Genomic DNA, 230,686 nt, shown 5'->3' on the forward strand with positions numbered 1-230,686 from the left:
AGGGCGTGGGCGGCGATTCTGAGTAGCGGGTTGAAGCGCAGCCACATCGCCTCCATACAGAAGACGTCAGCCCGCCGGGCCGCCTCGACGACCTCCCGAGCCTGCCGTGCGTTGAGGGTGAACGCCTTCTCGACGAGCACTGATTTACCGGCGTGGATGCAGAGCAGCGCCTGCTCGTGATGCTGGCCGTGGGTGGTGGCGACGTAGACGACATCCACCTCGTCGTCGGCCACCAGCTCGGCGTATGAGCCGTAGGAGCGAGTGACCCCGAACCGTTCAGCGAAGTCAGCGGCGCGCGAGGCATCGCGCGCTGCAACTGCGACGATCTCATGTCCGGGCAGGGCCAGAATGTCGGCGCTCACGGTCGCGGCGATCCCGCCGGCCCCGAGAATGCCCCAGCGGATCGGAGCATCTGCAGCTATTGGCCTCATCCGGACAGGTTAGCCGAGAGCGCTTGCCACCACGTCGTGCTGCTGCGCCTCGTGGACCCGCGACGAGCCGACCGCCGGTGAGGCAGAGGCCTTACGCGACGCCCGTCCAAGCCGCCGGCCGTCCAGGTGCTCCGGCAGGTTGAGTGCGATGAACGGCCAGGCGCCCTGGTTCGCGGGCTCCTCCTGAGCCCAGATCAGCTCGACGTCGCCGTAGCGGGCGAGCTCGGCCCGAATCTCGTCGGCCGGCAGCGGGTAGAGCTGCTCGACCCGCACGATGGCCACGTCCTGACGTGCTTCCCGGGCGGCGACCAGGTCGTAGTAGACCTTGCCCGAGCAGAGCACGACGCGACGAACCGCCGCCGGGTCGACCGTGCTGTCACCGATCACCGGCTGGAACGACCCGTTGGTGAAGTCGTCCAGCTGGCTCACCGCCGCCTTCAGCCGCAGCAGCGACTTGGGCGTGAAGGCGACCAACGGCCGGCGCACCGGCGAGAGCCCCTGGCGGCGCAGCAGGTGGAAGTAGTTCGCCGGCGTGGAGCATATGGCGACCGTCATGTTGTTCTCGGCCGACAGCTGCAGGAATCGCTCCGGACGTCCTGAGGAGTGGTCCGGCCCCTGCCCCTCGTAGCCGTGCGGGAGGAGCAGCGATACTGCGGAGCGCTGTCCCCACTTGGCCTCGCCGGAGGCGATGAATTCGTCGATGATCGTCTGAGCGCCGTCGGCGAAGTCACCGAACTGGGCCTCCCAGCAGACAAGGGCGTCGTCGCGGACGACCGAGTAGCCGTACTCGAAGCCCATCGCGGCGAACTCGCTGAGCAGCGAGTCGTAGACCCAGAACGGGGCCTGGTCCTCGGCCAGGTACCGCAGCGGCGTGTACTCCTCGCCGTCGCTGCGATCGATGAGCACCGCGTGGCGCTGGGTGAATGTCCCGCGCCGCGAGTCCTGGCCGGCCAGGCGAACCGCCCGACCCTCCAGAACGAGTGCGCCGAAGGCGAAGAGCTCGGCGGTTGCCCAGTCCACCGCGCCGTTGCTGGCCATGGCGACCCGGCGGTCGATCTGCGGCTTGAGCCGTGGGTGAATCGTGAAGCCCTCCGGCGGGTTCGCGTAGGCGTCGGCGATCCGCTTGATGGTCTCCATGCTCGTCGCCGTGGTGACGCTCTGCGTGGGGTTGAGGTGGTCGAGCTCCGGCTCCGGGGTCGACTTGCCGGTCGCGTTGCGGGTCTCCAGGAAGACCTTCTCCAACTGCGACTGGAAGTCCTTCAGCGCCGCCTCGGCATCGGAGAGGGTGATGTCGCCGCGACCGACGAGCGCCTCGGTGTAGATCTTGCGGACGCTGCGCTTGGCGTCGATGATGTCGTACATCAACGGCTGGGTGAAGGACGGGTTGTCGGCCTCGTTGTGACCGCGGCGGCGGTAGCAGACCATGTCGATGACGACGTCCTTCTTGAACTCCCGGCGGAACTCCACCGCGAGCTTGGCCACTCGCACGCAGGCCTCGGGGTCGTCACCGTTGACGTGGAAGATCGGCGCGGAGATCATCCGGGCCACGTCGGTGCAGTAGAGGCTCGAACGCGACGAGGTCGGTGAGGTGGTGAACCCGACCTGGTTGTTCACGACGACGTGCACCGTGCCACCGGTGCGGTAGCCGCGCAGCTGGGAGAGATTGAGCGTCTCCGCCACCACGCCCTGGCCGGCGAAGGCCGCGTCACCGTGCATCATCAGCGGGAGCACGGTGAAGCCGTCCTCGCCCTTGTTGAGGACGTCCTGCTTGGCCCGGACGATGCCCTCCAGCACCGAGTCCACCGCCTCCAGGTGCGAGGGGTTGGCGGTGAGTGACACGTCGATGGTCTTGCCGTTGGCCGTCTCGAAGACGCCTTCGGCGCCGAGGTGGTACTTCACGTCGCCCGAGCCCTGGGCGGTGCCCGGGTCGATGTTTCCCTCGAATTCATTGAAGATCTTCGCGTACGGCTTGCCGACGATGTTGGCCAGCACGTTGAGCCGGCCGCGGTGCGGCATGCCGATGACGACCTCCTCCAGGCCCTGCTCAGCGGCCTGGGAGAGGATCGCATCGCAGAGCGCGATGACCGTCTCAGCACCCTCAAGGCTGAACCGCTTCTGCCCGACGTACTTCGTCTGCAGGAAGGTCTCCAGGGCCTCGGCGACGTTGAGCCGGCCGAGGATGTGCAGCTGCTCCTCGCGGTTCGGTGGCGGGCTCGCCACCTCGATGCGCGACTGCAACCAGCGCCGCTGCTCGGGGTCGATGATGTGCATGTACTCAACGCCGACCCGGCGGCAGTAAGCATCGCGCAGCACGCCGAGAACGTCGCGCAGCTTCATCAGCTTCTCGCCGGCGAAGCCGCCGACCGGGAACTCACGGTCGAGGTCCCAGAGGGTGAGGCCGTGCCGGGTGATGTCGAGGTCCGGGTGGGTGCGCACGGTGAATTCGAGCGGGTCGGTGTCGGCCATCAGGTGGCCGTTGGCCCGGTAGGCGTTGATCAGTTCGATGACCCGCGCACTCTTGTCGATCTGACCCTCGTGGCTGACGTCCCGGTCGACCATCCAGCGAATCGGCTGGTACGGGATGCGCAGCGCGGCGAAGATCTCGTCGTAGAAGTCGTCGGCCAGCAGCGCCTGGTGGATCTGACGGAGGAACTCGCCGGACTGGGCACCCTGAATGATGCGGTGGTCGTAGGTCGAGGTGAGCGTCATGATCTTGCTGATCGCGCGTTCGGTGAGGCCCTCGGGGCTCATGCCGCTGAACTCGGCCGGGTACTCCATCGCGCCGACACCGACGATCGTGCCCTGCCCGCTCATCAGTCGCGGCACCGAGTGATTGGTGCCGATCGTGCCCGGGTTGGTGAGGCTGATGGTGGTGCCTGCGAAATCGTCGGCGGTCAGTTTTCCGGCCCGGGCACGGCGGATGATGTCCTCATAGGCCGACCAGAATCCAGCGAAGTCGAGCGTCTCGGCCGCCTTGATGCTGGCCACCACGAGGGCCCGGGAGCCGTCCTTGTTGACCAGGTCGATGGCGATGCCGAGGTTCACGTGTTCGGGCGTGACCACGTTCGGCTTGCCGTTGATCTCGGCGTAGAAGTTGTTCATCTGCGGGGTGCTGGCCAGTGCCTTGACGATCGCGTACCCGATGATGTGGGTGAAGCTGACCTTGCCACCGCGGCCGCGGCGCAGGTGGTTGTTGATGACGACGCGGTTGTCGGCGATCAACTTCGCCGGCACGGCTCGCACGCTGGTGGCCGTCGGGACGGCCAGCGAGCCCTCCATGTTGGTGACGACGCGGGCCGCGGCACCCCGCAGGACCATCTCGTGCGGTCCGTCTGATGGGCTGGGGGAGACTGGTGCGGCCGCCTTCGGCGTCGGTGTGGGGTTGGTCACACGAGCCTGAGGTGCGGCGTCCGAACGGCTCGGAGTGCGCTCTTCGGAGCGCGGTTCACCTTCGTCAGCGGCCGGCGCGGCATGCGATGCCGGGCGGGGGGCGGGTGACTCGGCGGGCAACCCACCGGCCGGTGCCGGTGCCGGTGCGGCGACGGGCTGGGCCGCGTCGGCCGGCGTGCCGAGCACGCCACCGGGGCGGAAGTCGGCGAAGAACTCGTGCCACGCCGGGTCGACACTCGCCGGATTCTCCCGGTATCTGTCGTACATCTCCTCGACGAGCCACTCGTTCGCGCCGAAGTCGTTGGTGACTACTGCTGTGCTTTCGTTGCCTGTGGACTGATTGGTCGCCACGTTCGTCCGGCCGCCTTGGGTGATAAATCCGTTGGATAGATTGAGTTGGAGGCCGCATTTCTGCGGCTGAACCATCCAAAAGCTTACGCCGGAGTAGGCCCTTCCTCAGGTTGACTTCGCCACTAGCCGAAGTGACTTTGCTCGAATTCCAACGTTGGGCGCAGGCCCCGGCGAGTCCGAACTGGTGGGTATCTCAGGTGATGTCCCGATTCATCGACAGCGTGGCACCGATGATCGACAGTCCGAGCGCCCACGCCAGCAGTACGAGGCAGCCGAGCGCCGGCGAGAGGAGCGTGTACGCGTTGTCGTTTCCGGCGGACGTGCGCGAGGTGGTGTCGAGGATCGCCGCTGAGGCCCCGCCGGGCAGGTAGGGGTACACGTTTCGGACGTAGGGGATCAGCGACAGGATCGGCTCGACGATGATCACGTAGATGATCGCCACCACCATCGCGACGATCTGGTTGCGCACCAGCGCCCCGAAGCCGAGGCCGACCAGCCCCCAGAGCGTCACCGCGAAGAGCACCCCGGCGAAGGCACTGATCAGGTGGTCGTCGGTGAGCGAGACCGGGACGTTCTTCGCGCTCAGCCACGGCAGCGCGATGGCGCAGGAGACCACGATGGCGATAGCGCTGTAAGCGGCCCCGACGAGGGCGTAGGCGCCGAGCTTCGCCGCCACCACCTTCACTCGCGATGGCGTCGCGAGCAGCGTGGGGGTGATGGTCTGATAGCGGAACTCGGCCGTCACCGCGAGCACTCCGAGCACCAGCGAACCGATGAAGGCCGACTGCCCGGAGAGAAAGATGTCCCGGATATTGCTCGGATCGAAGGTTCCGTCGTGGGTGTCGCCGATGATCCGTCCAACGACCGACAGCGACGTGAGTGCGATGACCGCGATGAGCATCCAGAACCACAGCTGCGTGCTCCGCAGCTTGCGTCCTTCGGCGCGGATCAGACGGCCCATGGGTCACCCCCGGCCGGACCGGCGGGCGGCTGGTTCCCCGGCGGTGGTTGGTAACCCGGCGGTGCTTGATTGCCGGGCGGTGCTTGATTGCCGGGCGGTGCTAGGTAACCCGGCGGCGGCTGGTAGTACACCTGAGGTGGCCCCGCTGGCTGGCCGGATGGGTACTGCCCGGCGCCCGGGGTCAGGTCGTTCGCGGCGAAGGCCCCCTGGGTGAGGGAGAAGAAGAGCTTCTCCAGGTCGAAGCGCTCCAAGCTCAGCTCGTGCAGTTCGATGTTGTTGACGAAGGCGATGTGGCCGACCCGGGCCTGATTGCCGCCGGGGACCCGGACGTGGGTCGGGTCGTGCAGTTCGACGGCGATTCCCTCCCGTCGCAGCGCCTCGGACAGTTGCGGTGCCGACGGCGATCGGACGACCACGGTGTCTCCGTTCTCGGCCAGTTCGGCGATCGAACCCTGTCGTACCAGACGGCCCTGATTGAGGATCACCACCCGGTCGGCCACCGCCTGGACCTCAGCGAGCTGATGGCTGGAGACCAGGATGGTGCGCCCCTCGGATGCGAGATGGCGGAAGAAGCCGCGTAGCCAGCGGATGCCCTCCGGATCGAGGCCGTTGGCCGGCTCGTCCAGAATCAGCACCCTCGGGTTGCCGAGCAGCGTCGCGGCCAGACCGAGCCGCTGCCGCATGCCCATCGAGTAGCCGCGCACCTTCTTGCGACCGACCGGCCCCAGACCCACGAGGTCGAGCACCTCGTCGGCCCGGTTGTCCGGGAGACCGGCCGCGGCGCAGTAGACCCGCAGATGATTACGTCCAGAACGTGCGGGGTGAAAGCTCGACGCCTCCAGCGCCGCACCGACGACCCGCAGCGGGTTCTCGATGTCGTGATAGCGCAGGCCACCGATCGTCGCGCTGCCACCGGACGGGCGTACCAGGCCGAGGAGCATGCGCAGCGTGGTGGTCTTGCCGGCGCCATTGGGGCCGAGGAACCCGGTGACCGACCCGGGCTCGACCGTGAAGCTCAGCGAGTCCACCGCTCGTGTCGACCCAAACGTCTTGGTGAGGTCCTGAACGACGATGCGGCCGTCGGCCGGGGGTGTCGGTGGGGGCTGGAGCGACGCATTGGCTGTGTCGGTCATGAACGCCATCCAACCACGGTCGGTGACCGGGTGGAACAGGTTGGCCGGCCAGGATTTCCCGTCGTCCATATTTTTATTGCTGGTCCGGGGCGCCGTCGCCGTCCGGTTGCAGAACGTGCTCTCGGCCGGGCGTATCGGAAGTGCCGGGGTGCTGTGCACCCTTTAGGCTGTGCCGGTGCTAGCCAGCCTCTACCTCATCGCCGCGACGATCGCCGGCTTCTCGGTGGTGACCCGTTTGATGCCGGCCGCGCCGACGATCGTGCGCCTTCCGGGCGGCATGCTGGTGGGCATCGTCGTCACTGCCTGGACGACCTTCGGCGTGGCTTACGTGCTCTCTCCCCACACCGGCCGGGCGCTGTACTACGGGCTGATCACCTCGCTGGTGCTGAGTCTCGCCGTCATCGGGATCTTCGGTCGTAACCTCCGACCGCGGCATCTGCGCGTCGGCTGGTTCGAGGCGATCTTCGCGCTGCTCTCCTTCATCTTCTCCTACTGGATGATCGGCAACCGGCTCAGCTACGACCCGACCGGCAAGCACTACCTGCAGGTGTCGGCCAACACCTGGGGAGACTTCGGGCTGCACATCGCGCTCTCCCGATCCTTCTCGCTGGGCTCCAACTACGCCCCCACCGAGTACCCGTTCTTCGCCGGCGAGCCGATTCGCTACCACTTCGGCTACGACTTCTTCGCCGGTGCGCTGCAGAGCGGCGGGATGTCGGTTCTCAATTCCTTCAACGTGCCGGCCACGCTCGGCTTCACCACCGTGATGCTGATGCTCTTCGCCACCGCCCGGATGCTCTTCGGGCCGAAGCCCGAGGCACAGGTTCGCTGGTGGCGGGACAAGGGCATCGGTGCCGGCCTGATCGCGGCGCTGCTGGTGATGACCAACCAGTCGCTGGAGTGGCTGCGGTTCATCTCCGACGACGCCCACGGCAGCATCTCGGCGGCCCTGCACCCGAGTCTGCTCTGGGCGCACAAGGGTTATCTGTCGGGCGGCCCGTACACCAATGACCGCATCTCGATGTTCAACACGATCAACGTCTACATGACACAGACGCATTTGATCGTGGCGATGGGTTTCGTTCTCTTCATCGTCTACGCGCTGCTGGATCAGCTCCGCAACGGTGTCTGCATGGACCGTCGGTTGCTGCTGTTCTTGGGCGTGACCTTCGGGATGTCGTTCTGGCTCAACGGTGTCCTCTGGATCGCCGCCTCGGTCTTCTTCGGATCGTTGTTGGCCATCTACGCGATCTGCGCCTGCTGGCGGCAGCGGCAGAATGCCAAACCCAACCGAAGGCGGGAAGTGGTCCGGTTCGAGGCGCTGAGCTGGATCAAGGTCGCCGCCTGCTTCCTGGTACCGGCCCTGCTGATCGGCGTCCCGCAGGCGGTCTGGCTCAACGGCGGGAGCACCGACGGCGGCTCGCTGACCCTGCACATCGGCTACTTGGTCTGCTCCTCGACAACCGCACCCTGTCACGTCCGCGGTGAGATGAATCTGCTCTCGCTGACCGACTGGAGTTCCTTCCTGCAGTATTGGTGGCTCAACGAGGGGCTGCTCATCCCGCTGCTGATCCTGGCTTTCGTGCTCGGAAACCGCCGGGACAAGAAGATCATCACGGCGATCACGGCGATCTTCATCTGGGGGAGCCTCTTCCAGCTCGGACGTGACCTGGGTGGGCAGAACCACAAGGTCATCAATCTGTGGGAGAACCTGAGCGGCCTCTTCGTCGGATTCGTTCTGGTGGAGCTCTGGACCATCGGCGCTCGGGTTGCCAAGGAGCAGCACGCCAAGCGGCGCCTGGTGGGGATCGCGGCCAAGGTCGGCGTTGTATTCATGCTGATTTTCCTCACCGTCTCCGGCCTGCCGGACTTCATGGCAGCGAAGAACGACTTCAAGGTGAGCGTCTTCGGCGACGACAACGAGCACGAGATCATCCACTGGATCGATGCGAACACCCCGGGTAAATCGGTGTTCCTGGTCGACTTCGATCAGCTCTACACCGCGCCGACGATGGCCGGGCGGGGCATCGTGCTCGGCTACTCCTCCTGGGCGTCGAGTGCCGGCTACGACATCGCGCCGCGCGAGGCGCTGATCAAGGCCGTCTACGAGGCCGCCGATCGCGCCACTGCGTGCAAACTACTCACCGCGAACGGGGTCGACTATGTGGTCGTTGGGCCGGAGGAGCGGTCGACGCACAACTTCAAGTTGAACGCGGCGCTCTTCGACCAGTTCGTCCTGGCCAAGAACGCCGGCGGCCCTGACGGTTACAGCGTGTACGACGTCAGCAAGTCCTGCTGACGCCGACTGACCGCGGCCGATCGCTGCCGGTAGGCAGTGGCCGGTAGACAGTGGCCGGTAGGCAGCGGCTAGTAGGCCCATTGCCCGATGGCGAACAGCGATGTGAAGAGCCCCAGAAAGAGGATCGACCAGACACTCACCAGCATCGCGACGATACGATTGCGGCCGACCTTCGCCAGCAGAATGAAGATCGGGAAGAGGGTGAGGGTGTAGCGCGGCGTCGAGAGAATGTAGCTGGTGCTGGTGAAGAGCAGCCAGTTTCCGGTCATCCAGATGGCGTACGAGGGGCGCAGCCAGATCCAGGTGGCGATCGTCGCCACCGCTCCGATCACGATGTAGAGCAATTCTTGGTCGACGAGCATCTGCTTGTCACCCGGCTTGGCGCCGTGGCCCGCCTCGATCTTGGAGTGGATGCCGGTCCATGGCCACTGCAGGGTCTTGTACCAGTGCTCCCGCTGTACCGTCATGAACGCGAACGGGCGCCCGTAGACGTGATAATTCATGTAGAGGTAGACCGCGACTCCGAGGCCGGCCAGCGCGATCCAGAGCCACTGCAACCGGATACGCCCGGTCGCCCGGTACTGGCTGTAGGCCTCGACGGCGAGTGCGGGCAGCAGCACCAGACCGTTGATGCGGGTCAGAGTGGCGAGCGCGCCGGCGATGCCGGCCAGCAGCCACTTGTCCATACGGGCGGCCAGGAAGGTGCCGAGGATGCAGGCCATGAAGAGGCTCTCGGTGTACGGCAGGTGCAGAAAGTAACTCGTCGGAAAAATAAGGAAGAACCAGACGGCGCGCAGCGCTAGTTCGCTGTCGCCGCTATCACCTCGGACCAGGTAGCCGAGTAGCAGCGCCGCGGCGATCGACGCGACCGTAGAGACCGCGAAGGCGGCGAGCAGGTAGTTGCCGCCGAGGGGGACGGCAAAGATTCGGACCATCCACGGATAGCCGGGGAAGAACACCACGAAGTTGGCCGGATCGCCGCTGGTCTGGTATCCGTACTGGGCGATCGATAGGTAGTGGGGCGCGTCCCATCGGTTCCAGATGTCGAACCGCGCGCTCATTGAGTTGAAGCCGGTGTTACTGAACACCTCGTTGGCGATGACGCCGATCATGTAGATGAAGAGCTTCACACCCAGGACGAGGGCGACGATCGGCCCGGCGAACGCGCGGAACTCAGACGGCGCCTCAGCGGTGCCCCAGAACCTGGCCAGCCAATCGGGAGGGGTGGATCCGACCGGCGCCGTCACCTTCTTGCCGGGCCGTTTGCTCGCTGCCTTCTTGTTCAAAGTGCTCGTTCCCACTGTCCGCTCCCTCGCTCGGTCGCCAAAATCTAGCAGGCCCCGTTACCGACGGGTAGGTTTCGCCGGTCGGCGGGACAGCCTCAAGTAAGTAGCTCAGCGGTCGAACGGACGGCGGCGCCGGCGTCGCCCAATGCGGCCATGAACGCCCCATGAACGGTGCGTCCGGGGATCGTCTCGCCCGCGAACTCCAGATCCGGAGCAGCACAGGCATCGTGCACGACGGTGACGGCCAGGCCTCGGTCCAGGGCGGCCCGAGTGGTGGCGTCGACGCACATGCTGCTCATCATTCCGGCGACGACCAGATCGTCGACCCCGGCCAGTGCGCCGGCGAGTTCAGTGCCTTGAAATCCGTTCGGCTCGGCCTTCTGCAGTACCGTCTCGCCAGTGCGTGGTGCGACCAGCGGGTGGATCTCGACCCCGTCGGTGCCCGGAATCATGAACTGGGCGTCCGGGGCGTCCCAGACATGTTGAAGGTGGATCACCAGCTCGCCGCTGGCCCGGAAGAGGGCCAGCAGCTCGGCCGCCTTCCCGGCGGCCGCCTCCGGGGCGACCAGTGGGTAGGCACCGCCCGGAAAATAGTCGCGCTGGATGTCGATGATCAACAGGCCACGGCTCACTGATGCTCTCCTCACCGGCCGGAACGTCCCCGGCTGTGCTGCAAGTACATCAGAGGCCACCTGCCATCGACGAGAACGCCTCGGACGGCGTATGCGCCCGATCATCTCGTTTGAGGCACGGGCGATGCGGGTACCTGAATCGAGTCAGAGTTGACCGCACCCAGAGAAAGCGACATCGCATGCCACCCACAACTCGAAAGTCCAACGTCAAGACCCTCAAGTTCACCGTGCCGGGGATGGCTCAGGCGGACGCGAAGTCGGTGGTCGCGATCCTGCAGGAGCGCCTCGATGCCCTGAACGACCTGGCGTTGACGCTGAAGCACGTTCACTGGAACGTGGTCGGACCGAACTTCATCGGCGTGCACACGATGATCGATCCCCAGGTCGAGGCGGTGCGGCTGATGGCCGACGCCACCGCCGAGCGGATCGCTGCGTTGGGTGGTTCCCCGGCCGGCACTCCGGGTGGCTTGGTCTCCCGGCGCACCTGGGACGACTACAGCATCGACCGGGCCGACGCGATCGCCCACCTGGGCGCGCTGGATGTCGTCTATGACGGCTTGGTGAAGGCGCATCGTAAGGCGATTGCCGACACTGAGGAGCCGGACCCCGTTACCCAGGACATGCTTATCGGCCAGTCCCACCAGCTCGAGCAGTTCCACTGGTTTGTCCGAGCGCACCTGGAGAACTCCTCGGGCGTTCTCTCCACGGCCGGTGCCGTGGCCGAGAAGCCGGCGGCCCGTCGCGCCCGACGGTGACCCGGTAGTTCCTCTAGTCAGTCGCGAGAGTCAGCGATGGGGACCTCGTCCGAAGATGGACGGGGTCCGCATTGCATTCGGTCTTCGCTATTCGTCGGTTTGCAGCGGCACGTCGAATGAGACGCAGACGCCGTTGCCGGTCGAGGCTGCGTCTCGAACCCGCAGTGTCACGCCGCGTCGCTGCATCTCCACGATGAGCTCCACCCGGCGTCCGGTCTGCGCGATCAGGTTGGCGATCATGCCGCTCGCGGCTTGGGTCGCGGCATCGACGATGGGCTGGGGGAGTTCGTAGGGCAGGCAGAGGTCGCGAACGAGCTTTGCCGCCGTGAACGGCGCTGCGTCCGAGGGGCGGAAGGCCATGGTGCCCCGGAGGACGACTTCATGGGTGACGTAGGTCGTAGGGCGAGTCGTCACGCCGATTTCGGTCATCGCATTCCTCACACGCCGGGTTAGTGAGGGATAGATGCCCAGATTTACGCTTTCCAAACATGAGCCCGAACAGGCGCCCCGGTGCTATTCGACCGGCAGCTTCTCCACAGGCCACGCGTCGATCAATCCCGTGAGGTCGAGAATCCGGGTGACGCGCGGGGACAGCGACTGCAGGACGAAGTCGACATCCGCATCGGAGGCATTGCCGGCCAACTCGACGACGGCGCCGATGCCGGTCGAATCGATGAAATCGATCTCTGCCATGTTCAGCACCAAGGCCGTGGTGGAGGCGTCGCTGATGGTCTGCCGTGCCTGATCGAGCAGCGAGCTCCGTGTGGCCAGGTCGAGTGCTCCGACAAGGTGCAGCACGCTGCGATTCGTCTCGTCGGTGCTGCTGGTGATCGTGAGGTCCATGCGCAGAGTGTACGAGGCCGTCGTCAGGCGCTGCGGAGTTCGAACCAGACGGTCTTACCGGGTGGCGGGTCCGCCGGGATGACGCCCCAGTCGGCGGCGACTGCGTCGACGATGAGCAGCCCCCGCCCATTCGGCACGCTGGAGTGCGATTTGACTCGGCTCGCTGGGATCGGATCGCCCTCGTCGCTGACTGCGAGCGTCATGCCGGAGGTTGAGAGGCGGATCTGCAGGGTGATCGTTGGACGGCCGTGCAGGAGCGCATTGGTTACCAACTCGGAGACCAGCAATTCGGCGTCGGCCACCAACGAGGGTGCCAACCGCCCAAGGTGTTCGGCGACGAAGGCGCGCGCGATCGCCGGGGCGTCACGGGTCTGAGGCAGTGAGATGACCACCGGGGATTGAGTCATCCGGCCGACCTCGCGTCGGCATCGGTGGCCTGACCAGCCCGCTCTCGGACATCCGCCAGCGGCGCGGGGTCGAAGACGGCGGTCTCGACGCCGACGGGGGTCGCACCGCCTTCGCTCACTCCGTCATCATGCCTGCCTGCGACCTCATCGGCTAATAGGTGGTCGCCGGTGGCGTGCCTCGACCGGTCACGGGGCGGCGTCGGGGATCACAGTTCCGATCGGATTGCCACTGGCCGGTTCTGGGTATCGGGGAGGACAAGCAAGCCAGCACAACCAGTTGCCCGGCGGAGACGAAGGATCAACCATGACCCACGCAGATGTGACTCTGCCGCAGCCTGAAGACCGCCCAGCCGTCCAGGTGTGGCCCGGGAAGGCGTTTCCCCTCGGTGCCACCTACGACGGCTCCGGCACCAATTTCGCACTCTTCAGCGAGGTCGCGGAGCGGGTACAACTCTGCCTCTTCGATGCCGACGGCAACGAGACCTGTGTCGACCTTCCGGAGATCGACGGTTTCGTCTGGCACGGGTTCCTGCCGGCGATTGAGCCTGGGCAGCGCTACGGCTATCGGGTTCATGGCCCGTACGAACCGGCGAACGGGCATCGTTGCAATCCGGCGAAGCTCCTGCTCGATCCGTATGCGAAGGCAATCGACGGCAGTTTCGAGTGGGATCAGTCCCTCTTCAGCTACAACTTCGGGGATCCGCAGAGCCGCAACGACGACGACTCGGCCGCGCACATGCCGAAGTCGGTCGTCATCAACCCGTACTTCGACTGGGGCACCGACCGGCCGCCGAAGCACGGCTACGCCGACTCGGTGATCTACGAGGCGCATGTCAAGGGACTGACCCAGCTGCACCCGGACATCCCGGAGGAGATCCGCGGAACTTATGCCGCTATCGCCCACCCGGCGATCATTGACCACCTGACCCGGCTCGGGGTCACCGCCATCGAGCTGATGCCGGTGCATCACTTCGCGAACGACTCGACGCTTGTCGACAAGGGCCTGTCGAACTACTGGGGGTACAACACGATCGGCTTCTTCGCGCCCGATCACAAGTACACCTCCAGCCGCAGCGCGGGCGGGCAGGTGCAGGAGTTCAAGGCGATGGTGCGCGCGCTGCACGAAGCGGGCATCGAAGTGATCCTGGATGTCGTGTACAACCACACGGCCGAGGGGAATCACCTCGGGCCGACTCTGTCGATGCGTGGTATCGACAATGCCGCCTATTACCGGGTGGTCGAGGACGACAAGCAGTACTACATGGACTACACGGGGACTGGCAACAGTCTCAATGTGCGACACCCGAACAGCCTGCAATTGATTATGGATTCCCTGCGTTACTGGATCACCGAGATGCACGTCGACGGCTTCCGCTTCGACCTCGCGGCCACCCTGGCCCGGGAGTTCTACGACGTGGATCGCCTCTCCAGCTTCTTCGAACTCGTCCAGCAGGACCCGACGGTGAGCCAGGTGAAACTCATCGCCGAACCGTGGGACGTCGGCCCCGGCGGCTATCAGGTCGGGAACTTCCCACCCCAGTGGACCGAGTGGAACGGGAAGTATCGCGACACGGTGCGCGACTACTGGCGCGGTGAGGATTCGACGCTGGGGGAGTTTGCCGAGCGACTGACCGGGTCGCCGGATCTCTACGAGCACTCGACCCGTCGGCCGGTGGCCAGCATCAACTTCGTCACCGCCCACGACGGCTTCACCCTGCTGGATCTTGTCTCCTACAACGAGAAGCACAACGAGGCCAACGGCGAAGGTAATAACGACGGCGAGAGCAACAACCGTTCGTGGAACTGTGGCATCGAAGGGCCGACGGATGACGCCGAGGTGCTGCGACTGCGCGGCCGCCAGCAGCGGAACTTCATCGCGACACTCCTGCTTTCACAGGGGGTTCCGATGATCTGCCACGGCGATGAGCTCGGCCGCACGCAGGGCGGCAACAACAACGGCTTCTGCCAGGACGACGAGATCACCTGGGTCAACTGGGAGAAGGTCGACGAGGACCTGATCAGCTTCACCAGCCAGGTGGCGGCGCTTCGAGCCAAGCACCCGGTCTTTCGGCGGCACCGATTCTTCGACGGCAAGCCGATTCGCCGTCGCGGGAGCGAGGGTATCCCGGACATATCCTGGTTCACCCCGGACGGTGTCGAGATGACCGATGAACACTGGGACTCCGGTTTCGGCAAGTCGGTCGGCGTGTACCTCAACGGCCTGGGCATCTCCGGACGGAACAGTCGTGGCGAGCGAATCGTCGACGATTCGTTCGTCCTCTGTTTCAATGCGCACTTCGACGACATCGACTTCGTGCTGCCGCCCTCGGAGTACGGACTGAGCTGGGAGGTGGTCGTCGACACGGACGAGACCCACCTCGACGAGCAGTCGCCGGTGGCCGCCGGTGGGACGACTACGGTCGGTGGCCGCTCGGTCGTCGTCTTGAAGAGCGTCGCTGACTGACGGCTACACTCCGCAGCCTTCCGGGCACTACCTGTGCGTGCCTTGATTGGGTGGCCGTGCAGGGGGTCGCGCGGTTGACTACACCAATACTCGGTACTCCTCGCGCTCCGCCGGCTGCCCTCGGTAACGACTTTCGCTTGGCGCAGCATGGGTGCTTGTCGCCGGGTCCGCCATCGCGTACGTTCCCTGCAGGGTCGCGGTGGGTGGCCTGCGTTGGGTCTGCCGTAGCAGGCGACTCCAGCGACGGGCGCAGACAAAGGACAACAGATGCAACGTCGGGTTCACAGCCGGATGATCCGGGCCGGGGCGGCTGGACTGGTCATGTTGGGTGTGGCAGGGGGCGTAGCGACGCTCATCAACGGACCCGCTGCGTCGGCGAGCTCGGGTGACACGCTGACAGTGCAGCCGATTCCCGTCTGTGGCCAGATCGAGTTCGATGTGACGAACACGCTCAGTACGTTCCAAACGGTGGAGATGCGGTTCGGCTACGCCACCGCAGACGGAACGGAGTGGGAGGGGGAGGATCTCAATACGATCTACTATCACTTCGCACCTGGCACGTCTCGATTGATCCGCTCCTACAACACGAGCGGCGGTTCGCCCAACGCGGTGGAACTCGTGTGGGACGACCACGTGGTCTCGATGCCGGTGCAGTACTCTTGCGTACGCCCTACGCCTGAGCCGGTCGAGCCAACTCCCACGGAACCCCTGGTCTCCGTGACCGGCGCCCAGACCGAGTGCGGGCGCATCGCGCTGACGTTCACCAACGCTCAGGCCACGTCGCTCAACGCGACGATTGACGACTTGCCCGGCGGTGAAATGCCCATCGGCCCGTTTGACGTGGTCGTGCTTCCGCCGAATAGCTCCGCGGTCTACCTGTACGACTTACAGTCTCCCGATTACCACCCCGCCCGTACGCCGGACTATTTGGAGGTCCTGGTAAACAACCAGGACCTGGGCGACGGATACATCCCGGCCGAACGGTGCCCCGCACCGGACGCCACGCCGGATCCCACTCCGACCGTGACGCCGTCGCCGACCGTCCTGCCTTCGCCTTCACCTACTGCTGCTCCGACTCCAATCGCGGCACCCACACCGTCACCGACCGCTGTGCCGACGCCGACCGCTGTGCCGACGCCGACGCCGACCGCTGTGCCGACGCCGACGCCGACGGCTGTTCCGACACCGTCGGCCGGCTCAACGGTGAGCTATGCCGCTACCGGGTCGATTCGGATGCCCGCCGTGAACGGTCTCGGCAAGGTGGGTCGTGGCTCATTGAAGGTGGTCTACAGCGGGAAAGACACCTCGATCGGTGGAACCATGAATCTTCCGAGTTTCACCGTCAACGCCGAACTATTCGGCTTCCTGCCGACCACGATCGTCTCGGCACTCTCCGGGGTAGGGCCGCTCGGTGGTCACTTCACTCCGAGTAGCGGCAAGTTGTCCGCTACGGCGCAGGCGACCGTCACGGTCGGATCGGTGCGAGTTATCGGTCTCCCCGCGGTCAACTTCACCTCTTGTGCGTCGACAGCCGTGAGGACCGTACAGATCGAGACCAGCGGCAAGTTCGCGCGGCTGAGCGGCGGTGTGCTGAGCGCGACCTACTCGACGGGCACGTTCAAGAACTGCGGGGCACTCACCGGGGTGTTGAATTCGTTGCTCGGCGGATCGACGAATAGCCTCTCGCTGACTCTGACCGCGACAGACTGAGCCGGCTAGAGCAGCGGGTCGCCGCCGACTTGCCGACGGTCGGTTCGAGAAACCCAGCCGACGATTTTCGATGGTGCCCCCGGCAGGATTCGAACCTGCGCCACCGCCTCCGGAGAGAGGCGTACTTCGCGGCGCACAGGAGTCTCAGAGCGGAATGCGCCCCAGCCTTTCTGGGGCTTACAGCTACCCCGGGGCGACATCAATCGGGTACGTGCGGCGCACCGTGGCACGTATATGGCACAGGCACGTGCAGGCCCATCAACCGACACGCCGGGTTCCAGAATCGGTTCGCCGGCGCTAGGAAACGCGATGCGCCAGCCAAAGGCCAGTGATCGCCTTGGGCCGGGGGCGTTACGTGATTTAGTCGCGCTCGCCGGCACTGCTTCGATCGCTGCCCGGTCGGATCGAATTCTCCGTGGCGGCGTCGCGGTCCTGCTCGTACGCGGGCGAGTTGACATACTGGGCTATCGGCAAAAGTGCTAGCCGGAGACACAGCCACCAGACGTACAACGACTGGTAACTCCAGGCCGCTGCGTCGTCAACAAGCCCATGTGCGATCTCGTTGCGTAGGTTGAATCCGCCCTGTACGACCAGCAACGATCTAAGCTCTATGACGAAACCGGTCCCAAACACGTCCTCCGCTTCCTGCATCTCGAGGAGTGCATTCAGGCTCTTCTCGCTCTCGACGCCCTGGTCATCGACGAAGAGCGTATGGACGTCCCGACGCTTGAGTAAGGTCCGGACGGAATGCTCCAGTTGGGGGACCAGGATCGCGACTGCTGATCCGACGTCGCCACTAAGGCCGAATGCGAGGCCAGCACCCCACAGATCACCGTGGCCTTCTGGCACGGTCGGTGAGTCCACGCATAGGGCGGTGATGAACTCACGGTCGTATCGATGCAAGGCGGTCAGCAGCTCCCGGGCCGGCGCTATCGCCCCGTGCGCCTTCATGAGCGCGTGGGCCGTGACGAGTCGGACAACTTCGCGCTCGATCGCAGGGTTGCTTGATTCGCTCCTGCCTTGCGTCGAGGCGACCTTGCGCCCGTCATACGAGAATGTCGCAGACGGAAAAAGCTGCCCAATCGTGCCTTGTAGCGCCTCCTCTGCGCCCGCGCGGATCTGGGCCGCGTCGACGAGCGGTACTAGAGTCGCGAACATCGCTAGCGCTATCAGTCGATCGCTTTGGCCGGAAACCCTCTCTCGGGCGTACGCGGTCATCTCGGTCAGATCGACTGAGCCCCCCCTGATCGTCTCCATGTTTTCGAGGGTTATCTCGCGGCTGCCCTGAAGACGTTTCCGTAAGCCGCCGATGAGGTCGTCGATACCATTGGCCTGGCGGTAGCTTCGCGGCAGTCCGACAAAGACAGCGATGGCCTTCTCAAGATCGAGCCCTTCGACCATGGCTCCGCCGATAGGGTCTGCGGCGACTCGGGCATCGGCCTCAGCCAGGTATGTACGTGCGACCCGTTCAGTGACCACCCACACTGCCTGCTTGTCTCCAAGCCATTCTGCGGCCTCACGTAGAAGGTGCCGTGACAAGCGTGGTTCGGCCCGCGTGTCCCCCGAAAGCTTGAGGAGGGCGTCGGCGACCTCGCTTCGCTCCGCCGGCAAGACGCTGGCGGCTTTTCGCATGAGTGACGCCAGGTCCGGGATGAGGAATCGGTCAGAAGCACTACCCTTCAGGACACGATCTTTGAGGGCCGCGGTCATTTCGCCGAGAACCTTCGTGCCGGGGCTGCCGCGTCGTTTGGCGAGTTCCATGGCGCGCCGCCATGCGTCTTTGCCGACACTAAACCAGACGTCGGCGGCCAGTGGAGCGGCACGATAGGCGTTGATGGCGGTGTCGAGCAGATCAACATCGGATCGGTCCCCGTAGAACCACGCAATGTCGGCCACACGCGCCAGCAGATCTGGCCGGTCGAGGAGTGGAGCGATGCGCGCCAATAGCGCCACCTGCTCAGAACTCAAGTCCTGAGGGATGATCGATCGCCTGTCCGCGAGTTGCATCGCAGGATTGAAAGGGTGGAGCCAGTCGCTCGGGTTCAGCATGGCGGAGGTTGCTTGCGCGAGCGTGTCGAGCACGACCTCCTGAAACTCGCCTACGCCGTCCCGTTTCGCGAGAGATTCAAGTGCGATGGACAGGAGCTCCGGGGGTTCGTACCCGTCGGCGCTCGCCTCGACAGCGTCCAGTGCCCACCAACTCGGGTCAATGTCCTCCAGTTGCAGATCCATGTATTGTTCGTCCTCAATTCATCTTGGTCGACATCGCTTTGCCCTTCCCGCTGGCCGCCCGCCTGTCGGCCGGCCAGGTAGGCGGATGGCACTTGAAGCAGAATATGGTGTTTCCAAGGGCCAGGGTTTCTCCGTGCACCTTCAGTCCGCAGTCCAAGCACAGAATTTCGCATACGCGGTGTTCTCCACCGACTCCCGCCGATCGCTACCCCGGTCGGCTGACCGCCCCGCCTGTCAATCGGCCATTGACGCCCGAGGCCGTTGTTCTGCCGTTGCTCCATCAGACTTGGCTCTCTCCCGTGACCCTGGTTGTGGTGTGTGGGCAGGTGGGTTCCTATACCTGCCCGGACACCTCAGGGACCGCGGCGGAGGTACCCGGGTGTCAAGGGCGGCCCGTGCTGTTGGGGCCGTGCATTTCACCCTTGACATCCGGCCCGAAGGGTCCGCCGTGGTACTACGCGACCGCCTGAATCTGAAGTAGCCCCGTGTCGTGCGAGAAGTGAGCGCGCCGCCGGCGCCCCTCGGTTGATCTCCACCGGTCCTGACGGTCATCGCGGTGAACGCTGCGCTTGTCGTCGGATCGCGAATTGGCTCACGCGTTGGGACGGACGACGGCCGGTGCAGGTCGACGGCGTTGTCCTCGTCGCCCTCGTCGACCTGGTCGTGATGCTGTGTTGGTTGATCTCAGCACCGGTTGCCGCTGACAGGCGGGGCAGGCGGCGGCGGACGAGGACGGCGCGCCAGCGCCGCCCGCAGGGAGCCGGTGCATGCCCCGTGCGGCCGAAGGCCGCCTTGATCCCACAAGAGCCGAAATCGGCAATTCGAGAACGTTGAGCCTGGTCAGAACGGGTCGACCAACTGTGCGCCCGCCTCGTCAGACGGGGGACTCGGCAAACGATGTCTTGCGATTGGCAGGCGGCCCGGAGCAAGTTGTCTAGCACGCGCGAGTTGCAGAATCCGTCGGAAAATCACCTGCGGAACTACTCGGCCAGGGCTTCGACATCTGGGCCACGGGGCTTGGAACGGAAGGCGCAATACACTCGATAGCAGGAGGCTGACATGACAGAAGATGTGAGCGGTCAAGACCTACATGTGCTAAGTGGACCGACATCCATTCGATTCATGATCTGGGGAACCTCGATGGTGTTTGCGTCGGGACTGGGAGTCTTTCCGCTCGGTGTCGAAAGCTATCTCGGGAAGTACGAGAATCTGTACATCGCCGTCATCCTCTGCATCATTGTTCCTCTTTTTGTTACCGGTATTGCCGTCTGGGGGTGGGGCCTCAGGAAGCAGCACCTGGAAATCTTGGCCGGCTACACAGTATCAACCAAGGTAGGCGCACAGCACCCCTCGTTGGCCGCCGTCGATGCACGGACGCGGGCCATCATCCGTGTGCCCGAGGAATCTCCGGCCGACGGGTCTCGGATGATCTGGCCGGAGTCGTAATCTTTGCTCACCGAGCTAGGAACTGAAGCGTTCGTCGCCGACTGCTGGTCGCAAGGTCGAGCCCAGACGTCTGCCGGGTCAAGGTGCGGTGATGGCTGAGATGATCGACCACAACGAACCTGGTGTTGCCGTAAAGATGATCATAGGAATGCTGGCGCCGAGGAGCGTGGCGATGTGATCGCCCACGCTCCTCGGTCGTGAGTGCTGCCCCGCCACGTCATCCCGCAGCTGCCGCCGAGCGCAGCCGATGCCGTGCGGTCGCTCTACGTACCTGGAGTGGCGATGCTTACCGCCGGTGGCAGAACATCGGGACGCGCACTGGAACAATCGCGACCTCGCTAGTCGCACTGGAGGATGTCTAGCCAATCTGGAATGATTGGGCGATGGCCATGGATTCCGCGAGCATTGCGGGCGGCGACCCTGCGCCTGCCGATGCTGGGTCACCTGCACTAGAAGACCCCGCCATTCGCAATTCTGCGGGTTTCCGCGCAAATGCGTTGATCGATATGATCGGCCGAATTCATTTCATACTTCAGGGGAACGTTGCCGATTATCGTTCCTTCGTGTCTAGTCTGCAGGATCCTGCAGTATCCTTGCCGCTATTGTCCGTCGACAATGCTGTTGGCCACGACCGTATGTTGTCTGAGGCCGAACGGCTCTTGCATAACGTACTAACTGCCATGAGTACGCGAGTCGATCAGCAAAGGCGCTTCATGAACAAGTATTTTGCAGACGACAGCACACTCACCGTCTCATATAGCGACCGAGTGAAAGCCGTCTTCGCCGCAGACCTGCTCGCGGAGTTTCTCAAGAGACTCCGAAATCAGTTGACTCACTATAAGTTCCCCGTCGCTCAGAGCAGGCTGACTATGGGAGCGGAGTCGTACTCCGTGAGGATGGTGCTTCCCACCTCGGCACTCCTCGCCAACGGCGAATGGAGCAGTGATGTCCGTGAATGGATCGCAAGTCACGGAACTGAGTTGGACATCTTCGACGCGGCAGACGAATACGCAATCAGAGCCGATCAGTTCGATCTATGGTTGGCTTCTCAGATTCGAGCGAAATATGCCAAAGATATTCTGACGTACGAGCAAGCTAGAGACGAAGCTGTTCGTCGTCGTCGGATTGCGTTCGGCGTCTAGCTCCGGCGCGGCGAGCTTTCCGCGAGTTTGGGTGGGCAGACACCGAGGACGACCGTCACGTTCGGCCGCACTTCTGGCACGCCCATGTGCGCCCGCTCGATACGAGCTGATCGTGAACTAGATCGCCCAGTCTCACGGGAAACTTATACCGATCTAGTAGCAATGTGAGAACCTTCTGTAGTGGTTACTGATTCCGTCGGGAAGCGGATCGCGGCGTACCGTCGTCGTCGTGGCCTGAGTCAGGCTGCGCTGGCGGGGCTCGTAGGTCGATCGGAATCGTGGCTGTCTCAGGTCGAGCGAGGAGTTCGTTCGGTCGACAAGCTGTCCGTGCTTCTCGACATGGCTCGTGTTTTGCACGTCGATGTCGAGGCATTAACTGGCAAGCCATGGCAGTACGCGCCGAACGGGTCAGCTGTCGCTGACGGCATTGGCGCAGTTCGCCAAGTCTTCACTCGGTATGACCACCTTCTCGGAGTTCAGGCCGCCGCGTCCCGTGATATTGCTGGGCTGCGGGCGAGTATCGCAGCGCTGCACGGTGACTACCAGGCGGCGCGCTATGACCGAGTCATCGGCCAGCTGCCCTCGCTGCTCGGTGAGGTCGAGCGTCATCGAGTGGAGCATTCACAACCAGGCGAGGAGCGCGAGACCTCGCTGGTCTATATATCTGGGTATGTCCTGGCGGCGAAGCTTGTCACAAAGCTTGGCGTCACAGACCTTGCCATGCTGGCGGCCGATCGGGCGGCGAGCGCCGCGTACACCACCGATTCGCTGACGGCGGTGGGTACGTCGGCCTATCAAGTCGCGTGTGCGTTACTTCGAGCTGATCAGCCACAGGACGCGGAGCATTTGTCTGTTGGGATGGCGGAGAGGGTTGAGCGGGAAGCGCGCTCAGATTCGCCGGCGGTGGTGTCGGTTGCGGGCGCGTTGTGGCTGATATCGGCGGTGATTGCGGCCCGCCAGACGAACCGTTCCGATGCTTGGGAGCGGCTGGACCGCGCCAGTCGACTCGCTGGCTTGCTAGGCGAGGACGCCAACCACGCGTGGACCGGTTTCGGTCCGACGAACGTCGCAATTCACCGCGTCTCGGTGGCAGCTGAGTTAGGTGATCCGGGTGAAGCATTGCGGGCTGCGGCCGACGTCGATGAAGGCCGCCTACCTCCAGCACTGTTGAGCCGCCGGGCGCAGGTGCATCTCGACCTGGCGTGGGCGCAGAGCCAGCGCAAGCGCGACGCCGAAGCCACCCTGCATCTGCTGGAAGCGGAGCGGGTCGCACCGGAGGCGATTCGCCACAACGTCATCGCCCAGGAGCTGGTCCGGGAGATGCTGAGCCGTGGCACTCGGTCTAAGACTCGCGCGCTAGCCGATCTCGCCGGGCGGGCAGGCCTGCTCAGCTAGTCTTGGTCGGTGGCACATTGCACCGTGGTCGTAACAGGTGCGCCGTTGTCTGCCCGCTGTGCTGACATCGTCTCAGCGCTCCAAACGGCCGAGGTGTCCGTCGACCTGGTGACCACCCCCGCTGCTGGTGAGTGGATCGATACCGAGGCGGTGACAGCCGCGACCGGTGCACAGCTTCGTTCTCAGGCCCGAGCTTCGTCTTCGTCGCCTCGGGTGGGCTTGCCCGATCTGATGATCGTCTGTCCGGCCACGTTCAATACCGTGAACAAGGCTGCCCTGGGGATCGCGGACACGTCTGCGCATGGGTTCATCTGCGAATGCATTGCTTGCCGGGTGCCGACCATCGTCGTGCCGATGATCAATGACAGGCTTTGGGGGCATCCTGCCCTCGCGTCCCATATCGCTGCGTTGAAGCGGGCGGGCGTGCACTTTCTCAGTCCCCTCACCGGCGAGCCTGCCCTCGCGCCGGTTGTTTCCGGCACCGGTTCAGCCGTCGTCGCGGCGTTTGACCCCATGTGGCTGGTCGAAGCAATTCCCGCGCTGACCTCCTGATTCCTTAGTCGCCGACCCGCACTTTTGTGCGGGTAGTACTCGCATCCCGGATACGGCCCGTGATCGCCGTTTTGATTCTCGTGTTGCCGCGCCACAACGACGCGGCCAGACACGAGGAGTCCAACAGATGGCCAGCTATTCAGTCGAGAGCAAGCGTCAGCCAATGGTGGCGACAGGGATCGTCGATGTGTCCGTGGAGTGGGAGGACAAGCCCGGTGGTGGCCGGCGTCCTTCGGATCGCCAAGCCCGGCACGAGGGAACGGGGATGCCGTTGTGGGGTGTCGAGGTCCTCTACCCGCAGACGTCGTTCGGGCGGACGGCGACGGTCACGGCGAAGGTCACGGTCGGGGCGATCGAGCAGCCCAAGCCGGCCCTGTATGCGCCGATCAGCTTCGAGGGGCTGACCGTGGAGGTCCGCACGAATAAGGCCGGTGGGTTGTCGGAGACCTGGACCGCTGAGGCCATCGCCGACGCCAAGCCAGCCAGCAAGTCGTTCACCCCGCCTGCCTCGGCTGCGGCCTAGGACCGGGTGACGTGATGAGTGTTGTCGCGGTCGCCCTAATTCTCGGGGTCTTTGTGGTGTTCCTGGTGAGGGTTCGGCAGGTGAAAGCCGGCGGCGCGGTGGTGTGCGTGGTCTTCGGCCTGGTCCTCGGGGCCACGCCGGCTGGTCCGAATGTGAACCAGTTCCTCGATCAAGCCGGTTCCTCGGCGTGGGCGTGGGTGAGCCAGCTATGACCCGGTTCGGGAAGTCCTACGGCGGCACCCGGCGTGACCCGGCCCCGATGCAGGTCCACATGGCCAAGGTCAAAGTGCCGCTGACGGCGGTGATCGCGGCCTGGGTCGCTCGTCGGGTCTGGGCCGGTGTGGTGGCGTGCGTGAAGCATCCCCTTACCATGCTGTTCCTGGCGTTGCTGCTGTGGCTGTGGCACCTCGACCTCGAACACGGCCCGCTGCCCATCCTCACTACGGTCGCGCTGGTCCTCGTGGTCGGTGGGGTGTGGCGGTGGCGGTGGCCGGAGTCCTTCACCCGCCACGTCGCCTGGCGGGTCCGTGGGGTCTGGCGGTCACGTCGGGTGTATCGGTACTACTGGCAGCCGGCGATGGTCCTCACCGGCCTGTCAGTCACGATCAACGGCGAAGAACACCTCCCCACGATCACCTCCGTCCGCTCCTCAGCGACGGTGGATGTGGTGACGTTGCGGATGCTGCCTGGTCAGTGCGTCACCGACTGGGCTGGTGTCGCCGCACGGTTGGCGCAGACGTTCGGGGTGCTGGAAGTGCGGGTCCGCTCCGTCCCGACGAATCCCCGCAAGGTCCAACTCTGGGCACGCACCTCTGACCCGCTGACAGTCCCGGTGCAGCCGTTCCCGATCGCCGAGCACCCCGACTTCACCGCACTCCCGGTTGCGTTGTCGGAGGACGGGTTGCCGTACCGGCTGCGGCTGCTCGGCACGCATCTGCTGGTGGTCGGTGAGACGGGGTCGGGGAAGGGCAGTGTGTTGTGGTCGCTCCTCGCCGCGCTCGCACCGGCGATTCGGGACCGGTGGTGTGAGGTCTGGGCGATCGACCCCAAGGGCGGGATGGAACTGGCCCCCGGCGCGCAGTTGTTCGCCCGGTTCTCCTACGGCGACCCCGACGATGACGAGGCGTATGAGTACGACTTCGCCCGCATCCTCGAAGCCGCTGTGCTGGTCATGCGCCGCCGCCAAGCCGCTCTGCGCGGTCACACCCGGCTGCACAGTCCTTCGGTTCTCGAGCCGCTGATCGTGATCGTCGTCGACGAACTCGCGTCGTTAACCGCGTATGTGAATGACCGGGACGCGAAGAAGCGGATCAGCGCCGCCCTGTCCCTGCTCCTCTCTCAGGGAAGAGCGGTCGGGGTCACGGTGATCGGCGCGGTGCAAGACCCGAGAAAGGACGTCGTCCCGTTCCGTGACCTGTTCCCCACCCGCATCGCGCTGCGCCTGGCGGAAGCCGATCAGGTCGGGCTGGTCCTCGGTGCAGGGGCGAGGGATCGGGGTGCCCGTTGCGATGAGATCCCTGAATCGCTGCCCGGGGTCGGGTTTGTCGTCCTCGATGGTGTTGCCGAACCGGTGCGGGTGCGCTTCACCCACGTGACCGACGAGCACATCGCCGGCCTGGTGCGGGACTACACGCCGGGGACGATCACCGTCACCGCGACCTCGACCCGGATAAACGGCTACGACCCCGCCCTCACCGACCATCCGATGCTCACGGATGTGTCGGACGTGGTGCCTCACGCGTTGGACGGTGACGCAGCATGACCACCACTACCGGCACGCGCCCGCTGCACGCCAGCGTCGTTGGCGACGACGAGGCCGTGGCCTTGCGGTTGCGCTGCGAGCTTCCCACCGATGATCATGTCGGCGACCCGGCTCTCCGGGTGTTGGTGCCGGTGGCGTTGTCGCGGCAGGAGCTGGTCACGGCGTTCTACATCGGCATCGACCCCGGCGACAACCCGACCGCCCTCACCGGGCACGAGGTGGAGGAGTCGCTACTGGTCGCTGTGCTGGGTCGTGGGGTGTGGGAGATCCAAGACGAAGCCCGCGACCTCGCCACCACGATTCCACGGGATCTGGACGCGGCCCGGTTCCTACGCGGCTGCCAGCTCCTCGCCGACCAGTACCTGACCCGCGTCACGACAGGGAACCACCCATGGCACACAAGATGATGACCGGCCAAACGCTGATGCCGTTCGGTGTCCCGGTCGTGTCGGTGGAGCATCGTGGCGAGTTGCTGCGCCTGGTTGCCGACGATTGGCGCGACTCAGCCGCCTGCACCTCACCGAACGCAAGCGTCCGTGATTCGCGGGGCGTTGACCCGTTCTACCCTGCCGACCCCGACACCCTGACGGATGTCGCACGGTCGATCTGTGGCCGGTGCCCGGTCCAGGTCTCCTGCCTCGCGGTCGTGCTGATCAGCAATGAAGACCAGGGCATCTGGGGCGGCACGACACCCCTGGTCCGGGACCGGATTTGCATGGACCTGGCCGACGGTGCCCCAGTCTCGGTTGTGTTGGCTGGCGTCAACGCAGCCTTGACAGCCGATTCCGGTGCGGGGGTGGCCGCATGAGAACCGCCCGCAACCCAGGTGTGACGGATCGGCTCGCACATGACCTCGCCGAAGCCGAAGGGGTCTGCGTGCAGCCACTGCTACGCCGGTTGATCGACCGCGACACCGGCCACGCCACCGTCGTCATCCTGCCCTGCGGCTCGACCAGGGCGTCTCGGTGTGTGCCATGCGCGGAGAAAGCCCGCCGATTGCGGATGCAGCAATGCACCGAAGGGTGGCACCTCACCGAAGAACTCCCCGACAAACCAACGGCAACCTCGGACGACGACCAGGGCGACGGTGACGACCTGGTCGACGAGTTGGGCGAGCGTCGGGTGCGGTCTACCCGTCGGCGGCAAGATGCCCCGGACCTTCCCCGGCTGCCGATCGAGGACCGGACCGTCGGTGCGTCGTTCGACGGGCGGCAGGGGAAGGTGTTCCGCCCGTCGATGTTCATCACGCTCACCCTGCCCTCCTACGGCAAGATCAGCCCCGGCACCGGAGTGCCGGTCAACCGACGGACGTATGACTACCGCCGTGCCGCGCTCGACGCGCTGCTGTTTCCGAAAGTGATCGATCGGTGGGTGCAGAACCTGCGCCGCGCTGCTGGCTTCCAAGTCCAGTACTTCGCTGCGGTCGAACCGCAGAAGCGGTTGGCGCCGCATTTGCATGCCGCTGTCCGTGGTGCGATCCCGAGAGCGCTGGTCAAGCAAGTCACCGCCGGGACGTATCACCAGGTCTGGTGGCCCTCCATCGACGAGCCGGTCTATCAGGACGGGGACGTGATGCCGGTCTGGGACCGCGACCTCGCCGGCTACGTCGACCCGGTCACCGGCGAAGCACTCCGCACCTGGGGCGATGCGCTCGACGATCTTGATCTCGACCCGGACGCGAAACCGATGCACGTCGTTCGGCTCGGGAAGCAGGTCGACATCCAGGGCATCATCGCTCCTTCCCCGGACGCGGACCGGGCCGTTCGGTATCTGACGAAGTATTTGGCGAAGTCGATGGCCGACACCTATGACGACCCCTATGACATGGACACCGCCCGCCAAGCGCACCTGAACCGGTTGCACGCTGAGATCCGGGTGCTGCCGTGCTCGCCGAAATGCGCGAACTGGCTGCGCTACGGCATCCAACCCGCTGACCCCGGCCCGGGGCTCACTCCGGGCCGTTGCATCTCGAAGGCCCACGACGCTGAGCACCTGGGCCTCGGTGGGCGGCGTGTTCTCGTCTCAAGGAAGTGGACGGGGAAGACCCTCGACCAGCACAAGGCCGACCGCTGCGAGATCGTCCGCGCCGTCCTGGCTGAGGCCGGGATGGAGATGCAAGACCGGGACCGGTGCGCCGCTGACCAGCTCAGTGAAGACGGGCTGCCCCGGTTTCGGTGGGAACCGATCGACGTGACCCAAGCCGACTACCAGACCGTTATCGGCCACGCCCTCATCCAGCACAGGACGTGGAAAGCCCAATACGAACAAGCGAAAGCGTTGGCTGCGAACGGCCCACCGGGGCCTGTGGACAGTCGTTCGGCAACCACCCAACCCGCCGCAACAGCGGCCTAACCAGAGGGATTCCCATGTCGCGTCAGCCAGTTCGGCTCACTGTTGCCGAGGTCTGTGAGGAGCTTGGCGTGTCTCGGTCCACGTTCTATGAATGGCGGGTCAAAGGCCGTGCACCGCGTTGCCTGCGGTTGCCGAATGGCGAGTTGCGTGTGCGCAGGGATGAGCTGGAGAACTGGCTCGACTCTTGCGAAGAGGTCGCATAGTGGCGACGACGTTTGACGTTCGGGTCTGGCAGATCGAGACCTTCGAGGGGGTGCGGAGCGTCAGCTACCGAGTTCGTTGGAGGGCTGACGCCCAACGTTTTAAACGGACGTTCCATACGAAGGCCCTCGCCGACGGATTCCGCGCCGACCTGATCGCGTCGACTCGGCGAGGCGATGCGTTCGAGGTTTCGACGGGGCTGCCTGCGTCGATGGCCCGTGGTGGCGTTGGTGTGTCGTGGTATTCCTTTGCTTTGGACTACACGGACTTGAAGTGGCCTCGCATTGCCGCGACGACGCGGCGTACCCACGCGGAGGCCCTAACCGCTGTGACGGTGCTGTTGCTCTCGTCGATCCGGGGCTGCCCGGAGGAGCAGCTGCTGCGCCGCGCACTGAAGCGGTGGGCCTTCAACACGACTGGCCGGAATGACCCGTCGTGTCCGCCTGAGGTTCGGCGCGCGCTGCGGTGGGTTGCGAGTCATACGCGGGACGTGTCGGCGCTCAGTGATCCGGTGGTCCTTCGCGACGTGCTCGACGGCCTGGCGCTTCGTCTCGATGGCACGCATCGCTCGGCGAGCGTTGTTCTTCGGTGGCGCAAGATCTTCAACAACGCGCTTGAGTACGCGGTCGATCGGAAACTGCTCGACGCGAACCCGCTCCCTGCGCTGAAGTGGAAGCCACCGCGCTCTGTCCGAGCGATCGACGCCCGGTCGGTGGTGAACCCGGTACAGGCGCGGACGCTGTTGAATGCCGTGCGAGCGGAGCTCCCGTCGGGGCCTCGATTCGTCGCGCTGTACGGGTGCCTGTATTTCGCTGCGCTGCGACCTGAGGAGGCGTCCGGGCTGTCTGTGCAGAACCTTGCTCTGCCGGCGGTGGGCTGGGGCGAGCTCCATTTGGAGCGCGCACGCCCGTTCGCTGGGCGGGAATGGACCAACTCTGGGGAGGCCCGTGATGATCGCGAACTCAAGCAGCGGGCGGTGGGGGAGCTGCGGGTCGTGCCGTCGCCTCCGGAGTTGACTGCGCTGCTTCGCTGGCATCTGGACGAGTTCGGGACCACACCTGACGGGCGCTTGTTCGTGGGGGAGCGCAACCGTGAGCATCTGCCGGCGTCGACCGTGTTCCGGACTTGGCAGCGTGCCCGGTGCAAGGCGTTCACCCCGGAGGCGGTCGCTTCGCCGTTGGCTCGCACGCCGTATGACCTGCGTCATGCTGCGGTGTCGACGTGGCTGGCTGCGGGCGTTCCACCGACTCAGGTTGCCGCGTGGGCGGGTCACTCGGTCGAGGTGCTGTTGGGCATCTATGCGAAGTGCCTCGACGGGGGAGCGGCCCAGATGCGGGCTCGTGTTGAGAACGCGCTGGCCGGTAAGTGAGGCGACGGAACCGTGGCACGTATATGGCACAGACGGTCGCGGATGGCCGCTGATAGCCGGGCAGAACCGGACATTGCGCTCACGGTGTCAAATGGCCTCCAGCCCAGTGATTCTGGGGCTTGGAGGCCAGGTTTTCCGGTGATTTTGTGGTGGTGCCCCCGGCAGGATTCGAACCTGCGCCACCGCCTCCGGAGGGCGGTGCTCTATCCCCTGAGCTACGGGGGCCAGCGCCCAAAGTTGCGCGACCACAAACCACTAGATCCTAGCAGCGACCCGAACCGCTTCTCGCCGCATGTCTGTCTCCGGCCCGAATCCGCGAACTTACCTCCGCAGCCAACTCTGACCTCGCCCTTGCCTGATCCGAACATTCATCGGCGACGATGGCGGCATGCTCGGGCGCCCGCAATTGCTGACTACAGTTCAGGCGTGACGCTGAGCGGGGAGCCGGCCCACCGCGGCCTCGTGGTGGTGGCTGAAGATGACGCCTCGATCGCTGACATCCTGCGCCTCTACCTCGTCAAGGCCGGGTACCGAGTCCAGGTCGAGCGCGACGGTGCGGCCGCCCTGGCGGCGATCCGGTCCCTGAAGCCAGCCGCAGTGGTGCTGGACGTCGGCCTGCCGTCGATGGACGGGATCGAGGTCTGCCGCCGCCTGCGGGCGGAGCAGAACTGGACCGTCCTGCTCTTCGTCACGGCGCGCGACGAGGAGATCGACCGGGTGCTCGGGCTCGAACTGGGTGCCGACGACTACATCGTCAAGCCGTTCTCGCCGCGCGAGGTCGTGGCCCGGGTGAACAGTGCGCTGCGCCGCGCTGCGGGTGCCTCTAGCGTTAGTTCGTCCCTGACCGTCGGGGCGGTCCGCCTCGAGCCGGGCGCACGTCGGGTGTACGTGGGTGACTCCGAGGTGTCGCTCACCGCCACCGAGTTCGACCTGCTCGCCTTTCTGATGCGCAGCCCGGGGCAGGTCTTCGACCGTGATCAGCTGCTCAGTCACGTCTGGGGTTACTCAGCCGGCGCCGGCACCCGGACGGTCGACGTGCACATCGCCCAACTGCGCTCGAAACTTGGTGCGTTGAGCCCGGTGCGTACCGTGCGTGGTGTCGGCTACTCGGCGGAAGCGCCGCATTGAGCGCCCGCCCCCGACCACTGGCCTACCGCATCGCACTGCTCGCTGCCGCGGTTTCGGTGCTTACCGCGGTGGTCGGGGGAGTGATCTCGATCGGGCTCATCCGGCACACGAGCCAGCAGAGTGCGCAGAAGACGTTGGCCAAGCTCGCCGACGCCGCGCAGGCCGCGGCCAACGAGGGCGCCAGCGCACAGGCCAGCCAGCTGCGCGCTCGCCAGGAACTGCTGGCCGTCAACGTGCAGGTGGCCACCATCAACCAGCGGGGCGTGGTGGCCGGGCGCGGGAAGCTGGCGGTCGCCGCAGCCACACCGGAGGTCGTCGACGCGCTGCTGGCCGGTGAAACCGTATCGATGACCAAGCGGGTCGGCGGTCAACTGGTACTGATCGAGGGACGCCCGACCAATGCCGGAGGCCTGGTCCTGGCGCAGCGACGGGCCGACGCCGTCGCGGTCGGGGATCGAGCCGTGCGGTTGATTCTCGTCGCCCTCGGCGGTGCGGTGGTGCTCTCCATCGGGCTCAGCCTGCTCGTCACCTGGCGGTTGGCCCGCCCACTCAGGCGAACGGCGCAGGCGGCCCATCAGCTGGCCGTCGGGCGCCGGGACATTCTGGTCGAGCCGGAGGGGCCGGCGGAGATGGTCGACGTGGCGATCGCCCTCAATGTCCTCTCCACCAACCTAGCCACTTCAGAGTCCCGCCAGCGCGAGTTTCTCCTTGCCGTATCGCATGATCTGCGCACACCGCTGACGGCGATCTCGGGCTACGCCGAATCCCTGGTGGACGGAGTCGTGACCGACACCGAGGTGCCGCGGGTCGCCGGCGTCATGCTGGAGGAGGCCCGTCGGTTGGAGCGGATGATCGCCGATCTGCTCGACCTGGCGCGGCTCGACTCGGCCGAGTTCCAGGTCGACCTCATCGACGTCGATCTCACCGGCTGGGCCCATGCGGCGGCGGAGGTGTGGCGGTCGCGGTGCGCCGCCAACGGGGTTCGGTTCTCGCTGCAAGCCCCGCCGGCTCCGTTCTGGGTCCGGACCGATCCGGCCCGGCTGCGACAGGCGATAGACGGCCTGCTCGAGAACGCGCTTCGGGTGACTCCGGTCGACGCCCCTATCCTCCTGGCGCTGGGGTCGTCCGGTCGCGCGGCTGACGGTGCTCCGGTCGTCGCCGTGATCGAGGTGCGTGACGGCGGGCCGGGGCTGCGTGACGAAGACCTGCCGGTGGCCTTCGACCGGTCAGTGCTCTACGAGCGCTACCGCGGGGTACGCCAGGTGGGAACCGGTCTCGGCCTGGCGATCGTGAAGGGGCTCGCCACTCGCCTCGGCGCGCAGGTCACCGCCGGGCACGCGCCGGAGGGTGGAGCGCAGTTCACGGTGTGGTTGCCGATCACCCCCGTGACCGGCACACCCACACCGTGAACTGCAGATTCAAAAGAGCCTTCGCTAGCTGATGTCGACCACTCGGGCCGCGGTCAACGAGGAGGTTCCGGTGCCCAGGACAACGACCGAGTCGCCGGACTTCACCGCTGAGATCGACCCGGTCGCGCCCTTGGTCTGCCCCTTCGTGTGCACCTTGGTGCTCGACGCGACGCGGTAGGTCTGGCTGACCCCGTCGAGGGACTTGACGGAGATCGAGGTCGGGCTGACCGCAGTGACGCTCCCCCGGATCGCGTCGTGCGTCACCGTCGCTTTGGTCTTGCTGTCTTCGGTGACCCACTGCGCGTGCTGCACGCTGCGCAACTTGGTGAGTGCCCGACCGACATTCTCCCGAGCCGCGGTGTGGTGTTTGGCGGCACTGGACGGGCGACTTGCGGGTGACGGCGTGGGTGAGCCGCTCGCCGCCATCGCGGCGGTCCCGATTCCCAGTACCGCTGCGCCGACGCCGCCGGCGATTGCAATCTTCTTCCACATGAGGCGCTGCTCCTAGTGACATCGGATGAACTTGACTGTCACGGTCAATCCTGCGGCTGCTAGGTCAGCCTGCTGCCATATGCACGTAAGGGGAGTGTTCGGGTCTGCTGAGACCGGCCCGGTCGCCTGATCGCCGGTGTCAGTAGAGCGTCAAAGTTCGTGGCAGAGCTTCAGCTGGTGGCCGGCAGCGGCGAGGCGCCCCGCTCGCGGAGCATCTGCTCCATCTCGATGATCTCGTTCTGCTGAGCGCTGACCATGGCCTGCGCGGTGGTACGCACATAGTCGGTCTCGGCGTGCTCGGCCGCATACTGCGCCATCTGCACCCCGCCCTGATGGTGGCGCAGCATCAGCTGGAGGAAGTAGATGTCGAGCGCCTTGCCGGTGAGCGTCTTCAACTTCGCCACCTCGGCCGGAGTGGCGAGGCCGGGCATCAACCCATTTGACTGCATCTGCATCGAGCCCCCCATCCACGACATCTCCGGTAGGTCCGATGTCCGTCCGAGCCCCCAGGAGGTGAGCCAACCATCCATCTGCCCGAGCTGAAACTGCTGGGACGTCTCGATGTCGAAGGCCAGCAGCTTTACCGCAGGGTCGCTGCTGTGGTCGCGGGTGTAGCCGGCCATCGACACGGCCTGAGTGTGATGGGTGGCCATGTCCCGGGAGAATCCGGCGTCGACGGAGTCGGCGGCGGGCGTAACAACGGCGGTCGAAGTGCTCTGCGAGTGCAGCAGGTACCCGACGGCCCCGGCCAACACCAGCAGCGCGACCGCGCACACAGCGACGAGTGCGATGACCCCGCGACGTCCGGGCTGAACGGATTCGCCCGCCGGTAGCTCCTGCGAAGCGAGCTGCTCGTCGGTCGTGGTCATCGGGGACTCCTTATTCATCTTGCCCACTCCCGGCGTCGGGAGCCTCGGCCCGTCATCCGCCGGGCGGACGGCTAGGCGAGCGACGCCGGGTGGCCCGGGTAACTCTGGGACGGAATGAACTGCGGGTTGTCGCAGCTCGCGCCGTACTCGGGAGTGGTGTTCTTGTTCAGCCGGAGGTCCTTGATGAAGACGTCGATCTTCGGGTCGTCGACTGACTGGAAGAACATCTGGTAGCCCCAGGCCTGCAACGAGACAGGGGTCTTGAGGCCCGCGTACGGCGTCATCAGCATGTAGTTGTTGCCACTCACCTTCGCCGCCAGCTTCGCGACGTCGGCCGCGGGCAGGTCAGGGTTGTAGGTCACCCAGATGGCGCCGTGCTCCAGGGTGTGCACCGCGTTTTCATTGGCGATCTGCTTGGAGTAGACGATCCCGGTGCACTCGGCCCAGTTCTGGTTGTGGTTGCCGCCGAACGGGGGCGAGTCGGCGCCGTAGTCGATAACGCCCTCGACGTGGTTGCGGTCGAACGTCTTCACGGTGATACCGGGGAGGTCCTTGAGGATCTGCTCCTTGGACACCGTGGACGCGGCGACGTCCTTCTTCGGGGCCGAGGAGGTCTCGCCGGACGCGCTGGGGGAGTCCTTGCTGCCGCTGGCGTGAACGGCATAACCGACCACCCCGGCGGCGAAGATGACCAGCAGAACCGCAACCGAAATCAGGCCCCACGGGGTCTGTCGCTGATTGACGATCGACTTTCCCGGCTTGCGGACGGGTGGCTTGGCAGCAGGCTTGGGGGTGTTCGGGCCGTCAGTCGGAGACTTTGCTTTGGTCGCCGGACGGACGGGTTGGTTGCGCTGCGCCATGGCCTGCCTTTTGGTTGCTGATTGCTGGTGTGTGATGTCGTCAAAGTCGTTCGAGTCGTCTGAGCCCTCAAAGTCCTCTGAGTCGTTGCGGCACGCAGAAGCACCGGGCGACATGGTCAAGTGTAGGAGTCGCGCCTGAGAGGAGCCCGTGAAGACAGCGCAGACCATACCCCGCGCAACGCCTCACCGGGGCCGTCAGAGAGGAATGCGGTCGCTCGCGCCACTAGGATTATACGAGTGAACCCTGCTGAACTCTCTGCCGCTGTGCTCGCGGCCGTCGCCGATTGTCAGAAATCGGGTGATTTCGACGGATTGCTGCCGGATGAGGCGCACGTCGAACGTCCGAAGAATCGCGACCACGGCGACTACGCGACGAACATCGCCCTCCGGCTGGCCAAGGGAGCAGGGAAGCCGCCACGTCTGATCGCGGAGGCGATCGCCATCAGACTGCGTGAAGTTCCCGGGATCGCCTCGGTGGAGGTCGCCGGTGCCGGCTTCCTCAACATCACCCTGGCCGCCGACGTGCTGGCCCAGTTGGCCCGCGTCATCGTCGACGCCGGCGCCTCCTACGGTCACACCAGCACCTACCAGGGTCGCCGCATCAACCTCGAGTTCGTCTCGGCCAACCCGACGGGGCCCATCCATCTGGGCGGCACCCGGTGGGCGGCGGTGGGGGATTCGCTGGCCCGGATCCTGCAGGCCAGCGGGGCCGATGTCACCCGCGAGTACTACTTCAACGACCACGGTGCGCAGATCGACCGCTTCGCTCGGTCGCTGATGGCACGGGCCAACGGAGACGATGTGCCCGAAGACGGCTATGCCGGGGCCTACATCGACGAGGTTGCCGCCGCTGTCGTGGCCCAGTCGCCGCAGGCTCTGACCGCCGAGCCGCCCGTCGCCCAGGAGATCTTCCGCAGTGAGGGCGTCGAGCTGATGTTCGGCGAGATCAGGGAGTCGATGCACGAGTTCGGGGTCGACTTCGATGTCTACTTCCACGAGAACTCCGTCTATGAGTCGGGCGCCGTCGAGCAGGCCGTCGCCTATCTGAAGGAGTCGGGCGCGCTCTACTTCTCGGAGAACGCGTGGTGGCTGCGCACCACCGACTACGGCGACGACAAGGACCGGGTGGTCATCAAGAGCGACGGCAACGCCGCCTACATCGCCGGAGATCTGGCCTACCTGCGGGACAAGCGCAGCCGTGGCTTCGACCTCTGCATCTACATGCTCGGCGCTGACCACCACGGCTACATCGCGCGGCTCAAGGCTGCCGCGGCGGCCTTCGGGGACGACCCGGCCGTGGTCGAGGTGCTCATCGGCCAGATGGTGAATCTGGTTCGTGGCGGCAAGCCGCTAAGGATGAGCAAGCGGTCGGGCACGGTGATCACGATGGAGGATCTCGTCGACGCGGTCGGCGTGGATGCGGCCCGTTACTCGCTGGCCCGCTCCTCGATCGACACCGTCCTGGACATCGACTTGGACCTGTTGTCGAAGAAGTCGAACGACAACCCGGTGTACTACGTGCAGTACGCGCACGCCCGGCTGGCCCGCTTGCAGCGCAACGCGGCCGATCTGGGGATCGTGCGTTCGGCTGAGCCGAACCTCGGCCTGCTCGTGCACGAGCGGGAGGGTGATCTGCTGGGGGCGCTCGGAGAGTTTCCCCGGGTCGTCGCTTCGGCGGCGGAGCTGCGCTCGCCCCACCGGATCGCGCACTATCTGGAGTCGCTGGCCGGGCGTTACCACCGCTTCTATGAGGCGTGCCGGGTCCTGCCCCAGGGTGACGAGGAGGCTACCCCGCTCACCGACGCGCGCCTCTGGCTCTGCGAGGCAACCCGGGTGGTGCTGGCCAACGGGCTGGGGCTGCTCGGCGTAAGCGCCCCGGACCGCATGTGATGGGCGCCGACCGCGGAGACGGACGCGTCGTGAGGGGGAGCCAGTCATGAGCCGGTCCGCCCACCCTGCTGGTCCTCGGCACGCGGACGTGCTGCCCGAGTCATCGGGGTTCGGCCTTCCCTCCGACGTCCACGACCTCGACCCGGAGATCTGGCCGGCGTCGATCGAACGCGTCGACGGCGAACTACGGTTGGCCGGTCGGCGGCTCACCGATCTCGTCGCTGAGTACGGCACGCCGGCTTTCTTCATGGACGAGGCCGACGTGCGCGGGCGGGCCCGGGCCTATGCCGCCGCCTTCGACGGTGCCGATGTGTACTACGCCGGCAAGGCGTTTCTCTGCACCCAACTGGCTCGCTGGATCGAGGCCGAGGGGCTCAACCTCGACGTCTGCACGGGTGGCGAGCTGGCGATCGCGCTGGCCGCCGATTTCCCGCCGCATCGGCTCGCGCTGCACGGCAACAACAAGAGCGTCGCTGAGCTGACGCGAGCCGTCGACGTCGGAGTCGGCAGCATCGTCGTCGATTCCTTCGACGAGATCGAGCGGCTGGCCCGGATCGCGCAAGCGGCCGGGGTCCGGCAGCGGGTGCTGATTCGCGTCACCGTCGGCGTCGAGGCGCACACCCACGAATTCATCGCCACCGCCCACGAGGACCAGAAGTTCGGGTTCTCACTCAAGGGTGGGGACGCGCTGCGTGGGGCCCAGGCGGTCATCGAGGCGGAGTCCCTGGAACTGATCGGACTGCACTCCCACATCGGATCGCAGATCTTCGACACTGCCGGCTTCGAAGTGGCCGCCCACCGTGTCGTCGGGTTGGCCCGGGAGATCCGCGATCTCACCGGCGTCGAGGTCGAGCTGCTCAATCTCGGTGGCGGCCTCGGCATCGCGTATGTCAGTGGCGACGAGCCGCAGCCGGCCAAGGAGATCGCCGACCGGTTGAGCGAGATCGTCGACCGCGAGTCGGCCGCGGCGGGGTTGACCCGCCCCCGGCTGGCCGTCGAGCCCGGTCGGGCGATCGTGGGGCCGAGTGCGATCACCGTCTACCAGGTGGGCACTATCAAGCCGGTTGTCATCAATGATCAGCTGACCCGAAACTACATCTCGGTTGACGGCGGTATGAGTGACAACATCCGGACGGCTCTCTACGACGCCGCCTACACCGTCACGCTGGCCAATCGGGTCTCGACGGCTGAGCTCGTTCGCAGCCGGGTCGTCGGAAAGCACTGCGAAAGTGGGGACATTGTCGTGCGGGATGCGTGGTTGCCGGCCGACGTCGCCCCCGGTGATCTGTTGGCGGTGGCCGCTACCGGTGCCTACTGCCGAAGTATGGCCAGTAATTACAACCAAGTTCCGCGCCCACCGGTGATCGGTGTGTGTGCGGGCCAGACCTCCGTGCTGCTGCGGCGCGAGACCGAGGACGATCTACTTCGTCTGGATCCAGGGTGGACCAAATGAGTGATTCATTGAAGGTTGCCCTATTGGGCTGCGGTGTCGTCGGGTCGGAGGTGGCTCGGCTGCTGCAGGAACAGGCTGAGGACTTGACCGCCCGCATCGGGGCGCCGTTGGAACTGGCCGGGGTCGCGGTGCGCCGTCCGAACCGGCACCCCGATATCGATCCGTCCCTGATCACCACCGATGCCCGCGAACTCGTCGCCCGACCTGATATCGATCTCGTCATCGAGGTGATCGGCGGCATCGAGCCGGTGCGGTCACTGCTGCTGGAGGCGCTGAAGTCGGGCAAGAGCGTGGTGAGCGCCAACAAGGCGCTGCTGGCTGAAGATGGAGCCACGCTCTACGAGGCGGCGGCCGGCGCCGGCGTTGACCTCTACTACGAAGCCGCGGTGGCCGGCGCGATTCCGCTGCTGCGGCCGCTGCGTGAATCGCTGGCCGGTGATCGCATCACCCGGGTGATGGGAATCGTCAACGGAACCACGAACTTCATCCTCTCCCGAATGGACGCCACCGGGGCGGGCTTCGACGAAGCCCTGGCTGAGGCCACCGAACTCGGCTATGCCGAGGCCGATCCGAGTGCCGACATCGACGGCTTCGATGCTGCGGCGAAGGCCGCCATTCTGGCCGGCCTGGCCTTCCACACCCGGGTCACGACGTCGGACGTGTACCGGGAGGGGATCTCAGACGTCACTTCGGCCGATATCGCCAGTGCCAAGGCGATGGGGTGCACCGTAAAGCTGCTCGCGATCTGCGAGCGCACGGAGGAGAGCGTCTCGGTCCGCGTTCACCCGGCGATGATCCCGCGGACGCATCCGCTGGCCGGCGTCTCCGATGCCTATAACGCGGTATTCGTCGAGGCCGAAGCGGCCGGATCTCTCATGTTCTACGGGAGAGGAGCCGGTGGGGCGCCGACCGCGAGTGCGATTCTCGGCGATCTGGTCGCCGTCGCCCGTAACAAGCTCAACGGTGGCCGGGGCTCCGGAGCGAGCACCTACGCCGACCTGCGGGTGGTGCCGATGGCCGACGTCCATACGCGATATCACGTCGCGCTCGACGTAGCCGACCGCCCCGGCGTGCTGGCGACCGTCGCCGGTGCCTTCGCCGAGCACGGAGTCAGTATCCAGACGGTGCGCCAGGAGGGTCGTGGCGACGCGGCGACCCTGGTGCTGGTGACCCACTCGGCCACCGACGCCGCGCTGGCCAAGACCGTGGACGGCCTGGGCGGGATGGGGTTCCTGCGTCGACCGGCGAACGTGCTGCGAGTGGAAGGGATGCCGAGCGACTAATCGCCCGGGTGCGCCCCGCGCGCCAGATCGGATTGGCAAGACTTCCGCAACGACACTTTCGGCAATGAATTGAAGGAGATTTCGGTGACCAAAGAGGGCTTCACTCCTTGGCCAGGGCTTATCGAGGCATACCGTTCGCGGCTTCCGGTGACGGCCGCCACTCCGGTGGTGACGCTCTTCGAAGGCGCCACCCCGCTGGTGCCGGCGCGGGCACTCTCCGAACAGGTCGGCGCGGAGGTTTACCTCAAGGTCGAAGGGGCGAACCCCACCGGGTCCTTCAAGGACCGCGGCATGACGATGGCGATCTCGAAGGCGGCTGAAGAGGGTGCGAAGGCGGTCATCTGTGCCTCGACCGGCAATACCTCGGCCAGCGCCGCCGCGTACGCGGTGCGAGCCGGAATGACCTGCGCGGTGCTGGTACCGCAGGGGAAGATCGCGCTCGGCAAGATGGCTCAGGCGCTGGTGCACGGTGCCCGTCTGCTGCAGGTCGACGGCAACTTCGACGACTGCCTGGAGTTGGCCCAGAAGCTGTCGGTCGACTACCCGGTGGCCCTGGTGAACTCGGTGAACCCGTTCCGGATCGAGGGGCAGAAGACGGCCGCCTTCGAGATCTGCGACGAACTCGGACGGGCTCCGGACGTGCATTGCATCCCGGTCGGAAACGCGGGAAACATTACGGCGTACTGGAAGGGCTACAGCGAGTACTTCGCCGACGGGATCGTCGACTCCGCGCCGCAGATGTTCGGCTTCCAGGCCGCCGGGGCGGCACCGATCGTCAACGGCGCTCCGGTCCTCAAGCCGAGCACGATCGCCACCGCCATTCGCATCGGCAATCCGGCCTCTTGGACCTCGGCCGAGGCGGCTCGCGACAAGTCGGGCGGCCTAATTGAGGCCGTCACCGACCGACAGATCCTCTCCGCCTACCGGCTGCTGGCCCGCACCGAGGCCGTCTTCGTCGAACCGGCGTCGGCGGCCAGCGTGGCCGGGCTGCTGATGACCGCGGCGGCCGGACGGGTTCCGCCCGGATCGACGGTTGTCTGCACGGTCACCGGCAACGGGCTGAAGGACCCGGAGTGGGCGATCTCCGGTGCCCCGACCCCGATTACGGTGCCGGTGGACAGCCACGTGGCGGCGTCGCACCTCGGTCTGGCCTGAGGTGCCCAGACCGGCCTTCCGGGGTGGCGTGGCTCAGGTTCGGGTGCCGGCCACCAGCGCGAATCTCGGGCCGGGCTTCGACACCCTCGGCTTGGCCCTGGGGCTCTTCGACGATGTGATGGCCCGCGTTGCTGACTCTGGCCTGGCGATCGACGTGGCCGGTGAGGGGGAGGAGTCAGTCGCCCTGGACGAGTCTCATCTGGTCGTACGCGCGATGCGGGCCACCTTCGAGCGTCTGGGCGGCCAGCCGCCGGGTCTGGAGCTCGTCTGCGCGAACAGAATTCCGCACGGACGCGGGCTCGGGTCGTCATCTGCGGCGATCGTCGCCGGGGTGTTGCTGGCCCGTGGTCTGGTGCTCGGCGGTGAGACGACCCTGACGCAGTTGGATGCCCTCCAGCTGGCCAGCGAGATCGAGGGGCACCCGGACAATGTGGCGCCCTGCCTGCTCGGTGGATTCACTGTCGCGTGGACCGACGGTGAGCAGACCGACGGTGAGCAGACCGACGGTGAGCAGAGCGTGCACGCTCTGAAGCTGGCCGTGGCTCCGGAGATTTCGCCGATTGTCCTGATTCCGCCGTATGAATCCTCGACGGCGCAGGTGCGTCGGCTGCTGCCCGCCCAGGTGCCTTTCAGCGATGCCGTCTTCAATTCCGCCCGCAGCGCGCTGCTCGTCGCGGCGCTCACCGGCGCCACCTCGTCACTGCTGGAGGCCACCGCCGATCGACTTCATCAGCCGTATCGGGCCGAGGCGATGGCCGAGTCGGCGGAACTGGTGGCGGCCCTGCGTGAGCACGGCGTGCCGACGGTGATCTCGGGCGCTGGACCGACTGTCTTGGCACTTGCCCGGAATACCGCTGAGTTCGAGCTCGTTACTTCTATGCAGCCGGCTAAGTGGCGCTGCGAGCACCTACCGGTGCACGCAGAACCCGCGGGTCTGCTCCGCCCGTCACCCGGGCGCTGACTTTGGCCGTAGCCCCATTCATCGGGTGCCGCGGATAACGGCTCGGACACGCCCATGCGGGTCGGTGTTGCTGATGTGCATAGCAGCGTCTACGCTCGTGATGTTGGTTCTGATGTCGGCTTGTCTACCGACGAACCCAGCCCTCCTCCCGAGCTTGCACGGCGCGAGAAGCTATCGCGTCGCGCTGACTCGAAACGACTGGACGCCTCCGAATGGCCAGAACCAGTATTTCTGACAGCTTTGTTGATGCTCTCTGCATCAATGGCGGAGAAGTCGGCCTGCTCAATTAGCTCCGTGGCCGGCAGATCCACACACGGTCGGCCCAGCGAATCACGCTCCCCGATCACCTCCGGAAGGATCCATTCATAACCGTGACAGACACGAACGAACAGCTGGTGCTCGCCTCCACCAGTGACGCCCCGCGCTCAGCCGCTGGGGAGCCAGGCAACGCACCGGCCACCGAAGCCGGCAAGGAATCAGCCAAACGCCGAGGCGGCTCACTCTCCTCGATGCTCCTGCCCGAGCTCCAGCAGCTCGCAGGCAGCATGGGGATCTCGAGTGCAAAACTCCGCAAGAGCGACTTGGTCGCGGCCATTCAGGCCGGGCGCTCAGGTCAGGCCGGCGGAGGTTCCGCTTCGAACTCGGGCTCCGGATCGGCTACCAAGTCGCGGTCCGCACGGTCGGAGGCTTCGTCCGAAACGTCCGGCCCCGCCACCGAGGCCGCCAGCACGGCGCCCCGTGAGTCGGCCCCCGATCGCGACACCGCCAACGGTGTAAACGGTCAGGCCGGCGAGGCCCCTCGCTCCGACGACGGGGAGCGCTCACAGCGCCCGCCCCGGGCAAACCGTGACCGGCAGAACCGCCAGGGCGCCGCAGCCGGCGGCAACGCCGGCCAAGGTGCCTCAGCCGGCGGCAACGCCGGTGGTTCAGGCAATGCCGGTCAGTCAGGCAATTCCGGTCAGTCAGGCAATGCCGGAGGAAACGCACGGGCCGCGAACGCCGGTGGCGGCAACTCCGGTGGCGGGAATTCCGGTGGCGGGAACGCCGGCGGCGGGAACGCCGGCGGACAGAACCGTCAGCAGAACCAGTCCGGGCAGAATCGCAACAACCAGAACACCGGCGGCAACCAGAACAACGGTCCCTCCGACGACGACGAGTTCGAGGGTGGGCGGCGTCGTGGACGTCGTTACCGTGACCGCCGTGGCCGTAACCGTGAGCGCGGTGTCGGCGGCGTCGGTGGCAACAACGACGTCGAGCCGACGGTCAGCGAGGACGACATCCTGGTGCCGGTCGCCGGCATCGTCGACGCCATCGAGGACAAGAACTCCTGGTTCGTGCGCACCGGCGGCTACTTCGCCAGCTCCGACGACGTCTACGTCTCGAACACCTTCGTCCGTCGCTACGGCCTGCGCCGCGGCGATGCGATCACCGGTGCGATCAAGCAGCAGGGAACCGGCGAGCGGCGCGAGAAGTACACGCCGTTGGTGCGGCTGGACACGATCAACGGCCGGGACCCCGAGCAGTCGAAGGGGCGCGTCGAGTTCACCAAGCTGACACCGCTGTACCCGCAGCAGCGGCTTCACCTGGAGACCGAGTCGCACATCCTGACGACCCGCGTCATCGACCTGGTGATGCCGATCGGCAAGGGACAGCGGGCACTCATCGCGTCGCCGCCCAAGGCCGGCAAGACGATGGTGCTTCAGGCCATCGCCAACGCTATCGCGACCAACAACCCTGAGGTTCACCTCATGGTGGTTCTGGTCGACGAGCGACCTGAAGAGGTCACCGACATGCAGCGTTCGGTGAAGGGTGAGGTCATCGCCTCCACCTTCGACCGTCGCCCGCAGGATCACACGATGGTCGCCGAGCTCGCGATCGAGCGGGCCAAGCGACTGGTGGAGATGGGGCATGACGTCGTTGTCCTGCTCGACTCGATCACCCGCCTGGGACGCGCCTACAACCTCGCTGCCCCGGCCAGCGGCCGAATCCTCTCCGGTGGTGTCGACTCGACGGCGCTCTACCCGCCGAAGCGGTTCCTCGGTGCGGCTCGCAACATCGAGAACGGCGGCTCGCTGACCATCCTGGCCACGGCGCTGGTCGAGACCGGTTCAGCCGGTGACTCGGTCATCTTCGAGGAGTTCAAGGGCACCGGCAACGCCGAGCTGAAGCTGGACCGCAAGATCGCCGACAAGCGCATCTTCCCGGCCATCGACGTCGACCAGTCCTCGACCCGTAAGGAGGAGCTGCTGCTCTCTCCGGAGGAGCGGGCCGTCATCATCAAGCTGCGCCGGGTGCTTCAGTCACTCGAGCAGCAGGAGGCCATCAACCTGCTCCTCGACCGGCTCAAGAAGACGAAGAACAACGCCGAGTTCCTGATGCAGATCGCCAAAACCACGCCCGGTCAGGACTGACTCGGGGCAAACTTTGCTACCGGCCGACTCTGGGGTCGCCGGAGGCGATTTTCCGGCCTGATCGGCCTACGAAACCGTCGCTGCTCATCGAGCAGCGACGGTTTTTGTATGTTCCGGCAACATTCGCTGCGCGAATTTGTATGTTCGCACAACTTTTAGGGCGATCTCTTGCAAAAATCGTGCAGATCTGCCGTAGAAACAAGGATGTAACAGTTGAGCATCGACTCGGGCGATTCGGTTCCATTGTGCTTGTGACCCATGTCATTGTGCTGAAAGCGCTGCCAGGCGGTCCTGGTGGCCATTCAGTTAGAACGAAGGGACCATCGGATGCAGTGGAACAAAGTCATGGCGGGTACCGCGATAGGTACGGCGGCCGTGTTGGCGCTTGCCGCATGTAGCAGTGACAAGAAGAGCACCAGCTCGAGCGTGCCCACCTTGACCGGTGATTGCGCCCAGTACCAGGCCTACGCCGGACATTCGGGCAAGAAGGTCACCATGTTCGGCTCGATCCTGAGCCCGGAGTCCGACTCGCTGCAGAAGTCGTGGGCCGACTTCGAGAAGTGCACGGGCATCACCATCACCTACACCGGCTCCAACGACTTCGAGTCGCAGCTGCCGGTTCAGGTCCAGGGTGGAAGCGCCCCGAACCTTGCGATCATCCCGCAGCCCGGTCTGCTGGCTCAGATGGTCAAGACCGGCAGCGTAGTCAAGCCGCCGGACCAGACCGTGAAGAACGAGGACAACTGGCCGGCGGTCTACAAGACCTACGGCACGGTGAACGGCACGTTCTACGCCGCACCGATGAGCTCGAACATGAAGTCGCTGGTCTGGTACTCGCCGTCGTTCTTCAAGGCCAACGGCTACACCGTCCCGACCACGTGGGCCGACCTCATGTCCCTCTCGGCCAAGATCGCCGCTGATGGCAAGGCGAAGCCGTGGTGTGGTGGCATCGGCTCGGGTACGGCCACCGGCTGGCCGGCCACCGACTGGCTGGAGGAGGCCGTTCTCGGCACCTTCGGCGGATCGGTCTACGACGACTGGATCAGCCACAAGGTCAAGTTCTCGGACGCGCAGATTCAGACCGCGATGAAGACCGTTGCCAGCTACATGCAGAACCCGGCATGGGTCAACGGCGGCTACGGTGACGTCAAGACGATCGCCACCACGACGTTCCAGGACGCCGGTCTGCCGATCCTGAAGGACAAGTGCGGCATGCTGCAGCAGGCGTCCTTCTACGAGGCGCAGTGGCCGAAGGGCACGAAGGTCGGACCGGATGGCCAGGTCTTCGCGTTCTACCTGCCGGCGGTTGACCCGTCGATCCAGACGCCGGTTGAGGGTGGTGGCGAATTCGTCGCCGCATTCTCCAGCGACCCGGCCGTCCAGGCCGTTCAGAACTACGTCTCCAGCCCGGAGTGGGTCACCTCGCGCGTCAAGGTCGCCAGCGGTTGGGTCTCGGCCAACACCAAGGTCCCGGCCAGCACCTACACCGACCCGATCGACCAGATCTCGGCGAAGTACCTCACCGACTCGTCGGCGACGTTCCGCTTCGACGCGTCTGACCTGATGCCGGCCGCCGTCGGCTCCGGTGCAGAGTGGAAGGGCATGACCGAGTGGTTCGGCAGCGGAAAGTCGACTGCCGATGTCGCGAAGGAGATTGATGCGGCTTGGCCCAACTAGTGGCTAAGTTGTACCTCGGATAGGGCAACGATTTGCGGCCCGTGGGCAGATGTCTGCGGGCCGCAAATCGTTGCTTTCGGCTGTACCTTGCACCTCTTGGAACGGAAACGGTAGGGGAATATGTCCACCTTGGCGTCCCAGCCTGTACTTGAGGCTTCGCTACTGACCGATAGTGCCTCGAAGCTATTCACAGTTGTTCTGGTCGTTGGCGGATTCATCGCCGTCATGCTCATCATCTTCTTCATCGCCGAACGCGCGCCCGGAAGGTTCCAGCGACCGCTGGCGATCTTCATCTGCCTGGCCCCGGCGGTGATCCTCGTACTCATCGGCCTGGTGATCCCGGCCATTCGTACAATGTTCCTCAGCCTGCACGGCCCCGATCCCATCGGGCCGGGAGCGGCGTATGTCGGCCTCAAGAACTACAAATGGGCGATCACCGACAACGCTACCCAGGACACCCTGATTCGGACTGTGCTCTGGCTGATCATCGTGCCGCTGGCCGCCACCATCTTCGGCCTCACCGTCGCGCTGCTGGTCGACCGGATGAAATACCAGGCCTTCCCGAAGGCGATGATCTTCATGCCGACGGCGATCTCCTTCGTCGGCGCCGCCGTGATCTGGAAGTACGTCTACAACTACACCGACCCCAAGCAGCCGCAGATCGGCCTGCTGAGCCAGATCGTCATCAAACTCGGTTGGCACAACCCCCCGAACTGGCTACTGACCAGCACCGGCCTCCTGAACACCTTCCTCCTCATGATCATCATGATCTGGATCCAGACCGGATTCGCGATGGTCGTCCTCTCGGCCGCGTTGAAGGCCATTCCCGATGAGATCGTCGAGGCGGCCCGGATGGACGGGGCCACCGGCTTCAAACTCTTCCGAACCGTTCAGCTGCCGATGATCAGAACCACCATGATCGTGGTGGTCACGACGATCATGATCGCGACGCTGAAGGTCTTCGACATCGTCTACACGATGACCGGTGGTCAGTTCGACACGGACGTGCTCTCCAACGACATGTACAACCAGGTCTTCACCCAGTTCAATCTCGGTCGAGGCAGCGCACTGGCCGTCATTCTCTTCCTGGCCGTGCTCCCGCTAGTCATCTACAACATTCTGCAGATGCGCAAGGATAGGACCGGTCGATGACAAACGCGCCTATGATCCCGGAGATTCCCGGGCCACTCGAAGCACGACCCGAGCCGAAGCGCAAGGTGGTGCGCCAGGCTTTCAGCAACCCGGCCGCCTCGATCGTCGTCATCCTGATCACCGTGGCCTGGACGGTGCCGGTTCTCGGCCTGCTCGTGACCTCGCTGCGTCCGAAGGAGGACTCCGCCTCCACCGGCTGGTGGACCTTCTTCGCCCACCCGCACCTCACTTTCTCCAACTACAACACCGTCCTGTTCAAGGGCGGCTACAACGTCAGCGGCGGACTATTCCCCTACGTCGTGAACTCGCTGGCCATCACCATTCCGGCGACGGTGATCCCGATCATCATCGCCGCGATGGCGGCCTACGCGCTGGCCTGGGTCCGGTTCAAGGGCAGCGACGTGCTCTTCTTCCTGATCTTCGCCCTCCAGGTGGTGCCGCTGCAGATGTCGCTCGTGCCGCTGCTGCAGCTCTACAACAAGGGCGTCCACCTCGGCACGATCACGATCATCCCGAATCCGAACCTCAAGGGGTCACTGGCCGAGGTGTGGATCTCGCACACGATGTTCTCGCTACCGCTGGCCATCTTCCTGCTGCACAACTTCATCTCCGCCCTTCCGGAGTCGCTGATCGAGGCGGCTCGGGTCGACGGGGCCAGCCATCTGCGGATCTTCCGCACCATCGTGCTGCCGCTGTCGTTGCCGGCCATCGCCTCCTTCGCGATCTTCCAGTTCCTCTGGGTCTGGAACGATCTGCTCATCGCGCTGACCTTCGCCGGCAAGACACCGGCGACCCAGCCGTTGACCGCCCAGCTGCAGCAGCTGACCGGGTCTCTCGGCAGCCACCTGGAGTTGTTGACCGCCGGCGGCTTCGTCTCGATCGTCATTCCGATGATCGTCTTCTTCGCCCTCCAGCGATACTTCGTCCGCGGCATGCTGGCGGGGTCGGTCAAGGGCTGAGATCGGAGCGGGCCGTCGAGGTTTCGCTGCTTCGGCGGCCCGGAATTTCTCTAGGTAGGCAGGCGTTGACTCCTTGTTTGGTCAGCCGTGCACTTACCTGGCAGACTGAGCTACACCACCCGGCTCTGGTTCACGCCCGCTCAAATCGATGGCGACCCAGCGCTGCACTATGAAAGGGATCCAAAGTGAAGACCGGAATTCACCCAGAGTACGTAGACACCACAGTGACCTGTTCCTGTGGCAGTACGTTCACCACGCGTAGCACCGCCAAGGGCGGCCAGCTGCACGCGGACGTCTGCTCCGCCTGCCACCCGTTCTACACGGGCAAGCAGAAGATCTTGGATGTCGGCGGTCGCGTCGACAAGTTCGAGAAGCGCTTCGGCAAGCGGGTTCGTCCCGGCACGGAGTCTGCCAACTCCTAGCAACGCCAACGACGCCCGTTATCTCCTCCGCCCGGTCGAGATGACGGGCGTCGTCGCGTATTGCCACCCGTTTCGAACCACCTTCAATCGACTCCCTCGATTGATTCGTGACTGACTCACCGCGGGGCCTGAGCCGGCCCGCAACCGCAAGCTAGGACTGACCGAAATCATGAGTGACAAGAAGCAGGGCGCGGGCAAATTGCCGGAGCTACTCGCCGAGTACGCCGACGTCGAGCACCAGCTATCTGACCCCGCCGTTCACACCGACCAGGCCAAGGCCCGCACGCTGGGGCGTCGCTTCGCCCAGCTGGCGCCCCTGGTCGCCGCCTCCCGCGAACTCGACGCCGCCCACGACGACCTGGACACTGCTCGCGAGCTGGCCGACGAGGATGCCTCGTTCGTGGCCGAGGCCGATGCCCTCACGATCCGAATCGCCGAACTCGAGGCCCGGCTGCGCGAGTTGCTGCTGCCGAAGGACCCGAATGACGGCAAGGACGTCATCCTGGAGGTCAAGGCGGGGGAGGGCGGCGACGAGTCGGCGCTCTTCGCCGGCGACCTGCTGCGTATGTACATGCGCTACGCCGAACGCCAGGGCTGGACCACCGAGATTCTGGACAACGAGCCCACCGATCTCGGGGGCACCAAGTCGGCCACGGTGGCCGTCCGGGCCAAGGGGCTGGACAGCGCGGTCTGGTCTCGGCTGAAGTACGAAGGCGGCGTGCACCGGGTGCAGCGGGTGCCGGCCACCGAGTCGCAGGGGCGCATCCACACCTCGGCCGCCGGAGTGCTGGTGCTGCCTGAGGCCGAAGAGGTCGACATCGAGATCGACCCGAACGACCTGCGCATCGACGTGTTCCGCTCCTCCGGCCCCGGCGGGCAGAGCGTCAACACCACCGACTCGGCGGTTCGGATCACCCATATTCCGACGGGGACGGTCGTCTCGATGCAGAACGAGAAGAGCCAGCTGCAGAACCGTGAAGCAGGACTTCGGGTGCTGCGCGCCCGCCTCCTCTCGGCCGCTCAGGAGGCGGCCGACCAGCAGGCCTCGGACGCTCGCCGGTCTCAGGTCAGGACGGTTGACCGCTCGGAGCGGATCCGCACCTACAATTTCGCCGAGAACCGGATCAGCGATCACCGGGTCGGCTACAAGGCCTACAACCTGGACGCGGTACTGGACGGCGCGCTCGATGACATGATCGATGCGCTGGTGCGGGCCGACACCGAAGCGATGCTGGCCGGAACCGAGTAGCCGGTCCACCCGGCTGTGAAATCAGTTCGTCGATGAAGGAGCGAATGTCGCCGTGAGCACTGTTGTCGACTGCGCCGACCCCCAAGCTCGCGAAGACGGGCTGGTCAGCGCGACCCGGGCGGTCCAGTCCGGTCAGCTCGTCGTTCTGCCGACCGACACCGTCTACGGCATCGGGGCCGATGCCTTCGACAGCGTGGCCGTTACGTCGCTGCTCGCGGCGAAGGGGCGCGGGCGTGACATGCCGGTGCCGGTGCTGGTCGGATCGTGGAACACCATCGATGGCCTCGTCTCGTCGGTGAACGCGGCCACCCGGTCGCTGATCGAGGCTTTCTGGCCCGGCGGCCTCACGCTCGTCGTGGAGCATGCCCCGTCGCTGTCCTGGGACCTCGGCGACTCCCGCGGAACGGTGGCCCTGCGGATGCCGCTGCACCCGGTCGCCCTGGAGCTGCTGGCGCTCACCGGGCCGATGGCCGTCTCCAGCGCGAATCGCTCCGGTCATCCGGCTGCGCTCACCGCTGAAGAGGCCCTTGAACAGCTCGGCGGCAGCGTCAGCGTCTATCTGGATGGCGGTCCGGCCACCACCGGAATCGCCTCGACCATCGTCGACGTGACCGGTGACATCCCCAGAGTACTGCGCACCGGAGCGGTCTCGCTGGAGCGCCTGCGCGACGTGTTGGGGGAGCTCGTGGGCGACGATACGGGAGCCGTCACCGGCTGATTCGGTGGCGCTGCCCCGCATTGAGGGCGGAATCTCGGCTGCGTGCGCGTTGATTCTGGAGTTCGAGCGGTAGCCTCAGGCTGAGCCAGCATTCGGCGAGTCCCGGTGCAAGTTGATCGCGTCGTGCTGCGTGGCTATCTCTGTCGTCGAGTCGATGAGGAACGACTGATCGGTGCATCCTAGTTTTGAGTACGCGCTGGTCTGCTGCGTAGCCGCCGCGGGCAGCTTTCTGCTGACCCCGCTGGCGCGCGCCGTTGCGATCGCGTGGAAAGCCGTGGCGATGCCCCGTGACCGGGACGTTCATGCCGTAGCCACGCCGCGGCTCGGCGGCTTGGCGATGCTCGGCGGGCTCATCGCCGCCTTCGGTGTGGCGCACATGCTGCCCACCCTGCAGACCACCTTCACCAACCCGGGCGCCGATATCGGATGGATCGTCATCAGCGGCGTCCTGATCTGCCTGCTCGGCGTGCTCGACGACCGCTACGACCTGGATTCGGTGACGAAATTGGCCGGGCAGGTGCTGGTCACCGGTCTGATGGTGACCAAGGGGGGCGTCCAGCTGTCGGCCGTCTATGTGCCCTGGGGTCACGCTGGGACGGTGGTGCTGGGCCAAGACATCGCGATTCCGGTGACCATTCTGATGGTCGTACTGACGATCAACGCGATCAACTTCATTGACGGTCTCGACGGACTGGCGGCCGGAGTCTCGGCGATCGGGGCCGGTGCCTTCTTCTTGTACGCCTATCACCTCGCCGTGATCGGGCACACCGATATCGCGGCGGCGCCGACTCTGCTGGCCGCCTGCCTGGTCGGCACCTGTGTGGGATTTCTGCCGCACAACTTCTCGCCGGCTCGGATCTTCATGGGCGACTCCGGTTCGATGCTGATCGGACTCTTTCTCTCCGCGGCCGCCACCACAGCCACCACCAGCGGTGACCCGCAGACCCTCTTCGGAAATCTGCTCGGGTCGCTGCCGCTGGCGCTGCCGCTGCTAGTGCCGCTCGCCGTACTGGCGATCCCGTTCATGGACCTCGTCCTCGCGGTGCTGCGCCGGCTGCGCCGTCGTCAGTCGCCCTTCGCCGCCGATAAGGAGCATCTGCACCACCGGATGCTGGAGATCGGCCACACTCACCGGCGCGCGGTACTGCTGCTCTACTTCTGGTCCGCGCTGCTCTCATTCGGCGCGGTGGCCTTCTCCATCACGCGCAGCGCGTGGGCGGTGGTGTCGGTGGTGGCGGTGCTCGCCTTCCTTGGGGTGCTGCTCTCCGCAGTTCCCCGGCTCCGATCGCCCCGGCCGGAGCCGGCGCCGATAAGCTGGCCCACCGATCCGCCGGTGGTTGACGACGCGGAGATCGCAGAGGCGGTCGGCGAGTCCGTGATTGCTGGATCACCACTGCCGGCAGCGGTGCCAGCTCCGATCGCCGCGACCACCACCCCGGTCGACATCGCTCGCACCCGATGACCGTGCAGACCTCGCAGCAGTTGACCCACGATCGTGGCATCCCGGCGATCGCCTGGATCTTCGTCGCGATCGTCGGCGCAGCGGCCTTCGGAGGTAGCGGAGGCCTCGGCGGGAGCATCAGTTTCCTGGCTGGGCTGGCCATCGCCGGACTGTGGTTGAAGGTGAGCACCATCGCCGTCCGGCGGGCGGGTAAGTACTCGCCGACGACGTCACTGCTCGCCGCCTTGATGAGCTATTCGGGGTTGATCGTGCTCTTCGCGATTCTGCTCGGCTCGTCGGAGTCCTCAGGCATTCACTCCGGAGCCTTCGCGGCCGGTTTGGTCAGCGCTGTGATTATTTCGTGCGTCGATCAGCTCAGGAGAGGCTGGATTTGGTCAGAACGGCGCTGAACCGGTTGTAGGGTTACCTGTGTAATGGAGAAGCAAGACGGTCCGGACACCAGCAACAACGCCAGACCCGGTGACGATCCTTGGCTGGCGTTCAGCTATCTTGTAGCTGGGGTTGGCGTCTACGGCCTGATTGGCTGGGCGTTGGGCCAATGGCTGCATGCCGAATACCTGACCGCCATCGGCATCGTCCTGGGTGCGGCCTTCGGGCTGTACTTGGTTGTTGCCCGATTCGTTCGCCAGGCGCCCAGCGGCCCCCCGCCGGTACCGACTAAAGAACATAGCCAGACTAAAGAACATAGCCAGACCGAAGAAACTAGCCACACCCGGCCAGACACTTCCGATGAGACATCGTCGGAGCTGCCAGATATCGATGACCGAGGAGACACCGCGTGACGCAAGGAAGCGCCTACGCCGAAGGCTTTAATGCCCCGGGGCCGGCCGACTTCGACCTGAACGACATCTTCAACGGGCATCAGGTACTTCTCACGAAGGCATCCCTGATGCTCGTGCTTGGTGCCGTGCTAGTCGTTGCTGCCTTTCTCGTCGCCATCCGCCGCGAGGCCGTTGTGCCATCGAAGGCGCAGTTCATGGGCGAGCAGGCTTACAGCTTCGTGCGCAACGGCATCGCGCAGGACAGCATCGGCAACCGCGACTTCATGAAGTACGTGCCGTTCCTGGTCTCGCTCTTCTTCTTCATCATGGTCAACAACCTCTTCGGCCTGATCCCATTCCTGCAGTTCTCGCCGTTCTCGCGCGCTGGGTTCGCTTACGGTTTGGCCGCACTGGTCTGGATCACCTACAACGCTGTGGGCATCGCCCGCCACGGGTTCTTCGGCTACCTGAAGCTGCAGACCGTGCCCAGCGGCGTCCCCGCCTGGATCCTGCCGCTGCTGATCCCGCTGGAGTTCTTCTCCAACATCCTGGTTCGTCCGGTGACGCTCGCGCTGCGACTCTTCGCCAACATGTTCGCCGGCCACCTGTTGCTGCTGCTCTTCGCGACCGGCGGGGAATACCTGCTCTTCCACGCCACCGGCTCGATCGTGTTGAAGCCCGCCGGTGTACTGGCCTTTGTCCTCGGCATAGCGGTCGGGTTCCTGGAACTCATCGTCGCGCTGCTTCAGGCCTACGTCTTCACCCTGCTTACCGCCCAGTACATCGGCGGCGCGCTAGCTGACTCGCACTAAGCTCCATCTCCTCTCTTTTTCCTAGTTTTTCGACTCACAACTGGTCAGATCGACCAAACAACGAAAGGAAGCCTCATGGCTGGCTCGCTCAACATGGTTGGTTACGGACTCGCGGCTATCGGCCCGGGTGTCGGAATCGGCCTCATATTCGCGGCGTACATCAACGGCACCGCACGGCAGCCGGAGATGCAGAGTCGCCTGCAGCCGATCGCCATTCTTGGCTTCGCTCTCGCCGAGGCTCTGGCCATCATCGGTATCGCGCTCGCCTTCGTTCTCAAGTAATAGCGACGCACCGGTAATTACGGCTTGCTAGACCGAGAGGACCCATCATGAGACTGTTGTTCGCCGCAGATGAGGCCGACATCAACCCGCTTGTTCCGACGTTGTCGGAGATCATCCTCGTTCTCGTCATCTTCGGACTTCTGTGGTTCATCATCGCGAAGTACGTCGTGCCGCGTTTCGAGGAGACCTTCGCCCTGCGCCGCGACGAGATCGAGGGTGGCATCGCGCGGGCCGAGCAGGCCCAGGCCGAAGCACAGCGAATGCTGGAGCAGTACCAGCAGCAGCTGGCCGAAGCGCGGGCCGAGGCGGCTCAGATCCGTGACGGTGCTCGTGCCGAAGCCCAGCGCATCGTCGAGGACCTGCGGACACAGGCTCAGGAAGAGTCCGCCCGGATCGTCACCCGCGGCGAGGAGCAGTTGGCCGCGCAGCGGGGACAGGTTGTTCGTGAACTCCGTTCCGAGATCGGCACACTGGCCGTCGAGCTGTCGGAGAAGATCGTCGATCAGCGCTTGGCTGACGACGCTCAGGTTCGGGCCACGGTTGACGCCTTCCTGGCTGACCTGCAGAGCAGTGAGCCGGCGGCCGGAAGCACGGGATCGGGCGCATGATTCACGCCGCCAGTCGCGCCGCGCTCGACGAACTGCGTCGTCAATTCGACGTAGTCGTCGGTTCGGCATCGGCCGAGGAGCTGATCGCCCTCTCCGGCGAGCTGCACTCGATTGGCAACTTGCTCGCCAGTCAGCCTCAGCTGCGCCGCGCGCTCGGTGACGCGTCCACCGTCGCCGAGACCCGCAGCGACCTGATCTCGAGCCTGCTCGGGCTGCAGGTCACGGGGCGGGCCAACGACGTCGCCCGGGCGGCGGTTGCGCTGCGCTGGTCTTCGCCGTGGGACCTCGCCGACGCCATTGAGCTGACGGCCGACGAGGCACTGCTGATCGCCGCTGAGAAGCAGGGGACGCTCGACGAGGTGGAGGACGAACTCTTCCGCTTCGAGCGTGTCCTCGACGCCGAAGGCACACTGACGACCCTCTTCGACGACGCGACAGCGACCGTCGCGCGGCGCTCGGACCTGCTCGGCAGCGTCATCGGCGGCAAGGTTTCGGCGATCACCCAGCAGCTGCTCGAGCACGCGATCGGGACGACCCGAAAGCGCAGCATCGTCCTGGCGATCGATGACCTGCTTGAATCGGCTGCTCGTCGCCAGGATCGTTCGATTGCCCGGGTCACCTCGGCCGTACCGCTGGCCGAGGCGCAGCAGACCCGGCTGGCCGAGACGCTGAGTGGGATCTACGGCAAGCAGATCTCGCTCCGAGTCGCGATCGATTCCTCGATTCGCGGGGGCCTGATCATCAAGCTGGGCGACGAGGTCATCGACGGAAGCGTCGCGCACAAACTCACCGCCGCTCGCGCGGCGCTCGCGAGCTAGCGGTCCAAGGCCGCACGTTCGCACCACAAGCACCGCCACACAAACCTAATTTGCACGAATAACTGCACGAGACAGGAACCAGAAGATGAGCGAGCTGACGATCTCCGCGGATGAGATTCGGAGTGCGATCGAGAGCTACGTTGCCTCCTATTCGCCTGAAGCTTCACGCGAAGAGGTCGGCGTCGTGGCCGAGACCGGTGACGGTATCGCCACCGTCGAAGGCCTGCCGAGCGCGATGACCAACGAACTGCTCGAGTTCGAGGGCGGCACGCTGGGTATCGCCCTGAACCTCGATGTCCGAGACATCGGCGTCGTGATCCTCGGTGACAGCTCGAAGATCGCCGAGGGACAGCAGGTCAAGCGGACCGGTGAGATTCTCTCGGTGCCGGTGGGCGACGCGTACCTCGGTCGCGTGGTGAACCCGCTCGGTCAGCCGATCGACGGCAACGGCGAGATCGAGTCCACCGAGCGTCGCGCCCTGGAGCTGCAGGCACCGACAGTGGTGCAGCGCCAGGAGGTCCGCGAGCCGCTTCTGACCGGCATCAAGGCAATCGACGCGATGACCGCCATTGGCCGTGGACAGCGCCAGCTCATCATCGGTGACCGGCAGACCGGCAAGACCACGGTCTGCGTCGACGCGATCATCAACCAGCGCGAGAACTGGAAGACCGGCGACCCCAAGAAGCAGGTCCGCTGCATCTACGTAGCGATCGGTCAGAAGGGTTCGACCATCGCCGCCGTTCGCTCCACGTTGGAGGAGGCCGGGGCGCTGGAGTACACGACCATCGTCGCGGCGCCCGCCTCCGACTCGGCCGGCTTCAAATACCTCGCTCCGTACACCGGTTCGGCCATCGGCCAGCACTGGATGTACCAGGGCAAGCACGTCCTCATCGTGTTCGACGACCTGACCAAGCAGGCCGAGGCCTACCGTGCCGTGTCGCTGCTGCTGCGCCGCCCGCCGGGTCGCGAGGCCTACCCGGGCGACGTCTTCTACTTGCACTCCCGGCTGCTCGAGCGCTGTGCCAAGCTCTCCGAGGAGCTCGGCGGCGGTTCGATGACCGGTCTTCCGGTTATCGAGACCAAGGGCAACGACGTCTCGGCCTACATCCCGACCAACGTCATCTCGATCACCGACGGCCAGTGCTTCCTGGAGACTGACCTCTTCAACGCCGGTGTGCGTCCGGCGGTCAACGTCGGTATCTCGGTCTCCCGCGTCGGTGGCGCGGCCCAGACGAAGGCGATGAAGTCCGTTGCCGGACGTCTGCGCGTCGACCTCGCCCAGTACCGCGAACTGGAGGCCTTCGCGGCCTTCGGCTCCGATCTGGACAAGGCCAGCCAGCAGCAGCTCAGCCGCGGTTCGCGCCTGGTCGAGTTGCTGAAGCAGCCGGCATCCTCGCCGTTCTCGCCGGAGAAGGAGGTCGTCTCGATCTGGGCCGGCACCACCGGCCAGCTCGACGATCTCGAGGTCTCCGAGGTGCGTCCGTTCGAAGCTGCTCTGCACGAGTACATCGCGCACAACAAGCAGGAGATCTTCGACAACATCCTCAACTCGGGCAAGCTCGAAGACGACACCATCAGCCTGCTCGAAGCAGCGGCTACTGAGGTCAAGAGCCAGTTCAGTGCCGAGAAGGCCGCTACCCCGACGCTGGCGAAGTAGTAGCCGATGGGAGCCCAGCTTCGGGTCTACCGCCGCCAGATAAAGGCGGTCGGGTCGACCAAGAAGATCACCAAGGCGATGGAGCTCATCGCCGCTTCGCGGATCGCGAAGGCGCAGTCGCGGATGAAGGCGGCTCGCCCGTACTCATACGAGCTGACCCGCGCGCTCTCGGCGTTGGGCAAGAACGCCTCGCTGAAGCATCCGCTGCTCACCGGTAGTGAGAACCCGCGCCGATCGGCGATCCTGGTGATCACCGCCGACCGCGGCCTGGCCGGCGGTTACAGCTCCAACGCGATCCGTCGCGCCAACGAGCTGGCTGACCAGCTGCGCAGCGATGGCAAGGAGCCGGTGCTGTACGTCATCGGGCGTAAGGCCGTGACGTTCTACCGCTTCCGTCAGATCCCGGTCGAGGAGGCCTGGACGGGCTTCTCCGAGCAGCCCAACTTCGTGAATGCGCGGGAGGCGGCACAGACGCTCGTCGCTGCCCTGAACGCCACCAGCGACGGTTCGGTCGACGGTTCGGCCGGTGTTGACGAGTTGTATCTCGTCTTCACCCGCTTCGAGTCGATGGTGACCCAGACACCGGTGGCCGAGCAGCTCTCACCGGTATCGGCCTCCGACCTCGGTGTCGACGAAGCGAAGGAGTCCAGCGAGTCTTCAGGCCCGAAGCCGGCCTACGACTTCGAGCCAGAGGCGGAAGAACTGCTGGTCACCCTGCTGCCGCGTTACATCAGCGCCCGCATCTTTGCCGGGTTGCTGGAGTCGGCGGCCTCAGAGTCGGCTTCGCGCCGGCGCGCGATGAAGTCCGCCTCCGACAACGCGTCGGACCTCATCGAGATGTACACCCGTCTGGCGAACCAAGCCCGTCAGGCTGAAATCACCCAAGAAATCTCTGAGATCGTCGGTGGAGCCGATGCTCTCGCCGCAGCAGGAAGCGACTAAACGATGACGACTTTGTTCGAGAATGACATTGCTGACGCCAGCGAGAGTGGGCCGTCCACCGGCCGCGTAGTCCGAGTGATCGGCCCGGTCGTCGACGTCGAGTTCGGCCGTAACAGCATCCCGCCGCTGTTCAACGCGCTGCACGTCGAGATCGAGCTCGGCGAACTCTCCAAGACGATGACCCTTGAGGTCGCCCAGCACATCGGCGATGACATGGTTCGCACGATCGCCCTGCAGCCGACTGACGGGCTCGTCCGGGGCGCTGTGGTCACCGACACCGGTGGAGCCATCTCGGTCCCGGTCGGCGACATCACCAAGGGCCACGTCTTCAACGCCCTCGGCGTGCCGCTGGATGAGGCCGGCAAGGATCTGGTCTTCCCGGAGCGTTGGTCGATTCACCGTGAGCCGCCGCCGTTCGATCAGCTCGAGTCGAAGACCGAGCCGATGTGGACCGGCATCAAGGTCGTCGACCTGCTCACGCCTTACGTTGTCGGCGGAAAGATCGGCCTCTTCGGTGGGGCCGGCGTTGGGAAGACGGTGCTCATCCAGGAGATGATCTACCGCGTCGCCGAGAACTTCGGTGGTGTCTCCGTCTTCGCCGGTGTGGGGGAGCGTACCCGCGAGGGTAACGACCTCATCGCCGAGATGACCGACTCGGGCGTGCTGGAGAAGACCGCGCTGGTCTTCGGCCAGATGGACGAGCCGCCGGGCACGCGCCTTCGGGTCGCCCTCTCGGCGCTGACCATGGCCGAGTACTTCCGCGACGTGCAGAAGCAGGACGTGCTGCTGTTCATCGACAACATCTTCCGCTTCACCCAGGCCGGTTCCGAGGTCTCCACACTGCTCGGCCGCATGCCGTCGGCCGTGGGTTACCAGCCGACTCTGGCTGACGAGATGGGGCAGTTGCAGGAGCGGATCACCTCGACGCGTGGTCACTCGATCACCTCGATGCAGGCGATCTACGTCCCGGCCGATGACATCACCGACCCGGCCCCGCACACCGCGTTCGCTCACCTCGACGCCACCACGGTGCTCTCCCGTCCGATTTCGGAGAAGGGCATCTACCCGGCCGTCGACCCGCTCGACTCGACCTCGCGCATCCTGGACGCCCAGTACATCGGCCAGGAGCACTACGACGTCGCGCAGGAGACCAAGCGGATCCTGCAGCGCTACAACGAGCTCCAGTCGATCATCGCGATTCTCGGTATCGACGAGCTCTCCGAAGAGGACAAGATCCTCGTCGGCCGGGCCCGTCGGATCGAGCGCTTCCTCTCCCAGAACACCTTCGTGGCCAAGCAGTTCACCGGCATCGAGGGCTCGTTCGTCCCGATCGAAGAGACGATCGACGCCTTCAAGCGTCTGGCCGCCGGTGACTATGACAGCTACCCGGAGCAGGCCTTCTTCATGTGTGGTGGCATCGAGGACCTCGAGCGCAAGGCGCACGAGCTTCGGAACTCCTGATGCCGGCCACCATGCAGGTGGAACTGGTCTCCGTCGAGCAGGCGATCTGGTCGGGCGAGGCGACGATGGTCATCGCCCGCACGCCCGATGGCGAGATCGGAATCATGCCCGGTCATGCGCCGCTGCTCGGTGCCCTGGTGCCGGGCTGGGTCGTCCGGATCGCACGGGTCAACGAGCCTGAGCTGCGGGTGGCTGTGCACGGGGGCTTCCTATCGGTGAGTGCGGAGAATGTCTCGGTGCTCGCTGAGATGGCCGAGATCGCCGAGGACATCGACGTCGAGCGGGCCAAGGTAGCGCTAGCTCGGGCCGAGGGCGAAGAGGGCCCGGACGCCGAGGCCGCCCGCGAGCGGGCGCAGGCCCGTCTGCGTGCGGTAGGCGCCGACTCAGCCAGCGCCACCCACTAGGTCCGCACCAGGTCTGACCGGGTAGAGGACGAGAATCGCATGAGGCGCTGGAGGTGAGCTCGCACAGTGCCGCTTGTTGACATCGTGGCGCTCACGCTCCTCGCGCTGATCCTCGTCCTGCTCATCCTCGTCATCGCCCGGCAGCGATACATGCTGCGCAGCGCCGGCGGGATTGCGATGGCGGTCGCTCGCGGTAGTCGTTGGCTATACGGTGTAGCCAGATATGACGGTGACGAGCTTCGCTGGTACCGAGCTCTCGGGGTGGGTACCCGGCCATCCCGCATCTGGCGGCGTGACAGTCTGACGGTGCTCGATCGGCGGTCACCGGAGCCGTCTGAAGCTAATGCCCTTCCGCCGACCGCGGTCGTGGTGCGCTGTAGCGACGGGAGTACGGCCCGCTATGGCAGCACCAGTAATGAGCTCTCGATCGCCTTCGCCGACGGCGCGTACACCGGGTTCGTCTCCTGGCTCGAATCGGCTCGCCCGCGCGCCTAGGTACGCTCACAGCGTTCCGGCCGATTTGCGTTCTGGCCGATTTGCGTTCCGGCCGGCCTCGCCCCGGTAGGCGTCGGATGTGACGCTCAGATCGACGTTCAGCGGGGCAAAGCTGAGGTCTGCGAGATTAGCCGCCGGGTGGATTGGGCGGCTCAGCCGCCGGCTGGATTGGGCGGCTCAGCCGCCGGGTCGCCACTTCACATCGCCCTCAGGGTTGGCGCACCGGGCCAGGATGAAGAGAAGGTCCGAGAGCCGGTTCAGGTAAAGCAGCGCGATGCGATTAGTCGCCTCCGGGTCAGCCTCATAGAGGCTCCAGGCGCTGCGTTCCGCCCGCCGAGAGACGGTTCGCGCCTGGTGAAGCAGCGCCGCGCCGGACGTTCCGCCGGGGAGGATGAAGCTGTCCAGTTTGGCCAGGTTCTCGTTGAAGTCGTCGCACCAACCCTCGAGCCGATCGACATAGGCGTCGGTCACCCGCAGTGGCGGGTATTTCGGGTCCGCGACCACCGGGGTACAGAGGTCCGCTCCGACGTCGAAGAGGTCGTTCTGCACCTGGCGCAGCACGGCGCCGATCGAGTCGTCCAACCCGCCGAGGGAGAGCGCCACGCCGATGATGGCGTTCGTCTCGTCGCAGTCGGCGTAGGCCCCGACGCGGGGATCGGTCTTGTGAACTCGGGACATATCGCCGAGCGCGGTCGTGCCGTCGTCGCCGGTCTTGGTGTAAATGCGCGTCAGATGAACAGACATGGCCAAACCATAACCGTCCGCAAACTAGGATGGTGTGGTGCAGGTGCTACGAGTAACAGGTGGGGCCAGGCTACGCGGGGACGTCTCCGTGGTGGGGGCGAAGAACAGCGTCTTGAAGCTGATGGCCGCATCGCTGCTGGCCCCGGGAAAGACCACCCTGTCGAACCTGCCGGCCATCTCCGACGTCGACATCATGAACGAGCTGCTCACCCGGCTCGGCTGCGAAGTGGTTGAAAGCAGCGACGGCCTGGTCGACAGCGTCGCCATCGACGTGCCGGAGGACCCGAGCCCCGAGGCGCCCTACGAACTGGTCCGCAAGATCCGCGGCTCGATCTGCGTGCTCGGCCCCCTACTGGCCCGCACCGGGCGGGCCAAGGTGGCACTGCCGGGCGGTGATGCGATCGGCTCCCGGCCACTGGACATGCACTTCGCCGGGCTGAACCGCATGGGCGCCGAGATCCACATCGAGCACGGCTACATCATCGCCGAGGCGGCCCAGCTGCACGGAGCAGGGATCTGGCTGGACTTCCCGAGTGTCGGGGCCACCGAGAACATCCTGACCGCCGCGGTACTGGCCAAGGGCACCACGGTCATCGACAACGCGGCCCGCGAGCCGGAGATCGTCGATCTCTGCCACCTGCTCCAGTCGATGGGGGCGCAGATCGGTGGCGTGGGCTCCTCGACCCTGGAGATCGACGGAGTCGAGGCGCTGACACCGACGTCCCATCGAGCCGTGGCCGATCGAATCGTCGCGGGCACCTGGGCCATCGCCGCGGCCGCGACGCAGGGCGACGTCACCGTGAAGGGTGCCGTCGCCGCGCACCTGGAGATCGCGCTCGACAAGCTCGTGCGGGCCGGCGCTCAGATCGACGTTCAGGCCGACGGTTTCCGGGTACAGATGCACCAGCGTCCCAAGAGTTTCGACGTGGTCACGCTGCCTTACCCGGGCCTGGCCACCGACCTGCAGCCGCAGGCAATCGCGCTTCTCTCCATCGCCGACGGAACCTCGATGATCACCGAGAACCTGTTCGAGGCCCGATTCATGTTCTGTGACGAGATCGCCCGGATGGGTGCCGACGTCCGTACCGATGGCCACCACGCGGTTGTGCGCGGCACGCAGCGGCTCTCCGGTGCTCCGGTTCGGGCCACCGATATTCGGGCCGGCGTCGGGTTAGTGATCGCTGGGCTGGTCGCGGAGGGCGTGACCGAGGTCGCCGAGATCCATCACATCGACCGGGGCTACGTCCGCATGGAGGAGCAGTTGCGCGCCCTCGGGGCCGACGTCATCCGCACCGAATCCGGCGTCTTCGGCGGGTGATTCCCGGTCACCGTGTTCCGGTCGGCGTGTTCCGGGTCGGCGTGAGCTCAGACCGGATGCAGGATTTCGTGCGCCCGGTCGGCATCGGCCCGGAACACTAGAACGTCGAACTTCCCGTCCCGTCGGGTCGACAGTGAGGTGCGGATCGTCGCCGCCCCCAGCGCGGCCCGTACCTCCATCGCCTCTCGACGGTCAAGGGATGTGGCGACCACCTCAAGTAGTCCGAGCTCGCTGGACGTGTACGCATCCGGCGCCCGGCCCGAGTGCGGCCGGGACGGCTTGAAGACCCAGCGCATGACCAGAACCAGGATGAGGGCGAGGGTGAGCGCCGTCAGCAGGGTTGGGAGGTCGCCGGCCACATCCTCCATGCTCGGCCATCGTCGCCGCGATTGACAACCCAGCGGCCGGCGAGCCGGTCAGGCCGGCAGAAGCAGGGCTCGCAGACCGCGTTCACCGGCCCGCATCATCGCCGAATGATTGGCGACCATCACCGGTCGGGTGACGGCGCTGACCCGCCGCAGTGTCGGGCTGCCCAGGGTCACTTCCTCAACGAAGGTCGCCGTCGTCGCGACCCGGCTCCGGGACTCCACGATCCACTCGCTGAATCCGTTGAGATCACCGCGGAGTCGGGCCCGCAGTCGTAACGCGACCGGATCCTCGACATCGCGGGTGGCCACGAAGCGCAGCGTGTAGGGCAGGAAGCTGCGGCAGCTGATCTCGCCCGATTGGTCATCCAGTTGCCGGGCGCTGCGAACCTGGGGCCACCAGCGCGGATATTCGGCGACGTCGCGCAGTGCCGCGTAGACCGCGGTCGGGGGCGCGTCGAGCCGCCACTGCGAGCGGAATCGGTAGATGTGACTCACGATCGCTGCGGCGGCGCCACGCTAGGCGTCGCGATTCTCGGTGCCGACGACCGGCGGCAGAACTGACCACGGAAAATTGATCCACTGATCGGTGTGGCGCCAGACGTATTCGCACTTGACCGTGGAGCGGGACTTCTCGTAAATCACGGCACATCGCACGTCGGCCACCTTGCCGACACAGAACTGCTTCACCAGCTCCAGGGTGGCCCCGGTGTCGGCGACGTCGTCGGCGATGAGCACCCTTGCGCCCGAGAGATCGACCAGTTGGGGGACCGGCGGCAGCATCACCGGCATCTCCAGGCGCTGATCGACACCGGTGTAGAACTCGACATTCATCACGTGCAGGTTCTTCACATCGAGCGCGTAGCCCAGTGATCCAGCGGCGAAGAGGCCACCCCGGGCGATCGCCAGGATGAGATCGGGGCGGAATCCGTCATCGGCGATCGCCGTCGCCAACTCCCGGCTGGCCTCCCCGAAGAGGTCCCAGGTCAGGTTCTCGCGCAGTTCCTGGCTCGCGAGCTCGCTCATCGGGTCCGTACGCCTTCACTCGCAGGCTCGGAAGGCCGTCCGGCCCCGATTGCACTTCGTGCGGGATCCAATGATTCGCTCGCGAGCTCGCTCATCGGGTCCGTACGCCTTCACTCGCAGGCTCGGAAGGTCGCCCGGCCCCGATTGCACTTCGTGCGGGATCCAATGATTCGCTCGCGAGCTCGCTCATCGGGTCCGTACGCCTTCACTCGCAGGCTCGGAAGGCCGTCCGGCCCCGATTGCACTTCGTGCGGGATCCAATGATTCGCTCGCGAGCTCGCTCATGAGCAGTAGCCTTTCAGACGGCGGTTGCTGCTGCGAAGTGGGCCACAGTTTGTTTCTAGATGGTAGCCGCGGCGTCACAACCGTGGGATCGTCAGCGACATGCCCTACCCAGATGATGACACCCGCGATCCCGCCTGGGTGATGCGTACCTACGCCGGACACTCGTCGCCGGTCGAGTCCAACGCGCTCTACCGCCGCAACCTGGCCAAGGGACAGACCGGCCTCTCCGTCGCCTTCGACCTCCCGACCCAGACCGGCTACGACCCCGACGCCGAGCTGGCACGCGGTGAGGTCGGCAAGGTCGGCGTCCCCATCTCGCACATCGGTGACATCCGGGCCCTCTTCGCCGATATCCCGCTCGAGAAGATGAACACGTCGATGACGATCAACGCGCCGGCGATGTACATGCTCGCGCTTTATCTGACCGCGGCCGAGGAGCAGGCGGAGGCCAGCGGGCTGGACCCGGCCGAGGTGCGGTCCAAGCTGGCCGGGACCACCCAGAACGACATCATCAAGGAGTACCTGTCGCGGGGAACCTACGTCTTCCCGCCGGCTCCCTCGCTGCGTCTGATCACCGACATGATCGCCTACACGGTGGCCAACGTGCCCAAGTGGAACCCGATGAACGTCTGCAGCTACCACCTGCAGGAGGCGGGTGCGACGCCGGTGCAGGAGGTCGCCTTCGCCCTCTGTACCGCCATCGCGGTACTCGACTCGGTACGCGACTCCGGCCAGGTGCCGCCGGAGAAGTTCGGCGACGTCGTCGCCCGCATCTCCTTCTTCGTCAACGCCGGCGTCCGGTTCGTCGAGGAGATGTGCAAACTGCGTGCCTTCGGCCAGCTCTGGGACGAGATCACCCGGGAGCGTTACGGGGTGACCAACGCCAAGCAGCGTCGCTTCCGCTACGGCGTCCAGGTGAACTCCCTCGGCCTCACCGAGGCGCAGCCGGAGAACAACGTCTACCGCATCCTGCTGGAGATGCTGGCCGTCACGATGTCGCGTGACGCCCGTGCGCGTGCCGTGCAGCTGCCGGCCTGGAACGAGGCGCTCGGGCTGCCGCGGGCCTGGGATCAGCAGTGGTCGATCCGGATGCAGCAGGTGCTGGCCTACGAGTCGGACCTGCTCGAGTACGGCGACCTCTTCGCCGGCTCCACGGTCGTCGAGGCGAAGGTGGCCGAGATCGCCGAAGGCGCGCGGGCCGAGGTGGCCCGGGTGCTGGAGATGGGTGGCGCGGTGGCCGCCGTCGAGTCCGGCTACATGAAGTCGGCGCTCGTCTCGTCGCTGGCTGACCGCCGGCGCCGGATGGAGTCCGGTGAGGACATCATCGTCGGCCTGAACAAGTGGACCGAATCCGAGCCGAACCCGCTCGTCGGTGGCGCCGACGGCGGCATCCTCACCGTCGACGCGGCGGTCGAGGGAGCGGCCAAGGAGGCCATCGTCGCCTGGCGCGCCGCCCGCGACGCCGAGGTGGTGGACGAGGCGCTGCGCGAGCTACGCGACGCAGCGAAGACTGATACCAACCTGATGGAGGCCTCTCTGGTCTGCGCGCGAGCCGGCGTGACGGTGGGCGAATGGTCAGGTGTGCTGCGCGAGGTCTTCGGCGAGTACCGTGCCCCGACCGGGGTGAGCGCGGCCAGCGGTGGCGGCAACGCCTCGGATCTGGACGGCGTTCGGGCGCGGGTCCGCCAGGTCGGGCAGGAGCTGGGTCGACCGCTGAAGTTCCTGGTCGGAAAGCCGGGCCTGGACGGGCACTCCAACGGTGCCGAGCAGATCGCGGTACGGGCCCGTGACGCCGGCTTCGAGGTGGTCTACTCCGGCATCCGCCTCACCCCGGCCCAGATCGTCGCCGCCGCGGTGGAGGAGGACGTCGACGTGGTCGGGCTCTCGGTCCTCTCCGGGTCACACCTGTCCGTGGTCCCAGACGTCGTCAACGGCCTACGCGCTGCGGGCCTGGATGACGTGCCGGTCGTGCTGGGCGGGATCATCCCCGACGCCGACGTGCCGTCGCTCATCGAATCCGGGGTGGCCCGGGTCTTCACGCCGAAGGACTTCGCCATCACCAACGTGCTGGACTCCGTCGTCGACGCCATCGTCGAAGCCCGCGCCGCGCACGCGGCGAACTAGCACGCAGCCGCCGAACTAGCCTCGGGTAACCTGCGACGGTGCGCGTAGTCATTGCCAGATGCAGCGTCGACTATGTCGGACGGCTCACGGCTCACCTGCCCCTGGCGACCCGGCTGCTGATGGTGAAGGCCGACGGTTCGGTGCTGGTGCACTCCGACGGTGGCTCCTACAAGCCACTCAACTGGATGAGCCCACCCTGCTCACTGGTCGAGGAGCGCGCCGAGGATGGTGTCGTCTGGACCATCACCAACAAGGCGCGCGAACAGCTCATCGTCACCATCGACGAGGTCATGCATGACTCGACGCACGATCTCGGGATAGATCCGGGTCTGGTGAAGGACGGCGTCGAGGCGCACCTGCAGGTGCTGCTGGCCCAGCACATCTCGACGCTGGGCGAGGGCTTCCGGCTGGTTCGCCGTGAGTTCCCGACCGCCATCGGCCCAGTGGACATCATGGCCCGCGACGGTGCCGGCCTCGCCGTGGCGATCGAGATCAAGCGGCGTGGTGACATCGACGGCGTCGAGCAACTCACCCGCTACCTCGAACTGCTCAACCGCGACCCGCTGCTGGCCCCCGTGCGGGGGGTCTTCGCCGCCCAGGAGATCAAGCCGCAGGCGCGGGTGCTGGCCGGTGACCGGGGCATCGACTGCGTGGTGCTCGACTACGAGTCGCTGCGCGGCGCCGACGACCCGTCGCTGCGTCTCTTCTAAGCCTGCCTGTCTCGTTCAACCTGCCGCTCAACTAGGAGATATCCATGTCCGTAGTCCTACTGGCCGACGGTCCGGTCGAGGGCGTCCGCGTGCTGACCCTCAACGACCCGGCCAAGCGCAACGCCCTCTCGCCGGCACTGCAGAGCGGGCTGCGCGATGCGGTGGCCCAGGTGCGGGGTGACCGTTCGGCTCGGGCCCTCGTCGTCACCGGCAACGGCCCGGCCTTCAGCGCCGGCGCCGACCTGCCGGCCATCTTCGGTGATACCGACCGAACGACCGGGCAACTCCGCGACGACCTGCGGGGGATCTACGACAGTTTCCTGAGCGTCGGCGAGCTGGAGATCCCGACCATCGCCGCCGTCCAGGGGCCGGCCGTCGGCGCCGGGGTGATCCTGGCGATGTCCTGCGACATTCGTATCGCCGCCCCGATCGCCTCTTTCGGGGTCACCTTCACCAAGCTCGGGCTGCACCCGGGCGGTGGCTGCACCCACTACGTCGTCGAGGCGTTGGGGGCCCAGCGGGCGCTTGCCCTGCTGCTGGCCGGCGGCGCCGTACGGGCCGAGGAGGCGTTGGCCGCCGGCATGATCCTGGAGATCGCCGAGGACCCGCTGGCCGCGGCCGTCGAACTGGCCGGCCGCTATGCGGCGCTGGATCCGTCGCTGGCCCGAAACATCAAGCGGGCGGTCGGGATCGCCGGCCGGGGCGACTTCGAGCAGACCCTGGAGTTCGAGTCGTGGGCGCAGGCCGAGTCGGCGCAGAGCGCGCAGTTCAAGGCGGCCGTGCAGAGCTTCGTCCGCAAGTAACGGCGATCCGCAAGTAACGGCGAGGGAAGTCCGGGAGCGTTTCCGGTGCGATCGGCGATGCTGCGGTGTGAAGAAGTCGACTGACGACTGGGTCACGTGGGAGTAGCTTCGAGCCCACGACTGCATTAGTGTTCATGAAACCTACGAGTTACTCGTCAGTAACCTATTTCAGAACTTCCACCGAACTCTGCGACAAGGAACCAGGTTTATGAGCCGCGAATTTTCTCAGGTTGGCGTTGTCGGTCTCGGCACGATGGGCGCGGGAATCGCCGAGGTGCTGGCCCGTAACGGCATATCGGTGCTGGCCGTCGAGCGGGATGACGCTGCGATCGAGGCTGGTCAGGCGCACATCGAGCAGTCCACCGAGCGCGCCGTCTCGCGCGGCAAGCTGACCGCCGACGAACGCTTCACCCTGCTCGACAGCATCACCTATGCGACCGAGCTCAAGGCGCTCGGTGACGCGGATCTGGTCATCGAGGCGGTGCCGGAGTCGTTGGAGCTGAAGAAGTCCATCTTTGCGACGCTGGACGAGATCTGTAAGCCTGAGGCGATCCTGGCCACCAACACCTCCTCCCTCTCAGTCACCGAGATCGCGGTCGCCACCGGTCGTCCGGGCAAGGTTGTTGGCCTGCACTTCTTCAACCCGGCACCGGTCATGAAGCTGGTCGAGATCGTCCGGAGCGTCGTCACCGAAGCCGATGTGGTTGAGGACGTCGAGGCTTTCGCGCAGTCACTGGACAAGACCGATGTGACGATCGGCGATCGCGCCGGGTTCATCGCCAACGCGCTGCTCTTCGGTTACCTCAACCACGCCGCCGCGATGTACGAATCGCGCTACGCCAGCCGCGAGGACATCGACGCTGCGATGCGTCTGGGCTGCGGCCTGCCGATGGGCCCGCTGGCCGTCCTGGATCTGATCGGTCTTGACACGGCCGCGGAGATTCTGGACACCATCTACAAGCAGACCCGTGACCGTCTCTACGCTCCGACGCCGATCTTCAAGCAGATGATCACTGCGGGACTGCTGGGGCGTAAGTCTGGCCGCGGCTTCTACAGCTACGAGACGCCGGGCTCCTCCGCCGTCATTGCCGACGCCCTCACCCCGGTCGCCGGTGGGGCCGTCGCCGGTGCCCGCAGCATCAGCAAGGTCGGTGTCGTCGGTTCGGGCACGATGGCCACCGGAATCATCGAGGTCTTCGCGAAGGCCGGCTACGAGGTGCTCTTCGTCGCGCGCAGCGAGCAGAAGGTGGCCGGTGTCATCGCCGCCATCACCAAGTCGCTGGAGAAGGCCGTCTCCCGCGGCAAGCTGTCGGAGGAGAAGCGGGATGCCGCGCTGGCCCTGGTCAGCGGCACCAGCAGCGCTGAGGACCTATCCGGGGTCGAGCTCGTCGTCGAGGCCGTCGTCGAGGATCTGGCCGTCAAGCAGGAACTCTTCGCCACGCTCGACCGGGTCTGCCAGCCTGGCACCATCCTGGCCACCACGACCTCCAGCCTGCCGGTGATCGAGGTCGCGGCCGTGACCTCGCGGCCGGCCGACGTCATCGGCATGCATTTCTTCAACCCGGCCGCGATCATGCGCCTGGTCGAGGTCGTCACCACCGTCTCCACCGACAGTGCCGTGGAGGCGACGGTCCTGGACGTTACGGCGAAGATCGGCAAGCACGCGGTGCGCTGTGGTGACCGGGCGGGCTTCATCGTCAACGCCCTCCTCTTCCCGTACCTCAACGATGCGGTGAAGATGCTGGAGGCGCACTACGCCAGCGCAGATGACATCGACACCGCGATGAAGGTCGGCTGCGGCTACCCGATGGGTCCGTTCCAGCTGCTCGACGTGGTCGGCAACGATGTGTCACTGGCTATCCAGCGAACCCTCTACAACGAGTTCCGCGAGCCGGGCTACGCCCCGGCGCCGCTGCTGGAGCACCTGGTCACCGCCGGGCGGCTCGGCCGCAAGACCGGCAAGGGATTCCGCGACTACAGCTAATCTGGAGGGCGTGCCCCGCCAGAACCGACGACGCGCTGACGAGCCCCGATCCGGGAACGGACCGGGGCTCGCAGCGCAGCGCAGCGAATCGTGGCGGGGCGAGGAGTACACCGTCCGCAGTGTCACCGCGGCGCGTGGCGAGAAGAGCTATCGCTGCCCTGGGTGCGACCAGATCGTGCAGGGCAGCGTGCCGCATGTGGTGGCGTGGCCGACTTATGACTCCGAGGCCTCTGACCGCCGGCACTGGCATACGACCTGCTGGACGGCCCGGGACCGGCGTGCGCCGGGGATACAGCGCTCGCGGTCGGCGCCGAGATTCTGAACGGCGCTCGAAGGTGCTCCAGTCTCGCGCCGAGCCGCTAGACCTCGACCTGAGCTAGAGACCATGCCCTCAGACGGTGACGAGCTCGGAGTGGGGCTCGTCGCCGGCGGCCTTCGGGGCCGACGTGGGGGTGCTGCCTTCATGCTTGCTGCGGTCCAACCAGCCGGCCATCAGCGCGATGGCCAGGCCGATGCTGCAGAGTCCGGCCGCCACGACGTTGGGGGAGTTGTAGCCCAGCCCAGCGGCGATAGCGATGCCTCCGAGCCAGGCGCCCAGAGAGTTGGCGATATTAAAGGCGGCCTGGATCGCTGCCGCGGCCAGGTTTGGCGCACCCTGCCCCAGGTTGATCAGACGGTTCTGCAGGGCCGGCAGCATGGCCAGGCTGGTGGCTGGGAACATGAAGATCGTTATCGCTGCGGTGAACTTGTTGTGCGAGGTCAGCACGAAGAGAAGCGAGATGGCTATCTCGGCCGAGATAGCCAGGTAGATGCTGACCATCGGGAGGCGATCGGCCAGCCGGGCACCGACCAGGTTGCCGACCGTCATGCCCAAGCCGAAGAGAACCAGCAGCCAGGTGACGCTTCCCTCGGCGAAGCCGGCGACGTGGATCATCATCGGCGCGATGTAGCTGAAGGTGGCGAAGAGGCCGCCGCCGCCGAAGATCGCGATGGCCAGCGCCAGCCACACCTGAAGCTTCTTGAAGACCTGGAACTCGCTTCGCACCGATCGGGTGTCACCGACACCCACTGCGGGTACGAAGATCGCCATGCTCGCCGCGGCGATCAAACCGATCACGCCGACAAGGGCGAAGATGAGACGCCACCCCACGTGCTGGCCCAGCAGCGTCGTCATTGGGACGCCGACAACATTGGCCACCGTGAGGCCGGTGAACATGACGGCCATCGCCGCGCTTCGCTTGGAGACGTCGACCAGACTCGCCGCCACCACTGATCCGACTCCGAAGAACGCACCGTGGGGCAGGCCGGTACAGAAGCGGGCCAGCAGCACCAGGTTGAAGGTCGGGGCGACACTGGAGAGAAAGTTGCCCAGCGCGAAGAAGCACATCAGTCCGATGAGCAACTGCTTGCGGGGGAGCCGGACCGTGGCGATGGTCAGCAGCGGGGCGCCGACGACGACGCCGATGGCGTAGGCGGAGATGAGCTCGCCGGCGCGTGGGATGGAGACGTTGAGGTCATGGGCCACGTTGGGCAGCAGCCCGAAGATGACGAACTCGCCGGTGCCGATGCCGAATCCGCCGACGGCGAGAGAGAGCAGCGCGCGACGGACAGGGCTGATGCGCATTAAATATCTATTCTGAACGAGGGTTGAAGCTGTACTGGGGGCTACAGCTACTCACCATCGTAATGGCGCGGCTTGCTCACCGTCGGTGCAGGCGCGGTGGCGATGACCACACCGAGCCGCCCGTGCAGTTGGCTCAAGTCGGCGTGCAAGCCGGCGGCGTAGGAGTCGAGGTCGTTGACCTTGCCGGTCGCATCGGTGATCAACCGATCGGCTTCGGCGTGCGCATCGGCGACCACCTTCGCGGCCTCGGCCTGAGCCGTTGCGATCTCGGCCGCGGACTTGTCGGCCTCCGCTCGCCGGCGGGCGCGCAGCGCGATCTCGAAGTCCTCGGTCGCGGTGGCGCGGTGCGCTTCAGCCTCCTGCTCCGAAGCGGCGATCGCGGCGGTGGACTCAGCGTCCAGGCGAGCCCGTACCTCGGCCGATGCGTCATCCAACTCCGCGCGCTTGATCGCAGCCTCCTGCGTCAGGCGGTCCTCTTCGGCCTGCGCCTGGATCACGGCTGACTCGGCCTGGCTCACCGTCTCGTCGCGGATCCGCTCGGCCTCGGCGATGCGGCGACGGAATGTCTCGTCGGCCTCGGTCAGGCGCTCGGTCGCGTCGGCGACGATCTGGTCGGCCTCGGCCCGCGCGGTGAGCACGATCCGGGCGGCGGCCTCGTCGGCGGCCTGCCTCGACTCCAGCACGTAGGCGTCGGCCTCGGCTCGCTCGCGCGTCGCTTCGCGCTGAGCGGAGTCGAGGATGGCCCGCGCCTTCGGATCGACGTTCTCCTCGGTGACCTGTTCGGTCGCCGCTCGGAGTTGGCGCCGTAGTGACTCAACCTGGGCGTTCGAACTGGCCAGCTGAGCCGCCAGGTCCGCGCTGCGCCCGGTGGCAGAGTCCCGTTCGCCGGCCAGGAGCCGAATCTCTTCGTCGAGCTTCGCTAGATGCTGATCGACCTGACGACGGTCGTAGCCGCGCATGGCGGCGTCGAAACCGCGGTCGTCGAACATGGGCAGGACATCAGACGGATTATCGATGCTCATACCCCAATGGTTGCACTACTTGGCCCTGCGACCCAACCCCCAGAGGCTGTGGGCGGGGTCGCAGCGGCACAAGGTGGTACGTCGACTACAGGCCGGAATCAATAACTGGCCGTGCTTTACGGCGATATGACGCGAGAGCCGCGGAACGCCGGCGCGGACGTCGTCGAGTTAGCTCAGCGGTTGCGGAACCGGTTGATCGCATCGATGTGCTTGGCCCGAAGTTCCTGGTCACGAACGCCGAGGCCCTCTTCAGGAGCGAGGCAGAGCACGCCGACCTTGCCTTGGTGCAGGTTCTTGTGGACGTCGTAGGCGGCCTGGCCGGTCTCGGCCAACGGGTAAACGCGCGACAGCGTCGGGTGGATGGCACCCTTGGCGATCAGGCGATTCGCCTCCCACGATTCGCGGTAGTTCGCGAAGTGCGAGCCGACGATGCGCTTCAGCGTCATCCAGAGATAGCGGTTGTCGTACTCGTGCCAGTAGCCGGTCGTGGAGGCGCAGGTGACGATGGTGCCGCCTCGCTTGGTGACGTAGACGCTGGCGCCGAAGGTCTCGCGTCCGGGGTGCTCGAAGACGATGTCGGGGTCTTCGCCACCGGTGAGCTCGCGGATCTTCTTGCCCAGCCGCTTCCACTCCGACGGCTGCTGCTGGCCGTCCTTCCAGAACTCGTACTTCTCGGCACTGCGGTCGATGATGTATTCGGCACCCATCGCGCGGCAGATCTCGGCCTTCTCCGGCGAGCTGACGACACAGACCGGAATGGCGCCACCGTTGAGGGCGAACTGCGTCGCGTAGCCGCCGAGGCCGCCGGAGGCGCCCCAGATCAGCACCACGTCGCCCTGCTTCATCCCGGCGCCATGCTGGGAGACGAGCTGGCGGTAGGCGGTGGAGTTGACCAGGCCGGGCGAGGCGGCCTCCTCCCAGGTGAGGTGATCGGGCTTGGGCATCAGCTGGTTCGACTTCACCAGCGCCAATTCGGCGAGGCCACCGAAGTTGGTCTCGAAGCCCCAGATTCGCTGCTGCGGGTCCATCATGGTGTCGTCGTGACCCTGCGGGTCCTCCAACTCGACGGAGAGGCAGTGGGCGACGACCTCGTCTCCGGCCTTCCACTTGGTGACGCCCGGGCCAACCCGCAGTACGACCCCGGCGAGATCGGAACCGACCGCGTGGTAGGGCCGATCGTGCTTTTTGGCCAGTGCCGAGGAGGCGCCGTATCGCTTCAGGAAGCCGAAGGTCGAGACCGGTTCGAAGATGGAGGTCCAGACCGTGTTGTAGTTGATCGCGCTGGCCATCACGGCGATGAGGGCCTCGCCGGGGCCGAGCTCCGGCGTGGGAACTTCCTGCAGGTGCAGGCTCTTGCGCGGATCCTTGTCGCGAGAATCGAGACCGGCGAACATGTCGGCCTCCTCCGCCAGGACAACCATCGCCTGATAGGTCTCCGGGACCGGGATCGTCGCCAGTTCGGCGAGGTTGTCGGCGAGGATGGCGTTGCGAATTTCTTGCACTGGAAAGCCTCCGAGGCGTGCTGAAGCGCTGATGTTCTGACGAATGTTACCGGTCGGTAACCGGTAGATCAAGAAGTGCCGAGTGTGACGTTAGTGAGCGGCGGCAGCCGGCTGTACCAGCTCCACCAGCACCCCGCCCGCGTCCTTGGGGTGGATGAAGTTGACCCGCGAATCCGACGTGCCGCGCTTGGGTGCGTCGTAGAGCAGCCGCAGCCCCTTGGCCCGCAGCGCGGCACTGGTCGCCTCGACGTCGGTGACGGTGTACGCGACCTGCTGAACACCGGCGCCATTTCGGCCGATGAACTTGGCGATCGTCGATTCTTCGGTGAGGGGGGCGAGAAGCTGGATGCGGGTCGAACCGTCACCGACGGCCAGCATCGCCTCGCGCACGCCCTGCTCTTCGTTCGTCTCCTCGTGCACGCTGACGATTCCGAAGGTGTCCCGGTAGAACGCGATCGCCGCGTCCAGATCGGGAACGGCGATACCGACATGGTCGATCTTGGTGAAGAGGCTCGAATCAGGCATGGCGTAATACTCACGCCTGTAAGCGTTTTGAGATAGGTCAGCGTGCCCTTGTTCACATTCTCGAAACGCCTTTGCCTGACTACAGTGAGCACGTTGAGCGGAAATCGCTAATTTCTGAGCTCCAAAACACTGGCACCAAAACTCATTGATAAACCCCGCATGGAGGTAGTTGTGGCTGGATCGGTAATCGTCAATGGCGCACGCACGCCAATGGGCCGGCTTCTCGGCTCGCTGAAGGACTTCTCGGGGGCTGACCTGGGCGCCGTAGCCATCAAGGCTGCCGTCGAGCGGGCCGGAATCACCCCGGACCAGGTTCAGTACGTCATCATGGGCCAGGTGCTGCAGGCCGGTGCCGGACAGATCCCGGCGCGCCAGGCCGCGCACAAGGCAGGCATTCCGCTGAACGTTCCGGCCCTGTCGATCAACAAGGTCTGCCTCTCCGGTCTGGACGCGATCGCGCTGGCCGACCAGCTGATTCGTTCTGGTGAGTTCGACATCATCGTCGCCGGTGGCCAGGAGTCGATGACCAACGCGCCGCACCTGCTGCCGAAGTCGCGTTCGGGCTACAAGTACGGGGCCATCGAGATGCTCGACGCCATGGCCTTCGACGGACTCACCGACATCTTCGACAACATTCCGATGGGCGAGGCCACCGACAAGGTCAACACCAAGCTCGGCATCGGTCGCGAGGAGCAGGACGAGTTCGCCGCGAAGTCGCACCAGCGCGCCGCCGACGCGGTGAAGAACGGCCGCTTCGACGAGGAGATCACGCCGGTCTTCATCCCGCAGCGCAAGGGCGACCCGATCGAGTTCCGTGAGGACGAGGGCATCCGCGCCGACACCACGGTGGCCTCGCTCTCCAAACTGCGCCCGGCCTTCGACCGCAATGGCACCATCACCGCGGGCACCGCGTCGCAGATCTCCGACGGCGCGGCTGCCGTAGTGGTCATGAGCAAGGCGAAGGCGGAGGAACTCGGCCTCTCCTGGATCGCCGAGATCGGCGCGCACGGCAACGTCGCCGGCCCGGACGGCTCGTTGCAGTCACAGCCGTCCAACGCCATCAACGATGCGCTGCGCAAGGAAGGCAAGGTCATCGGCGACGTCGACCTCATCGAGATCAACGAGGCCTTTGCCGCAGTCGGCCTGCAGTCGATGAAGGATCTCGGCGTCACCGACGAGATCGTCAACGTCAACGGTGGAGCGATCGCGTTGGGGCACCCCATCGGCATGTCCGGTGCTCGCTTGGCCCTGACCATCGCCTACGAGTTGAAGCGACGGGGTGGTGGCCTGGGTGCGGTGGCGCTCTGTGGCGGTGGCGGCCAGGGCGACGCGCTGCTGCTGCACGTTCCGGCTTGATCCGGCCTGATCCGGCGTGGCCCGGCCAGTTCGAATCTGACGATTCTCCGTCAATAACAAGGTGACTTCCCGATCGGTGCGCTCGACCAACGTCTCTGAGTTGGTCGAGCGCACCCGTTCGGGTGACCCGCGGTCAGTGGCCCGACTCATCTCGCTGGTCGAGAACGACGCCCCGCAGTTGCGCGAGATCGCCGCGCTGCTGGTTCCCTTCGCGGGACGGGCCCAGGTCGTCGGGCTCACCGGCTCGCCCGGGGTCGGCAAATCGACTTCGACCTCGGCGCTCATCGGCGAGCTGCGCCGCGAGGGCAAGCGGGTCGGAGTGCTGGCCGTCGACCCCTCCTCGCCGTTCTCCGGTGGGGCGCTGCTCGGCGACCGGGTTCGCATGCAGGAACACTCCACCGACGACGGGGTCTTCATCCGCTCGATGGCCTCTCGTGGCCACCTCGGCGGCCTGGCCGCCGCGGCGGCGGCCGCGCTGCGGGTGCTCGATGTGGCCGGCTGCGACGTGGTGCTCATCGAGACCGTCGGCGTCGGTCAGGCCGAGGTCGACATCGCGTCGGTGGCGGACACGACGATGGTGCTGCTGGCGCCCGGCATGGGCGACGGAATCCAGGCCGCTAAGGCCGGAATCCTGGAGATTGCCGACATATTCGTGGTGAACAAGGCCGACCGCGATGGCGCTGATCAGGTGGCGCGCGATCTGCGACACATGCAATCTCTGGGTAACTCCGCGCCGCGAGACGGCGCCGACTCCGCTACAGCTGCGCAGCGCTGGAGGGCGCCGATCGTGAAGACGGTCGCCTCACGATCGGAGGGCGTCGCCGAGGTTGCCGCGGCCATCGAGTCTCACCGCAGCTGGATGGCCGACAGCGGCGAGCTGGTGCGCCGGCGTCAGGTCCGGGCGGCGGCCGAGATCGAAGCCATCGCGCTGGCCCAAGTGAGCCGCCGTTTCGCCCACCTCCACGGTGCGGATGCCCTGCACGAGGCGGCGGTTCGGGTCGTCGCGCGCAGCACCGATCCCTACACCGCAGCCGATGAGCTGGTCGCGGCAATCGGCCAGTAGCATCGCCGTCATGCCAAGTCTGCAGCGCAACGAAGATGTCTTCATCCTTGACCTCGGTGACACCGAGAATCGGTTCAGTCCGGACTGGGTGGCCGACCTCAACCTGTTCCTGGACGAAGTCGAGGCGGCGCCGGCGCCCCGGGCGCTGGTCACCACCGCCACCGGCAAGTTCTTCTCCAACGGGCTCGATCTCGAATGGGTGATGGCCAACCCGACGCAGTTCCCGGGGTACGTCGCGTCGGTGCAGAACCTCTATGCACGATTCCTCAGCCTTCCGCTGCCCACCGTGGCCGCGATTCAGGGGCACTGCTTCGCCGCCGGGGCAATGCTGGCATTGGCCAATGATTTCCGGGTGATGCGGGCCGATCGCGGCTTCTTCTGCCTGCCTGAGGTCGACATCCGCATCCCGTTCACGCCGGCGATGGCGGCACTGATCCAAGCTCGCCTTTCGAAGAAGTCGGCTCACGAGGCGATGACGACCGGTCGCCGCTACGGTGGCGGCGACGCACTCGAGGCCGACATCGTCGACGCCGTGGCCGACGAAGAGACACTGCTGCCGACGGCGGTCGCACTGGCCGCCTCGCTGGCCGGTAAGCCGACCGAGACACTCGGACTGATCAAGGAACGCATGTACGTGCAGACATTGGAGCTGCTGCGGGATCGGGACAATCCGCTCGGTGAGGGCGGCTCGCTACCGACCAGCTGATGCCTGGTCAGCTTCGGTTCCGCCGGCCGAGGTGGTGCCGGCCGAGGTGGTGACCTCGAGGAGCGAGACCTCCTCCAGATCCGCCTCGTAGGCCTTGACGCCGCCGCGCAGGCCGAAGAGGCGCTTGGAGTAGAGCAGATAGGCCACGGCGGCGATGTTGACGATCAGCGCGCCGACGCGCAGCAGCGTCACCCGCTCGGTGACCTCGTAGATCTCGAGCGGGATGAAGAGCGCGGTGGCGACGACGGCGAAGTACTCGCCCCACCGCTTCAGCATCCAGAGCCCGGTGCCCTCCACAATCTGGAGGAGTCCGTAGAAGATCAGGAAGGCGGCGACCAGGTTGAGCGTGGATGACTTGGCGTCCAGCGCGTTCTGAATGGCCTTGATGGTCCCGCTGTCGGCGACGTTGAAGTTGATCTGGTTGAAGAACGGCTTGAGCGAGGCCAGATCGCGATCCACCAACTCCTTCACGCTCACCTGGGTGCTCTTGAAGCGCAGCACGGCGATACCCAGCAGCAGGATGATCGCGCCGCGCACCCACCGTTCGATCGCCAGCAGGCGCAGGATGAAGGCCGACCGCAGCGCCTTGCCCCGCAGCAGCACCGGCGCGTCCTGGGCCGGACCATCGCCGTGCGGATCGCCGAGCACGTAGTCGCCGCAGCGAAGGCAGCGCCAAGCATCGCCGATGGGGGTCAATGCGTGCAGGCGCGGCCGTAGCTCGGCTTCCGTCGGCGCATAGGTGACGTGTCCATGACGAGCGCAGGAGCGCAGATTCCAATCCACGGCCAGAGCCTAGACGAGCGGGACTCATCGGCCAGTTGGGATACGTTTGCCCGCTACCGGGTATAAGAATTGTATGGAGGCAAACGCGAAGGGTAGTGGGCTATGAGTGCTATGGATCCGTCTCGAGGAGGGCCTGGTTCTCAGCCGGATTCATCTCTGGGCTCCCCGGGGCGACCGGTAACCGGTCAACCCGATGAGCGACTTGTCCCGCCCGAAGTCGCTCTGCCGCCGACTGGATCCGGTCCGGCTCCCGTCGCGCCGGCCGCGCCGGCTGCTTCGCCGCCGACTGCTGTGGTGCCGCCGACGCCGGGGCTCGACAGCCATGGGCGGGTGCGGCGCACCCGGGCCAGCGGCGCCTGGGTCGGGCTGATCACCGCGACGCTGGTCCTGATTCTGCTCGTCGTCTTCATCGCCCAGAACACCGCGAAGGTGACCGTTCACTTCCTCGGCTTTCACGGCGAGCTCTCGCTGGGGTTGATGCTGCTCATCGCGGCGCTCTGCGGCGTCGTCATCGCCGCGCTGCTGGCCACCGCCCGCATTCTGCAGTTGCGCAAGGCGCTGAAGGCCAACGGCCCCAAGAAGTAATCCTGGATTGCGGGGAGTATTTTTCCCGGAATCCGGGAAAAATACTCCCCGCAACCGACCGAAGCTCAGCGGAACGCGTCCTGCCCGGTGAGGGCCTGGCCGAGCACCAGGGTGTGCACTTCGTGCGTGCCCTCGTAGGTATAGACGGTCTCGAGATTCACCGCGTGGCGTAGCACCGGGTACTCAGTAGTGATGCCGGACCCACCGAGAATGCTCCGTGCTTCGCGGCAGATTTCGAGCGCTGCGCGAACGTTGGCGAACTTCCCGAAGCTGATCTGGGCCGGGGTGATTCGCCCGGCATCCTTCAGCTCGCCCAGTCGTCGAGCGGTGAGCTGCGCCTGATTGAGCGCGACGCCCATCTCGGCCAATTTGCGCTGGGTCAACTGGAACCCCGAGATCGGGCGTCCGAACTGGGTGCGGCTGTTGGCATAGTCGATCGTCGACTCCAGGGCATCGCGGGCCGCGCCGGTGACGCCGGAGATGATGCCGAAGCGGGCCTCCGTGAGGCAGCCGAGCGGCCCCTTGAGCCCCTTGGCCAGCGGGAGCTGCGATTCGGCCGGCAGCCGAACCTCATCGAAGGAGAGCGCGCTGGTCACCGAGGCCCGAAGCGAGATCTTGTGATGGACGTCCGTGGTCGTGTAGCCCGGCATGCCCTTCTCGACCAGGAATCCCCGGATGCCCTCGTCGGTGCGGGCCCAGACCACCGCGACGTCGGCCAACGAGCCGTTGGTGATCCACATCTTGCTGCCGTGCAGAATCCAGTCATCACCGTCTCGGGTGGCTCGGGTGGTCATCGAGCCAGGGTCGGAGCCGGAGTCGGGTTCGGTCAGTCCGAAGCAGCCGATCAGCTCACCGGCCGCCATCCCGGGCAGCCACCGCTGCTTCTGCTCCTCGCTGCCGTAGGCCCAGATCGCATACATGGCCAAGGACCCCTGGACGCTCACCAGGGAGCGCAGTCCGCTGTCCACCGCCTCTACCTCGGCGCAGACCAGCGCGTACTGACTCGCGGTCGCGCCCTGGCAGCCGTATCCCTTGAGATGCATGCCGAGCACACCGAGTTTCCCGAACTCCTGGGCCAGTTCACGGGCTGGCAGGGTGCCGTCCTCGAACCAATCGCGGATGTGCGGGCGGAGACGGTCATCGGCGAATTTCCGAACCGTGTCGCGCATCATTCGTGACTCGGAGTCGAGCTCCGAATCCAGGTCCAGCATGTCCAGTCGGCTCAGCGTGTCGCTCATCTTCGCTACGTTACCGCCGGTGTCCGTGTTACCGCCGGTGTCCTTGTTGCCGCCGGTGTCCGGGCCCGGCACCGACCCCTGCGGGCCGGCGGGAATGCGTGTGATGTATTTGAGGTTCACCCCGTGGCGTTGACCCATCTCCGAAGGAGCCTGACCGTTGTCTGCACCAGCTCGTGAATCTGGAACCTTTTCCGTCGCAGGGAAGACCGTGCACCGCCTCGGCTTCGGAGCCATGCGCATCACCGGCGCCGGAATCTGGGGCGAACCGGCCGACCGCCCGGAGGCGATCCGGGTGCTGCGTCGGGCGGTGGAGCTGGGGGTCGATTTCATCGACACCGCTGACTCCTACGGCCCGCACGTCAGCGAGGAGATCATCCGTGAGGCGCTCTTCCCCTACACCGACCAGGTGCTCGTCGCCACCAAGGCTGGACTGGTTCGCACCGGGCCCAACGAGTGGCACCCGGTCGGACGGCCGGAGTACCTGCGTCAGCAGGCCGAGCTGAGCCTGCGCCGCCTCGGCGTCGAGCGGATCGATCTCTTCCAGCTGCACCGAATCGACGCGAAGGTACCGCTGGCCGATCAGGTCGGCCTGCTGAAGGAGCTGCAGACCGAGGGGAAGATCGGCGCGATCGGTCTCTCCGAAGTGACAGTGGAGGAGATCAAGGCAGCGAGTGAGATCGTCAGGATCGACACCGTGCAGAACCTCTTCAACCTGACCTTCCGCAAATCGGAGGACGTCCTCGACTACGCGACTGAGCAGGGCATCGGCTTCATCCCGTGGTATCCGATCGCCAGTGGCAAGCTCTCCGAGCCGGGCGGGCTGGTCGACGAGATCGTCACCGCCACAGGTGCGACGCCGGCTCAGGTATCGCTGGCCTGGTTGCTCGCGCGCTCCCCGGTAATGCTGCCGATACCGGGGACATCGCAGGTCGCACACCTCGAGGAGAACGTGGCGGCGGCTCAGGTGAAACTCACCGCCGACCAGGTGCAGGCGCTGAATGAGGCTGTCGGCGAGGAGTAACTCGCCCTAGGCTGGGACTGAAGACCGTAGGACTGCCGGACAGCGCAGTGGTCACCGCGTGATGAGGGAGCGCCTATGACCGACGACTCGAACTTGGCTGATGACTCGAATTTGACCGACGACTCGAACTTCGCCGAGGGACTGCAGCGATGGCGGCACAGCTACTCCGCCGCGCCGATCGCCGACCGCGATTTCACCACCCTCTCCGGTTCGACGGTCGAGCCGCTCTACTGGCCGGCCGAGCCGGATTCGCGTTTCGCGCGGATCGGCTGGCCGGGGCAGTACCCGTTCACCCGGGGGATCCACCCCACCGGCTATCGGGGCAAGCCGTGGACCATCCGTCAATTCGCCGGCTTCGGCAGCGCGGCCCAGACCAACGAGCGCTACAAGATGATCCTGGGCGAAGGTGGCGGGGGCCTGTCGGTCGCCTTCGACATGCCGACGCTGATGGGGCGTGACTCCGACGAGGAGCGCTCGATCGGTGAAGTCGGGCACTGTGGCGTAGCCATCGACTCAGCGGCGGACATGGAGATCCTCTTCGACGGTATCGACCTGGCCACCACCACGACCTCGATGACGATCTCCGGGCCGGCGGTGGCGGTCTTCTGCATGTACGTGGTCGCCGCCGAACGGCAGGGCGTCGCGGTCGATCGCCTCAACGGCACGCTGCAGACCGACATCTTCAAGGAGTACATCGCGCAGAAGGAGTGGATCTACCCACCCGAACCGCAGTTGAAGCTCATCGGCGACCTGATGGAGTACGTGGGGGCGAAGATGCCGGCCTACAAACCGGTCTCCGTCTCCGGCTATCACATCCGTGAAGCCGGGGCCACGGCTGCTCAGGAGCTCGCCTTCACCCTCGCCGCCGGCTTCGGCTACGTGGAACTCGGGCTCTCCCGCGGGTTGGACATCGAGAAGTTCGCACCGGGGCTCTCCTTCTTCTTCGATGCGCATATCGACTTCTTCGAGGAGATCGCCAAGTTCCGGGCGGCCCGCCGGGTCTGGGCCCGCTGGCTGCGCGACGTCTACGGTGCCAAGACCGACCGGGCCCAGTGGCTGCGTTTTCATACCCAGACGGCCGGCGTCTCACTCACCGCGCAGCAGCCGGAGAACAACATCGTCCGCACCGCGGTCGAGGCGATGGCCGCGGTGCTCGGTGGCACCAACTCGCTGCACACCAACGCCCTGGACGAAGTGCTCGCGCTCCCGTCGGCCAAGGCCGCGCAGATCGCGCTGCGCACCCAGCAGGTGATCGCCGAGGAGACCGGCGTGCTGAACGTCGCCGATCCGCTCGGCGGCTCCTGGTACGTGGAGGCACTCACCGATCAGCTCGAAGCTGAGGCGGAGGCGATCTTCGCCCGAATCCGTGAGCTCGGCGGCGACTCGACGATCACCAGCGGGCTGCTGCGCGGAATCGAGAACGGCTGGTTCATCGGCGAGATCGCCGACAGCGCCTTCACCTACCAGCTGGAGCTGGAGCGCGGAGCCAAACGAGTGGTCGGCGTCAATACGCTGACCGGTGACATCGGTGAGACGCTGCCGATCATGCGCGTGTCGCACGAGGTCGAGACACAGCAACGCGACGTGCTGGCCAAACGCCGGGCCAACCGAGATGGGGCAGCGGTGGCGGCCGCTCTGCAGAGACTGCTGGACGCGGCGACGCGCGGGGAGAACCTGGTCGAGCCGATGCTCGCCGCCGTCCGGGTAGAGACCACGCTGGGCGAGCTCTGCCAGGTGCTCCGTCCACTCTGGGGGGATTACCACGAGCCGGTGCGTTTCTGAAAGACTTGCGGAATGCGTCCAGGAACACCCCGTGGTAACCGTCCCCCGCAACCGAGTCCCGCCGTCGCCGCCGCGATGGCTGGTGCCGTCGACCTGGCGGCGGTGAAGGCCCGCTCCGAGGCCGCGGCCCGGGCCGCCGAAGCGCCGCCAGTGCCGGCCGGTAGCTTCGTCAGCGACGTCGACGAGGCCTCATTCCAGGCGAAAGTTCTGGATCGCTCCTTCCAGGTGCCGGTCTTGCTGGACCTCTACTCCACTCGTAGCCAGCTCAGCGCGGAGCTCTCGCCACTGCTGATCAAGCTGGCGAACGAGGCCGGCGGAGCCTGGCTGCTCGGACGCATCGACGTCGACGTCAACCCGCGGATCGCGCAGGCTCTGCAGTTGCAGAGCGTTCCGGCGGTCTATGCCATCATCGGCGGCCAGCCCGTGCCGGGATTTGAGGGGGCGCTGCCCGAACCGCAGGTCCGGGAGTTCATCGCCGCTGTGCTGCACGCGGCCCAGGAGTCGGGGCTACCCGGAGTCGAGGTTGCGCCCGGCGGCGAGCCGGGGGAGTCCGACACCGAAGAGGCGCCCGAACCAAGCGATCCGCGCTTCGTCGTGGCGGAGGATGCCCTCAACGAGGGCGATTTCGAGCTCGCGGCGCAGAGCTACCAAGCGATTCTGGATGCCGAGCCGGCCAACTCCGAGGCGGTGTTGGCCCTGCGTCAGGTGCGACTCTTCCAGCGGCTCAGCGAGCTCGATCCGGCCCTGGTTGCGTTGGCCGACTCGGAGCCGGCCAACGTGCAGGCTGGCTTGGCCGCCGCCGATGCGGCGCTGGCCAACAATGATGTCGACGCCGCACTGGCCCGGCTGATCAGCCTGGTCAAGGCCGTCTCCGCGGAGGAGAAGGACGTGGTGCGGACCCGGCTCCTCGAGTACTTCGATCTGCTGGGCCCGGACGACCCGCGGGTTGCTCCGGCCCGCCGTGAACTGGGCCGGGCGCTCTTCTGACCGACTGGTCGGCTCGGTCAGACCAGCCGCTGAGTTAGCTCAGTCAGCTCAGTGGGTGAAGCTTCCGTAGGTGACCGCGCTGGACCAGATGCTCTGGTAACGAACGCCGGATTTCGTAGTGGCCGCCGCGTACATCATGTTCTTGCCGGCGTAGACGCCCACGTGATAAACGGACTTGCCGGAATGGAAGAAGACCAGATCACCGGCGATCGCCTTGGATTTGGGGATGCTGTGGGCCGCCTTGTACTGGGCCTGGGCAGTTCGTGGGATCGCCTTGTGAATCGCGACCTTGTACGAGTATTGCGTCAATCCGGAGCAATCAAAACCGGCCGGAGTCGTACCGCCGGTCCGGTAACGGTGCCCGACCATGGTCGCGGCGACATGGGCCACCGCGCGCGCCTTGGCCTTGGCCGCAGCGGCCGCTCTGGCGGCGGCCGCAGCCTTGGCCTTGGCTGCGGCGGCCTTGGTAGCGGCGGCCTTGGCGGCCGCTGCTTTCGACACGGCTGGCTTGACGGTGGTGGCGTTGGCCGAGGTCGTGGAGACGGCCAAGCCGATCACGGCGATCAGCACTACGGCGGCGAACCGTCTGAGGGCAACCGCGCTAAGCAGGCGGTTGATCGGAAGACGGGTGATCGGACGACGGGGGGCTCGAAACTGCTTGGTTGATCTGCTCATCGCTACCGAGCGTCGCATGATGTACTACGGCCTGCCACTCGAACACAACGCGGACTCAGTTTCCCGGACGGCTGTCCGTCCGGGAAACCGAGCTACTGCGGCGGCGTCGGCCGGCTGATCAGTTGTAGGTGTGAGGCATCAAAGCCCCGTCCGGAATGACTCCGAGACGTCCGGCCTGGTAGTCGTCGATGGCCTGCTGTAGCTCCTCGCGGGTGTTCATCACGAAGGGTCCGTACTGGGCCACCGGCTCACCGATGGGCTGACCGCCGAGGATCAGGATCTCGACCGCGGGACGGTGCGAGTCCTGCGACGTCTCGGCGCTGATGCTGATCCGGTCGCCGGCCCCGAAGACGGCGAGTTGCCCGGTGTGGATCGGACGCCGCTCCGCGCCGACGGTGGCATTCCCGGAGAGCACGTAGACCAGCGCGTTGTAGTCCGCCCGCCACGGCAGCGAGAGCGCCGCGCCCGGGGCGATGGTGGCATGAGCCAGCGTGACCGGTGTGTGCGTCGAGCCCGGGCCGGTGTTTCCGCCGATGTCGCCGGCGATGATGCGCACCAGCGAACCGCCGTCGGAGGAGGCGACGAAGGTGGACTGCTTCCCCTCCAGGTTCTGGTAGCGCGGCGGGGTGAACTTCTGCGCGGCCGGCAGGTTCACCCACAGCTGGATGCCGTGGAAGAGGCCACCGGACATGACCAGCGACTCCGGAGGGGTCTCGATGTGCAGGATTCCCGACCCGGCCGTCATCCACTGGGTGGCGCCGTTCTCGATGACGCCTCCACCACCGTGGGAGTCCTGGTGCAGGAAGGTGCCGTCGATCATGTAAGTCACCGTCTCGAACCCACGGTGCGGGTGCCACGGCGTCCCCTTGGGCTCTCCGGGCGCGTACTCCACCTCGCCCATCTGGTCCATGTGGATGAACGGGTCGAGCTCGGCCTTGGAGACCCCGGCAAACGCACGGGTGACCGGAAAGCCCTCGCCCTCGAAGCCCTTCGGTCCGGTGGTGATTCGGCGCACCGGGCGCTCTGTGTCACCGAGTCCGGGTGAACTCAAACGAGGCAGCGTCATCGTATCGACGTCTACAGCGGGCATCTCGACCTCCAGTTAGTTGCAGATACAACTACCTAACTCGTCGTGCCCGTCAATCATTCCGTGCCGTCCGCGCTGTGGGTTCGACGCAGCCAGACCGCGCCGAGCGGCGGGACGCGCAGCGTCGCCGAAGCCGGCTGACCGTGCCAGGGATCGCCCGAGGCCCGGACGCTGCCGAAGTTGCCGACCCCGGAGCCGAAGTACTGCTCGGCATCGGTATTGATGATCTCCTCCCAGACGCCGGTGGACGGTAGCCCGAGGCGGTAGTTCTCATGCGGCATGGCCGAGAAGTTGACCACGCAGGCCAGCGCCGATCCGTCCCGCGCGAAACGCAGGAAGGAGTAAACGTTCCCCTTGGCGTCGTTGGCGTCGATCCAGTGGAACCCGGCCGGCTCGGTGTCCTGCTCCCAGAGGGCGGCGGTGTCGACGTAGGCCCGATTCAGGTCGCGGACGAGGCGGGAGACGCCACGGTGGTCCGGGCCGTCGAGCAGCCACCAATCCAGCGAGCGCTCCTCCGACCACTCCGACCCCTGGGCCAGTTCCTGTCCCATGAAGAGCAACTGCTTGCCGGGGTGGGCCCACATGTAGGCGTACAGCGCGCGCAGGGTGGCCATCTGCTGCCAGCGGTCGCCCGGAATCTTGTTGACCAGCGACGACTTGCCGTGCACCACCTCGTCGTGCGACAGCGGCAGCACGAAGTTCTCCGAGTAGGCGTAGGCCATCGAGAAGGTGATCTCGTTGTGGTGCCACTGGCGATGCACCGGATCGTGCTCGATGTAGCTCAGGGTGTCGTTCATCCACCCCATGTCCCACTTGAACCCGAAGCCGAGGCCCCCCAGATGGGTGGGGCGGGTGACGCCCGGCCAGGAGGTCGACTCCTCGGCGATCATCACCACCCCCGGCACGCGCTTGTAGACCGTGCCGTTCACCTCCTGCAGGAACGACACCGCCTCCAGGTTCTCCCGGCCGCCGTAGATGTTCGGCAGCCACTCGCCCTCCTTGCGGGAGTAGTCGAGGTAGAGCATCGAGGCGACGGCATCCACCCGCAACCCGTCGATATGGAACTCCTCCAGCCAGAAGAGGGCGTTCGCCACCAGGAAGTTGCGTACCTCGTTACGGCCGAAGTTGAAGACGTAGGTCCCCCAGTCCAGTTGCTCACCGCGGCGTGGGTCGCCGTGCTCATAGAGCGGGGTTCCGTCGAAGCGGGCCAGCGCGAATTCGTCCTTCGGGAAGTGGCCCGGAACCCAATCCACGATGACGCCGATGCCGGCCTGGTGCAGCCGATCGACCAGATGCCGGAAATCGTCGGGGGAGCCGAAGCGGGAGGTCGGGGCGTAGTAGGAGCTCACCTGATAGCCCCACGAGCCGCCGAAGGGATGCTCGGCGACGGGGAGGAACTCGACGTGGGTGAAGCTGTTCTCGACCAGGTAATCGACCAGCTCGTTGGCCAACTGCTGGTAGGAGAGTCCCTTACGCCAGGAGCCGAGATGCACCTCGTAGATCGACATCGGCGCCGCGTGCCACGGCGTCGCCGCGCGCTTCTGCAACCAGGCGTCGTCGTCCCATTCGTAGCCGGAGGTGAAGACGACCGAAGCGGTCTCCGGGGGCACCTGCGCGGCGAAGGCCATCGGGTCGGCCTTCGCCCGCCAGACCCCGTCCGCGCCGAGGATCTCGAACTTGTAGCGGGTGCCGTCACCGACGCCGGGTAGGAAGATCTCCCAGACTCCGGTGGAGCCCATCGCGCGCATCGGGTACGCCCGTCCGGTCCAGTAGTCGAAGTCTCCGGTCACCCGGACGCCCTGGGCATTTGGCGCCCAGACGGCGAAGGAGGTGCCGGAGACGTCCCCGCCCGGTGTCTCGTAACTGCGCACGTGCGCGCCGAGCACCTGCCAGAGGTTCTCGTGGCGCCCCTCGGAGATGAGATGCAGATCCACCTCGCCCAGAGTCGGCAGCCAGCGGTACGGGTCATCGACCACGTTCACCTGATCGCCGTAGCTGACCTCGAGCCGGTAGTCGACTGGGGGCGTGCTGAGCAGGCCGGCGAAGACTCCGGCGTCGTGGATGCGCTCGAGTGGAGTGCGGACGCCTTCGGCGATCACGGTCACCGCGGTGGCGTGCGGGCGCAGCGTGCGGACCACCGTCGCCGACTGCTCGGTCGGGTGCGCTCCGAGGATGCTGTGCGGGTCGCCGAGGGTGCCGGCGACCAGCCGCTCCAGGACGCCGGCGTCGACGTCGAACTCAGCCCGCACGTTGATCTCCTTGTTTCCGATGACTAAGCGATCCTCACTCATGCTGGTTCTCCGCTCTTCGCGCGATCCTCACTCATGCTGCAACCAATCTGGCCAGGGAGGCTAGCGGGACAACCAGCCAGGACGGCCGATTGCGGGTCTCGTAGACCGCTTCGTACACGGCCTTGTCCGCCTCGTAGCCCCGCATCAACGTCTCCTGATCGCGCGGGTCATGCCCGGATGCCTCCGCGTACCCGTCGCAGAATGCACTGCGATTGCGCTCGGCCCACTCGACGGCCCGGTACTCCAGCTGGGCCACCTGCCCGGCATCGACGAGCTGATAACGCGCCGCATAGTCGAAGGAACGCATCATCCCCGCCATATCCCGTAGCGGTGAGTCGAAGGCCCGCCGAGCCGGTAGCGACGCCGCCGGCTCGCCCTCGAAATCAAGGACGATCCAGCGCTGCGCGGTACGCAGCGCCTGCCCCAAGTGCAGGTCGCCGTGAATGCGTTGGGTGCTCACCGCCAGGCCGTCGGCCTCGGACCCGAAGGCGTCGAACGTGGCCCGCAGCCCGTCTTCGACCTCGCCGAGCTGGGGGACGATTCGCAGCGCGGCGTCGAGTCGGTGATGCATCGACGTGGCCAACCGTCGCAGGTCGTCGGACGACATCATCGCCGTGCCGAAGGCCTCGGCGAGGTCAGCGTGGACGGCGGCGGTGGCCGCACCGAGGCGTTCGGCCTCACCGGCGAAGTCACCGCCGGCTTCGGAGGCATGCAGATCCGCCTCGGCCATCAGATCGCGCACGCTGGTCTTGGCCAGCTCCCAGCCGTCGGTCGCCGTCCGCATGAAGTCCTGCAGCATGGCCAGGCTCATCTCGTCATCGCCGACCGTGGCCGACAGACTGCCGAAGAGCGGGGCGATGTGCCGGGCGCCGAGCGCGGTGAGCGCGCGGTGCACCTCGATGTCCGGGTTGATGCCGGGCTCCAGCCGCCGGAACACTTTGAGAATGGCCGAACCACCATAGACGAGCGAGGTGTTCGACTGTTCGCTGCTCAGGGCCAGGCTCGGCTCATCCACCGGTAGGTCGTCCTCGGTGAAGCGCTCGAATCGTAGCGGTCCGCTTACCCGTGAATCGCGGATTCCCTCCAACCAGAGCCCGGTGACGTCCTTGTCGTGCAGCGCGTCGTAGACCCAACCCGCACCGCTCGAACTGTCGGAGTCGCCGGCTGCTTCGCCGATCAGCACGCCGATCAGTGCGTGCTCCAGATGGGCTGCGGCTTCCGGGTAGATGGCCAGCGGCACCTGATAGACCTCGACATCGTCGGGCTCGACCAGCAATTCGTCGCCGGATTCGCTGAGTTGCTCGGCCGCCGGATCGTGAGGGGAGTTCTGGTAGTGAGCGGTGAGCGTGTAGATCGACACCTGGACCGGCTCGTCGCTGAGGTCCGCGACGTGCTGTATCGAGAACTCAGCGGCGCGTCCCTTGCCGGCGAACCAGCGCTGCTCAGGGGCCCAATTGGCCAGCAGTAATGTCAGTTCGGTTTCGTTGACGGTCATGCTCCTGCCTCCGTCCGTGGTCCGGGCCGTCCATCGGATTCGCGGAAACGCGGAATCCGAAGCCAGTAGAAGCCATGCCCGGCCAGAGTCAGCAGATACGGCAACTCACCGATCGCCGGAAAGCGTGATCCGCCGAGAAGCTCGATTGGTTCGACACCCTGCCATTCGCGAAGGTCCAACTCAACCGGTTGGGCGAAACGTGAGAGGTTGTTCACGCTGAGCACGATGTCGTCCCCGAATTCACGGACGAAACTCAGCACACTCGGATTACTACCCCCGAGATCGGTGAACGTACCCAGGCCGAAGGCGGGGTTCGCCTTGCGGACGCTGATCATCCGACGCGTCCAGTGCAGCAGCGACGAGGTGTTGCGGGTGTGCGACTCGACGTTGGTCACCTGATACCCGTAGATCGAGTCCATGTTGGCCGGCAGGTACAGCCGTCCCGGATCGCAGGTGGAGAAGCCGGCATTGCGGTCGGGAGTCCACTGCATCGGTGTGCGTACCCCGTCGCGGTCGCCGAGCCAGATGTTGTCACCCATTCCGATCTCGTCGCCGTAGTAGAGCACGGGGGATCCGGGTAGGGCCAACAACAGGGCGTTGAAGAGTTCGATCTGGTTGATGTCGTTCTCCAGCAACGGGGCGAGTCGCCGGCGAATGCCGATGTTGGCCTTCATCCGCGGGTCCTTCGCGTACTCGGCCCACATGTAGTCACGCTCTTCGTCCGACACCATCTCCAGCGTCAGTTCGTCGTGATTACGCAGGAAGATGCCCCATTGGCAATTGGCCGGAATCGCCGGCGTCTGCGCCATGATCTCACTGATCGGGTACCGCTGCTCGCGGCGAACGGCCATGAAAATGCGGGGCATCACCGGAAAGTGGAAGGCCATATGGCACTCGTCGCCACCGGTCGCCGGGTCACCGAAGTACTCCACCACGTCGGCCGGCCACTGGTTGGCCTCACAGAGCATGACCCGGTCCGGGTAGTCCCGGTCGATCTCCTTGCGCAGTCGTTTGAGGAACTCGTGCGTCTCCGGCAGGTTCTCGCCGTTGGTGCCGTCTCGGACGAAAAGATAAGGCACCGCGTCCAAACGGAACCCGTCGATCCCGAGATCCAGCCAGAATCGCAGCGCGTCGATCACCGCCTGCTGGACATTGGGCGAGTCGAAGTTGAGATCGGGCTGGTGGCTGAAGAACCGGTGCCAGAAGTACTGGCGGCGGACCGGGTCGAAGGTCCAGTTCGACGGCTCGGTGTCGACGAAGATGATGCGCGCGTCGGAGTACCGAGTGTCGTCGTCCTCCCATACGTAGAAGTCGCCGTAGGGTCCGGTCGGATCGTTGCGAGAGGCCTGGAACCACGGGTGCTGGTCGGACGTGTGATTCATGACGAAGTCGATGATCACCCGGATCCCCCGGGCGTGGGCCTGGGCCAGCAGGTCGGTGAAATCGTCGATGGTGCCGAACTCGGGCAGCACACCGGTGTAGTCGCTGATGTCGTAGCCGCCGTCGCGTAGCGGTGAGGGGTAGAACGGCGGTAGCCAGAGGCAATCGATACCGAGCCACTGCAGGTAGTCGAGTTTCTCGGCCAGGCCACGCAGATCGCCGGTGCCATCGCCGTTGGAGTCGCTGAAACCGCGAACCAGAACCTCGTAGAAGACTGCGCGTTTGAACCAATCCGGATCTGAGCTGAAGTTCGCGGCCGCGTCGGTGACGGGCTCCAGTTCGCTTCGGTCAGAGTTCACGCAATCAGCCCCACGGTTTCGGTCGGATGTGCAGGATGTGAGCAGGTGGAGTGGTCGGATCGTGCGGATCGAGTCGTACGAAGTTGTTCTGACCCCAGTCGTAGGTCTTGCCGGTCAGCAGGTCATGGGCATCGAAACGGTCGTGCCAGTCATACCCCAGCGCGGGCATGTCCAACCAGGTCCACGATTCGCGGACGTTATATGGGTCGGTGCTGCAGACGACCAGAATCGTGTCCTCGCCGGAGGTCTTGCTGAAGGCCAGCATCGCGTCGTTCTCCACCGGGTGGAACTTCAGGTTTCGCAGCCAGTGCAGCGATTCATGTTCGCGCCGGATGCTGTTGAGCTGGCGCAGCAGCGGCGCCAACGAACGGCCGTCGGCCTCGGCCGAGGCGAAGTCGCGTGGGCGGAGTTGATACTTCTCACTGTCCAGATACTCCTCGGAGCCGGCCCGCACCGGTAGTCGCTCGAAGAGTTCGTAGCCGGAGTAGACACCCCAGGTGGGCGAGAGCGTGGCGGCCAGAATGGCCCGGATCTTGAAGCCCGAGGGGCCGCTGTGCTGCAGGTACTCCGGGAGGATGTCCGGGGTGTTGACGAAGAAGTTGGGGCGCATGTAATCGGCCGCCTCGACCAGTTCCTCGGCGTAGGTGCGTAGCTCGTAGTTGGTGTTGCGCCAGGTGTAGTAGGTGTAGCTCTGGGTGAAGCCGACCCGGGCCAGCTCATGCATCATGGCCGGTGTGGTGAAGGCCTCGGCCAGGAAGAGCACATCCGGGTGGTCCTTCTTTACCGTGCTGATGAGCCACTGCCAGAAGTTGATCGGCTTGGTGTGCGGGTTGTCGACGCGGAAGATGCGTACGCCGGCGTCGATCCAGACCTGCAGCACCCGCCGGCACTCGGCGTAGAGCCCCTTCGGGTCGTTGTCGAAGTTGAGCGGGTAGATATCCTGATATTTCTTAGGGGGATTCTCGGCGTAGGCGATACTGCCGTCCGGCTTGGTGGTGAACCACTCCGGGTGTGACTTGACCCAGGGATGGTCCGGCGCGCACTGCAGGGCATAGTCCAGCGCCACCTCCAGCTTCAGCTTCCTGGCCCGGGCGACGAACGCCTTGAAATCGGCCATGGTGCCCAGTGTCGGGTGAATTGCGTCATGGCCACCGTCGAGCGAACCGATGGCCCACGGGCTGCCGACATCCCAGGTTGCCGCCACCAGGGTGTTGTTCGGCCCCTTGCGATTGACCTCGCCGATCGGGTGGATCGGCGGCAGGTAGACGACATCGAAACCGAGCCCGGCCACGTAGTCCAGGTGCTTGGTTGCGGTTGCGAACGTGCCGTGCTTGACCGGCTTGGTGTGGCCGTCCTCATCGGTGGCCAACTCGGCCCCGATCGAGCGAGGGAAGAACTCATACCAACTTCCGTTCAACGCCCGGGTTCGATCGACCCAGACGCTGTGCCGGGGCGACTTCGTGACCAGCTCGCGAATCGGGTGGGCGTGCAGCAGTTCTTGCAGTTGCACGTCCAGGGCCGGTCCGGCCCGATGGGCCAGATTGAGGTTGGAGTCGGTGAGGGCTGCGGCCGCCGCCAGTAGCGGGGCGCGCCGCGGCTTCGGGATGCTTCGAGCCACCCGTTCCAGCAGCATCGCGCCGGTCGCGAGATCGTTCTCCAAGTCTTCGACCCCCTGCCCGGCCTCCAACTTCACCGTCAGGGCGTGGTGCCAGGTCGTCAGCGGGTCGCTCCAGGCCTCGACGACAAACGTCCACAGGCCCGGTTCGTCAAAGGTGACGGTGGCCGCCCACCGGTCGGTGCCGGGTTCGGCCGTGCGTAGCAGGCGGGTGCTGACGGCCTTGCCGACTCCCGGCGGCTTGAGCACCACGTTGGCGGCGGCTGCGTCATGCCCCTCCCGGAACACGATCGCCGAGACTTCGACGGCTTCGCCGACGACAGCTCGGGCCGGGTATTCACCGCTGGCGACGACGGGGCGTACTGAGTTGAGTCCTATGCGTCCAGCCACAGTTCCCACCGTACTCAACGCGACGCACTTAGCGTAAGCCCTTACGGTCGGGCGCAGACGAGTCGGATTGGGAGACTAAGCTACGCGCCGTGAAGGCATTGAGACGACTCACCGTCCGCGCGACATTCCCCCCAGAGCTGGCGAAACTGGCCTCGATCGTGAGCAATCTACGGTGGTCCTGGCACCCGGATTCGCTGGATCTGCTGGAGTCGGTCGACCCCGACCTATGGGCCTCCTGCGGCCATGATCCGGGTCGGATGCTCGGTGAGGTCAGCCCGACGCGGTTGGCCGCGCTGGCCCGGGACCGCAGATTCCTGCGCCGCCTGGAGGACGTCGCGGACGATCTCGAGGACTACCTCCGGCAGCCCCGCTGGTACCAGCAGGAGCAGGCGGCCGGTGTCGAGGACTCCGGACGTCAGCACGCCCTGCCGGCCTCGATCGGTTACTTCTCGCCCGAGTTCGGCATCACCGAGGTGCTGCCCCAGTACTCCGGTGGCCTGGGCATCCTGGCTGGTGACCATCTGAAGGCCGCGAGCGACCTCGGTGTACCGATCATCGGCGTCGGGTTGCTCTACCGCGCCGGCTACTTCAGCCAGTCGCTCTCGCGGGACGGCTGGCAGCTGGAGCGCTACCCCTCGCTGGACCCGCAGGGATTGCCGATCAAGCCCCTGCTCGACGGCGACGGGCCGGCCCGCGTCACCGTCCCGCTGTCGGACGGCCGCAGCCTGCACGCCCAGATCTGGGTGGCCCAGGTGGGCCGCGTCCCGCTGCTGATGCTCGACAGCGACGTCGAGGAGAACGACCCGGCGGCCCGCCAGGTTACCGACCGCCTCTACGGCGGAGGGGCCGACCACCGGCTCGAGCAGGAGTTGCTACTCGGCATCGGCGGCGTGCGGGCGATCCGGGCCTACTGCGCGGCAACCGGTACTCCCGCACCGGAGGTGTTTCACACCAACGAGGGGCATGCCGGCTTCCTCGGCGTCGAGCGCATTCGCGAGCTGGTGCAGAGCGAGCAGCTCACCTTCGACGAAGCGCTGCAGGCGGTGCGGGCGGGCACCGTCTTCACCACTCACACCCCGGTGCCGGCCGGAATCGACCGCTTCTCCCGGGAGAGTATCGCCGCGCACCTCGGTGCACTGGACGGGGTGCCGGTCGAGCGCATCCTGGCCCTCGGCGCCGAGGAGGACCCGTCGATCTTCAACATGGCTCACATGGGACTGCGGTTGGGGCAGCGGGCCAACGGCGTCTCGCTGCTGCACGGCGAGGTCAGCCGCGGCATGTTCGCCGATCTCTGGCCGGGCTTCGACCAGAACGAGGTCCCGATCCGCTCGATCACCAACGGCGTGCACGCGCCGACTTGGATGTCGCGCGACATCATGCAGCTCACCGAGCGGGAACTGGGCAGCGAAGCGCTGGACGACGGCTCCTCCTGGAGTGCGTTCGGGCGGGTTGGTGACGAGGAACTCTGGGGCATCCGGCGCGATCTGCGGGAGCGGCTCGTCGGTGAGATCCGCCGCCGGGTACGGGCGTCCGCGCTGCAGCGCGGTATGGCTGAGGCCGAGCTGGGCTGGACCTCCTCGACCTTCGACCCGGACGTGCTGACCATCGGGTTCGCCCGGCGCGTCCCGTCCTACAAGCGCCTCACCCTGATGCTGCGCGACCCGGAGCGGCTGCGCTCGCTGCTGCTGCACCCGGAGCGCCCGGTCCAGATCGTGATCGCCGGCAAGAGCCACCCGGCCGATGACACCGGCAAGCAGTTGATAGCCCAGATGGTGACCTTCGCCGACGATCCGGCCGTGCGGCACCGGATCACCTTCCTGCCCGACTACGACATCGGCATGGCCCGCTACCTCTACTGGGGTGTCGACGTCTGGTTGAACAATCCCCTGCGACCGTTGGAGGCCTGCGGTACGTCCGGCATGAAGGCGGCGCTGAACGGAGCGCTCAACCTGTCGATCCTCGACGGTTGGTGGGACGAATGGTTCGACGGTGAGAACGGCTGGGCCATCCCGTCGGCGGACGGTGTCACCGACGTCGATCGCCGCGACGATGTCGAGGCACTCGCCCTCTACGACCTCATCGAGCAGCAGGTCTCGACACGCTTCTATGACCGCGGCACCAACGGGGTTCCCGCACGCTGGGTGCAGATGGTGCGCCACACCATCTCCTCGCTCGGCCCGAAGGTGCTGGCGACGCGCATGGTCCGTGACTACGTCAACGACCTCTACGCACCGGCTGCCGCCTCCGCCACGCTGCTCGCCGCGAATGGGCACGCCAAGGCGAAGGTGCTGAGCGCCTGGCGCTCGACCGTGTTGGATGCCTGGTCAGGCGTCTCGGTGGCGCACGTGGAGTCGGTCGTCGAGGGTGATCCGCAGTTGGGTGGCGTGCTGCGGCTACGCGCCGAGGTTGGTCTCAACGGGCTTGCCCCGGAGGACGTCGACGTGCAGGCGGTCTACGGCTCGGTCGACGCCGAGGATCGATTGGTCGACGTCGAGTACATCTCGATGACGGTCGTCGATCAGACCGACGGGGTGATGCGCTTCGAGGGTGACGTCCCGCTGCAGCGCACCGGTTCCTTCGGCTACACCGTGCGGGTGCTGCCCAAGAACGAACTGCTGGCCACCGAGGCTGAACTGGGTCTGGTCGTCACGGCCTGAGCGCGTTGCGGCTTCGTCAGACGCTGAGCAGGCTGCTGCACAGTTGTGCCAGTAGGCGGCCGACGGCGGCCGAGTCGGCGGCGGTGAGTTCGGCGAAGGCTCCGGACTTGCGACTGAGCACGACGCCGGCCGCGGCGGCGGCGGCGATCTCGGCCCGCAGTTGGGCATCGCTCGCGCCGGCGGCCTCCGCGGCCCGGGTCGACGGTTCGACGATGAGGCGCTGCAGTACGCCCATCGCGGCGTCCTGAAGTTCTGGATCCTGGTGCGGGCGGATCGCGGCCGACATCGTGGGAGAGGCCGCGATCTGTCGGACCCGATCGACGAGACGGGTCATCTCGTCCGGGCTGGTCAGGTCCAGCGGGTCAACCCGGGCCGGGGTCCCGTCCGGGCGCACCGACTCCAGGTACAGCGCGGACTTTCCGCCAAAATAGCGGGCGATCATGGTTGGATCAACATCGGCCCGCCGCCCGATCTCACGGACGGTGGTGCGGTCGTAGCCACGTTCGGCGAAGAGAGCCCGGGCCGCTTCGAGGAGGCGTCGCTTGCTGTCGGCGGCATCCCGTCGCCGAGGGCTCGCCGCGTGTCCGTCGGTGATATTGCGTGATGGCGGTGATGCCGATGTCGTCGCGTTCATCGCAGTCGCTGCTCCTCCAGTCGAGGGGTGCCTTCCTCGAACTTCTGCGTCTCGAACTCGTCCGTCTCGAACTCCTCCGACTCGAACTCCTCCGTCTCGAACTCCTCCGTCTCGAACTCATCTGTCTCGAAGGCTATCGCTCCGGCGATGCCGGCATCGACGCTCTCTTCGATCTGGAGTTCGATGTCACCATCCAGGGAGCCGTCGGTCGCGGCTGCTCTGCGCGCCGAGCGATCAGGCAGGACGACACTGGTGACGACGGACAGCAGGCAGAGCACGATCGCGATAAGGGCGCCCACGGTGTAGCCGCGATCGTCCGGGAATTCATTGCCGATCTCGGTGTGCGCGGTAAGAACCGTCGCCGCCAGGGCACTCCCGATGGAGTAGCCGACGGTGCGCAGAACCTGGTTGAGGGCGAGAGCGCTGCTGGTGTGCGAGGCGGGCACGACACTGACGATCATGCGCGGCATGACTGCGAACGAGCAACCGATGCCCACGCCGCCGACCGCCATCACGAGGAAGATCTCCCACAGGTGGCTCCGGCTGGTGGCGAAGATGACCATCGCGAGGACGAAGGCCAGCAGGCCCACCGGGAGCAGGCGCTCGGGCGTGATGCGGTCGGAGACCCGGACAACGAACTTGCTGGCCAGGAAACTGGCGGCCGACAGCGGCAGGAGCACCAGCCCGGCAACTACGACTGAGGCGTCCAGCCCGTAGCCGGTCGCGGTCGGAGTCTCGACGTAGCGGATCACCATCGACATCAGCATGTACATGCCGACTCCGGCCAGCACGGCGGTGGTGTTCGCAGTCAGGACAGTGCGCTGCTGCATCAGCCGCAGGTCGACGAGGGCGTCGTCGGTGCGTAGTTCATGCCAGACCCAGACGATGAGCAGGAGCACCGATGCACCGGCGACACCGAGCAGCGAAGCGGAGGTCCAGCCCCAGTCGCCACCCTGGCTGATCGCTACCAGCAGGCCGGCTAGGCCGAGGCCGAGCATCCCGGCGCCGGCGAGGTCGAAGCGCTGGCTGGGTCGATGCATGCTGGTCGGCACGACGAGCGCGCTCAGAACCATCGCAATGACTCCGAGTCCGGCCGCCATCCAGAATCCCGCATGAAAATTGAGGTGTTCGGAGATTAGACCGGTGAGCGGGTACCCGAGGCCGACGCCGACGACCGCGGTGACCGAGAGGGTGGCCAGCGTCGAGCGGGCCCGATCCGGATCGAGGTGATCGCGGGCGACACTCATCGCCAGCGGCAGCAGGGCCAGGCCGATGCCCTGCATGGCCCGGCCGGCGAGCAGCACGACGAAGACCTTCGCCGGTAGTGCGGCGAGCACACTTCCAGTGACCAAGACGGCGAGGGACATGAGTAGGACGTGCTGGCGACGAGGCCCGTCGCCCAGGCGGCCGATCACCGGCGAGCTGACCGCGCCGACGAGAAGTGTGATGGTGAGCGACCACTGGGCTGCGCCCAGGGAGACGCCGTAGTCGGTGGCGATGGTCGGTATCAGGGGTGAGCCAAGGCTGCTGATCACGGCCACGAGCAGACCGACGTACACAAGCACCGGCACCAGTGCCCGTCCGCGCCACGTGCTTCGGTCGACCACGATGGGTGCGCGATGCCGGGGGAGTTGGGCGGTGGAAAGAACTGCGGTGCTCATGAATCGTCTCCGAGAATGTCTACAGCCGATGTCTACACTTGTAGACTAGCCCCTGAGTGTCGTCACGGAGCGCGGAAGTGCGGGAGGTCACCCCTCCCGCCCGCCGAACGAACGGAGTGAGTGATCAGGATTCGATCAGGATTCGAGAAGCATCGCCGTCCGGTCGTTACCTAACCTTCAAGCTGGGCTCCTCCACCGAGCCACCGATCCGCCGATCCGCCGATCCGCCGATGATGAGGGGAAGTTCAGATGCCCGCGAAGAATGCCGACGAGTCAAACGGCTTCAGTGCGCAGGAGCGTGCCGCCATGAAAGAACGCGCCGCCGAGCTGCGCGCCGAAGGGAAGAAGGGCGCCAAGCAGGCCGACGGCCTGGACGCGGTGTTGGCGGCCATCGCCAAGATGGGGCCATCGGACCGCGAGCTGGCCGAGCGGGTGCACGTGACCGTCACCGCGAACGCGCCGGGGTTGGCGCCGAAGACCTGGTACGGCATGCCAGCGTACGCCAACGCCGAGGGGAAGGTCGTGCTCTTCTTCCAGGACTCGGGGAAGTTCAAGTACCGCTACTCGACGTTGGGCTTCCAGGACGCCGCCAACCTTGACGACGGCGACATGTGGCCGTCTTCCTACGCGCTGGTCAACTGGAGTCCGGCCGTCGAGAAGAAGGTCATCGAACTTGTGAAGGCCGCCGTCAGCTGACTGCTCGCAATCCTGGCCGCAGCTGAGTTGTCTACGGTGTAACGATGGCGAAGTTGCTGTCGCCCGGATCGAGCACGTCGGCAAGGCGGGCCAGCACCGAGGCATCACCGGCGAGTTCGATGCCGGCCTGGGCCAGCCCATCCGCCGAGAGGCCGCCGAGCGCGAGCGCCGGCAGCGTCCGCTTGGTCGTCGTCAGGGTGGCGTCGGCCTCGCCCGGCTGCGGTCGACCGCTGTAGGTGAGCACCCCATTGGCCAGCCGCAGGCGGTAATGCTCGTCGGTGTCGGTGAGGATCACGTCGATGGTCAGCTTCTCGTCCCACGCCTTCGGTCCGTCGACCTGGATCGCGATCGCGTCGAAGAGCATTCCCGGCGTGAGCTGTGCGACGACGTCCGGGGAGCCGCTCTGCGTCGGCGAGCCGAACTGGCCCTCCCGAAGCTCCGTCGCGCCCGATAGGTAGAAGCTGCGCCAGGTGCCGTTCTCGGCGCCGTACCCGAGCTGCTCGTAGGTGTCGGCGAGCAGTTCGCGGGCCTCGGCATGGTCGGGTTCGGCGAAGACGACCTCGTTCAGCACCTCGGCGACCCAGCGGAAGTCACCGGCGGCGAAGGAGACCCGGGCCTTCTCCACGACGGCATCGGCGCCTCCCATGAACTCAACGACGCGCTTGGCCCGAGCCACCGGCGGGTGCTGCCACAGGTGGGACGGGTTCCCGTCGAACCACCCCAGATACCGCTGGTAGACGGCTTTCGTGTTGTGGCTGGCCGAACCGTAGTACCCGTGTGTATGCCAGGCATTCTCCAACGCGGGTGGCATGGTCATCTGTTCGGCGATCTCTGCCCCGACCAAGCCCTTGTTCAGCAGCCGGAGCGTCTGATCGTGCAGGTAGGCGTAGAGGTCACGCTGGGTCGACAGGAATCCGACGACCCGCTCGTTGTCCCACGTCGGCCAGTGATGGGAGGCGAATGCGACCTCGACTTCACCGCCGAAAAGATCGATGGTCTCGGTGAGGTAGTTGGACCAGGCGTGCGGGTCGCGGACGACGGCACCGCGCAGGGTGAGCAGGTTGTGCAGGTTGTGCGTCGCATCTTCGGCCGTACATAGGGCTTTGAACCCCGGCAGGTAGACCAGCATCTCCGAGGGAGCCTCGGTATCAGGCGCCATCTGGAACACCATCCGGACCCCGTCGATGGTCTCCTCGTGTCCGGTCTCGCTGACGTAGTCGGTCGGGGCGATGAGCGACACCACGCCCGTCGAGACGGTCTGGCCCAGCCCCGCGCCGACCTGCCCCAGCGGGCCACGGGCCAACGCCGCGCCGTACATATAGGCCGCACGGCGGCTCATTGCGGTTCCCGCGTAGACGTTCTCGGCCACTGAGTGCTCGATGAACCCCTCTGGGGCCAGTATTCGCACCTGCCCGGAGTCGACTTCTTCCTGGGAGACGAAACCCTTCACGCCGCCGAAGTGGTCAACGTGGGAATGGGTATAGACGACCGCCTTGATCGCGCGGTCACCGCGGTGCTGGCGATAGAGCGCCAAGGCGGCCGCGCCCGTCTCCACCGACAACAGGGTGTCGATCACGATGACGCCCTCCTCACCTTCGACGAAGGTGGTGTTCGACAAGTCCATGCCCCGCACCTGGTAGATGCCCTCGACCACCTCGAAGAGCCCACCGGTTGCGACCAGCTGCGACTGTCGCCAGAGGCTCGGATTCACACTCTCGGGTGCCTCACCCTCCAGGAAGGCGTACGTCGAGTTGTCCCAGACAACTCGGCCGTCCGCGCCGAGCACGGGTTCCTCGATCGGGCCCACCAGACCGCGGTTGGCGTCCTCGAAGTCCTGGGTGTCGGAGAACGGCAACGTCTCGCGGGCCTTCGCCTGCTGCTCGACGATGGACGATGTGACCGGCTTTGAGTTCGTCATCTCTTGAGAGTCGCAGCCGCGGCAACGGTCGATCTCACCCGGCGGGGATGATTGGCTTGTCTGACCCACTCCTGGGCCACCAGCTGGGATGGGCCGGCGCGCCCGAGCGCCGGACGCGCCGATCCTCCGACCCCCGGGAGGTCTGTCAGCAGTTGGTTTCGGCGTCGCTCGGGCCGGTGTATTCGTTCATGAGGATGGCGAAGTCCTGCAAGTCGACTATGCCGTTGAGGTCGAAATCGCCCTGTTGGAAGGTTCCCGCTTGATTCAGATGAGCTGACCAAATGTTGTACTCGTAGCAATTGACCACCCCGTCGCCGTTCAGATCGGTGCGCAGATCGATCGAGAGTGCGAAGTTCCTGCTCGCCGAGAGGCCACTAGCCGACGTCACCTGCGCAGTGAATACGAAACCTGTGCGAGCCCTGCCGACCAGCTGCGGCGTACCAGAGATGACCCCGATCGGGGAGAGGGTAAGGCCAGGCGGCATCAACCCCGATGAGACGGTCCACATGAGCGGGGCCGTGCCGGTGGCCGACAACTGCTGGGTGTAATCGACTCCGGTGACACCCTCCGGCAAGTTCGAGTCGCTGGTGATGGTCGGGGCGGCCACCGCCACCGCAGGCGGCGCCGTCTTTGCTGCCGTTGCCGCCCCGGCTCGGGGGGCCGTCGGCGGCACGGAAGGCAGGGAAGGCATGGACGGCACGGAAGGGCCTGACGTAGTGATGGCGCGCGACGTAACCGGCGGATTGACTACCACCGGCTCTCCGCCGGACGCCGTGCCGTTCAGCACCGCACCGGGCAGGACAGCCCCAGACACGGGTGCACCGGTCGCAGAATGCTCGGTCTGGCCCGAAGATTGGACCGCGGGACCCGGCCCGGAAGCATTCAGGGATGTCGGTAGCGACGACGAAGTGCGCCAGGGCGTGCTCGAGTCGGCCGCCTGCGAGCGCCCACTCGCTGTCCATGACTCCCGCTCGTACGCGACACCGGAAGCACCAAGCAGGGCCAACGCCGCCACGGCCGCCACGGGCCACAATCGGCGCCCCTTCTCCGCACCGCCGGCCAGGACCGGACTCTCTCGACTGACCGGCGCGGGTTCCGGCCCGTCGCTGTCGACAGCGCTCGCACTGAGAATGTCGGTGTACGTAAGGTCTCTGCCCAGTGCTTCCATCCCACCCCCCGGGGTGCCGCTAGGCGCTGGTGATGCGAAGCATAACGCTCAGCTCACACTGATGTCTGCGGTCGGGCCGGAAATGCTCCCCGCCGACGCCTGAAGCGTCAGAAATCGATGGGTCATCGGCTACGAGCCGTATTAAGCCTGCTCCTGGTGGTGCGGGAGCGGGCGGCTAACTAGCGAACGACACGCAGCAGCAGGCATCCACGCGGCGGCAGCTTGGCCGTGCGGCGCAGTGCGGGCCCACTGGGCACGCCTCCGGGCCGCGAAGTGTCGATCACGGTCTGATAGCTGGCCGCCCACGGCATCCCCGGGAGCGTGAAGCTCACCGGTTGGTCGCCGGCGTGCAGGATCAGCAGGTAGGAGGAGTCGAGGACGATCTCACCGCGCTCGTCGCGGTGCCGCAGTCCGCGCCCGTCCAGGTACATCCCAATGGTGTGCAGTCCGGAGGCGAACCAGTCGCTGTCGGTGAGTTCGCGCCCGTCCGGGTGGAACCAGCCGAGATCCTTGCAGCCGTCGCCGCCTTCGATCGCTTGGCCCTCGAAGAAGGACTGCTGACGCAGCACCGGTGAGGATTGGCGCAGTTCGATGAGCCGCTTCGTCAGCGTCAGCAGATCCTCGGCCTCATCGCTGGGGGTCCAGTCCATCCAGGAGATCTCGTTGTCCTGCAGGTAGGCGTTGTTGTTCCCGCCCTGGGTGCGCCACCGCTCGTCGCCGGCGGTCAGCATCGGTACGCCGGTGGAGAGCAGCAGGGTCGTCAGCAGGTTGCGCGCCTGTCGCAGCCGGAGCGCGGAGATCTCCGGATTGGTGGTGGGGCCTTCTACGCCGCAGTTGTAGGAGCGGTTGTCGTCGGTTCCGTCGCGGTTGTACTCACCGTTGGCCAGATTGTGCTTGTTGTCGTAACTGACCATGTCGCGAATGGTGAATCCGTCGTGGGCGGTGATGAAGTTGATCGACGCGTACGGAGTGCGTCCATCGTCCTTGTTGTAGAGGTCTGACGAGCCGGTGAGGCGGTAGGCGAGGTCGCGCACGCCGCTGGAGTCCCGTCCCCAGTAGGAGCGAACGGTGTCGCGATACTTCCCGTTCCACTCCGTCCACAGCGGCGGGAACTCGCCGACCTGGTAGCCCCCGTCGCCGACGTCCCAGGGTTCGGCGATCAGTTTCACCTGTGAAATAACGGGATCCTGGTGGATCACGTCGAAGAAGGAGGAGAGCTTGTCGACATCGTGCAGAGAGCGGGCGAGCGCCGAGGCCAGATCGAAGCGGAAGCCGTCCACGTGCATCTCGGTGACCCAGTAGCGCAGTGAGTCCATGATGAGCTGCAGCGGGAAGGGCAACCGTGAATCGAAGGTGTTGCCGCAGCCGGTGTAGTCGACGTAGCGCGACGGGTCGTGATCGGCGAGTCGGTAGTAGGCCGAGTTGTCGATGCCCCGGAAGGAGAGCATCGGGCCGTCCGGGCCGCCCTCGGCGGTGTGGTTGTAGACGACATCCAGGATCACCTCGATGCCGGCCGCGTGCATGGAGCGCACCATCGACTTGAACTCTCGTACCTGGTTGCCGTGGCGTGACGCATAGGCCTCGTGCGGCGCGAAGAAGCCGAGCGAGTTGTAGCCCCAGTAGTTGCTCATCGAACGCTGCTGCAGGAACGGCTCGGAGACGAAGTGATGGATCGGCAGCAGTTCGACGGCTGTGACGCCGAGCGAGTGCAGGTAGTCGATCGTCGCCGGGTGGGCCAGCCCGGAGTAGGTCCCGCGCAGCTCCTCCGGGATTCCCGGATGGGACATGGTGAAGCCGCGCACGTGCATCTCGTAGATGACCGTGTCGTTCCAGCCGGTGTTCGGCCGGCGATCGTCGCCCCACGGGAAAGCGCCGTGGATGATCACTGATCTCGGGACGTAGGGGCTCGAGTCCAGGCCGTTGTTCCCATAGACCGAAGGATGATCGGTGAAGGTTCCCTCCAGCGCCCGGGCGTAGGGATCCATCAGCAACTTCGACTTGTTGTGCAGCAGACCGCGGGCCTTGTCATACGGGCCGTCCACCCGGAATCCGTAGCGCTGTCCCGGCCCGACACCGGGCAGGTATCCGTGCCAGACGCGGAAGGTGGTGTCGTCGAGGGGGATGTCGGTTTCGTGCCCGTCGGCGTCGAAGAGGCAGACGCTCACCGCGGTCGCCGTGGAGGACCAGAGCGAGAAGTTGGTGCCCTCTCCGTCCCAGGTGGCGCCGAGTGGGAACGGTTTCCCAGGCCACGCACGGTCGAGTCGGGCGGCGAGGGCGGCGGTCAGCTGTTCAGGAAGCATGGTGCAGGGACTCTAACCAACCGTTGGGCGCTACGTAAGGTTGGATGGTGGATGTGACAGAGATCAACCCGGAAGCGATCAACCCGGACGCAGTTCTTCAGTTGAACCAGGTGACGGTGCGCCGAGGGGAGAAGTACCTGTTACGTGACCTGGACTGGACGGTCGAGCTCGACGAACGGTGGGCGATCCTCGGGCCGAACGGGGCCGGCAAGACCACCCTGCTGCAGATCGCCGCGACCAGCCTCTACCCGAGCTCGGGCACAGTGCACATCCTCGGTGAGCGATTGGGTGCGGTGAACGTCTTCGAGCTGCGGCCGCGGATCGGCTTCGCCTCCGCGGCGCTGGCTCAGCGAATCCCCGGCAATGAGCTGGTGATCGATGTCGTCGTCAGTGCTGGGTACTCCGTCATCGGGCGCTGGCGGGAGGCCTACGGGCGACTCGACGTGCGCCGGGCGGGGCGGCTACTGGAGCGCTTCGGCGTCGGCGAGTTGGGCGAGCGCTCCTACGGCACGCTGAGTGAGGGGGAGCGCAAGCGGGTCCAGATCGCCCGCGCGCTGATGGCCGACCCCGAGATGCTGCTGCTGGACGAGCCGGCGGCCGGTATGGACCTGGGGGGTCGGGAGGATCTGGTGGCCCGGCTGAGCCGGATGGCGGCCGATGCGGATGCTCCCGCGACGGTGCTGGTCACCCATCACGTCGAGGAGATCCCGACCGGTTTCACCCACGTGCTGCTGCTGCGCGACGGCGGGGTCGTGGCCTCCGGTCTCACCCACGACGTGCTCACGCCGGAGAACCTCTCAGCCACCTTCGGTCTCCCGCTATCGGTCCGCTCCGAGGCCGGGCGCTGGTTCGCTCGAGCGGAATAGGCGTCTGACTAAGCTCTACGAAGGTTGAGCCCAAGGGTTGAGCTCTGGGCCCGTCTCGCCGGGCCCGGTCCGGCTGTCGCGGTGCCGCGTCCCGCGCGGCGATATGGAAGGAACTGGCAAATGGCAGAACTCGTGCAGGTTGAGTTGGATGAGGCGACTTCGGTGGCCACCATCCGGCTGAACCGACCTCCGATGAACGCGCTGAGCTCCCAGGTGCAGAACGAGCTGCGCGGGGCGGCCGCCGAGGTCTCGAACGACCGGCGAGTGCGGGCCGTCGTGCTCTACGGCGGGGAGCGGGTCTTCGCCGCCGGCGCCGACGTGAAGGAGTTCGCCGGGATGACGCATGCGGACATGGTCCGCGACGCGACCCGTCTCACCGAGTCCTTCGATGCCATCGCCCGCATCCCCAAGCCGGTGGTTGCCGCCGTTACCGGGTTCGCGCTCGGCGGTGGCTGCGAGCTCGCGCTCACCGCCGATCTTCGGGTGAGTGCGGAGAACGCCAAATGGGGACAGCCGGAGATCCTGCTCGGCATCATTCCGGGCGCCGGTGGTACCCAGCGTCTGCCGCGACTCATCGGCCCGGCGAAGGCTAAGGACCTTATCTTTACCGGGCGTTTCATCGACGGTATCGAGGCCCACCAGATCGGGCTGGTCGATGTGGTGGTACCGGCGGCTGAGGTGTACAGCAGCGCGCTGGCTCTCGCAGCAAAGTTGGCCAAGGGCCCGGCACTGGCCCTGCAGGCGGCAAAGGCGGCCATCGACGGCGGTCTGGACACCGATCTCGGTAACGGCCTTCGGCTCGAGGCGCACCTGTTCTCGTCACTGTTCGCGACCGAAGATCGCGAGATCGGAATCACCTCATTCCTCACCAACGGGCCTGGCCAGGCCGACTTCTCACGGAGCTGACCTCATGACCGCCGCCGCCGAATCGGCTGACCAGAGCACGGACGAGCTCACCTCTGGTTCAGTCCTCAAGCCCAACCCGCACGCCAGCGAGGCCGAGATCGAGGCCGCCTGGAGCGACCCCAAGCTGGCGAACATCCTCTACCACGACTGGGAAGCCGGTACCTACGACGAGAAGTGGTCGATCTCCTTCGACGAGCGGTGCATCGACTACGCACGGGACCGCTTCACCCACATCGCCGGAGATCAGGGCTGGCCCTACGAGAGCGCGTTGGAGCTCGGCTGCGGTACCGGGTTCTTTCTGCTCAACCTCAAGTTGGCCGGAGTCATCGACGCCGGCCACGTCACCGACCTGAGCCCGGGCATGGTCGAGGTGGCGCAGCGCAACGCCCGTTCATTGGGGTTCGAGGTCGAGGGACGGGTGGCCGACGCCGAGCGGCTTCCGTACGCCGACGACACTTTCGACCTGGTTGTCGGGCACGCGGTTTTGCATCACATCCCGGATGTGGAGTTGGCCTTCAGCGAGATTCTGCGCGTCCTGAAGCCGGGCGGTCGCTTCGTCTTCGCCGGCGAACCGACGAAGTGGGGCGACAAGATCGCCCGCCGCCTCTCCCGAGCCACCTGGTGGGCGGCCACGCACGCGACGCGTCTGCCGATCCTGTCGTCCTGGCGACGGCCGCAGGAGGAGCTCGACGAATCCTCCCGGGCAGCCGCGCTGGAGGCCGTCGTGGATGTCCACACCTTCGTCCCCGACGAGCTGGCCGCCTATGCGCTGCGGGCCGGCGCGGCGTCGGTTCGCACCCGGACCGACGAACTCACCGCGGCCTGGTTCGGCTGGCCGGTGCGCACCTTCGAGTGCGCGGTACCACGGGAGAAGCTCGGATTCCGTTGGGCGAACTTCGCGATGAAGGGGTGGCAGCGACTCTCCTCGGTCGACTCGGTGCTGGCCTACGTGGTGCCGAAGGGGCTCTTCTACAACGTAGAGATCACCGGGGTGAAACCCGATCGGGTGCCTGCTGCGACCGGTGAGGCCAGCGCCGGCGACTTGCCGTGACCCTGCAGACGGTTCTCTTCGACCTGGACGGGACGGTCTCCGACTCGGCCCCGGGAATTCTGAGTTCGCTGAGCTGGGCCTTCGCCGAGAACGGCATCGCGCCACTGGACGAGCGCACCGGGCGGGCGCTGCTCGGACCGCCCTTCTACGAGTCGCTCCCTCCGCTGATCGGCGGCGACCTCGTGCCGGCGGTCATCGCCAGCTACCGGGAGCACTACGCCACCGCCATGTTCGACACCGAGCTCTACGCGGGGATGGGCGAGGTGCTCCGGCAGCTGGTCGACCGCGGGGTCACGCTCGCGCTGGCCACCAGCAAGCCTGAGCATTACGCCGGACCGATCCTCGAACACCTCGGCGTGGCCGATCTCTTCGCCGTCATCGGCGGGGACACGCTGGATGGCGCGCGCAACACGAAGGCACTCGTGGTGGCCGAGGTGGTTTCCCGCCTGCAGTTGGAGGATCCAGCCAGCGCCCTGATGGTCGGTGACCGGCTGCACGACGTGCACGGTTCCGCCGTGCACGGCATCGCCTGTCTGGGCGCGGGTTGGGGTTACGGGCTGGAGGGTGAGCTGGAGCTGGCCGGAGCGCGGCAGATCTTCGCCACCCCGGCTGATCTCGGCGCGTATCTGGCCTCGCTCGAGTTACCTGGTCCCGGTGAGTCCGGCGGTGGCTGAACGTTCGCGGCCGCCGCGTACCCAGCCGACCGGAGCGCGCTTCTTCACCCTCGCCTCCGCCCGCTGGATGGTGCGCCACCGTGCTATCACCCCGTGGTATCTGATCCGCTACTGGCGATTCTTCCGCTTCAAGCTGGCCAATCCCGAGGTCGTCACCCGCGGCATGATCTTCATGGACAAGGGGGCGGACATAAGCATGCGGTCGGGATTCGCACGCCTCACCCTCGGTCGATGGATTCACATCGGAGCACACACCGCGATCCGTGCCCATGAGGGGACGATGACCATCGGCGACAAGTGCGTCTTCGGTCGGGGTGACTCGCTCAACTGCTACCTCGACGTCGAGTTGGGAGACTCGGTGCTCATCGCCGACGACGTGTACATCTCCGACTTCGACCACAAGTTCACCGATCTCACGGTGCCGATCAAGGATCAGGGCATCGCCAAATCTCGCGTCCGTATCGAGACCGATGTGTGGTTGGCCACCAAGGTCACGGTGGCCCGTGGAGTCGTCATCGGTACCGGATCGGTGGTCGGAGCCAACGCCGTCGTCAGCCGCGACCTGCCGCCGTTCAGCGTCGCCGTCGGTGCCCCGGCGCGAGTCATCCGAGACCGCCGCAAACTGCGCTGAGGTCGAGGTCCAGCAGCGCGGGCCGGGGAATCAGGCCCGGGCGGGCGCTGGGGGCGCTGGGGGCGCTGCCATGGCCTCGGTGTAGACCCCGGCGGTCTGGGTGGCCACCGCCTCCCAGGTGTAATGCCGGGCGATCCGCCGCCGCGCCCGGCGACTCATCGCCAACGCCCGCTGCGGATCGTCGAGGATGCTCTCCACCGCGACGGCCAGCGCGGCGGGGGAGTCGGGGGTGAAGCGAGCTCCGGTTCGCCCCGGCTCGACCAGGTCGCGCAGTCCGCCGGTGTCAGACACCGCAAGTGGAGTACCGATAGCCGCGGCCTCCAGAGCAACCAATCCGAACGGCTCGTAGAGCGAGGGCACCACGGCGACATCGGCCGCGGCGAGGAGGCCGGAGAGCTCCGAATCCTCAACGAATCCCGCCCACTGCACGCCCCGGCCGAGACGGCGGGCCTGGTCGCGAAGGTCAGGCTCGAAGGGACCGGTCCCGGCGATGACCAGGCGCAGTCCGGGGTAGCGGCGGCGCAGCCGGGGTAGCGCGCTGATCGCGGTCTGAACACCCTTGGCATGCATCAGCCGGCCGGCGAAGAGCAGCAGCGGCCCGTCGGCCGCGTACTGCTCGCGGGCCAGCGCCGCTGCCTTGGCGTTGCGACGCCAGGTATTGAGAGCGATGCCGTTGCCGATCACCGCCACCGAGTCGGGCGAGATTTCGAAGATATGGCTGACCTCGGAGCGCATGAAGGTCGAGCAGACGATGACCTTGCTGGCCCGGTGGGTCAGCCAGCGTTCCACGGAGTGGATCCCCCGATTGAGTGGCGAGGCGAGCCAGCCCATGTTCCGGCCGGTCTCGGTGGCGTGGATGGTCGCCACGATCGGCGCTGCCGTGACCTCGCTGATCGTCACCGCGGTCTGCCCGACCAACCAGTCGTGGGCGTGGACAACGTCTGGCGTCCAATCGGCGACCACCGCGAGGGCGGCCCGGATCAGCGAGTGTTCGTTGACCTGCGACCAGGCCAACAGGGTCTCGGTGGTGAAGCCGATGTCCAGCGGATCCTGCTTCGAGCGGTAGACGCCGACTCCGTCTCGGACGCCGTCGGTCAGATCAGGCTCGCCGCGGGTCACCACCCGCACCTCGTGCCCCTGCGCGACGAGGCTGCGCGCCAATGCGTCGACGTGCCGTCCCAGACCGCCGACGATCAGCGGGGGATACTCCCATGAAAGCATCAAGACGCGCACGCGATCAGACACTAATGCCTAGCCCGGGGCGGTGCGCGCCTGACTGCTGGCCAGAGCGTTGAGGGTGAGGAAGATGACCGAGCAGCCGACCGAGCTGTCGCCGACGCGCTCGCCGGCCCACCGGTTGGCGGCGGCCTTCGTACCCCTGCTCGTACTTGCCACGCTCAGCCTGATCGGCTGGCGGATCCTCGATGGCATCCAGTCGCATTCCTATAACAGCTCCGGCGCCGCGCCGGACTCGGTCGAGTTGATCCAGGGAGAGACCTACGTGCTGTCGGCCGCCGGTGGCGTAGCCGGCTTGGCCGAACGCGGGATCACCCTCACCACCCAGTGCCAGATCGTCTCCGGGGGGCGGGTCCAGCCGCTCACCGTGACGCCCTACACCGCGGACAGCCGGACGGTGAACGCCATCGCGACCTTCCGATCACCGGTCTCGGGCGCCGCTCGGCTGCTCTGCACCGGCATCAGCCCGGTCTGGGTCGACGACTCGCAGGACTCACCGCCGGACTACGCCGGGCTGCTGCTGGTGGCCGGGATCGCCTTCGGACTGGCCGCGATCGTCATCCGCCTCTACTTCGGATATGCGGCCGGTGCCTCCGGTGACGGTGACGATCAAGGGGCCGGTACGGGGAACGGCAGCGACGCGCTCAACTCAAGCGGTGGCGATGACCAGCAGGTCGAGGCTGCCGTCGGCGTCCGGGTAGCTGAGGAGATCAGGGGCGGAGCCGGGGGTGGCAGCGACCGCGCCGCGGACGCCGGGGTCCACCCGGATGACGAAGTCACCGGTGCCGACGGCGGCGACGTCAGCCGCTAACCGGTCCGGCCAGCTCGCGGGCGGGTCGGTGAGCTGGGCGGCAACGAAGGAGCCTCCGTAGACATCGTCCAGGCCCTTCAGGTTGGGGCCGGCGTGTAGTCCGAGGAGTGTCACGTCGGTGAAACCACACCCGACGAGCAGACGGATCAGTTCGACGGCGGTGAACTCGTGGGTGTGGAACGGGTTGGTCGGCGGGGTGGTGCCGTCGTTGTCCGGAGAGAAGGTGAGGCGGTTGGGAGTCGAGACGATGAACTGCCCGCCGGGACGCAACGACCGCAGGCACTGCCGGACGAACTGTGGGTGGTCCCAGACGTGCTCGATCACCTGCAGGGACACCACCGCGTCGGCCGTGCCGTCGCGCACGGGTAGCGCGGCCAGGTTGCCACGAACGAAATCGACTTCGGGGTACTGCCGGGCGCAGTGCTCGACCGCCAGCGCGTCGTAGTCGATGCCCAACACCCGGCGAGCAGAGGTGGCCAGCAGCGCGGAGCCGTAGCCCTCGCCGCACCCGACCTCGATGACGGTGCCATCGGCGAGCCGATCGAGGATGAACTGATAGACCACCTGGTGGCGTCGAAACCAGTAATTCTCGTGCGGAATGCCGGGCAGCGTGCGCTCGCCGGTGAGCGGGAGACCAACCGAGCCGGTCGGTTCGAGGACATCCATGCCGATCGGCTCCTAATCTTGCTGGTGCTGGTGCTGGTGCTGGTGTGGGGGCGGGAGTAGTTTGCCACGGCTGGTACGCCTGCGTTTTGGCTACGTTTGGGTGTAGATGTGTGGTGCAACGATGGCGACTCTGTGCGTCAGGCGAATATACTGAGCGAACGGGTCACTAAACACTCGGTATGCCTCGTCCGGTAAGCCTCGTCGCTGTGAGGGTGCACTTGACCAAGCCGTCGAAGACATTCGGTCCACGAGGGCGCCTCCAGCTGCTGCCCCCGGATCCCGACAGGTTCGACTTTCTGTCCAACCTGCAGAACCTCGTGTCCTCCTCGGCCCCATCTGTCGCGTTCACCAGCCTGGCCGCGCTCAGTGTCCCGACGCTGAGCGACGAGTGCCACGTGGCCATCAAAGAGGGCCCACTGAGCTACCAGATTCAGCGGCCGATGGGCGCGCCCCCTACCCGCCTCGCCGCCACCGGTGAGGTCTACCTGCCGCACCCGTCCGGCTCCGGCCAGATGCTCGGGCGGCACAGCATCCTGACGCCGATCCTGTCGATGAGCCTCTGCGAGGGGCGCCTCAACTATCACGGCGTTGTCCTCCACCACTGGAACAGCGCGCATCGCCCGTCGCACGCCGACGCCACGCTGGCCCGGCTGGCCGTGGACCGGGTGATTGCCGCCATCGATTCCGAGCGTGTCCATGAGCCGACGGGGCTTTCCAGCTACCCGAGCGGAGAGGTTGAGGCGGTGGCCGAGACACCTGAACACCAGATCGGGAGCGCCATTGGCGTCCTGATCCTGAAGCGTCATCTCACTTACGACGACGCCTGTGCGCTGCTGGAGTCGGCCCGGCGCCGACATCGACAGAGCCTGCACGAGGTGGCGCTAGAGGTGCTGCGCCTCGGCGACCTGCCGGGTGGCGCGGAGCCGCCGCGTCCGGTGTAGCTGCCTCAGAGGGTGATCACTCCGATGGCCGACGCGACCAGACTGCTCAGCCAGACCGTCCCGTCGACTTCGCGAACCCCGGTGACCATGTACAGGTCGGGGTGCGAGGTCTGCAGGTCGTGCACGAGGTTTCCATTGAGGTCGTAGGCCTGCACCCAGACCGTCCGCTGCGGTTTCGGCTGCAGCGACTCCGGTAGGGCCCAGACCGCCTTGCGCAGCAGCGGGCTACGCGGCAGCATGACGTCCAGCGCGCGGTCGCGGGCCGATGGCAGTGCGACCCAGATCAGTCCGTCACTCCCCAGGCTGATGTTGTCCGGGAAGCCGGGCAGATTGTCGACCAGGGTGTCCAGCAGACCCTCGCGCGGGCCGGTGAGCCAGAGTTTGCGGATTCGGTAGGCGCTTGTCTCTGCGACGGCGACGAAGGATGCGTCCGGGGCCAGCGCGACCCCGTTGGCGAACTCCAGCCCGTCGATCAGCAGATCCAGCGCACCGTCGGTGCTGCGCCGGTAGAGCCGCCCGGTGCCCGTGTGGGCGAGTACCTCGCCCCGCCAGTTGTCGATGCCGAACTGCTGCGAACTGTCGGTGAAGTAGATGGAACCGTCCTCGGCGATGGACGCGTTGTTGCAGAAGTGCAGCGGCCGCCCGGCAAACTGGTTGACCACGCTGCTGACACGGCCGGCGACATTCGCGGTCCCCGGCGCGACGTTGAGCACACCAAGCCGCGCGTCGCAGACGAGCAGTTCACCCGAGGGGGCCAGTTCGATGCCGAGCGGGCGCCCCTGGGTGTCGGCGATCTGCTCGATCGCGGCGCCATCGGCGCCGTCGGAGCTGACGCGCAGGATTCGCCCGTCGCCCAGGCCGACGATGCCGCTGCCGGTCGCGTCGACGACGACGTCCTCCGGGCCGCGCCCAGGTAGCGGGATTACCGTGAGAGTGACCGGGGTGTCGCTCACCGACTGGCGGGCGCGGGCCGGCGCGGTCGGCGGATTCCAGGTCTTGGCTTTCATCGGTACCTTGGCCACGGTGTCTCCTGAGCGGGTCGCTGCTACCCGATGGCAAGAATTTCGGGCCGCAATGAGACTATGGCCTCCACGAGACGATGATCATATTGCTACCGACGAGTAACATGATCAACTATGGGGCATTGTTAATTCGCATTTACCAATGCATTGCCGCTTCGCGTCATTCACAACAACATTTCTCAAGCTGAGAGGTCACCGAACCTATGAACATCGTGGTCCTGGTCAAGCAGGTGCCCGACACCGAGGCTGAGCGTGAGCTCAGCTCTGTCGACAACACCGTTGACCGCGAGTCGGTCGACTCCGTGATCAACTACATCGACGAGTTCGCGATCGAAGAGGGTCTGCGCCTGAAGGAGGAGCACGACGGGGAGGTCACCATCCTCACCGTCGGCCCGGAGCAGGCCACCGAGTCGATCCGCAAGGCGCTATCGATGGGTGCCGACAAGGCGATCCACGTCAGCGATGAGGCCCTGCACGGCTCCTGCGCGATTCAGACGGCCAAGGTCATCGCCAAGGCGCTGGGCACGGTCGAGTGGGATGTAGCGATCGCGGGCTCCGAGGCCACCGACTCGCGCGCCGCCATCGTCCCGGCCCTGGTGGCTGAGGTACTCGGCGTGCCGCAGCTGTCGCTGGCCCGCAAGGTCACCGTCGACGGCTCCACCGTCACCATCGAGCGCGTCACCGACACCGGCTACGAGACGGTCGAGGGATCGACCCCGGCCATCATCAGTGTTGTCGAGAAGATCAACGACCCGCGGTACCCGTCCTTCAAGGGCATCATGGCCGCCAAGAGCAAGAAGATCGAGTCGCTCGATCTGGATGACCTGGGCCTCAGCGCTGACGAGGTCGGTCTGGCCAACGCCACGACCGTCGTCGAATCGTTCGAGAACGCCCCGCCGCGCGCGGCCGGCCAGGTCGTCAAGGACGAGGGTGACGGCGGCACGAAGATCGCCGACTACCTGTCGTCGAAGAAGCTTGTCTGACAACGATCGATAGAGGAGAAAAACAGATGGCAGAGGTACTCGTCCTCGTCGATTCGGCGGACGGTTCAGTTAAGAAGGCAACCCTCGAGGCGCTGACGGCGGCTCGCGCGATCGGCGAGCCGAGCGCGGTCGTGCTCGGCGCTGCCGGCACCGCGGCCACGCTCACCGCCACGCTCGGTGAGTACGGCGCGGCCAAGGTCTACGTCGTCGAGAGCGACGAGCTCGACGGCTTCCTGGTCGCTCCGAAGGCTGAGGCGCTGGCCACGATCGTCGCGCAGGCGTCTCCGGCGGCCGTGTTGCTCGCCTCCACCGCGGAGAACAAGGAGATCGCGGCCCGCTTGGCGCTCAAGATCGGCGGCGGCGTCATCACCGATGCAGTTGGCGTTGACGCTTCGGCGACCACCACGCAGAGCATCTTCGGTGGCGCGGTCTCGGTGCAGGCCAAGGTCCGCACCGGCACGCCGGTCATCACGCTGCGGGCCAACTCGGTCGCCCCCGAGCCGGCCGCCGGTGCCGCTGAGGTCGTCGCCGTCGCGGTGACGATCTCCGACACCGCCAAGTCGGCCAAGATCACCAGCAAGGTCGTTGAGGAGAAGGGTTCACGCCCGGCGCTGGCCGACGCATCGGTCATCGTCTCCGGCGGTCGCGGGATGGGCAACGCCGACAACTTCTCGCTGTTGGAGAAGCTGGCCGACACCCTCGGTGCCGCGGTGGGCGCCTCGCGTGCCGCCACGGACGCCGGCTGGGTGCCTCACACGATGCAGGTCGGCCAGACCGGTGTCACCGTGTCGCCGCAGCTCTACATCGCCGTCGGTATCTCCGGTGCGATCCAGCACCGGGCCGGCATGCAGACGTCGAAGACGATCGTCGCCATCAACAAGGACGACGAGGCTCCCATCTTCGAGCTGGCTGACTTCGGTGTCGTCGGGGACCTCTTCGAGGTCGTCCCGGCGCTTACCGAGGAGATCAGCAAGCGCAAGGGCTAGTCACCCCGCCCGACGCAGACAGCCGAAGGGCCGTCGCCCACTCCGACCGGGGTTGGGCGGCGGCCCTTCGCCGTTGTGGCGTCTGCTGCGCCCGCATAAGGCGACGACCGGTTCGGGCGGAGGTCAGCCGACCAGCCGGTCAGCGATCATCTCGCCGATCGGAATCGCCGAGGTGGCTGCGGGCGACGGTGCATTGCAGACGTGCAGCGATCGGGCCGTCTGCTCGAAGAGGAAGTCGTGCACCAGGGTTCCGTCCCGCAGCACGGCCTGGGCGCGGATCCCGGCTGGCTCCGGCAGCAGGTCCTCGACCGTAAGCTCCGGGCAGTACTTGCGGCATTCCCGCAGGTATCCGCGCTTGGAGAGCGAGTTGAACATCTCGCGGGCGCCGGTGCGGACGTTGGCCCGAGCCACGTGCCACATGCCGGGAAACGTCGCAAATTCACGAACGTCGCGGGCCGCAAAGGAGAACTTGGGGTAACCCTCCCGGGCGAAGCCGAGCACGGCGCTCGGCCCGACTGTGATGCCACCGTCGATCATCCGAGTCAGGTGCACCCCGAGGAAGGGCAGCTCAGGGTCCGGGATCGGATAGATGAGGTGATGGACCAGATCATTGCGGGTCGCCGGCAGGCGGTAATACTCGCCGCGGAACGGAATCATCTGGAAATCGATCGGCAGACCGGCCATCCGAGCCAGCCGATCGGCCTGGACCCCACCGCAGACGACCAACTTCTTGGCGCTGAACTCTGCATCGGCCGTGCTGATCCGCACGCTGTCGCCCCGTTCGGCGATCCCGACCACGGTGCTGCCCAGTCGTACATCCGCCCCGGCCGCAGTGATCACCCGGCCCATCGCCTCGCAGACCAGGCGGTAGTCGATGATCCCGGTGGTGTCGACGTAGAGCGCACCCAATCCGCGAATGTGCGGCTCCCACTCGCGCAGTTCGGCGGCGTCGAGTCGCTGCACTTTCAGGTCGTTCTGAGCCGAACGTTCGAAGAGCGCCTGCATCCGCGCCATCTCCACCTCGTCGGTGGCGACCAGCAGCTTGCCGCAGACGTCGAACGGAATGCCCTGTTCGGAGGCGAAGAGCTTGGTCGCGGCCGCACCGCGACGGCAGAGATCGGCCTTCAGGCTGCCGGGTGGGTAGTAGATCCCGGCGTGGATGACGCCCGAGTTGTGACCGGTCTGGTGGGTCGCGAGTTCGGTCTCCTTCTCCAGCAGCAGTAGTGAGGCGCCAGGGGTGCGCGCCAGCAGCGCCTTCGCCGTAGCCAGGCCGACGATCCCACCGCCGATGACGCAGTAGTCGTAGCTCACATCGTTCACCGGATGATTCCCCAGTCAGTGGTGCGGACGTAGACAGCCACATCGTAAGCTGGTAGCTAATGCCTTACTTGGATCATGCCGCTACCACAGCCATGCTGCCCGAGGCCTCCGCGGCCGTAGTGGCGGCGATGGCCGAGGTCGGCAACCCCTCCTCGCTGCACAGCGCCGGCCGGCGCGCGCGCCGACGAGTCGAGGAGGCGCGTGAGGAGTTGGCGGCCGCGCTGGGTGCTCGTCCGTCCGAAGTCATCTTCACCAGTGGCGGTACCGAGTCCGACAACCTGGCCATCAAGGGCATCTACTGGGCTCGCCGGGCCGAAGACCCCCGCCGTCATCGAATCCTGGCCAGCGCCGTCGAGCATCACGCGGTGATGGACTCGGTCGAGTGGTGCCAGAGCGCGGAAGGGGCCGAGGTCACCTGGCTCGAGGTCGACGAGTATGCCCAGGTGGCACCCCAGACCCTGCGGCGGGCGCTCGCCCAGGACCCGGGTTCGGTCGCACTGATCAGTGTCATGTGGGCCAACAACGAGGTCGGCACGATTCAGCGCATCGTTGAACTCACCGAGATCGCCCATGAGTACGGCGTACCGATTCACACGGACGCGGTGCAGGCCGTCGGTGCCGTGCCGGTCGACTTCGCCGACGCCGGCGTCGATGCGCTGACGATGACCGGCCACAAGCTCGGCGGACCTTACGGCGCTGGGGCGCTGGTGCTGCGCCGTAACGTCAAGTGCGTGCCGCTGCTGCACGGTGGGGGTCAGGAGCGCGACGTTCGCTCCGGCACTCCAGACGTCCCGGGTTCGGCCGGTTTGGCGGCGGCCACGTCGGTGGCCGTGGCTGGTCGGATCGAGTCGAATCGGCGCCTCGAAGTGCTGCGCAGCCGGCTCATCGAAGGTGTCCGCGGGGTCGTGCCCGATGTCATCGTCAACGGCCACCCGAGCGAGCGCCTCCCGTCGATCGCCCATCTCTCCTTCCCCGGGTGTGAGGGCGATTCTCTGCTCATGCTCCTGGATGCTCGCGGAATCGAGTGCTCTACCGGATCAGCCTGCTCGGCCGGGGTGGCTCGGCCGTCGCACGTGTTGCTGGCGATGGGGGCGGACCCGGCGCGGGCCCGTGGGTCGCTGCGCCTTTCACTGGGTCACACCTCGAATGAGGGTGACGTCGACGCGCTGGTGGCCGCCATCGGCCCTGTCGTCGAGCGCGCCCGCCGTGCCGGCCTCACTTCGGTACTGGCATGAGGACGCTGGCATGAGAGTGCTCGCCGCGATGAGCGGAGGCGTCGATTCCGCGGTGGCCGCGGCCCGCGCAGTCGAGGCCGGCCATGAAGTCACCGGTGTCCACCTCGCCCTCGCCGCCGAGCCGGCGACGCTGCGCCACGGCGCCCGGGGTTGCTGCACCGTCGAGGACGCCAACGACGCCCGGCGCGCGGCCGACGTGCTCGGCATCCCGTTCTACATCTGGGATCTGGCCGAGCGGTTCCGGGCCGAGGTGATCGACGACTTCGTCGCCGAGTACGCGGCCGGACGCACCCCCAACCCGTGCCTGCGCTGCAACGAGAAGATCAAGTTCACCGCGGTGCTGGACCGGGCGATCGCCCTGGGATTCGACGCCGTCGTAACCGGGCACCACGCCAAGCTCGAGGACGGAGCGCTGCGGCGGTCGGTCGATATGGCGAAGGACCAGTCCTACGTACTGGCCGTGCTGACCGCCCACCAGCTGGCCCACGCCGTCTTCCCGCTGGGCGACTCGACCAAGGAGCAGGTGCGAGCCGAGGCCGCTGCTCGTGGCCTGGCCGTGGCCGACAAACCCGACTCGCATGACATCTGCTTCATCGCCGACGGCGATACCCGGGCCTTCCTGGCCGGACGTCTCGGCGCCGAGCCGGGACCGATTGTCGAGGCCGGCACCGGAGCTGTGCTGGGTTCCCACCAGGGCTCCTTCGGCTACACGGTTGGGCAGCGGCGGGGTCTGTCGCTGGGGCGCCCCGACCCCACGGGTGAGCCGCGGTACGTCCTCTCCATCCAGCCGAAGTCCAACAGCGTCGTTGTCGGGCCGGCGGCCATGCTGGACTTCGACACCGTTCGGGCCGATCGCCCTATCTGGACCTGTGGCGATCCGGCGTCGGACAGCTTCGATTGTCTGGTCCAGATGCGGGCGCACGGCGCGGTGGTGGCGGCGACCGTGACCGGAGTGGTCAGCGGCGAGCTCACGGTCGCCCTGCACGAGCCGCAGCGCGGCGTCGCGGCCGGCCAGGCACTGGTGATGTACGACGGCGACACCGTAATCGGGTCCGCCACCATCTCGAGCACCAGCACAGCCGCGTTGACAGCCGGCTTGACAGCAACAAAGTGACGAGCACCGCCGAAGCGACCGATCCGGGATCCACCTGGCCGGCCGGCGCGGCGACGGCCGGCGGCTCGCTACCTGGGCAGGATCCGCTTGAGGCGGTGCGCCTGGTCTTCGGTGAACTCGGATCCCTTCCCTTCCTGCCCGAGCTCCCGCAGCGAGGCGCCGGTGCCGACATGATCGGCCGGGGCGCCAGCCTGCTGGTGGCATTGCCGGTGGAGATCGTCCCGTCCGGGTGGCGGCTGACCGACCACCCCGGCCGTGACCTGCGGCGGGCGAACGATTTTCTCAGTCGGGACCTGGATGCGCTCCAGCTGCAGGCCGAGGGGTACCGCGGCCCGCTCAAGGTGCAGGTCCCCGGCCCGTGGACGCTGGCTGCGTCACTGGAGCTTCCCAGCGGTCATCGGGCGGTGAGCGATCGCGGCGCAACCCGGGATCTGGCCGAGTCCCTGACCGAAGGGGTGCGGCTGCACCTGGAAGAGCTTGGCAAGCGGGTGCCCGGAGCGTCGCTGGTGCTGCAGGTCGACGAGCCCTCCCTGCCGACGGTGCTCGCCGGTCAGGTGCCGACGGCCTCGGGCTACGGTTCGATCCGCGCGGTGGAGTCAGCGGTGGCCGAGCAGCTGCTGGGCCAGTTGCTGGCGGTGGCCCCGGCCGGCGGGCGGGTGGTGCACTGCTGCGCGGAGAAACCCCCGCTTGCCATCTTCCGCGGCGCGGGTGCGGACGCGCTGTCGATCGACGCCACTGGTGCCGATCTCACCCGAGCCGAGCAGCTCGATCCGTTGGGTAACGCGGTCGACGCCGGCGTGGGTCTCTGGCTCGGTGTCGTACCGGCGGTGGATGCCCCGATCAGCAGCCGATTGGTCGTCGATCGGATAAGCAAGTTGTGGAATGCGCTGGGCTTCGCGCCGGACCAGCTCGCCCATTTCGTGGTTCCGACCACGGCCTGCGGCCTGGCCGGTGCAACTCCCGGCTACGTGCGCCGGGCTTTCACCGTGTTGCGCGAGGTCGGCGAGGAGCTCCGGGAGCAGCGGTAGCGCCCGACCCAACCCAGATCCAGCCTTGATCCGACGCGATCCGATCCGATCCGGCGCGGCCGGACGTGATGAGTGCTGAGGCGGCGGCGATGTTGTCGGTGGCGGTGGGTAACGTCGCGTCCGTGAGCGAGATGACCGATCCGTCCGAGGAGAACGCCGGTAGCGGGGCCGAGTTGGGTGCGGAGCTAGGCGTGCCAGACGCCATCCGAGCCGAGCACGCCCAACTGTCACAGGAGCTCGACGAGCACAGCTACCGATACCACGTTGCGGATGCGCCGACCATCAGCGACGGCGAGTACGACGCCCTGATGCGCCGGATCCGAGCCATCGAAGACGAGTTTCCGCAGCTACGGACGCCGTCTTCGCCCACTCAGCGGGTCGGCGGTGCCTTCTCGACGCAGTTCGCTCCGGTCGAACATCTGCAGCGGCTGCTGAGTCTCGACAACGCCTTCTCACTCGACGAGCTGCACGCCTGGGCCGGTCGCGTCGAGCGTGACGCCGGGGGAGTGGAGGAGTACCTCTGCGAACTGAAGGTCGACGGACTGGCCGTCGATCTCGTCTATCAGGACGGCCGCCTCATCCGCGGTGCCACCCGCGGTGACGGCCGCACCGGTGAAGACATCACGGCCAACATCCGCACTGTGGTCGGCGTACCCGAGCGACTTCGCGGCGACGATGTGCCGCAGTTGCTCGAAGTCCGCGGCGAGGTCTTCTTCCCGGTGGCCGGGTTCGAGGCGCTGAACGCGACTCTGGTCGAGGCCGGCAAGGCCCCGTTCGCCAACCCACGGAACACCGCCGCCGGATCACTCCGTCAGAAAGACCCCCGGATCACGGCATCGCGCGGGCTGGAGCTGGTGCTACACGGTGTGGGGCAGGTCGAGGGCGGCCCGGCGGTCACCCGTCAGTCCGACTGGTACACCCACCTCGCCGGTTGGGGGCTACCCACCTCGGCCCAGGCCAAGGTGGTCAACGGACTGGCCGCGGTCGCCGAATTCATCACCTACTACGGCGAGCACCGTCACAGCGTCGCCCACGAGATCGACGGCGTCGTGGTGAAGGTCGACGATCTGGCCCTGCAGCGCCGGCTCGGCTCGACCAGCCGCGCCCCTCGCTGGGCCATCGCCTTCAAGTACCCCCCCGAAGAGGTCAACACGAAACTGCTGGACATCCGCGTCAACGTCGGGCGCACCGGGCGGGTGACGCCATTCGGGGTGATGGAGCCGGTGCGGGTCGCCGGCTCGACGGTCGAGATGGCCACTCTGCACAACGGCAGCGAGGTGAAGCGTAAGGGCGTGCTCATCGGTGACACCGTGGTGCTGCGCAAGGCCGGTGACGTCATCCCCGAGATCGTTGGGCCCGTGGTGGCACTGCGCGACGGCACCGAGCGCGAGTTCGAGATGCCGACGCACTGCCCGGCCTGCGGCACCGAATTGGCACCGCAGAAAGAGGGGGACGCGGATATCCGGTGCCCGAATACCCGCTCCTGCCCGGCTCAGCTGCGGGAGCGGATCTTCCACCTCGCCGGGCGGGGCGCCTTCGACATCGAGGTGATGGGCTACGAGGCCGCCGCCGCGTTGCTGGAGGCCGGCGTCGTAACCGATGAGGGGGACATCTTCAGCCTGGACGCGCAGACCCTCTCCGGCGTGGAGCTCTTCACCAGAATCGACCCGTCCGACAAGTCCCGGGCGTCCCGTGTCCTCTCGGCCAACGCCCAGCGCCTTCTCGACAATCTCGACTCGGCCAAGCGGCGACCGCTCTGGCGGGTGCTGGTCGGCCTGTCGATCCGCCATGTGGGTCCGTCGGCGGCCCAGGCCCTGGCGCGTGAGTTCGGTTCGCTGGATCGCATCGCCGCCGCGTCGGCCGAGGAGTTGGGGCAGGCCGAGGGGGTCGGGCCGACGATCGCCGAGGCCGTCGCCGAATGGTTCACCGTCGACTGGCATCGTTCGATCGTCGAACGGTGGCGCGCGGCCGGGGTATCGCTGGCCGACGCCGCCACCACCGCGGGGCCTCGCCCGCTGGCCGGCCTCACCCTGGTCGTCACCGGCTCGCTCGAGCGGTACTCGCGCGACTCGGCCGCCGAAGCGATCACCTCCCGTGGGGGCAAGGTGTCAGGGTCGGTCTCCAAGAAGACTGGCTTCGTCGTGGTGGGCGAGGCTCCCGGAACCAAGTACGAGAAGGCCGTTGGCCTGGGGGTTCCGATCCTGGACGAGGCCGGGTTCGCGGTCTTGCTGGAGCAGGGGCCGGAGGCGGCCCGGGAGGTCGCTCAAGGGCCCGCAGCGCCGGCCGAACCAGCCGACTGACGGCCGCGTCCGCTCACTTCTCGCCGTGACTGATCTGGGTTGGGTCGCGGTGGCCGGCGAATCGCCCAGCGGACCGGTCGGCGCTGCAAGTAGTCGAAATTCGTGGTGAATTTCGCCATCTTCGGCGCGTCCAACGAGCGGCTCGCAGGCTCTGCTGTCAGGGTTGGCAGGTCCCTGCCCGCACCCCGACGAATCGGTATGAATGTCTGCGCCTGCTACCAAGAAATCCCGAGCCACCTGGTTCCCGGGACTCGATGGTCTGCGCGCACTCGCCGTCATCGCGGTCGTCGTCTACCACTTCAATCCGACCGTTATGCCGGGTGGATTTCTGGGCGTGGACCTCTTCTTCGCGATCAGCGGCTATCTCATCACACGGCTGTTGCTGAACCAGATCCACAACACCGGCCGATTGGGTATCGCCGAGTTCTACCGGCGGCGAGTCCGGCGCCTGCTGCCGGCCGTCCTGGTGCTGGCTGCGGTAGTGACGGCGGCCGACCTGCTCTTCTGGCGCGATGAACTGGCCACCCTGCGCAGCAGCGTCGCCTCCGGCGTCTTCTTCGTCGCCAACTGGTGGCTGATCGGGGACAAGCAGTCTTACTTCGTGGCCAGTGGTCGTCCGTCCATGCTTCAGCACCTCTGGTCGTTGGCGATCGAGGAGCAGTTCTACCTGATCTGGCCGCTGCTGCTGTGCCTGATCATCGCGCCGGCGCTGCTGCGCCGACGGGGGCCAGTCGTGGTGCTCCGCCCACGCATGCTCACCCGCCTGTCACTCGCCGCGCTGCTGCTCGGTCTCGCCTCGACGGGCGTGATGGCCCTACTGGCCCTCCGCGGTGATGTGCCCTACGGAAGCGACTCCTCCCGCATCTACTTCGGCACCGACACCCACTCGATGGGCCTCTTCCTGGGGGCGGCGATGGGCGCCTACGCCAGTCGCGCCATCCTGCCCGGTGCTCGGCGCCGACGGGTCCTGCGCGGTGCCTTCCTGACCGACCTGGTGGGACTGGCCGCCCTGCTGGTGATGGCGCGCTGCGTCCTGGAGGTGAACGAGTTCCAGCCGGCCCTGTACCGCGGTGGTTTCCTCGGCTTCAGCGCGGCGGCGGTGATCGTCGTCGCCGCGGTGGTCCGCCCGGGGAGCCTGCTCGGTTGGGTGCTGGAGCGGCGCCCGATGCGCTGGATCGGGCAGCGCTCCTACTCCATTTACCTCTGGCACTGGCCGGTAGCGGTCGTGACCCGCCCCGGCGTGGACGTCGAGTGGTCTCCGGTTCCGCTCTTCCTGGCCCGGGTCGCGGTCACCCTGCTGCTGGCTGAGGCGAGCTACCGCTTCGTCGAGGTGCCGGTGCGAGCGGGCGCGCTCCACCGCTTCTACCAGCGGTTGATGGCCGATCGTCCGGATGCTCCGGCCGGCTCGACCGCCCGCGTCCTGCGTCGGCGGGTGCTCCCGCTGGTCGCCTTCATCGGGCTGCTCACCTTCAGTTCGCTCAGCTCCTCACTGGCCTACTCGTCGCCGAGCGTGCCGACGTCGGCGGCACTGCGGGCACGGGCGGTCTCCGCGTCACCCGTGCCGGGGATCAAGCCCGCAGCCGCGGGCGTGACTACCTTTCCGCTGAACATCGGCGGAAGGCCGCAGTCCGGGGACGGTCCGCTGCGCGCGCCGGGGTTGGGTACTCCGGCCGCCTCCACGCCGCCGCGTCCCACCACGACACCGGTTCCCATGCCGGTTCCCAAGCCGACGCACACGGCGCCAATCACCCAGCCTTCACCGCTGCCGAGCCCGCCGACGCCCGCGCGGGCGATTGCCAAGGTCAGCGCGTTCGGTGATTCGGTGATGTTGGGGGCCGCGGCCCAGCTGAAGGCCGCGATCCCGTTGATCGACGTCCACGCCGTCGAGGGACGGCAGGCTCGGGCCGTCTTCGCCGAGATCGCCGCCGATCGAGCCGCCGGTAAACTTGCCCCGAATGTGGTAATTCATACCGGCGACAACGGCATCGTCTCGGCGTCGGATCTCTCCGCGATCCTGGGTCAGCTCTCGGATCGGGCGCGGGTCGTGGTGGTTACCGACCGGGTTCCCAAGAATTGGCAGGATCCGAACAACTCAGTACTGCGCCGAGTCGTCAAGCACTTCCCGAACGCGGTGCTGGCCGACTGGTTCGCCCTCTCGAACTCGCACTCGAACTGGTTCTACAAGGATGGGCTGCACCTGCCGCTGGGGGGCGCCGCCCAGTACGCCGGCCTGATCAACCGGTCGCTCTGCCAATAACCAGCTCTGCCAATAGCCAGCTCTGCCAATGACCAGCTCGGGCCAGTGACCAGCTCGGGCCAGTGACCAGCTCGCCAATGACCAACTCGGTCAGTGACCGGCTCAGACTTGGGCGACGCTGTTGGCGATTCCGGCCAGGTGATTGAGCCGGATGATCTCGCCCGGCAGCCACGGGAGTCCCGGACGGCCGACCAGCAGGGCGCGATCACCGAGCGGGGCGATCGCCAGTTCCGTCCCCAGGTTCGTCCAATCCGACGGCGCCCATTCGTCGTCCAGATCGAGGACCCGGGCCGGCTGGGCCGGCCACCACGGCACGGCCAGTGCGGTGATCTCGGGGGCCGCCACACTATGGGCGAGTACGGCCGATTTGTTGCTTTCGTCGGGCGCATCGAGGACGAGCACCCACCCGGCCCGGAATATTCGTTCCACCCCGTCGGCGAGTACCCGCAGCGCATCGTCGCCACCGGCGGCCAGGCGATCCAGCAGTTCCAGCTCCCGGTGTGGATCCATCACCGAGGCGTAGGGCCGGATCGACTCGACCCGGACGCCCTCGATGGTGCGGGCCGCGGTGATCAACGAATCGGCCAGCCGATCGGGGGCCAGATCGAGCACCAGGTCGTCGACGGCGAAGCCGGGGGAGCGCTCGATGACGTCGACACTGAGAATGTCCGCGCCGACAGAACCGAGGGCAGTGGCGACGGCGCCGAGCGCGCCGGGGCGATCGGGGAGCACCAATCGCAGGAGGTATGACACGCAGTGAGTCTCCCGGACGTATATGTCACGCAGGTAAAGGGGTGCCGCACGGCTCCGCCTAGACTGTGCTGTTGTGGCTCACCAAAACTCAACCCAAGGCCCCCAGGGCGCGGAATCCGACGGTGCCCGGATAAGCACCGACGAGGTCGCGAAGCTGGCCCGGCTCGCTCGGCTGGCTGTGACCGACGACGAACTGACGGTGTTCGCGGGACAGTTGGACGCTGTGCTGGCGTCCGTGGCCCGGGTAGCCGAGGTCGCGGCCGCGGATATCGCGCCCACCTCGCATGCGGTGCCGATGACGAACGTATTCCGCGCCGACGAGGTGCGACCCTCGCTCCCCAGAGATGCGGTGCTGGCCGGTGCGCCGGCCGTCGAGGATGACAAATTCCGCGTCCCCCGAATCCTGAGCGAGGAAGCATGACCGAGCTGACCCACCTCACCGCGGCCCAGCTCGCGGAAACCGTCGCCTCCGGGCAGGCCAGCGCAGTCGACGTCGCGCAGGCCCATCTCGATCGCATCACCGATGTCGACCGGGCCGTCCGCGCCTTCCTGCACGTCGACACCGAGGGTGCGCTCGCCGCTGCTGCCGCGGTGGATGCCCGCCGGGCGGCCGGTGACGAACTCGGACCGCTGGCCGGGGTGCCACTGGCGATGAAGGACGTCGTCGTCACTGAGGGAGTGCCGACGACCGCCGGTTCACGGATCCTCGAGGGGTGGCGCCCGCCCTACGACGCAACCATCAGCAGCAAGATCAAGGACGCCGGAATCGTCATCCTCGGCAAGGTCAACATGGACGAGTTCGCGATGGGGAGCTCCACCGAGAACTCGGCCTATCACCCGACACACAACCCGTGGGATCTAAGCCGTATCCCGGGTGGATCCTCCGGCGGGTCGAGCGCGGCGGTCGCTGCCTACGAGGCGCCGCTGTCGATCGGCACCGACACCGGTGGTTCCATCCGCCAGCCGGCCGCCGTCACCGGAATCGTCGGGCACAAGCCGACCTACGGTGCGGTCTCGCGTTACGGACTCATCGCCTTCTCCTCCTCACTTGACCAGGCCGGCCCGTTCGGGCGGACGGTCCTCGACACGGCGCTGCTGCATGAGGTCATCGCCGGGTACGACCCGATGGATTCGACCTCCATCCCGCAGCAGGGGCCGTCGGTGGTCCAGGCCGCCCGTGACGGGGCGCGCGGTGAGCTCAAGGGGCTTCGGGTCGGCGTTGTGCGCGAATTGGGCGGGGATGGCTACCAGCCTGAGGTGCTGGCCTCGTTCCACGCGGCGATCGAGACACTGCGATCGCTCGGCGCCACCATCACCGAGGTGAGTTGCCCGCATTTCGACTACGCGCTCGCCGCTTACTACCTGATCGCGCCCAGCGAGTGCTCCTCGAACCTGGCTCGCTTCGATTCCGTCCGCTACGGCCTGCGGGCCGGTGACGACGGCGAACGGTCGCTCGAGGAAGTGATGTCGCTGACCCGCGAGCAGGGCTTCGGGCCGGAGGTGAAGCGACGCATCATCCTCGGCACCTACGCGCTCTCCAGCGGGTACTACGACGCCTACTACGGGCAGGCCCAGAAAGTGCGCACGCTGATCTCCGGAGATTTCGCCTCGGCCTTCGCCGACGTCGACGTGCTCATCTCGCCGACCACGCCGACGGTCGCCTTCGGCATCGGCGCGGTGCAGGACCCGATCGCCATGTACCTCAACGACCTCTGCACGCTGCCGGCATCGCTGGCCGGTCTGCCGGCGATCTCGGTACCGTCGGGCCTCTCCACCGAGACCGGGTCGACGCTGCCGATCGGCCTGCAGATCATGGCGCCGGCGCTGGCCGACGACCGTTGTTACCGGGTCGCCGCCGCCTTCGAATCGGCGGCCGGCACGATCATCGATGCAGCCCCCTCGCTTGAGCACGGAGTATCGGCATGACCGTTTCCTACGACGATGTGATGAGCCGCTACACGCCGACCTTCGGCCTGGAGACGCACGTCGAGCTGAACACCGTCTCCAAGATGTTCTGCGGCTGCTCGACCGAGTTCGGCGCCGAGCCCAACACGCATACCTGCCCGGTCTGCCTCGGGCTCCCCGGTGCGCTGCCGGCGGTGAACGCAACGGCCATCGAGTCGACGGTGAAGATCGGCCTGGCGCTGAACTGCACGATCGTGCCGTGGTGCCGCTTCGCCCGCAAGAACTACTTCTACCCCGACATGCCGAAGAACTTCCAGACGTCCCAGTACGACGAGCCGCTCTGCATCGAGGGCTACCTCGACGTCGAGGTTCAAGGGAAGACCTATCGGGTCGGCATCGAGCGGGTGCATATGGAGGAGGACACCGGCAAGAACACCCATGTCGGTGGCGCCACTGGCCGGATTCACGGGGCCGAGTACTCGCTAGTCGACTACAACCGGGCCGGGATTCCGCTGATCGAAATCGTCACCAAGCCGGTCGAGGGAGCGGGCGAGCTGGCACCGGAGGTGGCGAAGGCCTACGTTGCCGAACTGCGTGATATTCTGCGGGCGCTCGGCGTCAGCGATGTCCGAATGGAGCAGGGGTCGCTGCGCTGCGACGTCAACCTCTCACTCGCCCCGAACGGTGCCACCGAACTCGGCACCCGAACCGAGACGAAGAACGTCAACTCGCTGCGTAGCGTCGAACGGGCGATCCGCTCCGAGATGATCCGTCAGGCTGGTCTGCTCGACGTTGGTACCCGAATCTTCCAAGAAACACGGCACTTCCAGGAGACGACCGGTGACACTCGTCCCGGGCGCAGCAAGGAGGAGGCGACCGACTACCGGTACTTCCCCGAGCCGGATCTCGTGCCGGTCGCGGCGTCGGCGGAGTGGGTCGAGAAGGTCCGCGCGCAGATGCCGGAGCTGCCGGCCGCACGTCGAGCCCGCATCGAGTCCAGTCTGGGCGTGAGCGCCGAGGATATGCAGCAGATGAGCAACGCCGGAGTGGTTGAGCTCGTCGGTGAGACGGTGGAGGCCGGAGCACCGGTCGGCGAGGCCCGCAACTGGTGGCTGGGGTACCTCGCCCAGACGGCCAATGCCAAGGAGATCTCGGCGTCTGAGCTGGCGATCACCCCGGTGCAGGTAGCCCGGGTCGTGGCGCTGGTGGCGGACGGAACGCTGTCGGCGGCGCTGGCCCGGCAGGCGATCGACGCGGTGCTGGAGACCGGTGAGGACGTCGACACGATCGTCGCCGAGCGCGGGTTGAAGGTCGTCTCGGACTCCGGCGCGCTCACCACGGCCGCCGACGAAGCGATCGCGGCGAACCCGGACGTGGCTGAGAAGGTACGGTCGGGGAAGGTGGCCGCGGTTGGAGTGCTCGTCGGTTCGGTGATGAAGGCGACCCGCGGGCAGGCTGACGCAGCCACCGTGAAGGCGATCCTCCTGGAGAGATTGGGCGTCAGCGAATAGTGGCTACCTGGCAGCAGTTCTGTACCGCGGCGCCCGAGATGGCGACGCGCGCCCGTGCGCTGCTAGACGCCCACAAGCACAAGACGATGGCGACGCTGCGCCGTGACGGTTCGCCGCGCATCAGCGGCATCGAGATCGAGTTCACCGGCGACGAGGTGACGATCGGGATGATGCCGGAGTCGATGAAGTTGCACGATGTGCAGCGGGACCCGCGGGTGGCGATCCACAGCCCGAGCCTGGGGGCGACCACCGACGAGGACGCGAAGAGCCAGCCACGATGGAAGGGCGACGCGAAGTTCTCCGGCACGTTGGAGGCGATCCCACTGCCGGGCGAGGATGCCGTACCCGGCTCGTATTTCCGGGTGAATCTGAGTGAGGTCGTGCTGACGCATCTCTCCGACGACGGGAAAGAGCTGGTCATCCAGTCCTGGACGCCCGAGCACGGCCTGCGCAGCGTCAACCGCACGTGACCTCGACCCCCGAGCGACCTGGGGAGTTTTCTTCCCGGATTCCGGGAAGAAGACTCCCCCCATCGGTGTCGCTCTGATCGGCCTGGTCTTCCTCGGATATCTGGCGAGCGCCCTCACTCTCGCAATCATGTGGCGCAGAGTTGAGGGGCACGCCTTTCGCATCCTGGCCACGGTCGTTGGCGTCAGCATCCTGGTCGCCGCCACCGGGGCGCTCTACCTGGCGACTTCTCGCTCTGAGGCATCAACACCGCCCGACCTGGGGAGTAATTTTCCCGGATTCCGGGAAGAAAACTCCCCGCAACGGGTGGTAGGGCAGATCAGGGGCTGGCTGGCCGATTACACCGGTGAGTCGGCTCCGCCGAGCTGCGGGACGATGCGGATGACCCGATCGTCGGCGGGAACCGGTGCGCCCTCGCCGTCACGGTTGCTGGTGGTCAGCCAGAGCGCGCCGTCGGTTGCGGCGACAACGGTGCGCAGCCGCCCATACTTGGTCAGTTGCTCACTGACCAGAGCCCCCACCGTCGAGGTGGCGGTGCTGCTGCTGGTCGCGGTGAGCCCGGCGCCGAGCAGATCCGTCCCGTCCCGCGACGTCACGTAGAGCTGGGCTCCGATGACGGCGCAGCCGCCGAAGTCGCCCTTTGCGGCCGGCGCCGTCGCCGCGGCGGCGATGCTGGTCGCGCGCGGAGCCGGCCAGCCGTAGTTGGCGCCGGCCGCAAGCACGTTGATCTCGTCCTTGGCGGGGGCCGCCGGGTTCGTCTCGGCTTCGAAGATCGGTCCGGTGCTGCTCTGGCAGAGGCCGTCCACCTCATGGTGACCGCTGGTGAAGACCGGCCTCCCAGCCCTCACCGGCGCTCCGACCGGGTTTACCAGCAGCACCTTGCCGGCAAGGCTGGTCGGGTTCGCGGCCAGACTCGGCTGTCCGGCGTCCCCGGTGCCGATGTAGAGATTTCCGTCGATCCCGAAGAGCAGGCGTCCGGTGTTTCCGGTCTTTCCCTTCGGGATCCCGGTGAGCACGGGCGCCGGGGTACCGCCCATGGTGAAGTCCACGACCCGATTGTCAGTGGGCGTGGTGATGTAGGCGTAGATGAGCCGGTCCTCGGCGTAGGTCGGTGAGAGCGCGAGGTCGAGCAGGCCACCGTCGCCGCTGGCGTCGAGCCCGGTAAGCGTCTTCACCACGGTCACCGGCTGGTCCGGCTTGGGCTGAACCTGCAGGATCCGCCCCGACGCCCGCTCACCGACGATGGCCGTCCCGTCCGGCATCATCGCCAGCCCGACCGGTGAGGCGAGGCCCTTGGCCAGCACGTTCGGATCCTCAGCCGGCGTCGGGGACGGGGCGCCCGGAGTCTGCGAACCGCCGCTGCCCGGACTGCTGGAGGGAGCGCTGGGGGTGGGTAGCCCCGGCACCGCTGAACCGCCGGTGCCGCCGCCTCCGCCGTCGCCCTGGAAGGATGGCTTCGGAACCCAGTTGGGCGGATTCGCGTCGGCGCTGCTGCAGGCAGCGACGCATAGCGCCGCCATCAGGGCCGCCAGCATGGTGTACCCGCGAGAGCGCATTGATCCAGTCTGCCCGCGACGGTGGGGTTCACGCACCCCGAACGTGGTCATGCACGGCAGATTCATTGACTTGCCGGACCGTCTGAAGTTGGCCACGCTAGCGTCGCCGGTGCGCCTGCGGTGCGTACTTGGGGGTGGCCTCAGCCATCTGAGGTAGGTGCCCGGCGCTGGCCCGGGTAAGCGCGGCCAGATCGCTCAGGCGCACACAGGGCAGGCGGACCGAGCCGTCGGCCAGCACCGCGTAGACGCTGCGCCCGGTGACACTGAGGCCGCGGATCTCCTCCCAGCGCATGATCCGGGTACCGAAGAGAGCTCGCACCGCGATTCCGTCGGAGGCGACGATCGTGGCCGTCCGGGCCACGTAGAACGCACCGGCGATCGGAATGAGGTAGATCGCCAGCAGAGCGGGGGAGCGCACCAGCACAGTGAGGCATCCCGCGAGCAGGGCGACCGCGAGGTACGCCGACCTCGACAGGGCGAACCGGGTGGCCCGGGTGGGCTGGCTGGGCTCGGTGGGCTCGCTGGGCTGGCCGAGCTGGCTGGGCTCGCTGGGCGGCTTGGACTCAGGGACAGACATCGCCTCAACGGTACCGTCCCGCCATTCCGGCCGCGCGCCGGATGGCACGGGCTGACCTCAGCCGAGTGGGGCACCGGCAGGCTTAGGCTGAGCGCTGTGACTACGGAATCAGCACCGGCCAACTCAGCAGCCCCCACCTCCTCGCGCAAGCCGCACAGCGGCATCGTCACTGACGGTGTCGAACGGGCCGCGGCCCGCGGAATGCTGCGCGCCGTCGGGATGGGTGACGACGACTGGCGCAAGCCGCAGATCGGCGTCGCCTCGTCCTGGAACGAGATCACCCCCTGCAATCTGTCGCTGGACCGGTTGGCCAAGCGAGCAAAGGTCGGTGTCCACGGGGCCGACGGTTACCCACTGGAGTTCGGCACCATCTCCGTCTCCGACGGAATCTCCATGGGCCACGACGGCATGCACTACTCCCTCGTCTCCCGCGAGGTGATCGCCGACTCCGTGGAGACGGTCTTCCGGGCGGAGCAACTGGACGGCGGTGTGCTGCTGGCCGGCTGTGACAAGTCCCTTCCGGGCATGATGATGGCCGCCGCGCGTCTGGACGTGGCCGCCGTCTTTCTCTACGCCGGCTCCACGCTGCCTGGAAACTACAACGGCCGAAACGTCACCATCATCGACGCCTTCGAGGCGGTCGGTGCCTGCCTGGCCGGACGAATCACCCGTGACGAGGTCGACGCCATCGAGCGGGCGATCTGCCCCGGCGAAGGGGCCTGCGGTGGCATGTACACGGCCAACACGATGGCCTCGGCCGCCGAGGCGCTTGGACTCTCGCTGCCCGGCTCAGCCTCCCCGCCCGCGCCGGACTCGCGCCGGGACGCCTACGCCGAGCGCAGTGGCGAAGCGGCGGTGCACCTCGTCGACGCCGGGGTCACCACCCGTCAGATCCTTACCAAGGAGGCCTTCGAGAACGCGATCACCGTGGTGATGGCGCTCGGCGGTTCGACCAACGCCGTGCTGCACCTGATGGCGATCGCACGCGAAGCCCACGTCGAACTCGACCTGGCCGACTTCAACCGCATCGGTGATCGGGTGCCGCACCTGGCCGACGTAAAGCCGTTCGGCCAGTACGTGATGACCGATATCGACGCGATCGGTGGGGTGCCGGTGGTGATGAAGGCGCTGCTGGATGCCGACCTGCTGCATGGCGACGCGCTCACCGTCACCGGGAAGTCGGTGGCCGAGAACCTGCGTGACATCGCGCCTCCGGATCCGGACGGGAAGATCATTCACGCCATGAGCGATCCGATCCACCGGACCGGCGGATTGGCCGTGCTCCACGGGACGTTCGCCCCGGAGGGCGCAGTCGTGAAGAGCGCCGGCTTCGACAGTGACACCTGGGAGGGGCCGGCCCGGGTCTTCGAGCGGGAACAGGACGCCATGGACGCGGTGGCCGCCGGCACGCTGAAGGCCAATGACGTGGTCGTCATCCGCTGGGAGGGGCCGAAGGGCGGCCCCGGTATGCGCGAGATGCTGGCTGTCACCGGTGCCATCAAGGGAGCGGGTCTCGGTAAGGACGTCCTGCTCCTCACCGACGGGCGTTTCTCCGGTGGTACGACCGGGCTCTGCATCGGCCATGTGGCACCGGAGGCGGCGGTCGGTGGTCCGATCGCGCTGGTAGAGGACGGCGACCTGATCCGCCTCGACATGACCGCCCGCACGCTCGACCTGCTGGTCGAGGACGCGGAGCTGGAGCGGCGCCGGGCCAACTGGAAGCCGCTGCCGGCCCGCTTCGACTACGGCGTGCTCGGCAAGTACGCCAAACTGGTCGGCTCAGCCGCGCATGGAGCTGTCTGCGGCTGAGTCGACCGGCTCGGATGACGCGGTCGGACTGCGGTTAGCGTGCCCGTCCGAAGTCTTCGGTGAACCAGACCTTGCCGGTATGGGCGTCGACCATCACGTCGATACCGACCTCGCGGTAGGTGCTGCTGAGGATGTTCAGACGGTGACCGTTGGCCGGTGCCTTCTCGTTGTACATGTAGGTCTGCAGGGCCAGAACGCCTTTGGCGCTCGCGTTGGTGCTCCAGCCGATGTTCTCACCCGCGGCCCGGAAGTTGTACTTCACGGCCTTGATGCGCTGGGCGAAGCTCGCCTCGCTCTGCACCTGGTGGGACATGGTGTTGCGGGTGGCCATCGCCTTGTCGTGGGCGTAGGCCGACGAGATCAGCTTGGTGTTCATCTTCAGCGGGGCCAGGTGGTGGGCCTTGCGCTGGGCGTTCATCAGCTTCAGCATCGCGTTGGCGATGTCCGGGCGGCGAACGGAGGCCGCGGAGGCCGAGTTCGTCAAAGCGCTCAAGCCGAGAACGGTTGCGCCGATGAGGAGCATGGAGACGACAGCACGACGCGAACGGGCGAAGCGGGGGCGATCTGTGACATTCCTTGTCATATGGGCCATCCGGTACTAGTTGGGATTCTGTAGATCCCCAGCCAGACGCCAGTCACCTGGCATCCCCGAAGCACATACTTTCCGAAAGCCAGGCCTTCGGTCCCGTGTATATGCCTTGCCCACTCGGCGCTTCCCTGCGCCGGTAGTTGTTACTGCCGATATGGTTGCACGAAGAGTCGGCAGTGACAAACGCAGACAGCGCGGAACGGACGATCCGACCCATGAGCAGGTCTCGATGAAGTATCTGATCACCGGCGGTACCGGGTTCATCGGACGACAGCTGGTCGCCGCGCTGCTCGGCCGCGACGACACCGAGCGCATCCTGCTGCTGGTTCGGGAAGGTTCGCTGCCCAAGGCCGAGACGCTGATCCAATCCCTGCTGCCCCAGGGCAATCACGGTCGGATCCAGGTGATCGTCGGTGACCTCACGATCGACGAGCTCGGTATCCCGGCCTCGGTGCGGGATGCACTGGTCTCAACGATCGATCATGTCGTCCACCTGGCTGCGGTCTATGACATCACCGCCTCCGAGGAGGTAAACCAGCGCGTCAATGTCGAGGGCACCCGACGGGTCGTCGAACTGGCCAATCAGCTCGGTAGCTGCCGGCTGCACCACGTCTCGTCGATCGCTGTCGCCGGCGCCTACTCGGGGACCTTTACCGAGGATATGTTTGATGAATCGCAGCCATTGCTGATCCCATATCAGCGCAGCAAGTTCGACGCCGAGCGCGTCGTCCGGCAGCAGAGTCACGTCGCCTGGCGTATCTACCGCCCAGGGGTGGTCATCGGGGATTCGACCACCGGCGAAATTGACGAGGCCGACGGTCCGTACTTCCTCTTCCCGACGATCGCCTGGTTGGCCGGCCTGCCCGCCGTACCCGTGCTGGCGCCGCTCATCGGATACACCAACATCGTCCCGGTCGACTTCGTGGTGGCCGCGATGCTCAAGCTGATGCACGAGCCGGGCCTCGACGAGCGGGCATTCCATCTGACCCACCCTCGTCCGCAGAGCACGACCGAGGTGTACAACGCCTTCGCCCGCTGGGCGAATGCCCCGACGATTGCAGCAGATCTGCCCCTGCCGCGCGCCGCCGCGTTGAGCCGGTTGGCTCGGCGGGCGCGCCGGCTACCGGGGGCAGCGGTGATCGAGGGCGCCGTACTTCATCGCATGGACGTCCCCCGCGAGGTCCTCGACGTGCTCACCCTCCGGCCCCGCTTCGACTCGACGATCACCCATGAATTACTGGCCGTCGACGGGATTCGCTCACCCGAACTGGCCGAATACGCCGACGTGATCTGGAGCTATTGGCGCGCCAATCTCGATCCGTATCGGGCCCGACGACACGGGCCGGCCGGGGCGTTGGACGGTCGCCGGGTGGTGATCACCGGAGCCTCATCGGGGATCGGACGGGCCACCGCGATCGCCGCGGCCGAACGCGGTGCGGTGGTACTCCTCGTCGCTCGCCGAGCCGAGGAACTCGCCGACGTCGAAGCGCAGATCAGGGCCCGCGGCGGTCGCGCCCACAGCTACCCGTGCGACCTCACCGACGCCGATGCCGTCCAGGCCCTGGTCAAACAGATGCTGGCCGATCACGACGGGATCGAGATGCTGGTGAATAACGCCGGCCGCTCGATCCGGCGCTCGATCGCCGCCTCCACCGACCGCTTCCACGACTTCGAACGAGCGATGGCGCTGAACTACTTCGGCGCGCTGCGGCTGACCCTCGAGTTGCTGCCTCAGATGCGGGAACGACGGATGGGACACGTCGTCAACGTCTCGACCATGGGCGTGCAGAGCATCTCGCCGCGCTTCTCCGCCTACGTGGCCAGCAAGGCGGCGCTGGACCAGTTCACCCGGGTCGCGGCGGCCGAGACCCGGGGCGAGGGCGTCACATTCACCACTGTGCACATGCCGTTGGTGCGCACTCCGATGATCGAGCCGACACAGATGTATCAGTCGCTGCCCGCGCTGAGCCCGGAGCAGGCGGCGGCGCTGGTCATCAAGGGTTTGGTCCGGCGACCCCGGCAGGTCAACACCTGGATGGGGCGGGGGGCGACCGCGGCCCAGTTGCTGGTGCCCGGCCTGGTCGAAGCGGCGGCCAGCGAGATCTACCGGCTCTTCCCCGACTCCCGGGCCGCCGGCGGCCCGGGGGAGGAGGCCGTCGTCAGGCCTCGCTAGCGGCTCCGGCTCGCGGGCCCGGTTGAAGTTGGGATGTCGGTTGAACTTCTGACGCCGGGACGTGTAGCCTTGGCATCGTGTTCAAGCTTGTAGTACTCCCACAGCGCATCCGGTAGGCCTTCCGGCCTCACCCGATGCGCTAACCCTTCGTGCCTGGCACGGAGGGTTTTTTGTTGGGCTTTTTGTTTAGGTTTTGCGAAGCGATCATGGGAACACCACCCGCCGAAGACGGACATGAGAAGGGCTCCACGGCAATGAGCGACACGACGACTGGCGAGACGATGAGCGGTGCCAAGGCATTGGTGCGATCGCTTGAAGAGGTAGGCGTCGAGGTCGTTTTCGGCATTCCCGGCGGTGCGATCCTGCCGGCCTACGACCCGCTCTTCGACTCCACCCGCCTGCGTCACATCCTGGTTCGCCACGAGCAGGGCGGTGGCCATGCGGCCGAGGGGTACGCGCAGGCCACCGGTCGGGTCGGCGTCTGCATGGCGACGTCAGGCCCCGGGGCCACGAACCTGGTCACCCCGATCGCCGACGCCTACATGGATTCGGTGCCGATGGTCGCGATCACCGGGCAGGTGGCCCGCCCGATGATTGGCACGGACGCCTTCCAGGAGGCGGACATCGCCGGGATCACGCTGCCGATCACCAAGCACAACTTCCTGGTGCAGAGCGCCGAGGAGATCCCCGAGGCGATCGCCGCCGCCTTCCACTTGGCGGCGACCGGTCGGCCGGGCCCAGTGCTGGTCGACCTGCCCAAGGACATCCTGCAGGCCGAGACGACCTTCAACTGGCCGCCGACCATCGACCTCCCCGGCTACCGGCCGACCACCCGCCCGCACAGCAAGCAGGTGCGTGAGGCGGCGAAACTGATCGCCGCCGCCCAGCGGCCGGTGCTCTACGTCGGCGGTGGCGTGATCAAGGCCCGGGCCAACGTGGAACTGCGCCAGCTCGCCGAGCTGACCGGAATTCCGGTCGTCACCACCCTGATGGCCCGCGGCGCTTTCCCGGACAGCCACAAGCAGCACCTGGGTATGCCCGGCATGCACGGCAGCGTCTCCGCGGTGACGGCGCTGCAGAAGGCTGATCTGCTGATCGCTCTGGGCACCCGCTTCGACGACCGGGTCACCGGCCGGCTGGAGAGCTTCGCCCCGCACGCCGCGATCATCCACGCCGACATCGACCCGGCCGAGATCGGTAAGAACCGGGTCGCCGATGTGCCGATCGTGGGAGACGTCCGTGAGGTGCTCATCGAGCTGGTTCCGGCCGTCCGGGCCGAGTTCGAAGCGGGCAACCAGGCCGACCTCACCGGGTGGTGGCGGCAGCTGGACAGCTGGCTGACCACCTATCCGCTCGGCTACGAGGAGCCTTCGGACGGAACGCTGGCGCCGCAGTACGTCATCGAGCGGCTCGGCAAGATCGCCGGGCCGGAGGCGATCTTCGCCTCCGGTGTCGGCCAGCATCAGATGTGGGCCGCCCAGTTCATCTCCTATGAGAACCCGTACACCTGGCTGAACTCCGGCGGCGCCGGAACGATGGGCTACTCGGTGCCGGCGGCGATGGGGGCCAAGGTCGGACGTCCGGACGCCACCGTCTGGTCGATCGACGGCGACGGCTGCTTCCAGATGACCAACCAGGAACTGGCCACTTGCGCCATCGAGGGGATCCCGATCAAGGTCGCGGTGATCAACAACGGCAACCTCGGCATGGTGCGTCAGTGGCAGACGCTCTTCTACGACCAGCGTTACAGCCAGACCGAGTTGGGCACCCACAAGCACCGCATCCCGGACTTCGTGAAGCTGGCTGACGCGCTCGGCTGTGTCGGACTGCGCTGTGAGACGAAGGCCGACGTGGACGCGACGATCGAGAAGGCGATGAGCATCAACGATTCGCCAGTGGTCGTCGACTTCACCGTGGGGGCCGACGCGATGGTCTGGCCGATGGTCGCTGCCGGTTCGAGCAACGATGACATCCAATTCGCCCGGGACGTGCGACCGGTCTTCGACGGGCAGGAGTGATGTCTGAGCTGACCCGGATCGGGCTGCTGGCCGGCATGAGCTGGCAGTCGAGTCAGCAGTACTACCGGCGCCTCAACGAACTCGTCGGCGAACGGGTGGGCGGCTACGCCAGCGCCCCGGTCACGCTGCACTCGGTCGACTTCGCCGAGATCCACGAGCTGCAGCTAGCCGGTGACTGGGAGGCCCAAGGGCGACTGCTCAACCGCGCCGCTCTGGCCTTGCAGGCCGGTGGTGTGCAGGCGGTCGCACTGGCCACCAACACGCTGCACCTGGTCGCCGAGCAGATCAGTGCCGGACTCGACGTCCCGTTCCTCGACCTCATCGACCTGGTGGGGGACGCGGTTGCGGCGAGTGGCACCAAGACGGTCGGCCTGCTGGCCACCGGCTACACCATGCGCAGTGACCTCTACGCCCGCCGGTTGGAGAAATTCGGCGTGGAGGTGCTGGTGCCCCAGAGCGATGACCTCGAACTGGCGCACCAGATCATCTACAGCGAGCTGGTCAAGGCAGTCATCACCCCCGACTCCCGAGCTCGCTACCTTGAGGTCATCGATCGCCTGGTTGACCGCGGCGCCACCGGCGTCATCCTCGGCTGCACGGAGATCCCGCTGCTGCTGCGACAGAGCGACACCCCGATCCCGCTCTTCGACACCACCGAACTGCACTGCCAGGTACTGGCAGACGTCATCATCAACGGAGCTCAAAAATGAAACGCGGTAGTCGCCATGAGTAAGCACACGCTCTCCGTCCTGGTCGAGAACAAGCCAGGTGTGCTCGTACGCGTATCCGGTCTGTTCAGCAGGCGCGGCTTCAACATCGAGTCCCTGGCCGTCGGCCCCACCGAGCGGCCCGAGGTCAGCCGCATCACCATCGTCGTCAACGCCGAGGGTGACATCGTCGAGCAGGTCACCAAGCAGCTCAACAAGCTCATCAACGTCTTGAAGATCGTGGAACTCGAGCCCTCCAATGCGGTGGCCCGGGAGCTGCTGTTGGTGAAGGTCCGCGCCGACGACACGACCCGTCGCAGCGTGCTGGAGACGGTCGAGCTGTTCAAGGCCAAGGTCGCCGACGTCGGCCCGGACGCCCTCACCATCGAGTTGACCGGGCGTCCGGACAAGCTCAACGCGATGCTGCAGATGCTCGAGCCGTACGGAATCCGCGAGATGGTGCAGTCCGGCACGGTGGCCCTGGCGCGGGGCCCGAGATCGATGACGCAGGCACCCCTGCGCTCGATCGAACGCAGCGCCTAGTTAGTCGCGATCTCGTCCTCGAGCCGGCCGGCGGTGGCACTGACCGCCGCCGCTATCGCGAGGAGGCGCATAATTTGCAAGTTCATCAACCAAGAGAGGTAACGCCAGACCATGGCTGTGGAGATTTTTTACGACGACGACGCTGACCTGTCGATCATCCAGGGACGCAAGGTGGCTGTGCTCGGCTACGGAAGCCAGGGGCACGCGCACGCGCTGAGCCTGCGCGACTCCGGCGTCGACGTCCGGGTCGGCCTTCCGGAGGGCTCGAAGAGCCGGGCCAAGGCCGAGGAGGAGGGCCTGCGCGTCCTCACCCCGTCCGAGGCGTCGGCCGAGGCCGACGTGATCATGGTGCTCGCACCGGACCCGGCCCAGCGCAAGCTCTACGCCGACTCGATCGAGCCGAACCTCAAGGATGGCGACGCCATCTTCTTCGGTCACGGCTTCAACATCCGCTACGGCTACATCAAGCCGCCGGCCGGTGTGGACGTGGCCATGGTCGCGCCGAAGGGCCCGGGCCACCTGGTTCGCCGTCAGTTCGTCGACGGCAAGGGCGTACCAGTGCTCGTCGCGGTCGAGCAGGACGCCACCGGTAAGGCCTTCGAGCTGGCGCTCTCCTACGCCGCCGGTATCGGCGGAACGCGGGCCGGCGCCATCAAGACGACCTTCACCGAGGAGACCGAGACCGACCTCTTCGGTGAGCAGGCCGTGCTCTGCGGTGGCGCGTCGCAGCTGGTGATGTACGGCTTCGAGGTGCTGACCGAGGCGGGCTACGCCCCCGAGATCGCCTACTTCGAGTGCCTGCACGAGCTGAAGCTCATCGTCGACCTCATGTACGAGGGTGGTATCGCCAAGCAGCGCTGGTCGGTGTCGGACACCGCCGAGTACGGCGACTACGTCTCCGGTCCGCGGGTCATCGACGAGCACGTGAAGCAGAACATGCAGGCCGTCCTCGCCGACATCCAGGACGGCACCTTCGCGGCGCGTTTCATCGCCGACCAGGACGCCGGCGCGCCGGAGTTCAAGGCGCTCCGTGAGAAGGGTGAGAAGCACCCGATCGAGGACACCGGACGTAAGCTGCGTGGCCTGATGAGCTGGGTCGCCAACGACGACGACTACGTCGAAGGCTCGGCACAGCGCTAGAGCTAGAGCTAGAGCCTGCGGCGGCGCCGATTGCCAGCGCAAAGGCCCGTTGCCCAGCTAATCAGCGATAGCCGCTTCGGAGGGGGCCGTCTCACCAATCGGGTGAGGCGGCCCCTTCTTGTACGTCAGCACGAACAGCAGCGCCATCCCGGCGACGAGTCCCCAGAAGGGGGCGCCGATCTTCGCCACAGTGATTCCGGAGGCTGTGACCAGGAAGGTGAGGATGGCCGGCTCTCGCATCGTCGGTTCGGCCATGGCGACGTTGAGCGAGTTGGCCAGGGTGGCCAGCAGAGCCAGTCCGGCCACTGTCTCGACCAGTCCCGACGGTGCGACCACGACCAGGGAGGCCAGCACGCCCGCCAGCAGGCCGAGCACGATGTAGGCGCCGCCGGCGACTGCCGCCGCTCGCCAGCGACGGTTCGGGTCACGCCCACCGTCCGGGCCTACGCAGAGGGCGGCACTGATCGCGGCCAGATTCACCGCCTGCCCGCCGAAGACGGCGCAGAGCATGGTGCCGACGCCGGTGGCGCGCAGCACCGAGGCCAGCGGCGCCCGGTAGCCGAACGTCTGGAGCACGGTCACTCCCGGCAGGTTCTGTGAGGCCATCGTCACCACGAAGAGCGAGATTCCAAGCGGGATGGCCGCCGGTGCGAAGTGTGGTGCGGTGAGCGCCAACGTGGGGGAGAAGGAGCCGAACTTGGCCCCGCGCTGATGCGCTGAGACCAGGATCGCGCCGATCGCCACCAGCATCGCCGCCGGCACCGCCCAGCGGCGGGCGAAGCGGTAGAGCAGTGCCCAGGTGGCGATGATCGGCCAGGTGAGCCCGGGGTTGTGGACCAGAGTGGTCACCGGGGCCAGGCACAGCTCCAGCAGCACTCCGGCCAGCAGGGCGTTGGCGATCGCCGAGGGGACGGCCTCGACCAGCCGACGCAGCGGGGCGAAGAGGCCGCTGACGAGGATCAGTCCGCCACAGATGAGGAAGCCGGCGACGGCGGTTGCGAACCCTCCGGCCAGGTGACCGGTGCCCCCGAGGAGGGCGGCCCCGGGAGTTGACCATGCGATGCTGATCGGAATCCGGTGCCGCAGGCTCAAGCCGATGCCGAGCAACCCCATCGCCAAGCTCAGGATGAGCAGCCCGGAGGCGGCCTGCTGCTGCGAGGCTCCGACCGCCCGCAGACCGGCCAGCACCACCGTGAACGAACTGGTGAAGCCGACCAGCGCGGTGACGAGACCGGCGCTGAGCGGCGCGAATCGGTCGCCGCTGGGGTCGTGGGGTGGGTTGTCGGCTGGCGGGCCGGCCGGGTCGTCGGGGGGCGCGGTCATGGTCCGACCGAGGCTACTGGAGCGGCTGCCGGGTTGCCGCAGGCTCTTCTGCCGGATTGATCGATTCCTAAGCCTCAGACCGGCGAATTCCGGCGAAAGCAGGGAGTGAGAGCGCGGCGTCTCGTCAGGTGAGATCGCGAGTCCGAATGGCAGGACGATTCGCTAGGCTGTTGGGCATGAAACTAGCGGTCATCCCCGGCGACGGTATCGGTATCGAGGTCACGGCTCAGGCCCTGCGCGTCCTGGAGGCAGTGCTCCCCGGCGTGGAGAAGACCGAGTACGACCTCGGTGCCTCCCGCTGGCACCGCACCGGTGAGACGCTCCCGGACTCCGTCCTCGAGGATCTCCGCAAGCACGACGCGATCCTGCTCGGCGCGGTCGGTGACCCGACGGTGCCATCGGGCGTGCTCGAGCGCGGCCTGTTGCTGAAGCTGCGCTTCGCGCTCGACCACTACGTCAACCTGCGCCCGGCCAAGCTCTACAAGGGCGTCAGCACGCCGCTGGCCGGCGAGCCGGAGATCGACTTCATCGTCTACCGCGAAGGAACTGAGGGGCCGTACACCGGCAACGGCGGCGCGCTGCGCGTCGGAACGCCGAACGAGGTAGCCACCGAGGTCAGCGTCAACACCGCCTTCGGCGTCGAGCGGGTCGTGCGGGCCGCCTTCGCTCGCGCCGCCCAGCGCCCGCGCAAGCACCTGACCCTGGTTCACAAGAACAATGTGCTGGTATTCGCGGGTGATCTGTGGTTCCGCACAGTGGCCGCCGTCGGCCAGGAGTACCCGGATGTGACCGTCGCCTACAACCACGTGGACGCCGCCACCATCTACCTGGTCACCGACCCGGGCCGCTACGACGTCATCGTCACCGACAACCTCTTCGGCGACATCATCACCGACCTCGCCGCCGCGGTGGCCGGCGGGATCGGCCTGGCTGCCTCCGGAAACGTCGACCCGTCCGGGACGAACCCGTCCATGTTCGAGCCGGTTCACGGTTCGGCCCCGGACATCGCCGGTCAGGACAAGGCCGACCCGACCGCCGCGATCCTCTCGGTCGCGATGCTGCTCGAGCACCTCGGCGAGACCGAAGCGGCGGCCCGGGTCGAGGCCGCCGTCGCCGCCGACCTCATCAGCCGGGATCCGGCCAAGCCCGGCTCGACCAGCGAGATCGGGGCTCGACTGGCCGCGGCCGTCAGCGCCTGACACCGCTCGGTTGCCGCGAGCGTGAACTGACCCCTGGTTTATGCATTCGTCAGTCTGGTGAGGCGTGTGTCACAATTCAGGGTCGCCCGAGCAATACCTGATCACTGAAGGACATCCATGCAGACCGACGCGTTCCACGTCTTCGACACCACGCTGCGAGACGGTGCCCAGCGTGAGGGGATCAGCTACTCGGTCGCCGACAAACTTGCGGTGGCCCGACTGCTCGACCAGGTCGGAGTCGGATTCATCGAGGGTGGCTGGCCGGGTGCCATGCCCAAGGACAGCGAGTTCTTCGCCCGCGCCGCCGACGGCGAGTTGATCCTCAAGAACGCGATACTCAGCGCGTTCGGCGCAACCCGGCGGGCCGGCGTAGCGGTCGAGGACGATGCCCAGGTGCAGGCCCTGCTCGACTCGCGGGCGCAGGTCATCACCCTTGTCGCCAAGTCCGACGTCGCGCACGTGGAGTTGGCGTTGCGCACCACGCCGGAGGAGAACCTGGCGATGGTCCACGACACCGTTGCCTTCCTGCGGGCCCATGACCGTCGGGTCTTCATCGACTGCGAGCACTTCTTCGACGGCTACCAGCGTGACTCCGGCTATGGCGTCGCGGTGCTGGAGGCGGCGGCCGCCGCCGGTGCCTCGGTCGGCGTGCTCTGCGACACCAACGGGGGCATGCTCCCGGTCGGCGTGCGTGACATCGTCGTTGACGTCGCCGCTCGGACTTCGCTGCGGTTGGGCATCCACACCCAGAACGACACCGGCTGCGCCGTCGCCAACACCTTCGCCGCCGTCGACGCCGGGGCCACGCACGTGCAGGGCACCGCGAACGGGTACGGCGAACGGGCCGGAAATGCCGACCTCTTCGCGGTGATCGGCGGGTTGGTGACCAAGATGGGGCTGGACGTACTCCCGGACGGGGCGCTCGCCGAGATGAGCCGCGTCTCACACGCCATCGCCGAGATCGCCAACCTCGCGCCCGACACGCACCAGGCCTACGTCGGAACCTCGTCCTTTGCCCACAAGGCTGGACTGCACGCCTCCGCGATCAAGGTGAAGCCCGAGCTGTACAACCACTTGGACCCGGCCGTTGTCGGTAATTCGCAGCGCATCCTGGTCACCGAGATGGCCGGCCGGGCCTCGATCGAGTTGAAGTCACGTGAGCTCGGGGTGGACGTCGCCAGCCGTCCCGAGGTGGTGGCCGAGGTGGTGCACCAGATCAAGGAGCGGGAAGCATCGGGCTGGTCCTACGAGGCGGCCGACGCGTCATTCGAGCTGCTGCTGCGTGACGCCCTCGGCGGAGAGGACGCCGTCGCCGAGCTCTTCACCGTCGAGTCCTACCGGGTCATCATCGACCGGCGCGAGGACGGGACCCTGGTCAGCGAGGCGACGGTGAAGGTACACGCCAACGGCACCCGGGTGATCTCCACCGAAGAGGGGAACGGCCCGGTAAACGCACTGGATCGAGCCCTGCGATCGGCCCTGCAGACGGTCTATCCGCAGCTGCGAAACTTCGAGCTCAGCGACTACAAGGTGCGAATCCTGGCCGGACGGGCCGGCACTGACGCAGTCACCCGGGTGCTCGTCGAGACCTCGCAGACGCCGAACGCCACCGCGGCGAATCCGGTTAGCTGGACGACGGTCGGGGTGCACGGCAACGTCATCGAAGCCTCTTGGCTGGCGTTGCACGACGCCGTCCGGTACGGACTCCTGCACGAGACGCGCTAGCGCAGGACCGACTCAGCGGCGCTGAGCTCAGGACTTCAGCGTGCTGAGCGCGCAGGTGGCGCAGGAGTGGTCGCAGTTCTCGGTCGACCCGCAGGCGGCGCCATGGGCCCGCGGGTGATTGCCGCCGGTTGCGTGCTTGATCTGCTCGCTGCCCGGGGCCGGCTCATCGGCGAAGGTGAGGTCATCCGGGTTGTGCTCGTGACCGCAGTCGCAGCCGACACCGGCCTCGGCGACGGCCGCGCTGAGCACGGCGTCGAGTTCCACCTCGGCCGCATCCAGGCGGATGCTACGCAGCAGGCCCCAGCAGATCAGGCCGAAGAGGAGACCGGCGAGGATCGCCACCGTCGCCAACAGCCGAACACTCGTTGCCGCGCTGCCAATCCAGGGCAGCAGACCAACGACGAGGAGGAAGACCGCGCTGCCCCCGGCGACGGCCGCGGCTTGACGGCGCTTGTACGGGGGGATGGAAGACAGCTGAGAGCTCACGACGCCAATTATGCCTGGACTAACCTTCAGGGTGTGCGTATAGCCCGGTTCGTTCACCCAGGTTCCCCGTCCGCTCCTTCCGGTGTCGCGTGGGGGGCGGTGGAGGGGCCCCCAAACGCACCGGCGGAGCGACTCACGGTCGCTGCCATCACCGAGCATCCGTTCGGCCCGATCGCCTTCACCGGCGACCGCTGGGCGCTGGCCGACGTGCGGCTGCTGGCTCCGATTCTGCCGAGCAAGGTGGTGGCGATCGGCAAGAACTACGTCGACCACGTGAAAGAGATGGGTGGCGACGCGGCGCCGACCATCCCGGTGATCTTCCTCAAGCCGTCCACCTCGGTGATCGGCACCTCGGACGTGATCCGGCTGCCGGCCACCTCAGAGCGGGTCGACTTCGAGGCGGAACTGGCGATCGTCATCGGCCGGCCCGGCAAGGACATCACCCGGGAGAACGCGATGAGCTATGTCCTGGGCTACACCTGCGCCAATGACGTGACCGCCCGCGACCAGCAGCAGAGCGACGGGCAGTGGGCCCGGGCGAAGGGGTATGACTCGTTCTGCCCGATCGGCCCGTGGATCGAGACCGTTCTCGACCCGACCGACCTGCAGATCACGGCGCGGGTCAATGGTGAGCTCCGCCAGGACAGTCGCACCAGCCTGATGGTGCACGACATTCCCGCGCTCATCGCCTTCATGTCGTCGGTGATGACACTGCTACCCGGTGACGTGATCCTCACCGGCACACCGGCCGGTGTCGGCCCGATCAGGGACGGCGATCGGGTGGATGTGGAGATAGAGGGCATCGGCACCCTCTCCAACCCGGTGCAGGCCAAGAAATGAGCGCCCCGATCAGCACGGCGACCGGCAGTGACGTCCGGGTCCGCTTCTGCCCGTCGCCCACCGGCAACCCGCACGTCGGTCTGGTCCGCACCTGCCTGTTCAACTGGGCCTACGCCCGCCACCTCGGTGGCACGTTCGTCTTCCGCATCGAGGACACGGACGCCGCCCGGGACTCGCAGGAGTCCTACGACGCCCTGCTGAATGCGCTGAAGTGGCTGGGGATGAACTGGGACGAGGGGCCGGAGGTCGGCGGCCCCTACGGCCCGTATCGGCAGAGCGAGCGGAGCGCGATCTACGCCGAGATCATCGAGAAGCTCAAGGATGCTGGTTATCTTTACGAGTCCTTCGCCAGCGCCGAGGAGATCGAGGCCAGGCACAAGGCCGCCGGACGGGACCCGAAGCTGGGCTACGACGGGTATGACCGCCACCTCACCGAGGCCCAGCGCGCTGAGTACCGGACCGCCGGGCGGAGCCCGGTGCTGCGGCTGCGAATGCCGGACGAGGATCTGGGCTGGGAGGACCTGGTCCGCGGCGAGGTCAGCTTCGCCGCCGGGACCGTACCCGACTTCGTCGTGGTCCGGGCAACCGGCGATCCGCTCTATACGTTGGTGAACCCGGTGGACGACGCCCTGATGCGCATCACCCATGTGCTGCGCGGGGAGGACCTGCTCTCCTCCACGCCACGGCAGATCGCGCTCTACCGCGCCCTCATCGCGATCGGTGTCACCGACTTCGTCCCGCAGTTCGGGCATCTGCCGTACGTGATGGGGGAGGGGAACAAGAAGCTTTCAAAACGCGATCCCCAGTCGGCGCTGAACGTCTATCGAGAAAGCGGTTACCTGCCGGAGGGACTGCTGAACTACCTCGCCCTGCTGGGCTGGTCGATCGCCGATGATCACGACATCTTCTCGTTGTCGGAGATGGTCGCCGCCTTCGACGTCACGAACGTCAATGCCAATCCCGCTCGCTTCGACCTGAAGAAATGTGAGTCGATCAACGCGACCCATATTCGGATGCTCGACGCTGACGATTTCGCGGCCCGACTGGGATTCTTCCTATCCGATCGGGGAATTGAACTGGGCGCTACTGAGCTGACCGCGGCTGCGCCACTGATTCAAGAGCGAATCACCACACTGGGCGACGCCGTGGACCTGCTGCAGTTCCTCTTCGTCAGTGATGAGGAATTCGCCGTGGATCCGGCGGCGGCGAAGAATCTGGGCGAGAAGGCGCAGCCGGTGCTCGTCGCAGCCGTGCAGAGCCTGGAAGTTATTGTGGATTGGCGAACCGAGACAATTGAGGCCGCCCTCAAAGCCAGCCTCATCGACGGCCTCGAGCTGAAGCCGAGATTGGCATTCACGCCAATTAGAGTGGCGGCAACCGGCAAGACGGTCTCGCCGCCGCTCTTCGAATCGCTGGAACTTCTCGGTCGGGACAAGACATTGGCCCGCCTCAGGGCGTCGGTCGGCTAGTCATCGCGTCGTTTAGGGTTGCGCCATGCTGAAGTTCATTCTTGCCCTGCATATCCTGACGGCGATCTTTGCGGTCGGACCGCTCGTCGGCGCCAGCACGACGGCGGTTCGTGGCGTGCGCAGCGGAGATTCCGGGGCGGTCGCGGCCAGTGCCCGAACCGTGCGCATCTACGGGTACGCGTCGCTACTGGTCGCGCTGCTGGGTTTCGGCCTCGTCCAGGAGAAGTGGCACATCAAATTCAGTGATGCATGGGTGATCGCATCGATTCTGCTGTGGATCGCAGCGACGGCGTTGGCCCTCTTCCTGCTGGTGCCGGCATTGGAGAAGGCGGCAACGAATCTTGCGGCCGGCGAGAGTGCGTCGGCCTTGAAGGGTCAGGTCGCGGCCAGCGGTGGCATCATCGCGCTTATCTACGCCGCGATCGTGTTTCTGATGGTCTACGGCCCGAAGCGCTGAAATTTCGCGAAGCGCCGAATCTTCGCGAACCACCGCTTTCCGCGGTCGCTATTTGGCGGTTTATGCCCGCTATCGCGACCGTTGCCCGATGAATAGCGAAAAGTTCACGCAACTTTGACCGTACTCGCGAGTATCCGTTCGAAATTGCTGTGGCCTATGTCATAGTGCAGGTGGGGCCGCGCTACTCGGGAGGATTTCGATGTCGGTCGTCACGAATGCTGGTAGCAGTTCGGGTAATTCAACGGGCGGTTCTGGTGGCGCTGGCGATACCACCGGCCGTGGAAGTTTGCCGGCCAATGTCGGCGAGTCCGTGGCGAACCAGCGCGGCGAGATCGAGACGCTGCGCTCCAACCTGATCGGGATGCGGGCGTTGGCCGAGGCGCTCGGCATCGATGCCCCCGCCGCCGCCGGTGAGCCCGTTCCGCCGTCTCGGCACCGGTCGCAGCTCGTCGACCCACAGCTGCGCTGCGAGCTGCGCCTGAGTGATGGCCGGGCGGTCGCCGCCGGCGGTCCGTCCGCCGATGTGAGCGACGCGCTCTGTGTCGACTTGGACCTTCATCAATACTCGTGGGGCGACGGGCTGATCGCGCCGTCGACGGCCCTCGCCACCCCGATCACAGTGCCGCGTGGCACCGGTGAGTTCATCCTCGTGGCCACGCCGAGTCCGGCCTCGCCGGTTCTCTTCGGCGCGATGATCACCGGTGAGGTCTTCGACCGGGTGCTGATCACCGTGTCGCGGGCGACTCCGGCCGGATCGGACGTCGACTTCCTGTGCGTCGAGCTGAGCGACGCGATGGTCTGCGGTTTCCGGGAGTTCGGCGTCGGCACGGCGGCAATCCTGGAGACGATCACGCTGACCTATACGCAGTTGCGCTACGTCTACTACCCGCAGAACACGGATGGCTCCTACGGCGTACCCGCGATGGGAAGGTGGAGTCGGAAGACATCCTGAGAGCGCGCGGCGTGTCTGATTTTTCGATCCGGCGATCGATCGGGTAGAGTTCATCGTTGGTCCGGGCGGTGATCCCGCGCGGGCTGCAGTGGGGTATGGGGTAATTGGCAGCCCAAATGATTCTGATTCATTTAGTCTAGGTTCGAGTCCTGGTACCCCAGCGCAAGCTGGTTCAGCGCGCAAGATAATGTTTCAACTCCTGGCCCCGTCGTCTAGCGGCCCAGGACGCCGCCCTCTCACGGCGGTAGCGTGGGTTCGAATCCCATCGGGGCTACGTCTCAACTGCACTCTCCAACTTCGGTTGGAGGGTGCAGTTTGTCTATCCGGAGCAATTCAGCGGATAACTTCGAGGATCGGGGCTGCATGCTCAGCGACAGGATCGTTCAGGCCGGCGACGGCACCTTCCTGGTGACCGGGACGCACACCAACTGGGTCATTCTCGCCGACGGCGATGACGTCACACTGATCGACGCCGGCTACCCGGGCGACTACAACACGCTGCTCGCCTCCCTGGACGCGCTCGGGCATCGCCCCCAGAGCGTCCGGGCCGTGCTGGTCACGCACGCGCATGTCGACCACATCGGCTCGCTGCCGCGGCTCACCCGTACCTATGCGACGCCGGTCCTCCTCCATCCGGCCGAGGTCGCCCACGCCAAACGCGAGTACCTCCAGCAGTGCGGGCCACTGGCGATCGCCACCAACATCTGGCGCCCCGGACTCCTCGGCTGGACCCGGGACATCCTCGCCGCCGGGGCGACCAGCGACATCGGACTTCCCACCGCGACGCCCTTTGCCGGGGTGGCCGGGGAACCGCTCGATCTCCCAGGTGCGCCGGTTCCGATCGCCACCCCCGGGCACACCAGCGGACACTGTGCCTACCTACTGCCCGGCGTCGGCGCGGTGGCAACCGGGGACACGCTGGTCACTGCGCACCCCACGTCTCGCGTCGACGGACCGCAGCTACTGCTGCCGATGTTCAACCACGATGAGGCCACCACCGTCGCGACGCTGGACCGGCTGGCCGAACTGGAGGCGGACACCCTCCTTCCCGGGCATGGCCCGCTCTGGCGTGGCTCCATGCACACCGCCACCGACACCGCTCGCCGCCGGGGCTGACGAACTCTCGAACCAGCCGCTCAATCGATCTGCGCCGGGCGGGGGCAGAATGAGAGGAACCGGCGCTGAACTCTCCGCCGACCCGCTATTCCGAGAAGGTGCTCACGTGACACTGCCAGCGGCTACCCCCACCGGCCTGTTCATCGACGGCAAGTTCGTCGATGGCTCGTCGGGAAGCTTCGACGTGTTGAATCCCTCCACCGGCGAACGCCTGACCAGTGTCGCCCGGGCCGGACTCGACGACCTGCAGTTGGCCATCACCGCCGCTGACTCGGCCTTCGCCGACTGGGCCGCGACCGCGCCCCGGGAGCGTTCGGAGATCCTGCGCCGAACGTTCGAGCTGATGATCGAGCGGCGCGAGGACCTGGCCTATCTGATGAGCCTGGAGATGGGTAAGTCACTGACCGACGCCCGCGGCGAGGTGGCCTACGCGGCCGAGTTCTTCCGCTGGTTCAGCGAGGAGGCGGTTCGCATCGACGGGGCTCTGCGGATGGCGCCGGCCGGGACGAACCGGATTCTCACCTTCCGCAAGCCGGTCGGTGTGGCGTTGCTGCTGACCCCGTGGAACTTCCCGGCCGCGATGGCCACCCGCAAACTCGCCCCGGCGCTGGCGGCCGGCTGCACAGTGGTACTCAAGCCGGCCGAGGACACCCCGCTCACGGCGCTGGTACTGGCCCAGCTGATGGCCGACGCCGGGCTGCCGGCCGGAGTCGTCAACGTCGTGACCACCGATCGCCCCGGTGAGTTGGTCACAGCCGCGCTGGCCGACACCCGCATCCGCAAGCTCTCCTTCACCGGGTCGACCGGGGTCGGTCGAACGCTGCTGGCCCAGGCCGCCGAGCGGGTGGTGAACACATCCATGGAGCTGGGCGGCAACGACCCGTTCATCGTGTTGGACGACGCCGACCTCGACGACGCGGTAGCCGGGGCGATGCTGGCCAAGATGCGCAACGGGGGCCAGGCCTGCACCGCGGCCAACCGTTTCCTCGTGCAGGAGTCGGTCGTCGAGGAGTTCGGCGCCAAGCTGGCCGCCGCGATGGGCGCGCTGCGGGTCGGCGCCGGAACCGACGAGCAGACGCAACTCGGCCCGATGGTCAACGCCCGAGCCGTCACCGGGATCGCGGCGAAGGTGGCCGACTCGGTCGCCGCCGGCGCCACTGCGGTTATCGGCGGCGAAGCGGCGGAGGGGCCGGGCTTCTTCTATCCGGCGACGGTACTGACCGGCGTGCCGCGCGATAGTGCCGTCGCACGAGACGAGATCTTCGGGCCGGTGGCGCCGATCATCAGCGTTCGTGACGACGAGGACGCGCTGGCCCTGGCCAATGACACCGAGATGGGACTGACCGGTTACATCTACACCACCAATCTGGCTCGCGGACTGCGGATGAGCGAGCGGCTCGAGGTCGGGATGATCGGTCTCAACCGCGGCATCGTCTCCGATCCGGCAGCGCCGTTCGGTGGGCTGAAGCAGTCTGGGCTCGGGCGTGAGGGTGGCTACGAAGGAATCGATGAGTACCTCGAGACGAAGTACGTCTCGACCAACTGGTGACCCGCCGGTGACCAGCCGGCCGGCAACTGAGCAGCATCTGCGTGACCTCGTCCAGCTACGTCGCGTCCGCGACCGGATGGACCGTGAATACGCTCAGCCGCTGGACGTCGAGGCGCTGGCTCGCGGCGTGCATATGTCGGCCGGCCATCTGAGCCGCGAGTTCCGCCTCGCCTATGGGGAATCTCCTTACTCCTATCTGATGACCCGGCGTATCGAACGGGCAATGGCCCTGCTGCGTCAGGGTGATCTCACCGTCACCGAAGTCTGCTTCGCGGTGGGGTGTTCGTCGCTGGGCACCTTCAGCACCCGATTCACCGAACTGGTGGGAATGCCCCCAAGCGCCTACCGGCGGCAGGCCGCGCACTCGAGCGCCGAGATGCCCCCGTGTGTGGTGAAGCAGGTGACCAGACCGATCAGGAATCAAGAAGCGCGGGCGCGGACGGCGCAACTAGCCTGATGAGCATGGACATCAACATTCACTCGGCATTTCTGCCGCACAACGACGCCGACGCCTCACTCGCCTTCTACCGCGATGCCCTCGGTTTCGAGGTTCGCAAGGACGTCGAGTACGGGGGAGTGCACTGGATTACGGTCGGGCCTGTGGAGCAACCCGAGACTTCGATCGTGCTCTTCCCGCCGGGGATGGATCCCGGTATCACCGACGACGAGCGCCGCACGATTGCCGAGATGATGGCCAAGGGGACTTTCGCCATCATCACGTTGGCCACCAAGGACCTCGATGGCACCTTCAACCGACTGCAGGCCAGCGACGCCGAGGTGGTGCAGGAACCGACCCAGCAGCCCTACGGCGTGCGTGACTGCGCCTTCCGCGACCCGGCCGGCAACCTGATCCGCATCAACGAGCTCGCTTAGCCGGCGGCGCTAGAGACACCGGCGGGGAGGCGTGACAGGCTGATAGCAGCAGATCTGCGGAGGGAAATCAATCTTGGCCACGACCAGGGGGACGCATGCGGCCGACGCCCACGACCTGATCCGGGTGCACGGAGCGCGCGTGAACAACCTCAAGGATGTCAGCATCGAGATCCCGAAGCGGAGGCTGACCGCCTTCACCGGTGTCTCCGGTTCGGGCAAGAGCTCATTGGTCTTCGGGACCATCGCCGCCGAGTCCCAGCGATTGATCAACGAGACCTACAGCGCATTTGTGCAGGGATTCATGCCGACTCAGGCCCGTCCCGACGTGGACGTGCTGGAGGGGTTGACGACCGCGATCATCGTCGATCAGGAGCGGATGGGATCTGATCCTCGCTCCACGGTCGGCACGGCGACCGATGCCAACGCGATGCTGCGCATCCTCTTCAGCCGGCTCGGTGAGCCACACATCGGCTCTCCGCAGGCATTCTCCTTCAACGTCGCGTCGATCAGCGGCGCCGGGGCGGTAACCGTTGAGCGCGCTGGGCGCACGACGAAGGAGCGGCGCAGTTTCAGCGTCCTGGGAGGCATGTGCCCGCGCTGCGAGGGACGCGGCTCGGTGAACGACGTCGACCTGACCCAGCTGTACGACGAGACCAAATCGATCAACGACGGTGCGCTCACCATCCCCGGCTACAGCGTCGACGGCTGGTACGGGCGGATCTTCAGCGGCTGCGGCTTCTTCGATCCGCAGAAGCCGATCAACAAGTTCACCAAGCGCGAACTGAACGATCTGCTCTACAAGGAACCGACGAAGATCAAGGTCGACAACATCAACCTCACCTACGAGGGGCTGATCCCGCGCATCCAGAAGTCGATGCTCTCCAAGGACATCGACGGGTTGCAGCCGCACATCCGAGCCTTCGTCGAACGTGCGGTGACCTTCACGATCTGTCCCGATTGCCACGGCACCCGGCTCGGCGAGGAGGCCCGCTCGTCGAAGATCAAGCAGATCAACATCGCCGACGCCTGTGCCATGCAGATCACCGACCTGGCCGAGTGGGTTCGGGAGTTGGATGACCAGTCGGTGGCACCGTTGCTGGTCGCGCTGCGAGAGAACCTCGATTCATTCGTGGAGATCGGCCTGGGCTATCTCTCGCTCGAGCGCCCGTCGGGGACGCTCTCCGGTGGAGAGGGTCAGCGGGTGAAGATGATTCGCCAGCTCGGGTCGTCGCTCACCGACGTGACCTACGTCTTCGACGAGCCCACCATCGGTCTGCATCCGCACGACATCCAGCGGATGAACGAACTGCTGCTGCAACTACGGGACAAGGGCAACACCGTGTTGGTGGTGGAGCACAAGCCGGAGGCGATCGCGATCGCCGATCATGTGGTGGACCTGGGGCCGGGAGCGGGTGCCGCCGGTGGCGAGGTGGTCTTCGAGGGCAGCGTCGAGGGGCTGCGAACCAGCGACACGGTCACCGGGCGGCACCTCGACGACCGGGCGTCGTTGAAGTCATCGGTGCGGACGCCGAAGGGGACCCTGCCGGTACGTGGCGCCAACACCCACAATCTGCGCAACGTCGACGTCGACATTCCGCTGGGAGTGCTGGTCGTTCTCACCGGAGTCGCAGGCTCCGGGAAGAGCTCGCTGATCAATGGTTCGGTCTCCGGACGTGACGGCGTGGTCACCGTCGACCAGACCGCGATCAAGGGCTCCCGGCGTAGCAACCCGGCGACGTACACCGGACTGCTGGAGCCGATCCGCAAGGCATTCGCCAAGGCGAACGGGGTGAAGCCCGCCCTCTTCAGCTCCAACTCCGAGGGCGCCTGTCCGAACTGCAACGGCGCGGGGGTGATCTACACCGACCTCGGCATGATGGCCGGTGTCGCCGTGACCTGCGAGCAGTGCGAAGGGAAGCGATTCCAGGCTGATGTACTGGAGTACAAGCTCGGCGGTGCCAGCGGTCGCGACATCAGCGAAGTGCTCGCCATGTCGGTCGCGGAGGCAGCCGAGTTCTTCGGCGCCGGCACCGCCGGCACGCCGGCCGCCCACAAGATCCTGACCCGGTTGGTCGACGTGGGGCTCGGGTATCTGCGCATCGGGCAGCCGCTGCCGACCCTCTCCGGCGGAGAGCGTCAGCGCCTGAAGCTGGCGACCCAGATGGCTGAGAAGGGCGATGTCTACATCCTCGACGAGCCGACGACCGGGCTGCACCTGGCCGATGTGGAGAACCTGCTCGGCCTGCTCGATCGGCTGGTCGAGTCCGGGAAGTCGGTGATCGTCATCGAGCACCACCAAGCCGTCATGGCGCACGCGGACTGGCTCATCGATCTCGGTCCCGGGGCCGGCCACGACGGCGGGCAGATCGTCTTCGAGGGGACGCCGGCTGAGATCGTCACCGCGCGTTCGACGCTGACCGGCAAGCATCTGGCCGAGTACGTCGCACCGTCGGTGCAATCAAGCGTCCGATGATCGGATAGTGCTACTACTTCAGGTCTCCACGGACGAATAGCAGCCAACCCGGGATCAGGAGCACCAGCAGCCACACGACGATGCCGAGGATGGCGACGCCGGCGGAGTGATGGGTCTGCCCGACGTCGGAGATGTGGTTGCTGAGGTCCTGGGTAAGGGAATCGAAGGTGAGGTGCCCGACGCCGGGGACGAAGCCGAGCAGGCCGTCCAGTACGAAGACGAAGGCCGCCGCGAGTGCGATGCCACCCCCCATGGATCGGGTCAGCAAGGCGAAGGCGAAGCCTACGACGACGGTCGCGACGCCGGTCGGGACCGTGCCGAACATCGCGCGAGCCAGGTCGCCCCGATCGACGGTGACTCCGGCGCGCGAAGAGGCGAGATCGGCCAGGCCGCCTGACGTGGCCGCCGCGGCCACGCAGAGCACCAGGGCGACCAGCACGACCAGCGACAGCTTCGCTACGAGGACTTTGGATCGATTCGACTGCGCGGTCAGCGTCCGTTGCAGCGTTCCGGACGCGAATTCGACGGCCACGATCCAGACTCCGAGGACGATGATCGGAAGGCTGCCCGCGAACTCGAGCGCGACCGACGAGGCGTTGACGTAACTGCTGGCATGGGTGGGAGCCGCGATGAACAGGCCGGCACCGGTGGCAATACAGATCGCGAGTATTCCGGCGGCCAAGAGCCGGGGAGTGGGCAGGAAACGCAGCTTTGCGATCTCGGCGTTCATGCGGCCGCCTCCCCGGTGAGCCGCAGGAATGCTTCCTCAAGTGTTGCGTGATGAGTCTCCAGCCCTCGCAGGTACACACCAACGTCGGCCAGGGCTTTGGTGACGGTCGCGGGATCCTGCAGCACCGACGGCACGTGGATTCGCCCACTTGCCTCGGCGCGAAGGCCAGTCAGCCCGAGCGCCTGCAGCGCCTGCAGGGCGATCCCGGTCTCATCCGGATGCACGTCGACGGTCAATTCGTGGTGCCCTCCCGCCGCGATGATCTCGGCGATCGGGCCCTGAGTGAGCAGCTGGCCCTGCCGGAGCACGACGACGTAATCGCAGGACTTCTCGACCTCTTCCAGCCGATGGGTGCAGACGAGGGCGGTGGCGCCGCGGGACGGCAGATCGCGGACGATATTGCGGATCTCGACCGCGCCGGCCGGATCGAGTCCGTTGGTCGGTTCGTCGAGAACGATGATGCCCGGCTCACCGATCATCGCCAGTGCCAGCCCGACCCGTTGGCGCATGCCTAGGGAGAAGCCTCCGACCTTGTCTTCGGCCCGCTCGGCCAGGCCCACCCGATCGAGCATGTTGCGAACAGCAGTCTCATCGTGACCGACGCCGAGGGCGGCGGCGCGAATCTGCAGGTTCTGCATGGCGGTCGCGTTCTTGTACAGCGGCGGAGCTTCGATGATCGAGCCCACCCTCCGCACGGCGGCGCTGTACCCGGAGGTGCCGGGCTCGTGGCCCATCAGCCGGACTCGTCCTCCGTTGGCCCGCTGCAACCCGAGCAGCACCCGCATGGCGGTCGATTTGCCCGCGCCGTTCGGTCCGAGCAGTCCGACCACCGACCCCTGAGGCACGTCGAAGGTGAGGTCCTGCAAGACGGTTCGCGAACCGAACTTCTTGGTGATCGCCTCGAACTCAATTGGATGCGGCAAGTCGCTATCTCCTCTATGGCGTTCAGGCGTTCAGGCGTTCAGGCGTTCAGACGTTCAGGCGTTCAGACGATCCGGCATTGGCCGGCGGTCACGTACGGCGGTGCGGCATCAGACGTCGTAAGCGCTGCCGATGTCGGCAACGCTTACATTCCCAGCCTGCCAGATGAGCCGTCGGTGCGCCAGAAGCTTCGCCGCAAGGGCCGGAGAGTGGGTCAGCCGGATAGCGTGGAGGTGATGCGACGTCCTCCGGCGATCAGCATCGGCGCAAAACGCTGCCCGGGTGCACGCCCCAGGCGCTCGATCGGACCGGAGATCGACAGGGCTGCAATCACGCCGCCGTCCGGCCCGCGGACCGGGGCCGATACCGAGGCGACGCCGGCTTCCCGCTGCGCCACCGACTGGGCCCATCCCCGACGCCGTACGTCTAGCAGATTGCGCTCAGTGAACTCGGCCTCGGTCAGCAGGTCTTTCAGCAGCGCGGCGTCCTCGAGCCAGGCGCAGAGCACCTGACCGCCGGACCCAGCGGTGAGGGGTAGTTGCGACCCCACCGGCACGGTCGTTCGCAGCCCGGTGGCCCGCTCAGCGGCGGCGACGCAGACCCGGGCGCGCCCGTCGCGCCGGTAGAGCTGGGCGCTCTCGCCACATTCGTCGCGCACCCAGGCCAGCACCGGGGCGGCAGCGACCAGGAGGGGATCGGGAAGCGCGGCCGCGAGCTCAGCAACGCGCGAACCGAGCACGAAGCGGCCCTCGCTGTCGCGACCGAGCAGGCCGTGGATCTCCAGCGCGACCGCCAGCCGATGGGCGGTGGCGCGGGGGAGCTCAGTCGTCGTGACCAGCTCGGCCAGCGACTGCGGCGCGGCGGCCGAGGCGTCCAGAATGGCAACCGCTTTGTCGATCACGCCGATGCCGCTATGCTGTCTCATAGCACGATACTAGAGTCTCAAATAATGAGATAGCAAGTCATCGACGAGATGTCATGAAGGGTTCGCTGTGGGTAAGACATTGGCAGAGAAGTTGTGGGATTCGCACGTCGTTCGCAGTGCCGCCGGCGAGCCGGATCTGCTCTATATCGACATGCACCTCGTGCATGAGGTCACCAGCCCGCAGGCCTTCGACGGTCTCCGCCTGGCTGGTCGGCCGGTGCACCGTCCCGATCTGACGCTGGCCACCGAGGACCACAATGTCCCGACGCAGAACATCGATCAGCCCATCGCTGATCTGACCAGTCGCACGCAGGTCGACACGCTGCGCCGCAACTGCGAAGAGTTCGGGGTCCGGCTCTATCCGATGGGCAACGTGGAGCAGGGCATCGTCCACGTCATCGGCCCGCAGCTCGGGATCACCCAGCCCGGTATGACGATTGTCTGCGGCGACTCGCACACCTCCACCCACGGCGCCTTCGGTGCGCTGGCCTTCGGCATCGGTACCAGCCAGGTCGAGCACGTGCTCGCCACACAGACCCTGCCGCTGGATCGTCCGAAGACGATGGCCGTCACCGTCAATGGCGAGTTGCCCCCCGGCGTCACCGCAAAAGACGTGATTCTGGCGGTCATCGCAAAGACCGGCACCGGTGGCGGCGCCGGCTACATGGTCGAGTACCGCGGCAGCACCTTCGAGGCGATGTCGATGGAGGCGCGGATGACCGTCTGCAACATGAGCATCGAGTGGGGTGCTCGGGCCGGCATGATCGCCCCGGACGAGACCACCTTCGAGTACCTGAAGGGACGCCCGCACGCGCCTTCTGAGCAGGATTGGGACGCGGCCGTCGAGTACTGGACGAGCCTGCGCACCGACCCGGACGCCGAGTTCGACGCCGAGGTGGTGCTGGATGCCGCGACGCTTTCTCCGTTCGTGACCTGGGGGACCAACCCGGGCCAGGGCGCGCCCCTCGGCTCAGCGGTCCCCGACCCGGAGAGCTTCGAGGACGAGTCCGACCGGGTCGCCGCGGCCAATGCGCTCACCTACATGGGATTGGTCGCCGGCACGCCGCTGCGCCAGATCAAGGTCGACACGGTCTTCGTCGGTTCCTGCACGAACGGGCGGATCGAGGATCTACGAGCGGTAGTCGACGTGATCCGCGGCAAGCGTATCGCCGACGGCGTCCGCATGCTGGTGGTGCCCGGCTCGATGCGGGTCAAGGCGCAGGCCGAGCAGGAGGGACTGGACTCCGTCTTCACCGAGTTCGGTGCCGAGTGGCGTCAGGCCGGATGCTCCATGTGTCTCGGCATGAACCCCGACCAGTTGGCCCCGGGAGAGCGCAGCGCATCCACCTCCAACCGCAACTTCGAAGGTCGCCAGGGCAAGGGCGGGCGTACACACCTCGTCTCGCCACTGGTCGCCGCCGCGACCGCCATCACCGGCCATCTGGCCAGCCCGGCCGACCTGTAAGGGAGATTCGTCATGGAAAAGTTCACTGTGCACACCGGCCGCGCCATCCCGCTGCGCCGCAGCAACGTAGACACCGACCAGATCATTCCGGCGGTGTACCTCAAACGAGTAACCCGCTCGGGCTTTGAAGACGGCCTTTTCAATGCCTGGCGCACGAACGAGCCTGATTTTGTCCTCAACCAGCCGCAGTATGCGGGCGCCTCGATTCTGGTCGCCGGGCCTGACTTCGGTACCGGTTCCTCACGTGAGCACGCCGTCTGGGCGCTCACCGACTACGGGTTCAAGGCGGTCATCTCGCCGCGATTCGCCGATATCTTCCGCGGGAACTCCCTGAAGGCCGGCCTGCTCACCGTTGAACTCGCCGAGAAGATCGTGCAGCGTCTCTTCGACGATATCGAAGCCGATCCGACGACCCAGGTCACCGTTGATCTGGTCGAGCGGCAGGTCCGCTGGGCCGGTGAAGTTCATGATTTCGACCTCGACGACTACACCCGCTGGCGGTTGCTGGAGGGTCTGGACGACATCGGTCTCACGCTGCGGCAGGTTGATTCCATCGCAACCTATGAATCAGCCCGTAAACCATGGCTTCCGACCGTCGTGTAACGACATTTGCCTTATTTAATATAGGGATTAGACGCCAATATTCGGAATTCAAAGCCTCCTGAGCGCCAAACCCATTCTCAAGAATTTGCAGAAATGTGCCGACGACACGCCGGATTTCGTTGGTGATTGCCGATTCTCGTCATACGGTTTGCGGTAAGTCGGCCACGGTGGCCGAGCGAACCGGTCCCAGGAGGACACGTGCCAAACAAGGCTCAATTCATCGAGGTCCTCGCCGACCGCTTCGACGGAGACAAGAAGCGCGCGGCGACGGCACTCGATGCAGTCATCGACACTGTTTATTTCCACGTCGCAAAGGGCGAGAAGGTCGCCCTCACGGGCTTCGGCATCTTCGAGAAGCGTGACCGCGCTGCTCGAATCGCCCGTAACCCCGCCACTGGCGCAGCGGTGAAGGTGAAGAAGACCTCGGTGCCCGGCTTCCGTCCGGGCGCGGAGTTCCGTGCCATCACCAGTGGCGCTCGTAAGCTGCCGAAGCCTCCGGCGAAGGCCCCGGCCAAGAAGGTCGCCGCCGCCCCGGCCAAGAAGGCCGCGGCTCCGGTGAAGAAGGCGGCTCCGGCTAAGAAGGTCGCCGCTCCCGCCAAGAAGGCGGCTCCGGCCAAGAAGGTCGCCGCTCCGGCCAAGAAGGCGGCTCCGGCCAAGAAGGCTGTGGCCGCCAAGAAGGTCGCCGCCCCGATCAAGAAGGTCGCGCCCGCGAAGAAGGCGGCTCCGGCCAAGAAGGCTCCGGCTAAGAAGGCCCCCGCCAAGAAGGCTCCGGCCAAGCGCGCTCGCTAGTCAGTAGCACTCACCAAAGCGGGGCCACATCCTCTCGGATGTGGCTCCGCTTTGGTGTGTCGCGCAACTAACTCACTCCGCTAGCTGGCCGCCTTGGGGTAATACTCGACCGAGGCGATCTGCCCGTCGGTGAAGCAGAGCACCCAGGCCGCGCCCTTGCGGGTGGCCAGCGAATCCGGTTCGTTGACCAGTTCCAGGTCAGCGAGCAGACCCGGGATCGCTCCGCCCTGACTGCAGATGACGGTCGCGCCACCACTGCTTCCCAATTCCAGCAGGGCCTTGAGGCTCTGCCTGGGCGTATCGAAGTAGCCCTCGTCGGTGAACTCCTCACCCAGTTCCACGGGGAGACCGGTTGCCTTGGCCAATGGGGCGACGGTCTGTTCGCAGCGGGTCCGATCGGCGCTGAGGATGCGCTCCGGTGCAAAGTACGAGCCGAAAGCGGCCAGCCGAAGCGCCTGGGCGCGCCCGGCCTGCTCGAGTGGGCGGAGTTCGTCGCGGCCGGTCCAGGCCGAGCGTTTGCCCGCCTTGGCATGCCGAATCAGGACGACCACGGAGTCAGTCAGCGGATGACGGGTAAATGTCTCCAGGACTTGCCGGTCGAGCTCGTAGGTCAGCCTGGCCTTGGCCTCCTCCGGAGAGAGCCAGACGAGACGGTCCACCTCCGCGGACGGGCTGAAATCGCCCTCCAGGTAGCGCATCCCCCAGTAGTCGACCTCCTTCGGCCCGCGCGGTAGGGCGTAGTGAACCTGCTGAAGGTGCCGGTCTACCGCCACTTGGGCGCCGATCTCCTCGCGGACCTCGCGAACTGCGGCGTCCAGCGGCGACTCGCCCGCTTCGATCTTTCCCTTGGGCAACGACCAGTCGTCATAACGCTGACGATGGATGACGGCGATCTCCAACTCGCTCGCGGCGTGCCGGGCCGACCGCCCGCCGCCGTCGCGGCGCCAGACCACACCACCGGCGGCCCGGACGAGACCAGTGTTGGACAGCGAACTCACGGCTACTCGCCTCGGCTACCCAGCTCGCGCATCAACCCCTGTTGATAGTCCAGTTGCCTCGACCCGCCGGCCCGCACCCAACGGCCGTCGGGCTGCAGTTCCCAGGACGCGGTGTCGGGCGCGAAGGCGGCGTCCAGGCAGCGGCGCAGATGGGTCGTGGCCGTCTTGTCGGTGACCCGGCAGAGAACCTCCACCCGTCGATCGAGATTGCGATGCATGAGGTCAGCCGAACCGATCCAATACTGCGGCTCGCCACCTCCGCCGCAGTAGAAGATGCGCGAGTGCTCCAGGAAGCGCCCCAGGATCGACCGCGCGGTGATGTTCTCGCTCAGCCCGGGCACCCCCGCCTTGATCGTGCAGAAGGTGCGAACCAGCAGCTCGACCTTCACCCCGGCCTGCGAGGCGCGGTAGAGGGCATCGATGGTCTGCTCATCGACGAGATGGTTGGTCTTGATCTGGATGTGGCCGCCACGACCGGCGCGCTGGTGCTCGATCTCGGCCTCGATGCGTTCGATGATGCCCGACCGCAGACCCTGCGGGGCGACCAGCAACGAGCGGTACTCCGTCTGACGGGAGTAACCGGTGAGCACGTTGAAGAGGTCGGTGATGTCGGCGCAGATCGTCTCGTCGGCGGTGAAGAAGCCCAGATCCTCATACATCCGGGCCGTCTTCGGGTTGTAGTTGCCGGTGCCGATGTGCGCGTAACGGCGCAACGCCCTCCCCTCTTGGCGGACCACCAGCGCGGTCTTGCAATGAGTTTTGAGGCCGACCAGACCGTAGACGACGTGGCAGCCCGCGCGCTCCAGTGCTCGGGCCCACTTGATGTTGGCCTGCTCGTCGAAGCGAGCCTTGATCTCGACCAGTGCCACCACCTGCTTGCCGGCCTCGGCTGCGTCGATGAGCGCGTCGACGATCGGTGAGTCACCGGAGGTGCGGTACAGGGTCTGCTTGATGGCAAGCACGTGCGGATCGGCGGCGGCCTGCTCGATGAAGCGCTGCACGCTGGTGGCGAAGGATTCGTAGGGCATGTGCACCAGCACGTCACCCTCGCGCAGCGTCGCGAAGACCGACTTCGGACTCTCACCTTCGGCGAAGCGGGGGTGGGTCGCCGGAACGAACGGCTTGTCCTTCAACGCCGGCCGGTCCACGTCGTAGATCTGCCAGAGCGAGCTGAGGTCGAGCAGGCCGGGCACCTTGTGGACCTCGCTCAGCTCCACGTCGATCTCACTGATGAGCAGTGAGAGCACGTCCTCATCGATGTCCTCGGCCACCTCCAGCCGTACCGCCGGCCCGAAGCGCCGGCGCATCAGCTCGCGCTCCAGCGCCTGCAGCAGGTCTTCGTCGCGGTCCTCCTCGACCTCGACCTCGGCGTTGCGGGTGACCCGGAAGAGGTGGTGCTCGACCACCTCCATGCCCGGGAAGAGCATCGGCAGGTGGGTGGCGATGAGGTCTTCGAGCGGCAGGAACTCCGCCTCGGTCGCCGAGTGCGAGACGACCACGTAACGCGGCACGTTGTTCGGCACCTTTACCCGGGCGAACCGGTCGATGCTGCCGTCGGGATCACGCACCAGCACCGCGAGATTGAGCGACAGGCTGGAGATATAGGGGAACGGGTGCGCCGGGTCGACGGCCAGCGGCGTGAGGACCGGGAAGACGGTCGAGCGGAAGTAGTCGCTCATCCGTGCGCGCTGGGCCGCGTCCAGCGACTCCCAGCTGACGACCCGGATGCCCTCTTCGGCCAGGGCCGGCTGGATGTCGTCGCGGAAGCAACTGGCATGCCGGTGGGCCAGATCGCGGGTGCTCTCCGCCAGCCGCTCCAGCGTCTCGCGGGGGGAGAGGCCGTCGGCCGAGGTGACCTGCAGCCCCATCGCCGCGCGACGTTTGAGACCGGCGATACGCACCATGTAGAACTCGTCCAGGTTGCTGGCGAAGATGGCCAGGAACTTCATCCGCTCCAGCAGTCGCTGGCGGTGATCCTCGGCCAGGGCGAGCACTCGGGCGTTGAACGCCAGCCAGGAGAGCTCCCGATTGCTGAAGCGGTCGGCCGGCAGGTCGAGATCGCCCGCGGTGTCCTCGAACGGCTCGAAATCGCTGTCCGGAACGAGGTCTTGGGGGTCGATGGTGCTCAGGTCGGTCGAGAGTTTGCTCTGTGCCTCAGGGGAGCTCATCGGTCAATCATGCCGCGTGGAGGTTAACGAGGGTATTCCCCGCGCCGCCAGAAGTGTGCGGGTTCGCTCCCCCAGCCCCAGCTCGGCCGCCAACCGCAGGTCGTCGGGGGTGTCGACGTCGCAGCGCAGCCGATCATCAGCGCTGAGTCTGGTCATCGTCTCGGCGTGCCGCGACGCCGAACCGGGACCGAACGACGGGCTGAACACTTCGCCCGCCAGCACACTGACCAATGTCGTCCCGCGGCCGTCGAGGTCGGCGACGAAGCCGCGGGGAGTGGTGGCGGCCAAGCGCAGGGCATCGTGCAGATCGGTCGGACGCAGTGCGGCGAGGTCGGCCACCATCACGGCGACGGGCTCCGCGGGCGCCCGCTGCCGCACCGCCGCGACGGCCTCGCTGAAGGCGGCGTTGAGGCCGGGCTCCTGCTGGACGAGGTCGACGCCATCGCCTGGCGCATCACTGACCACGAAGATCCCGCTGACGCCGGTCGCACCGCGGATCGCCTGCAGCGTGTCACTGCGGATGGCCGATACCAATTGCAGATGGGCCTGCGAGGTGGCGCTCGCCGGACGCAGTCTCGACTTGGCCTCCTGAATGGACCTGAGCGCGACGACAACGGTCCAGTTCACGATTGCGGAGTCCCGGCTAGCGCGGTGATCCGATCGTGCACGAAGCGCAGCTTGGTGAGGACCTGAGGGGCGAGCACGAACGGGTAGAGATCGGACTCGCCCATGCTGCGGTTGATGGCGTTCAGAGCGAAGGTCATGGGCAACCAACTGCTGATGAGGTTGTCGAAGGAGACGCCGCGCCGCTCCGGATCGGCGGCCACCGGTGTGTTGTAAGAGGTGGCTAGATCCAGCGGTGGCCCGTCGACGCGGACCCGATAGCTGGCCATCGTCTCGATGGTGTCGCGGATGTGCAGGTAATGGGCGAACGTCTCGGCCCAGTCCTCCCAAGGATGCGACGAGGCGTACTTGCTGACGTATCGGTTGGCCCAGCCGGTGTCGTTCGGGCGCCCGTCGTAGTGCTGCCCGAGAGCGGCGGAGTAGTCCAGCCGCTCGTCGCCGAAGAACTCGCGGAAACCGTTCAGCCAGTTGCTGCCGTCGATGAGGACGTCCCAGTACCAGTGCCCGACCTCGTGGCGCAGATGCCCCAGCAGGGTGCGATACGGCTCGGCGAGGCTAAGGCGCATCGCCGCCCGGTGCGAATCGTTCCCCTCGGCCAGGTCGATCGTTATCAGGCCGCTGTCGTGGCCGGTGATCACTGATCCCTGGGCGCTGGAGAGCAGATCGAAGGCCAACCCATGCGCCGGGTCCACCGAGCGTGGTGTGGTGGGCAGGCCGAGGACGTCGAGTTGATAGACCAACCTCCTCTTGGCCGTCTCGGCCGCGGCGAAGGTGAGCAGCCCGGCTGGATCGTCATTGGCCGGTCGGGTGCGGGTCAGCAGGCAGCCGGAGCAGAGCCCGTCGGGCGCCCCGTCGACAGCCAGCCAGTTGCAGCTGGCCAGGTCGAGGTTCGCACAGGGAAGTAGCACCGTCCCGTCGCCGCGGGTGTAACGAAGCCCCTGCGGGGTCGAGGTCTCGACCACGAGTTCGCTCTGCTCGCGATCGAAGCCCAGCGCCGACCCGCAGGTGACACAGAGGCTGTTCTCGAAGACGATCAGGGAACGGCAGTGGTCGCAGGAGAATGCGCGCACAGGGGGATCTCTCTCGTTGTCGTTCGACTGGCCGGCCGGCCGTCGATCAGCGTCCGGTCAGCGTCCGGTCAGCTGCCAGTCAGCGGCCATGTCAGCCCAGTGGGGTGACATCAACGCTAACCCGCATCGACGAGTTCTTGGCATCGGTCATGATGACCCCCTTCAGCGGTGGTACATCGCTGTAGTCGCGGCCGTGCGCGAGGATCAGGTAGCGGTGGTCCACAAACTGGTTGTTCGTCGGGTCGATGTCCACCCAGCCACTGCCCGGGAGCAGGACCGATGCCCAGGCGTGCGATGCGTCGGCCCCCTGCAGCTTCTGCTTCCCCGGTGGTGGCACGGTCTCCAGGTAGCCACTCACGTAGCGCGCGGCCAACCCCACCGAACGCAGGCAGCCGACGGCCAGATGGGCGAAGTCCTGGCAGACACCCGAACGATTGGCCAGCACCTCGGTGAGCGTGCTGCGCACCGTGGTCGAGCCGCTCTTGTACTTGAAGTCGTGGTAGATCCGCGAGGTGAGGTCGGCGATGGCCTCGCCGAACGGCCGCCCCGGCGTGAAGATCGCCCCGGCGTATTGGCTGACGTCGCCTGCGGTCGCGATCTGACGGGAGGGGAGCAGGTACTGGCGGGCTGGATCGTTGCCGGCCAACCCGTCCCGGGCCTGCTCCCAGCTGACGCCGTTCAGCGTCGTGACGTCTACCGCCGGGCGGCTGATCTCCAGCACACACCGCGACGTCACGTTCAGGATGGTGTGGGCTTCGCGGACGACGAAATAGGACGAGCGATTGCCGAAGAAGTCGACATGTTCGCGGGTCTCGGCCGGCTCGGGCGAGACGACCAGGTCGGCCGAGAGAACGGCCTGCCCGGTGAGATCGTGGGGGAGCAGATGGGCGCGCCCGTAGCTGGCCGTCACCTCGTCGTCGTAGGTGTAGGTCGTGGTGTGCGTCAGGCTGTACCTCACTTCGTCGCCCCCATCCGCGCGTCGCTCATGCTGACCCCAGCATCACGAATGGGTTGAGCGGGACCAGTGCCGCCGGTGGCACGAAGTGACTGCTCGCGATCGTCGTATTGAGTTCGCCCAGCGCCTGACGCAGCGGGTCGAGCACGCCGGCCAGGGCCTCGCGCCGCCCGTGCGAGGCCACAGCCAGCGCCGCGGGGTCGCTCTCGTGCAGCCGGGCGGCAATGTCCAGCACCTGACGCTTCAGTGACTCGCCCGACGGGCCGAGGCGGCTGATGTCGTTGCTGATGTGGTCGAGTTGATAGGCCACCGAGCGGGGATTCTCCCGGTCGATGAGCAGCAGGCTGAGCACGGTCTCCGCTCCGGCACCGGCGGTGAAGCGGCGACGGTGGGTGATGAGGCTGTCGGCCGCGATCAGGGTCGACTCCATGATCAGCGCCTCGGCTTCGACGTCGTGGGCCTGGCTGAGGTTCGCGCTGAGCAACTCCGAGATCCCGATCGCCCGCTCCAGACGACGTCCCAGGTCCAGGTAGGCCCAACCGTCATCGCGGACCATGTTCTCGGCGACGACACCGGAGAAGGCCAGTAGTGAGGAGAGCACTGAGGCCAGCGCCGGGGTGATGTCGTTGGCCGCCGCCCAGCCACGCGTGGCGGCCTGGAACGGGGCGAGGGTGCGGTCCAGACCGCCAAGCACCAGCCAGGTGTCACTGGAGAGCTGGTCGCGCACCGCATTGGCCAGCTCGCGCAGGCGCCGCACGTCGTGGGCGATGGTGCCGGGTCGCAACTCGTCGCCGAGCAGCGAGAGGAGCTCATCGCGCGGCTTGGTCAGCCGGGCGGCTGCGCCGTCACCGATGAATCCCGGGTAGGTGGCGGTCACCGAAGTCACCGACTCCAGCAGCACGCGTAGACATCGGGTCAGCGCCGGATCGGCCGCCGCATGCACATCCCGCCAGCGGTCGTCGGTGACCCGCAACAGGCGGGCCACCTCCTCAGCCCGTTCCGCGTAGCGCCCGAGCCAGAAGAGATCGGCGGCAACTCGCGGTGAGACGGCGTTGCTGACTGCATCCGGGGTGAGCGGATCCGGAACGACCGCGAGGTCGGCCAGCTGAGCGCCGGGCGAGAGGACCCAGAGGTCCTTGCTGGTCGCCCCGTCGAGGTTGGAGACGATGTCGGCGTCGGCGGAGTTCGCGACGCGCACCAGGCCGCCCGGCATCACCCGGAACGTCGGCCCGTCACTGACGGCGAAGGTGCGCAGCAGGACCGGTCGCGGCTCGAGTCCGGCCCGCGTGACGGTCGGGGCGGAACTGAGACTCAGCGCCTCCTGGGCCACCCAGCTGTGTGGTTCGGACTCGATCCGCGCGGCCAGCTCGGCCCGTTGGTCGGCCGACAACAGCCAGCCCAACTTGCTGCTGCGGCCGACCAGCCGGGCGATCGGTTTGAAGACCAGCGACTCCATCTGGCTCAGTGCGTGCGCCCGGGCCACCGGGTCACCGCACCACCAGGTGCGGGCCGACTGCAGCCGCAGTGGTTCGCCGAGCAGCGCCTCGCAGATCGCGGGCAGGAAGCTGTACAGCCCCGGGTTCTCCAGCACGCCGGCGCCGAGGGGGTTGGCCACCGACACCGCGCCGAGGCGGCTGGCCTCGACCAGCCCGGGGACGCCGAGCTGGGAGTCCGGGCGAAGCTCCAGTGGATCGCAGAACCAGCTGTCGACCCGGCGCAGGATCACATCGATCGGTTCCGACCGTCCGGTGACCGATCGCTGCCACACGCGTCCGTCGCGGAAGACGAGGTCTGATCCTTCCACGAGCGGGAAGCCGAGCAGTGACGAGAGGTAGGCCTGATCGAAACCGGTCTCGCTGCCGGCCCCCGGCGTCAGCAGCACGACCCGTGGCGCCTCGTGCTGGGTGGGCGAGAGCCGCTGCAGGGACTGACGCATCGCCTGGAAGAACGGGCCGATTCGATGGATGTTGCTGGCCCGGTGCAGCCCGGTCATCGCCCGCGAGATGGCCCGGCGGTTCTCCATCGCGTAGCCGGCGCCGGATGGTGCCTGGGTTCGATCGGCCAGCACCCGCCAGGTGCCGTCGGCGTCGCGGGCCAGGTCGGTGGCGGCCAGGAAGAGTTGATGCGTTCCCCGCAGCCGGATCTGATCCACCTCACGCAGGAACCCGCTGTGGCCGAGTACCAACTCCGGCGGTACCAGGCCACGGGAGATCAGTTGACGAGCGCCGTACAGGTCCGAGAGCACCACATCGAGGAGCTCGGCTCGCTGGACCAGGCCCGGCTCGAGCGCGGCCCACTGCGCCTCATCGACGACCATCGGGACCGGGTCCAGGGACCACGCCTGATCGATCGGCGCTCCGTGCGCGCGGTAGGTGACGCCGTCGTCTTCCAGCAGGCGACGGACGGTGTCACTGCGTTCCCGCAGTCCCACCGGGCCGAGCACGTCCAGGAGTGCGCCGACCTCGCGCCATGGCGGGCGCACCGAGCGGTTCGGGGCGAGCATCTCGTCCCAGCGGGCGTCCGGCAGCGGGTAGTCGTCGACCACCGACCCAGTCGAACCGGGCAGCGTCAGTCCGGACAGTGCCGGAGAGGACCCCGGTTCGACTGCCGGTGCACTCACCCTGCTCCAAGTACTCGGCGCAGATCCATGGTGTACAGCATCTCACCGGGGTGGACCTTTGCCGCGCTAGCGGCGATCGCGTCGCGCTCGTCGCCGATACTCCCACCGAGCACGAAACGCGACGAGCGACGGGCCTCGGCCTCGTTCGCGTTCACCGGGAAACGGTCGTAGGAGCGCCCGCCGGGGTGCACGACGTGGAAGGTGCAGCTGCCGACCACATCGCCGGTCCACAGATCGATCACCTCGAAGATCAGCGGCGAATGGACGCCGATCGTCGGGTGCAGTCCAGACGGCGGAGCCCAGGCCTTGAACCGGACGCCCGCGACCAGCGCGCCGGTACCACCGGAGGCCGATGTCGGGGCCAGCGGGGCCAGCGGCAGCGGTGCCCCGTTGCAGGTGACCGAGTAGCGCCCGGGAGTGGCACCGGTGACCTCGACCTGGACCCGCTCGACCGAGGAGTCGACGTAACGAGCGGTGCCGCTGCCGGTGGCCTCCTCACCGAGTACGTGCCAGGGCTCGATGGCCGAACGCAGCTCCAGGTGAACGGGGCCGAGCTGGGCGGCGCCGAGCTGCGGGAAGCGGAACTCGACGAAGGGCGTCATCCAGTTGAGGTCGAACTCGATACCGTGGCTGTTCAGGTCCGCCACGACCTCGGCGATGTCGGCTGCGACGAAGGCGGGGAGCAGAAACCGGTCGTGCAACTGGGTTCCCCAGCGGACCAGGTCACCGCGGTACGGCTCGCGCCAGAAGCGGGCCACAAGGGCTCGCACCAGCAGCGCCTGCACCAGGGACATCTGCTCGTGTGGAGGCATCTCGAACCCGCGAAGCTCCAGCAACCCGAGGCGCCCCCGGGAGGAGTCGGGGCTGAATAACTTGTCGATGCAGAACTCGGCCCGGTGGGTGTTGCCGGTCAGGTCGGTGAGCAGGTGGCGCAGCGACCGGTCGACTGCCCACGGACGGGCGTCCGCACCGAGGCGGTCCAGTTCGGCGAAGGCGATCTCCAGCTCGTAGAGGTAGTCATGCCGGGCCTCATCCACGCGCGGCGCCTGGCTGGTCGGGCCGATGAACCGACCGGAGAAGAGGTAGGAAAGGGACGGATGGTGCTGCCAGAAGGTCAGCATGCTGATCAGTAGATCCGGCCGGCGCAGGATCGGGCTGTCGGCCGGCGTGGGGCCGCCGAGCGTGATGTGACTGCCGCCGCCGGTACCCGTGTAGGTGCCGTCGAGGGCGAATTTCTCGGTGCCCAGGCCGATCTCGTGGGCGGCTGTGTGCAGCGAGTGGTTGATCTCCACCAGCTCGTCCCAGGATGCCGCCGGCTGGACGTTCACCTCGATCACCCCGGGATCCGGGGTGACCGTCAGCGTGCGGGTACGGGGGTCACCGGGAAGGCCGTAGCCCTCGATGACGATCGGCACTCCGACGACCATCGCCGCGTCCTCGAGCACCCTCAGCAGCTCGACCGCGCTGTCGAAGTCGTCCAGCGGGGGGAGGAAGACGAAGAGGTGGCCGTCGCGGACCTCGACGGCCAGGGCGGTCGTCGGGGCGTCGGCGATCGGGGTGACGCTGGCCGGCGGCAGGTCGGCCTCCGGTGAGGGGAGGTCCCCGCTGGCCGAGAACGGGACATCCACCGGCCGCGGTGGCGGGCCCTCCCAGCTGATCGAGTTCAGCGGAAGGCGCAGGCCGACGGCCGATGTACCGGGGATGAGCACCAGATGCCCGCGTCGGGTCCGCCAGCGGGCGGTGGCCCAGGCATCACCGGTCTCGCTGCGATGCAGCGGGAGGACGTAGCCGGTCGGGTTCACAACCTCCCGGTCGAGCTCGGCGACGACGGCCCGGCGAGCATCGCGCGCGTCGCTGAGTTCCGGGTCGAGATCGAACTCGGGTGCTTCGTCGGCCGGCAGCTTGGCCTCGTCGGCCAGCATCTGCAGGCGGTCCTCGTAGGCCGGCAGCACGAAGTCGTCATCGATACCGACGCCACGGGCGCAGAGCAGCGCGAAACGGTGCGCTATCCCATTCGCCCGCTCCTCGTCGATAACGGCTTTGCCCCACGGGTCGTCCAGCAGGTCGGCGTCGCGCCACAGCGCGACGTCGTCCAGCCGCCAGGTGATCGCGATCTGCCAGCGCGGCAGCGGCTCGCCCGGATACCACTTGCCCTGGCCGTGGTGCAGCACCCCGGCGGGGGCGTAGTGCTGCTTCATCTTGGCCGCGAGTTCGGTGGCCAGCGTCCGCTTCTCCGGCCCGTCGGCGGCGATGCTCCACTGCTCGGACTCCATGTCTCGTACCGAGACGAAGGTCGGCTCGCCACCGATGGTGAGGCGTACGTCGTCGGCGGTCAGCTGAGCGTCCACCGCATGACCGACCGCCATGATGTCGTCCCACTGCCGGTCGGTGTAGGGCTTGGTGACCCGGGGATCCTCACGGATACGCCGTACCTCGTTGACGAACTCCATGGTGGTGATGCACGGGTCGACGGTGCCGGTTATCGGTGCCGATTGGGCCGGTGACGGGGTGGCCGAGAGCGGGATGTGCCCCTCACCGGCGAAGAGGCCGGAGGTCGCGTCCATCCCGACCCACCCCGCGCCCGGGAGGTAGACCTCGGCCCAGGCGTGCAGATCGGTGAAGTCTTCGGTGAGCGGCGCGACGCCGTCCGGGGAGTCGGGCACGTCCGGGGCGAGCTGGACGAGGTAGCCGGATACGAAGCGGGCGGCGAGGCCCACCTCACGAAGCGCCGAGACCAGCATCCAGGCGCTGTCGCGGCAGGAGCCGATCCCGAGATCCAAGGTCTGGTCCGGCGTCTGGACGCCGTGCTCCATTCGTACCGTGTAGGCGATCGACCCGGCGACCCGGGCATTCAGCGCGGCGAGAAACTGCACAATGCCGACCCCGTCGGCGTCGATCGGCGGAGCCTCGTCGAGCCACTTGCGCAGCAGCGGGCCGACCTCGTTCCCGTCGTGGCCAGGCTCGACCACCGGGCGGCGATACGCCTCGAGATCGGCGGCCAGCGAAGGTTCATAGCTGAACGGGAACTTCTCGGCGTACTCCTCGACGAAGAAGTCGAACGGGTTGATCACCGTCATGTCGGCGATGAGTTCGACGGTGACGTCGAGTTCGGTGACCCGCTCGGGGAAGACGACCCGGGCCAGGTGGTTTCCGAACGGGTCCTGCTGCCAGTTGAGGAAGTGCGGTGTGGGGGAGACGGTGAGCGAGTAGTTCTCGATCCGGGTCCGACTGTGCGGCGCCGGGCGCAGCCTGATGACATGCGGCCCCAAATGAACAGGCCGATCAAACTGATACGTAGTCCGATGTTTCACGGCGACATGTACGGCCATCGCCGCAGTCTACGAACTATTTGTTACCGCCGATAACCACCTTCCATGCGTCAGGCAGACTAAATGACGTGCATCACACGACGCGGGTCACCTGCCGACCCATTCCAGCCACCGCCCGACCCGCTTCTCGACTGCCGGGCGGAGGGGGTTTCTGATGGTCAATGCGACCGTGCTGGGCGCCGGTTCCTGGGGGACGGCCTACGCGAAGGTGCTGGTCGACGCCGGGTGTGACGTGACCCTGTGGGCCCGAGATCCGCAGCTGGCAGAGCAGATCAACGCCAGCCACGAGAATCCGCGTTACCTGGCCGGTGTGCCGCTTCCCGAACAGCTGCGGGCCTGCGACGACTATCGCAAGGCTCTCAGCGGCGCCGAGATCGTGGCCATTGCAATCCCGTCGCAGAGCCTGCGGGCCAACCTCGCCTACTGGGCGGAGTGGATCGAGCCGAACGCGACGCTGGTCAGCCTGATGAAGGGCGTCGAGCTCGGCACGTCCAACCGGATGAGTGAGGTGATCGCTCAGGTGACCGACGCCGATCCGAGTCGCATCGCAGTCGTCTCCGGGCCGAATCTGGCTCCGGAGATCGCCCGCGAGCAGCCGGCGGCCACGGTGATCGCCTGCACCGATCTGGAGCGTGCGGTCGCCGTTCAGCACGCCAGCGCGAACCGCTACTTCCGCCCGTATACCAATGTCGACGTGATCGGCTGCGAACTGGGCGGCGCAGTGAAGAACGTCATCGCCCTGGCCTGCGGGATGGCGCAGGGAATGGGGTTCGGTGACAACACGCAGGGCTCGCTGATGACCCGCGGGCTGGCCGAGACCTCCCGGCTGGGGACGGCGCTCGGGGCCGATCCGCTCACCTTCTCCGGGCTGGCCGGAATGGGTGACCTGGTCGCCACCTGCTCCTCACCGCTGTCGCGCAACCGCACCTTCGGTGAGCGGCTCGGGCGCGGGGAGAGCCTGGAACAGGCCCAGCAGGCGACGCACGGCCAGGTCGCCGAAGGGGTGAAGTCCTGCCGATCGATCCTCGCCCTGGCTGATCGGCACGGAGTCGATGTGCCGATCACCCGGGCCGTCGAGGCCGTCTGTTACGGCGGCCTGAGCCCGGCCGGATTGATGCAGGCGATGATGGCCCGCACCATGAAGAACGAGCTGACGTAATCGACGACCGGCGGTTGGCAGCTGACCGCGTGCCGGTCGGTACGCTCGCGCCCATGGGAAAAATTCGGGTCGCGGTGATCTACGGCGGGCGCAGCACCGAACACGGCATCTCGGTGGTCTCGGCCGGTAGCGTGCTGGCCGCACTGGATCCGACGCGCTACGACGTGATCGGCATCGGAATCGATCCGGACGGGCGATGGGTGCTCGCCGCGGGTGATCCGGCGACCCACCAGATCAGTGGGCGCACGCTGCCCCAGGTCGGTTCGGGGGCGGCGGTCACGCTGGCCGGAGATCCGACGGTCCCCGGCCTGATGGTCACCGAGCCGGGCCAGGCGATGAGAATCCTCGACTCGGTGGACGTGGCCTTTCCCGTTCTGCACGGACGCTTCGGCGAGGACGGGACGATCCAGGGTCTCTTCGAGATGGCCGGGATCCCCTACGTCGGCTCCGGGGTCTTCGCGAGTGCCGCCGGTATGGACAAGGAGTTCACCAAGAAACTGCTGGCCGCCGAGGGGCTCGAGGTGGGGCGATACGTGGTCCTGCGCGGCCGCGACCTGAAGCTGCACGCCGGCTCAGACTTGGATGGCGATGTCTCGGCCGGCAGCTCCGACCTGAACACCGAAGAGATCCGCGCCCTCGGCCTGCCGGTCTTCGTGAAGCCGGCGCGCGCCGGATCGAGTGTCGGAATCACCAAGGTGACGAACTGGGACGACCTTCTCGACGCGGTAGTACTGGCCTTCGCCCATGACACCAAGGTGCTCATCGAGGCCGCTCACGTTGGTCGCGAGATCGAGTGCGGCGTCCTGGAGGGCCTGGACGGGCACCCGCGGGCCAGCGTTCCGGCTGAGATCCGGCTGGTGCGTGGGCACGACTGGTACGACTTCGACGCCAAATACCTCGACGATGCCTGCGAGTTCGACGTTCCGGCCGACCTCTCCCCGGAGCTCAGCGACGCGGTGCGTGACGCCGCCTGCCGCGCATTCACCGCTCTGGACTGCGCCGGGCTGGCCCGCGTCGACTTCTTCGTCGGCCCGGACGGTCCAGTCGTGAACGAGGTGAACACGATGCCGGGCTTCACCCCGATCTCGATGTTTCCGCGGATGTGGGAGGCCACCGGCGTGCCCTACCCGCAGTTGGTGGACATGCTCATCAGCTCGGCGCTGCGTCGCGGCTGAGCGTTCCGGTGAGTCGATCTCGGTACCGTCGGCCGGTTGCCCTCCTCGGGGTGGGGCTGCTCGTCGCCGGGTGCACCAGCGGTGACCGGCAGCCGGCTCCTCCGCCGCCTGAATCGTCACGGGCGGCGGCAGTTACTCCGTCCGCCGGCGTCGTTGCGACCAGCACCCCGACGGCCGCCAAGCTGCGGAGCGTGCGCGTGCTCGGCTCCGGGGATGTGCTGATCCACCCGCAGCTCTGGGAGCAGGCGGCGGCCGACTCGACCGCCGCCGGAGAGCCACGCGGCTACGACTTCGGGCCGATGTACGCCGGGATCGCCGCGGTCACCAAGGGCGTCGATCTGGCGACCTGCGAGCTGGAGTCTCCGCTCGCCCCGGCGAGCGGACCGTTTACCGGCTGGCCGAACTTCAGCTCCCCGCCGCAGGTGCTGACCGCCTTGAAGGGCGTCGGCTACCGCAGCTGCACGACCGCCTCCAACCACAGCATCGACCAGGGCAGCGCCGGCGTCACCCGTACCCTCGACGAATTGGACGCGGCGGGCCTACGGCACACCGGCAGCGCGCGGAGTGCGGCTGAGGCGGCGAAGCCGATGATCATCACGACGGCCAACGGCGTGAAGATCGCCCAGTTGGCCTACGCCTTCGGATTCAACGGCCAACAACTTCCGCCAAGCGAACCCTGGTTGGCCAATGAGACCGACATACCGACAATTCTCAAGGCGGCGCAGCGGGCGAAGCTGGCCGGCGCTGACATCGTGGTGCTGAGCATGCATTGGGGCGTCGAGTACAGCCACAGCGCGACCGCACAGCAGCAGGCGCAGGCCGCACAACTGCTCGCCTCACCGGACATCGACGTGATTCTGGGTGACCACCCGCACGTCGTCGAACCTTTCCAGCAGATCAACGGCAAGTGGGTCGTTTACAGCATGGGAAACCAGATCTCACGGCACGCCGATCCGGTGGCGGCCAGCCGGGAAGGGGTGATGCCGGTATTCACCTTCACCGAGACGGCCCCGCATGTCTGGAAGACGACGCGGGTGCAGGCCGACGTGACCTGGATGCAGTTCTCGCCGGCGTTCCGGCTGATCGACGTGGCGCAGGGGTTGGCCGACCCGGCCATGACGCCGACGCAGCGGGCCGACCTGCAGGGCGCGCTGACCCGCGTCACCGGCTACGTGAACGCGATGGGTGCCCGGGGCGCCGGCCTGCAGGTCGACTAGCGAGGCCGGCGGCGGTTGGCGGCCCGACCGGATCAGATATGCAAGTCGGGGTACGTCGCTTGAAGATCCGCTCGCATGGCTCCAGCCAAGCGAGCGGCCCACGCGGCGGTGAGATGAGCCTTATCCACTCGGATCAGGACGCCGTCGGCTTCGATCGGGCAGCGATCGCCGACACAGAACCAGTTGCGAGTATCCAGCAACTGCGCGTGCTGCCTCCGGGCCGCTTCGGCCTCGCCCTTCATCTTCGCCTTGTAGTCGGAGTCGAGGTTGGTCTCACACACCTTCGGCCCCGACAGCCTGGTTGCACACTCGGCTGGGTCCTTGCCCGAGACGGCGTTGGAGAGGACTAGTACGTTCTCCACGCCGCCGCTGCGCAGCTGTTGAATGGTCTTCACTGCTCCGGCTGTCCACTCCTGCTGCGCCGCCGGCCCAGTTGCCCCTGACGACAGGCGGGCGATCGGCCCCTGTGCACTGGAGACGATCACGAGGTCAGGATGTAGTGAGGCCGCCCAGTCGGTCATGACCTTCCGGCTGGCCCGACACAGCGAAATGAAGTCCGCTTGCGGTACTGGGGGCGGCGCGTCCGCCTCGATCGGAGAGCAACTGGCAAACATCAGGCCGAGCACTCGCCAGCCTCGCGGAACCAGCGCCCCGGAGACCGTCGGCATCCAACTCGCCGCGATCGAATCCCCGATCACGACCGCCGTGCGCGCAGAGTCGGATGCGCCGTAGGAGCAGATGTGGGGATGGGCGACGCCCACGTTGTTGCGGCACCCGGTGGAGAGGTCCATCGCCGGTGCGGCGTCGAGCGAGGTGTCGAGTACGTCCAAGGACGGCGTGGTCGTGGGCCAGGCAGTGAGGGCGAGACTGCGCCTCAGTGCAGCGGATACTTCAGCGTCGCTAGCCATCGTGGTTGCCGGGCTGGCCCGGTGCGTCGAGGCACTCTGTCTTATGGCGGATCCGCTGATGTCGCCCAGTGGTGCGTCCATCTGGGCGAACGCGAACAGCACGATCGCGCTACTGAACGCGAGGCAGGCGATCAAGGGCAGAGTGCGGGCGCGCGGGCTGATTCTGCGCCGTCGCCCCACCTGCTCCCGTTCGCGCCGCCGACGGATGCCGACGGTCTCGATATGGCGGTAGGAGAGTACGGAGAGTGCGAACGTGACCAGGAGCGCGATGATCGTCACGAGCGTCGACGGCCAGGTCTGCAGTGCCGCAAGCAGCAGGATTATCGCCGGAAAGTGCCACAAGTACAGCGAATACGAGATCTTGCCGAGGTAGCGAAGCGGCGCCAGCGTGAGCAGGCGCCAGGCTGGGCCGCCGGCGAATTGAGCGCCTCCGAAAATGATCATCACACTGCTGAGCACGGGGATCAGCGCACCGGGCGCCGGAAACGGCGAGCCGTTCGTCAGCAGCAGCGACGACACTGCGAGTACGAGCAACCCGGTAGTCGCGATGCTCAGCGCGATCGGCGGCGACAGGGAACGCCCTCGCTCACGCCACCGCTGTTCGACGAGCCCCGCTATCGCTCCGGCGAGCAGTTCGAATACCCGGGAGAATGTGTCGAAGTAGGCCATCGACGGTCGCTTCAGCGTGAACAGGCAGGCCCAGGCGAGTGAGGCGACGGCGATCACGACGGCAATTCTGAGCACCGTGGCCGCGACCGGACGCTGGGGAGCGCGACCACGGTGGAGCAGCCACGCGATGAGCAGGAGAACGAGTGGCCAGCCGGCGTAGAACTGCTCCTCGACCGAGAGCGACCAGTAGTGCTGGAGCGGGGAGACCGCACTTCCGGCGTGTAGGTAATCGGTGCCCAGCCGGGCGAAATGCCAGTTGGCCACGAATAGCAGACACGCGACGCCGTCCGCTGCGATGGCATCGGCCCGGCCGTCGTAGAAGACGAGGTATGAAGCGGCGACGGTGACGACAACGACGACTATCGCCGCCGGCAGAATTCGGTACACGCGGCGCAGGTAGAAAGCGCTCAGCGATAGCGTGCCGGTTTCGCGAATCTCTCTGGTCAAGATTCTGGTAATTAAATACCCGGATATGACGTAGAAGACATCCACGCCGATATAGCCGCCGGTGGGCCAATGGAAAGCGTGGTTGGCAATGACGAGGCCGACGGCCACGGCGCGCAACCCCTCGATATCAGAACGAAAGCGAGAGGGGGCGGCCGAGTCGGGTTTGCTGCTATCAGCCGAAGGGCGCCCAGGATCTGAACCAGAAGCGAGTGACATGCAGCCCCCCAGCGCAAGTCGTGACAAGTCGTCACAAGGATGGGGATGCTACCGGAGATTGGTTAATTCGAGAATTCCCGGGTTCAGCGCGAAATACGCGAACACATGCGACCGTCGTAGGACCGGCGCTGCCTAATTGATCGCGGATGCAGCGCGCAGTTCGTTGATCTCGGCCTGGCTGAACCCCAGGTCCTCCAACACCGTGATCGTCTCGGCGCCTAGTGCGCCGCCGAGTTCAGCGGCCGTAGCCGGGGTGACGGAGAAGCGCGGCGCGGGCGCGGCAACCGAGGCCGTCCCAACCGTGGTGAAGGTGTTTCGAGCCGCATTGTGCGGGTAGTCCGGCGCCTCGGCCAGGGTAAGCACCGGCGCCACGCAGCCATCGATTTCGGCGAAGATCGTGTCCCACTCGTCGCGGGTCCGGGTAGCGAAAGTCTCGGCCAGCGTCTTGGTAAGCCGTTCCCAGTCGCGCCCGTCCCACGGAGAGCCCACCGTTGCCGCGTCGAGGCCAAGGGTGGCCAGCAGCGCCATCCAGAACTGCGGCTCGATCGCTCCCACCGCGACGTACTTGCCATCGGCACACTCGTAGCAGCGGTAGTTCGGCGATCCGCCGTCGAAGAGGTTGGCGCCGCGCTGGTCGCTCCACATGTCGCCGGACATGAAGACTCGGGTCATCGTGCCGAGATAGGCCGCGCCGTCGGTCATCGCCGCGTCGATCACCTGACCGGTGCCGGTGCTGCGCGCGTGCAGCACGCCGGCCAGTAGGCCGACGGCCAGCGACATCGCGCCGCCGCCGAAGTCGGCCAGGTAGTTGGCCGGCGGAACCGGTGGAGCATCCGCTGCGCCGATGCCGTGCAGCAACCCGGAGACGGCGAGATAGTTGATGTCGTGCCCGGCCCGGGGTGCTAGCGGGCCGTCCTGCCCCCAGCCGGTCATCCGGCCGTAGACGAGCTTGGGATTGCGGGCCAATGCCTGCGCCGGTCCGACGCCGAGGCGCTCCGTGACGCCCGGACGGAACCCTTCGATGAGGGCATCCGCGCTCTCGACGAGGCGCAGCAGCACTTCGCTGGCTCCCGGCTTGCGCAGGTCGAGGCCGACGGAGCGACGGCCGCGGCCCATCGGCCCATGTGGGCCGACGGGCAGCAGGCTCATCGGGTCGTCGTCGGTGCTCAGCTTGTCGATGCGAATCACCTCCGCGCCGAGATCGGCCAGCATCATGCCGAGAAAGGGGACCGGTCCGATCGCCGGAAGTTCGATAACCCGTACACCGTCGAGAGGCCCCATTGCCCTACCTGTCCGTCATGATGCGGTCGTCCCGCTCCGATCCACCGGTTGCCCAGTGATCAGAAGCCGAGACTGCGGCCGATGATCTCTTTCATGATTTCCGTGGTTCCGCCGTAGATCGTCTGCACCCGACTGTCCAGGAACGCTTGGCTGATCGGGTACTCCGACATGAAGCCGTAGCCGCCGTGCAACTGCAGGCAACGGTCGACGACCTTGTTCTGCAGTTCGGTGGTCCACCACTTGGCCATCGCCGCGGTCGGGATGTCGAGGGTCTCCTCGACGTGATCCATGATGCAGCGATCCACGAAGGTGCGGGCTATCTGCACCTCCGTCGCCAGCTCGGCCAGCAGGAACCGGTTGTGCTGGAACGAGCCGATCGGCTTTCCGAAGGCGGTGCGCTCCTTGCAGTACTTCATCGTCAGGTCCAGCGCCGTCTCGGCCGCGGTCACGGCCACCACAGCGATGGTCATCCGCTCCCGAACCAGGTTCTGGATCAGGTAGATGAAACCCTTCCCCTCCTCACCGAGAAGATTCTCGGCCGGTACCCGGGCGTCGGTGAAGTACAGCTCAGCCGTGTCCTGAGCCTTCAACCCGATCTTGTCGAGGTTGCGGCCTCGTTCGAAGCCGGGAGTGTCCCGCTCGACGACGATCAGCGAAAGACCCTCGCCACCCTCGGCATTGCCCGTCTTCGCCGCGACGATCACGATGTCGGCCATGATGCCGTTGCTGATAAAGGTCTTCTGGCCGTTGAGGACGTAGTGATCACCGTCGCGAACCGCGGTGGTGCGGATCGACTGCAGGTCGCTACCGGTGCCGGGCTCGGTCATCGCGATCGCGGCGATGAGCTCGCCGCTGCACATGCCGGGGAACCAGCGCTTCTTCTGCTCCGGTGTGGCCAGCCGCTCCAGGTACGGAACGATCAGGTCGTTGTGGACGGGGAAGCCGGGGCCGGCGGCGTGAGCCGCCGCCAGCTCCTCGTCGAGGATCACGTTGAAGCGGAAGTCCTTGACTCCGCCACCGCCGTACTCCTCGTCGATGGCGGTGCCGAGCAGCCCCTGCTGCCCGGCCTCCAACCACAACTCACGGTCGACCTGACCGGCCTCGGCCCAGCGCTTGTTGTTCGGGGTGACGTGCTTGGCCACGAAGGCCCGGCAGCTGTCCCGAAACGCCTCATGCTCCTCCGAGAAGATGGTCCTCGACAGTGGCATCAGAAGGTCTCGCCGTTGTCCGCCTTCTTGCGCAGCAGCGGGCCCGGTGCGAAGCGGTCGCCGTAGCGCTCGGTCAACTCGTCGGCCCGCGCGACAAAGGCCGACAGACCCCCTGGGTAGCCGTTGATGTACTGCAGTACGCCACCGGTCCACGGCGGGAAGCCGATGCCCATGATCGAGCCGATGTTGGCGTCGGCGACCGAGGTGAGGACGCCCTCCTCCAGGCAGCGGGCGGAGTCGATCGCCTCGACGAAGAGGAAACGCTCCTCCAGCTCGTGCAGGTCGACGTCGGCCGGGTCACCCTGGACCGGGAACTCGTCGGCGAGGCCCTTCCAGAGCCCGGTGCGCTTGCCGGCTTCGTCGTACTCGAAGAAGCCCGCGCCGCGTAGCCGGCCGGCCCGCGACAGGCTGATCATCTTGTCGATGATCGGCTCGCCGTGCTGGATCGGCAGGTCGACCCCGTCGGCCAGCAGGGCGGCCCGGGTTTCGTTGCGGATCTTGACCATCAGCTCCATGTTGAGCTCGTCGATGAGCTGCAGCGGTCCGACCGGGTAACCGGCCTGCGTTCCGGCCTGCTCGATGGTCTGCGGGTGGATGCCCTCGGCCACCATGTTCAGCGCCTCGTTGCAGAAGGTGCCGATGACGCGGCTGGTGAAGAAGCCACGGCTGTCGTTGACGACGATCGGGGTCTTCTTGATCTGGGCCACGTAGTCCAGCGCGCGGGCCAGTGCCTCGTCCGAGGTCTTCTCGCCACGGATGAGCTCGACCAGCGGCATCTTGTCCACGGGGGAGAAGAAGTGCACTCCGACGAAGTCTTCCTTGCGCTGAACGCCCTCGGCCAGGCTGGTGATCGGCAGGGTCGAGGTGTTCGATCCGAGCAGCGCGTCGGCGGCGACGACCGGTTCGATCTCACCGAAGACCTTGTGCTTCAGCTCGACGTTCTCGAAGACGGCCTCGACGACGAAGTCGCAGCCGGCCAGGTCGGCCACATCGGCGGTCGGGGTGATCCGGGCCAGCACCTCGTCGCGCTTGGCCTCGGTGAGCTTGCCCCGGCTGACCGCCTTGTCGAGCAGCTTGCGGGAGTAGTCCTTGCCCCGCTCGGCCGCCTCGATGGTGACGTCACGCAGCACGACCTCGATGCCGTTGCGGGCGCTGACGTAGGCCACGCCGGCGCCCATCATGCCGGCGCCGAGGACGGCCACCTTGGTGGCGTCGCGCTTGGGCTGGTTGGCCGGACGACTGCCACCGGCGTTGATGGAGTTCAGGTCGAACCAGAAGGCCTGGATCATGTTCTTGGCCACCTGGCCGCGAGCAAGATCGGTGAGGTAACGGCTCTCGATCCGCAGTGCGGTGTCGAAGTCGACCTGTGTGCCCTCAACGGCCGCCGCCAGGATGTGGTGCGGAGCCGGCATCGGCGCGCCCTTGATCTGCTTGCGCAGGTTCGCCGGGAAGACCGGCAGGAAGGCGGCCAGCTTCGGGTTGCTCGGGGTGCCGCCGGGGATCTTGTAACCCTTGACGTCCCAGCGCTGAACCGCCTCCGGGTTGGCCTTGATCCAGGCACGAGCCTTGGACAGCAGCTCCTCCGGGGTGGCTGCGGTCTCGTCGATGAGGCCGAGCTCGACCGCCTGGGCGACCTTGAGCCGCTGACCCTGGCCGAGGACCTTGATGAGCGCATCCTGGATGCCGAGCATCCGGGTGACCCGGGTGACGCCGCCGGCGCCCGGGAGCAGGCCGAGGGTGACCTCGGGCAGGCCGAACTGGGCCTTCGGGTTCTCCAGGGCGATGCGGTGGTGGGTCGCCAGCGCGATCTCCAGACCACCGCCCAGCGCCGTGCCGTTGAGCGCGGCGACCACCGGACGTCCGAGGGTCTCCAGGCGGCGCAGCTGCTGCTTCGTCTCCTGCAGGCCGTTGAAGAACTCCTCGACGTTGTCGTCGTTGACCTGGATGAGCAGGTTCAGGTCGCCGCCGGCGAAGAAGGTGTCCTTCGCCGAGGTGACGATGACACCGGTGATGTTCTCCTTCTCGGCCTCGAGACGATCGATCGTCTCCCGCATCGAGGAGTTGTACAGGTCGTTCATGGTGTTGGCGCGCTGGTTCGGGTCGTCCAACGTCAGCGTGACGATGCCTTCGGCATCGGCGTTCCAGTGGATCATGTTCGTCATTGTTTTCAAGCTCCGATTCAGATGCGTTCGACGATGGTTGCGACGCCCATGCCGCCACCGATGCAGAGGGTGGCCAGGCCATAGCGCTGGTCGCGCCGCTCGAGCTCGTCGATGACTGTGCCGAGGATCATGGCGCCGGTGGCACCCAGCGGGTGACCGAGGGCGATGGCGCCTCCGTTGACGTTGACCTTCTCGTGCGGGACGTTGAGGTCACGCAGGAACTTCAGCACGACGGCGGCGAAGGCCTCGTTCACCTCGAAGAGGTCGATGTCGTCGATGGTCAGGCCGGCCTTGGCCAGCGCCTTCTCGGCCGACGGGGCCGGTCCGGTGAGCATGATGGTCGGCTCGGTGGCGACGACGCCGGTGGAGACGATGCGGGCGCGCGGGGTGAGACCGAGCTCGTTGCCGATCTTCTCGCTGCCGATGAGCACCAGCGCAGCACCGTCGACGATGCCCGACGAGTTGCCCGGCGTGTGGACGTGATCGATCTTCTCGACCCAGTGGTACTTCTGCTGGGCAACAGCGTCGAAGCCGCCCATCTCGCCCATCACGGCGAAGGATGCCGGGAGCTTTCCGAGTGATTCGACGGTGGTGCCGGCGCGCGGGAACTCGTCGTGATCGAGCAGCGCGAGGCCGTTACGGTCGCGGACCGGGATCACCGAGCGCGAGAATGCGCCGTTGGCGATCGCCTTCGCGGCGCGCTCCTGCGACTCGGCGGCGTAGGTGTCGACGTCGTCGCGGGAGAAGCCCTCGAGGGTGGCGATGAGGTCGGCGCTGATGCCCTGCGGAACGAAGCTGGTGTCGTAGGCGGTCTCCGGGTCCATCGCCCAGGCGCCACCGTCGGAGCCCATCGGCACGCGAGACATCGACTCGACACCGCCGGCGATGAGCAGATCCTCCCAGCCCGAACGGATCTTCTGGGCTGCGGTGTTGACGGCCTCCAGGCCCGAGGCGCAGAACCGGTTGAGCTGCACGCCGGGGCCCGAGGTGTGCATGCCGGCGGCAAGTGCGGCCGCTCGCGGCAGGACCATGCCCTGGTCGCCGATCGGGGAGACGACGCCGAGGACGATGTCCTCGATGCGGGCCGGGTCGAGGTTCGGGTTACGGGTCTGCAGCTCGTTGATCAGGCCGACGAGCAGGCTGATCGGCTTGGACTCGTGCAGCGAGCCGGTGGCCTTGCCACGCCCGCGCGGGGTGCGGATCGCGTCGTAGACGAATGCTTCAGTGGTCATATCAGAGGACCGTCCTAGATGGGTTGATCAGATGGATTTGATCGGCGGATGGAGCAACTTCAGTCAGGCGATTTGGATTTCGTGCCGGCATTCTTCACCGCAAACTGGTGCTGCGACGATATTGCCAGTATGACTGGCACAGTTGTCAAGTGCCAGTCGGGGTGTTGTCGTATATGGTGACGGAATGCGCACCGATACGTCGGCCCAGCTGGGCTCACCGGACGTTCCATCGGGCCCGTCTGCAGTGCTTGGCCCGGGCGGTGGCGATGTGGCGGCCGCGATCGGCGGCGACGACGAATTCACCATCGACGAGCTGGCCGCGCGCACCGGTCTGACGGTACGCACGGTGCGCTACTACGCCAGCGAGGGGCTGCTGCCGCCACCCGTGCGCCGCGGCCGGGTCGCCGTGTACTCCACTCCGCACCGGATGCGACTGGAACTGGTGCGGGAACTGCAGGACCACGGATACACGCTGGCCGCCATCGAACGGGTGCTGTCCCGGATCCCGATGGACGCCTCGGCGGCCGACTTCGCGGTGCAGAGCGCGCTGCTCACGCCGTGGACGCCGGAGCCGGCCGAGCAACTGGACCGCCTCGACCTGGAGCGGCGGGCCGGCCGGCGACTGAGCGAGGCTGACGTCGAACTACTACTCGCAGTCGGTGTCGTCGAACAACTGGCCGATGACACCTTCGACACCACCCCGACACTGCTCGGTATCGGCATCGAGCTACTCGACCTGCCCATTCCGGCGGCCGTGCTGCGCAATGCCTCGCAGGTCATCGACACCCACGCCATCGCCCTGGCCGACGAGCTCTCCGAGCTGTTCCGGGAAGGCGTCTGGGAGCCGTTTCGCCGGGGCGAGATGCCCCGGTCCGATCACGAGCAGTTGGCGGTCATGCTGTCGCGACTGCGGCCGTTGGTCGTGCAGGGTCTGGTCAACTCCTTCGGTCGCGCCTCGGACCGGGCCGCCCGCCGCAGCCTGCACGAGACGCCCTAAGGCTGGTCGATCAAGGGCGGTGAGTGCAGAGCTCACTGTCCGGGACGGTCTGATTGCCGTCGGGCACGGAGCAGACGGCGGGCAATTTGCTGGCGATCGCCGCTCCGAGCAGGGGCAACGGCTGCACGGTGAGTGATTTCGGAACCCGAACCTCGACGTAGACGGAGCGATCAACCGATGTGAACACGTCGTCGCCGCCGTCGGCGCTCTGCAGCCAGTAAACGCCGCTGAGGAAGGCCACATCGCTGCTGCCGGGAACCAGATCGGCCGGTTTGCCGACCCCGCAGCGCAGCACCACAGCCGGGTTACCCCAGGCCAGTACATACGGCGAGGCCGGGTCGGACTTCACCTGTCGGGGGGCCAGTCCGGCCAGTTCGGTCGGCAGCGCCGTCAACACCTGGGTGCAGGCGGCGTCGTTGGCCGGGTTGGCCGCCGGCGCGGTGACGGTGACCGCGGCCAGCGGTCCATTGGAGGCGGTCTTCGTGCCCGACGGAGCCAGCGCGAAGGCGAGGATCAGCGTGACCGGTAGCGCGATGGCCGTGGCTATCAGCGCGTTCCGGCGGTTGGTGCCCCGGGATCGGCCGGTGCTGGCGGCGGCCGACTCATCGGCGGCGGCTGCCGGCCTGGATCCTGCTTTCGTCACGTCTGCTTCGACCCTTAGCTTCGGTTCTGTGCGCGTGGTGTGATCGCCTATCGCGTTTTGCGCCACGTACAGTGCGTGGTCGAGGGTCCCACATCTGCGCGCTCTATCACCAATGACGAACAGCGGGTGTGGCCTTCACAACGACGTGTACTGCGAGAGGACCGAAGCGATCACCATCTCCGACATCGGTGAGTTCGGCCTGATCGCCCGGGTCACGGCCGATCTCACCCCCACCGACACCACTCTGCTCGGACCGGGCGACGATGCCGCCGTAGTGGCCACCGCCGACGGACGGGTCGTGGTCAGCACCGACATGCTGGTCGAGAACCGGCACTTCCGCCGCGATTGGTCGACCGCCAACGACATCGGGCATAAGGCGGCGGCCAAGAATTTCGCCGATATCGCCGCCATGGGCGCCGTCCCGACGGCATTGGTCGTGGCCTTCGCCGCACCGGCTGACCTGCCTTTGACCTGGGTTGACGACTTCATGGCCGGCCTGCGCGAGGAGTGCGGTGGCGCCGGAGCGGCGATAGTCGGTGGCGACGTGGTGGCCAGCGACGTCATCACCCTGGGCATCACGGCGCTGGGCGACCTGCAGGGACGGTCACCGGTGCTCCTCTCCGGCGCCCAGGTGGGTGATGTGGTCGCCTACTGCGGCCAGCTCGGCTGGGCCGCGGCCGGATACTCGGTGCTGAGCAGGGGTTTCCGGTCGCCGGTTCAGGTCGTGAACGCCCATCGTCGCCCCGACCCTCCTTACGCGCAGGGGCCATTGGCGGCCGACCTCGGCGCGACCGCCATGACCGATGTGAGTGACGGCCTGATCGCCGACCTCGGCAACATCGCCAAGGCGAGCGGGGTGCGGATCAATCTGGTCGGCGCCAGCATTCCGGTGCCGCGAAAACTGGCCGATGTCGGTTCGGCGCTCAACATCGATCCGCTGGTCTGGGTGCTCACCGGTGGCGACGACTATGCCCTGGTGGCGACCTTCGGCCGCGAGATCGAGCTCGGAGCGGAGTGGACGGTCATCGGTGCCGTCGTCGAAGGCGAGGGTGTGCGGGTCGACTCGCGGCGCTGGGAGGAGACCGGACATGAGCACTTCCGGTGAGGCAGCCCGTCTGAGCGTTGAGCGGCCGGAGCTTCGCATCGAGGTACGCCGCTATGACGATCCCGTGGTGACCGAGCTGGTGCGGCAGCTGCAGCAGATCTTCGTCCAGCGTTACGGCGGGCCGGATGAGGCCGTTGTTGATCCGGTCGAATTCTCCCCGCCGCTCGGGCTCTTCCTGGTCGGTTTCGTCGGGGACGAGGCGGTGGCTTCCGGCGGCTGGCGGCTGCAGGACGAACCGGCCGCCGACCAATCGACCGCCACCCAAGATCCGGGCCGGAGAACGGCCGAGATCAAGCGGATGTACGTCATCGAGCGGATGCAGCGTCGGGGTCTGTCCCGGCTGATGTTGTCGGCGCTGGAGGAGTCAGCTCGTCAGGCCGGCGTGAGCGATCTGGTACTGAACACCGGCGCCGGACAGCCGGAGGCGATCGCGCTCTATCTCTCCTCGGGTTACGTCGCAGTCCCCGGCTTCGGCGTCTATGCCGCCCATCCCGGCGCGCACTTCTACGGCAAGTCGCTTTAGGGCAGAGCCTGTGGTGCGGAGACTGAGCGCGGAGACAAAAAAATAGGCCCATCCCGACCGGGATGAACCTACTTTCCTGCTCGGCTGGAGTGCTCCAGCCGGGGCGGGGTACTAGCCGCGGGTGACTTTGCCGGCCTTCAGGCAGGACGTGCACACGGTGAGCCGCTTACGGGTACCGGGGGCAACCACGGCGCGCACGGTCTGCACGTTCGGGTTCCACCGACGGTGGGTACGGCGGTGGGAGTGCGAAACGGACATGCCGAAGCCGGGCCCCTTGCCGCAGACATCGCAGACGCTGGCCACAATGGCCTCCTTCTAGAACTTGGATTGACGCTCGAACTCACGCTAGATCGACGCGCGGAATCGGCCTTCTGATGTGGCCGATGTCGATCCGATTTCGATCACAGCGGAAAACAGTAGAAGTCCGAGGGTCGAGTCTAGCTGGTCAGCCGGGGACCGCCAAACCGCATCGGGTAGCGCCCCCCGCATGCGGCCGCTCGCTGTCGCTCCCGGGCGGACACCGGCGGGGTGAGTTGTGGCGTTCGCCGCACATCCTCGGAGGTGTCGTTACCGTCGGTCGCTCCAAGTATCGTTTGCTGACCGGACTCGGATACTGGCTCATAGACGGGGGATCCATGCTCGACAGACTGGACGCCCCCGCGATTCGTCAATGGAGTATCGCCGCGGCGGCCGTGCTGGAGGAGCACCGTCAGGAGATCGACGAGCTCAACGTCTTCCCGGTGCCCGATGGTGACACCGGAACCAACCTCGCCCTGACCGTCCGGGCCGCCGCCGACGCCCTGGCCCTCGACGCCTCCGCCAGCGCCTCCGCGGCGCTGCAGGCGATGGCCCGCGGTGCGGTATTGGGTGCGCGCGGAAATTCCGGCGTCATCCTCTCCCAGATCCTCCGGGGCCTGGCCGACGAGCAGGGCTGGAGGCCCTCACCGCCGTCAGAGCCGTCCGACGATCGGGGCGGAGTTGACCGTGGCGAAGATGACCGCGGCGAAGAAGGTACTGGTGAGCAGTTCGGCGAGTTCGGCGCTGCCTCTCTCCAGCATGGGCTGCGCAACGCCGCCGAACGCGCCTATGAGGCGGTCAACCAGCCGATCGAGGGGACGATTCTCTCGGTGGTCCGGGCGGCGGCCGACGCGGCGCAGACGGTCAGGCTGCACTCGGGTGCGTTGGCCGACGTGGTCCGCGCTGCTGCCGGGGCGGCCGCGGATGCGCTGGCCCGCACCCCCGAGCAGCTCCCAGTGCTGGCCCGGGCCGGTGTGGTGGACGCCGGCGGACGCGGACTGGTGCTGCTCATCGAGGCCCTCGCCGGTGTCATCACCGGAACCACCCCGGCGGCGACGACCTCACCCCCACGCCTGGCGCGCTCGCTGGATGCGTTGAGCGCCGAGCGGGAGATCGGCAGCGACGAGTTCGCGTATGAGGTCCAATACCTGCTGGAGGCCGGGGACGCTCAAGTGACCCTGCTGAGGGGAGATCTGGCCCCGCTCGGGGACTCCCTGGTGGTGGTAGGCACCGGAGACGGCGTCTGGAACGTGCACGTGCACGTGAACGACGTGGGGGCGGCGATCGAAGCCGGGATCCAGGCCGGGCGCCCGTACCGGATCACGGTCACCCGGTTCGCCGACGCCCTGCCGACCGATTCCCCGACGGCCGATGGCACCGCACCGTCGACCGGGCGCTCGGCGACCGGGCCGGCGCTGCGCAGTGGGACCGCAATCGTCGCGGTGGCCCCGGGCGAGGGGCTGGCCCACCTCTTCACGGCCGAAGGGGTGGTCGTTGTCGAGGGAGGCCCGTCGGCCAACCCGTCCACCGCCGAGGTGCTGGCCGCGGTCCGGTCCAGCGGTGCGGCACACGTGGTGCTGCTTCCGAACGCCTCACAGATCGCCGGCGTCGCCGAGGCGGCGGCTCATGAGGCGCGCGTCGACGGGATCGAAGTGAGCGTGGTGCCGACGAAGTCACCGGTGCAGGGCTTGGCCGCGGTGGCCGTCCACGATGGGCAGCGACGTTTCGACGACAACGTGGTGGCGATGGCCGAGGCCGCGGCGGCTACCCGCTGGGCTGAGGTGACGGTCGCGCAGCGCGAGTCGCTGACCTCGGTCGGCCAGTGCCAGCCGGGTGACATCCTCGGTCTCATCGACGGTGAGGTGGTGGTCATCGGCGCCGCGGTCGGCGAGGTCGCCGGGATCGTGGTCGACCGTCTCGTCGGTATCGGCGCCGAATTGATCACCGTCCTCATCGGCCGGGATGCGGTGAGTTCCGACGTGGAAACGCTGCTGGCCCGGCTCGCCGCATCGGCTCCGCTGGTCGAGGTCAGCGTCTTCGATGGCGGTCAGCCGCACTATCCGCTGCTGATCGGGGCGGAGTAAGCGATGGCGAAGATGACGACACCGCTGGTCGAGGTCGTCGGGGACCGCACCGCCAAGCTCTTCAGTTCGAGTCTGCAGATCGAGACGGTCGCCGACCTGCTGCGGCACTATCCGCGCCGGCTGGCCGAGCGAGGCGAGCTCACCGACCTCGCATCGCTACGGCTGGATGAGGACGTCACCGTGCTGGCCGAGGTCCGCAGCATCCAGAACTTCTCCAACTTCAGTCGGAAGTCCAGCGGAAACAGGAGGCTGGAACGCGCCGAGGTCATCGTCGGTGACGGGCGCGGAACCCTCGCCCTGACCTTCTTCAACGCGGGCTGGAAGGTGCGCGACCTCACCGTCGGAACCCGGGCGCTCTTCGCCGGAAAGGTCGGCGAGTTCCGTAACAAGCGGCAGTTGGTCAATCCTGAATTCCAACTGCTGGTCGGTGGCGGCTTCGACGATTTTCAGGCCGACGACTTCGCCAATACCGTGCTTCCGATCTACCCCGCGACAGCGAAACTGCGCAGTTGGACGATCGCGAAGACCGTCGACACCGTCCTCGCCGCCCTCGATCGGGTCCCCGACCCACTCTCCGACGAACTCCTCCTCGGCCATCGCCTGCTCAGCCTCGATGCGGCGCTGCGGCAGATGCATCGACCGAAGGACTGGGCGGAGTGGGCCGCGGCGAAGAAGCGGCTGAAGTGGGACGAGGCGCTCGGAGTGCAGCTCGCGCTGGCTCAGCGCCGGATGATCTCCCGGGCCAACCCGGCAACGCCCCGACCGCCGCGGGCGGATGGGTTGCTGACCACCTTCGATCAGCGGCTGCCCTTCGAGCTCACCGCCGGGCAGCGCGAGGTGGGTCGGCTACTCACCGAAGAACTGGCGAGCACGCAGGGCATGCAGCGACTGCTGCAGGGCGAGGTCGGGTCGGGGAAGACGATCGTCGCGCTGCGAGCCATGCTGCAGGTGGTCGACGCCGGCGGCCAGGCGGCGCTGCTGGCCCCGACCGAGGTGCTCGCCACCCAACACGCCCGCTCGATCGAACTGATGCTGGGTGAGCTGGCCCAGGCCGGTCGGCTCGGCGGGAGCGAGAACGCCACCCGCGTCGCGCTGCTCACCGGCTCGCTGCCGACCAAGGCGCGGCGGGCGGCGCTCCTGGACGTGGCCGGGGGAGCGGCCGGCATCGTCGTGGGCACTCATGCCCTCATTCAGGAGCATGTCTCGTTCGCTGAGCTGGGGTTCGTCGTCGTCGACGAGCAGCACCGCTTCGGCGTCGAGCAGCGCGACGCGCTGCGCGGCAAGGCCGAGCGTCCACCACACCTGCTGGTGATGACGGCGACGCCGATCCCGCGCACGGTGGCGATGACGGTGTTCGGGGACCTGGAGACCTCAGTGCTCTCCGAACTGCCGAAGGGTCGATCACCGATCTCGACGTCGGTCGTGGGGGTCCGCGAGCACCCGGCCTGGCTGGCCCGGGTCTGGCAGCGGATCATCGAGGAGGTCGGGTCCGGACATCAGGCCTTCATCGTCTGCCCCCGTATCGGTGACGGACAGCCCGAATCGGACAGCGATCCCGACGATGCGCCGCCCGAAGAGGCTCAGGCCAGCACCCGGCGGTCGCCGCTGGCCGCCACCGAGGTGATCACCATGCTCGCCGATGGGGCGCTGGCGGGACTGCGTCTCGGACTGCTGCACGGGCGCCTGGCGCCCGACGAGAAGGATCGGGTCATGTCCGCCTTCTCCGCCGGTGACCTGGACGTACTCGTCTCCACCACTGTCGTCGAGGTGGGAGTCGATGTGCCGAACGCGACGGTGATGGTTGTGCTCGACGCTGAACGCTTCGGCGTCTCGCAGCTGCATCAGCTGCGCGGACGTATCGGGCGGGGTAGCGCGGCCGGGGTCTGTCTGTTGGTCACCGAGACACCCGAGGGTTCCCCGTCGCGAGAGCGCCTGGACGCAGTAGCCGCCACCTCGGACGGCTTCGAGCTGGCGCAACTGGACCTGGAACAGCGGCGTGAGGGTGACGTGCTCGGGGCGAGTCAATCCGGGCGACGATCGCAACTCAAGCTGCTATCCCTGCTGCGCGACGCCGAGATCATCGCCGAAGCCCGGGATGTCGCCAACGATCTGGTGGTCGGCGATCATCTGCTGCGAAAGCATCCCGAGTTGGCGGCTTGGCTCGCCTCGTTGGTCGATCAGAGCCAGGTCGACTTTCTGGAGAAGGCATGACCAGGATCATCGCCGGCCTGGCCCGGGGGCGGCGGCTGAGCGTCGCGGCCAGCGGCACCCGCCCGACCTCGGATCGGGCCCGCGAGGGCCTGTTCAACTCGCTGCAGACAATGATGGACCTGGACGGGGTCAGGATTCTCGACCTCTACGCGGGGAGCGGGGCCATCGGGCTGGAGGCGCTGTCGCGGGGAGCTGCTCAGGCGACGATGGTAGAGCGCACCCGCGCGGCCGCACAGGTTCTGCGGGCCAACGTGGCGGCCGTCGGACTGCCCGGCGCCGAGGTAGTGGAGCAGCCGGTCGAGCTCTATCTCAGCAGCTCGATCTCGCCTGGCCCGGAGCAGCAGCCGCGCTCCGGGTTCGATCTGGTGGTGGCCGATCCGCCCTACGCGATGCCCCGGGGCGACCTGGATCCGGTGCTGGCCGCCCTCTGTCGTCCCGGTTGGCTAAGCCCCGATGCCATCGTCGTGGTCGAGCGTTCCGCCCGTGGCCCGGCACTGGTGTGGCCACCGGCACTGGAGCAGATCAAAGCGAAGCGCTATGGCGAGGCGGCGCTTTGGTACGGTCAGCAGCGATGACTGAATCAGCCTTGGTTCGACGCGCAATCTGTCCGGGGTCCTTCGACCCCGTGACCAACGGTCACCTGGACATCATCGGCCGATCAGCCGCTCTCTACGATGAGCTGGTCGTCGCCGTCTTCGTCAACCAGTCGAAGTCGTCGATGTTCTCGGTGGACGAACGCATCGACATGCTCACCGAGGCAACTGTCGCCTACCCGAACGTCCGGATCGAAGCCTTTCAAGGCCTGGTCGTCGACTACTGCCGAGCGCACGACATCCCGGTGATCGTCAAGGGTCTGCGGGCGGTCAGCGACTTCGACTACGAGCTGCAGATGGCCCAGATGAATCGGAACATGGCCGGCGTCGACACACTCTTCATGCCGACCAATCCCGAGTACAGCTTCCTGGCCTCCAGCCTGGTCAAGGAGATCGCGAACTGGAGCGGCGACGTCAGCGCGCTGGTCCCGCCCCATGTGCTGCAGCGCTTGGCCGAACGAGCGAAGCACCACCAGCGAGCGACCGATGAGTGATCAGGCGCTGCGCCGGGCGGACGAGCTGCTCACCGAGCTGGTCGAGATCGTGGAGACCGCACGGGCGGTCCCGATGTCCTCCTCCTGCGTCATCGGGCGCGAGCACGTCCTGGACATTCTCGACGATCTGCGCGACGTAATGCCGCCAGAGATGGCCGAGGCCAGGCGGGTAGTGGCTCAGCGCGATGATCTGCTCCGTTCGGCGACCGAGACGGAAGCACTCGCGCGGAGTCAGAGCGAGCAACTCGTGCGTGACAGCCGGGAGGCGGCCGAACGCGCCGCCGATCAGATAGTGGCCGACGCCCGGACCCAGGCTGAGCAACTGCTGACCATCGCCCAGCAGCAGGCCTACGAACTCGTGGAGAGTGGCCGGGCTGAGCACGGCCGGCTGGTGTCGGCCACCTCGGTTCATCACGCCGCCGCCGAGCAGGCCGAGCAGTTGCGAGCCGAGACCACGGCCGAGGCCAAGGCCGTGCGTCGGCAGGCCCAGGTCGAGGCCTCTGACATTCGCAGTGACGCCGAACGGGCCTCCCGCACCATGCGCCTGGAGAGCGACGGCTACGCGGATCGAACGCTGGTAGACCTGATCGAGGTGCTGCGCAAGGCCGCAGTCACCGCCGAACAGGGGCGCCGCGCCCTGGCCGCCCGTCGTGATACCCCTCCTCCGGTCGGTTCTGAGCCGGCCTCGGTGGCGGATCCAGCCGCCCCGACCGTGGCCCCGACCGTGGCCCCGAGCACAGCCGATGCACCAGCGGAGTCGGACGCCCCGGTCACCCAGCCGGCGGCAGATGCGACAGCATCGGCGGATGACCTCCCCGGCCGGGCGGAGCCGGCGACCGAGAAGTAGCCGCTCAGTGGCCGATTAGCAGCCAGCGTCTGTGGTGGGTTAAGCTGACTCTCGGCCTCAATTCGACCGGGCCAGTAAACGCATGCCTGAGAAAACGACACCGAAGCACCTCGACCCCCGCGCACCGCTGGTTCTCGATACCCGAGATCTTGGCCGCCGCCCCGGGGCCATGCTCCCGCTTCAGCGTCGTGTTCCCGCGCCTGCGGGGCTGGCTCTGGACCTCGTCGGGGTCGCTGAAGGTGCAACACTCACGCTCGATCTGCAGATGCAGTCGGTCACCGAAGGTGTGCTGATTACCGGCACGGTGTCCGCTCCGTTGCAGGGCGAGTGTGGCCGTTGCCTGGAGGCGATCGACGATGAGCTCGCCGCTGAGATCTGTGAGATGTTCGCCTATCCGGAGAGCACCACGGATGACACCAGCGAGGAAGACGAGGTCTACCGGATCGTCGACGATCTACTCGACCTCGAACCGGTAGTGCGTGACGTGGTGGTACTGGGCCTGCCCATGACCCCGCTCTGTCGGCCGGACTGTGCCGGGCTCTGCCCCACCTGTGGGGTTGCCCTGGACGATCTGCCGGCTGATCACACGCACGACACGGTCGATCCTCGGTGGGCGGCACTTGCCGCGTTCGCTACCGAGGAGCGCTCGTCGCAAGACCGTTCAGCTCCAGCCGTGTCGGAGTCGGACACCCAGCAGTAGGCACGTCGCTCAACCAGATCGCAGATCGAGCGACGCGCCACCCGTGCAAACGAATCAGGAGTATCGACGTGGCCGTACCCAAGCGCAAAATGTCGCGCAGCAACACCCGTGCCCGGCGTTCGCAGTGGAAGACCACTGCCGTGACGCTGGTGACCTGCCCGAACCGTGCGTGTGGTGAGCAGAAGCTCCCGCACACCGCCTGTGCCAACTGCGGCCAGTACGACGGGCGCCAGGTCCTCGCGGTTTAAGGCTCGTTCGGTATATGGGCGTCACGGGTTCTGAACCGGTCGACCAGTCCGAACTGGCGGCAGAGCTCGGGGTTACTTTGGACCCCGAGCTGCTTCGGCGCGCCCTGACGCACCGCTCGTACTCGTACGAGAACGGCGCGCTGCCACATAACGAACGACTCGAATTTCTCGGCGACTCCGTCCTCGGCGTCGTGATCACCGAGACGCTGTACCGCACCCATCCCGATCTGCCGGAGGGGAAGCTGGCCAAGCTGCGCTCCTCCGTCGTGAACATGCGTGCGCTGGCCGGCGTGGCCCGCGGCATCGGCGACGAAGGCCTCGGCTCCTTCGTGCGGCTGGGACGCGGGGAAGAGGCGACGGGTGGCCGGGACAAGACGAGCATCCTGGCTGACACCCTGGAGGCGATCCTGGGTGCGATCTACCTCGAGCACGGGCTCACCGAGGCCGAACGGGTTATTCACATGCTCTTCGACCAGATCGTCAGCGAGGCGGCCAATCACGGCGCCGGTCTGGACTGGAAGACCAGCCTGCAGGAGTTGACCGCGCAGCTGTCGATCGGTGTTCCCGAATACGTGATCTCCTCCGCTGGTCCCGATCACCTCAAGACCTTCACCGCGCAGGCCAGCGTCCAGGGAGAGCTCTTCGACGCCTGCCAGGGGCGTAACAAGAAGGAGGCCGAGCAGGCCGCGGCTGAGGCCGCCTGGCGCGTGCTGGCCGAGCGGAACGTCACCGCCGCCGACACGGTTGCGCAGCCTTAGTTCTACGCCGCTGATCCGATGTCGCTGATCCGATGTCACTGATCTGAACGCGCTGACCCACGTCGCCGATGCCTGAACTCCCCGAAGTTGAGACCGTTAGAGCCGGACTTGAACGCTGGATCGTCGGTCGCACGATCGAGAGTGTCGAGGTCTCCCACCCTCGCGCAGTGCGCCGTCATCTTCCCGGCGCAGTCGATTTCTCCTCTCGTCTGGCCGGCCGGACGGTGGCGCGAGTGCGCCGGCGCGGCAAGTACCTCTGGCTGGAGCTGGCCGACTCCGATCTCTGCGTGGTCGGCCATCTCGGTATGAGTGGTCAACTGCTCATCCAGCCACCCGAAGCCCCGGACGAGCGGCACCTGCATGTTCGAGTGCGCTTCACCGACTCCGGATCGCAGCTGCGCTTCGTCGATCAGCGGACCTTCGGCGGCCTCATGTTGGACGAGCTGCGGCCGGCGGTCGATCTGGCCGGCGACACGGTGCCGGGCCAGATCTCCCACATCGCTCGGGATCCGCTTGACCCGGCCCTGGATGAGGCGGCGCTGCGCCGGCGGATGCGTGCCCGCAGCAGCGCCATCAAGCGCACCCTGCTCGACCAGAGCATCCTCTCCGGCGTCGGGAACATCTACGCCGACGAGTCGCTCTGGCGTTCTCGTCTGCACCCGGAGCAGCTCACCTCCCGGTTGAACGCCCCGCAGTTTCAACGGCTGCTGAGCGACGTACGGGACGTGCTCAACGAGTCGCTCGTGGCCGGCGGAACTTCGTTCGACTCCCTCTACGTGAACGTCAACGGAGAGAGTGGCTACTTCGATCGCACGCTGAACGCCTACGGTCGCGAGGATGAGCCGTGCCGGCGCTGTGGGACCGCGATCCGGCGGGTGTCGTTCATGAACCGCTCCAGTTTCTTCTGCCCGGCCTGTCAGCGGACGCCCAGACGCGTGCCGGGACCGGCCCGCGGCTGAGGGCCTGTGGACGGCTGATAATCGCTGGAGGCACAACACCTAGTGCCGGCGGCGGTTGTTGACCAGATGATGTGCGAGTGGGACCATTGACAGACGTACGGGACAGCTGCGCGCGAGAAATCTGCGTCGCGCCCCTTCTCGTTGCGTCACACGAACTCACTTCCTCGTCGTGGGTGCCCGTTCCTCTGGGCCGTGATGGGGTCCTGTGTCGTGAACAAGATCGGTAGTCAGAGACAGATGTGGCCGGTGTTCACCCGAGCCACCCGTGAAGTTGGAAGGCAGTCACATGGCGCGCGCATTGTTGGGATACGTCGGCAGCGGATCAGAGCAGTTGCTCGTTCTGGAGGCCGCGCAACTGCGACGTCGGGTTCAGGCCCTTGAAGCTGAGGTCGCCGAGCTACGGGCCCAGCTGGCCGAAGGAATCGACTCGTCGATGGATCTTGAGCTGCACCGTTTCACCGAAGCGGCCGAGCCTGTTCTTGCCTGAACGTTGACGCGATAGATTGACCCGGTCCCCGGGTGGGGCTGTTATTCGCGTCACGCTGATTCAGGAGATTCGTGCACCTCAAGTCGCTGACACTGCGGGGCTTCAAGTCCTTCGCATCGGCCACCACGCTGCGTTTCGAGCCGGGCATCACCGCCGTCGTCGGACCCAACGGCTCAGGTAAGAGCAACGTCGTCGACGCGATCGCGTGGGTACTCGGCGAGCAGGGCGCCAAGGCGCTACGCGGCGGCAAGATGGAGGACGTCATCTTCGCCGGCACCGCCGGTCGTGCGCCGCTCGGGCGCGCTGAGGTCACGCTCACCATCGACAACGCCGACGGCAAGCTGCCGATCGACTACACCGAAGTCTCGATTACCCGGCGGATGTTCCGCGACGGTGCCAGCGAGTACGAGATCAACGGGGAATCGGCCCGCCTGCTCGACATCCAGGAACTGCTCTCCGACTCCGGCATCGGGCGTGAGATGCACGTCATCGTCGGCCAGGGGCAGCTCGACGCGGTGCTGCAGGCCCGGCCCGAAGACCGCCGCGGCTTCATCGAAGAGGCCGCCGGGGTACTCAAGCACCGCAAGCGCAAAGAGAAGGCCATCCGCAAGCTGGACGCGATGCAGGCCAACCTCACCCGACTGGGAGATCTCACCAGCGAGTTGCGCCGGCAGTTGAAGCCGCTGGGAAAGCAGGCCGAGATCGCCCGCCGCGCCGCCGGGGTCCAGGCCGAGCTGCGGGATTCGCGGCTGCGCCTGCTGGCCGACGATCTGGCCACCCTGCGCGTCGAACTGGACCGGGAGGTGGCCGACGAGGAATCGATCCGGGCCCACCGGGGTCAGGTCGAGACCGACCTGGCCCAACTCCGGGGCCGCGAAACCGAGCTGGAGTCGGCGCTGGCCGCCGACGCGCCCCTGGTCACCCGTACGCAGGAGACCTGGTACCGGCTCTCGGCGCTGGAGGAGCGCTTCCGGGGCACCGCGTCGCTCGCGGCCGAACGAGCCCGGCACCTCGGAGCGGAGCCCGATCAGGATCGTCGGGGCCGCGACCCGGAGGCGATGGAGGCTGACGCCGCTCGTGTCCGCGACGAGGAGTCGGGCCTGCAGTCCGAGCTGGACGCCGCCCGGGCCGCCCTCGCCGCCGAGGTGACAGATCGTCAGGAGCAGGAGCGGCAGCTCTCCGCCGCGGAGCAGGCGCTCGTCGTCGCCGCTCGCGCCGTCGCCGATCGACGCGAAGGACTGGCCCGCCTCACCGGTCAGGTCAATGCATTGCGGGCCCGTTCCACGGCCGCGGCCCAGGAGATCGAACGCCTCAACCTCGCCGCCGGTCAGGCCCGCGAGCGAGCGGAGCAGGCCCAGACCCAGCTGCATCAGGTGCACGGCGAGGTCGGTGCGCTCGATGAGGGTGAGGTCGACCTGGACGAGCAGCACGAGAGCGCGGTCGCTGCGTTCGAGAAGATCGACGCCCGCGTCACCGAGCTGACCGAGGCATTCCGAACCGCTGAACGGGAGTCCTCAACCTGGACCACCCGCCGGGACGCGCTGGCTCTTGGCCTCAATCGCAAGGATGGCGCCGGGGCACTACTGGCCGCTGGATCCGAGCTGCCCGGAGTACTCGGATCGGTCGCCGCCCTGCTGAGCGTCGAGCACGGCCACGAAGCGGCGCTGGCGGCCGCGCTCGGAGTCGTCGCGGACGCCGTGGCCGTGAGCTCCGGGCACGACGCCACCTCCGCACTGGAGCTGCTGAAGAGCACCGACGCCGGTCGAGCCGGTCTGCTGATCGGTGGCCCCCTACCCAGCTCAGTGCCGAGCTCGACCACCGCGATCGACCGGTCGGGCTGGCCGGCCCTGCCCGACGGTGCCGTCTGGGCCAGTGATGTGGTCCGGGCGCCCGAGGCACTGCGTGCGGCGGTGGCCGAGGCGCTGCAGCTAGTGGCCGTCGTGCCGGATCTGCAGATGGCTCAGCGATTGGTCGCGGCGGCACCGGCCGTCCGTGCCGTGACGACGGCTGGAGATGTGCTCGGGACGACCTTCGCGATCGGCGGCTCGGCCTCGGCGCCGAGCGCCATCGAGATTCAGGCCGCCGTTGACGAGGCGGCCCAGAAAGCAGAAGAGGCGACCGCGGCCCACCTGCGCTTCGGCGCCGAACTGAACGACGCCCGGGCCGAACTCGACCGGGCGCGGAGCGCGGTGCAGACGGCGCTGGCCGCCCTGAACGAATCGGATGCCCGGCTGTCTGCGGTGGCCGAGACGCTGGCGGAACTCGGACAGCGCGAACGGTCGGCCATCGCCGAGGCTGAGCGGCTGGACCACGCGCGTTACGAGGCCGAGCAGGCCCGCGACCGCGACCTCGCCGGTCTCTCCGAACTCGAGGAGCGGCTGGAGGCAGCTGAGCACGTCCCTGACGACTCCGACGACCTCGGTACCGACACCCGCGACCAGTTGCGCGGCGCCGTCGCCGCCGCCCGTCAGCGCGAGATGGAGGCCCGGCTGAGCGTGCGCACCGGCGAGGAGCGGGTACGCGCGCTGAGCGGCCGCGCCGACCAGTTGATGCGGGCGGCCGAAGTGGAGCGCGCTGCGCGGATCCGGCAGCAGGAAGCAAGAGTGGCCCGGGCTCGCGGCGCGGTCATCGCGCGGGCCGTCCACGAGGGCGCGGAGCAGGCCCTGGCTAAAGTTGTTAGCTCGGTCGCTCAGGCCCAGCGCGAGCGCGACGAGGTACAGCAGGCCCGAGTCGTACGCGAGGGCGAGTTGCTCGCCCTGCGCGGTCGCAGCCGCCAGCTCGACGAGCAGCTGAATCAGCTCACCAACGCGGTGCACCGGGACGAGATCGCCCGCGCTGAGCAGCGTCTGCGCATCGAGCAACTGGAGACCCGTGCCGTCGAGGAGTACGGCGTCGAGGTGCACGACCTGATCGCTGAGTACGGGCCGGATCAGCCGACGCCGCCGAGCTCGCTGGAGATGGCTGAGTACGAGTTGGCCGCCGAGCGGGGCGAGGAGGTCGCCGCACCCCAGCCGTCGCCGTTCCACCGGCCAACCCAGGAGAAGCGGGCGGCTCGGGCCGATCGGGAGCTGGCCCTACTCGGCAAGGTGAACCCGCTGGCGCTGGAGGAGTTCGCCGCGCTCGAGGAGCGCCACCAGTTCCTGGCGACCCAGCTCGAGGACCTGAAGGCGACCCGTCGGGATCTGCTAACCGTGGTGAAGGAGGTGGACGACCGCATTCTGGAGGTCTTCACCAGCGCCTACCACGACGTCGCCCGCGAGTTCGAGGTCGTCTTCGCAACGCTCTTCCCCGGTGGGGAGGGGCGACTGATCCTCACCGAGCCCGACGACATGCTGCTCACCGGCATCGACATCGAAGCGCGCCCGCCCGGCAAGAAGGTGAAGCGCCTGTCGCTGCTCTCCGGTGGTGAGCGGTCGCTGACCGCGGTGGCGCTGCTGGTAGCGATCTTCCGGGCCCGTCCTAGTCCGTTCTATGTCATGGACGAGATCGAGGCGGCCCTGGACGACGTGAACCTCGGTCGCCTGATCGCCCTCATCGGCGAGCTGCGGGCCAGCAGCCAGATCATCATCATCACGCATCAGAAGCGCACGATGGAGGTGGCGGATGCTCTCTACGGAGTCACCATGCGCGGCGACGGAATCACCCAGGTGATCAGCCAACGTCTGCATGACTCGGACCGGGTGAGCGTCGGCGCCTCCTAACGCCGATCTGACCGGATCTGCGTCACAGCCGGTAGCGATTTCAGCAAGCTCATAGGTCTTTCGCTTAGGGTGGTGCTGTGACTTCTCTTCGACTGCGCCACCGGCGCCGCCTGCTCATCTCGGTTTCGATCGCCGCCGCTGTGGCTCTCCTGGCCACCGGCTGCACTTCATCGAAGTCGGACAACAACGCCGCGGCGCAGACGACCGGTACCACCGACTCGGCCTCCACCTCTGCGGCGAGCGCCACCCCGACTCCGGCCCCGACGGCAACGCCGACCCCGGCCGGCAAGCCGGTGCACATCTCCTCGGTCGAGTCCGATGGATCGGTCTGGGGTGTCGGCATGCCGATCATCCTCAAGTTCAACGTCGCCCCCAAGACGTCGACCGACTTCCTGAAAGCCACCACGGTCACCGTGAACGGGCAGCCGGCCAACGGCGCCTGGTACTTCGAGGACTCCTCGTCCTTCCCCGGCACCGTGATGGAGGCGCACTACCGTCCGAAGACCTACTGGCCGGCCAACGCCAGGATCGTCATGACGGCGAATACCAAGGACGTGAGCGCCGGTGCCGGGCTCTACTTCGACGACAACTTCAGCCTCTCGATGGCAACCAGCGATGCGCGCATCGGCGTCGTGGACGCCGTCAGCCTGCAGATGACGGTCACTCTCAACGGGGCGCGATGGGGCACCTTCCCGGTCTCGCTCGGCTCGGAGAAGACACCCACGCAGAACGGCACGAAGGTGATCATGGAGAAGGGCGCCGTGGTCCGCATGACCGGCCCCGGCTACGACGAGTGCTGCGTCAAATGGACTCAGCGACTCACCTACGGCGGCGAGTATCTGCATGCGGCTCCGTGGAACACCAAGAACCTCGGCAAGCGCAGCACCTCCAACGGATGCACCAACCTCTCGACCGACAACGCCAAGAAGCTCTATAGCTTCCTGCAGCAGGGCGACCCGATTCAGTACCCGAACGCCAACGGCCCGGCGATGAAGATCGGTGACGGCTACGGCGACTGGAACGTGCCGTGGCCGGTCTACTCGGCCGGTGGCGCCCTCCTCACGCACACCTGAGCGAGCGGCGCGGCTCGTACCGCAGGGTCGAGTCGAGCGCGCCGAAATGTACTAGCGGCAAGGGACGGTCACGGCGACTGGAAGAATGGTCGCCGTGACCTACCTGTGGATCTCTCTGGCCATCGTCCTGCTCGCCGTGGTGGCGGTGGCGACGTTTCTCGCAGTCCGCGGACGACGCGGGTCGGCGGTACCGCCGCCGGCGCCGGGGGTCGACTACCGACCAGGGGTCGGTGACGACGCCGAGGAGCCGAGGGATGCTCCGAAACGGTCGATCACCACGATCGCCAATCTGCCGGACCTCGATGTTCCTACCGCACCGCCGGCCACTCCCGTCCCCGCCGTACCGCCGGTTACCGCCGCGCCCGAGCTCGATGTCCCGGAGGAGACCGGTGGGCGCCTGCTTCGGCTCCGTTCTCGTCTGGCCCGGTCGCAGAGCTCGCTCGGGCGGGGTCTGCTCTCGGTACTCTCTCGGGAGAATCTCGACGACGACGCGTGGGATGAGATAGAAGAGTCGCTGCTGATGGCCGACGTGGGCGTGGCGGCGACCACGGAGATCGTCGATCATCTCAAGACCCGCACCAAGGTGCTCGGCACGCGTAGCCAGGGTGAGCTCAGGGCGCTGCTGGCCGAGGAACTGGTGACTGCGCTGCAGCCGGAGCTTGATCGGTCTTTGAAGACGACTCCACACGCCGATCGTCCGGCGGTGCTGATGGTAGTGGGGGTCAACGGCACCGGGAAGACGACGACCTGCGGAAAGTTGGCACGCGTGCTGGTGGCCGATGGCCGTTCGGTCCTGCTGGGCGCCGCCGACACTTTCCGCGCCGCGGCCAGCGAGCAGTTGGCGACCTGGGGGGACCGCGTCGGCGCCCGCACAGTACGTGGCCCCGAGGCGGCCGACCCGGCCAGTGTCGCCTTCGACGCGCTGAAGCAGGGCACCGAGGCGAGGGTCGACACCGTGCTGATCGACACCGCTGGCCGGCTGCATACCAAGGTCGGGCTGATGGACGAGCTCGGCAAGCTCAAGCGGGTCCTGGAGCGGCAGGCGCCGGTGGACGAGACCCTGCTCGTCCTTGACGCCACCACCGGGCAGAACGGGCTCACTCAGGCGAAGGTCTTCACCGAGGTCGTCGATGTCACCGGGATCGTGCTGACCAAGCTGGACGGCACGGCCAAGGGCGGAATTGTGATCAGCGTGCAGCGGGCCCTGGGGGTGCCGGTCAAGTTGATCGGGCTAGGGGAGGGGCCGGACGACCTGGCCCCATTCGACCCCGAACAGTTCGTCGACGCTCTACTTGGCGAAACCCTTTAGCTTCGAATTCAAATCCCGACTCGCCGGTATGGTCACGCACCCGCCGAGCGCCGGAACTACGGGCTTGACGACACAGATGAACCTCTCGGCTACACACTGAAGCCAAAGCGGCGATATGCGTTATTTGTGAACAGTGTCGTACGCCACCCGGGCACTCGGTTACACGGACGAAACGTAGCGGTGCGCGTTCCTTAACAGGCGAGCAAGACCCTTTGGCAAGCGCGCACTTCTGCGCGTCAATCCATTCTTCAACGGACCCAAGGGAGAGCCCCTGTGTCGCAATTGTTACTAGCGGCTGACGCGCCGGTATTCGCCGTCGATACCGGCAACACGGCGTGGATGCTTACATCCGCTGCGCTGGTGTTGCTGATGACCCCCGGCCTTGCCTTCTTCTACGGCGGCATGGTGCGCGTCAAGAACGTGCTGAACATGCTGATGATGAACTTCATCTGTATGGCCGTCGTCTCAGTCCTCTGGACCTTCTACGGGTTCTCCATCGCCTTCGGCACCTCGAAGGCGAATGGTCTCTGGGGCTGGACGAGTCAGTTCGTCGGCCTCGGTAACCCGCAGGTACTCAACAGCGTCTGGACCTTCGGCGGTCTCGGCGGGACCATCGGCGACAAGATCCCGGACGGCGTTCTCACATCGAGCGTCCCCGTCCTCGTCTTCGCGATGTTCCAGCTCATGTTCGCCATCATCACGCCGGCGCTGATCTCCGGTGCCATCGCCGACCGCCCGAAGTTCTGGGCCTGGACGCTCTTCGTCGGCCTCTGGGTCACGATCGTCTACTTCCCGGTCGCCAACTGGGTCTTCGGTACCGGCTGGATCCTCAACAAGCTGCACGCTGAGGACTTCGCCGGTGGTACCGCGGTGCACATCAACGCCGGTGCCGCCGCGCTCGCCCTGATCTTCGTTCTGGGCAAGCGCAAGGGCTGGCGCAAGGATCCGATGAAGCCGCACAACGTGCCGTTCGTCATGCTCGGCGCCGGTCTGCTGTGGTTCGGCTGGTTCGGTTTCAACGCCGGTTCTGAGGGTGGTGCCGACCAGATCGCCGGCCTCGCCTTCACCAACACGACGGTGGCCACCGCGGCCGCCACCCTGGGTTGGCTGCTCGTCGAGCAGTTGCGTGATGGCAAGCCGACCACGATCGGTGCCGCCTCCGGTGCCGTCGCCGGCCTGGTTGCCATCACCCCGGCCTGTGCCTTCGTCAGCCCGATGGGTGGCATCATCATCGGCTTCATCGCCGGCATCATCTGTGCCCTCGCTGTCAGCCTGAAATTCAAGTTCGGTTTCGACGATGCACTCGATGTGGTCGGTGTCCACCTCGTCGGTGGAATCACCGGCACGCTTCTCATCGGCTTCCTCGGCTACGACCACGGCTACGGAACGCAGCGCGGTCTCTTCTACGGTGGCGGCCTCTCGCTGCTCGGTAAGCAGGCTCTGGCCGCTGGTGCGGTACTGGTCTTCTCCTTTGTTGTCGCGTTCATCCTTGGCAAGATCATCGATATGACGATCGGCTTCCGCGTGTCCGAGGAGGTCGAACTCGAGGGCCTCGACGAGAATGAGCACGCAGAGACGGCGTACAACTTCTCTGTGGTCACCGGTGGCGGCCTGAGCAGCAGCACGACGACGGCAACGAAAGAGAGCGTGTGAGCATGAAGTTGGTAACCGCGGTCATCAAGCCGTTCAAGCTCGATGACGTGAAGGCGGCGCTGGAAGTTCTGGGCGTGCAGGGCCTGACCGTCAAGGAAGTACAGGGATTCGGTCGCCAGCGTGGGCACACCGAGGTCTACCGGGGCGCGGAGTACACCGTGGACCTGGTGCCCAAGGTGAGCGTCGAGGTGCTCGTCGAAGACGCCGACTCCGAAAAGGTCGTCGACGCTATCGTGCAGGCGGCTCGTACCGGCAAGATCGGTGATGGCAAGGTGTGGGTCTCCTCAGTGGAGACCATCATCCGAGTCCGCACCGGTGAACGTGACGGCGACGCTCTCTAATAACGGTGACATCGTCTCACTCCGATAATGGTCTGAGTGGAGTCCGGGCTGGCGTTCTACGCCAGCCCGGACTTGTCGGTGAGCCCCTCCGGGACGCACTGACCTCGGGCTACGACCACTGGCTGGCCGAGCTCTGCGCTCCGCTGGCGAGCAAGTCGAACGTCGCGCTGGTCGCGGTGGGCGGGCTGGGCCGGCGCGACCTGGCTCCGTACTCCGACCTCGACCTGGTGCTCCTCTACGAGGGGAAGCTCGCCGACGTGGCCGCCTTGGCCGACGGCATCTGGTACCCGATCTGGGACAGCGGCGTCAGCCTCGACCACTCAGTGCGCACCGTCGACCAGGCAGTCGGCGTGGCCCGTGACGACCTCAAAGCGCTGCTCGGCCTGCTCGACATGCGACACATCGCCGGCGACCCCGGTCTGGCCGGCACGCTGCGCGAGCGGGTACTTGAGTTCTGGCGCGCCAACGTGCACAAACGGGCCGACGAACTGCATGAGCTCTCCAAGCAGCGCTGGCAGATCAGTGGTGACGCCGCGTTCCTGCTGGAGCCGAACCTGAAGGACTCGCGGGGCGGCCTGCGTGACGCCCAGTCGCTGCGCGCCCTGGCCCTGGCTCAAGTGGTCGACTACCCGGCCGACGTGCGAGCCGCGCAGTCCACGCTGCTGGACGTCCGCGGCGAGCTGCAGAGATTGACCCAGCAGGACAACGACATTCTCCGCCAGCAGGAGCAACCGACCATCGCCAAGGCGCTCGGCGGCGACGACTCCGACATGGTGCTACGCATGGTCAACGAATCCGCCCGAACCATCGACCGGGCGCTCGACCGGGCCTGGCGCCGAGTGGTGGCGCAGCGACCGCCCAGTCTGGTGACCTCGGCTCGCCGGCTGCTGCGCGGACCCTTCAGCGTCGCCCCGGAGCGGGAGCCGCTGGCCAAGGACCTGGTCTCGCAGGGGGGAGAGGTCGTGCTGGCCCGGGACGCAGACCCCTGGGCTGACCCGCTGCTCATCCTGAGAGCGGCCCGCGCCTCGGCCGAGAACGACCTCCCGCTGGCGCCATTTGCATTGGAACGGCTGGCGTCGGAATCCGCTCCGCTCCCGCGCCCCTGGCCGAAGGCCGCGCTGGATGACTTCGTCTCGGTCCTCAGCGCCGGCCGTCGAGGAGTCGCCGTGCTGGAGGCGCTCGACCAGGCGGGACTGCTGACCGGCCTCATCCCTGAGTGGGATGCCGTCCGTTTCCGGGCGCAGCACAACCCGGTGCACCGGTACACGGTCGATCGCCACCTCACCGAGACCGCGTCCCAGGCCTCGATGCTGACTCAGCGCGTTTCGCGGCCCGACCTGCTGCTTCTCGGCGCACTACTGCACGACATCGGCAAGGGCTTCCCGGGCGGTGATCACTCCGAGGTGGGCGCGGTGATCGCCGAGCGGATCGCCAATCGGATGGGGCTGAGCTACGGAGACTCGGCGACGGTGACGGCGCTGGTGCGGCATCACCTGCTGCTACCGAATACGGCAACCCGCCGCGACCTGGAGGACCCGGTGACCGTCGCAACGGTGGCCGAGGCCGTCTCCGGCTCGGGGGAGCTGCTCGATCTGCTGCATGCGCTCACCATCTCCGACGCGCTGGCCACCGGACCAGCCGTCTGGGGCGACTGGAAGTCGGGGCTGGTCAACGACCTGGTGGCCCGTACCCACGCCATGCTCGGTGGCGCGACCCAGCGACTGGAGCATGTTCTCGACGACCGCGGGACGAAGCTGGCGACGGCCGGTGTGCTGGCCGTTCAGGTGCTGGATGAGGAGGTGCTGGTCGCCGCTCCGGACTCACTCGGCGTGCTGTCGAAGGCGGCCGGTGTGCTGGCCCTGCACTCGCTGGACGTTCGTTCGGCCTCGATTCATACCCAGGACGGCATGGCGGTGAACACCTTCGTCGTCGTGCCTCGCTTCGGTTCGGTTCCGGAGGCCGCCATCGTGCGGGGAGATCTGGCCCGGGCGTTGGAGGGCACGCTGGGGCTCGCCGACCGGCTCAGCGCCAAGGAGCGGGCCTACCGGCGCCGGGACGACTCCGCCGATGAGCCACCGCGCATCTATTGGTTCGACGATGCCGCCACCGACGCAACCGTTCTCGAGATCAGGACCCGGGACGCGATCGGACTGCTGTATCGGGTCACGTCCACCCTGGAACGGTTCGGCGTCGACATCCGGTCGGCCCGTCTCTCCTCCCTCGGCGGAGCGGTGGTGGACGCGTTCTACGTCACCGATCCGGACGGCAATCGGATCGCCGAGGCGAATCGGCGCCCGATCGAAGAGGCCCTGCTTTCGGTCTAGTTCGTACGGGGATCTTTGATATTCCGCACAGGCGCACCCGCGCACGTGTGCACTGGCAAACGGTAATCTGTATGCAGCTCACCGCTCTTCCGGGCCGACGTCGTCCCGCTGCCTGTCCCGCACGACTCCCGGAGGCCAGTGGATATGGTGCCACCCACCCCTTTCTCAGCCGTTCCGGCCCAGCAGGGTCTCTATGACCCGGCCTTCGAGACTGACTCCTGTGGCGTTGCCTTCGTGGCCGACCTCAAGGGCGTGCCGTCGCACAAGATCGTGGAGCACGCGCTCACCGCCCTGCACAATCTCGATCACCGCGGCGCGGCCGGGGCTGAGCCCTCCTCGGGTGACGGCGCCGGCATCACTGTCGCCGTACCGGACGAGTTCCTGCGCGCGGTGGTGGAGTTCGACCTGCCCGAGGTCGGGAGCTACGCTCCCGGTCTCGTCTTCCTGCCCCGCGACGCCGACCAGGCCGAGAGCGCGATCGCGCTGCTGACCCAGATCGCCGGCGAGGAGGGACTCGACGTCCTCGGCTGGCGCGAAGTGCCGACGAATCCGGCTCCACTGGGGTCCGGAGCATCATCGGTGATGCCGGCGTTCCGGCAGATCTTCGTCGCCGGCCAGCAGGGCGAATCGGGAATCACCTTGGATCGTAGGGCCTTCTGCCTTCGCAAGGTGGCCGAGAACACCGCCCGGGACCGCGGCCTGGAGCTGTACCTCCCCTCGCTATCCAGTCGCACCATTGTTTACAAGGGCATGCTCACCACCGACCAGCTCGGTGAATTCTTCCCCGATCTGCGTGACCGGCGATTCGCAAGCCCGATCGGCCTGGTGCACAGTCGCTTCTCCACCAACACCTTCCCCTCCTGGTCGCTGGCCCACCCGTTCCGCTACGTCGCTCACAACGGCGAGATCAACACGATTCGCGGCAATCGCAACTGGATGCAGACTCGCGAAGCGCTACTTGAGTCCGATCTGCTGCCGGGTGAGCTTTCGAGGCTATTCCCGATCTGCAGTCCCGGCGCGAGTGACTCGGCATCCTTCGACGAGGTTCTGGAACTGCTGCACCTGGCCGGGCGATCCCTGCCGCACGCGGTGCTGATGATGATCCCGGAGGCATGGGAGAACGATCAGTCGATGGAGCGGTCGCGGCGCGATTTCTACCGCTTCCACGCGTCGTTGATGGAGCCATGGGATGGCCCGGCCTGCGTGGCGTTCACCGACGGGTCGATGATCGGTGCAGTCCTGGACCGCAACGGACTGCGCCCCGGACGCTGGTGGCGGACTGCGGATGACCTGGTGGTGCTGGCCAGCGAGGCCGGGGTGCTCGAACTCGACCCCGCCACGATTGTCGCGAAGGGGCGCCTGCAGCCGGGGCGGATGTTCCTGGCCGACACCGCGCGCGGCGAGCTGGTGAGCGACGACGAGGTGAAGGCGGAGCTCTCTGCGGCGCGGCCCTACGCCGAGTGGTTGGACGCCGAGATCCTGCGGCTGGACGCCCTGCCGGCCCGCGAACACGTCTACTACCCGCACGAGTCGGTGACCCGCCGACAGCTGATCTTCGGGTACACCGAGGAGGAGTTGCGCATCCTCATCAGCCCGGTCGCGCTCAGCGGCGCCGAGCCGATCGGATCGATGGGGACCGACACCCCGCTGGCCGCACTGTCGAAGCATCCTCGGCTGCTCTTCGACTACTTCAGCGAGCTCTTCGCCCAGGTGACCAATCCACCGCTCGACGCGATCCGCGAGCAGATGGTCACCTCGTACGCGGGCACAATCGGTGCCGAGCGCAACCTCTTCCAACCGAGTCCGGAGTCCTGCCGCCAACTCGTGCTGCCCCGCCCGGTGCTGGACAACGACGAGCTGGCCAAGATCTGGCACATCAACGCCGACGGATCACGACCGGACTTCCAGTGCCAACTCATCGACGGCCGCTACCGCGTGCACGGCGGCGCCGAGGCACTCTCGGCGGCGATCGACCGGGTGCGTCAGGAATGCTCGGACGCGATCCGGGGCGGCGCCCGGATGCTCATCCTCTCCGACCGGGACACCGACGCCGATCACGCGCCGATCCCGTCGCTGCTGATGACGGCCGCAGTGCATCGTCACCTGGTGCGAACCGGTCAGCGAACTCAGGCCGGGCTGATCCTGGAGACCGGCGAGGCCCGCGAAGTGCACCATGTTTCATTGCTGATCGGCTACGGTGCCTCTGCGGTCAACCCGTACCTGGCCTTCGAGACGATCGACGACCTGATCAGTCGCGGTTCGATCACCGGGGTGGACAGCCCGACGGCAATCGCCAACTACGTAAAGGGATTGTCCAAGGGCGTGCTGAAGGTGATGTCGAAGATGGGCATCTCGACGCTCGCCTCCTACACCGGGGCCCAGGTCTTTGAAGCGATCGGTCTCTCGGCCGAGGTCATCGAGGAGTACTTCCACGGCACCCGGTCACCGCTCGGCGGCGTGGGTCTGGAAGTGCTGGCCGAGGAGGTCGCGGTACGCCACGCGCGGGCCTACCCCATGCTGCCGACGGTTCGGGCACACCGTCAGCTCGAGATCGGTGGCGAGTACCAGTGGCGGCGGGAGGGGGAGTTGCACCTGTTCAATCCCGAGACCGTCTTCCTGCTGCAGCACGCAACCCGGCAGAAGCGCTACGACGTCTTCGGTGACTACACGCGCAAGGTCGAGGAACTCAACCGGACCGGTGGGACGATTCGCGGATTGCTGGAGTTCAAGGCCGGCTACCGGCCCTCGGTTCCGATCAGCGAGGTCGAGTCGATCGAATCGATCGTTACCCGGTTCGCCACCGGGGCCATGTCCTACGGGTCGATCTCGGCCGAGGCCCATGAAACCCTGGCCATCGCCATGAATCGGATCGGCGGCAAGTCCAACTGCGGTGAGGGCGGCGAGGACGCGGTCCGGTTCAGCCCCGATCCCAACGGCGACTCGCGGAGATCGGCCGTGAAGCAGGTCGCCTCCGGGAGATTCGGCGTCACCAGTCACTACCTGGTGAACGCCGACGACATCCAGATCAAGGTCGCCCAGGGCGCCAAGCCGGGCGAGGGCGGCCAGCTCCCCGGGTTCAAGGTGTATCCGTGGATCGCCCGGACCCGGCACTCGACGCCCGGGGTCGGCCTGATCTCACCGCCTCCCCATCACGACATCTACTCGATCGAGGATCTGGCTCAGCTCATCCACGACCTGAAGAATGCGAACCCGAGCGCCCGGGTGCATGTGAAGCTGGTGGCCGAGGCCGGCGTCGGGACCGTCGCCGCCGGCGTGTCGAAGGCCCACGCCGACGTCGTGCTCATCTCCGGACATGACGGTGGCACGGGCGCGGCACCGCTCACGTCGTTGAAGCACGCCGGACTTCCCTGGGAGATCGGGCTGGCCGAGACCCAGCAGACGCTGCTGCTCAACGGCCTGCGCGACCGCATCACCGTGCAGGTGGACGGGGCGATGAAGACCGGCCGCGACGTGGTTGTCGCCGCATTGCTCGGTGCCGAGGAGTTCGGCTTCGCGACCGCTCCGCTCATCGTCTCCGGCTGCGTCATGATGCGGGTCTGCCACCTCGACACCTGCCCGGTGGGCGTCGCGACCCAGAACCCGATCCTGCGCTCGCGCTTCAGCGGGCAGCCCGAATTCGTCGTGACGTTCTTCGAGTTCATCGCCCAGCAGGTCCGCGAGATCCTGGCTGAGCTGGGCTTCCGCAGCATCGAGGAGGCGGTAGGGCAGGTCGGGGCGCTCGACACCCGGGCCGCCGTCGAGCACTGGAAGGCCGACGGCCTCGACCTTAGTCCGCTGCTGATCGAGGTCGAGTCGCCGTACGGCGATTCACCCAAGCGGACGCGCGGGCAGAACCACGGCTTGGAGGCGGCCCTGGACAACACCCTCATCGCCCTCTGCGAGGGTGCCCTGCTCGACGGCGAGCAGGTGCAGCTGGAGATCCCGGTGCGCAACGTCAATCGCACCGTGGGCACCATGCTCGGCTCGCTCGTCACCTCCCGCTACGGGGCCGACGGGCTGGCGGAGGGGACCATCGACATCACCTTCACCGGTACGGCTGGTCAATCCTTCGGAGCCTTCGTGCCACGTGGCCTCACGCTGCGGTTGCTCGGGGACGCGAACGACTACGTCGGTAAGGGGCTCTCCGGTGGCCTGCTGGTGGTCCGTCCGCACCCGTCGGCATCCTTTGCGGCGGAGACGAACATCATCGCCGGCAACGTCATCGGCTACGGGGCGACCAGTGGCGAGATCTTCCTGCGGGGCATCGTCGGCGAGCGGTTCTGTGTCCGCAACTCCGGGGCCACCGTGGTCTGTGAAGGCGTGGGCAACCATGCGCTCGAGTACATGACCGGGGGAGTCGCAGTGATCCTGGGTCCCACCGGTCGCAACCTGGGGGCCGGCATGTCCGGCGGACAGGCCTTCATCCTCGACCTCGACGAGGCGCTGGTGAACCCGGAGCTGGTCGACGTCGGCGCGCTGAGCGAGACGGAGTCGCGGCAGCTCCTCGCGATCGTCACCGCGCACTTCGACCAGACCGCGTCGGAGGTGGCGCGCGCTCTGCTGGCCGACTGGCCGGGGGCGGTCGACCGCTTCTCCTCAGTTATCGCCCGCGACTACCGCCGGGTGGTCGAGGCGTCGGCCCGGGCGGCCGCGGCCGGTGAGGATGTGGATGCTGCAGTGATGGCTGCGGCTCGGAGCTGAGCCAACGGCCGTGCGCGGGTGCGAAATGCAAAAAACGCTTCCGGTCGGTCGGGAGATCGGCGCAAAACCCCGTAGTCTGTTTGATGTGACACGTCGCGCAAAGATAGTTTGCACACTCGGGCCCTCGACCGATACGCGTATCCGTTCGCTCATAGATGCCGGCATGAATGTTGCCCGCCTCAACTTCAGCCACGGCGAGCATTCAGAGCACGGAATGCGCTTCCGCGAAGTGCGGGAAGAGGCTGAGGCATCCGGCCGCAATGTCGCCATTCTGGCCGACCTGCAGGGGCCGAAGATCCGGCTCGGGCGCTTCGCCGACGGCCCGGTGATGTGGGCAACCGGTGAGCGGGTGCGGATCACCGTCGACGACATTCTCGGTGACCACGACCGGGTCTCCACCACCTACAAGCAGCTCGCCGAGGACGTCCGGGCCGGAGACCGCCTCCTGGTTGATGACGGGAACGTCGGGCTGGTCGCCGTCTACATCGAGGGCAACGACGTCGTCTGCGACGTGACCGAAGGTGGGAAGGTCAGTAACAACAAGGGTCTCTCCCTGCCTGGCGTCGCGGTCAGCGTGCCGGCCATGTCGGAGAAGGACGCCGACGACCTGGAGTTCGCGCTGCGGCTCGGCGTCGATTTCATCGCATTGTCGTTCGTCCGCAGTGCCGAGGACGTGAAACTGGTGCACGAGGTGATGGACCGCGTGGGCATTCGCCGCCCGGTCATCGCCAAGATCGAGAAGCCGGAGGCGGTGGACGCCCTCGAGCAGATTGTGCTGGCCTTCGACGGCATCATGGTGGCGCGCGGCGACCTCGGCGTGGAGATGCCGCTGGAGCAGGTTCCGATGGTGCAGAAGCGGGCGATCCAGATCGGGCGCGACAATGCCAAGCCGGTGATCGTCGCGACGCAGATGCTGGAGTCGATGATCACCCACTCGCGCCCGACCCGGGCCGAGGCCTCGGACGTCGCCAACGCGGTCCTCGACGGCGCCGACGCGGTGATGCTGTCGGGTGAGACGAGCGTCGGCACCTACCCGATTCAGACGGTGGCCACGATGGCCCGGATCATCGACTCGATGGAGACGTCCGGGCTGTTTGTGCCGGGTTTGATGCACAATCCGCGTACATCCGGTGGTGCGATCGCCAAGGCGGCCAAGGACATCGGAGACGCGATGGGGGCGGTGGCCCTGGTCGCCTTCACCCAGACCGGCGACACGGCCCGGCGGCTGGCCCGCCTGCACCCGTCGCAGCGCTTCATCGTCTTCACCCCGGACGAGAATGTGCGCCGCCAGATGGCGTTGCTCTGGGGCACCGAGGCCTATCTGGTCTGGACCGTACAGACCACCGATGAGATGGTTCGCCAGGTCGACGCGGCGCTGGTGCAGCGAGCGGTCTGTCGACCCAACGATCTCGTTATCGTTGTTGCTGGAACTCCGCCAACCACGCCCGGCGCCACGAACACCATTCGTGTCCATCACATCGGGGATGTGCTCCAACGTGACCGCTGAATCTCTCTCCCGCCACGGTGCCGACTCCATCTCCGACCTCGGTACCGACTTCGTGCCGGACGTCGACGCCGAAACCAAGGTTCCCGGCACCGGCCTGGACGGACTGCTGCACCTGCTCGACCTCGAGAAGATCGAGGAGAACATCTTCCGCGGGCTCAGCCCCAAGATCGATCAGCAGCGCATCTTCGGTGGCCAGGTCGCCGGCCAGGCTCTGATCGCGGCCGGCCGGACCGTGGACGCAGACCGGCCCGTGCATTCGCTGCACTCTTATTTCATCCGCCCCGGAGATCCGACGACGCCGGTCATCTACACCGTCGATCGGGTTCGGGACGGTCGATCCTTCGCCACGCGCCGGGTGCTGGCCGTCCAGCACGGCGAACCCATCTTCTCGCTCTCGGCCTCATTCCAGTTGGAGCAGGGCGGAATCGATCACCAGAGCGTGATGCCCGACGTGCCGAGTCCGGCCTCGCTGCCCAGCGTCGAACACTGGCAGGATGAGTTTCCCGGGTTGAAGGAAGCGATGAGTCGCTTCACAATCCCGATCGACATCCGCTACGTGGACGACCCACCGTGGGTTCAGCGGGGCAAAGGCCCGCGGGGAGCGAATCCGCATCGGGTCTGGATGCGGGCCAACGGGTACCTGCCCAACGATCCGCTGGTGCACGTCTGCGCCATGACCTTCGCCTCCGACATCACGCTGCTGGACTCGGTGCTGGTGCACCACGGGCTGGCCTGGCGGCTGGACCCGATCGCGCTCGCTTCGCTGGACCACGCGATGTGGTTTCACCGACCGTTCCGCGCCGACGAGTGGTTCCTCTACACAACCGAGTCGCCGACGGCCTCAGGCGGGCGTGGCCTGGCCACCGGTCAGATGTACTCCCAGGACGGTCGACTGCTCGCCAGCGTCGTGCAGGAGGGCGTCGTGCGGGTGCACAGCGCCTGAGCGACGCCAGGCCTTGCCCCGTTTGATGCTTCGGTTCCGTGGTGCCCCCGGTGGGATTCGAACCCACACTAGATGGTGTTTGAGACCATTTCCTCTACCGGTTGGGATACAGGGGCGCAGCGCGCCGACTATCCTAACCGCAACGAACTTCTCGCCTGAGATCCTGCCTCGCGCAGAGCGAAAGGATGCCCAGTGGTAGAGACATCAACGCTTCGTATCCTCATCGCCGAAGACGAAGCGATCATTCGCCTCGATCTTCGGGAGATGCTCCAGGAGGAGGGGTTCAGCGTCGTCGGCGAGGCGGCCGACGGCGAGCAGGCTGTGTCGCTGGCCCGGGAGCTCACGCCAGACCTGGTGATCTGCGACGTCAAGATGCCGAAGATGGACGGCATCACCGCCGCCGCCGTGATCACCGAGGAACGCATCGCACCCGTGGTCATGCTCACCGCGTTCAGTCAGCGTGATCTGGTCGAGCGGGCCGGCGAGGCCGGTGCGATGGCCTACCTGGTGAAGCCGTTCCAGAAGCGGGATCTGCTGCCGGCGATCGAGATGGCGACGGCGCGTTTCGCCGAGGTGCGGGCCCTGGAGCACGAGGTCACCGATCTGAAGGACCGTCTGGAGACCCGCAAGCTGATCGAGCGGGCCAAGGGAACCTTGATGACCCAGCACAAACTCTCCGAGCCGGAGGCCTTCCGGTGGATCCAGCGAGCGGCGATGGATAACCGCACGTCAATGCGCGCGGTAGCCGAGCTGGTACTGACGGGCAACATTACCGGTAGGTAGCGGGCCGGCATGTTGGATTCAAGTGTGGAGATTTGGTTACGACCGGCCGTCGGTTTCCAACGAATCAGTGTGAACGCACGACCCCTCCATTAGGCTCCACGAATCACAGCGGACATCTAGATGAGTCCGCCCGATTCTCCCTAAGGGGTCTGTCAGTGCGTATTACTCCGATAACGAAGGTTGCGGTCGTAGGACTCGCCGCGGCGCTCGCCCTCACGGCGTGCTCCAACAGCAAGAAGGACAGCACCACGACCACCGCGTCAAAGACGTACAAGATCGGCTTCGAAGGGCCGCTCTCGGGTGACAACGCTCAGCTCGGCATCAACGAGGTCAACGCGGTTGACCTCGCCGTCGAGCAGGCGAACGCCAAGAGCGACCTCGGCTTCAAGCTCGAGCTCGTCAAGTCAGACGACGTCGGTGACCCGGCCAAGGCGCCGGCCGCCGCGGCCGTGCTGCAGCAGGACGCAGCGATCCTCGGCGTGATCGGCCCCAGCTTCTCGGGCGCGACCAAGGCCGTCGGTGCCTCCTATGATGCGGCGGGCTTGGTGCTCATCAGCCCCTCGGCGACGAACCCGGCGCTCACCACGCTCGGCTTCAAGTCCTTCCACCGCGTCGTTCCGCCGGACTCCCTCGAGGGCCAGGAAGCCGGCGACTACCTGGTGAAGAAGTCCAAGAAGGTCTTCGTCGTCGATGACCTCAGTGACTACGGCAAGGGTGCGGCCGATGCGGTCGAGACGGCGGTCAAGGCCGGCGGCGGAACCGTTACCCGCCAGGGTGTGGACGCCAAGACCACCGACTACAGCGTCATCGCGACCGCGGTTGCGGCATCCGGTGCCGGTGCCCTCTTCTACGGTGGTTACGACACGCAGGCCGGGCAGTTCGCCAAGGCGCTGAAGACGGCCGGTTACACGGGCCTGACCATGACCGGCAACGGTGGCAAGTCCTCGAAGTTCACCACGGCCGCCGGCGCTGCCGGTGACGGCTGGTACTTCTCCTGTGGCTGCCTGGATGCCACCGTCGCTCCGCAGGCGAAGGACTTCAACACCGCGTACAAGGCGAAGTTCAACACCGACCCGTCGACCTACTCGCCGGAGGCCTACGACGCCACCAACGCCCTGATCAGCGCGATCTCGACGTCGGCCAAGAGTGGCACGGCAACCCGCGCGGCGGTCTTCAGCGCGGTTAACGAGCTCGACTACAAGGGCATCACGACGCAGATCAAGTTCCTGCCCAGTGGTGAGGTTTCGGCTCAGGTCATCAACCTGTACCAGCAGAAGGCTGGGGCCATCGGCCTCCTCGGGGACATCAAAACCGCCAGCTAAGCCGGCAATGTCAACAAGCTGAAGGGAAAGGGCACTGTCACCCACCGAACGGTGGTGTGGCGGTGCCCTTTCCTGCAGGCGAAGCAGTATGTTCAATCGCAAGTTCGTCAACTCTTCCCGGCCATCTTCGGCGTAGCCCCGCGGCGTCGGCGATGTTGTTTGAAAGGTTGCATTCCCCTGTGAACTACTTCCATGAGCTGCCGCAGTACCTCGTCGGTGGTGTTGCCCGTGGCTCGATGTATGCGTTGATCGCGCTCGGCTATACGTTGGTCTACGGCGTTCTGCAGCTGATCAACTTCGCGCACAGCGAGGTGTTCATGTCGGGTGCGTTTGGAAGCTACATCGTGGTGCATGCCTTGGTCGGCGACGGCAAGGACGTTTCGTCGTGGGAGGCGCCGGTGGTGTTCCTGGTCGGCGTATTGAGCGGGGCGTTGACCGGTATCTGTGTCGCATGGACGTTGGAGCGGGTGGCGTACCGGACGCTGCGTAAACGAGGGGCGCCGAAGTTGGCGTTTCTGATCAGCGCGATCGGGGCGTCCTTCTTCTTGTCGCAGTTGGCCGGGAAGCTGTTCAACCGGTTCCGGGGTAACTCGTTCCCGACGTACTTCGACCAGAACAAGACGGTCTTTTCGATAGCGGGGGCGGACGTGCACCTGATTCAGGTGCTGATAGTCGTGATCGCGGTGATCTGCATGATCTTCCTGGACCGCTTGGTCTCCAAGACCAAGCTGGGTCGGGGCATTCGTGGTGTGGCTGAGGACGCGCCGACCGCGGCGTTGATGGGTATCGACATCGACAAGACGATCTCGCGGACCTTCATGATCGGTGGGGCGTTGGCCGGGGTTGCCGGGTTCCTCTTCGGGACGGCGTTCTCGTTCTTCAACACGATGGGCTTTGATGTCGGAACCAAGGCGTTCGCCGCCGCGGTGCTCGGCGGTATCGGGAATATCCGGGGTGCGATGCTCGGTGGTCTGCTGCTGGGTATCGTCGAGTCTGTGGTGCCTCCGATCAGTTTCATCGGTATCGAGTGGACCGACGTGGTCGCGTTCGTGGTGCTGGTGTTGGTGCTGATCGTTCGACCTACCGGCATCCTCGGTGAGCGATTGGGGCGTGCGGCATGATCCGGCGTTACAACAACTCACCTTTCGCGCAGCGTCTGGTCGCATGTGTGGCGGGCTCCCTCGTCCTGGCCCTGATGTGGGGGCCGCAGGAGGGTGTGCAGGAGGACTACGGCTACGCCTTCCGTCAGGCGGTCCTCAAGCCGCGGGTCTTCGTCTTCATCGCCCTCGGAGTCGGTGCGTGTGTGCTGATCACCTACTGGCCGCGGATCCGCCCGTATCTGGGACGGCCGGGTGTGTCGCCCACGTTCGTCGGTGGACTGACGGTGGTCGCGTCGTACACCCTGCTGCAGTGGGACTCTCAGATCGGCAACGGCAAGCTCGGCACGGTCAACACCGCGATCAGTTCGGCCGACGGGATCTCGCCGTTGGCGGCGGCGTTCTACGGTTGGCTGCATTGGGTGCTGTTCTTGGTGACGTTCGTCGTGGCGGCGGCCGCGACGATGCGGCGGATCGCGATCCTAGCCTGGGTGGGTGCCGGGTTGGCCTTGGTGTCGGGGGTGATCGCGTTCTACGCTCATTCGCTGGCAGTTGAGTTCACCGGCAGTGATGATCATTCCTTCGGTGCGGTCGGCGCGTTGATCGGCTTTCTCACGATCGCGGTGGCCTGCGCGACGTCGGCGCTGTCACCGAATCAGGTGGCGCGGGGACGCGCAGTCTTCTCCCAGTTGCTGGATTGGCGTCCGGGTCTGCTGGTCGCCGCGGCCGGAACGCTGGCCGGTCTGCTGTCGTTCAGCTCGAACACCTGGATCGCGCCACAAGGGGTGAACGCCACCTTCTCCGACACCTACGCCTTGTTCGAGGGCAGTGACCTGTCGGCGGTTGCGCTGGCGTATCTGCAGTGGCTGGGCTGGGCGCTGTTCTTCGTGACCGCGGTGGTGTCGCTGGTGGCCTGCTATCTGCGGTTGCGCTGGCTGGGCTGGATCGGGGCTGTGCTGGGGATCGTGTCGGTGGTGCTGACGTTGCTGACGCTGAACCGGATCTCGACGTTGGCCCCGAGCCTGAACATTGTCGGTTCGACCGGTCCGTGGCAGAACCTCGGTGCTGGCGGCTGGTTCGCTTGTTTCGCGTTCTCGCTACTGGCCGCCGGCGCTGCGGTGGCGGCGACGACGCCCGGGCTGGAGAAGACGCGGCTGCCTTCCGGGGCGCCGGCGTCAAAGGCGGGTCAGACCGCGGCGGCGATGGGGCAGCGGATCGGCTCGACGAACAAGAGCCTGATCCTGATCGGCATCGCGATCGCGTTGTTCTACCCGCCGACGATGACAGATTTCTGGCAGAAGGTGCTGGTCACCGAGATCGGTGTGTACGTCCTGCTGGCCGTCGGGTTGAACGTGGTGGTCGGCTGGGCCGGTCTGCTTGACCTTGGTTTCATTGCCTTCTACGCCATCGGCTCGTACACCACCGCCTATTTGGTCGGGTCGTTGCCGCATAAGCCGCCGTCGTGGCTGCATATGACGCCGCTGCTGGCGATCCCGTTCGCGGTCGGGGTCTGTCTGCTCGCCGGGCTGGCGTTGGGTGCGCCCACACTGCGATTGCGCGGTGACTATCTGGCGATCGTGACCCTCGGCTTCGGTGAGATCATCCGCATCGCCGCGATCAACAACCCGTTCAACCTGACCAACTCCACCCGTGGCCCGTCGCCGACGGTGCCGCACCCGGTGATTCACATGGGCCCGTTGTCGATCAAGTGGGGATTGAACAACCTGCAGTACTGGTATCTGCTGCTGGTGATCATCATCATCGTGGTGGTGCTCTTCTACCGGTTGGAGGGTTCACGTATCGGTCGGGCGTGGGCCGCTATCCGTGAGGATGAGATCGCAGCCCAGGCCAGCGGCATCAACACCACCCGGGTGAAATTGCTGGCCTTCGCGATCGGTGCGTCGACCTCGGGTATCACCGGTGTCTTCTTCGCCTCCCAGGTCGGGTACTTCAACCCGGACAACTTCGTGCTGAACAACTCGATCCTGGTCGTCGCCTACGTCGTCTTCGGTGGGATGGGATCACTGGCCGGTGCGATGGCCGGTGCGGCGGTGCTGACCTGGCTGCCGGAGTTCTTGAAGGATCAGGTTCCGGCCGATGACCGTCAAATGTGGATCGGCGCGATCCTGCTGCTGATGATGATCTTCCGTCCGGCTGGTCTGCTCCCGGCGAAACGGCGCAAGGCGGAGCTGTCCGGGTTCGGGGTGGCCGCCTCGTCGGAGACTCGGGCCGTCCCCGTGAGCGAAGGGTTGTAAGACGATGACATCAACACTCACACCGTCCGCCGCGCCGGCGTCGTCGGGCGGCAACCACGGGGCCGCTGATGTGGTCTTCGACGTGTCACACGCGACGCTGCGTTTCGGTGGGGTGACCAGCCTCAATGACGTCTCCCTGCAGATGTTCCGCAATGAGATCCTGGCGATCATCGGCCCGAACGGTGCGGGTAAGACTTCGCTGTTCAACTCGTTGACCGGTGTCTACACACCGCAGGAGGGCACGATCGAGCTGTCGGGCCGAGCCGGTGACCCCCCGACCTCGGTGCTGGGTAAGAAGACGCATCTGATCAACCGCATGGGAGTGGCCCGTACTTTTCAGAACATTCGTCTCTTCCCGGCGTTGACCGCGCTGGAGAACGTGCAGGTCGGGATCGAGACGCGGCAGAAGTCGGGCCCGATCGCCTCCATGCTCGGGCTGCCGAGGCAGCGGCGGGAGCAGCGCGAGAGCCTGGTCAAGGCCTACGACCTGCTCGCCGACGTCGGGCTGTCGGAGCGGGCCAACGAGCTAGCCGGATCATTGGCCTACGGCGAGCAGCGACGGTTGGAGATCGCCCGCGCGCTGGGCACCGAACCGGGCGTGCTGCTGCTCGACGAGCCGGCCGCCGGCACCAATCCGGTGGAGAAGCGGGACCTGGCCCAATTGATCCAGCGGATCAACACCGAACGCGGCATCGGGGTGCTACTCATCGAACACGACATGAAACTCGTCATGTCGATCGCGCATCGCATCATCGTGCTCAACTTCGGCGAGAAGATCGCCGAAGGGACACCAGCCCAGATCCAGCGCAACCCGGCCGTCGTCGCCGCCTACCTGGGCACGTCGGCGGAGGAGGCGGAGACTGAGGTGGCGAACCAGCCGCAGATGAACCTGATCGACACCATCCCCGGCACCGATACCGAAGCCGAACCCGGCGACACCGAAGAAACCCGGTCGCCTAACGCAGAGGGGAGTGCGGAATGAGCCTGCTCGAAGTCGCCGACATCGAAGTCCGCTACGGCGCGATCGCTGCGTTGAAGGGCATCTCCTTCGACGTCGGCGAGGGTGAGATCGTCGCCCTCCTCGGTGCCAACGGCGCCGGCAAGACCACCACTCAGAAGACGATCTCCGGCATGCTGCGACCGGTCCTCGGCACCGTCACCTTCGACGGTGACCGCATCGACGGGGTCCCCGCCCACGAACTCATCGGCAAGGGAATCTGCCACGTCCCCGAGGGGCGCCACGTCTTCCCCCGCATGACCGTCGCCGAAAACCTCGACATGGGCGCCTACCGGTTCAAGAAGACCGACGCCGACCTAATGGAGCAGGTCCTGGTCATGTTCCCCCGACTGCGGGAACGGTTCAAACAACCCGCCGGCACCCTCTCCGGCGGTGAACAGCAGATGCTGGCCATCGGCCGCGCCCTGATGGGCAAACCACGCCTACTGCTGCTCGACGAACCCTCCATGGGCTTGGCCCCGCTCATCGTCGCCCAGATCTTCGACATCATCCGCGAGATCAACAGCACCGGTGTCACCGTCCTACTCGTCGAACAGAACGCCGCCCAAGCCCTCGGCCTGGCCAACCGCGGCTACGTCATGGAGACCGGCGAGATCGTCCTGCAGGGCACCGGCACCGAGCTACTCGCCGACGACCGCGTCCGCGCCGCCTACCTCGGCGAAGAGATCGCCTCCTAGTCGGTCGCAACGCTGTTCTAGCGCGTCAGAGCCCGGGGTACCGGGGAGGCGTTAGGTGTCCACCACTCTGCGTGAGGAGGCGTGTCTAGGAGGGGGTCTCGCGCTACGTCCGTGGGCGGGTTAGTCTGCAGTCACGGAGTTGGTTGCCGGATCAATCAGTAGTAGCTGCGTGTGTTCGAGTCGCGACTTTTCGCCTCAAGCACATGGGTTTTCTGCTGGCCGGGATCATCTGGACCGGGTCAACCCGGACCGTCTAGATCAGCTCCGTGACCGTGCAAACAGTGGCTCCAACTCAGCAGAGAGGTCGTCGTTGTCTCGCATCCCGCTTCGAATCCGGCACGCGGAGATCGATGACACCGCTCAGATCTCGCAGCTCGTGAAGTCCACTGGCCTCAGCGTCGGCGCGGCTGGCGGGCGTCAGTTCGAGTCCGATCTGCTCTCCCAGCTGCCCAAGCGAATTCATGCCCTGTTGGGTGATCCAGACGTGTCGGTACTGGTCGCCGTCGACGACGAGGCCGGCCTGCTCTACGGGCTAGTCGTGCTCAACATCGATCAGGTGGCCGCAGTGAACCCGGTGCCGGTGCTGAACGTCAGCCACCTGCTCGTCGACGACAGCAAGCGGCGCCGAGGCGTCGGCCGGTCGCTGCTGGTGGCCGCCGTGCACGAAGCGGATCAGCGTGGCATCGAGCATCTCGTGGCCACCGCCGTCACCGGATCACGGGAGGCCAACCGATACCTGGCCCGCCTGGGCTTCGCCCCGCTGGTGACGCGCCGGATCGCCTCCACCCAGGTGCTGCGGCGCTCCCTCGGTCTCGCCGAGGCGCCCGAACGGGTAGCGCGCCTGCGCCGGCTGCGTAGCGGCCGGGTGGCCGCGGTGAAGGCGCCGGCACAGATTTTCGGCCGCGGCGCCTGACCGCAGCGCGCCCCGACCCGCGCGACAACGTCGTACTCACCCGGTCCGGCCGGTGACCGGCACCGGGGCTGGCCGCGTTGTCAGCCCGGCCACCTAGACTGCGGTGTTGTGAGCGCAACAGATCGTCTGCTTCTGCTGGATGGCCATTCGCTGGCCTATCGTGCCTTCTTCGCGCTGCCGGTCGAGAATTTCTCGACTACCACCGGCCAGCCGACGAACGCCGTCTACGGGTTCACCTCGATGCTGATCAATCTGCTCCGCGACGAGGAGCCGACGCATCTGGCGGTCGCCTTCGACGTCTCCCGTAAGACCTTCCGCAGTGAGGCCTACGCCGAGTACAAAGCCGGTCGTAGCCAGACTCCCTCCGACTTCAAGGGACAGGTCTCGCTGATCCGTGAGGTGCTGGACGCGCTGCGGATCGTGTCGGTGTCGGTCGAGGGGTACGAGGCGGACGACGTGATCGCCACTCTCACCACCGAGGCGACCAGCGACGGCACGAAAGTGCTCATCTGTACCGGTGACCGGGATGCCCTGCAGCTGGTGAGCGACGAGGTAACCGTGCTCTACCCGCGAAAGGGGGTCAGCGATCTGACTCGCTTCACCCCCGACGAGGTGCGCACCAAGTACGACCTCACCCCGGCCCAGTACCCGGATTTCGCCGCGCTGCGCGGTGACCCGAGCGACAACCTTCCCGGCATCCCCGGAGTCGGGGAGAAGACCGCGTCGAAGTGGGTGCGGGAGTACGGCTCGCTGGACGAACTGGTGGCCAAGGTGGACACCGTGAAGGGGAAGGTCGGCGACGCGCTGCGGGAGAACCTGGGCAGCGTGCTGCGTAACCGCCGACTCACCGAGTTGGTGCGCGATGTCCCGCTCGAGGTCACCGTTCCCGCGCTGCAGCGCCAGACCTGGGATCGGGCTGAGGTCCACCAAGTCTTCGACAACCTGCAGTTCCGGGTGCTTCGCGAGCGACTCTTCGACACCCTCGACAGTGTCGAGCCCGAAGCCGATGAGGGGTTCGAGGTCACCGCCACCCGGCTCGGCGTGGACGAGCTGGCCAGTTGGCTGGCCGAACACACTCGGGACGGGGGGCGCTCGGGCATCTCCTTCCACGGCACCTGGGGGCGCGGCGTTGGGGTGCTCACCGGAATCGGTATCGCCGCCGCTGACGGAGACGCCACCTACGTCGTTCCCGATCAGCTCACCGACTCCGACGAGAAGGTGCTGGCCGACTGGCTGGCCGACGAGTCGGTCCCGAAGGCCGTGCACGACGTCAAAGGCCCGCTGCTGGCCGTGCGTCAGCGAGGCTGGACGCTGGCCGGAGTCACCAACGACATCCAGCTGGCGGCGTATCTGGCCCTTCCCGGGCAGCGATCGTTCGACCTCGCCGACCTCGCCCTCCGTTACCTGCACCGCGAGCTGCGATCGAATATTGAAGACACCGGTCAGCTGACGCTCGACGGGGGCGTCGAGGAGTCCGACAGCGCCATGGCCGAGGCCGGGACGGTGCGGGCGAGCGCGATCCGCGACCTCGCCGTCACCTTCGACGACGACCTCACCCAACGTGGGGCCAGGGACCTGCTATTGAGTCTCGAGCTGCCGTTGACCTTTGTGCTCGCTGACATGGAGGCGACCGGAATCGGGGTCGATCGCGAGGTGCTGGAGGAGCTGCAGCGGGAACTCGCCGCGAGCGTCCTCGCCGTCGAGCAGGATGCCCACGCCGTGGTCGGTCGCAGCTTCAATCTGGGCTCGCCCAAGCAGCTGCAGGAGATCCTCTTCGACCAGTTCGGCTTGCCCAAGACGAAGCGGATCAAGACCGGCTACACCACCGACGCCGACGCCCTGGCCGCCCTCTATGCCACCACCGAACACCCGCTGCTCGGTCTGCTGCTGCGGCATCGGGAAGTGGCCCGGCTGAAGACAGTGGTCGACTCCCTGCTGCCGCTCATCGACGACGGCGGACGCATTCACACCACGTTCAACCAGACCATCGCCGCCACCGGCCGGCTCTCCTCGACGGACCCGAACCTGCAGAACATTCCGGTACGCACGGCGGAGGGCCGTCGGATCCGCGAGGCATTCAGCGTCCGTCCCGGCTATGAGTCGCTGATGACCGCCGACTACAGCCAGATCGAGATGCGGATCATGGCTCACCTCTCCGAAGACGACGGGCTGCGCGACGCGTTCCGCTCCGGCGAGGACCTGCATACATTCGTCGCCTCCCGGGCCTTCGACGTGCCGCCGGAGGCCGTGGACGCCGAGCTGCGCCGACGGGTCAAGGCCATGTCCTACGGGCTGGCCTACGGATTGTCGGCCTTCGGATTGGCCCAGCAGCTGAAGATCTCCGCCGAGGAGGCCCGCGGGCAGATGGACGCGTACTTCACCCGCTTCGGCGGCGTGCGCGACTACCTGCAGTCGATCGTCGAGCGAGCCCGCAGCGAGGGGTACACCGAGACGATCATGGGCCGCCGTCGCTATCTGCCCGACCTCAACAGCGACAACCGGCAGCGTCGTGAGATGGCTGAACGGATGGCGCTCAACGCACCGATTCAGGGCAGTGCGGCCGACATCATCAAGGTGGCGATGCTCGGTGTGCACCGTCGCCTGACCGAGGAGAAGCTGGACTCGCGGCTGCTGCTGCAGGTGCACGACGAGCTCGTCCTCGACATCGCGCCGGGCGAGCGGGCGGCGGTGGAGCGACTGGTGGTTGCCGAGATGGGTTCGGCCTACCCGCTCGATGTGCCGCTGGAGGTTTCGGTCGGGGTCGGCACGACCTGGGAGTCAGCGGCGCACTAACGGCGACGGTTCGTCAGGCTCGGCCCTGCGCCTCAGGCGGTCGAGTCAGGGTCGAAGCTGCCTTCGAGCGTCTTGAGGGTGGCCGGGTTGCCGAAGAGGATCTTGCGCTCCAGGAACGCCGCGGCCAGCACCAGGAAGACCGAACCGGTACAGACCGTAGCCAGGATCTGGGCCGAGGTGTCGTGGGCGAAGAAGACGATCACCAGGATCTCAGCCGGCAGCACGATCCAGGTCAGCCAGGTCAGGCGGCGGTCGTGCACGGCGATCGAGGCGTAGACGCCGAGTAGCACCGTGGCCAGCGCCGCGCCCTGCAGCGCGAAGGCCCAGACCAGCCCGGCCGGCTTGTAGTCACTACCGAGGATCACCGGAACCAGCGGAGCACAGACGGCGGCCCCGATGACGATGATGCCGCTGAGGATCACACAGACCGCCGCGCTCTTGCGGATCGCGGCTACGCGTTCGGCCGGGCGCGAGAAGCGCGGGAAGGAGACGGTGGCGATGAAGGCCGGGGCCCAGAAGGCGATCTTGGTTATCAGGTTCCCGGCGCCGTAGAGGCTCCCGGCCTCGTCCGAGCTGAGGTAGTGCTTGGCCAGCAGCAGGTCGATGTTGGAGAGGATGAAGATCGACAGGATCGAGGCGACGTCGCGGGCCAGCACGGTGACCAGGTGGGGCACCCGGCCCGGTTCGACCGGCGGATCCGAGGTGGCCAGTGCGCGCAGACAGGCGAAGCCCGTCACCGCGGTGACGAAGATGAAGGACCAGAAGAACGCGGCGGCCACCGTGTGCGCGCTCACCGCCGTGACCAGGCCGGCCGCGACCCGTGCCATCTGAACGCCGAGGATCAGCAGGCCGAGGCCGAAGAAGCGCTGCTGACCCTGCAGCAGCCCGATGATCGCGAAGCTGATCGTAGTCGGGATCGTGGTGGCGGCCAGCCACACCAGCGCCCACCACGACTCGATATGCAGGAACGCGTGTAGTCCCGGCGCGCAGACCGCCACCGCGCCGGCCAGAATGATGCCGACCCGCAGCGAGTCGCCGATGATGGCCCGGACATCGGCGGAGTCACCATGGTTCTGGGCGGCGATGCGGCGGGCGATGACCGCCTGCAGCGCGACGCCGGGCACTTGGATCAGCAGGTAGATCGCCAGCAGCGAGACCAGTTCGCCGAACCGGGTCGGGCCGAGTGGCCGGGAGAGGACCACATTGAAGCCGTAGGCCGCGACGTTGGCCAGCGTGGTGCAGATCGCGATCCAGATGTTCGCCCGCAGCGCGCCGGCGGCCGGTGCGTTGAACTCCGGGACGTCGAGGGGCTCGCGCGGTTCGTCGGCGCTGGTCGCAGAAACGACGGAATCGACGGAATCGACGAGGGTCGGCTCGGCTGGAGTCAGTGGCAGTTGCTCGTCCAACTTCTCGGTGCCCTCACTCTGGTCGTCTCGCATTCCGCTGATCCCCTCCGCCCGTCACCTCGGTGTCCCGCTGACCCGCATACGTTACAACTGACAGACGTAAATTGCGGTACCGGGAAGAATTCCGCCCCGGAGTGGGGACCACTGCCCCCACTCCTGGGTGAGGTCGGCCGGCCAGGACGGCTCGATCAAGTCGACCAGACGGAACCCGGCGGCGTTGATCTCGCGGACCCGATCACCCAGGGTGCGGTGGTGCTCGACGTAGGTCGGGACGTCGTCGGCGTCGAACTCGACGTAGGGGGTGCGGTCGAAGTAGGAGGTGGTGGCGGTGAGGCCACCCGGCCCCGGGTCATCGGGGAAGATCCAGCGAATCGGGTGTGTCACCGAGAAGACCCACCTCCCGCCCGGACGCAGTACCCGGGCCACCTCGGCCATCACCTGTGCGGAGTCCGCGACGAACGGAACCGCCCCGAACGAGGTGAAGGCCAGGTCGAAGGATTCATTCCGGAAGGGCAGGTACTGGGCGTCGGCCTGAACCAGTGGCACGTCCAGACCCGTGTTCGCCGCCCCGGCCCTGGCGTGGCGCAGCATGCCGGCCGAGAGGTCGAAGGCCACCGGCCGGGCCCCGTGGCCGGCCAGCCAGCGCGAGCACATGGCCGCGCCGCAGCCCACCTCGAGGATCTGCCGGCCGGCGAGGTCGGCCACCGGGCCGAGTAGATGCGCCTCAGCCTCGCGCAGCCGCTCGGGGCACCAGACGAAGTCGGCGTCGCCGAGGAAGTCGCCGTGCTCGGAGTGGTAATCGTCGGCGTCGATGTCCCACCACCGGCGGTTGGCCCGTACCGATGAGGCGCTGTCGGCGTTGCGCCGCCCGAGGCCGACTGCCCCTAGTTTTGCAGGCTGTTCGCTCATGCCAGCGCTGCGGCCGCCGCCCGCCCGGCGGTGCGGCCGGAGAAGATGCAGCCACCCAGGAAGGTCCCCTCGAGCGCACGGTAACCGTGCATCCCGCCGCCGCCGAAGCCGGCCACCTCGCCGGCCGCGTAGAGACCGGGAAGCGGGGTTCCGTCGTCGGTGAGAACACGGGCGCTGAGGTCGGTCTCGACGCCGCCGAGTGTCTTGCGGGTGAGGACATGCAGCCGCACCGCGATCAGCTTGCCGCCGGAGCCGTCCAGTAGTTCGTGGGCCTTGGTGATGCGGGTCAACCGGTCGCCTAAGTAGCGACGGGCCGCGGCCGTGGCGGTCAGTTGCGGGTCCTTGCCCAGGCCTGACTTCACCTGCAGATCGCGGGTGACGATGGTGGCGCGCAGGTCGTCGACGTCGATGAGGTCTTCGCCGGCCAGTGCGTTCATCCGGCTGACAAGCTCGTTGAGCGTGTCGGCGACGATGAAGTCGGCGCCCTTGTCGACGAAGGCCTGGACCGGGGGAGTCGGACCGCTGCTGCGTGCCCGCCCCAGGACCATCTTGACGTCCTTGCCGGTCAGATCGGGGTTCTGCTCGGAGCCCGAGAGCGCGAACTCCGAGCTGATCGTCTTCTCATCCAGCAGGAACCAGGAGTGGCTGTGGCCGCCCTGGGTGATGTGGCGCAGCGCGCCGAGTGCGTCAAAGCCGGGGTAGAGCGGGGCCGGCAACCGCTTGCCGGTGGCGTCGAGCCAGAGCGGGCTCGGCCCGGAGAGGATGCGGATGCCGTGCTTGCTCCAGATCGGGGCGTAGTTCTCGATGCCCTCGGGGTAGTGCCACATCCGGTCGGGGTTGATGACCCGGCCGCCGGCCTGCTCGACCACCAGCTGCATCAGGCCGTCCACGTGGTCGGGGACGCCGGAGATCATCTTGGCCGGCGGCTTGCCCCAGGAGACCGGCCAGTTGCGCCGGATCTGCTCGTGGTTTGCACCGATGCCACCGGAGGTGACGATGACCGCCTGGGCTCGGAGGCTGAATTCGCCGACCACGGCCCGGGAGCTCCGTTCGCCGCGGGCGACCGGGCTCGGCTCGAGCACCTCTCCGTCGACGCCGTCGACTACGCCGTCGGTGATGTTGATCGAGGTGACCCGGTGCCGGAAGCGCAGCTCGACCAATCCCTGGGCGACGCCTTCGTAGAGGCGTTTGACGAAGGGCTCGATGATGCCCGGGCCGGTGCCCCAGGTGACGTGGAAACGGGGGACGGAGTTGCCGTGGCCGGAGGCGGCCTCGGCGGAGTTGCCGCTGCCCACCGGGTAACCGCCACGCTCGGGCCACTGCACGACCGGGAACCAGCGCACCCCCTTCTTGTGCAGCCACTCCCGCTTCTCCCCGGCGCAGAACTCGACGTAGGCCTTGGCCCACTCGCGCGGCCAGTGGTCCTCCGGCCGGTCGAAGTCGGCCGTCCCCATCCAGTCGGAGAGGGCCAGCTCGGCCGAGTCGTGGATGCCCAGGCGGCGCTGTTCGGGGGAGTTGACGAGCATCAGGCCACCGAATGACCAGAACGCCTGGCCGCCGAGGGAGGCCTCCGGTTCCTGGTCCAGGAGGACGACCCGCTTGCCGGCGTCGATCAGTTCTGTCGCGGCCACCAGCCCGGCCAATCCACCGCCCACCACGATGACGTCAGTCCCGCTCGTCGAAGCGCTACCGCTCGAAGTACTGGGCGGGGTCTCGGGCATGGGTGAACTCCTATGTGCCGGTGTGGGGTGGTTTGTGGCGGTATCGCGAGGCAGGCGGCGGGTCTGAGTCGGCAGTGCTCTGGCACACCAAAAGCGGCAGAAATCCTAGGCCACATTGACCTGGGTCGCCTACTGTCCGTACTCTTGTAAGAGCGGCACAGCCCTGTGTCGTACCGAATCGAGCTTTGGATACCTACTACTTCATGACGTCGTCAACAATCACTACTCCTACCATCCCACAAGTCGCAATCAACGACATCGGTAGCGCGGAAGATTTCCTCGCCGCTATCGACTCCACGATCAAGTACTTCAACGACGGTGACATCGTCGAAGGAACCATCGTCAAGGTTGACCGCGATGAAGTTCTCCTGGACATCGGCTACAAGACCGAAGGCGTTATCCCTTCGCGTGAGCTGTCCATCAAACACGACATCGACCCCAATGAGGTCGTCTCCGTCGGTGACCTGGTCGAGGCCCTTGTTCTCCAGAAGGAAGACAAAGAAGGCCGCCTGATCCTCTCGAAGAAGCGCGCCCAGTACGAACGTGCATGGGGCACCATCGAGCAGAAGAAGGAGAACGACGAGGTCGTCGAAGGCACCGTGATCGAGGTCGTCAAGGGTGGTCTCATCATCGACATCGGCCTGCGCGGCTTCCTGCCCGCGTCGCTCGTCGAGATGCGTCGAGTGCGTGACCTGCAGCCGTACATCGGTCGCACGTTGGAAGCCAAGATCATCGAGCTCGACAAGAACCGCAACAACGTCGTGCTCTCCCGCCGTGCGTGGCTTGAGCAGACCCAGTCCGAGGTCCGCAGCGACTTCCTCAACAAGCTGGCCAAGGGCCAGGTTCGCACCGGCGTCGTGTCGAGCATCGTCAACTTCGGTGCCTTCGTCGACCTCGGTGGCGTCGACGGTCTCGTCCACGTCTCCGAGCTGTCCTGGAAGCACATCGACCACCCGAGCGAGGTTGTCGAGGTTGGCCAGGAGGTCACCGTCGAGGTTCTCGACATCGACCTTGACCGCGAGCGCGTTTCGCTCTCGCTGAAGGCCACCCAGGAAGACCCGTGGCGCCAGTTCGCCCGCACCCACCAGCTCAACCAGGTCGTTCCGGGCCGGGTCACCAAGCTGGTTCCGTTCGGTGCCTTCGTCCGGGTTCAGGACGGCATCGAGGGTCTCGTGCACATCTCCGAACTGGCCGAGCGTCACGTCGAGATCCCGGAGCAGGTCGTCCAGGTTGGCGACGAGCTGCTCGTCAAGATCATCGACATCGACCTCGAGCGTCGCCGCATCTCGCTGTCGCTGAAGCAGGCCAACGAGGGTGCTCTCACCGACGAGGCGTTCGACCCGGCTCAGTACGGCATGGAAGCCCAGTACGACGACAAGGGCAACTACATCTACCCCGAGGGCTTCGACCCCGACTCGCAGGAATGGCTGCCGGGCTTCGACGCCCAGCGCGAGGCCTGGGAGAAGCGCTACGCGTCAGCTCGCGAGCGTTTCGAGGCTCACCGCAAGCAGCTCGCCGAGGCCCAGCAGGCCGACGCGGAGGCGGCGAGCGAGTCCGGCGAGGCCACCTCGTACTCCTCGGAGACCGAGGACACCAGCGGCACGCTGGCCACGGACGAGGCGCTGGCCGCGCTTCGCGAGAAGCTGGCCGGGCGTTCCTGACGCAGCGGTAGGCATTTGGCGGGTGTAGCACTCGCATATTGACGGTGGCCCGGAGGATCTCCTCCGGGCCACCGTTTTGCATGCTGTCCTCTTTACGGGCGAACCGATAGCGTGGGCCGGATGATGGTTGGACTGACCGGTGGCGTTGGAGCCGGGAAAAGCACGGTTGCCGCACTACTCGAGTCTCACGGCGCGGTGATCATCGATGCCGACGCGATAGCTCGCGAGGTGGTGCGGGCCGGCACCGAGGGTTTCGACCAGGTAGTGGCCGAGTTCGGGCCCGGGATCGTCGGCCCTGACGGCGAGCTGGACCGTCCAAAACTGGCGGCGCTGGTCTTCGGTGACGATGCGGCGCTGCAGCGGCTGAACGGCATCGTGCACCCGCTGGTCGGGCAGCGTTCGGCAGAGGTGATGAGCAAGGTCAGCGCCGATGACATCGTCGTCTACGACGTGCCCCTGCTGGTGGAGAAGAACATGCAGGAGGGGTTTCAGGCGGTGGTGGTGGTGGAGGCCGACCTTCAGGTGCGTCTGGGGCGGCTGCGGGAGCGCGGAATGGACTCCGACCAGGCCCAGGCCCGGATGGCCGCGCAGGCGACCGATGAGCAGCGTCGAGCGGCCGCGACAGATGTGATCGAGAACAGCGGATCGCGCGAAGAGCTGGCCACGCAGGCCAGTCGGGTGTGGGAGCGGCTGGTCGAGGTGCGGGCAAATCGTCGATGAACAAAGGGAATTTTGCTTCTCGGCGCGCCAGAGCGGGAGCCGGTTTGAACCTGACGGTAGCGATCCGCTAGAGTTACCGCTCGGCACGCAACATGTTCGGTTTACGCCGGACGTTGCGAGGTAACGCGGACGTAGCGCAGCTGGTAGCGCATCACCTTGCCAAGGTGAGGGTCGCGGGTTCGAATCCCGTCGTCCGCTCGAGGCTTCACCTCAGGCAGTGGTTGGCCACGCACTTCGGTGCGCGGGCCGGCCATGGATTGCGGCGATGCACAGGGCGGCGTGGCCGAGTGGCTTAGGCAAGGGCCTGCAAAGCCCTGTACGCGGGTTCGATTCCCGCCGCCGCCTCGCAGATTTTAAATTTGCACCGGATTCCGGTGCTTTATAAGGGCGATTAGCTCAGTGGGAGAGCACTACCTTGACACGGTAGGGGTCACTGGTTCAATCCCAGTATCGCCCACCCTTAGACCCCCCGGATTTGCTGGGGTGCAGTTGCTTTGTG

The 230,686-nt window shown here is 66.6% G+C and carries 194 protein-coding genes and 7 tRNA genes (1 of these 201 only partly in view); 134 read left to right on the forward strand and 67 right to left on the reverse strand.

The features are described from left to right. The 4 genes from CPH63_RS12680 to CPH63_RS12695 all read right to left on the reverse strand — a co-directional run. Positions 1-431: the 5' portion of a Gfo/Idh/MocA family protein gene (locus CPH63_RS12680; RefSeq protein WP_096303284.1), read on the reverse strand. 571 nt of this gene lie to the left of the window's left edge; only the first 431 of its 1,002 coding nucleotides appear in the window; the start codon lies at positions 429-431; the stop codon falls past the left edge of the window. Between the two features lie 9 nt (positions 432-440). Beyond that, positions 441-4,172 (reverse strand): multifunctional oxoglutarate decarboxylase/oxoglutarate dehydrogenase thiamine pyrophosphate-binding subunit/dihydrolipoyllysine-residue succinyltransferase subunit, encoded by a 3,732-nt coding sequence (locus tag CPH63_RS12685; protein ID WP_241895643.1) that lies wholly within the window; start codon positions 4,170-4,172, stop codon positions 441-443. A 193-nt stretch (positions 4,173-4,365) separates the two neighbouring features. After that, on the reverse strand, positions 4,366-5,133 hold the full coding sequence (locus CPH63_RS12690; protein WP_096303286.1) for an ABC transporter permease: 768 nt from the start codon (positions 5,131-5,133) through the stop codon (positions 4,366-4,368). Further along, positions 5,121-6,425 (reverse strand): ABC transporter ATP-binding protein, encoded by a 1,305-nt coding sequence (locus CPH63_RS12695; protein WP_241895644.1) that lies wholly within the window; start codon positions 6,423-6,425, stop codon positions 5,121-5,123. Before CPH63_RS12695 ends, CPH63_RS12690 begins: the two co-directional genes overlap by 13 nt. Positions 6,426-6,435: 10 nt before the next feature. Here CPH63_RS12695 and CPH63_RS12700 point away from each other — a divergent pair, with 10 nt between their 5' ends. Next, positions 6,436-8,565, forward strand: a complete 2,130-nt coding sequence (locus tag CPH63_RS12700; protein ID WP_096303287.1) for a hypothetical protein — start codon at positions 6,436-6,438, stop codon at positions 8,563-8,565. 68 nt (positions 8,566-8,633) lie between these two features. Here CPH63_RS12700 and CPH63_RS12705 read toward each other — a convergent pair whose 3' ends face one another. Together CPH63_RS12705 and CPH63_RS12710 are read right to left on the reverse strand one after the other, a co-directional pair. Beyond that, on the reverse strand, positions 8,634-9,866 hold the full coding sequence (locus tag CPH63_RS12705) for a mannosyltransferase family protein (protein ID WP_157749515.1): 1,233 nt from the start codon (positions 9,864-9,866) through the stop codon (positions 8,634-8,636). A gap of 80 nt (positions 9,867-9,946) precedes the next feature. After that, complete coding sequence (locus CPH63_RS12710) at positions 9,947-10,483, reverse strand: cysteine hydrolase family protein (protein WP_197704334.1); 537 nt, start codon at positions 10,481-10,483, stop codon at positions 9,947-9,949. Between the two features lie 179 nt (positions 10,484-10,662). Here CPH63_RS12710 and CPH63_RS12715 point away from each other — a divergent pair, with 179 nt between their 5' ends. Further along, on the forward strand, positions 10,663-11,238 hold the full coding sequence (locus CPH63_RS12715; RefSeq protein WP_096303290.1) for a Dps family protein: 576 nt from the start codon (positions 10,663-10,665) through the stop codon (positions 11,236-11,238). A gap of 87 nt (positions 11,239-11,325) precedes the next feature. Here the strand turns inward: CPH63_RS12715 and CPH63_RS12720 are convergent, their stop codons facing one another. From CPH63_RS12720 to CPH63_RS23430, 4 genes are all read right to left on the reverse strand, one after another. Beyond that, positions 11,326-11,667, reverse strand: coding sequence for a hypothetical protein (locus CPH63_RS12720; RefSeq protein WP_096303291.1), 342 nt, complete (start codon positions 11,665-11,667; stop codon positions 11,326-11,328). A gap of 84 nt (positions 11,668-11,751) precedes the next feature. Next, a complete protein-coding gene (locus CPH63_RS12725; protein WP_096303292.1) occupies positions 11,752-12,081 on the reverse strand; it encodes an STAS domain-containing protein in 330 nt (109 codons plus the stop codon). Positions 12,082-12,104: 23 nt separating this feature from the next. Further along, the gene (locus CPH63_RS12730; RefSeq protein WP_096303293.1) at positions 12,105-12,488 is read right to left on the reverse strand and encodes an ATP-binding protein; all 384 of its coding nucleotides are present in this window, start codon (positions 12,486-12,488) and stop codon (positions 12,105-12,107) included. Then, complete coding sequence (locus tag CPH63_RS23430; RefSeq protein ID WP_256385781.1) at positions 12,485-12,607, reverse strand: hypothetical protein; 123 nt, start codon at positions 12,605-12,607, stop codon at positions 12,485-12,487. The genes CPH63_RS12730 and CPH63_RS23430 overlap by 4 nt, the downstream gene beginning before the upstream one ends. Positions 12,608-12,792: 185 nt before the next feature. Here CPH63_RS23430 and glgX (CPH63_RS12735) point away from each other — a divergent pair, with 185 nt between their 5' ends. Further along, a complete protein-coding gene (gene glgX, locus CPH63_RS12735) occupies positions 12,793-14,952 on the forward strand; it encodes a glycogen debranching protein GlgX (RefSeq protein WP_096303294.1) in 2,160 nt (719 codons plus the stop codon). Positions 14,953-15,219: 267 nt separating this feature from the next. Then, entirely contained in the window at positions 15,220-16,662 is a 1,443-nt protein-coding gene (locus CPH63_RS22795) for a hypothetical protein (RefSeq protein ID WP_197704335.1), read from the forward strand. 360 nt (positions 16,663-17,022) lie between these two features. On the opposite strand, the gene CPH63_RS12745 is transcribed toward CPH63_RS22795, so the two are convergent. Continuing rightward, entirely contained in the window at positions 17,023-18,894 is a 1,872-nt protein-coding gene (locus CPH63_RS12745) for a DUF4209 domain-containing protein (protein ID WP_096303295.1), read from the reverse strand. 1,059 nt (positions 18,895-19,953) lie between these two features. On the opposite strand from CPH63_RS12745, the gene CPH63_RS12750 reads away from it, so the two are divergent. The 12 genes from CPH63_RS12750 (at position 19,954) to CPH63_RS22950 (ending at position 29,636) form a co-directional block, all read left to right on the forward strand. Continuing rightward, positions 19,954-20,340, forward strand: coding sequence for a hypothetical protein (locus CPH63_RS12750; protein ID WP_157749516.1), 387 nt, complete (start codon positions 19,954-19,956; stop codon positions 20,338-20,340). A gap of 383 nt (positions 20,341-20,723) precedes the next feature. Continuing rightward, positions 20,724-21,482: a hypothetical protein gene (locus CPH63_RS12755; RefSeq protein ID WP_157749517.1), complete on the forward strand. Its 759-nt coding sequence runs from the start codon at positions 20,724-20,726 to the stop codon at positions 21,480-21,482. A gap of 180 nt (positions 21,483-21,662) precedes the next feature. Further along, on the forward strand, positions 21,663-22,877 hold the full coding sequence (locus tag CPH63_RS12760) for a helix-turn-helix domain-containing protein (protein WP_096303298.1): 1,215 nt from the start codon (positions 21,663-21,665) through the stop codon (positions 22,875-22,877). Positions 22,878-22,901: 24 nt separating this feature from the next. Further along, on the forward strand, positions 22,902-23,429 hold the full coding sequence (locus CPH63_RS12765) for a flavoprotein (protein ID WP_241895894.1): 528 nt from the start codon (positions 22,902-22,904) through the stop codon (positions 23,427-23,429). A gap of 127 nt (positions 23,430-23,556) precedes the next feature. Next, positions 23,557-23,952 carry a hypothetical protein gene (locus tag CPH63_RS12770; RefSeq protein ID WP_096303300.1) on the forward strand — a complete coding sequence of 132 codons (396 nt, stop codon included), beginning with the start codon at positions 23,557-23,559 and terminating at the stop codon, positions 23,950-23,952. A gap of 14 nt (positions 23,953-23,966) precedes the next feature. Next, positions 23,967-24,164 (forward strand): hypothetical protein, encoded by a 198-nt coding sequence (locus CPH63_RS12775; protein ID WP_096303301.1) that lies wholly within the window; start codon positions 23,967-23,969, stop codon positions 24,162-24,164. Next, entirely contained in the window at positions 24,161-25,714 is a 1,554-nt protein-coding gene (locus tag CPH63_RS12780) for an FtsK/SpoIIIE domain-containing protein (RefSeq protein ID WP_096303302.1), read from the forward strand. The genes CPH63_RS12775 and CPH63_RS12780 overlap by 4 nt, the downstream gene beginning before the upstream one ends. After that, positions 25,711-26,121: a hypothetical protein gene (locus CPH63_RS12785; RefSeq protein WP_096303303.1), complete on the forward strand. Its 411-nt coding sequence runs from the start codon at positions 25,711-25,713 to the stop codon at positions 26,119-26,121. The genes CPH63_RS12780 and CPH63_RS12785 overlap by 4 nt, the downstream gene beginning before the upstream one ends. Further along, on the forward strand, positions 26,106-26,522 hold the full coding sequence (locus CPH63_RS12790; protein WP_157749518.1) for a WhiB family transcriptional regulator: 417 nt from the start codon (positions 26,106-26,108) through the stop codon (positions 26,520-26,522). Before CPH63_RS12785 ends, CPH63_RS12790 begins: the two co-directional genes overlap by 16 nt. After that, positions 26,519-28,066 (forward strand): replication initiator, encoded by a 1,548-nt coding sequence (locus CPH63_RS12795; protein ID WP_096303304.1) that lies wholly within the window; start codon positions 26,519-26,521, stop codon positions 28,064-28,066. The genes CPH63_RS12790 and CPH63_RS12795 overlap by 4 nt, the downstream gene beginning before the upstream one ends. A 14-nt stretch (positions 28,067-28,080) precedes the next feature. Then, positions 28,081-28,269 (forward strand): AlpA family transcriptional regulator, encoded by a 189-nt coding sequence (locus CPH63_RS23720; RefSeq protein WP_096303305.1) that lies wholly within the window; start codon positions 28,081-28,083, stop codon positions 28,267-28,269. Beyond that, entirely contained in the window at positions 28,269-29,636 is a 1,368-nt protein-coding gene (locus tag CPH63_RS22950; protein WP_096303306.1) for a tyrosine-type recombinase/integrase, read from the forward strand. Before CPH63_RS23720 ends, CPH63_RS22950 begins: the two co-directional genes overlap by 1 nt. 150 nt (positions 29,637-29,786) lie before the next feature. Here the strand turns inward: CPH63_RS22950 and CPH63_RS12810 are convergent. After that, positions 29,787-29,861, reverse strand: a tRNA-Arg gene (locus CPH63_RS12810). A 201-nt stretch (positions 29,862-30,062) separates the two neighbouring features. Between CPH63_RS12810 and CPH63_RS12815 the strand changes: the two genes are divergently transcribed. Both CPH63_RS12815 and CPH63_RS12820 read left to right on the forward strand, forming a co-directional pair. Continuing rightward, the gene (locus tag CPH63_RS12815; protein WP_206745545.1) at positions 30,063-30,764 is read left to right on the forward strand and encodes a response regulator transcription factor; all 702 of its coding nucleotides are present in this window, start codon (positions 30,063-30,065) and stop codon (positions 30,762-30,764) included. Then, positions 30,761-32,173, forward strand: coding sequence for a cell wall metabolism sensor histidine kinase WalK (locus CPH63_RS12820; RefSeq protein WP_096303307.1), 1,413 nt, complete (start codon positions 30,761-30,763; stop codon positions 32,171-32,173). Before CPH63_RS12815 ends, CPH63_RS12820 begins: the two co-directional genes overlap by 4 nt. 24 nt (positions 32,174-32,197) lie before the next feature. On the opposite strand, the gene CPH63_RS12825 is transcribed toward CPH63_RS12820, so the two are convergent. From CPH63_RS12825 to CPH63_RS12835, 3 genes are all read right to left on the reverse strand, one after another. Continuing rightward, the gene (locus tag CPH63_RS12825) at positions 32,198-32,665 is read right to left on the reverse strand and encodes a hypothetical protein (RefSeq protein WP_096303308.1); all 468 of its coding nucleotides are present in this window, start codon (positions 32,663-32,665) and stop codon (positions 32,198-32,200) included. A 170-nt stretch (positions 32,666-32,835) separates the two neighbouring features. Continuing rightward, positions 32,836-33,534 carry a DUF305 domain-containing protein gene (locus CPH63_RS12830; protein ID WP_096305128.1) on the reverse strand — a complete coding sequence of 233 codons (699 nt, stop codon included), beginning with the start codon at positions 33,532-33,534 and terminating at the stop codon, positions 32,836-32,838. A gap of 71 nt (positions 33,535-33,605) precedes the next feature. Continuing rightward, complete coding sequence (locus CPH63_RS12835) at positions 33,606-34,394, reverse strand: DUF3105 domain-containing protein (RefSeq protein WP_157749519.1); 789 nt, start codon at positions 34,392-34,394, stop codon at positions 33,606-33,608. Positions 34,395-34,631: 237 nt separating this feature from the next. On the opposite strand from CPH63_RS12835, the gene argS reads away from it, so the two are divergent. The 24 genes from argS to CPH63_RS12955 all read left to right on the forward strand — a co-directional run bounded on the left by argS (position 34,632) and on the right by CPH63_RS12955 (position 59,426). Next, the gene (gene argS / locus CPH63_RS12840; protein WP_096303310.1) at positions 34,632-36,284 is read left to right on the forward strand and encodes an arginine--tRNA ligase; all 1,653 of its coding nucleotides are present in this window, start codon (positions 34,632-34,634) and stop codon (positions 36,282-36,284) included. Between the two features lie 46 nt (positions 36,285-36,330). Further along, positions 36,331-37,737, forward strand: coding sequence for a diaminopimelate decarboxylase (gene lysA, locus CPH63_RS12845; protein WP_096303311.1), 1,407 nt, complete (start codon positions 36,331-36,333; stop codon positions 37,735-37,737). Continuing rightward, positions 37,734-39,020, forward strand: coding sequence for a homoserine dehydrogenase (locus CPH63_RS12850; protein ID WP_096303312.1), 1,287 nt, complete (start codon positions 37,734-37,736; stop codon positions 39,018-39,020). The genes lysA and CPH63_RS12850 overlap by 4 nt, the downstream gene beginning before the upstream one ends. A gap of 78 nt (positions 39,021-39,098) precedes the next feature. Beyond that, on the forward strand, positions 39,099-40,175 hold the full coding sequence (gene thrC, locus CPH63_RS12855; RefSeq protein WP_096305129.1) for a threonine synthase: 1,077 nt from the start codon (positions 39,099-39,101) through the stop codon (positions 40,173-40,175). Position 40,176: 1 nt separating this feature from the next. After that, on the forward strand, positions 40,177-41,136 hold the full coding sequence (gene thrB / locus CPH63_RS12860; protein WP_096303313.1) for a homoserine kinase: 960 nt from the start codon (positions 40,177-40,179) through the stop codon (positions 41,134-41,136). A gap of 371 nt (positions 41,137-41,507) precedes the next feature. Further along, positions 41,508-43,547 (forward strand): transcription termination factor Rho, encoded by a 2,040-nt coding sequence (gene rho, locus CPH63_RS12865; RefSeq protein WP_096303314.1) that lies wholly within the window; start codon positions 41,508-41,510, stop codon positions 43,545-43,547. A gap of 327 nt (positions 43,548-43,874) precedes the next feature. Further along, the gene (locus CPH63_RS12870; protein ID WP_096303315.1) at positions 43,875-45,224 is read left to right on the forward strand and encodes an ABC transporter substrate-binding protein; all 1,350 of its coding nucleotides are present in this window, start codon (positions 43,875-43,877) and stop codon (positions 45,222-45,224) included. Positions 45,225-45,344: 120 nt separating this feature from the next. Further along, positions 45,345-46,376, forward strand: coding sequence for a carbohydrate ABC transporter permease (locus CPH63_RS12875; protein ID WP_096303316.1), 1,032 nt, complete (start codon positions 45,345-45,347; stop codon positions 46,374-46,376). Beyond that, positions 46,373-47,335 (forward strand): carbohydrate ABC transporter permease, encoded by a 963-nt coding sequence (locus tag CPH63_RS12880; protein WP_096303317.1) that lies wholly within the window; start codon positions 46,373-46,375, stop codon positions 47,333-47,335. The genes CPH63_RS12875 and CPH63_RS12880 overlap by 4 nt, the downstream gene beginning before the upstream one ends. 185 nt (positions 47,336-47,520) lie before the next feature. Continuing rightward, the gene (rpmE, locus tag CPH63_RS12885) at positions 47,521-47,757 is read left to right on the forward strand and encodes a 50S ribosomal protein L31 (RefSeq protein ID WP_096303318.1); all 237 of its coding nucleotides are present in this window, start codon (positions 47,521-47,523) and stop codon (positions 47,755-47,757) included. A 169-nt stretch (positions 47,758-47,926) separates the two neighbouring features. Then, complete coding sequence (gene prfA, locus CPH63_RS12890; protein WP_096303319.1) at positions 47,927-49,006, forward strand: peptide chain release factor 1; 1,080 nt, start codon at positions 47,927-47,929, stop codon at positions 49,004-49,006. A 52-nt stretch (positions 49,007-49,058) separates the two neighbouring features. After that, on the forward strand, positions 49,059-49,724 hold the full coding sequence (locus tag CPH63_RS12895; protein ID WP_096303320.1) for an L-threonylcarbamoyladenylate synthase: 666 nt from the start codon (positions 49,059-49,061) through the stop codon (positions 49,722-49,724). A 172-nt stretch (positions 49,725-49,896) separates the two neighbouring features. Then, entirely contained in the window at positions 49,897-51,186 is a 1,290-nt protein-coding gene (locus tag CPH63_RS12900; RefSeq protein WP_096303321.1) for a glycosyltransferase family 4 protein, read from the forward strand. Beyond that, the gene (locus CPH63_RS12905; RefSeq protein ID WP_096303322.1) at positions 51,183-51,575 is read left to right on the forward strand and encodes a hypothetical protein; all 393 of its coding nucleotides are present in this window, start codon (positions 51,183-51,185) and stop codon (positions 51,573-51,575) included. The genes CPH63_RS12900 and CPH63_RS12905 overlap by 4 nt, the downstream gene beginning before the upstream one ends. A gap of 24 nt (positions 51,576-51,599) precedes the next feature. Beyond that, on the forward strand, positions 51,600-51,968 hold the full coding sequence (locus CPH63_RS12910; protein ID WP_096303323.1) for an AtpZ/AtpI family protein: 369 nt from the start codon (positions 51,600-51,602) through the stop codon (positions 51,966-51,968). Continuing rightward, complete coding sequence (gene atpB, locus CPH63_RS12915; RefSeq protein ID WP_197704337.1) at positions 51,965-52,759, forward strand: F0F1 ATP synthase subunit A; 795 nt, start codon at positions 51,965-51,967, stop codon at positions 52,757-52,759. Before CPH63_RS12910 ends, atpB begins: the two co-directional genes overlap by 4 nt. A 75-nt stretch (positions 52,760-52,834) precedes the next feature. Beyond that, the gene (gene atpE, locus CPH63_RS12920) at positions 52,835-53,041 is read left to right on the forward strand and encodes an ATP synthase F0 subunit C (RefSeq protein ID WP_096303324.1); all 207 of its coding nucleotides are present in this window, start codon (positions 52,835-52,837) and stop codon (positions 53,039-53,041) included. Positions 53,042-53,088: 47 nt separating this feature from the next. Continuing rightward, entirely contained in the window at positions 53,089-53,649 is a 561-nt protein-coding gene (locus CPH63_RS12925) for a F0F1 ATP synthase subunit B (RefSeq protein WP_096303325.1), read from the forward strand. Further along, the gene (locus CPH63_RS12930; RefSeq protein WP_096303326.1) at positions 53,646-54,467 is read left to right on the forward strand and encodes a F0F1 ATP synthase subunit delta; all 822 of its coding nucleotides are present in this window, start codon (positions 53,646-53,648) and stop codon (positions 54,465-54,467) included. Before CPH63_RS12925 ends, CPH63_RS12930 begins: the two co-directional genes overlap by 4 nt. 85 nt (positions 54,468-54,552) lie before the next feature. Further along, a complete protein-coding gene (atpA, locus tag CPH63_RS12935; protein WP_096303327.1) occupies positions 54,553-56,124 on the forward strand; it encodes a F0F1 ATP synthase subunit alpha in 1,572 nt (523 codons plus the stop codon). A gap of 6 nt (positions 56,125-56,130) precedes the next feature. Then, the gene (locus tag CPH63_RS12940; RefSeq protein ID WP_096303328.1) at positions 56,131-57,066 is read left to right on the forward strand and encodes a F0F1 ATP synthase subunit gamma; all 936 of its coding nucleotides are present in this window, start codon (positions 56,131-56,133) and stop codon (positions 57,064-57,066) included. Between the two features lie 3 nt (positions 57,067-57,069). Continuing rightward, on the forward strand, positions 57,070-58,527 hold the full coding sequence (gene atpD / locus CPH63_RS12945) for a F0F1 ATP synthase subunit beta (RefSeq protein ID WP_096303329.1): 1,458 nt from the start codon (positions 57,070-57,072) through the stop codon (positions 58,525-58,527). Beyond that, entirely contained in the window at positions 58,527-58,931 is a 405-nt protein-coding gene (locus CPH63_RS12950; protein WP_197704338.1) for a F0F1 ATP synthase subunit epsilon, read from the forward strand. The genes atpD and CPH63_RS12950 overlap by 1 nt, the downstream gene beginning before the upstream one ends. Before the next feature lie 66 nt (positions 58,932-58,997). Continuing rightward, entirely contained in the window at positions 58,998-59,426 is a 429-nt protein-coding gene (locus tag CPH63_RS12955) for a DUF2550 domain-containing protein (protein ID WP_096303330.1), read from the forward strand. Between the two features lie 177 nt (positions 59,427-59,603). Here the strand turns inward: CPH63_RS12955 and CPH63_RS12960 are convergent, their stop codons facing one another. Further along, positions 59,604-60,170: a cob(I)yrinic acid a,c-diamide adenosyltransferase gene (locus CPH63_RS12960; RefSeq protein WP_096303331.1), complete on the reverse strand. Its 567-nt coding sequence runs from the start codon at positions 60,168-60,170 to the stop codon at positions 59,604-59,606. Between the two features lie 37 nt (positions 60,171-60,207). Here CPH63_RS12960 and murA point away from each other — a divergent pair, with 37 nt between their 5' ends. Beyond that, positions 60,208-61,488: a UDP-N-acetylglucosamine 1-carboxyvinyltransferase gene (gene murA / locus CPH63_RS12965; RefSeq protein WP_096305132.1), complete on the forward strand. Its 1,281-nt coding sequence runs from the start codon at positions 60,208-60,210 to the stop codon at positions 61,486-61,488. A 47-nt stretch (positions 61,489-61,535) separates the two neighbouring features. On the opposite strand, the gene CPH63_RS12970 is transcribed toward murA, so the two are convergent. The 3 genes from CPH63_RS12970 to CPH63_RS12980 are packed head-to-tail and all read right to left on the reverse strand — an operon-like array spanning position 61,536 to position 62,879. Beyond that, a complete protein-coding gene (locus tag CPH63_RS12970) occupies positions 61,536-61,856 on the reverse strand; it encodes a hypothetical protein (protein WP_096303332.1) in 321 nt (106 codons plus the stop codon). Positions 61,857-61,904: 48 nt separating this feature from the next. Beyond that, positions 61,905-62,351: an SRPBCC family protein gene (locus CPH63_RS12975; RefSeq protein ID WP_197704339.1), complete on the reverse strand. Its 447-nt coding sequence runs from the start codon at positions 62,349-62,351 to the stop codon at positions 61,905-61,907. A 21-nt stretch (positions 62,352-62,372) separates the two neighbouring features. Beyond that, positions 62,373-62,879 (reverse strand): phosphoribosyltransferase, encoded by a 507-nt coding sequence (locus CPH63_RS12980; protein ID WP_096303334.1) that lies wholly within the window; start codon positions 62,877-62,879, stop codon positions 62,373-62,375. Between the two features lie 384 nt (positions 62,880-63,263). Between CPH63_RS12980 and CPH63_RS12985 the strand changes: the two genes are divergently transcribed. The 5 genes from CPH63_RS12985 to CPH63_RS13005 all read left to right on the forward strand — a co-directional run bounded on the left by CPH63_RS12985 (position 63,264) and on the right by CPH63_RS13005 (position 69,107). Next, the gene (locus tag CPH63_RS12985; protein ID WP_096303335.1) at positions 63,264-65,288 is read left to right on the forward strand and encodes a protein meaA; all 2,025 of its coding nucleotides are present in this window, start codon (positions 63,264-63,266) and stop codon (positions 65,286-65,288) included. A 38-nt stretch (positions 65,289-65,326) separates the two neighbouring features. After that, positions 65,327-65,998, forward strand: coding sequence for an endonuclease NucS (nucS, locus tag CPH63_RS12990; protein ID WP_096303336.1), 672 nt, complete (start codon positions 65,327-65,329; stop codon positions 65,996-65,998). 44 nt (positions 65,999-66,042) lie between these two features. Further along, positions 66,043-66,801, forward strand: a complete 759-nt coding sequence (locus CPH63_RS12995) for an enoyl-CoA hydratase-related protein (RefSeq protein ID WP_096303337.1) — start codon at positions 66,043-66,045, stop codon at positions 66,799-66,801. A gap of 208 nt (positions 66,802-67,009) precedes the next feature. Next, entirely contained in the window at positions 67,010-68,785 is a 1,776-nt protein-coding gene (locus tag CPH63_RS13000; RefSeq protein ID WP_096303338.1) for a 3-hydroxyacyl-CoA dehydrogenase family protein, read from the forward strand. A 10-nt stretch (positions 68,786-68,795) separates the two neighbouring features. Beyond that, positions 68,796-69,107: an ATP/GTP-binding protein gene (locus tag CPH63_RS13005; protein ID WP_197704340.1), complete on the forward strand. Its 312-nt coding sequence runs from the start codon at positions 68,796-68,798 to the stop codon at positions 69,105-69,107. Positions 69,108-69,176: 69 nt separating this feature from the next. Here CPH63_RS13005 and CPH63_RS13010 read toward each other — a convergent pair whose 3' ends face one another. The 4 genes from CPH63_RS13010 to mce all read right to left on the reverse strand — a co-directional run bounded on the left by CPH63_RS13010 (position 69,177) and on the right by mce (position 73,458). Beyond that, a complete protein-coding gene (locus CPH63_RS13010) occupies positions 69,177-70,409 on the reverse strand; it encodes an MFS transporter (protein WP_096303339.1) in 1,233 nt (410 codons plus the stop codon). 47 nt (positions 70,410-70,456) lie between these two features. Then, complete coding sequence (locus tag CPH63_RS13015) at positions 70,457-71,431, reverse strand: DivIVA domain-containing protein (protein ID WP_096303340.1); 975 nt, start codon at positions 71,429-71,431, stop codon at positions 70,457-70,459. A gap of 173 nt (positions 71,432-71,604) precedes the next feature. Further along, a complete protein-coding gene (ccrA, locus tag CPH63_RS13020; RefSeq protein WP_096303341.1) occupies positions 71,605-72,933 on the reverse strand; it encodes a crotonyl-CoA carboxylase/reductase in 1,329 nt (442 codons plus the stop codon). Between the two features lie 90 nt (positions 72,934-73,023). Then, the gene (gene mce, locus CPH63_RS13025) at positions 73,024-73,458 is read right to left on the reverse strand and encodes a methylmalonyl-CoA epimerase (RefSeq protein ID WP_096303342.1); all 435 of its coding nucleotides are present in this window, start codon (positions 73,456-73,458) and stop codon (positions 73,024-73,026) included. Between the two features lie 171 nt (positions 73,459-73,629). Between mce and CPH63_RS13030 the strand changes: the two genes are divergently transcribed. The 3 genes from CPH63_RS13030 to CPH63_RS13040 all read left to right on the forward strand — a co-directional run bounded on the left by CPH63_RS13030 (position 73,630) and on the right by CPH63_RS13040 (position 76,583). Continuing rightward, positions 73,630-74,814 carry an acetyl-CoA C-acetyltransferase gene (locus tag CPH63_RS13030; RefSeq protein ID WP_197704341.1) on the forward strand — a complete coding sequence of 395 codons (1,185 nt, stop codon included), beginning with the start codon at positions 73,630-73,632 and terminating at the stop codon, positions 74,812-74,814. 61 nt (positions 74,815-74,875) lie between these two features. Beyond that, on the forward strand, positions 74,876-75,877 hold the full coding sequence (meaB, locus tag CPH63_RS13035) for a methylmalonyl Co-A mutase-associated GTPase MeaB (RefSeq protein ID WP_241895645.1): 1,002 nt from the start codon (positions 74,876-74,878) through the stop codon (positions 75,875-75,877). Between the two features lie 10 nt (positions 75,878-75,887). Then, entirely contained in the window at positions 75,888-76,583 is a 696-nt protein-coding gene (locus CPH63_RS13040; protein ID WP_096305135.1) for an enoyl-CoA hydratase-related protein, read from the forward strand. Here CPH63_RS13040 and CPH63_RS13045 read toward each other — a convergent pair. Next, complete coding sequence (locus CPH63_RS13045) at positions 76,569-77,366, reverse strand: DUF2127 domain-containing protein (RefSeq protein WP_197704342.1); 798 nt, start codon at positions 77,364-77,366, stop codon at positions 76,569-76,571. The genes CPH63_RS13040 and CPH63_RS13045 overlap by 15 nt on opposite strands. Positions 77,367-77,660: 294 nt before the next feature. Between CPH63_RS13045 and CPH63_RS22305 the strand changes: the two genes are divergently transcribed. Beyond that, positions 77,661-77,951 carry a lipopolysaccharide assembly LapA domain-containing protein gene (locus CPH63_RS22305; protein WP_157749520.1) on the forward strand — a complete coding sequence of 97 codons (291 nt, stop codon included), beginning with the start codon at positions 77,661-77,663 and terminating at the stop codon, positions 77,949-77,951. 65 nt (positions 77,952-78,016) lie between these two features. Here the strand turns inward: CPH63_RS22305 and CPH63_RS13055 are convergent, their stop codons facing one another. Continuing rightward, positions 78,017-79,177, reverse strand: a complete 1,161-nt coding sequence (locus CPH63_RS13055) for an acyl-CoA dehydrogenase family protein (RefSeq protein ID WP_172892307.1) — start codon at positions 79,175-79,177, stop codon at positions 78,017-78,019. Between the two features lie 169 nt (positions 79,178-79,346). On the opposite strand from CPH63_RS13055, the gene CPH63_RS13060 reads away from it, so the two are divergent. The 3 genes from CPH63_RS13060 (at position 79,347) to CPH63_RS13070 (ending at position 82,979) form a co-directional block, all read left to right on the forward strand. Continuing rightward, positions 79,347-80,210, forward strand: coding sequence for an aldo/keto reductase (locus tag CPH63_RS13060; RefSeq protein WP_206745546.1), 864 nt, complete (start codon positions 79,347-79,349; stop codon positions 80,208-80,210). Positions 80,211-80,285: 75 nt separating this feature from the next. Then, a complete protein-coding gene (locus CPH63_RS13065) occupies positions 80,286-81,992 on the forward strand; it encodes a methylmalonyl-CoA mutase (RefSeq protein WP_096303346.1) in 1,707 nt (568 codons plus the stop codon). Between the two features lie 12 nt (positions 81,993-82,004). Beyond that, a complete protein-coding gene (locus tag CPH63_RS13070; RefSeq protein WP_197704343.1) occupies positions 82,005-82,979 on the forward strand; it encodes a tetratricopeptide repeat protein in 975 nt (324 codons plus the stop codon). Positions 82,980-83,027: 48 nt separating this feature from the next. Here the strand turns inward: CPH63_RS13070 and CPH63_RS23510 are convergent, their stop codons facing one another. From CPH63_RS23510 to CPH63_RS13100, 6 genes are all read right to left on the reverse strand, one after another. Further along, complete coding sequence (locus CPH63_RS23510; RefSeq protein WP_096303348.1) at positions 83,028-83,654, reverse strand: C40 family peptidase; 627 nt, start codon at positions 83,652-83,654, stop codon at positions 83,028-83,030. 118 nt (positions 83,655-83,772) lie between these two features. Then, positions 83,773-84,744: a pirin family protein gene (locus CPH63_RS13080; RefSeq protein ID WP_096303349.1), complete on the reverse strand. Its 972-nt coding sequence runs from the start codon at positions 84,742-84,744 to the stop codon at positions 83,773-83,775. Positions 84,745-84,797: 53 nt separating this feature from the next. After that, entirely contained in the window at positions 84,798-87,032 is a 2,235-nt protein-coding gene (gene glgB / locus CPH63_RS13085; RefSeq protein ID WP_096303350.1) for a 1,4-alpha-glucan branching protein GlgB, read from the reverse strand. A 31-nt stretch (positions 87,033-87,063) separates the two neighbouring features. Next, entirely contained in the window at positions 87,064-88,527 is a 1,464-nt protein-coding gene (locus CPH63_RS13090; RefSeq protein ID WP_096303351.1) for a hypothetical protein, read from the reverse strand. After that, positions 88,524-90,266, reverse strand: coding sequence for a maltose alpha-D-glucosyltransferase (gene treS / locus CPH63_RS13095; RefSeq protein WP_197704345.1), 1,743 nt, complete (start codon positions 90,264-90,266; stop codon positions 88,524-88,526). The genes CPH63_RS13090 and treS overlap by 4 nt, the downstream gene beginning before the upstream one ends. A gap of 4 nt (positions 90,267-90,270) precedes the next feature. Further along, positions 90,271-92,271 carry an alpha-1,4-glucan--maltose-1-phosphate maltosyltransferase gene (locus CPH63_RS13100; RefSeq protein ID WP_096303352.1) on the reverse strand — a complete coding sequence of 667 codons (2,001 nt, stop codon included), beginning with the start codon at positions 92,269-92,271 and terminating at the stop codon, positions 90,271-90,273. An 89-nt stretch (positions 92,272-92,360) separates the two neighbouring features. On the opposite strand from CPH63_RS13100, the gene glgP reads away from it, so the two are divergent. Further along, complete coding sequence (glgP, locus tag CPH63_RS13105) at positions 92,361-94,928, forward strand: alpha-glucan family phosphorylase (RefSeq protein WP_096303353.1); 2,568 nt, start codon at positions 92,361-92,363, stop codon at positions 94,926-94,928. A 16-nt stretch (positions 94,929-94,944) separates the two neighbouring features. Here the strand turns inward: glgP and CPH63_RS13110 are convergent, their stop codons facing one another. Next, the gene (locus CPH63_RS13110; RefSeq protein ID WP_096303354.1) at positions 94,945-95,562 is read right to left on the reverse strand and encodes a helix-turn-helix domain-containing protein; all 618 of its coding nucleotides are present in this window, start codon (positions 95,560-95,562) and stop codon (positions 94,945-94,947) included. Beyond that, a complete protein-coding gene (locus CPH63_RS13115; RefSeq protein WP_197704346.1) occupies positions 95,559-97,223 on the reverse strand; it encodes an MFS transporter in 1,665 nt (554 codons plus the stop codon). The genes CPH63_RS13110 and CPH63_RS13115 overlap by 4 nt, the downstream gene beginning before the upstream one ends. 249 nt (positions 97,224-97,472) lie before the next feature. Here CPH63_RS13115 and CPH63_RS13120 point away from each other — a divergent pair, with 249 nt between their 5' ends. After that, positions 97,473-97,919, forward strand: coding sequence for an iron chaperone (locus CPH63_RS13120; protein ID WP_096303355.1), 447 nt, complete (start codon positions 97,473-97,475; stop codon positions 97,917-97,919). Between the two features lie 31 nt (positions 97,920-97,950). Here CPH63_RS13120 and CPH63_RS13125 read toward each other — a convergent pair whose 3' ends face one another. The 3 genes from CPH63_RS13125 to glgX (CPH63_RS13135) form a co-directional block, all read right to left on the reverse strand. Continuing rightward, positions 97,951-99,837, reverse strand: a complete 1,887-nt coding sequence (locus CPH63_RS13125; protein ID WP_096303356.1) for an alkyl/aryl-sulfatase — start codon at positions 99,835-99,837, stop codon at positions 97,951-97,953. Between the two features lie 145 nt (positions 99,838-99,982). Next, the gene (locus tag CPH63_RS13130; RefSeq protein ID WP_157749521.1) at positions 99,983-100,528 is read right to left on the reverse strand and encodes a putative Ig domain-containing protein; all 546 of its coding nucleotides are present in this window, start codon (positions 100,526-100,528) and stop codon (positions 99,983-99,985) included. A gap of 656 nt (positions 100,529-101,184) precedes the next feature. Then, positions 101,185-103,305, reverse strand: a complete 2,121-nt coding sequence (glgX, locus tag CPH63_RS13135) for a glycogen debranching protein GlgX (RefSeq protein ID WP_096303358.1) — start codon at positions 103,303-103,305, stop codon at positions 101,185-101,187. A 53-nt stretch (positions 103,306-103,358) separates the two neighbouring features. On the opposite strand from glgX (CPH63_RS13135), the gene CPH63_RS13140 reads away from it, so the two are divergent. The 5 genes from CPH63_RS13140 (at position 103,359) to CPH63_RS13160 (ending at position 107,433) form a co-directional block, all read left to right on the forward strand. After that, on the forward strand, positions 103,359-104,171 hold the full coding sequence (locus tag CPH63_RS13140; RefSeq protein WP_241895648.1) for an ABC transporter ATP-binding protein: 813 nt from the start codon (positions 103,359-103,361) through the stop codon (positions 104,169-104,171). 120 nt (positions 104,172-104,291) lie between these two features. After that, on the forward strand, positions 104,292-105,077 hold the full coding sequence (locus tag CPH63_RS13145; protein WP_096303360.1) for an enoyl-CoA hydratase/isomerase family protein: 786 nt from the start codon (positions 104,292-104,294) through the stop codon (positions 105,075-105,077). Positions 105,078-105,081: 4 nt separating this feature from the next. Beyond that, on the forward strand, positions 105,082-106,128 hold the full coding sequence (locus CPH63_RS13150) for a class I SAM-dependent methyltransferase (protein ID WP_096303361.1): 1,047 nt from the start codon (positions 105,082-105,084) through the stop codon (positions 106,126-106,128). Beyond that, positions 106,125-106,802 (forward strand): HAD hydrolase-like protein, encoded by a 678-nt coding sequence (locus tag CPH63_RS13155; RefSeq protein ID WP_197704347.1) that lies wholly within the window; start codon positions 106,125-106,127, stop codon positions 106,800-106,802. The genes CPH63_RS13150 and CPH63_RS13155 overlap by 4 nt, the downstream gene beginning before the upstream one ends. Continuing rightward, positions 106,795-107,433, forward strand: a complete 639-nt coding sequence (locus tag CPH63_RS13160) for an acyltransferase (protein WP_206745547.1) — start codon at positions 106,795-106,797, stop codon at positions 107,431-107,433. Before CPH63_RS13155 ends, CPH63_RS13160 begins: the two co-directional genes overlap by 8 nt. Positions 107,434-107,463: 30 nt before the next feature. Here CPH63_RS13160 and CPH63_RS13165 read toward each other — a convergent pair whose 3' ends face one another. Continuing rightward, the gene (locus tag CPH63_RS13165; protein ID WP_206745548.1) at positions 107,464-108,654 is read right to left on the reverse strand and encodes a glycosyltransferase family 4 protein; all 1,191 of its coding nucleotides are present in this window, start codon (positions 108,652-108,654) and stop codon (positions 107,464-107,466) included. A 664-nt stretch (positions 108,655-109,318) separates the two neighbouring features. Then, the gene (locus tag CPH63_RS13170; RefSeq protein ID WP_096303363.1) at positions 109,319-110,146 is read right to left on the reverse strand and encodes a bifunctional 2-polyprenyl-6-hydroxyphenol methylase/3-demethylubiquinol 3-O-methyltransferase UbiG; all 828 of its coding nucleotides are present in this window, start codon (positions 110,144-110,146) and stop codon (positions 109,319-109,321) included. A gap of 206 nt (positions 110,147-110,352) precedes the next feature. Here CPH63_RS13170 and CPH63_RS13175 point away from each other — a divergent pair, with 206 nt between their 5' ends. Then, on the forward strand, positions 110,353-111,087 hold the full coding sequence (locus CPH63_RS13175) for an ANTAR domain-containing protein (protein ID WP_157749522.1): 735 nt from the start codon (positions 110,353-110,355) through the stop codon (positions 111,085-111,087). Between the two features lie 5 nt (positions 111,088-111,092). On the opposite strand, the gene CPH63_RS13180 is transcribed toward CPH63_RS13175, so the two are convergent. Further along, the gene (locus CPH63_RS13180; protein WP_241895649.1) at positions 111,093-112,109 is read right to left on the reverse strand and encodes an SMP-30/gluconolactonase/LRE family protein; all 1,017 of its coding nucleotides are present in this window, start codon (positions 112,107-112,109) and stop codon (positions 111,093-111,095) included. Positions 112,110-112,312: 203 nt separating this feature from the next. Between CPH63_RS13180 and CPH63_RS13185 the strand changes: the two genes are divergently transcribed. Then, positions 112,313-113,092 carry an electron transfer flavoprotein subunit beta/FixA family protein gene (locus CPH63_RS13185; RefSeq protein WP_096303365.1) on the forward strand — a complete coding sequence of 260 codons (780 nt, stop codon included), beginning with the start codon at positions 112,313-112,315 and terminating at the stop codon, positions 113,090-113,092. Positions 113,093-113,118: 26 nt separating this feature from the next. After that, positions 113,119-114,078, forward strand: a complete 960-nt coding sequence (locus tag CPH63_RS13190) for an electron transfer flavoprotein subunit alpha/FixB family protein (protein WP_096303366.1) — start codon at positions 113,119-113,121, stop codon at positions 114,076-114,078. A 123-nt stretch (positions 114,079-114,201) separates the two neighbouring features. On the opposite strand, the gene lhgO is transcribed toward CPH63_RS13190, so the two are convergent. Next, positions 114,202-115,389, reverse strand: coding sequence for an L-2-hydroxyglutarate oxidase (lhgO, locus tag CPH63_RS13195; protein ID WP_096305143.1), 1,188 nt, complete (start codon positions 115,387-115,389; stop codon positions 114,202-114,204). A gap of 68 nt (positions 115,390-115,457) precedes the next feature. Between lhgO and CPH63_RS13200 the strand changes: the two genes are divergently transcribed. The 5 genes from CPH63_RS13200 (at position 115,458) to CPH63_RS13220 (ending at position 123,332) form a co-directional block, all read left to right on the forward strand. Continuing rightward, positions 115,458-116,633, forward strand: a complete 1,176-nt coding sequence (locus CPH63_RS13200) for a cysteine desulfurase family protein (protein ID WP_096303367.1) — start codon at positions 115,458-115,460, stop codon at positions 116,631-116,633. Positions 116,634-116,643: 10 nt separating this feature from the next. Continuing rightward, positions 116,644-117,747: a tRNA 2-thiouridine(34) synthase MnmA gene (gene mnmA, locus CPH63_RS13205; protein WP_096303368.1), complete on the forward strand. Its 1,104-nt coding sequence runs from the start codon at positions 116,644-116,646 to the stop codon at positions 117,745-117,747. Then, positions 117,744-118,775, forward strand: a complete 1,032-nt coding sequence (locus CPH63_RS13210; RefSeq protein WP_096303369.1) for a methionine synthase — start codon at positions 117,744-117,746, stop codon at positions 118,773-118,775. Before mnmA ends, CPH63_RS13210 begins: the two co-directional genes overlap by 4 nt. A gap of 131 nt (positions 118,776-118,906) precedes the next feature. Next, positions 118,907-121,075, forward strand: coding sequence for an NAD-dependent DNA ligase LigA (ligA, locus tag CPH63_RS13215; protein ID WP_096305144.1), 2,169 nt, complete (start codon positions 118,907-118,909; stop codon positions 121,073-121,075). Between the two features lie 202 nt (positions 121,076-121,277). Further along, positions 121,278-123,332 (forward strand): acyltransferase family protein, encoded by a 2,055-nt coding sequence (locus CPH63_RS13220; protein ID WP_096303370.1) that lies wholly within the window; start codon positions 121,278-121,280, stop codon positions 123,330-123,332. A 102-nt stretch (positions 123,333-123,434) separates the two neighbouring features. On the opposite strand, the gene CPH63_RS13225 is transcribed toward CPH63_RS13220, so the two are convergent. After that, complete coding sequence (locus CPH63_RS13225; protein WP_096303371.1) at positions 123,435-124,085, reverse strand: ACT domain-containing protein; 651 nt, start codon at positions 124,083-124,085, stop codon at positions 123,435-123,437. Between the two features lie 73 nt (positions 124,086-124,158). On the opposite strand from CPH63_RS13225, the gene gatC reads away from it, so the two are divergent. Genes gatC through CPH63_RS13245 form a run of 4 tightly spaced genes read left to right on the forward strand, consistent with a single transcriptional unit; the run spans position 124,159 to position 127,971 of the window. Beyond that, a complete protein-coding gene (gene gatC, locus CPH63_RS13230) occupies positions 124,159-124,506 on the forward strand; it encodes an Asp-tRNA(Asn)/Glu-tRNA(Gln) amidotransferase subunit GatC (protein ID WP_241895651.1) in 348 nt (115 codons plus the stop codon). Then, positions 124,503-126,011: an Asp-tRNA(Asn)/Glu-tRNA(Gln) amidotransferase subunit GatA gene (gene gatA, locus CPH63_RS13235; RefSeq protein ID WP_096303372.1), complete on the forward strand. Its 1,509-nt coding sequence runs from the start codon at positions 124,503-124,505 to the stop codon at positions 126,009-126,011. The genes gatC and gatA overlap by 4 nt, the downstream gene beginning before the upstream one ends. Then, on the forward strand, positions 126,008-127,501 hold the full coding sequence (gene gatB / locus CPH63_RS13240) for an Asp-tRNA(Asn)/Glu-tRNA(Gln) amidotransferase subunit GatB (protein ID WP_096303373.1): 1,494 nt from the start codon (positions 126,008-126,010) through the stop codon (positions 127,499-127,501). Before gatA ends, gatB begins: the two co-directional genes overlap by 4 nt. Positions 127,502-127,539: 38 nt before the next feature. Next, positions 127,540-127,971 carry a pyridoxamine 5'-phosphate oxidase family protein gene (locus CPH63_RS13245; protein ID WP_197704348.1) on the forward strand — a complete coding sequence of 144 codons (432 nt, stop codon included), beginning with the start codon at positions 127,540-127,542 and terminating at the stop codon, positions 127,969-127,971. Positions 127,972-128,307: 336 nt separating this feature from the next. Here the strand turns inward: CPH63_RS13245 and CPH63_RS13250 are convergent, their stop codons facing one another. Continuing rightward, the gene (locus CPH63_RS13250) at positions 128,308-129,525 is read right to left on the reverse strand and encodes a sorbosone dehydrogenase family protein (RefSeq protein WP_157749523.1); all 1,218 of its coding nucleotides are present in this window, start codon (positions 129,523-129,525) and stop codon (positions 128,308-128,310) included. 97 nt (positions 129,526-129,622) lie between these two features. Further along, positions 129,623-130,102: a PH domain-containing protein gene (locus CPH63_RS13255; RefSeq protein ID WP_096303376.1), complete on the reverse strand. Its 480-nt coding sequence runs from the start codon at positions 130,100-130,102 to the stop codon at positions 129,623-129,625. Positions 130,103-130,198: 96 nt separating this feature from the next. Here CPH63_RS13255 and ilvD point away from each other — a divergent pair, with 96 nt between their 5' ends. Further along, positions 130,199-131,911 (forward strand): dihydroxy-acid dehydratase, encoded by a 1,713-nt coding sequence (ilvD, locus tag CPH63_RS13260; RefSeq protein WP_096303377.1) that lies wholly within the window; start codon positions 130,199-130,201, stop codon positions 131,909-131,911. A 34-nt stretch (positions 131,912-131,945) separates the two neighbouring features. Here ilvD and CPH63_RS13265 read toward each other — a convergent pair whose 3' ends face one another. Then, positions 131,946-132,494 (reverse strand): CAP domain-containing protein, encoded by a 549-nt coding sequence (locus CPH63_RS13265; RefSeq protein WP_157749524.1) that lies wholly within the window; start codon positions 132,492-132,494, stop codon positions 131,946-131,948. 235 nt (positions 132,495-132,729) lie between these two features. On the opposite strand from CPH63_RS13265, the gene CPH63_RS13270 reads away from it, so the two are divergent. From CPH63_RS13270 to ilvC, 5 genes are all read left to right on the forward strand, one after another. Beyond that, positions 132,730-134,673 carry an SDR family oxidoreductase gene (locus tag CPH63_RS13270; RefSeq protein WP_157749525.1) on the forward strand — a complete coding sequence of 648 codons (1,944 nt, stop codon included), beginning with the start codon at positions 132,730-132,732 and terminating at the stop codon, positions 134,671-134,673. Between the two features lie 206 nt (positions 134,674-134,879). Beyond that, the gene (locus tag CPH63_RS13275) at positions 134,880-136,691 is read left to right on the forward strand and encodes an acetolactate synthase large subunit (RefSeq protein WP_172892207.1); all 1,812 of its coding nucleotides are present in this window, start codon (positions 134,880-134,882) and stop codon (positions 136,689-136,691) included. Next, a complete protein-coding gene (locus CPH63_RS13280) occupies positions 136,691-137,401 on the forward strand; it encodes an aspartate/glutamate racemase family protein (RefSeq protein ID WP_172892208.1) in 711 nt (236 codons plus the stop codon). The genes CPH63_RS13275 and CPH63_RS13280 overlap by 1 nt, the downstream gene beginning before the upstream one ends. Positions 137,402-137,416: 15 nt before the next feature. Beyond that, the gene (ilvN, locus tag CPH63_RS13285; RefSeq protein ID WP_096303381.1) at positions 137,417-137,941 is read left to right on the forward strand and encodes an acetolactate synthase small subunit; all 525 of its coding nucleotides are present in this window, start codon (positions 137,417-137,419) and stop codon (positions 137,939-137,941) included. Positions 137,942-138,052: 111 nt separating this feature from the next. After that, positions 138,053-139,081, forward strand: coding sequence for a ketol-acid reductoisomerase (ilvC, locus tag CPH63_RS13290; RefSeq protein ID WP_096303382.1), 1,029 nt, complete (start codon positions 138,053-138,055; stop codon positions 139,079-139,081). Positions 139,082-139,138: 57 nt separating this feature from the next. Here the strand turns inward: ilvC and CPH63_RS13295 are convergent, their stop codons facing one another. After that, positions 139,139-140,404, reverse strand: coding sequence for a benzoate/H(+) symporter BenE family transporter (locus CPH63_RS13295; protein WP_096303383.1), 1,266 nt, complete (start codon positions 140,402-140,404; stop codon positions 139,139-139,141). A 176-nt stretch (positions 140,405-140,580) separates the two neighbouring features. On the opposite strand from CPH63_RS13295, the gene CPH63_RS13300 reads away from it, so the two are divergent. After that, positions 140,581-141,603, forward strand: coding sequence for a 3-isopropylmalate dehydrogenase (locus CPH63_RS13300; RefSeq protein WP_096303384.1), 1,023 nt, complete (start codon positions 140,581-140,583; stop codon positions 141,601-141,603). A gap of 117 nt (positions 141,604-141,720) precedes the next feature. Continuing rightward, positions 141,721-143,328: a citramalate synthase gene (cimA, locus tag CPH63_RS13305; protein WP_096303385.1), complete on the forward strand. Its 1,608-nt coding sequence runs from the start codon at positions 141,721-141,723 to the stop codon at positions 143,326-143,328. Between the two features lie 27 nt (positions 143,329-143,355). Here the strand turns inward: cimA and CPH63_RS23220 are convergent, their stop codons facing one another. Continuing rightward, positions 143,356-143,814: a hypothetical protein gene (locus tag CPH63_RS23220; RefSeq protein ID WP_241895652.1), complete on the reverse strand. Its 459-nt coding sequence runs from the start codon at positions 143,812-143,814 to the stop codon at positions 143,356-143,358. Between the two features lie 33 nt (positions 143,815-143,847). Here CPH63_RS23220 and CPH63_RS13310 point away from each other — a divergent pair, with 33 nt between their 5' ends. The 11 genes from CPH63_RS13310 (at position 143,848) to CPH63_RS13360 (ending at position 153,543) form a co-directional block, all read left to right on the forward strand. Next, positions 143,848-144,654: a fumarylacetoacetate hydrolase family protein gene (locus CPH63_RS13310; protein WP_241895653.1), complete on the forward strand. Its 807-nt coding sequence runs from the start codon at positions 143,848-143,850 to the stop codon at positions 144,652-144,654. Then, positions 144,651-146,123 carry a glutamate--tRNA ligase gene (gltX, locus tag CPH63_RS13315; protein ID WP_096303387.1) on the forward strand — a complete coding sequence of 491 codons (1,473 nt, stop codon included), beginning with the start codon at positions 144,651-144,653 and terminating at the stop codon, positions 146,121-146,123. Before CPH63_RS13310 ends, gltX begins: the two co-directional genes overlap by 4 nt. Positions 146,124-146,148: 25 nt before the next feature. Beyond that, a complete protein-coding gene (locus CPH63_RS13320) occupies positions 146,149-146,580 on the forward strand; it encodes a DUF2269 family protein (RefSeq protein WP_096303388.1) in 432 nt (143 codons plus the stop codon). Positions 146,581-146,890: 310 nt separating this feature from the next. Beyond that, positions 146,891-147,532 (forward strand): type VI secretion system tube protein Hcp, encoded by a 642-nt coding sequence (locus CPH63_RS13325; RefSeq protein WP_157749526.1) that lies wholly within the window; start codon positions 146,891-146,893, stop codon positions 147,530-147,532. An 89-nt stretch (positions 147,533-147,621) separates the two neighbouring features. Then, a tRNA-Gln gene (locus tag CPH63_RS13330) sits at positions 147,622-147,693 on the forward strand. 40 nt (positions 147,694-147,733) lie between these two features. Next, positions 147,734-147,806 (forward strand) — tRNA-Glu (locus tag CPH63_RS13335). Between the two features lie 89 nt (positions 147,807-147,895). Next, a complete protein-coding gene (locus CPH63_RS13340) occupies positions 147,896-148,648 on the forward strand; it encodes an MBL fold metallo-hydrolase (RefSeq protein ID WP_096303390.1) in 753 nt (250 codons plus the stop codon). 106 nt (positions 148,649-148,754) lie between these two features. Continuing rightward, complete coding sequence (locus CPH63_RS13345; RefSeq protein WP_197704349.1) at positions 148,755-150,197, forward strand: NAD-dependent succinate-semialdehyde dehydrogenase; 1,443 nt, start codon at positions 148,755-148,757, stop codon at positions 150,195-150,197. Positions 150,198-150,204: 7 nt separating this feature from the next. Continuing rightward, entirely contained in the window at positions 150,205-150,654 is a 450-nt protein-coding gene (locus CPH63_RS13350) for a helix-turn-helix transcriptional regulator (RefSeq protein ID WP_096303392.1), read from the forward strand. A 5-nt stretch (positions 150,655-150,659) separates the two neighbouring features. After that, positions 150,660-151,070 (forward strand): VOC family protein, encoded by a 411-nt coding sequence (locus CPH63_RS13355; RefSeq protein ID WP_096305147.1) that lies wholly within the window; start codon positions 150,660-150,662, stop codon positions 151,068-151,070. 73 nt (positions 151,071-151,143) lie between these two features. Further along, positions 151,144-153,543, forward strand: a complete 2,400-nt coding sequence (locus tag CPH63_RS13360) for an excinuclease ABC subunit UvrA (protein WP_206745550.1) — start codon at positions 151,144-151,146, stop codon at positions 153,541-153,543. Positions 153,544-153,556: 13 nt separating this feature from the next. On the opposite strand, the gene CPH63_RS13365 is transcribed toward CPH63_RS13360, so the two are convergent. The 3 genes from CPH63_RS13365 to CPH63_RS13375 form a co-directional block, all read right to left on the reverse strand. Next, positions 153,557-154,273 (reverse strand): ABC transporter permease subunit, encoded by a 717-nt coding sequence (locus CPH63_RS13365; RefSeq protein ID WP_096303394.1) that lies wholly within the window; start codon positions 154,271-154,273, stop codon positions 153,557-153,559. After that, positions 154,270-155,196, reverse strand: coding sequence for an ABC transporter ATP-binding protein (locus tag CPH63_RS13370; protein ID WP_096303395.1), 927 nt, complete (start codon positions 155,194-155,196; stop codon positions 154,270-154,272). Before CPH63_RS13370 ends, CPH63_RS13365 begins: the two co-directional genes overlap by 4 nt. Positions 155,197-155,408: 212 nt before the next feature. Beyond that, entirely contained in the window at positions 155,409-156,119 is a 711-nt protein-coding gene (locus tag CPH63_RS13375) for an IclR family transcriptional regulator (protein WP_096303396.1), read from the reverse strand. A gap of 67 nt (positions 156,120-156,186) precedes the next feature. Between CPH63_RS13375 and leuC the strand changes: the two genes are divergently transcribed. From leuC to CPH63_RS23725, 3 genes are all read left to right on the forward strand, one after another. Further along, positions 156,187-157,584: a 3-isopropylmalate dehydratase large subunit gene (gene leuC, locus CPH63_RS13380; RefSeq protein ID WP_096303397.1), complete on the forward strand. Its 1,398-nt coding sequence runs from the start codon at positions 156,187-156,189 to the stop codon at positions 157,582-157,584. Between the two features lie 12 nt (positions 157,585-157,596). Then, entirely contained in the window at positions 157,597-158,187 is a 591-nt protein-coding gene (leuD, locus tag CPH63_RS13385) for a 3-isopropylmalate dehydratase small subunit (protein ID WP_096303398.1), read from the forward strand. Positions 158,188-158,385: 198 nt separating this feature from the next. Beyond that, positions 158,386-158,976, forward strand: a complete 591-nt coding sequence (locus CPH63_RS23725) for an HU family DNA-binding protein (protein ID WP_096303399.1) — start codon at positions 158,386-158,388, stop codon at positions 158,974-158,976. 80 nt (positions 158,977-159,056) lie between these two features. Here CPH63_RS23725 and CPH63_RS13395 read toward each other — a convergent pair whose 3' ends face one another. The 7 genes from CPH63_RS13395 to CPH63_RS13425 form a co-directional block, all read right to left on the reverse strand. After that, on the reverse strand, positions 159,057-159,974 hold the full coding sequence (locus tag CPH63_RS13395; RefSeq protein WP_096303400.1) for an NUDIX domain-containing protein: 918 nt from the start codon (positions 159,972-159,974) through the stop codon (positions 159,057-159,059). A 2-nt stretch (positions 159,975-159,976) separates the two neighbouring features. Then, a complete protein-coding gene (locus tag CPH63_RS13400) occupies positions 159,977-162,142 on the reverse strand; it encodes an RNA degradosome polyphosphate kinase (RefSeq protein ID WP_096303401.1) in 2,166 nt (721 codons plus the stop codon). A gap of 3 nt (positions 162,143-162,145) precedes the next feature. Then, positions 162,146-162,769: a 2-phospho-L-lactate guanylyltransferase gene (gene cofC, locus CPH63_RS13405; protein WP_096303402.1), complete on the reverse strand. Its 624-nt coding sequence runs from the start codon at positions 162,767-162,769 to the stop codon at positions 162,146-162,148. After that, entirely contained in the window at positions 162,766-163,836 is a 1,071-nt protein-coding gene (locus CPH63_RS13410) for a putative zinc-binding metallopeptidase (protein ID WP_096303403.1), read from the reverse strand. Before CPH63_RS13410 ends, cofC begins: the two co-directional genes overlap by 4 nt. A gap of 91 nt (positions 163,837-163,927) precedes the next feature. Beyond that, the gene (locus tag CPH63_RS13415) at positions 163,928-164,794 is read right to left on the reverse strand and encodes a transglutaminase family protein (RefSeq protein WP_096303404.1); all 867 of its coding nucleotides are present in this window, start codon (positions 164,792-164,794) and stop codon (positions 163,928-163,930) included. A 25-nt stretch (positions 164,795-164,819) separates the two neighbouring features. Continuing rightward, positions 164,820-167,411 carry a circularly permuted type 2 ATP-grasp protein gene (locus CPH63_RS13420; RefSeq protein WP_157749527.1) on the reverse strand — a complete coding sequence of 864 codons (2,592 nt, stop codon included), beginning with the start codon at positions 167,409-167,411 and terminating at the stop codon, positions 164,820-164,822. Continuing rightward, positions 167,408-170,740, reverse strand: a complete 3,333-nt coding sequence (locus CPH63_RS13425; RefSeq protein ID WP_096303406.1) for a DUF2126 domain-containing protein — start codon at positions 170,738-170,740, stop codon at positions 167,408-167,410. Before CPH63_RS13425 ends, CPH63_RS13420 begins: the two co-directional genes overlap by 4 nt. A 154-nt stretch (positions 170,741-170,894) precedes the next feature. On the opposite strand from CPH63_RS13425, the gene CPH63_RS13430 reads away from it, so the two are divergent. The 3 genes from CPH63_RS13430 to CPH63_RS13440 are packed head-to-tail and all read left to right on the forward strand — an operon-like array spanning position 170,895 to position 174,291. Next, positions 170,895-171,899 (forward strand): NAD(P)H-dependent glycerol-3-phosphate dehydrogenase, encoded by a 1,005-nt coding sequence (locus CPH63_RS13430; RefSeq protein WP_096303407.1) that lies wholly within the window; start codon positions 170,895-170,897, stop codon positions 171,897-171,899. Positions 171,900-171,952: 53 nt separating this feature from the next. Beyond that, positions 171,953-173,074 carry a D-alanine--D-alanine ligase family protein gene (locus tag CPH63_RS13435; RefSeq protein WP_096303408.1) on the forward strand — a complete coding sequence of 374 codons (1,122 nt, stop codon included), beginning with the start codon at positions 171,953-171,955 and terminating at the stop codon, positions 173,072-173,074. Between the two features lie 8 nt (positions 173,075-173,082). After that, complete coding sequence (locus tag CPH63_RS13440) at positions 173,083-174,291, forward strand: CapA family protein (protein ID WP_197704350.1); 1,209 nt, start codon at positions 173,083-173,085, stop codon at positions 174,289-174,291. Positions 174,292-174,323: 32 nt separating this feature from the next. On the opposite strand, the gene CPH63_RS13445 is transcribed toward CPH63_RS13440, so the two are convergent. The 5 genes from CPH63_RS13445 to CPH63_RS13465 all read right to left on the reverse strand — a co-directional run bounded on the left by CPH63_RS13445 (position 174,324) and on the right by CPH63_RS13465 (position 182,414). Beyond that, entirely contained in the window at positions 174,324-176,531 is a 2,208-nt protein-coding gene (locus CPH63_RS13445; protein WP_096303409.1) for an acyltransferase family protein, read from the reverse strand. A gap of 132 nt (positions 176,532-176,663) precedes the next feature. Continuing rightward, positions 176,664-177,812 carry a CaiB/BaiF CoA-transferase family protein gene (locus CPH63_RS13450; RefSeq protein WP_096303410.1) on the reverse strand — a complete coding sequence of 383 codons (1,149 nt, stop codon included), beginning with the start codon at positions 177,810-177,812 and terminating at the stop codon, positions 176,664-176,666. Positions 177,813-177,871: 59 nt separating this feature from the next. After that, a complete protein-coding gene (locus tag CPH63_RS13455) occupies positions 177,872-179,014 on the reverse strand; it encodes an acyl-CoA dehydrogenase family protein (RefSeq protein ID WP_096305149.1) in 1,143 nt (380 codons plus the stop codon). Between the two features lie 5 nt (positions 179,015-179,019). After that, positions 179,020-181,182 carry a 3-hydroxyacyl-CoA dehydrogenase NAD-binding domain-containing protein gene (locus tag CPH63_RS13460; protein ID WP_096303411.1) on the reverse strand — a complete coding sequence of 721 codons (2,163 nt, stop codon included), beginning with the start codon at positions 181,180-181,182 and terminating at the stop codon, positions 179,020-179,022. A gap of 17 nt (positions 181,183-181,199) precedes the next feature. Continuing rightward, positions 181,200-182,414, reverse strand: a complete 1,215-nt coding sequence (locus CPH63_RS13465) for an acetyl-CoA C-acetyltransferase (RefSeq protein ID WP_096303412.1) — start codon at positions 182,412-182,414, stop codon at positions 181,200-181,202. A gap of 184 nt (positions 182,415-182,598) precedes the next feature. On the opposite strand from CPH63_RS13465, the gene CPH63_RS13470 reads away from it, so the two are divergent. Then, a complete protein-coding gene (locus tag CPH63_RS13470; RefSeq protein ID WP_096303413.1) occupies positions 182,599-183,411 on the forward strand; it encodes a MerR family transcriptional regulator in 813 nt (270 codons plus the stop codon). A 10-nt stretch (positions 183,412-183,421) separates the two neighbouring features. On the opposite strand, the gene CPH63_RS13475 is transcribed toward CPH63_RS13470, so the two are convergent. Continuing rightward, entirely contained in the window at positions 183,422-184,054 is a 633-nt protein-coding gene (locus CPH63_RS13475; protein WP_157749529.1) for a DUF3515 domain-containing protein, read from the reverse strand. Between the two features lie 112 nt (positions 184,055-184,166). Between CPH63_RS13475 and CPH63_RS13480 the strand changes: the two genes are divergently transcribed. Then, positions 184,167-185,159, forward strand: coding sequence for a thiamine-phosphate kinase (locus CPH63_RS13480; protein ID WP_096303415.1), 993 nt, complete (start codon positions 184,167-184,169; stop codon positions 185,157-185,159). Beyond that, entirely contained in the window at positions 185,143-185,682 is a 540-nt protein-coding gene (locus CPH63_RS13485) for a GNAT family N-acetyltransferase (RefSeq protein ID WP_096303416.1), read from the forward strand. Before CPH63_RS13480 ends, CPH63_RS13485 begins: the two co-directional genes overlap by 17 nt. Before the next feature lie 111 nt (positions 185,683-185,793). Here CPH63_RS13485 and rpmB read toward each other — a convergent pair whose 3' ends face one another. Further along, positions 185,794-185,985: a 50S ribosomal protein L28 gene (gene rpmB / locus CPH63_RS13490; RefSeq protein ID WP_091358432.1), complete on the reverse strand. Its 192-nt coding sequence runs from the start codon at positions 185,983-185,985 to the stop codon at positions 185,794-185,796. 332 nt (positions 185,986-186,317) lie between these two features. Between rpmB and CPH63_RS13495 the strand changes: the two genes are divergently transcribed. The 19 genes from CPH63_RS13495 to tesB all read left to right on the forward strand — a co-directional run bounded on the left by CPH63_RS13495 (position 186,318) and on the right by tesB (position 212,912). Then, a complete protein-coding gene (locus CPH63_RS13495; protein WP_096303417.1) occupies positions 186,318-188,063 on the forward strand; it encodes a DAK2 domain-containing protein in 1,746 nt (581 codons plus the stop codon). A gap of 3 nt (positions 188,064-188,066) precedes the next feature. Next, on the forward strand, positions 188,067-190,274 hold the full coding sequence (recG, locus tag CPH63_RS13500; RefSeq protein ID WP_096303418.1) for an ATP-dependent DNA helicase RecG: 2,208 nt from the start codon (positions 188,067-188,069) through the stop codon (positions 190,272-190,274). Beyond that, positions 190,271-190,849, forward strand: coding sequence for a 16S rRNA (guanine(966)-N(2))-methyltransferase RsmD (gene rsmD, locus CPH63_RS13505; RefSeq protein WP_096303419.1), 579 nt, complete (start codon positions 190,271-190,273; stop codon positions 190,847-190,849). The genes recG and rsmD overlap by 4 nt, the downstream gene beginning before the upstream one ends. Continuing rightward, positions 190,846-191,361 (forward strand): pantetheine-phosphate adenylyltransferase, encoded by a 516-nt coding sequence (gene coaD / locus CPH63_RS13510; protein WP_096303420.1) that lies wholly within the window; start codon positions 190,846-190,848, stop codon positions 191,359-191,361. Before rsmD ends, coaD begins: the two co-directional genes overlap by 4 nt. Continuing rightward, positions 191,354-192,208: a hypothetical protein gene (locus CPH63_RS13515; RefSeq protein WP_096303421.1), complete on the forward strand. Its 855-nt coding sequence runs from the start codon at positions 191,354-191,356 to the stop codon at positions 192,206-192,208. The genes coaD and CPH63_RS13515 overlap by 8 nt, the downstream gene beginning before the upstream one ends. Positions 192,209-192,290: 82 nt before the next feature. Then, positions 192,291-192,908, forward strand: coding sequence for a DUF177 domain-containing protein (locus CPH63_RS13520; protein WP_096303422.1), 618 nt, complete (start codon positions 192,291-192,293; stop codon positions 192,906-192,908). A 68-nt stretch (positions 192,909-192,976) separates the two neighbouring features. Then, on the forward strand, positions 192,977-193,156 hold the full coding sequence (gene rpmF, locus CPH63_RS13525; protein WP_096303423.1) for a 50S ribosomal protein L32: 180 nt from the start codon (positions 192,977-192,979) through the stop codon (positions 193,154-193,156). A 14-nt stretch (positions 193,157-193,170) separates the two neighbouring features. Beyond that, positions 193,171-193,914, forward strand: a complete 744-nt coding sequence (gene rnc / locus CPH63_RS13530) for a ribonuclease III (RefSeq protein ID WP_096303424.1) — start codon at positions 193,171-193,173, stop codon at positions 193,912-193,914. Positions 193,915-193,982: 68 nt separating this feature from the next. Next, entirely contained in the window at positions 193,983-194,873 is an 891-nt protein-coding gene (gene mutM / locus CPH63_RS13535) for a bifunctional DNA-formamidopyrimidine glycosylase/DNA-(apurinic or apyrimidinic site) lyase (RefSeq protein WP_096303425.1), read from the forward strand. A 286-nt stretch (positions 194,874-195,159) separates the two neighbouring features. Then, positions 195,160-195,360: a hypothetical protein gene (locus CPH63_RS13540; RefSeq protein ID WP_096303426.1), complete on the forward strand. Its 201-nt coding sequence runs from the start codon at positions 195,160-195,162 to the stop codon at positions 195,358-195,360. Positions 195,361-195,431: 71 nt separating this feature from the next. Next, positions 195,432-199,061: a chromosome segregation protein SMC gene (gene smc, locus CPH63_RS13545; RefSeq protein WP_096303427.1), complete on the forward strand. Its 3,630-nt coding sequence runs from the start codon at positions 195,432-195,434 to the stop codon at positions 199,059-199,061. 77 nt (positions 199,062-199,138) lie between these two features. Beyond that, a complete protein-coding gene (locus tag CPH63_RS13550) occupies positions 199,139-200,134 on the forward strand; it encodes a L,D-transpeptidase (RefSeq protein ID WP_096303428.1) in 996 nt (331 codons plus the stop codon). An 85-nt stretch (positions 200,135-200,219) separates the two neighbouring features. After that, a complete protein-coding gene (gene ftsY, locus CPH63_RS13555; protein ID WP_096303429.1) occupies positions 200,220-201,443 on the forward strand; it encodes a signal recognition particle-docking protein FtsY in 1,224 nt (407 codons plus the stop codon). A gap of 339 nt (positions 201,444-201,782) precedes the next feature. Continuing rightward, on the forward strand, positions 201,783-203,096 hold the full coding sequence (locus CPH63_RS13560; RefSeq protein WP_096303430.1) for an ammonium transporter: 1,314 nt from the start codon (positions 201,783-201,785) through the stop codon (positions 203,094-203,096). 2 nt (positions 203,097-203,098) lie between these two features. Then, complete coding sequence (locus CPH63_RS13565) at positions 203,099-203,437, forward strand: P-II family nitrogen regulator (protein ID WP_096303431.1); 339 nt, start codon at positions 203,099-203,101, stop codon at positions 203,435-203,437. Positions 203,438-203,442: 5 nt separating this feature from the next. Continuing rightward, positions 203,443-205,761 carry a [protein-PII] uridylyltransferase gene (locus CPH63_RS13570; protein WP_157749530.1) on the forward strand — a complete coding sequence of 773 codons (2,319 nt, stop codon included), beginning with the start codon at positions 203,443-203,445 and terminating at the stop codon, positions 205,759-205,761. 144 nt (positions 205,762-205,905) lie between these two features. After that, positions 205,906-210,462, forward strand: a complete 4,557-nt coding sequence (gltB, locus tag CPH63_RS13575; RefSeq protein ID WP_096303433.1) for a glutamate synthase large subunit — start codon at positions 205,906-205,908, stop codon at positions 210,460-210,462. A gap of 85 nt (positions 210,463-210,547) precedes the next feature. Next, a complete protein-coding gene (gene pyk, locus CPH63_RS13580; RefSeq protein ID WP_096303434.1) occupies positions 210,548-211,969 on the forward strand; it encodes a pyruvate kinase in 1,422 nt (473 codons plus the stop codon). A gap of 28 nt (positions 211,970-211,997) precedes the next feature. After that, positions 211,998-212,912 carry an acyl-CoA thioesterase II gene (gene tesB, locus CPH63_RS13585; protein ID WP_371364956.1) on the forward strand — a complete coding sequence of 305 codons (915 nt, stop codon included), beginning with the start codon at positions 211,998-212,000 and terminating at the stop codon, positions 212,910-212,912. Between the two features lie 39 nt (positions 212,913-212,951). Here tesB and CPH63_RS13590 read toward each other — a convergent pair. Then, positions 212,952-213,028 (reverse strand) — tRNA-Leu (locus tag CPH63_RS13590). A 76-nt stretch (positions 213,029-213,104) separates the two neighbouring features. Between CPH63_RS13590 and CPH63_RS13595 the strand changes: the two genes are divergently transcribed. From CPH63_RS13595 to polA, 8 genes are all read left to right on the forward strand, one after another. Then, a complete protein-coding gene (locus CPH63_RS13595; protein WP_241895658.1) occupies positions 213,105-213,695 on the forward strand; it encodes an ANTAR domain-containing response regulator in 591 nt (196 codons plus the stop codon). A 155-nt stretch (positions 213,696-213,850) separates the two neighbouring features. Next, positions 213,851-215,017: a branched-chain amino acid ABC transporter substrate-binding protein gene (locus tag CPH63_RS13600; protein ID WP_157749531.1), complete on the forward strand. Its 1,167-nt coding sequence runs from the start codon at positions 213,851-213,853 to the stop codon at positions 215,015-215,017. 179 nt (positions 215,018-215,196) lie between these two features. Further along, the gene (locus tag CPH63_RS13605) at positions 215,197-216,138 is read left to right on the forward strand and encodes a branched-chain amino acid ABC transporter permease (protein ID WP_206745552.1); all 942 of its coding nucleotides are present in this window, start codon (positions 215,197-215,199) and stop codon (positions 216,136-216,138) included. Continuing rightward, complete coding sequence (locus tag CPH63_RS13610) at positions 216,135-218,369, forward strand: branched-chain amino acid ABC transporter permease (RefSeq protein ID WP_096303438.1); 2,235 nt, start codon at positions 216,135-216,137, stop codon at positions 218,367-218,369. The genes CPH63_RS13605 and CPH63_RS13610 overlap by 4 nt, the downstream gene beginning before the upstream one ends. Before the next feature lie 4 nt (positions 218,370-218,373). Next, on the forward strand, positions 218,374-219,351 hold the full coding sequence (locus tag CPH63_RS13615) for an ABC transporter ATP-binding protein (RefSeq protein ID WP_096303439.1): 978 nt from the start codon (positions 218,374-218,376) through the stop codon (positions 219,349-219,351). Then, complete coding sequence (locus CPH63_RS13620; RefSeq protein ID WP_096303440.1) at positions 219,348-220,064, forward strand: ABC transporter ATP-binding protein; 717 nt, start codon at positions 219,348-219,350, stop codon at positions 220,062-220,064. Before CPH63_RS13615 ends, CPH63_RS13620 begins: the two co-directional genes overlap by 4 nt. A 310-nt stretch (positions 220,065-220,374) precedes the next feature. Next, the gene (locus tag CPH63_RS13625) at positions 220,375-220,977 is read left to right on the forward strand and encodes a GNAT family N-acetyltransferase (RefSeq protein ID WP_157749532.1); all 603 of its coding nucleotides are present in this window, start codon (positions 220,375-220,377) and stop codon (positions 220,975-220,977) included. Between the two features lie 108 nt (positions 220,978-221,085). Next, on the forward strand, positions 221,086-223,770 hold the full coding sequence (gene polA, locus CPH63_RS13630) for a DNA polymerase I (RefSeq protein WP_197704351.1): 2,685 nt from the start codon (positions 221,086-221,088) through the stop codon (positions 223,768-223,770). 32 nt (positions 223,771-223,802) lie between these two features. On the opposite strand, the gene CPH63_RS13635 is transcribed toward polA, so the two are convergent. Genes CPH63_RS13635 through CPH63_RS13645 form a run of 3 tightly spaced genes read right to left on the reverse strand, consistent with a single transcriptional unit; the run spans position 223,803 to position 227,806 of the window. Next, positions 223,803-225,209, reverse strand: coding sequence for a lipopolysaccharide biosynthesis protein (locus CPH63_RS13635; RefSeq protein WP_096303442.1), 1,407 nt, complete (start codon positions 225,207-225,209; stop codon positions 223,803-223,805). Positions 225,210-225,260: 51 nt separating this feature from the next. Beyond that, the gene (locus CPH63_RS13640) at positions 225,261-226,085 is read right to left on the reverse strand and encodes a class I SAM-dependent methyltransferase (protein WP_096303443.1); all 825 of its coding nucleotides are present in this window, start codon (positions 226,083-226,085) and stop codon (positions 225,261-225,263) included. Further along, the gene (locus CPH63_RS13645) at positions 226,082-227,806 is read right to left on the reverse strand and encodes an FAD-binding dehydrogenase (protein WP_096303444.1); all 1,725 of its coding nucleotides are present in this window, start codon (positions 227,804-227,806) and stop codon (positions 226,082-226,084) included. Before CPH63_RS13645 ends, CPH63_RS13640 begins: the two co-directional genes overlap by 4 nt. Before the next feature lie 203 nt (positions 227,807-228,009). Here CPH63_RS13645 and rpsA point away from each other — a divergent pair, with 203 nt between their 5' ends. From rpsA to CPH63_RS13670, 5 genes are all read left to right on the forward strand, one after another. Then, positions 228,010-229,467 carry a 30S ribosomal protein S1 gene (gene rpsA, locus CPH63_RS13650; protein WP_096305151.1) on the forward strand — a complete coding sequence of 486 codons (1,458 nt, stop codon included), beginning with the start codon at positions 228,010-228,012 and terminating at the stop codon, positions 229,465-229,467. Between the two features lie 120 nt (positions 229,468-229,587). After that, positions 229,588-230,187 (forward strand): dephospho-CoA kinase, encoded by a 600-nt coding sequence (coaE, locus tag CPH63_RS13655; RefSeq protein ID WP_096303445.1) that lies wholly within the window; start codon positions 229,588-229,590, stop codon positions 230,185-230,187. Between the two features lie 125 nt (positions 230,188-230,312). Further along, positions 230,313-230,385: transfer RNA gene (locus tag CPH63_RS13660), tRNA-Gly, on the forward strand. Positions 230,386-230,460: 75 nt separating this feature from the next. Continuing rightward, positions 230,461-230,532: transfer RNA gene (locus CPH63_RS13665), tRNA-Cys, on the forward strand. 40 nt (positions 230,533-230,572) lie between these two features. Next, positions 230,573-230,644, forward strand: a tRNA-Val gene (locus tag CPH63_RS13670). Positions 230,645-230,686: the final 42 nt, after the last annotated feature.

The organism is Jatrophihabitans sp. GAS493, assembly GCF_900230215.1.
GTDB lineage: Bacteria > Actinomycetota > Actinomycetes > Mycobacteriales > Jatrophihabitantaceae > MT45.

Coding starts and splice junctions, on each gene's coding strand:
- CPH63_RS12690 (WP_096303286.1), bottom strand. CDS start 5,133: ATGGGCCGTCTGATCCGCGCCGAAGGACGCAAGCTGCGGAGCACGCAG.
- CPH63_RS12715 (WP_096303290.1), top strand. CDS start 10,663: ATGCCACCCACAACTCGAAAGTCCAACGTCAAGACCCTCAAGTTCACC.
- CPH63_RS12720 (WP_096303291.1), bottom strand. CDS start 11,667: ATGACCGAAATCGGCGTGACGACTCGCCCTACGACCTACGTCACCCAT.
- CPH63_RS12725 (WP_096303292.1), bottom strand. CDS start 12,081: ATGGACCTCACGATCACCAGCAGCACCGACGAGACGAATCGCAGCGTG.
- CPH63_RS12730 (WP_096303293.1), bottom strand. CDS start 12,488: ATGACTCAATCCCCGGTGGTCATCTCACTGCCTCAGACCCGTGACGCC.
- glgX (WP_096303294.1), top strand. CDS start 12,793: ATGACCCACGCAGATGTGACTCTGCCGCAGCCTGAAGACCGCCCAGCC.
- CPH63_RS22795 (WP_197704335.1), top strand. CDS start 15,220: ATGCAACGTCGGGTTCACAGCCGGATGATCCGGGCCGGGGCGGCTGGA.
- CPH63_RS12745 (WP_096303295.1), bottom strand. CDS start 18,894: ATGGATCTGCAACTGGAGGACATTGACCCGAGTTGGTGGGCACTGGAC.
- CPH63_RS12750 (WP_157749516.1), top strand. CDS start 19,954: ATGACAGAAGATGTGAGCGGTCAAGACCTACATGTGCTAAGTGGACCG.
- CPH63_RS12755 (WP_157749517.1), top strand. CDS start 20,724: ATGGCCATGGATTCCGCGAGCATTGCGGGCGGCGACCCTGCGCCTGCC.
- CPH63_RS12770 (WP_096303300.1), top strand. CDS start 23,557: ATGGCCAGCTATTCAGTCGAGAGCAAGCGTCAGCCAATGGTGGCGACA.
- CPH63_RS12775 (WP_096303301.1), top strand. CDS start 23,967: ATGAGTGTTGTCGCGGTCGCCCTAATTCTCGGGGTCTTTGTGGTGTTC.
- CPH63_RS12780 (WP_096303302.1), top strand. CDS start 24,161: ATGACCCGGTTCGGGAAGTCCTACGGCGGCACCCGGCGTGACCCGGCC.
- CPH63_RS12785 (WP_096303303.1), top strand. CDS start 25,711: ATGACCACCACTACCGGCACGCGCCCGCTGCACGCCAGCGTCGTTGGC.
- CPH63_RS12790 (WP_157749518.1), top strand. CDS start 26,106: ATGGCACACAAGATGATGACCGGCCAAACGCTGATGCCGTTCGGTGTC.
- CPH63_RS12795 (WP_096303304.1), top strand. CDS start 26,519: ATGAGAACCGCCCGCAACCCAGGTGTGACGGATCGGCTCGCACATGAC.
- CPH63_RS23720 (WP_096303305.1), top strand. CDS start 28,081: ATGTCGCGTCAGCCAGTTCGGCTCACTGTTGCCGAGGTCTGTGAGGAG.
- CPH63_RS12825 (WP_096303308.1), bottom strand. CDS start 32,665: ATGTGGAAGAAGATTGCAATCGCCGGCGGCGTCGGCGCAGCGGTACTG.
- CPH63_RS12830 (WP_096305128.1), bottom strand. CDS start 33,534: ATGACCACGACCGACGAGCAGCTCGCTTCGCAGGAGCTACCGGCGGGC.
- CPH63_RS12835 (WP_157749519.1), bottom strand. CDS start 34,394: ATGGCGCAGCGCAACCAACCCGTCCGTCCGGCGACCAAAGCAAAGTCT.
- lysA (WP_096303311.1), top strand. CDS start 36,331: ATGAGCCGGTCCGCCCACCCTGCTGGTCCTCGGCACGCGGACGTGCTG.
- CPH63_RS12850 (WP_096303312.1), top strand. CDS start 37,734: ATGAGTGATTCATTGAAGGTTGCCCTATTGGGCTGCGGTGTCGTCGGG.
- CPH63_RS12870 (WP_096303315.1), top strand. CDS start 43,875: ATGCAGTGGAACAAAGTCATGGCGGGTACCGCGATAGGTACGGCGGCC.
- CPH63_RS12875 (WP_096303316.1), top strand. CDS start 45,345: ATGTCCACCTTGGCGTCCCAGCCTGTACTTGAGGCTTCGCTACTGACC.
- CPH63_RS12880 (WP_096303317.1), top strand. CDS start 46,373: ATGACAAACGCGCCTATGATCCCGGAGATTCCCGGGCCACTCGAAGCA.
- prfA (WP_096303319.1), top strand. CDS start 47,927: ATGAGTGACAAGAAGCAGGGCGCGGGCAAATTGCCGGAGCTACTCGCC.
- CPH63_RS12905 (WP_096303322.1), top strand. CDS start 51,183: ATGACCGTGCAGACCTCGCAGCAGTTGACCCACGATCGTGGCATCCCG.
- CPH63_RS12910 (WP_096303323.1), top strand. CDS start 51,600: ATGGAGAAGCAAGACGGTCCGGACACCAGCAACAACGCCAGACCCGGT.
- atpE (WP_096303324.1), top strand. CDS start 52,835: ATGGCTGGCTCGCTCAACATGGTTGGTTACGGACTCGCGGCTATCGGC.
- CPH63_RS12925 (WP_096303325.1), top strand. CDS start 53,089: ATGAGACTGTTGTTCGCCGCAGATGAGGCCGACATCAACCCGCTTGTT.
- CPH63_RS12930 (WP_096303326.1), top strand. CDS start 53,646: ATGATTCACGCCGCCAGTCGCGCCGCGCTCGACGAACTGCGTCGTCAA.
- atpA (WP_096303327.1), top strand. CDS start 54,553: ATGAGCGAGCTGACGATCTCCGCGGATGAGATTCGGAGTGCGATCGAG.
- CPH63_RS12940 (WP_096303328.1), top strand. CDS start 56,131: ATGGGAGCCCAGCTTCGGGTCTACCGCCGCCAGATAAAGGCGGTCGGG.
- atpD (WP_096303329.1), top strand. CDS start 57,070: ATGACGACTTTGTTCGAGAATGACATTGCTGACGCCAGCGAGAGTGGG.
- CPH63_RS12950 (WP_197704338.1), top strand. CDS start 58,527: ATGCCGGCCACCATGCAGGTGGAACTGGTCTCCGTCGAGCAGGCGATC.
- CPH63_RS12960 (WP_096303331.1), bottom strand. CDS start 60,170: ATGTCTGTTCATCTGACGCGCATTTACACCAAGACCGGCGACGACGGC.
- CPH63_RS12970 (WP_096303332.1), bottom strand. CDS start 61,856: ATGGAGGATGTGGCCGGCGACCTCCCAACCCTGCTGACGGCGCTCACC.
- CPH63_RS12980 (WP_096303334.1), bottom strand. CDS start 62,879: ATGAGCGAGCTCGCGAGCCAGGAACTGCGCGAGAACCTGACCTGGGAC.
- CPH63_RS12985 (WP_096303335.1), top strand. CDS start 63,264: ATGCCCTACCCAGATGATGACACCCGCGATCCCGCCTGGGTGATGCGT.
- CPH63_RS12995 (WP_096303337.1), top strand. CDS start 66,043: ATGTCCGTAGTCCTACTGGCCGACGGTCCGGTCGAGGGCGTCCGCGTG.
- CPH63_RS13000 (WP_096303338.1), top strand. CDS start 67,010: ATGAGCCGCGAATTTTCTCAGGTTGGCGTTGTCGGTCTCGGCACGATG.
- CPH63_RS13010 (WP_096303339.1), bottom strand. CDS start 70,409: ATGCGCATCAGCCCTGTCCGTCGCGCGCTGCTCTCTCTCGCCGTCGGC.
- CPH63_RS13015 (WP_096303340.1), bottom strand. CDS start 71,431: ATGAGCATCGATAATCCGTCTGATGTCCTGCCCATGTTCGACGACCGC.
- mce (WP_096303342.1), bottom strand. CDS start 73,458: ATGCCTGATTCGAGCCTCTTCACCAAGATCGACCATGTCGGTATCGCC.
- CPH63_RS13040 (WP_096305135.1), top strand. CDS start 75,888: ATGCCAAGTCTGCAGCGCAACGAAGATGTCTTCATCCTTGACCTCGGT.
- CPH63_RS13065 (WP_096303346.1), top strand. CDS start 80,286: ATGACCGACGACTCGAACTTGGCTGATGACTCGAATTTGACCGACGAC.
- CPH63_RS13070 (WP_197704343.1), top strand. CDS start 82,005: ATGCGTCCAGGAACACCCCGTGGTAACCGTCCCCCGCAACCGAGTCCC.
- CPH63_RS23510 (WP_096303348.1), bottom strand. CDS start 83,654: ATGAGCAGATCAACCAAGCAGTTTCGAGCCCCCCGTCGTCCGATCACC.
- CPH63_RS13080 (WP_096303349.1), bottom strand. CDS start 84,744: ATGCCCGCTGTAGACGTCGATACGATGACGCTGCCTCGTTTGAGTTCA.
- glgB (WP_096303350.1), bottom strand. CDS start 87,032: ATGAGTGAGGATCGCTTAGTCATCGGAAACAAGGAGATCAACGTGCGG.
- CPH63_RS13090 (WP_096303351.1), bottom strand. CDS start 88,527: ATGACCGTCAACGAAACCGAACTGACATTACTGCTGGCCAATTGGGCC.
- CPH63_RS13110 (WP_096303354.1), bottom strand. CDS start 95,562: ATGAACGCGACGACATCGGCATCACCGCCATCACGCAATATCACCGAC.
- CPH63_RS13115 (WP_197704346.1), bottom strand. CDS start 97,223: ATGAGCACCGCAGTTCTTTCCACCGCCCAACTCCCCCGGCATCGCGCA.
- CPH63_RS13120 (WP_096303355.1), top strand. CDS start 97,473: ATGCCCGCGAAGAATGCCGACGAGTCAAACGGCTTCAGTGCGCAGGAG.
- CPH63_RS13125 (WP_096303356.1), bottom strand. CDS start 99,837: ATGACGAACTCAAAGCCGGTCACATCGTCCATCGTCGAGCAGCAGGCG.
- CPH63_RS13130 (WP_157749521.1), bottom strand. CDS start 100,528: ATGCCTTCCCTGCCTTCCGTGCCGCCGACGGCCCCCCGAGCCGGGGCG.
- glgX (WP_096303358.1), bottom strand. CDS start 103,305: ATGCTTCCTGAACAGCTGACCGCCGCCCTCGCCGCCCGACTCGACCGT.
- CPH63_RS13145 (WP_096303360.1), top strand. CDS start 104,292: ATGGCAGAACTCGTGCAGGTTGAGTTGGATGAGGCGACTTCGGTGGCC.
- CPH63_RS13150 (WP_096303361.1), top strand. CDS start 105,082: ATGACCGCCGCCGCCGAATCGGCTGACCAGAGCACGGACGAGCTCACC.
- CPH63_RS13165 (WP_206745548.1), bottom strand. CDS start 108,654: ATGCTTTCATGGGAGTATCCCCCGCTGATCGTCGGCGGTCTGGGACGG.
- CPH63_RS13170 (WP_096303363.1), bottom strand. CDS start 110,146: ATGGATGTCCTCGAACCGACCGGCTCGGTTGGTCTCCCGCTCACCGGC.
- CPH63_RS13185 (WP_096303365.1), top strand. CDS start 112,313: ATGAACATCGTGGTCCTGGTCAAGCAGGTGCCCGACACCGAGGCTGAG.
- CPH63_RS13190 (WP_096303366.1), top strand. CDS start 113,119: ATGGCAGAGGTACTCGTCCTCGTCGATTCGGCGGACGGTTCAGTTAAG.
- CPH63_RS13200 (WP_096303367.1), top strand. CDS start 115,458: ATGCCTTACTTGGATCATGCCGCTACCACAGCCATGCTGCCCGAGGCC.
- mnmA (WP_096303368.1), top strand. CDS start 116,644: ATGAGAGTGCTCGCCGCGATGAGCGGAGGCGTCGATTCCGCGGTGGCC.
- ligA (WP_096305144.1), top strand. CDS start 118,907: ATGACCGATCCGTCCGAGGAGAACGCCGGTAGCGGGGCCGAGTTGGGT.
- CPH63_RS13220 (WP_096303370.1), top strand. CDS start 121,278: ATGTCTGCGCCTGCTACCAAGAAATCCCGAGCCACCTGGTTCCCGGGA.
- gatA (WP_096303372.1), top strand. CDS start 124,503: ATGACCGAGCTGACCCACCTCACCGCGGCCCAGCTCGCGGAAACCGTC.
- gatB (WP_096303373.1), top strand. CDS start 126,008: ATGACCGTTTCCTACGACGATGTGATGAGCCGCTACACGCCGACCTTC.
- CPH63_RS13245 (WP_197704348.1), top strand. CDS start 127,540: ATGGCGACGCGCGCCCGTGCGCTGCTAGACGCCCACAAGCACAAGACG.
- CPH63_RS13250 (WP_157749523.1), bottom strand. CDS start 129,525: ATGCGCTCTCGCGGGTACACCATGCTGGCGGCCCTGATGGCGGCGCTA.
- CPH63_RS13255 (WP_096303376.1), bottom strand. CDS start 130,102: ATGTCTGTCCCTGAGTCCAAGCCGCCCAGCGAGCCCAGCCAGCTCGGC.
- CPH63_RS13265 (WP_157749524.1), bottom strand. CDS start 132,494: ATGACAAGGAATGTCACAGATCGCCCCCGCTTCGCCCGTTCGCGTCGT.
- CPH63_RS13270 (WP_157749525.1), top strand. CDS start 132,730: ATGAAGTATCTGATCACCGGCGGTACCGGGTTCATCGGACGACAGCTG.
- CPH63_RS13275 (WP_172892207.1), top strand. CDS start 134,880: ATGGGAACACCACCCGCCGAAGACGGACATGAGAAGGGCTCCACGGCA.
- CPH63_RS13280 (WP_172892208.1), top strand. CDS start 136,691: ATGTCTGAGCTGACCCGGATCGGGCTGCTGGCCGGCATGAGCTGGCAG.
- ilvN (WP_096303381.1), top strand. CDS start 137,417: ATGAGTAAGCACACGCTCTCCGTCCTGGTCGAGAACAAGCCAGGTGTG.
- ilvC (WP_096303382.1), top strand. CDS start 138,053: ATGGCTGTGGAGATTTTTTACGACGACGACGCTGACCTGTCGATCATC.
- CPH63_RS13295 (WP_096303383.1), bottom strand. CDS start 140,404: ATGACCGCGCCCCCCGACGACCCGGCCGGCCCGCCAGCCGACAACCCA.
- CPH63_RS13300 (WP_096303384.1), top strand. CDS start 140,581: ATGAAACTAGCGGTCATCCCCGGCGACGGTATCGGTATCGAGGTCACG.
- cimA (WP_096303385.1), top strand. CDS start 141,721: ATGCAGACCGACGCGTTCCACGTCTTCGACACCACGCTGCGAGACGGT.
- gltX (WP_096303387.1), top strand. CDS start 144,651: ATGAGCGCCCCGATCAGCACGGCGACCGGCAGTGACGTCCGGGTCCGC.
- CPH63_RS13320 (WP_096303388.1), top strand. CDS start 146,149: ATGCTGAAGTTCATTCTTGCCCTGCATATCCTGACGGCGATCTTTGCG.
- CPH63_RS13340 (WP_096303390.1), top strand. CDS start 147,896: ATGCTCAGCGACAGGATCGTTCAGGCCGGCGACGGCACCTTCCTGGTG.
- CPH63_RS13355 (WP_096305147.1), top strand. CDS start 150,660: ATGGACATCAACATTCACTCGGCATTTCTGCCGCACAACGACGCCGAC.
- CPH63_RS13365 (WP_096303394.1), bottom strand. CDS start 154,273: ATGAACGCCGAGATCGCAAAGCTGCGTTTCCTGCCCACTCCCCGGCTC.
- CPH63_RS13375 (WP_096303396.1), bottom strand. CDS start 156,119: ATGAGACAGCATAGCGGCATCGGCGTGATCGACAAAGCGGTTGCCATT.
- leuD (WP_096303398.1), top strand. CDS start 157,597: ATGGAAAAGTTCACTGTGCACACCGGCCGCGCCATCCCGCTGCGCCGC.
- CPH63_RS13400 (WP_096303401.1), bottom strand. CDS start 162,142: ATGAGCTCCCCTGAGGCACAGAGCAAACTCTCGACCGACCTGAGCACC.
- CPH63_RS13425 (WP_096303406.1), bottom strand. CDS start 170,740: ATGGCCGTACATGTCGCCGTGAAACATCGGACTACGTATCAGTTTGAT.
- CPH63_RS13430 (WP_096303407.1), top strand. CDS start 170,895: ATGGTCAATGCGACCGTGCTGGGCGCCGGTTCCTGGGGGACGGCCTAC.
- CPH63_RS13435 (WP_096303408.1), top strand. CDS start 171,953: ATGGGAAAAATTCGGGTCGCGGTGATCTACGGCGGGCGCAGCACCGAA.
- CPH63_RS13445 (WP_096303409.1), bottom strand. CDS start 176,531: ATGTCACTCGCTTCTGGTTCAGATCCTGGGCGCCCTTCGGCTGATAGC.
- CPH63_RS13450 (WP_096303410.1), bottom strand. CDS start 177,812: ATGGGGCCTCTCGACGGTGTACGGGTTATCGAACTTCCGGCGATCGGA.
- CPH63_RS13460 (WP_096303411.1), bottom strand. CDS start 181,182: ATGACGAACATGATCCACTGGAACGCCGATGCCGAAGGCATCGTCACG.
- CPH63_RS13465 (WP_096303412.1), bottom strand. CDS start 182,414: ATGACCACTGAAGCATTCGTCTACGACGCGATCCGCACCCCGCGCGGG.
- CPH63_RS13470 (WP_096303413.1), top strand. CDS start 182,599: ATGCGCACCGATACGTCGGCCCAGCTGGGCTCACCGGACGTTCCATCG.
- CPH63_RS13480 (WP_096303415.1), top strand. CDS start 184,167: ATGACGAACAGCGGGTGTGGCCTTCACAACGACGTGTACTGCGAGAGG.
- CPH63_RS13485 (WP_096303416.1), top strand. CDS start 185,143: ATGAGCACTTCCGGTGAGGCAGCCCGTCTGAGCGTTGAGCGGCCGGAG.
- CPH63_RS13495 (WP_096303417.1), top strand. CDS start 186,318: ATGCTCGACAGACTGGACGCCCCCGCGATTCGTCAATGGAGTATCGCC.
- recG (WP_096303418.1), top strand. CDS start 188,067: ATGGCGAAGATGACGACACCGCTGGTCGAGGTCGTCGGGGACCGCACC.
- rsmD (WP_096303419.1), top strand. CDS start 190,271: ATGACCAGGATCATCGCCGGCCTGGCCCGGGGGCGGCGGCTGAGCGTC.
- coaD (WP_096303420.1), top strand. CDS start 190,846: ATGACTGAATCAGCCTTGGTTCGACGCGCAATCTGTCCGGGGTCCTTC.
- CPH63_RS13515 (WP_096303421.1), top strand. CDS start 191,354: ATGAGTGATCAGGCGCTGCGCCGGGCGGACGAGCTGCTCACCGAGCTG.
- CPH63_RS13520 (WP_096303422.1), top strand. CDS start 192,291: ATGCCTGAGAAAACGACACCGAAGCACCTCGACCCCCGCGCACCGCTG.
- rnc (WP_096303424.1), top strand. CDS start 193,171: ATGGGCGTCACGGGTTCTGAACCGGTCGACCAGTCCGAACTGGCGGCA.
- mutM (WP_096303425.1), top strand. CDS start 193,983: ATGCCTGAACTCCCCGAAGTTGAGACCGTTAGAGCCGGACTTGAACGC.
- CPH63_RS13540 (WP_096303426.1), top strand. CDS start 195,160: ATGGCGCGCGCATTGTTGGGATACGTCGGCAGCGGATCAGAGCAGTTG.
- ftsY (WP_096303429.1), top strand. CDS start 200,220: ATGGTCGCCGTGACCTACCTGTGGATCTCTCTGGCCATCGTCCTGCTC.
- CPH63_RS13560 (WP_096303430.1), top strand. CDS start 201,783: ATGCTTACATCCGCTGCGCTGGTGTTGCTGATGACCCCCGGCCTTGCC.
- CPH63_RS13565 (WP_096303431.1), top strand. CDS start 203,099: ATGAAGTTGGTAACCGCGGTCATCAAGCCGTTCAAGCTCGATGACGTG.
- gltB (WP_096303433.1), top strand. CDS start 205,906: ATGGTGCCACCCACCCCTTTCTCAGCCGTTCCGGCCCAGCAGGGTCTC.
- CPH63_RS13610 (WP_096303438.1), top strand. CDS start 216,135: ATGATCCGGCGTTACAACAACTCACCTTTCGCGCAGCGTCTGGTCGCA.
- CPH63_RS13615 (WP_096303439.1), top strand. CDS start 218,374: ATGACATCAACACTCACACCGTCCGCCGCGCCGGCGTCGTCGGGCGGC.
- CPH63_RS13620 (WP_096303440.1), top strand. CDS start 219,348: ATGAGCCTGCTCGAAGTCGCCGACATCGAAGTCCGCTACGGCGCGATC.
- CPH63_RS13635 (WP_096303442.1), bottom strand. CDS start 225,209: ATGCGAGACGACCAGAGTGAGGGCACCGAGAAGTTGGACGAGCAACTG.
- CPH63_RS13640 (WP_096303443.1), bottom strand. CDS start 226,085: ATGAGCGAACAGCCTGCAAAACTAGGGGCAGTCGGCCTCGGGCGGCGC.
- CPH63_RS13645 (WP_096303444.1), bottom strand. CDS start 227,806: ATGCCCGAGACCCCGCCCAGTACTTCGAGCGGTAGCGCTTCGACGAGC.
- rpsA (WP_096305151.1), top strand. CDS start 228,010: ATGACGTCGTCAACAATCACTACTCCTACCATCCCACAAGTCGCAATC.
- coaE (WP_096303445.1), top strand. CDS start 229,588: ATGATGGTTGGACTGACCGGTGGCGTTGGAGCCGGGAAAAGCACGGTT.